Genomic DNA, 228184 nt, shown 5'->3' on the forward strand with positions numbered 1-228184 from the left:
GGCATTGGATTAAGTCAGTTAGGCCGAGTTGCCCCCTTCGCGAGCAAGCCCGCTCCCACATTTGACCGCGTTTTACCTGACTAAACGCGGTCGAATGTGGGAGCGGGCTTGCTCGCGAAGAGGCCCGAACAGGCGCTAGATCAATGTCTCGATACGCAGCGAGTTGGTCGACCCCGGCTGCCCGAACGGCACCCCGGCCGTAATCACCAACGTGTCCCCGCGCTGCGCCATGCCCTGGGCCTGGGCTATCTCCAGCGCCGTGGAGCACACCTCATCCACCTGGCGCAGCCTGTCGTTCACCACCGAATGCACGCCCCACGCCACGCTCAACCGCCGCGCCGTGGACAGGTTCGGCGTGAGGTTGAGGATCGAGGCCGCCGGCCGTTCCCGCGCCGCGCGCAGGCTGGAGCTGCCGGACTCGCTGTAGTTCACCAGCACCGCCACCGGCAAGATGCTGCTGATACGGCGGATCGCGCAGCTGATGGCGTCCGACACCGTGGCATCCGCCTTGGGCCGGCTGACGTCCAGTTGGGTCTGGTAGTCCGGGCCGCTTTCCACCTGGCGGATGATCTTGCTCATCATCTGCACGGCTTCCAGCGGGTATTCGCCGGACGCGGTTTCCGCCGACAGCATCAGCGCATCCGCGCCTTCGGCCACCGCATTGGCGACATCCGTGACTTCGGCCCGGGTCGGCGCCGGCGAGAAGCGCATGGATTCCAGCATTTGCGTGGCCACCACCACCGGTTTACCCAGCTGGCGACAGGTGCGGATGATGTCTTTCTGGATCTGCGGCACGCTTTCGGCGGGCACTTCCACGCCCAGGTCGCCTCGGGCCACCATGATTGCGTCACTCAGTTCGGCGATTTCCCGCAGGCGTTGCACGGCCGAGGGCTTCTCGATCTTGGCCATCAGGAAGGCCTTGTCGCCGATCAACTTGCGGGCTTCACGGATGTCTTCCGGGCGCTGCACGAACGACAGCGCCACCCAGTCCACCCCCAGTTCCAGGCCGAAGCTCAAGTCGCGCCGGTCCTTGGCGGTCAACGGGCTGAGTTCCAGCAGCGCTTGTGGGACGTTCACGCCTTTGCGGTCAGACAATTCGCCGCCGTTCAGCACCGTGGTGTCGATGGCATGCGCGTGTTTGGTGATGACCCGCAGGCGCAGCTTGCCGTCGTCCAGCAACAGGTCCATGCCCGGTTCCAGGGCCTTGAGGACTTCCGGGTGGGGCAGGGTGACCCGGCGCTGATCGCCCGGTGTTTCGTCCAGGTCCAGGCGCAGGGCCTGGCCGCGCACCAGTTGCACCTTGCCCTCGGCAAAACGCCCGACCCGCAGCTTCGGCCCTTGCAGGTCCATGAGGATGCCAAGCGGGTAATTCAACTGGCGTTCCACTTGACGAATCCATTGGTAACGCTGGGCGTGATCGGCGTGGTCACCGTGGCTGAAATTGAGGCGGAAAATATTGACCCCGGCTTCCACCAGCTCGCGGATGTCATCGATGCCGTCGGTGGCGGGGCCCAGGGTGGCGAGGATTTTGACCTTCTTGTCAGGCGTCATGTTGGGCAGTCTCAAGAATCAGGATGGCGCGAAAGTCATTGACGTTGGTGCGCGTCGGCTCGGTGATGATCAAAGCGTCGAGGGCGGCGAAATAACCGTAGCCGTTGTTGTTATCCAACTCATCGCTGGCCGATAGGCCGAGGGCTTCGGCGCGCGCATAACTGCAGGGGGTCATGATCGCGCCGGCGTTGTCTTCCGATCCGTCGATGCCGTCGGTATCGCCGGCCAGGGCGTACACGCCGGGCAGGCCCTTGAGGCTCTCGGTGAGGCTCAGCAAGAACTCCGCATTGCGCCCGCCACGGCCGTTGCCGCGCACGGTGACGGTGGTTTCACCGCCGGACAGGATCACGCACGGCGCCGCCAATGGTTGGCCATGCTGCACGATCTGCCGGGCAATCCCGGCGTGCACCTTGGCCACGTCCCGCGCTTCGCCCTCCAGGTCCCCAAGGATCAATGGGCTGAAACAGGCCTGGCGTATTTTTACCGCCACCGCTTCCAGGGACTGCTGTGGGCGGGCGATCAACTGGAAATGGCTGCGGGCGAGCACCGGGTCGCCGGGCTTGACGGTTTCCGACGCCGGGTCGTGCAACCAACTGCGCACGGAGGCGGGGGCGTCGATGTGATAGCGCTTGAGGATCGCCAGGGCCTGTTGCGAGGTGCTGGGGTCGCCGACGGTGGGGCCGGAGGCAATCACCGTGGCCTGGTCGCCCGGCACATCGGAAATCGCGTAGGTGTAGACCGTCGCCGGCCATGCTGCCTTGGCCAGTCGGCCGCCCTTGATGGCCGAGAGGTGCTTGCGCACGCAATTCATCTCGCCAATGGTCGCGCCGGACTTGAGCAGGGCTTTATTGAGGGTTTGCTTGTCGGCCAGGGTGATGCCTTCGGCGGGCAGGGCCAACAAAGCGGAGCCGCCGCCGGACAGCAGGAAAATCACCCGGTCGTCTTCGCTGAGGTTGCTGATCAATCCCAGCACGCGCTGGGCCACGGCCAGGCCGGCGGCGTCCGGCACCGGGTGGGCGGCTTCGACCACTTCGATTTTCTTGCATGGCGCACCGTGCCCGTAACGGGTGACGACCAGGCCGGTGACTTCGCCCTGCCAGCAGTTCTCGACGACAGCGGCCATGGCGGCGGCGGCCTTGCCGGCACCGATCACAATCACGCGTCCGCTGCGGTCGGCGGGCAGATAGGGTTCCAGGACGTGCCGGGGATGGGCGGCGTCGATGGCTGTGGCAAACAGCTCGCGAAGCAGGTGTTGCGGATCGACCGACATAAGCGGGCTCCCGGGGGATTCTTATTGTTGGAGGTGCTTCAATTTCAGGCTTGGAATGCAACTAAAATGTGGGAGCTGGCTTGCCTGCGATAGCGGTGTGCCAGGCAACTCATCTTCAACTGGAAGACCGCTATCGCAGGCAAGCCAGCTCCCACACTGGGTTGTATTTCAAAGAAAGTTATTTATCGCGAATCGAAAAGTTCGCCATATGCTCCAGGCCCTTGATCAAGGCCGAATGGTCCCAATTCCCACCGCCCAATGCCGTGCACGTGCTGAACACCTGCTGCGTACCGGCGGTATTCGGCAGGTTGATCCCCAGCTCCTTGGCACCGGCCAGCGCCAGGTTGAGGTCCTTCTGGTGCAGGTTGATGCGAAAGCCCGGATCAAAGGTGCCCTTGATCATGCGCTCGCCGTGCACTTCGAGGATTTTCGACGACGCAAAACCACCCATCAGCGCTTCACGCACCTTGGCCGGGTCTGCGCCATTCTTCGCGGCGAACAGCAGCGCTTCGGCCACCGCCTGGATGTTCAAGGCAACGATGATCTGGTTGGCCACCTTGGCGGTCTGGCCGTCGCCATTGCCGCCGACCAAGGTGATGTTCTTGCCCATGGCCTGGAACAACGGCAAGGCGCGCTCAAAGGTCTGCGCCTCGCCACCCACCATGATGCTCAGGGTGCCGGCCTTGGCGCCGACTTCGCCACCGGACACGGGCGCGTCCAGGTACTGCGCGCCGGTCTCGTTGATCTTTTCGGCAAACGCCTTGGTGGCGGTGGGCGAGATCGAACTCATGTCGATCACCACCTTGCCTGGCGACAAGCCGGCGGCGACGCCGTCGGCGCGCAACAGCACGTCTTCGACCTGTGGCGTGTCGGGCACCATCACGATGATGAACTCGGCTTCCTGCGCCACTTGCTGCGGGTTGGCCAGGGCCACCGCGCCCGCCTCGATCAGGGCTTGCGGGGCCTTGCCGTGGTGCTCGGACAGGAACAGTTGGTGACCTGCTTTCTGCAGGTTGGCGGCCATGGGTTGACCCATGATGCCGGTGCCGATGAATCCGATTTTAGCCATGAAGAAATCCTCTTTTTATTCGATGTGCAGCCAGATACGGTCCCGCAAACACAGGAGATCCAATGTGGGAGCGGGCTTGCTCGCGAAAGCGGTGTATCAGTCAACATCAATGCTGAATGTCAGACTGCATTCGCGAGCAAGCCCGCTCCCACATGAGTTTTTAGCCAACCCAAACCCGCTTCGGTAGTGGTCAACGGCTTGTACTCACAGCCGACCCAACCCGTGTACCCAATGCGGTCCAGGTGTTCGAACAGAAACCGATAGTTGATCTCGCCAGTGCCCGGCTCGTTGCGCCCTGGGTTGTCCGCCAGCTGGATGTGGTTGATCTCACCCAGGTGCGCGGCCATGGTGCGGGCCAGGTCGCCTTCCATGATTTGCATGTGATAGATGTCGTATTGCAGGAACAGGTTGGCGCTGCCCACCTGCTCGCGAATCGCCAGGGCTTGCGCCGTGTTGTTGAGGTAAAAACCCGGGATGTCGCGCGTATTGATCGCTTCCATCACCAGCTTGATGCCCGCCGCTTGCAGCTTGTCGGCGGCATATTTGAGGTTGGCGACAAAGGTTTTTTCCAGGATTTCGTCATCAATACCCTGTGGCCGGATACCCGCCAGGCAGTTGATCTGGGTGTTGCCCAGCACCTGGGCGTAGGCGATGGCCAGCTTGACCCCTGCGCGGAATTCCTCGACCCGGTCCGGGTGGCACGCCAGGCCGCGTTCGCCCTTGGCCCAGTCGCCGGCCGGCAGGTTGAACAGCACCTGGGTCAGGCCATGGGCGTCGAGTTGCGCCTTGATGTCGGCAGAGCTGAATTCATAGGGGAAAAGGTACTCGACGCCTTCGAAGCCGGCATCGGCAGCGGCTTTGAAGCGAGCCGGGAAGTCCTGTTCGGTAAACAGCATGGACAGGTTGGCGGCGAAACGCGGCATAAGGTTCTCCTTAATCGAGCAGGGAAATGGCAGTGGGCGCATCGTTGCCGACCAGTGCCAGATCTTCGAATTCGTTGACGGCGTTGATCTCGGTGCCCATGGAAATATTGGTCACGCGCTCCAGAATAATCTCAACGATCACGGGAACCTTGAATTCCTTGATCATTTCCTGGGCCTTGCGCAGCGCCGGCTGGATCTCGCCTGGCTCGAACACCCGCAACGCCTTGCAGCCCAGGCCTTCGGCGACGGCCACGTGGTCGACGCCGTAACCGTTGAGTTCTGGCGCGTTGAGGTTGTCGAAGGACAGCTGCACGCAGTAGTCCATTTCAAACCCGCGCTGGGCCTGGCGGATCAGTCCCAGGTAGGAATTGTTCACCACCACATGGATGTACGGCAGCTTGAACTGCGCGCCCACCGCCAGCTCTTCGATCATGAACTGGAAATCATAGTCGCCGGACAGCGCCACCACCTGGCGGCTCGGGTCGGCCTTGACCACGCCGAGGGCCGCCGGGATGGTCCAGCCCAGTGGGCCGGCCTGGCCGCAGTTGATCCAGTGACGTGGCTTGTACACATGCAGGAACTGCGCGCCGGCAATCTGCGACAGGCCGATGGTGCTGACGTAGCAGGTGTCCTTGCCGAACACCTGGTTCATCTCTTCGTAGACCCGTTGCGGCTTGACCGGCACGTTGTCGAAGTGTGTCTTGCGGTGCAGGGTGGCCTTGCGCTGCTGGCAGTCGTTGAGCCAGGGACTGCGGTCCTTGAGCTTGCCAGCGGCTTTCCACTCGCGGGCCACTTCAATGAACATCGTCAGCGCGGCGCCGGCGTCGGAAACGATGCCCAGGTCGGGTGTGAATACGCGGCCGATCTGGGTCGGCTCGATGTCGACGTGGATGAATTTACGGCCCTCGGTGTAAACCTCGACCGAACCGGTGTGGCGGTTGGCCCAGCGGTTACCGATGCCCAGCACCACGTCCGACTTGAGCATCGTCGCGTTGCCATAGCGGTGCGAGGTCTGCAGGCCGACCATGCCGACCATCTGCGGGTGATCGTCGGGGATGGTGCCCCAGCCCATCAGGGTCGGGATCACCGGGATACCGGTCAATTCAGCGAATTCAACCAGCAGTTCGCTGGCGTCGGCGTTGATGACGCCGCCGCCGCTGACCAGCAGTGGGCGCTCGGCCTGGTCCAGCATCGCCAGGGCTTTTTCCACCTGGATCCGCGTTGCCAGTGGCTTGGCCAGGGGCAGCGGCTGGTAGGCGTCGATGTCGAATTCGATCTCGGCCATCTGCACGTCGAACGGCAGGTCGATCAACACCGGGCCTGGGCGGCCGGAGCGCATCTCAAAGAAAGCTTTTTGGAACGCGTAGGGCACCTGGCCAGGTTCCAGGACGGTGGTCGCCCACTTGGTCACCGGCTTGACGATGCTGGTGATATCCACGGCCTGGAAGTCTTCCTTGTGCATACGGGCGCGGGGTGCTTGCCCGGTGATGCACAGGATCGGGATGGAGTCGGCCGAGGCGCTGTACAGGCCGGTGACCATGTCGGTGCCCGCCGGGCCCGAGGTACCGATGCACACGCCGATATTGCCGGCCTTGGTGCGGGTGTAACCCTCGGCCATGTGGGAGGCGCCTTCAACGTGGCGAGCAAGGACGTGATCGATGCCACCCACCTTCTGCAAGGCCGAGTACAGCGGGTTGATCGCGGCGCCTGGGATGCCGAAGGCGGTGTCCACGCCTTCACGGCGCATCACCAGGACGGCGGCTTCGATTGCTCTCATTTTGCTCATTATTTTGGTGCCTCTTGCGTTTTGTAATTGTATACAAGTGGTGTCTGGCCAAAGTGTATTCACGGCGGACGGCGCAGGTCAATTCATTTTATTTTTTGACTTGAGCGTTCGTCGGAAGGCTTGTACAGGGGGTTTTTCGACGTACGGTGACTTTGTGCCTAAATATTGTATACAAAATAATGAGTCATTGTGTTCTATTTGTTTGATCGAGCTTCTGATCAGTCAGGCCTCCATCGCTTCCCCAATAACAAAAGAAGGACGGCACCATGAGCGCTTTAACCTTGAAAATTGCCACCCAATTGGCCAGCCAGGCCCTCAGTGCAGGGCGCACCCTGTGCACCGCACCGCTGACGATTGCGGTGCTCGACAGCGGCGGCCACTTGATCACCTTGCAACGGGAAGACGGCGCCAGCCTGCTGCGCCCGCAGATCGCGATCGGCAAGGCCTGGGGCGCGATTGCCCTGGGCAAGGGCTCACGCCTGTTGGCGCTGGATGCGCAACAACGCCCGGCGTTTATCGCGGCGTTGAACAGCCTGGGGCAGGGCAGTGTGGTGCCGGCACCGGGTGGTGTGTTGATTCGGGATCAACAGGGCCTGGTGCTGGGCGCGGTCGGCATCAGCGGGGATACGTCGGATATTGACGAGCAGTGTGCGATTACGGCGATTGAGGGGGTGGGGTTGGTGGCGGATGCGGGGGCGTTGGCTTGAGTCTTCGGTGACTTCAAAGGCCCCTTCGCGAGCAAGCCCGCTCCCACATTCGACCGCATTTCAAAGGATGTACATGGGCAAATGTGGGAGCGGGCTTGCTCGCGAAGGGGGCGACTCGGTATGGGCTCTATACCCAAACGGCATCCCACAAAGGATAGTCGCCAATTCGCTCTACCAAACCCGCTCGCAGAGGATTAGCCACTACATACCTCGCCATCTTTACCAAGTCATCTTCCTTGCGCAGCGCACGATCATGAAAGCTGGTTTGCCAAAGCCTTCCTTTACGCCCGGAAGCCCCGTTCACGCTTCGAGTACTTTTGGACTTCACTTGGCACATCAAATCCCCCAGCGAACCTTTTTGTAATTCGAGCAACCAGTGGAAATGGTCGGGCATAACCACCCAGGCCAGGGAGTTTGCCAAGCCTTGATACTGAGCGAGCCTGAATTGCCAGACTACTAGGCGGCCCAGATGGAAGTCGCGAAATATCGGGACTCGTTCATGGGTGTTGGTGGTGATCAGGTAGATGCGGTTCGCTTCGCTGAACCGCCCGATACGCAAGCGGTGTGAAGTGGCTAAATCAGGCATTCCTTGGCCTCTCTTCAGTGGGGATTCTGAGAGGCTAGATCTTGGTGGCTAGGACTGATCGGCAGGCTTTTGGCTGGATGTGTCTGGCCGGGCGCTATCGCGGGCAAGCCCGCTCCCACAGGGGATTTGGGCAATTCATACATGTTGTGTACGGCGCAGGGCAGTGTGGGAGCTGGCTTGCCTGCGATAGCTTCACCCGGTCCCTCAATCCGGCTCACACCCCTTGAGCACCAACCGAATAATCGTCTGCGCCGCCGCCTCATAATCCGCCTCATCGAGCTTGGCCTTGCCGGTCACCGCCGAGATCTGCCAGTCAAAATCCGCGTACGTCTGCGTCGCCGCCCAGATGCTGAACATCAGGTGGTTGGGGTCGATCGCCGCGATCAGGCCGCGGTCTACCCAGTGCTGGATGCAATCGATATTGTGCTTGGCCTGGGCATTCAATTGCTCGACCTGATCAGCGCTCAGGTGGGGGGCGCCGTGCATGATTTCGCTGGCGAAGACCTTGGAGGCGAAGGGCAGGTCGCGGGAGATGCGGATTTTCGAGCGGATGTAGTTGCTCAATACGTCCTTGGGCTCGCCGTCGCGGTTGAACGGTGTGGAGGCAGCCAGGATCGGCTCGATGATGCTTTCGAGCACCTCGCGGTAGAGGTTGTCCTTGGATTTGAAGTAATAGTAGACGTTGGGCTTGGGCAACCCGGCCTTGGCGGCAATGTCGCTGGTTTTGGTCGCGGCGAAGCCCTTCTCGGCAAACTCCTCGCTGGCCGCCCGCAGGATCTTTTGTTTGTTGCGCTCGCGAATGGTGCTCATGAACCAGGGGTTTCCTTGCCAGTACAGGCGGTTGCGCATGGTAGCACCGGCCATCCGCGAGCCTCAACAATGTGCCCGCAAAGCGTTGCGCCGCGCTATGCTCGCCCCATCCCCCTAATACGGAAGCCCGATTCATGGCAGGAAGCAGTTTGTTAGTGTTGATCGACGATATCGCCGCGGTACTCGATGACGTCGCCCTGATGACAAAAATGGCCGCAAAAAAAACCTCCGGCGTGCTGGGCGACGACCTGGCGCTCAATGCCCAGCAGGTCAGCGGCGTGCGCGCCGAGCGGGAAATTCCCGTGGTGTGGGCGGTGGCGAAGGGCTCATTCCTCAATAAGCTGATCCTGGTGCCGACGGCATTGCTGATCAGCGCCTTTGCTCCCTGGGCGGTGACGCCACTGTTGATGCTCGGCGGCGCCTACCTGTGCTTCGAGGGCTTCGAAAAGCTGGCCCACAGGTTTCTGCACAGCAAGGCCGAAGACCAGGCCGAACACACGCACTTGGTTCAAGCCGTGGCTGACCCGGCGACCGATCTGGTGGCGTTCGAAAAAGACAAGATCAAGGGCGCGATCCGCACCGACTTCATCCTCTCCGCCGAAATCATTGCTATCACCCTTGGCATCGTGGCCGATGCGCAATTGACGCAGCAGGTGATCGTGCTGTCGGGCATCGCCATCGTGATGACCGTGGGCGTTTACGGATTGGTCGCGGGTATCGTCAAGCTGGATGACCTGGGCCTGTGGCTCACCCAGAAGCCTGGCCGCGTGGCGCGCGGTATCGGCGGCGGTATCCTGTGGGCGGCGCCGTACATGATGAAGAGCCTGTCGGTGATCGGCACGGCGGCAATGTTCATGGTGGGTGGCGGCATTCTTACCCATGGCGTGCCGGTGGTGCATCACTGGATTGAAACGGTGAGCCAGAGCGCGGGTGCGATGGCGTGGTTGGTACCGACGTTGCTCAATGCGGTGGCGGGGATTATTGCCGGGGCTGTCGTGTTGCTGGGCGTGGTGGTTGTGAGCAAAGCCTGGCGGGCGATCAAAGGCTGAGACTGGGCGAACAGGCGCTGATGACGGCGCCTGTTTGCTTTATACAGGCTCTGTTTTACGCGTTGCGTGGGTACCTGCGGGTTTCGAAGCTCAGCCCTGGATAGCCATGGTCGGTGAAATTCAGAAGCCGCTGTGTTTCTGTAACACCACGTGCCGTGTGCGTAAGGCCTGCCATATAGAGTTCTATACCGTCTATCTTCTTGTTATTAGGCGTGCCGTTTCTACCACCCGCTTTATCGATATAGTTCAGCACATGTTCAGCCTTGCGCGCGAAGCTGGCCCGAGCATTGGCGGAAAACTTTGTATCATTCCAGTTTCCCCCTATTTGGTTGTAGAAGTTCTCAACGACGTGAGTTGGCAGGTGGTTGAACACATTAAACAGGGGGTTGTCGCTAATTTTTTCCGCCGTGCGACGATCACCCAGCGAGCTTAGCTCGTTTCCGTTCGGTGGGCGCAGGCCATCGTTCTTCGGTGCGCGCGGACCGGCGTCACTCGTTGGAAGCCCTGGCATTTCGAGGCGTGAAGCGTGTGCACTATTGAGGTTCGAAGTAACTAGCATGAATATGGCTCTCTTCCTGTGAGTAAGTAGTGTAAGTAGCCCGTTATCGCTGATGATCAGGCAGCGACGTGCGCTACTTCCCATGTGTGAGAGTTTCAATCCATCTAGTTCCTTCTGTGTCATAGAAGGGTTGGTTGCAGCTTATTTTGTTTTTGTTTAATGCTTCACATAAAAAAGCCGCCCTGTTTATTGGGCGGCTCTATTTTATATTGCTAATAATTAATTATTCGGCAATCTGCAACTTGCGTGACTCCGAATAGATGTAACGCACCTTCTCATACTCAAACGGCGAGTTCATCTGCCCATACCGGAAGCTGGTCTGGTAGCGCTTGTCGACCGCGCGCAACGCCCAGATTTCCGGGTGGTTGGAACTGACTTCGGCGACGTTGAGGAAGTTGATCTGCGATTCAGCGGTGTAGTCGACCAGCAAGCCGCCGGTGTCACGTACGTTCGACGGGCCGAAGACCGGCAGTACCAGGTACGCGCCGCCCGGCACGCCGTAGAAGCCCAGGGTCTGGCCGAAGTCTTCGCTCTGGCGTGGCAGGCCCATGGCGGTGGCCGGGTCCCACAGGCCGGCGATGCCGATGGTGGTATTGACCAGCAGGCGGCCGGTGGTTTCCAGGGAACGGTGGCCCTTGAGTTGCAGCAAGCTGTTCAACAGGTTGGGCACATCGCCCAGGTTGTTGAAGAAATTGCTCACGCCGGTGCGCAGGAAGCTGGGCGTGACATAGCGGTAACCGTCGACCACCGGCAGGAATACCCATTGGTCGAAGCGGTAGTTGAAGTGGTACACGCGACGGTTCCACGCTTCCAGTGGGTCGTAGACGTTGAGTGCGTTGACCGATGAACGCTCGAATTCACGCTGGTCCAGGCCCGGGTTGAATTTGAGTTTGCTCAACGGCTCCTTGAAACCGTCGGCGTCGATCACCGTTGGCGCGTGAGCCTTGCTGTTGTCGGCATTGGCCACGCCTGCACACATCAAGGCGGCAAGCAGCAGAAGATATTTAGCCACGGAAGAACTCCAGCATGGCGTCGGCGTTGACGCGGTAATTAAGGTTGCCGCAGTGGCCGCCCAGCGGGTAGACGGTCAAGCGATCGCCGAAGGTTTTACGCAGGAAACCGAGGTCGCCCGGGCCCAGGATCACGTCGTCGGCGTTGTGCATGACTGCGATTTTCGGGCTGTCGTGCAGGTAATCCTTGAGCGCGTACAGGCTGACCTGGTCCACCAGTTGCAACAGGCTGCCGCCGTCGGTGCGTGCGCGCCACATCGGGATCACTTGTTCGGTGAGGTAGCAGTCGAAATCGCATTGCAGCGCCCGCTTGAGGAACGGCGTGAGGCTGGTACCTTCGGTGATCGGGTACTTTGGCGGAATGATCAGGCCGCGGCGGTTGATCAGGTCCGAGGTAAAGGCGATGTCGGCCGCCGAGAAGCGGAACGAAGTGCCGATCAGCATGGCCATCTGTTCGTTGGTCAGGTGCTGCTTGGATTGCTGGAAGTCGTAGAGCAGGGCGTCGTTAAGGTCGATGTAGCCCTTCTGCTGGAAGTAACGGGTCAGCTTGTTCAGCACCAGCTCATAGAATGTGGTGGTGTTGTTGATGCCCTTGACCTCGGTCTGCACCAGCTTGTCGAGGTTGGTGATTGAGGTGTAGAGGTTGACCGGCGGGTTCAGCAGCAGCACTTTCTTGAAGTTGAAGCTGCGACGGGTCTCGTCGAGCTTGCTGACAAAGGCCGCATCCAGGGCGCCCAGGCTGTAGCCGGTCAGGTAGAAGTCGGTCACCGGCAACGACGCGTTCTGCGCGCGCACGGCTTGCATCACGCGGTACATGTCTTCGGCGTCTTCCTGGCTGATGCCTGGGGTGGCGAAGCGCGAAGCCGAAGCGATGAAGTCAAAGCTGGTGGGCGAGGACAGCTGCACCACATGGTAGCCGGCCTGGTAATAGAGTTTTTTCAGGTATTCGTTGATGCTGCTGTCGAAGCGCGCACCGGTGCCCGCAATGAGGAAGATCAGCGGCGCGGCGCGATCCTGCTTGGCGATGCGGTAGGTGAGTTTCTTCACCGCCCAGAAGTTGTCCGGCAGGCTGAATTCGCGCTCGGGGCGCATGTTCAGGGTGTAGTCGGACTGATTGATCTCGTCATCGCTCGGCAGTTTCGGCCTAAGGTCTGGCGGGGTGGTGGCGATGGTCGCCTCAAACGGGTTGGTCAAAGGGTAGCCATAGCTGGCTTGGTCGATATCGACGGCCAGTGCTGACGCACTCAGAAAAAGGCTGCCCAGTAAGGCAGCACAGCGCAAGGAACGGAGCATGACTTAATCCCTAAGAGGAAACGTGCTTGATGAATTCGCAGGCTATGACCACCGCGTTGCCACCGAAGTGCCAGCTATCGGCACGAAAAGTCGGAAAATAACGTCGGAATCGGGGTAATAACAGGCAGACGATACACGTTGACACGTCCGGATGAACACTAATTGTGTGTATGCACCTTGTTAACGGCCACCGGCGCATTAAGCTGAGCGCCATTTTTACCTTTCGGAGTGCCCCAATGTCCCGTCGCTTGCCGTTGATTCTGCTGCTTCTTGCCTTGCCGCTGTGGCTGGCCGCCAGCTATGGCGCGCGCTACGGCTTCATGGAAGACGGACAGTGGGTGGGGATCTGCGCCGATGAGGCCAGCCGCTGGGAATGCCAGTTGCGTTCGAACCTGGGGTTGATCATTCACTTCAAGGTGCTGGGCTGGTCGGCACTGATCACAGCGGTGCTGGCGTTTTTTGTGCCGGGCCGCGCGGGGTGGTGGCTGGCGGTGCTGGCGCTGGTGTTCGGGTTGCCGGCGCTGGCGTTGTACAACACGACCTTTGCGGTGTTTGCCGTGGTGATTGCGGGGTTGCGGTTGGTCAGGAAGTCTCGCGGCGCCTGATCGGGCCTCATCATTGAAGGCGCAGGGGCTGTAGTGAGCGGGCTTGCCCCGCGCTGGGTGGCGAAGCCGCCCCAGTAACTACACCGCAGTGTCTCAGATAAAACCGAGTCGCCTGGTTTGGGGCGGCTTCGCCACCCAGCGCGGGGCAAGCCCGCTCACTACATGCGAGGTCTCAGGCTTTGCGTACTCGCAGGCACCGCCACAAGGCTATAACCATGAGCAGGCTGACCATGGCCCAACCCCAAGCCTGCTGATTCAACAGGCCCTCACGGAACAGTTGCGGCGCAATGCCCGCACCGATGATAAAGGTCAGCAACGCAATCTCCCGACGCGGCCCGGTCACCGGCCGCACCAGATACACCAGGGCCGGCAGCACCAGCGCCGCACTCGGGAAGCTGCGATAGCGCGGGTCGAACACCAACGCCAGCATCATCACCGCTCCCGCGAACCCGGCAATCGCCACCAGCCAGCCTGCACGCTGCTCAAGCCAGTTGAACGTCCGCTCACGCCAGCCCGCGCGCGCGCTCAAGGCCAATGCTGCATGAGCCAGCACCAACAGGTTCAAGACCACCAGCAGGCCGGCCCACAGCCATTCATCACCAAAGCGTGCGGTCACACGGGTCAGTTCGGCCCATGTACCAATGGAACACGCCGCCACCGCGCCCAACAGGGGCAATGCGATCGCGGCGCGCGTGCTGCGTACACGACCGCCCAGCGCCAGGGTAGCCAGCAGGATAATGCCGCCCACCCCCAGCCACACGGGCCAGTACGGCACATTGGTCACGGGCCCGGCAAGGATGCCCTTGTCCTGGCGATCTGCATCGAACAGTCCCCAATAACCGCCCACGGCGCCTTCACTTGCACGCTTCCAGGGTTGGTCGAAGGCTTCGATCAGGTTATAACGCCAGCCATTGGCCTCGGCCATGGCCACGAAGCCGCGCATGAACCTGGCTTCGTTGACCCGGCTCGGCACGGCCGTTTCGCGCTGGCGGCCTTCGCTGGGCCAGCCGGTTTCCCCGATTACTATGTCCTTGGGGGCAAACGTGTGGCCAAAGGTCTGGCGCACATCGCCTACGTGCTTGAGCGCCTGGTCGATGCCGGAGGGATCATCTTCCCAGTACGGCAACAGGTGAATGGTCAGGAAATCCACCGCCGGGGCGATTTCCGGGTGCTGCAGCCAGAACTCCCACACGTCGGCGTAGGTCACCGGCTGCTTGATCCGGCTTTTGACGGTCTGGATCAGCTTCACCAGTTGCGCGGCGGTGACTTCCTTGCGCAGCAGGGCTTCGTTGCCGACGATCACCGAAGTCACGACGTCCGGGCTGGCGTTGGCCGCAGCGATCAGTTGCTCGATCTCCTTTTGGGTCGCCACAGCGTCACTGCTGACCCACGCGCCGGCCATCACCTTCAGCCCGTGCCGGCGCGCCATGTCCGGTAAGGCCTGCAGGCCGGTCATGGAGTAGGTGCGAATGCACTCGAACCGCGTGGCAAGCAGGGCGAGGTCGGCGTCCATGCGCTCCGGGCGCAGCGTGAACGGCTGGTCGAACGGCGATTGGTCTTTATCGAAGGGGGTGTACGAGGCGCACTGCATCTTGTGCGTGGCGCTGGCGACATCGGGCAGCACCACGGGCCGGCCGAGGCTATACCAGTAGCCGACCAGGGCCAGCAGGCCGAGGATCAAGGCGAAGAAATAGGGCAGGGCAGGGAAGCGGGCATTCGCGGGCATGGTCGGCTTATCTGGGGGAGCAAAGGCGCGCATCTTACCCGGATTTGCTCCGTGCCAGTGGAGCCGCATAATTTTGACATGCAAAGTTCGGGCGGGATTTTGACGTCAAGCCCGGCAAAACGCCCTGCTGGCCAGGTGATGTCGTTTCCTGCTTGGGCAAGGTCGCTGACAGAGCAGGTCGAAGACCCCGGCAGGTTGATGATCAAACTGTCAGCACTCCACTGATGTCACACCAGCCGGATCGATGCGCGTGAAGGGGGCGCGGTGCACCACATAACAACAGGTTGACGCCGCTCGGCATCCGCCGGGCGCAGCACTTTCGGGGAAGCACTATGAAGATGCGACGACTCTTGGGCGCAGCTGCCACTCTGGTAGTTGCGATGAGCTCCACATTGGCCAGCGCCGACAGCAAAACCCTGAGCATCGGCTACGTCGATGGCTGGTCGGACAGCGTTGCCACCACCCACGTGGCGGCCGAAGTGATCAAGCAGAAGCTCGGTTATGACGTGAAACTGCAAGCGGTCGCCACCGGGATCATGTGGCAGGGCGTCGCCACCGGCAAGCTTGATGCCATGCTCTCCGCCTGGCTGCCGGTGACCCACGGTGAGTACTGGGCCAAGAACAAGGACAAGGTGGTCGACTACGGCCCCAACTTCAAGGATGCGAAGATCGGCCTGATCGTGCCGGAGTACGTCAAGGCCAAGTCCATCGAAGACCTGAAGACCGATACGACCTTCAAGAACAAGATTGTCGGCATCGACGCCGGTTCAGGCGTCATGCTCAAGACCGACGAAGCCATCAAGCAGTACGGCCTCGATTACAAACTGCAAGCCAGCTCGGGCGCGGCGATGATCGCCGAGTTGACCCGTGCCGAAGACAAGCAGGACTCCATTGCCGTCACCGGTTGGGTGCCACACTGGATGTTCGCCAAGTGGAAACTGCGTTTCCTGGACGATCCAAAAGGGATTTATGGGGCTGCTGAAACCGTCAACAGCATCGGCAGCAAGGGCCTGGAGAAGAAAGCGCCGGAAGTCGCTGCCTTCCTGAAGAAATTCCAGTGGGCCTCCAAGGATGAAATCGGCGAAGTCATGCTCGCCATCCAGGAAGGCGCCAAGCCGGATGCCGCGGCCAAGGATTGGGTAGCCAAGCACCCGGAGCGCGTGGCCGAGTGGATCGCTAAATAACTCACTTGAGACAACCCTGTGGGAGGGGGCTTGCTCCCGAAGGCGGTGTGTCAGTCACAGATTTCTGGCTGATACACCGCCTTCGGGAGCAAGCCCCTCCCACATTAATTCCAGCCCCTGCAATTGTTCCTGCACGCCCGCCAACCCTCGCTACACTCGATCTACTACTAAGGTCGTCTGGAACCTGCCCCACAGCCGCATACAGTGGCCATGTTCCAAAATAATAAAAAGCTGTGCTGCGAGGATAAAAACAATGAACGACAGCATTTACCTCTCGATTCAAAACAGCCCGCGTTTCAAGGAGCTGGTGAGAAAAAGGGAAAGGTTCGCCTGGATTCTCTCGGCGATCATGCTAGGGCTTTACTCCGCTTTCATCCTGTTAATCGCCTATGGGCCACAAGTACTGGGGGCCAAGATCAGCCCCGGTTCGTCGATTACCTGGGGCATTCCCCTGGGCGTCGGGCTGATTGTGTCCGCCTTCATCCTGACCGGCATCTATGTGCGCCGGGCCAACGGCGAGTTCGACGACCTGAACAATGCGATTCTCAAGGAGGCTGCGCAATGATCCGGCGTCTACTGGCAGTATTCGGCGCTTCGCTTTTTGTCCCGGCCGTCTGGGCGGCTGACGCATTGACCGGGGCCGTGCAAAAGCAACCCTTGAACATCTCGGCCATCGTGATGTTTGTGGCGTTTGTGGGCGCCACCTTGTGCATCACCTACTGGGCGTCCAAGCGTAACAAGTCTGCGGCCGACTACTATGCGGCAGGCGGCAAGATCACCGGTTTCCAGAATGGCTTGGCGATTGCCGGCGACTACATGTCGGCGGCGTCCTTCCTGGGGATTTCCGCACTCGTCTACACCTCCGGCTACGACGGCCTGATCTACTCGATCGGCTTCCTGGTGGGCTGGCCGATCATTTTGTTCCTGATCGCCGAGCGCCTGCGTAACCTGGGTAAGTACACCTTTGCCGACGTGGCCTCCTACCGCTTGGGGCAAACCCAGATCCGCAGCCTGTCGGCGTGCGGTTCGCTGGTGGTGGTGGCGTTCTACCTGATCGCGCAGATGGTGGGCGCGGGCAAGCTGATTCAACTGCTGTTTGGCCTGGACTACCATGTCGCGGTCATCCTGGTGGGCATCCTGATGTGCCTGTACGTGCTGTTCGGCGGCATGCTGGCGACCACCTGGGTGCAGATCATCAAGGCCGTGCTGTTGCTGTCCGGTGCCTCGTTCATGGCGCTGATGGTGATGAAGCACGTCAACTTCGATTTCAACATGCTGTTCTCCGAGGCGATCAAGGTTCACCCTAAAGGTGAAGCGATCATGAGCCCCGGCGGCCTGGTGAAAGATCCGATTTCGGCATTCTCCTTAGGGCTGGCACTGATGTTCGGTACCGCCGGCCTGCCGCACATCCTGATGCGCTTCTTCACGGTGAGCGATGCCAAGGAAGCGCGTAAGAGCGTGCTGTATGCCACAGGCTTCATCGGTTACTTCTACATCCTGACCTTTATCATCGGCTTCGGCGCGATCCTGCTGGTGAGCACCAACCCGGCGTTCAAGGATGCTGCAGGCGCCTTGCTCGGTGGCAACAACATGGCGGCGGTGCACCTGGCCGACGCGGTAGGTGGCAGTATTTTCCTGGGCTTCATCTCGGCCGTGGCGTTTGCCACCATCCTGGCAGTGGTTGCCGGTTTGACCCTGGCGGGTGCTTCGGCGGTGTCCCATGACCTGTACGCCAGTGTGATCAAGAAAGGCAAGGCCAACGACAAGGATGAGATTCGCGTCTCGAAGATCACCACCATCGCCCTGGCGGCGCTGGCGATCGGCTTGGGCATCCTGTTCGAAAGCCAGAACATCGCGTTCATGGTCGGCTTGGCGTTCTCGATTGCCGCCAGCTGTAACTTCCCGGTGCTGCTGCTCTCCATGTACTGGAAGAACCTCACCACCCGTGGCGCGATGATCGGCGGCTGGCTGGGCCTGGTCAGTGCTGTCGGCCTGATGGTGCTGGGGCCGACCATCTGGGTCTCGATCCTGCACCACGAAAAAGCCATCTTCCCGTACGAGTACCCGGCGCTGTTCTCGATGATCATTGCGTTCGTCGGCATCTGGTTCTTCTCCATCACCGACAAGTCGGCGGCGGCAGAGAAAGAGCGTGCGCTGTTCTTCCCGCAGTTTGTGCGTTCGCAGACTGGCCTGGGGGCGAGTGGGGCGGTTGATCACTAAGGTTGTAGCAGAATAGGAAATACCCCGGTCGAAAGGCCGGGGTATTTTTTTGTCTGGAGTTCGGTGCTGTCTGGGCCATTGCTATCGCAGGCAAGCCAGCTCCCATATTCGACCGGGTACACCCTTTGGAATGCAGTTAAATGTGGGAGCTGGCTTGCCTGCGATAGCGGTAGACCAGGCACACAAACAAAAACGGCCTCCACTAAGGGAGGCCGTTCTCGGTACAACTAAGCCAAGTGCTTACTTGCGATCTTCCAGCTTGGTAATGTCACGCGACTCGTAGCCGGTGTACAACTGGCGCGGGCGGCCAATCTTGTACGGGCTGGAGAGCATTTCTTTCCAGTGGGAGATCCAGCCCACGGTCCGCGCCAGGGCGAAGATCACGGTGAACATGCTGGTTGGAATGCCGATCGCCTTGAGGATGATCCCCGAGTAGAAGTCGACGTTCGGGTACAGCGAGCGTTCGATGAAGTACGGGTCGGTCAGGGCGATCTCTTCCAGGCGCATGGCCAGTTCGAGTTGCGGATCGTTCTTGATGCCCAGTTCCTTCAACACTTCGTCGCAGGTCTGCTTCATGACGGTGGCGCGCGGGTCGCGGTTCTTGTAGACCCGGTGACCGAAGCCCATCAGCTTGAACGGGTCGTTCTTGTCCTTGGCCTTGGCGATGAATTTGTCGATGTTGGACACATCGCCGATTTCATCGAGCATGGTCAATACGGCTTCGTTCGCACCGCCGTGGGCAGGGCCCCACAGTGCGGCGATGCCGGCGGCGATACAGGCGAACGGGTTGGCCCCCGAAGAGCCCGCCAGACGCACGGTAGAGGTCGAGGCGTTCTGCTCGTGGTCGGCATGGAGGATGAAGATCCGGTCCATGGCCTTGGCAAGCACCGGGCTGATCGGTTTGATCTCGCACGGGGTGTTGAACATCATGTGCAGGAAGTTTTCCGCGTACGTCAGGTCGTTGCGCGGGTACATCATGGGTTGACCCATGGAGTACTTGTAAACCATTGCGGCCAGGGTCGGCATCTTGGCAACCAGGCGGATCGCGGAAATTTCGCGATGCTGCGGGTTATTGATGTCCAGGGAGTCGTGATAGAAGGCCGACAGGGCGCCAACCACGCCGCACATGACGGCCATCGGGTGGGCGTCGCGACGGAAGCCGTTGAAGAAGGTCTTCAACTGCTCGTGAACCATGGTGTGGTTCTTCACGGTGCTGACAAACTGGGCTTTCTGCTCGGCTGTTGGCAATTCGCCATTTAGCAGCAGGTAGCAGGTTTCCAGGTAGTCCGACTGTTCGGCGAGTTGCTCGATCGGGTAGCCGCGGTGAAGCAGAATGCCATTGTCGCCATCGATATAGGTGATCTTCGACTCGCAAGAGGCGGTCGACATGAAGCCTGGGTCGAAAGTGAAACGGCCCGTGGCCGTCAGGCCCCGTACGTCGATAACATCGGGACCAACGGTGCCGGTTAAAATGGGCAGCTCGACGGGGGCTGCGCCCTCGATGATCAACTGCGCTTTTTTGTCAGCCATGTGGCCTCCTATTTATGCTTCAAATCATCAGACAGACCCCCCACGCAGGGCCCGCACCACTATAGTGAGATAAATTCAGATGTCAATTTGCCTAAAGTCTTGCTCCAGAAGGCTTTAACCCTACTATTTCGTCGAAATTGAGCGCCATTTACGCCTTTTATCCCCCCAGCGCAATCCGCTATTAGGGTGAGGAGCGCGCGTTGTCATTAGTAACCTAACTGTCTATACTCGGCCACCGACCGCCAAGGGCTTTTGGGCTTGCTTTCATTGGGGGTCGCACTCCCTGGGTGGTGCTTACCTGACCAGTGCACTCCCCGACAACTTTGCCCTGATTGTTAGGGGCTCTTAAGTGTGAAAAAAGCCGTGAATAGCCAACGACCTGTAAACCTAGACCTAAGGACCATCAAACTCCCCATCACCGGCGTTACGTCGTTCCTGCACCGTGTTTCCGGCATCATCCTGTTCCTGGGCCTGGGCATCATGCTGTATGCATTGAGCAAATCCCTGGGTTCCGAGGAAGGTTTTGCCGAGGTGAAGGCATACTTGACCAGCCCGCTGGCCAAGTTCGTAGCATGGGGCCTCCTGTCCGCTCTGCTGTATCACCTGGTAGCCGGCGTGCGCCACTTGATCATGGACATGGGCATCGGTGAGACGCTGGAAGGCGGCAAGCTGGGCTCGAAAATCATCATCGCCATTTCCGTGGTGCTGATCGTTCTGGCAGGAGTTTGGATATGGTAACCAGCGTTACGAATCTGTCGCGTTCGGGCCTCTATGACTGGATGGCACAGCGTGTGTCTGCGGTCGTTCTCGCGGCTTATTTCATTTTCCTGATCGGATACCTCGTCGCAAATCCGGGCATCGGCTTTGAGCAATGGCACGGCCTGTTCGCCCACAATGCGATGCGAATCTTCAGCCTGCTGGCCCTTGTAGCCCTGGGCGCTCACGCCTGGGTCGGCATGTGGACCATCGCGACCGACTACCTGACGCCAATGGCGCTGGGCAAGTCCGCGACCGCAGTCCGTTTCCTCTTCCAGGCAGTATGCGGCATCGCGATGTTCGCTTACTTCGTCTGGGGTGTGCAGATTCTTTGGGGTATCTGATTCATGGCTAACATTCCAACTATTTCATTCGACGCCATCATTATTGGTGGCGGCGGGGCTGGCATGCGCGCTGCGCTGCAGCTGGCCCAGGGCGGTCACAAGACTGCCGTGATCACCAAGGTGTTCCCGACCCGTTCCCACACCGTATCGGCCCAGGGTGGCATCACCTGCGCCATCGCCTCCGCCGACCCGAACGATGACTGGCGCTGGCACATGTACGATACCGTCAAGGGTTCCGACTACATCGGTGACCAGGACGCTATCGAATACATGTGTCAGGAAGGCCCGGCCGCGGTGTTCGAGCTGGATCACATGGGTCTGCCGTTCTCCCGTACCGAGCAAGGTCGCATCTACCAGCGTCCATTCGGCGGCCAGTCGAAGGATTACGGTAAAGGCGGGCAGGCTGCCCGTACTTGCGCCGCATCCGACCGTACCGGCCACGCGCTGCTGCACACGCTTTACCAGGGCAACCTGAAAGCCGGCACCACGTTCCTCAACGAGTACTACGCTGTCGATCTGGTGAAGAACGGCAAGGGCGAGTTCGTCGGCGTGATCGCCATCTGCATCGAAACCGGTGAAACCACCTATATCCGCGCCAAGGCTACGGTGCTGGCGACGGGCGGTGCAGGCCGTATCTACGCGTCGACCACCAACGCCCTGATCAACACCGGCGACGGCGTTGGCATGGCGCTGCGTGCCGGCGTGCCAGTGCAAGACATCGAAATGTGGCAGTTCCACCCGACCGGCATCGCCGGCGCCGGTGTACTGGTTACAGAAGGTTGCCGTGGTGAAGGTGGTTACCTGATCAACAAGCACGGCGAGCGTTTCATGGAGCGTTATGCCCCGAACGCCAAAGACTTGGCCGGTCGCGACGTGGTTGCCCGTTCGATGGTCAAGGAAATCATCGCCGGCAACGGCTGTGGCCCGAACGGCGACCACGTACTGCTCAAGCTCGATCACCTGGGCGAAGAAGTGCTGCACAGCCGTCTGCCCGGCATCTGCGAGCTGTCCAAGACCTTCGCCCACGTTGACCCGGTGGTTGCTCCGGTTCCGGTTGTTCCGACTTGCCACTACATGATGGGCGGCGTGCCGACCAACATTCACGGCCAGGCGATCACCCAGAACGCCGAAGGCGTCGACGAGATCATCCACGGTCTGTTCGCCGTTGGCGAAGTGGCCTGCGTATCGGTACACGGCGCCAACCGCCTGGGCGGCAACTCGCTGCTCGACCTGGTGGTGTTCGGCCGCGCTGCCGGCCTGCACCTGGAGAAGGCACTGACCGACGGCATCGAATACGATGATGCGACCGACGCCAACATCGAAACCGCCCTGGCGCGCCTGAACGCTCTTAACGAGCGCACGGATGGCGAAGACGTGGCAACCCTGCGTCGCGAGCTGCAAAGCTGCATGCAGAACTACTTCGGTGTGTTCCGTACCGGCGAATACATGCAAAAGGGTATCGCCCAGCTGGCCGATCTGCGCACGCGCATCGCCAATGTCAAGATCAACGATAAGAGCCAGGCGTTCAACACCGCTCGTATCGAAGCCCTTGAGCTGCAAAACCTGCTGGAAGTGGCTGAAGCGACGGCGATCGCCGCCGAGGTTCGTAAAGAATCCCGTGGTGCCCACGCGCGTGAAGACTTTGAAGATCGCGACGACGAGAACTGGTTGTGCCACACCCTGTACTTCCCGGGTGACAAGCGCGTGACCAAGCGTGCCGTGAATTTCTCGCCGAAGACGGTTCCGACGTTTGAACCGAAGATTCGGACTTACTAAGGGTGGCTGCCATGTTGAAAGTCAGTGTTTATCGCTACAACCCTGATCAGGACGCTGCGCCGTTCATGCAGGAGTTCCAGGTCGATACCGGTGGTAAAGACCTGATGGTGCTGGATGTATTGGCACTGATCAAAGAGCAGGACGAAGGTTTCTCCTATCGTCGCTCTTGCCGTGAAGGTGTGTGCGGTTCCGACGGCATGAACATCAACGGCAAGAACGGCCTGGCGTGCATCACGCCGCTGTCCGCCGTGGTCAAGGGTAACAAGCTGATCGTTCGTCCTCTGCCAGGTTTGCCGGTTATCCGTGACCTGGTCGTCGATATGAGCATCTTCTACAAGCAATACGAGAAGGTTAAGCCGTTCCTGCAGAACGACACGCCGGCTCCGGCCATCGAGCGTCTGCAATCCCCGGAAGAGCGCGAGAAGCTCGACGGGCTGTACGAGTGCATCCTGTGCGCTTGCTGCTCGACCTCTTGCCCGTCCTTCTGGTGGAACCCGGACAAGTTCCTGGGCCCGGCTGCCCTGCTGCAAGCGTACCGCTTCCTGGCAGACAGCCGTGACACCAAGACGTCCGAGCGTCTGGCTTCGCTGGATGACCCGTTCAGCGTATTCCGCTGCCGCGGGATCATGAACTGCGTCAACGTATGTCCCAAAGGCCTGAACCCGACTAAGGCCATTGGTCACATCCGTAACATGCTGTTGCAGAGCGGCGTGTAACCGGCGTTGTAGTAAAGGCAGGACCGTTGTGCCCGTAAATGCTGCGGCGCAGGCTTCAACCGGCGTCGTAGTTTTAACTTGAGCAGCGACTTACAAAGCCGCGGCTCTTATTTTGAAGAAATGAGACAAGCAGGGGCATTCGGGTTGGTACCCGAACTATCAGCGTGATCCTAAGTGGCTTGTTTTGGTCGCTGCACTTGGCCTTTTGCAAGCAAACTCGGTGTTTTCGCCGGTGGTGTCCCCAAATCGAGGGTGACCAAGCATGCAAGAAAGCGTGATGCAGCGCATGTGGAACAGCGGCTATCTTTCAGGTGGTAACGCTGCCTATGTGGAAGAGCTTTATGAGCTCTACCTGCACGACCCTAACGCTGTGCCAGAAGAATGGCGCACCAAATTTCAGACGTTGTCTTCAGACGGCAACGCTGCCACCGATGTATCGCACGCAACGATTCGCGATCAGTTTGTGCTGCTGGCAAAGAACCAGCGCCGCGCCCAACCGGTTTCCGCCGGCAGCGTGAGCAGTGAGCACGAGAAGAAGCAAGTTGAAGTACTGCGACTGATCCAGGCCTACCGGATGCGTGGCCACCAGGCGGCCCAGCTTGACCCGCTGGGGCTCTGGCAGCGTCCTGCACCGGCTGACCTGTCGATCAATCATTACGGCTTGACCAATGCCGATCTTGATACGACCTTCCGTGCCGGCGACCTGTTCATCGGCAAAGAGGAAGCGAGCCTACGCGAAATTCACGAAGCGTTGCAGCAGACATATTGCCGCACCATTGGCGCTGAGTTCACGCACATCACCGATTCCGAGCAGCGCCAGTGGTTCCAGCATCGCCTGGAAGGCGTGCGTGGTCGTCCGGTGCTGTCTGCCGACGTGCGCAGCCACCTGCTTGAGCGCGTCACCGCGGCCGAAGGCCTGGAAAAATACCTGGGTACCAAATACCCGGGCACCAAGCGTTTCGGCCTGGAAGGCGGCGAAAGCCTGATCCCGATGCTTGACGAGATGATCCAGCGTTCCGGTTCCTACGGCACCAAGGAAGTCGTGATCGGCATGGCCCACCGCGGTCGCCTGAACGTGTTGGTCAACACCTTCGGCAAGAACCCGCGTGATCTGTTCGACGAGTTCGAAGGCAAGAAGAAGGTCGAGCTGGGCTCCGGTGACGTTAAATACCACCAGGGTTTCTCGTCCAACGTGATGACCACCGGCGGTGAAGTTCACCTGGCCATGGCTTTCAACCCCTCCCACCTGGAAATCGTTTCTCCGGTGGTCGAGGGTTCGGTCCGTGCTCGTCAGGATCGTCGCAATGACACCACCGGTGAAAAGGTCCTGCCGATTTCCATCCACGGTGACGCGGCATTCGCCGGTCAAGGCGTGGTCCTGGAAACCTTCCAGATGTCGCAGACCCGCGGCTTCAAGACTGGCGGTACCGTTCACATCGTGATCAACAACCAGGTTGGCTTCACCATCAGCAACCCGCTGGACGCGCGTTCCACCGAGTACGCCACCGACGTTGCCAAGATGATCCAGGCGCCGATCCTCCATGTGAATGGTGATGATCCGGAAGCCGTGCTGTTCGTGACCCAACTGGCTATCGACTACCGCATGCAGTTCAAGCGTGACGTGGTGATCGACCTGGTCTGCTACCGCCGTCGCGGTCACAACGAAGCCGACGAACCCAGCGGCACCCAGCCGCTGATGTACCAGCAGATCACCAAGCAGCGCACCACCCGTGAGCTGTATGCCGAAAGCCTGACCAAGGCCGGTATTGTTGATGAAGCGCGTGTTCAGGCCAAGATCGATGAATACCGCAACGCGCTGGACAATGGCCTGCATGTTGTAAAAAGCCTGGTTAAAGAGCCGAACAAAGAGCTGTTCGTCGACTGGCGTCCGTACCTGGGCCATGCCTGGACTGCGCGTCACGATACGACCTTCGATCTGAAGACCTTGCAGGAATTGTCCGCCAAGCTGCTGGAAATTCCGGAAGGCTTCGTGGTTCAGCGCCAGGTCTCGAAGATCTACGAAGATCGTCAGAAGATGCAAGCCGGCGGCCTGCCGATCAACTGGGGTTACGCCGAAACCATGGCGTACGCGACCCTGGCGTTCGAAGGTCACCCGATCCGCATGACCGGCCAGGACATTGGCCGCGGTACGTTCTCGCACCGCCATGCCGTGCTGCACAACCAGAAAGACGCGGGCACCTACATCCCGTTGCAGAACCTGTACGCAGGCCAACCGCGTTTCGACCTGTACGATTCGTTCCTGTCCGAAGAAGCCGTGCTGGCGTTCGAATACGGTTACTCGACCACCACGCCTCAGGCGCTGGTGATCTGGGAGGCCCAGTTCGGCGACTTCGCCAACGGTGCCCAGGTGGTGATCGACCAGTTCATCACCAGCGGCGAGCACAAGTGGGGTCGCCTGTGCGGTCTGACCATGCTGTTGCCACACGGTTATGAAGGCCAGGGTCCCGAGCACTCCTCGGCCCGTCTGGAGCGATACCTGCAGCTGTGCGCCGAGCACAACATCCAGGTGTGCGTGCCGACGACCCCGGCGCAGATCTACCACTTGCTGCGTCGCCAGGTGATCCGCCCGCTGCGCAAGCCGCTGGTCGTGCTGACGCCGAAATCGCTGCTGCGGCATAAACTGGCGGTCTCGACTCTGGAAGATCTGGCGGATGGTTCGTTCCAGACCGTTATTTCAGAAATCGACACGCTGGAAGCGGCCAAGGTGACTCGCCTGGTCCTGTGCAGCGGCAAGGTCTACTACGACTTGCTGGAAAAACGCCGTGCCGAAGGCCGCGAAGACATCGCCATCGTGCGTATCGAGCAGCTTTACCCGTTCCCGGAAGACGACCTGATGGAGGCCATCGCGCCTTACACCAACCTCACTCACGTGGTGTGGTGCCAGGAAGAACCGATGAACCAGGGCGCGTGGTACAGCAGCCAGCATCACTTGCGTCGCAGCATCGGCAATCACAACAAGGCCCTGGGCCTGGAGTACGCCGGTCGTGACGCTTCTGCTGCACCTGCGTGTGGTTATGCGTCGATGCACGCCGAACAGCAGGAAAAACTGCTGCAAGATGCTTTCACTGTTTAACGCCTTCGCGCTGACTGAAACCGAATTTTAAGGACCCACAGATAATGGCTATCGAAATCAAAGCCCCGTCATTCCCGGAATCGGTTGCCGATGGCACCGTTGCCACCTGGCACAAGAAACCAGGCGAGGCCGTCAAGCGTGACGACCTGATCGTCGACATCGAGACCGACAAGGTCGTGCTGGAAGTATTGGCCGAAGCTGACGGCGTGCTGGGCGCAATTGTTGCCGAAGAGGGCGCTACCGTTCTGTCGAACCAGGTCCTGGGCTCGATCGAAGAGGGCAGCGCCGCTGCGCCTGCCGCCGCCGCACCGGCTGCCGCTTCGGCTCCAGCTGCCGCTCCGGCCGCGGGTGGCGAAGATCCTATCGCAGCACCGGCTGCCCGTCAGCTGGCTGACGAGAACGGCATCAACCTGGCGTCCATCAAAGGCACCGGCAAAGATGGCCGCGTGACCAAGGAAGACGTGGTTGCCGCTGTTGAAGCCAAGAAAAACGCCCCGGCCGCCGCGCCTGCCAAGGCGGCTGCACCGGCTGCCGCTGCGCCTGTGTTCGCTGCCGGCGACCGCACCGAGAAGCGTGTGCCGATGACCCGCGTACGTGCCACCGTGGCCAAGCGTCTGGTTGAAGCACAGTCGAACATGGCGATGCTGACCACCTTCAACGAAGTCGACATGACCGAAGTGATGGCCCTGCGTTCGAAGTACAAGGACCTGTTCGAGAAGTCCCACAACGGCGTGCGCCTGGGCTTCATGTCCTTCTTCGTGAAAGCGGCTACCGAAGCGCTGAAGCGCTACCCGGCGGTCAACGCTTCCATCGATGGCACCGACATCGTTTACCATGGCTACGCAGATATCGGCGTTGCCGTGTCCAGCGACCGTGGCCTGGTGGTTCCGGTACTGCGTAATGCCGAACTGATGAGCCTGGCTGAAATCGAAGGCGGCATCGCCAACTTCGGCAAGAAAGCCCGTGACGGCAAACTGACCATCGATGAGATGACCGGTGGTACCTTCACCATCACCAACGGTGGTACCTTCGGGTCGATGATGTCGACCCCGATCGTCAACCCGCCACAAGCCGCTATCCTGGGCATGCACAACATCATCCAGCGTCCGATGGCGATCAATGGCCAAGTCGTGATCCGCCCGATGATGTACCTGGCACTGTCTTACGATCACCGCCTGATCGACGGTAAAGAAGCCGTGACGTTCCTGGTGACCATCAAGAATCTGCTGGAAGACCCGGCTCGTCTGCTGCTGGACATCTGATAAAGCAGCTTCAGGCTGCGAGCTGCAAGCTGTAAGGAAAATCAGCTTGGCTTGCAGCTTGACGCTTGAAGCTTGTCGCTGAATAGAGGATCTATTTTCATGACACAGAAATTTGACGTTGTAGTGATTGGTGCAGGCCCTGGCGGCTACGTTGCCGCCATCAAGGCCGCACAACTGGGCCTCTCGACTGCTTGCATCGAAAAATACACCGACAAGGAAGGCAAACTGGCGCTGGGCGGTACTTGCCTGAACGTTGGCTGCATTCCTTCCAAGGCGCTGCTGGACAGCTCCTGGAAATTCCACGAAGCTCAGGATGGTTTCGCGATCCACGGCATCAACCATGCCGGTGTGACCATGGACGTACCGGCAATGGTTGGCCGTAAAGCCAACATTGTAAAAGGCCTGACGTCCGGCGTTGCGACCTTGTTCAAGGCCAACGGCGTCACTTCCCTGCAAGGCCACGGCAAGCTGCTGGCCGGCAAGAAAGTTGAAATCACCAAGCCGGACGGTTCGGTAGAAATCATCGAAGCCGAAAACGTGATCCTGGCCCCAGGCTCGCGTCCGATCGACATTCCGCCTGCTCCGGTTGACCAGAACGTGATCGTCGATTCGACCGGCGCCCTGGAATTCCAGGCAGTGCCTAAGCGTCTGGGCGTGATCGGCGCCGGCGTGATCGGCCTGGAGCTGGGTTCGGTATGGTCCCGCCTGGGTTCCGAAGTGACTGTGCTGGAAGCCCTGGACACGTTCCTGCTGGCTGCCGACACCGCAGTATCCAAGGAAGCCTACAAGACCCTGACCAAACAAGGTCTGGACATCAAGCTGGGTGCCCGCGTTACCGGTTCCAAGGTCAACGGCGAAGAAGTGGTCGTGACCTACACCGACAAGGATGGCGAGCAGACCATCACGTTCGACAAGCTGATCGTGGCCGTGGGTCGCCGTCCGGTGACCACCGACCTGCTGGCCGCTGACAGTGGCGTGAACATCGACGAGCGGGGCTTCATCCACGTTGATGATCAATGCGCGACCACCGTACCGGGCGTGTACGCCATCGGCGACGTGGTTCGCGGCATGATGCTGGCGCACAAGGCGTCTGAAGAAGGCATCATGGTCGTCGAGCGCATCAAGGGCCATAAAACCCAGATGAACTACGACCTGATCCCATCGGTCATCTATACCCACCCGGAAATTGCATGGGTCGGCAAGAACGAACAGCAGTTGAAAGCTGAAGGCGTTGAAGTTAACGTCGGCACCTTCCCGTTTGCCGCTTCTGGCCGTGCCATGGCAGCCAACGACACCGGTGGTTTTGTCAAAGTCATCGCTGATGCCAAGACTGACCGCGTATTGGGCGTCCACGTGATTGGCCCAAGCGCTGCCGAACTGGTACAGCAAGGCGCGATCGGTATGGAATTCGGCACCAGTGCCGAGGACCTGGGCATGATGGTCTTCTCCCATCCGACCCTGTCCGAAGCGTTGCACGAAGCAGCGTTGGCCGTGAATGGCGGCGCCATCCACATCGCCAACCGCAAGAAGCGCTAAGCGAGATAATAAGAAACCACGGCGGAGTTGCCCGTCGTGAGCCTTGCGCGCAAGACTCACCGCGGAATATCCGCTGGACGCAGCCTTGCGCAGCTTTACGGGCCATAAGCCCCGCAAGTTGCGCAAGCAGCAGTCACAGGTGGTGCGGCACTCATAATGAGCGCAGCGCCGAATGCGCAGTACCTAACGAAGACGGTAAAAAGCATGAATCTTCACGAGTATCAGGGTAAGCAGCTGTTCGCTGAATACGGCCTGCCAGTTTCCAAGGGCTACGCAGTAGACACCCCGGAAGCAGCAGCAGAAGCTTGCGACAAAATCGGCGGCACCGAGTGGGTTGTCAAAGCCCAGGTTCACGCCGGTGGTCGCGGTAAAGCGGGCGGCGTCAAGCTGGTTCGCAGCAAAGAAGACGCCAAGGCCTTCGCACAGCAGTGGCTGGGCAAGCGTCTGGTGACTTACCAGACTGATGCCAATGGCCAGCCAGTCACCAAGATCCTGGTTGAATCGTGCACTGATATCGCTAAAGAGCTGTACCTGGGCGCTGTCGTTGACCGTTCGAGCCGTCGCATCGTGTTCATGGCTTCCACCGAAGGTGGCGTGGACATTGAAAAGATCGCCGAAGAAACCCCAGAAAAAATTCTGAAGGCCACCATCGATCCACTGGTTGGCGCTCAGCCATTCCAGGGTCGCGAGCTGGCTTTCCAGCTGGGCCTGGAAGGCAAGCAAGTTGCCCAGTTCGCCAAGATTTTTGTCGGTCTGGCCAACCTGTTCAAGGATCACGATCTGGCCCTGCTGGAAGTGAACCCGCTGGTGATCAAGGCTGACGGCGATCTGCATTGCCTGGACGCCAAGATCAACATCGACGCTAACGCCATGTACCGTCAGCCCAAGCTGAAGACTTTCCACGATCCGTCGCAAGACGATCCGCGCGAAGCGCACGCCGCCAAGTTCGAACTGAACTACGTGGCCCTGGAAGGCAACATCGGTTGCATGGTCAACGGTGCCGGCCTGGCCATGGGTACCATGGACATCGTCAACCTGCATGGCGGCAAGCCAGCCAACTTCCTCGACGTGGGCGGCGGTGCTACCAAGGAACGCGTTACCGAAGCGTTCAAGATCATCCTGTCCGACTCCAACGTCGCTGCAGTACTGGTCAACATCTTCGGCGGCATCGTTCGTTGCGACATGATTGCCGAAGGCATCATCGGTGCAGTGAAAGAAGTCGGCGTTAAAATCCCGGTGGTTGTTCGCCTTGAAGGCAACAACGCTGAGCTGGGCGCTAAAGTACTGGCAGAAAGCGGTTTGAACATCATCGCGGCTACCAGCCTGACCGACGCTGCTCAACAAGTTGTCAAAGCTGCGGAGGGCAAATAATGAGCGTCCTGATCAATAAAGACACCAAAGTTATCTGCCAGGGTATTACCGGTTCGCAAGGTAGTTTCCACACCCAGCAAGCCATCGAATACGGCACCAAGATGGTGGGTGGCGTTACTCCTGGTAAAGGCGGCACCGAGCACCTGGGCCTGCCAGTGTTCAACACCGTGAAAGAAGCAGTAGAAACCACTGGCGCTACCGCCAGCGTGATCTACGTTCCTGCTCCTTTCTGCAAGGACTCCATCCTGGAAGCGGCATTCGGCGGCATCAAGCTGATCGTCTGCATCACCGAAGGCATTCCTACCCTGGACATGCTGGACGCTAAAGTGAAGTGCGACGAGCTGGGGGTAGTCCTGATCGGCCCTAACTGCCCAGGCGTGATCACTCCAGGCGAATGCAAGATCGGCATCATGCCAGGTCACATTCACTTGCCAGGTAAAGTCGGTATCGTTTCCCGTTCCGGCACCCTGACCTACGAAGCTGTGAAGCAGACCACTGACGCCGGTTTCGGTCAGTCGACGTGCGTCGGCATCGGCGGTGACCCGATCCCGGGCTCCAACTTCATCGACATCCTGAAGTTGTTCCAGGAAGACCCGAAGACCGAAGCGATCGTGATGATCGGTGAGATCGGCGGTTCGGCTGAAGAAGAAGCGGCTGCCTACATCAAGGCACACGTGACCAAGCCGGTTGTTTCCTACATCGCTGGTGTGACTGCCCCTGCGGGCAAGCGCATGGGTCATGCGGGCGCAATCATCTCCGGTGGCAAGGGTACTGCAGACGAGAAGTTTGCTGCCCTGGAAGACGCAGGTGTTAAAACCGTGCGTTCGCTGGCAGACATCGGCAAGGCTTTGTCCGAGCTGACGGGCTGGGCTGTCAAGTAAGCTTCGCGCTTAGCTGACGCTTCATCCACACAAAGGCCACCTTCGGGTGGCCTTTGTGCATTCTGGATATTTACATTCTTTGAACTGAACTCGGTCCAGTGTGGGAGCTGGCTTGCCTGCGATCCAGACACCTCGGTGTATCAGGAAAACCGTGTCGATGCATTCGCAGGCAAGCCAGCTCTCACAGAGGCCTGTAATGCCAAATTAAGTATGAAAACGCGACATGAAAGTGTCGCTTATCGGACAGCCCGCCCCGCAACAGTGCGTTTGTCAGCCTGATTCTGTAACCTAGCCGCCTCTTTATGCGTCCGCCTCCCAAAAGGAAGCCGCGCGCTGGACCCGTCGGCTCCCATAAGGGCCGGCAGTATTTCCCTCATTCATAGGGAATCCCCCTCTAAATTCCGATTCAGTAGTGTGGTATTTCCTCAAATGAAAGTGTTGAAAAGCCAGGATATCCTGGCGCTTGGCTTCATGACGTTTGCCCTGTTCGTGGGCGCTGGCAACATCATCTTTCCGCCTATCGTTGGCTTGCAGTCCGGGCCGCACGTCTGGATGGCGGCGCTGGGCTTCCTGATCACCGCCGTGGGTTTGCCGGTGGTTACTGTGATTGCCCTGGCCAAGGTCGGTGGCGGCATGGACGCGTTGAGCAGCCCGATCGGCAAGATCGCCGGTGGCCTGCTGGCGGCGGCGGCGTACCTGGCCGTAGGGCCGCTGTTCGCCACCCCGCGTACCGCGACGGTATCCTTTGAAGTGGGCCTGGCGCCGCTGACCGGCGAAAGCCCGCTGGCGCTGTTTCTCTACAGCTCGGTGTACTTCCTGGTGGTGTTTTTTGTTTCCCTGTACCCCGGTCGGCTGCTGGACACCGTAGGTCGCTTCCTTGCGCCGCTGAAGATCATCGCCCTGGCCATCCTCGGTATCGCCGCGTTCGCTTTGCCGGTTGGCGACGTGGGGGTCGCCACCCCGGAATACGTAGCTGCGCCGTTTTCCCAGGGCTTCATCAATGGCTACCTGACCATGGATACCCTGGGCGCCCTGGTGTTCGGCATCGTGATCGTCAACGCCATTCGTTCCCGTGGTGTCGAGTCGCCGAAGCTGATTACCCGCTACGCCATCATTGCCGGCCTGATCGCCGGCGTGGGCCTGGCCCTGGTGTACATCAGCCTGTTCCGCCTGGGCTCGGGCAGCCATGAAGTCGCCGCCGGTGCCGCCAATGGCGCCGCGGTATTGCACGCCTATGTGCAACATACCTTCGGCTCCCTGGGCAGCGGCTTCCTGGCCGTGCTGATCTCCCTGGCCTGCCTGGTCACCGCCGTGGGCCTCACCTGCGCCTGCGCCGAGTATTTCAGCCGAGTCCTGCCGCTGTCCTACAAGACCCTGGTGGTAATCCTCGCGTTGTTCTCGCTGTTCGTGTCGAACCTGGGCCTGACCAAATTGATTGCCTTCTCGATCCCGGTACTGACCGCGATCTACCCGCCCTGCATCGTGCTGGTGGCGCTGAGCTTCTGCAAAGACTTCTGGCATGAGCAGGGCCGCATTGTGGGGCCTGTGATGCTGGTGTCGTTCATCTTTGGCTGCATCGACGCGCTCAAGGGCGCGGGTTTGGCCGGCTGGATGCCATCGCAGTTGGCGAATCTGCCGTTGAGCGAGCAGGGCCTAGCGTGGCTGGTGCCATCGGTGATGGTGTTGGTCGTGGCGGTGGTGGTTGACCGTATACTCGGCAAGCGTAGCGAAGCGATCGCATAACCCATGTTCGCGCAGTACTGAAATGCCCCGTATCAATCGATACGGGGCATTTTTTATGTGTGTATGGCTTACAAGCTCTAAAGTGTGGAACACGGTCAATGTGGGAGCGGGCTTGCCTGCGATAGCGGTGGATCAGTCAGCTCATCAGGTGCTGACCCACCGTCTTCGCAGGCAAGCCAGCTCCCACCTTTTGTACCGCGTTTGCTCCAATTTACCTGCATGAGGACCCGCATGTCGTTCATCGAAGCCAATCAGATCCACCTGCTCGCCGCGCTCTGGTTCGTTCTGTGCTGGGGCGGCTACACCCGCTACGCCATTTGGAAAGCCCGCGACACGGCCTGCCTGGCCAGCGTGCTGCATCTGTACCGTGAAGACTGGATGCGCCGCATGCTCCTGCGCGACAATCGCATCGCCGATGCCAGCGTGATCGGTAACCTGGAGCGCAACGCGTCATTCTTTGCCTCCAGCACCCTGATCATCCTGGCCGGCATTCTCACCGTGCTCGGCGCTTCGGAGCGCGCGGTGTCGCTGTTGGCGGACATCCCCTTGGTGCAGCAGGCCTCCCAGGGCATGTCTGAAATCAAGCTGCTGTGCCTGGCACTGGTATTCGTCTATGCGTTCTTCACGTTCAGCTGGTGCATGCGTCAGTACAACTTCGCAGCGGTGCTGGTCGGCTCGGCACCGATGGTCGGTGAGCGCCACGTGTCGGAGCAGGAGCGCAACGCGTTTGCCCTGCGCGCGGCGCGGGTGATTTCCATGGCCGCCAACCAGTTCAACTTTGGCCTGCGCGCTTATTACTTCGGCATGACCATGCTGGCGTGGTTTGTCAGCCCCTGGTTGTTCATGTTGATGAGCAGTGGGGTCGTGTTGGTGCTGTATCGCCGGGAGTTTCATTCCGACGTTCTGCAAGTGATGGTGTATACCCAGACGGATTCACCGCCGGCCGAAGCTGTTAAAGACGCGGCCTGATTAACCTGACAAATAAAAACCCAGACAAAGTAAAGCCCGCTATGTAAGCGGGCTTTCTTTTTGCAGCTAAGCTATTTCAAGCCGCGGTCTTAAGAACCGGTGGCAGGGGTAGCAGGTGCTGCTTCTTTTGCGGCGGCTTCGTTCGATTCAGCCTGAGCTTTGGCAGCATCGGCGTTTTCTTTCGCAGCGTCGTTCACTTTATCCTGAGCCTTCGCCATATCTTTCTGAGCTTGCTCGGAATGCGAGGCAGCGTCTTGGGCTTTGTCTTCGGATTTCTTATCGCAGGCAGCGAGGCCGAGGGCAGCGGCCAACATCATGGAAATAGCTAAAGTCTTGCGCATGGGTGTTTCTCCTTATTGAAGATATCTACTGGCCTTTCGAGCATGGCCGTTCGGTATTAGTTCCTTCTGGCGTTCAGATATATAAACCACCCGTGCCAAGGAACTTCACCTGCACGTCTCTACTCCTCGATCAACACACAATAAGAGTCTGGATCGAATGACCGAAAATCCTCTGTTAGAGCGCGCGACGCGCTTTGTATCCGCCTTGCGCCATTGTCAGGTCCTGGGTATCCGCGCTTACGAGGCGACCGAAGAGGGCATGACGCTGGTCATGCCCTATGCACCGCATCTGGTGGGCAATCCCCGCTCCGGCGTGATCCACGGCGGCGCGCTGACTTCGCTGATGGACACCGCCTGCGGCATGGCGACCCTGTGCGTCTTGCCGGAATTCGAGGTGTGCCCGACCCTCGATTTACGCATCGACTATATGCATCCCCCCGCGCCACACCAGCCTGTATATGGCTTTGCCCAGTGCTACCGGGTGACCACCGATGTGATCTTCACGCGTGGCTTCGCCTACCAGGCTGACCCGCAACAACCCATTGCCCAAGTGGTGGGCACGTTCATGCGCATGGGCAAGCACCTCAAGGGCACACAAGGCCTGGGCAGCACGCTTAAGGGAGATCAGGCATGACGCACCGATTTAAGACCCGATTGGAACAGGCCCATGAGCGCGGCGATTACGAGGCGCTGCTCAGCCTGATCCCTTACGCCAAGCTGATCGGCATCGAATGCACACGGCTCGGCGACGAATTGCTGTTTCGGCTGCCAGCCAACAAGGACAATATTGGTAACCCTATATTGCCGGCGCTGCACGGAGGGGTGATCGCAGGCTTCATGGAATTGTCAGCGGCGCTGCACTTGCTGGTATTTACCGGTGCGCCGGGGATCCCGAAAATCATCGATTTTTCCCTGGATTACCTGCGCGCAGGGCAGTTTCGCGATACTTACGCCAAATGCCAGGTATGGCGCCAAGGCAGGCGGGTGGCAAACGTGGCCATTACCGCCTGGCAAAGCACGGCGGCCGAGCCCATCGCTACCGCTCGCGCGCATTTCAAAATCGAGGAAGCGAGCCGCCCTTGAAATCCTGGTCTTAGCCCCCAACTTTGATGACAACCCGCCGCCAACCCTCAAGGGCGCGGCCACTGCCATCCAATTGGAGTTTGATGACCATGAGTGTGGAAACTCAAAAGGAAACCCTGGGCTTCCAGACCGAGGTGAAGCAACTGCTGCACCTCATGATCCATTCGCTGTATTCCAACAAGGAAATTTTCCTTCGCGAATTGATCTCGAACGCCTCTGACGCTGTCGACAAATTACGTTTCGAAGCCCTGTCCAAGCCTGAGTGGCTGGAAGGTGGCGCTGAACTGAAAATCCGTGTGAGCTTCGACAAAGACGCCAAGACCGTCACGATCGAAGACAACGGCATCGGCATGAGCCGCGAAGACGCGATTACCCATTTGGGCACGATCGCCAAATCCGGCACCGCTGATTTCATGAAGAACCTCACCGGCGATCAGAAGAAGGATTCGCACCTGATCGGCCAATTCGGCGTGGGCTTCTATTCGGCCTTTATCGTCGCCGACCAGGTCGAAGTGTTTACCCGTCGTGCCGGCCTTGACGCCAGCGAAGGCGTGCACTGGGCCTCCAAGGGCGAGGGTGAGTTCGAAATCGCCACGGTCGACAAGGCTGAACGTGGTACCCGCATCGTGCTGCACCTCAAAGATGCTGAAGACGAATTCGCCGATGGCTGGCGTCTGCGCAACATCATCAAGAAGTACTCCGACCACATCGCGTTGCCGATCGAGCTGCCGAAAGAACAAGCGGCCGCCGAAGGCGAAGAGGCGCCCGCCCAGGAATGGGAAGTGGTCAACCGCGCCAGCGCCCTGTGGACCCGTCCGCGTACCGAGATCAAGGACGAGGAATACCAGGAGTTCTACAAGCACATCGGTCATGATTACGAAAACCCGCTGAGCTGGAGCCACAACAAGGTTGAGGGCAAGCTCGAATACAGCTCGCTGCTCTACGTACCGGCCCGTGCGCCATTCGACCTGTACCAGCGCGAAGCGCCCAAAGGCCTCAAGCTCTACGTGCAGCGCGTCTTCGTGATGGACCAGGCGGAATCCTTCCTGCCGTTGTACCTGCGCTTTATCAAAGGCGTGGTCGACTCCAACGACCTGTCGCTGAACGTGTCGCGGGAGATCCTGCAGAAAGACCCGATCATCGACTCCATGAAGTCGGCGCTGACCAAGCGCGTGCTCGACATGCTGGAAAAGTTGGCGAAGAACGAGCCCGAGCAATACAAAGGCTTCTGGAAAAACTTCGGCCAGGTCATGAAAGAAGGCCCGGCGGAAGATTTTGCCAACAAGGAAAAAATCGCCGGCCTGCTGCGCTTTGCCTCGACTCAAGGCGACGACGGCGAGCAGGTGGTGTCCCTGGCCGAGTACCTGGCGCGTGCCAAGGAAGGTCAGGACAAGATCTACTACCTGACCGGCGAAACCTATGCCCAGGTCAAGAACAGCCCGCACTTGGAGGTCTTCCGCAAGAAAGGCATCGAAGTGCTGCTGCTGACCGACCGTATCGATGAGTGGCTGATGAGCTACCTCACCGAGTTCGATGGCAAGTCCTTTGTCGACGTGGCTCGTGGTGACCTGGACCTGGGTAACCTGGACTCCGAGGAAGAGAAGAAAGAAGCCGAAGAAGTCGCCAAGTCCAAAGAAGGCCTGGTTGAGCGAATCAAGGCGTCCTTGGGCGACGCGGTCAGCGAAGTGCGGGTTTCCCACCGCCTGACCGATTCCCCGGCAATCTTGGCCATCGGCGAACAGGACCTGGGCATGCAGATGCGCCAGATCCTCGAAGCCAGCGGTCAGAAGGTGCCGGATTCCAAGCCGATCTTCGAATTCAACCCGGCTCACCCGCTGATCGAGAAACTCGACGGCGAGCAGAGCGAAGAGCGCTTTGGCGACTTGTCCCACATCCTCTTCGACCAGGCGGCACTTGCTGCAGGCGACAGCCTCAAGGACCCGGCCGCTTATGTGCGCCGACTGAACAAGCTGCTGGTTGAACTGTCGGTTTAACACCGTTGTAGGAAAAACCCGCTTCGCAGACTGTGTGAAAACACGCTGAAGGCGGCCTAAGCAAACGCCCCGACTTGTTCGGGGCGTTTGCTTTTGTGCAGGTAACAGGCGAAAAAAGGCTTTTCAGCCCATCAACTCCATCATTCGACGTACACCCAGCACATTGATCGCTCTTTTGAGGTTGTAGGCGCTCACTGCCAAGGCCATTTCCGCTCTTGCCCCCTCGCACTGTCGCAGCAGGAAGCGGCCGTTTCCAAACAGCCATTGCTTAAGGTTGCCGAAGGGGTGCTCAACGATTGACCTTCGGCTCACCATCATTTCGGGATTTGCCTGCATGCGCTGCTCCATTTATTCAGCTGTTTGAGCGTCAGCAGTTTGCCAGCAGGGCATCGGTACTGATCCTGCTGCGCATCGTAAGTAAAATCTTCTCGCTCGAAGAGTTCCTTCTCCTTGCTACGGGGGTTAACTGCTCGGTTGGGCGATACATACGCCGTAATGCCCGCCTCTTCACACGCCTGGAACTGCTTGCCATTGGAGTAGCCCGCATCGGCGGTCACGCTCAGTTCGCTCTGCTGCAACTGTTCTTTGGCAGCCTTGGCCATGGGCTCAAGTTGCTGCGTATCGTTGCCGTCTTGTGTCACGTCGTGATGCAGGATCAAGCAGTGTTCAGCGTCCACGGCGGTTTGTACGTTATAAGCCACCCGCGGGCCTTTGGGCGTGCGCATCATTCGGGCATCGCTTTCGCCGGTGTTGAACTGCTCGATCCCCATCGACTTCATCAGCGCCTGGCAGGTCAGGTTGTTCAGTTGCCGGGCTTCAAGTTGCTCCAGCGCTGTCTTGATGGCGCTACGGTCAATGGTTTCACCCGCTTCGGCTTTATCGGCCTCATCCAGTTCGGCCAGATATTGGACGATGCGCTTATCCAGCTTTTCCTGCTGGCGCTTAAGCTGTTTCACGTTCAGATGGCGCCGCGAAGAGGCTACCGCCTGAAATTTACTGCCATCAATGGCAACCAGGTCGCCAGTAATCAAACCGACCGTACGGCAGAACTGAACGAAGACCCGACACGTTGCACTGAACGCTTGTTTGTTGTCCTTGCGAAAGTCGGCAATGGTCTTGAAATCGGGTTTGAGGCGGTTGAGTAACCACATGACTTCGATGTTGCGCTGGCACTCGGCTTCGAGACGACGAGAGGAGCGGATACGCTGGAAATAGCCGTACAGATAGAGCTTGAGCTGATCTGCCGGATCGTAAGAGGGGCGGCCTGTGCTTTTGGGTACCGCCTTGTCGAACCCCAAGCGTATGAGATCGAGCTTGGCAACGAAGGCATCAATCACGCAAACGAGGTGATCCTCAGGGATTAAATCTTCCAGCGAAACCGGAAAAAGGCTGGTCTGATCGCGCGCTTGACCCTGGATGTAAGCCATAACAAAAATGCCCCGTATCTTTCGATACGGGGCATTCTCTTAAACCGCGACGCAGATTGCCAGGTTTTCACACAGTCTGCTCGGGGCGTTTTTTCGTTCTACTGCACCTCAACTGGAGTAAATGATGAGCCAAGTCACTGTGCGTTCCGTGGTCTATCAGATTGATGGCCAGTCCTATGAAAGCCGTCTGGCGTTCGATGCCAGCCATCAGGGCCCGTTGCCTGGCCTGTTGATGGCGCCGAACTGGATGGGGGTGAGTGCGGGTGCTGAAGAAATCGCTAAAAGCGTGGCCGGCAAAGGCTACGTGGTGCTGATCGCCGACCTGTACGGGCAAACGGTGCGGCCGTCGAACGGCGATGAAGCCGGCGCCGCGATGATGCCGTTGAAAAACGACCGTGCGTTGCTGAACAAGCGCATGCAGGCCGCCTTCGAACAACTGCAAGCCCAGACCGAAGCGCCTGTCGATACGTCGAAGCTGGCCACCTTTGGTTTCTGCTTCGGGGGTTGCTGCGCCCTGGAACTGGCGCGTACCGGTGCGCCAGTCAAGGCTGCTATTTCGTTCCACGGCACCCTGGACACGCCGACCCCGGCTGATGCCAGGAACATCAAGGGTTCAGTGCTGGTGCTGCATGGCGCGTCCGACCCATTGGTGCCTAAGGAGCAACTGCCGGCGTTCGAAGATGAAATGAACGCAGCCGGCGTGGATTGGCAGCTGCTGAGCTATGGCGGCGCGGTGCATTCGTTCACGGATCCTGATGCGAATGTGCCGGGCAAGATGATGTATGACGCCAAGACGGCTGAACGGGCCTTCCGGTCGATGCATAACTTGTTGGATGAAGTGTTCAAGGGCTGATTCTTCAGCGTTTGTTCGGGCCTCTTCGCGAGCAAGCCCGCTCCCACATTTGCACCTCATTCCTACAGGGAAAATGCGGTCCGAACTGTGGGAGCGGGCTTGCTCGCGAAAGCTATCTCACCGGCAACTCAATTCTTTCAGACTCGCCCGGCACCGTCGGCCAATCCCCAGCCGCCCAACGCTGCCGGGCCTGCTCGATCACCGCAGGATCACTCGCCACAAAATTCCAGTTGATCCGCCGCGGCCCATCCAGCGGCGCGCCGCCGAATACCACCAAGTGGCAATCACTCTCGGCGAACAGCGTCAGCTCCTGCCCGGCCGGCAGCACCACCAGGCTGTGGACCTCCAACGCTTCGCCCTCCAATTGTGCTTCACCTTCCAGCACATACACCGCGCGCTCCTCATGCTCATCCGGAATCAGCAACGTGGTGGCCGTCTGCATCTGTACATCGGCATACAGCGTGGGCGACAGCACCGGCACCGGTGATTTGAGGCAGAACCCACTGCCCGCGATCAGGCGGACCTGCACGCCGAGGTTGTCACTCACGGGCAGGCTCGCGGCGGGGTGATGGCTGTAATGCCCGGGCCCTGTCTCGTGGTCCCTGGGTGACGCCAGCCAGACCTGCAGGCCATGCAGGCTGAAACCACTGGCCTTGAGCACTTCGGGGGTCCGTTCGACATGGGCGATCGCGCTGCCGGCGGTCATCCAGCTGACGTCACCGGCCTGCACCACTTGGTCCGAGCCCAGGCTGTCCTTGTGCTGCAACGCGCCTTCGAACAGGTAGGTGAGGGTGCTCAGCCCGATATGCGGATGCTGGCGGATGTTCATGCCATCGCCCGGTGCGTAGCGGGTGGGCAGCATATGGTCGAAGAACACAAAAGGCCCCACGCTGCGGCACGCCCGCGAGGGCAGCGGGCGCAGGATGGGTTGGCCTTCGACATCTTCGGGGCGAGGGCGGATCACGGTGAAGGGGGGCATGGTGCATCCCAGTCTGAGCGGGTTGGATAGGGCTGAGCATAACCCGCTCGGTAGGATGTTGCCGCTATCGGCTGAAGGCGCCTTGCGATGTTGTGCGTGGATGAACCCTGGCATGCCGCGCAAGGTCTACCCGTATCAGCTCCTATTGAGATTTTACCGTGCCCTGGACTCGCCTGACCCTTGCCCTGTTGCTCGTCGCCAGCAGCCTTGCCGTGCACGCTCGTGACTATGCCTACAGCGATGCGCACCTGCACTACGTCGATTTCTTCCAGGAAACGGCCGGCATGGACAAGCTGCTCAAGGCGATGGCCGACAACCGCATCGAACATGTGATGATTTCCGGCATACCGGTCGCGAAGAAATGGCACGAGGACGAACCCAAGCGCCCGCGCTATTACGCCGGTGACGACGCCGATGCCTACTGGTACAGCGCCACCGACGTGATCGTCGCAGCAGCGGTCAACAAACTGACCCCTGAGCAGCGCGCGCACTTTCATCCGTTCCTGTCGGGGTTCAACCCCAATGACAAAAACTCGGACGCCCATATCCAGCGCATGCTCGACCTCAACCCAGGCCTGTGGCAGGGCATCGGCGAAGTCTTCACCCGCCACGATGACCTGACTGCCCTGACGTCGGGCGACACCCCGCGCGCCAATAACGAGGCCATGACGCGCATCTATCATCTTGCGGCGGAAAACGACCTGCCGGTGATGCTGCATTCCAACATCACCTCCAAGCGCGAGCGTAACCCGCTGTACCTGGCTGAAGTGGAGGAGCCACTGCGCAACCATCCGCACACGCGCTTTATCTGGGCGCATGCCGGCACCAGCAAGGAGATCCATCGCCATCAGGTGCAGATGGACTTTTTGCTGCCGACCTTGAACCGTATGCTGGAGGCGTATCCCAACCTCTACATCGACCTGTCCTGGAGCATGCTTACGCCGTATCTGCTGGATGAGGCGGGTCAGCCCAGGCCTGAATGGGTCAAGCTGGTGGAGCGCTTCCCGGACCGGTTCATGCTGGGCTCGGATGTAGTGGGGCGTTTCAACAAGCTAGGTAAGGAAATGCGCCGGTTTGACCCCTTCCTGGATGCCTTGCCTGAAGACGTCGCGCGCAAAGTGGCGCGGGATAACTTCCTCGCGGTTCTGCCCAAGCTCTGAACGTCACGGTGGCGCGGTTTTGGCGTGCGGCTGGACACCGAGTCGGCTTTATCGCAGGCAAGCCAGCTCCCACAGGGGAATGCATTCCAAATGTGGGAGCTGGCTTGCCTGCGATAAAGGCGACTCGGTCTCTGTTCATTCACCCACAAAAAAGCCCCGAACCAGTCGGGGCTTTTTTATTGGATCAAGCTACAGGCCTTACTTGCCCTGCCAGCGTTTCAACACCAGCGTGGCGTTAGTGCCACCGAAGCCGAAGCTGTTGCTCATCACGGTGTCGATCTTGGCGTTTTCAACGGTCTTGGTCAGGATCGGCATATCGGCCAGCACCGGATCAATCTCGTCGATGTTGGCCGAACCGGCCATGAAGTTGCCTTCCATCATCAGCAGGCAGTAGATCGCTTCGTGAACGCCGGCGGCGCCCAGGGAGTGACCGGACAGGCTCTTGGTCGAGCTGATGGCCGGGGCCTTGTCGCCGAATACCGCACGCACGCCTTCCATTTCCTTGGCATCGCCGACCGGCGTGGAAGTGCCGTGGGTGTTCAGGTAGTCGATGGGGGTATCCACGGTGGACATGGCCATCTGCATGCAGCGGATGGCGCCTTCACCGCTTGGGGCAACCATGTCGTAGCCGTCGGAGGTCGCGCCGTAGCCGACGATTTCCGCGTAGATCTTGGCGCCACGGGCCAGCGCGTGCTCCAGCTCCTCGACCACCACCATGCCGCCACCGCCAGCGATGACGAAACCGTCACGCTTGGCGTCGTAGGCACGGGAGGCCTTTTCCGGGGTTTCGTTGTACTGGGTGGACAGCGCGCCCATGGCGTCGAACAGGAACGATTGGCTCCAATGCTCTTCTTCACCGCCGCCGGCGAATACGATGTCCTGCTTGCCCAGTTGGATCTGCTCAACGGCAGTGCCGATGCAGTGGGCGCTGGTGGCGCACGCCGACGAGATCGAGTAGTTCACACCCTTGATCGCGAACGGTGTGGCCAGGCAGGCCGAAACGGTGCTGCCCATGGTCCGCGTAACGCGGTACGGGCCGACGCGCTTCACGCCTTTTTCGCGCAGGATATCCAGCGCTTCCATCTGGTTGAGGGTCGATGCGCCGCCGGAGCCGGCGATCAGGCCGGTGCGTACGTTCGATACCTGGTCGTCGCTCAGGCCGGAGTCGGCGATCGCGTCTTTCATCGCCAGGTAGGCATAGGCGGCAGCGTGGCCGACGAAGCGATAGATCTTGCGATCGATCAACTCTTCGAGGGGCAGGTCGATGGAGCCGGAAACCTGGCTACGCAGACCCATTTCGGCATATTCCGGGTTGAAGCGGATGCCAGGGCGACTTGCACGCAGGTTAGCGGTGACGGTCTCTTTGTCATTGCCCAGGCAAGAAACGATGCCCAGACCAGTGATAACGACGCGGCGCATGCGGATAACCCTTAAAAGTTGTCAGTGGAAGTGAATACGCCGACCCGAAGGCCTTCGGCAGTATAGATCTCGCGACCGTCGACAGTCACCGAACCGTCGGCGATGGCCAGGTTCAGCTTGCCCTTGAGGACGCGCTTGATTTGAATGTTGTAGGTGACTTTCTTGGCGGTCGGCAGGACCTGGCCAAAGAACTTCACTTCACCCGAACCCAGGGCGCGACCGCGACCCGGCAGGCCTTGCCAGCCCAGGTAGAAGCCGACCAGTTGCCACATGGCGTCGAGGCCCAGGCAGCCTGGCATCACCGGGTCACCTTCGAAATGGCAGGCGAAGAACCACAGGTCCGGGGTGATATCCAGCTCGGCGACCAATTCACCTTTGCCGTACTTGCCACCTTCTTCGCTGATATGGGTGATGCGATCCACCATCAGCATGTTCGGGGCGGGCAGTTGCGCGTTACCTGGTCCGAACAGCTCACCGCGACTGCAGCGCAGCAGTTCTTCCCGAGTAAAGGCGTTTTGTTTGGTCATGCGAGCTCCTCAATAATCCCATGCGGCAGGGTAGGGCAAATCTTCCCGAACCGAATGAAGCGTTCATGCCTCATGTCGGCAGCCTACACATAGACTATTGCGTTGTAGTGAAAGTCACAGCGGCAAGGTACTCAATGTACACCTGTTCACTGAAATGTTAAACCGGGCCCGTTTATGGGCTCGTTCGGGTGCCTAAGACTGCCGCACTTTCGCCTTTCACGCCAGTCAGAGTTGGCTGATGGCGCCGCGCTATTGCACCCAGCGTTGCAGGATTTTCTGCAAATCCGTGCGTTTGAACGGCTTGGCCAGGTAATCGTTCATTCCTGCTGCAAGGCAGCTTTCACGGTCACCCTGCAAGGCATTGGCGGTCAGGGCGATGATCGGTAGATCGGCGCAACCCGGCAGCTGGCGAATCCGGCGGGTGGCTTCGTAGCCATCGACCAGTGGCAGCCGGCAATCCATCAGGATCGCCGTGAAGATCAGGCTTTCGGCGCTGCGGATCGCCTCGGCACCGTCGGTGGCCAGGCTCACTTCAAAGCCCAGGCTGCGCAGCATCGCTTCGACCACGGTGCGGTTGACCGGGTTGTCTTCCACCAGCAGTACATGGCGGCCGTTGCCCGCGCCGGCTTTGCCGTCGGCGTCGCTGGCGATGCTCGGTACGCTGTGCTGGTCAATGGCCAGGGGAATTTCCAGGGTGAACACCGAGCCGCGGCCTTCTTCGCTCTGGGCGCGCAAGGTGCCGCCCATGCGCTCGGCCAGGGTACGGGCGATGGGCAGGCCCAGGCCGGTGCCGCCGTAACGTCTTGAAATGGAACTGTCCGCCTGCTGGAACGCATCGAACATCAATTCCAGGCGTTCGGCGGATATGCCGATGCCGCTGTCGCGCACGGTGCAGGTGAACCACAGCAGTTCATGGTCGAGGGTCTGCCACTGCGGTTCGACGTTGACACTGCCGTGCTCGGTGAACTTCAACGCGTTGCCGATCAGGTTCACCAGGATCTGGCGGATACGCGTCGGGTCACCCTGCACGCACAGCGCGTCCATCCCCTGCGGGATCGACAGCGTCAGCGCCAACCCGCGCTGCTGGGCGCTGTGCTGGAAGGCCTGGGCACAGCTGTTGATCAGGTCCGCCAGGTTGAACGCAATATGCTCCAGCTCCAGGGCGGCGCGTTCGATCCGCGAGAAGTCGAGGATATCGTTGATGACCTTGAGCAAATGCTCGGTGGATTCGGAGGCCAGCGCCGCGTACTCGGTCTGTTCCTCGGTCATCTCGGTGGTTTCCAGCAACTGCAACATGCCCAGCACGCCGTTCATGGGCGTGCGCAGCTCATGGCTCATCATGGCCAGGAAATCCGACTTGGCGTTGTTGGCGCGCTCGGCCTCTTCGCGGGTCTGGATCAACTGGGCCATCGCCTGCTGCTGTTCACGGCTGGCCTGGTTGAGCCCTTCGGCGAGGTTGTTGATGTGCCGCGACAGATCGCCCAGCTCCGAGTCATCCACGATCGGCAGCGGCGTCTTGTAGTCACCTTGCTGGATGGCTTTTACCGCATGGCCCATGGCGCTGATCGGCTGCGACAGGCTGGCGGCCAGGCGCCGGGCGAGCAGGAAGGTAAACAACAGGGCGAACAGCGCCAGGATGCCGGCCTTGAACAGGATCTCCTGCTGGCGCTGGCTGAAGGCATCGTTGGACATGCCCACGATCACCCGGCCCAGGTAGTCTGCCCGCGGCGCCTTGGATTCGTTGAGGTTGTCCTGGAAAAAGTCATTGCCCAACTGGATGTGTTGCAGGCGGATCGGCGCCTGGAACACTTTTACCGACAGCGAGCGGTCGTGTTTCTCCGAAGGCTGCTCGACATACACCAGGATGTTCTCGCTGCTGTCCTGAATCTCCAGGAAGCGCACATGGGGTGTCGCCAGCGTGGCGCGTAACAGGCTTTCAAGCACCTCGTTGTTGCCGGAAATCACCCCGTATTCGGTCGCGGGCGCCAGTTGGTTGGCGATCAACTGGCCGGTGTGATCCAGCTCCTGGCGCAGGTCCTGGATGCGCACGAAGGTAAAGAAGCTGATCAACAGCAACGTCAGCAACAGCGCCGGGCCCAGGGTGATGAGCTGCGTGCGGGTGTTGATGTCCCAACGACGACGCAAGGTCATGGGCGTTTTTCTCCTTCGGCCAGTCGCGTGGCGACGCTGGTTTCGTCCACCTGTTCGAGCCCCAGTGAGCGCGCGACTTGCGGGTTGCCCACGATTTTGAAGTGTTCCGGATACAGCGAACGCGGCCAGTTGGCGGGCGGGTGGTCGAGCAGGCGGTCGAGCACGGCCAGCCAGTCGGCCTGGTCGCTGTAGGTGCTGGCGAGGCTGCCGGCCCGCACAAACCCTGCATTCGGGCCCACCAGCGGCAATTGCTGGGCGTAGCTGCTCAGCAGCAGGTTTTTCGCGGTTTTCGGGTTGTACAACTGCGGGTCGTCGAGGCCGAGCAGCACGTCACTTTTTCTGAACAGGGTTTGCAGCGCCCGGCTGTCATTAATGTTGTCCCAACGCTGGGGCACGATCTGCAGGCCCAGGGGCGTGGCGTGCTGGCGCAGTTCGGTCAGCAGGAATTCACTGTCGGCGCCGTAAAGCACGCCGATGCGCCGCGCCTGCGGCAGAATGCGGGCGATCAGGCGCAATTGGCGCGCCAGCGGTGGGTCGCTCCACAACAGGCTGATGCGTGGATGCTGCGTTGCGCCCAGGCGCTGCTGGGCCTGCAGCCGGCTGATGCGCAGTACCAGCGTCGGCGGACCTTGGGCGTCCTGCAGGCGCCAGTCGAGGCCGGGCAGGTCGAGCAGGATCAGCCGGGTAGTGGCCGGCAGTCGGCTGGGGGCCGGCAAATCGTCGAGGGCGGTGAAGGTGACCGTGTCTTCGGGGCGCTGCCGCGCCAGGGCCTGGGTGAAGTCCTGGACCCCGGCGCTGTCTTCGGCGGCGGTCAGCAGGATGTCGGCGCTCCAGGCCGGCACGGCCGAGAGCAGGCAGACGAGCAGCACCGCGCGCCGCCAGAGCGTGTGGAGAGAAAAGCAGGTCATCCGTGACGAGTCGCCCATGTCAGAACTCTAACTCTGCGCTGAAATAGAGTACCTGGCGATGGTCGTAATTGTTGTCGGCCCAGGTGGTGGGCTGGTTATCGAGGCGTTGTTGCAGCATGCCCGCCAGCTCCACGTTGGCCTTACCCAGGGCAATACGCTTGGCCATCCGCAGGTCGACCCGCTCGAAGCGATACGCGTTGAGTGCGTCATCGCCATAGTAGAACAGCGCGCTGGACCAACCCTGGCCCCATTCACGCAGCCAGCCGGCGGAGCCGCTGTTACGTGCGGTCTGTGCCTTGTCCAGCGGGTTGCTGCTGGTGGCGTCGACGTAGGCGTAGGTCAGGCGCAGGCGGTCGGCGTTGCTCACGCGCCAGTCGAACTGGGACTCGGCGCCGGTGAACCGTGCGCTGTTGGCATTGCTGGCGATGTACTGGTTATTGCGCAGCGGCGAGCTGATCATGTCGGTGATCTCGTCATAGAACAGTTTCACGTCCATGTTCAGCCCGATGTCGGCGAAGAAGCCGTTGTACCCCAGTTCCCGCGATTTCATCATCTCTTTATTGAGGTTTCCCGGACCACGGGTTTTTACGAAGTATTGCCCGGTGGTCTGCCCATAGGCGGGGGAGCTGAGGTTGGTGACGCGGTAGCTCCAGTTGACGTTGTTCTCGAACATATCCGGTGAGCGGATCGCTTCGGAGTACACCGCGCGCAGGCCGTGGCGCGGGTTGATCAGGTAGTTGACCGCCACCCGTGGCGTCAGCGAGTTGCCGCTCAGGTGCGTGTCTTCATACATGGCGCCGCCCTGCAGCAACCAATGCTCGCTGGCGCGCCACTCCAGTTGGCCGAACAGGCGCCAGGTGGTGTCGTCCAGCGTGCCGTTGAAGTAGGTGTCGGAGTCGGCGCGGTCATAGCGGTAGTTCATGCCGCTGACCAGGCGCAGGCGGTCGGACAGGCTGAGGGTGTCTTGAATCTCCAGGTCGTAGCGGCTTTCACGGGTGCTCTGGTCGATGTTGCCGCACACGCTCTGGCTGGCGCCGTTGCGCCACTGGTCCAGCACCTGATTGGCCAAGGCTTGCTCGGCGGCGCTGCCCGGTGGCGCGCTGCCTTGGCTGTAAGTGTCCATGTGCCGGGCCAGTAATTCGGCGTAGTTGGGGTTCATCTGCCACAGTTGGGTCAGCTCGGGGCTGAACGAGACCTTGGCGTCACAGGCTTTCCAGATTTGCCGGCGGTCCCATTGCTGCGCCGAACCTTGGATATACAGGCTGTGGTCAGGGTTGAAGTCGAAGTTCCAGCGCAGGGAGCCGGCGTAGTCCTTGGCTGAGACGTCGGAATTGTTTCCGCCTTCGGTAATCCCGGCAAAGACCGGGCTGTAGGTATAAGGACGTTGGTTGGTGCCTTCCTTCGCATCAAGTTGCACATCGATGCTTTGTTGCGTGTTCAGCGTCTGGCTGATCGCCAGGCTGAAGCGGTTGAGGCGGCGGCCGTCACGGCGGTCGGCACCGGCGGCATCGCTGTCGAAGCCGTCGTCCTGTTGCCCGGAAAGGGACAGGCGCAGGTCGCCGCTGTCCCAGCCGGCGCCCTGGCTGGCATAGAAGTCGTTGATGCCGCGTTCGCCCCGCACCACCTTGACCCGTGTGCCGTGGCTGTTGGCCGGCGAGCGTGTAAGGATGTTGACCACCGCCATCAAGGCATTGGCGCCGTAACTGACGGTGTTGGGGCCACGGAACACTTCGATGCGCTCGATATCTTCCATGGCCACCGGAATGTCACTCCAGTCCACGGTGGCCAGGCCCGCGCGGTACACCGAGCGGCCATCGATCAAGACCTGCATGCGCCGCGCATCGCTGGCACTGGTGCCGTGGTAGTTCACCGCCGCCTGGTTGCCGGTGGTGTAGCCGACCATCATGCCCGGCACCAGGCGCAGCAACTCACTGATGTCCCGCGCGCCGCTGGCCTTGATCAGCTCGCTGTCGATCACGGTCATGCTGCCAGGCACGGCGGCGGCCGATTGCTTGAGGCGCGTGGCGGTCAACACTTGGGGCAGGGGCTGGCTGTCGAGGAACAAGTCATCGGCCAGCGCCGCGCTGCTGCACAGCGGCATGCCCAACAGCATCAGCCACAGGGATGAACGGGGAGGAGGGCCCAAATACACGGCACGGCCTTGATAATTGCGGATAGCCGCCCATGTTAACTGAGGTCGGGCCTTTTGCCAGTCAACGGGCTTGCAATTACTTCAGGTAAATGTGGCATTTTCCGACAAACGCACGAATTGATACGGGGGCTGGCCGCGAGCGGGTCGGCCCGTATAATGCCGCCATCGCCACTGGTATGGATTAACGGATTGCATATGACTGAACAGCGCCCTATCGCGGTCCTGGGAGGCGGAAGTTTTGGTACCGCCGTGGCTAACCTGTTGGCCGAGAACGGCCACGCTGTACGCCAGTGGATGCGCGACCCCGACCAGGCCGAGGCCATCCGGGTGCACCGGGAAAATCCGCGTTACCTCAAAGGCATCAAGATCCATCCGGCGGTCGAACCGGTCACGGACCTGCTGGAAACCCTCACGGCTTGCGACCTGTGCTTTGTCGCGCTGCCGTCCAGCGCCCTGCGCTCGGTGCTGGCACCCCACGCCGAGCGTCTGGCGGGCAAGTTGCTGGTCAGCCTGACCAAGGGCATCGAGGCGCAGACCTTCAAGCTGATGAGCGAAATCCTCGAAGAGATCGCTCCCCAGGCGCGCATTGGTGTGCTGTCCGGGCCGAACCTGGCGCGGGAAGTAGCCGAGCACGCACTGACCGCCACGGTGGTGGCCAGTGAAGACGAAGCCCTCTGCGAACGTGTCCAGGCCGTGCTGCATGGCCGCACCTTCCGGGTCTACGCCAGCAGCGACCGCTTTGGCGTGGAGCTGGGCGGCGCGCTGAAAAACGTCTATGCGATCATTGCCGGCATGGCGGTGGCGCTGGGCATGGGCGAGAACACCAAGAGCATGCTGATCACCCGTGCCTTGGCCGAGATGACCCGTTTTGCGGTGAACCAGGGCGCCAATCCGATGACCTTCCTCGGGCTGGCGGGCGTGGGCGACCTGATCGTCACCTGCTCCTCGCCGAAAAGCCGCAACTACCAGGTGGGTTTCGCCCTCGGCCAGGGTTTGAGCCTGGACGACGCGGTCACACGTCTGGGCGAAGTGGCCGAAGGGGTCAACACCCTCAAGGTGCTCAAGGCCAAGGCCCAGGAAGCCGGTGTGTACATGCCGCTGGTCGCCGGGCTGCACGCGATCCTGTTTGAAGGGCGCACCTTGGACCAGGTCATCGAGCTGCTGATGCGGGCCGAGCCGAAAACCGATGTCGACTTTATTTCCACCAGTGGTTTCAATTGAGGAGCCGGTCATGAACGATCCGAAAGCAACCCCCAAGTACGAATCCATTGCTCTGCGTATCCTGTGGATGCTGGTGTTTGCCCTGGTGTGGCAAGTGGCGCAGTTCCTGCTCGGCGCACTGGTGGTGGTGCAGCTGGTTTACAGGCTGATTTATGGCGCACCGAACCTGGGTCTGATGAACTTCGGCGACAGCCTCAGCCAGTTCCTCGCGCAGATCGGCCGTTTCGGCAGCTTCCACAGCGAACAAAAGCCCTGGCCGTTCGCCGATTGGCCGACCCCGCGCGCGCCCGAGGGCGAAGCCGCCCACAGCGTGCCGCCGGCACCGCACCCGGTGCGTGATGAGGAGCCAAAGCTGTGAAAGTGTGGATATTGCGCCATGGTGAGGCCGAAGGGCATGCGCCGACGGATGCCGAACGCAACCTTACCGAGCACGGCCGTGCCGAAGTATTGCGCAGTGCTGCGCACCTGATCGGCCAGCCCCTCGGAGCGATCATCGCCAGCCCTTATGTGCGGGCGCAGCAGACCGCGCACCTGGTGCGCGAGGCCCTGGGCTTTGACGCTGACATTCGTACGGTGCCGTGGCTGACGCCGGAGGGCAATCCGTCGCAAGTGCTGGAAAATCTCGATAGCGATGACAACGTGCTGCTGGTCAGTCACCAGCCCTTGGTGGGCAGCCTGATCAGCTTTCTGCAGCATGGCCATCAGCGTCAGCCGCAGCCGATGTACACCGCCAGCCTGGCGGAGCTGGAAGGAGATTTCCCGCTGGCGGGGCTGATGAGTCTGGTCAGCGTGAGGAATCCGTAGGCTTTTTTTTGCTTTGCGTGGCTATATTTGTGGCAGGATTAGGGTCGTAATAAAACTAATAAAGGACGACTCCGATGAGCCTGTGGCGCACCCAACCGAATATCGAACAACTCAATGCCAGCCAGAAGAACACCATCGGTGAACTGCTGGATATCCGCTTTGAAAGCTTCGACGACGACTCCCTCACCGCCAGCATGGTGGTCGATCACCGTACCCACCAGCCCTACGGCCTGCTGCACGGCGGCGCGTCGGTGGTATTGGCCGAGAGCGTCGGTTCCATGGCGGCGTACTTGTGCATTGATGGGAGTAAGTTCTATTGCGTGGGGCTGGAGGTGAATGCCAACCACCTGCGCGGCGTGCGCAGCGGGCGGGTGACGGCGGTGGCCAAGGCGGTGCATATCGGGCGTACTACCCAGGTGTGGGATATTCGCTTGACCAATGACGAGGGCAAGGTAAGTTGCGTCTCGCGACTGACCATGGCGGTGGTGCCGTTGGGGGAGAACCCGCCGGGGCGGTAGGCAGGCGTTCTGGCCTAGTGTTTTTTGGGGCTTGACCGAATACATATCCGTTATTTAGGTAACGGCTGCTTATGGTTTCGCTCTTACAGCGACTCACTTTTGGAAGGACCCAAAAGTAAGCAAAAGGTCCTCGCCCCACCACTCGGTGCCTCGCCTAGGCTCGGCATGCCCGTAATCCGACATTGATTTGGGGGGCCGCCGCCACGCGCCATCCATGGCGCGGGGCGGCTAAACCGGCGTCCTGCCGGTTTACCCCCCAAATCACTGTCGAATTACGGCCAGCGTGGTTGACGGGGCGATCCCAGATCAAAAGCAAAAGCGCGGCGGCCTTAGAGCCGACCGATAATGTGAGCCGGTCCCGGTTCAATGTGGGAGCTGGCTTGCCTGCGATAGCATCAACTGGGTGTACCTGATGTACCGAGTTGTCTGCATCGCAGGCAAGCCAGCTCCCACAGAAAAGCAGATAGGTGGAGTGCCACCTAATCTGCTCTGGCTCTGGCTCTGGCTCTGGCTCTGGCTCTGGCTGTGCTTTCGCTTTTGATCTGGCTTTTGATCTTGATCCTAGGCGCCCCGTCAACCACGCTGGCCGAACGCAGGCTTGAATCCGTGGGTAACCCGGCAGGACGCCGGGTTAGCCGTCCTGGGCCATGGATGGCCCATGACGGCGGCCCACGGATTCAAGCCGGAGTGAGGGCACACCGAGCCTAGGCGAGGTGCCGAGTGGTGGGGCAAGAGCCCTTTGCTTACTTTGGGGCTTTTCCAAAGTGAGTCGCTGTAAAAGCGAAACCATAAGCAGCCGTTACCCAAATAACGGATATGTACACGGTCAACCCCAAAGGCTCCCTCGCCACACACCGCAGAAAGTCGTATCGACACCCATGTCGCGATAGACATGGCGTGAGTGTCACCCTTCCTGGCAGTTACAGTCATTGCCGTACCCGCCGCGCATGGCGACAATCAACCCCTGCTTCTGTCGATGGATCCGGTATGTCACAGCCTGTGTTTTTCGCCCACGCCAATGGCTTCCCTTCGGCCACCTACGGCAAGCTGTTTGCCGCCCTGGCCCCGGAATACGCGGTGGCGCACCTGCCGCAGCACGGCCACGATCCCAGGTTTCCCGTGGACGATAACTGGCAGAACCTGGTGGACGAACTGATTCATCATCTGGAGCAGCAACCGGAACCGGTATGGGGCGTGGGGCATTCCCTGGGGGGTGTGTTGCATCTGCACGCGGCCATGCGGTGCCCGCAGTTGTACCGGGGTGTGGTCATGCTGGATTCTCCGGTGCTGACCCGCGCCGACCGCTGGGTGATCCGCGCGGCCAAGCGCTTGGGCTTTATCGATCGACTGACCCCGGCCGGGCGCACACTCGGCCGACGTGAAGAATTCAGCGACCTGGACGCTGCGCGCAGTTATTTCGCCGGCAAGACCCTGTTCCGAGGCTTTGACCCGGACTGCTTCGACGCCTACCTGCAGCATGGCCTGCACCCAGTGGGCGACCGCCTGCGCCTGCGCTTCGACCCCGCCACCGAGATCAGCATCTACCGCGGCGTGCCCCACACCAGCCCCGGCCAGGTGCGCCGGTTGAAAGTACCGTTGGCGGTGGTGCGCGGTCGCGAGAGCCGCGTGGTGATGCGCCACCACACCAGCAGTGTCGGGCGCCTGCCCATGGGCGAAATGCTCAGCATGCCCGGCGGCCATATGTTCCCGCTTGAGCACCCCCAGGACACCGCGACCTTGATCAAGCACTTGTTCTCCCGATGGCAAGCCCAGGAGAACAGTTGCGCATGAGCACTCCGGTTGAAGAAGTGCGCCTGAGCCTGCCGCACATCGAATTGGCAGCGCATCTGTTCGGGCCCGAGGACGGTTTGCCGGTGATCGCCCTGCATGGCTGGCTGGACAACGCCAACAGCTTTGCGCGACTGGCGCCGAAACTGCAGGGCTTGCGCATCGTTGCATTGGACATGGCGGGGCATGGGCATTCGGCGCATCGTCCCGCGGGAGCCGGCTACGCTTTGTGGGATTACGTCTACGACGTGCTGCAAGTCGCCGAACAACTGGGCTGGAAACGTTTTGCATTACTTGGTCACTCCCTTGGCGCCATCGTCTCCCTGGTGCTGGCCGGCGCATTGCCCGAACGTGTGACGCACCTGGGATTGATCGATGGTGTGATCCCGCCGACGGCCATCGGTGAGAACGCCGCCGAGCGGCTGGGCATGGCCTTGCAGGCGCAATTGAACCTCCAAGACAAGCGCAAGCCTGTCTATGACACCCTGGATCGAGCCGTCGAAGCGCGCATGAAAGGCTTGGTGGCGGTCAGCCGTGAAGCCGCCGAACTGCTGGCCCAGCGCGGCCTGATGCCAGTGCCGGGCGGTTACACCTGGCGCACCGACAGCCGCCTGACCCTGGCTTCGCCGATGCGTCTTACCGACAAACAAGCCATGGCCTTCGTGCGAAGGGTGGGCTGCCCTGCACAGTTGGTGGTCGCTGCCGACGGCATGCTGGTGAAACATCCCGAATTGCTTTCCCGACTGCCCTTTGCCGTTACCACGCAGCCAGGCGGCCATCATTTGCACCTGAATGATGAGTCTGGCGCGGTCCTTGTTGCAGACTGTTTCAATAGGTTCTTCCGCGCGCCTTGACTTGGGACGGTCAACTGCCGAGGCTGGGCGGATCGAAAGGGAGTCAACCATGAACAACTTCAACATCGCTATGACCGACGATGGCCAGGGCTCGTTGATCTTATGAGCGTGCGTAACGGATGTATCCGTATCCTGGGCTTGAGCCTTCTGAGCCCTTTGGTATTCGCCGCCGACGTACCGGGTAGCCAGGACTTGCCTGCCGTGGCCCGCCAGGTCGATTCGCAAATCGTCGATTACCGCCCCGCTGAAGAAAAAGAACGCATCTACCCCATGGGCGCAATCCGCAAGATCAGCGGCCAGTTGCGCTATGAGGGCCAGGCCACCGCACGCGGCCAAGCTACTGCCATCACTTATGAACTGCCCGCCGAACACAGCGCCAGCGCCGCGTTTACCGCCACGCGTGAAGCGTTGCAAGAGAAGGGCGCGCAGTTGCTGTTCTGGTGCAAGGCCCGCGATTGCGGCGAAAGCAGCCTGTGGGCCAATGAGATCTTCGGCAACGCCAAGCTGGTCGGTGCCGACAACCAGCAGGAATACCTGTTGCTGCGCCTGGCCGAGACCGATTCCCTGGTCGCCCTCTACAGCATCACCCGCGGTAATCGCCGCGCCTATCTGCATGTGGAACAACTGGACGCGAGTGCACCGCTGGGCGATTTGCTGCCCACCTCGGCCACCCTGTTGCGCGAGCTTAAAAGCACCGGCGAGCTGGACTTCCCTGCGTTGGGGCGCGAGCCGGATGACACCTGGCTGACCCTGATTTCCCGTGGGCTGAACCTTGATACCACCTTGCGCGTGAGTTTGACCGGCGCGAATGCCGAGGCCTGGCGCCAGGCCCTGATCGACAAGGGCGTGCGCGCCGCACGCCTGGAAACCGGCAACGGGGGGGACACCCAAGGCCTGCACCTGGATCTGATACGCTAGGGGCGCCAAGGCGAACGGCTGCGTGCCGGTCGCCTAAGCTGTCTTCCTACCGTCTTCTTCTAGAGATACCCCATGCTCAATAATGATCGCCTGCTGGTGCAAATCCTGCTGCTGGTGCTGTTTGGTGCCAGCTTCTGGGTCATGGCACCGTTCTGGTCGGCGCTGTTCTGGGGCGCGGTGCTGGCCTTTGCCAGTTGGCCGTTGATGGTCCTGCTCACGCGTTGGCTGGGAGGGCGCGAGTCCCTGGCGGCCGGCATCCTCACGTTGGGTTGGATGCTGCTGGTGGCGGCGCCGCTGGTGTGGCTGGGTTTCAACCTTGCGGACCATGTGCGCGATGCGGTGGCGTTGATCAAGGATATCCAGGTCGATGGCTTGCCGGCGGCACCGACCTGGCTCGGTTCGATCCCCTTGGTCGGCGAGCGACTGGTGGCGATGTGGGACAGCGTCGACCAACAGGGCGCGGCCCTCATGGTCAGCCTCAAGCCGTACCTGGGGCAGGTCGGAAATTGGTTGCTGGCGCGCAGTGCGCAGATCGGTGGCGGCATCCTTGAGCTGACCCTGAGCCTGGTGTTCGTGTTCTTTTTCTATCGCGACGGGCCGCGCCTGGCGATGTTCGTGCACCGTTTGTTGGAGCGCCTGATCGGCGATCGTGCCGGTTACTACATCGAACTGGTTGCCGGCACGGTACAGCGCGTCGTCAATGGCGTGATCGGCACCGCCGCCGCCCAGGCCGTACTGGCGCTGATCGGCTTCCTGATTGCCGGCGTACCGGGCGCGCTGGTGCTGGGCATCGTCACCTTCCTGCTCAGCCTGATCCCCATGGGCCCGCCGTTGGTGTGGATCCCCGCCACGGCATGGTTGGCCTGGAAAGGTGACTACACCTATGCGGTGTTCCTCGGCGTATGGGGCACGTTCATCATCAGCGGCGTGGACAACGTGCTCAAACCCTACCTGATCAGCCGCGGCGGCAACCTGCCGCTGGTGATCGTGCTGCTCGGCGTATTCGGCGGCTTGATCGCCTTTGGCTTCATCGGGCTGTTCATCGGCCCGACCTTGCTGGCGGTGGCCTACAGCCTGTTGACGGATTGGAGCGCGACCCAGGCTCAGGGGCGCCGGGAGGATAAACCGCTGTAACTGATCACTGGCGGTAAGTACCCACACATAACTGTAGTGAGCGGGCTTGCCCCGCGCTGGGTGGCGAAGCCGCCCCAAACCAGGCGACCTCGTTTTATCTGGAACTCGATGGTGCCTGGATTGGGGGCGGCTTCGCCACCCAGCGCGGGGCAAGCCCGCTCACTACAAGCTGCGGGGTAGCCACATGACCGCCGTCAAGCCACCGCCCGGCGTCTCCTCAAGGCCCAACCGACCGCCGAGGCGTTCGGCCGCTTCCTTGGAAATCGTCATGCCCAGGCCGACGCCGCCGGAGTTGCGGTTGCGTGAACCTTCCAGCCGGTAGAACGGCTCGAACACCGCTTCACGCTTGTCGGCGGCGATGCCGGGGCCATGGTCGATCACGCGGATGACCAGCGCCTCGCGGCTGTCCGCCAGCTCGATGCGCGCCGTGCCGGCATACCGCAAGGCGTTGTCGATCAGGTTATTGAGGCATGAACGCAACGCCATCGGTTGCACCTGCAGCGGCGCGCAGGTGCCGGCGAATTGCACATCGCAGCCCTGGTCCTGGGCGTTTTCGCTCATCGACTCCACCAGCGCCTGCACATCCAGCCAGTGCCGGGTTTCGCTGGTGCGTTGTTCGTGCAGGTAGCTCAGGGTGGCGTCGAGCATGCCGATCATGTCGTCAAGGTCCTGGCGCATCTGGCCTTGCAACCGGGTGTCTTCGATCTGTTCCAGGCGCAGCTTGAGGCGTGACAGGGGGGTGCGCAGGTCATGGGACACTGCGCCGAGCATGCGCGCGCGTTGGCTGACTTGCTCGCGAATGCGCCGTTGCATCAGGTTGAAGGTCGACGCCGCCCGTTGGGCCTCGCGCGGCCCGGACTCGTCGAGCGGCGGGCTGTTGAGGTCCAGGCTCAAGCGTTCTGCGGCTTCACTCAGACGCTGGATCGGGCGGCTCAGCAGCTTGGCGCCATACCAGGCGGCGATAATCAGCGAGATGAACTGGAACGTCAGCGGCACCAGCGGGCCACCGAACCAGGGGCGATGACGTTCCCTGGGCAGGGCGGCCATGGACCCGTCCGGTTGCTCGACGTAGGCTTCCTGGGGCGGCGGCGGGGGCGGCCCGTAATGGTGAAACCAGATGAATGCCAACACATGGGCCAGCACGATCGCCACCAGCAACACACCGAACAGCCGACCGAACAGCGTGTTGAACGCGTTGCGCATCAGCCAATATCCCTGGCGTCGAACAAGTAGCCTTCGCCACGCACGGTCTTGATCAGCTGCGGTGCCTTGGGATCGTCGCCGAGTTTTTGCCGCAGGCGCGACACCAGCAGGTCGATGCTGCGATCAAAGGCTTCGATGGAACGGCCACGGGCGGCATCCAGCAATTGCTCGCGGCTCAGCACCCGGCGCGGGCGTTCGATAAACACCCACAGCAGGCGGAACTCGGCGTTGGACAATGGCACCACCAGGCCACTGTCGGCCACCAGTTGACGCAACACGCTGTTGAGCCGCCAATTGTCGAAGCGGATATTGGCACGCTGTTCGCTGCGGTCATCGCGCACGCGACGCAGGATCGTCTGGATCCGCGCGACCAGCTCGCGGGGCTCGAACGGCTTGGACATGTAGTCGTCGGCACCCAGCTCCAGGCCGATGATGCGGTCGGTGGGTTCGCAGCGGGCGGTGAGCATCAGGATCGGGATGTCCGACTCCGCGCGCAGCCAGCGGCATAGCGACAGGCCATCTTCACCCGGCAGCATCAGGTCAAGCACGACCACGTCGAAGGTTTCGGCTTGCATGGCCTTGCGCATCGTGGTGCCGTCGGTAACGCCGGTGGCCAGGATGCCGAAGCGGGCCAGGTAGTCGATCAGCAGTTCGCGGATCGGCACATCGTCGTCGACGATCAGCGCACGGGTGTTCCAGCGCTTGTCATCGGCGATTGCCGCGCCTTGTTGTTCGTCGTTCAAAGCGAGGGAAGGGGTTTGCATGATGCGATTGTCTGCCATGTGGTTGCGGTCAGCATAGGCGCCCAGCCCCATGGCTGGAAGTGCTGGCAGTTGGGTCGTGCGACGAGCCTAGCGGTGGCGCGTGTTGTGGGCATGTCGTGAATGTATCAGCTCTGAAACAATTACCTGGACGGCCCGCCGGACGGCGCTTGGTCAGTATTTACCGATCATCGGATCCCGCAACGGCGCTGCTTGCGCTACAATCCGCGCCGATTTCGACTTGCCTGAGAGCCCACGCCAATGTCCGTCTGCCAGACGCCTATCATCGTCGCCCTGGATTACCCCACCCGTGACGCCGCACTGAAGCTGGCTGACCAGTTGGACCCCACGCTTTGCCGGGTCAAGGTCGGCAAGGAACTGTTCACCAGTTGCGCCGCGGAAATCGTCGGCACCCTGCGTGACAAAGGCTTCGAGGTGTTCCTCGACCTGAAATTCCACGATATCCCGAACACCACCGCCATGGCGGTCAAGGCCGCCGCCGAAATGGGCGTGTGGATGGTCAACGTGCACTGCTCCGGCGGCCTGCGCATGATGACCGCGTGCCGTGAAGTGCTGGAACAGCGCAGCGGTCCCAAGCCGTTGCTGATCGGCGTGACCGTGCTCACCAGCATGGAGCGTGAAGACTTGGCCGGCATCGGCCTGGACATCGAGCCTCAGGAGCAAGTATTGCGCCTGGCGGCCCTGGCGCAGAAAGCCGGTCTCGATGGCCTGGTGTGCTCGGCGCTGGAAGCCCAGGCACTGAAAACCGCGCACCCGTCGCTGCAATTGGTGACCCCGGGGATTCGCCCGGCGGGCAGTGCCCAGGATGACCAGCGCCGTATCCTCACCCCACGCCAGGCACTGGACGCGGGCTCGGATTACCTGGTGATTGGTCGCCCGATCAGCCAGGCGGCGGATCCGGCGAAGGCGTTGGCGGCAGTGGTCGCCGAAATCGCCTGACCGCTAAAGCACGCACATTCAATGTGGGAGCTGGCTTGTCGGATCGCCGCACCGCTGCGATAGCACCAACCCGGTATGACAGAAAGACCGAGTCGTTTGCATCGCAGGCAAGCCAGCTCCCACAGGTACAGTGGTCACACGGGTCGTTGGGGTGTCAGTTGACCTTGAGCACCAACTTCCCGAAGTTCTCCCCATTGAACAGCTTCATCAGCGTCTCCGGGAACGTCTCCAGTCCCTCCACGATATCTTCCTTGCTCTTGAGCTTGCCCTGCGCCATCCAACCTGCCATTTCCTGGCCGGCGGCGGCGAAGTGAGCGGCGTGATCCATCACCACAAATCCTTCCATGCGCGCGCGATTGACCAGCAGTGACAGATAGTTGGCCGGCCCTTTCACGGCTTCCTTGTTGTTGTACTGGCTGATGGCGCCGCAAATCACCACGCGGGCTTTGAGCGCCAGACGGCTGAGCACCGCGTCGAGAATGTCGCCGCCGACGTTATCAAAATACACATCCACGCCCTTGGGGCACTCGCGCTTGAGGGCGGCGGGTACGTCTTCGCTCTTGTAGTCGATGGCGGCGTCAAAGCCCAACTCGTCCACCAGGAACTTGCACTTGTCGGCACCACCGGCAATACCCACCACGCGGCAGCCTTTGATCTTGGCGATCTGCCCGGCAATGCTGCCCACGGCACCGGCGGCGCCGGAGATCACCACGGTTTCACCCGCCTTGGGTGCGCCGGTGTCAAGCAGCGCGAAATAAGCGGTCATGCCGGTCATGCCCAGTGCCGACAAGTAGCGCGGTAAAGGCGCCAGTGCAGGATCGACCTTGTAGAAACCACGCGGCTCGCCCAAGAAGTAGTCCTGAACGCCCAGGGCACCATTGACGTAGTCACCGACCGAGAATTTCGGGTTGTTCGACGCGATCACTTTTCCCACGCCCAGCGCACGCATTACTTCACCAATGCCGACCGGCGGAATGTAAGACTTGCCTTCATTCATCCAGCCGCGCATGGCGGGGTCGAGGGACAAATATTCATTGCGTACCAGCACCTGGCCGTCCTGAGGCGTGCCCACCGGAACTTCCTGGTAGGTGAAGGTTTCCCGGGTGGCCGCGCCGACCGGGCGCTTGGCGAGCAGGAATTGGCGATTGGTCTGGGCGGTCATGGCAGGCACTCTTCTGAAAATGAACCTGAAGTGATAGACCTTGAACGCTTCAGGGGCAAGTTTCACCGACGGTGCGAATGCTGGCCGATAGGTGTTGCTGATAGTCAGCCGGTGGCTCTTATCACTGCGATCCATGCAGCCTCAACCGGCCTTCTGATAGTGCTGACACGTGCGGTGCGGCGTTGGCTAGACTCGACCTCCGGTTCCATTCCCCACAGGACATCCGTATGAGCATGACGTTTTCCGGCCAGGTTGCCCTGGTGACCGGCGCAGCCGCCGGTATTGGCCGCGCGACCGCGCTGGCGTTTGCCGCCGAAGGCCTGAAAGTAGTGGTCGCGGACCTGGATGCGGCGGGCGGCGAAGGCACCGTCGCCCTGATCCGGCAGGCCGGCGGCGAAGCCCTGTTTGTACGCTGTAACGTCACGCTGGAGGCCGATGTGCAGCAGTTGATGGCTCAGACTGTCGCCGCCTATGGCCGCCTGGATTATGCCTTCAATAATGCCGGGATCGAGATCGAGAAAGGCAAGCTGGCCGACGGCAGCCTGGATGAGTTCGACGCGATCATGAGCGTCAACGTCAAGGGCGTGTGGTTGTGCATGAAGTACCAGCTGCCGCTGCTGCTGGCCCAGGGCGGCGGGGCGATCGTCAACACCGCCTCGGTCGCGGGGTTGGGCGCAGCGCCGAAAATGAGCATTTATGCAGCGTCCAAACATGCGGTGATCGGCCTGACCAAGTCGGCAGCCATCGAATACGCGAAGAAGAAAATCCGCGTCAATGCGGTGTGCCCGGCCGTGATCGATACCGATATGTTCCGGCGCGCCTATGAAGCCGACCCGCGCAAAGCCGATTTTGCCGCCGCCATGCACCCGGTGGGGCGTATCGGCAAGGTCGAGGAAATCGCCAGCGCGGTGCTGTACTTGTGCAGCGATGGCGCGGCATTTACCACAGGCCAGGCCTTGGCGGTGGACGGTGGCGCAACGGCGATCTAGGACCTCACGTCGCCCTCCATTCGAAAAGGTTTGGCAGGGCTGTGGGGCGTTTCCATAGCTGGCAGTGTGCTCTGTCAGAATGTGTATCACTAAGTAAATAATTCAATAAAATCAATACTTTAATAAAACTTAGCCACGGGTTGCCAAGGGCTTCTGTGCTTAACTGTTCAGGGTTGAATAACAAACAGTTGAAGTGAGTGGCGCATGGATTTAGGGATCGATCGACAAGCCCTTGTACCGGTGGTGCAGCAAATCATCAGCGCAGTGGCGCAATGGATTCGCAACAGTGGAGCCAGCCCCGGCACACGCTTACCGTCCATTCGACAGCTGGCTCTCGATAACCTGCTGAGCCAGTCCAGCGTGATCGAGGCGTTCGAGCGGATGGTCGCCCAGGGCTTGCTGGTGTCGAAGCAGGGCTCGGGCTTCAGGGTGGCCGAGCCGCCGCCGTCGCAGGAAGGCCATTGGTACGAAGGCGCGGAGCGGGAATGGGGAGCGTTCGTCGATAACCCGTTGGGTGAGCTGAAACTGGGCTGCGGTTGGTTGCCGGATGCCTGGCGCGAAAGCGATGACATCAGTTACGCGATTCGCGAAGTCACCCGTACCGACACTGCGGGCCTGTTCAACTACAGCACACCATTAGGCCTGCCGGCGCTGCGCGAGCAACTGCTCAAGCGCCTGAGCCAGGTCCACATCGCCACCAACCTTGACCGTATCCTCACCACGGCAGGCGCCAGCCATGCCCAAGACCTGCTGATACGCACATTACTGAAGCCCGGCGACTGCGTGGTGGTTGAAACGCCGGGGTATGGCAATCTCTACCGGCAACTGGCCTTCCACGGCGTGCGCCTGCTACAAGTGCCGCGCACCCGCGGTGGCCCGGACATTGCGACCTTGGAAGTCCTGTTGCAGCGCCATCGCCCCAAGTGCCTGTTCATCAACAGCCTGTATCACAACCCCACGGGCTCGAGCCTGTGCCGCACCGTGGCCGAACGTTTGCTGGCGCTGGCGCAGCGTGAAAACTTCCTGATCATTGAAGAGGATGTATTCGGCGACTTGCAACACGCCAGTTGCACGCGGCTTTCGGCATTACCCCATGATGACCGGGTGATCTATGTCGCGAGTTTTTCCAAGACCCTGAGCTCTGCCCTGCGCGTGGGCTATCTCAGTGCGAGCACGGCGATCATCGCGCAGTTGGCCAGCCTCAAGACCTTGACCGGGTTTGGCACCTCGCGGTTTGCCGAGGCGGTGGTGGCGACGCTGCTGGCTAACGGCACCTATCGCAAGTGGGTACAGCGCCTGCGTAAGCGACTGAATACGCAAATGGCGGCGACATTGCAGGTGCTGGAGGATGAAGAGTGGGAAGTGTTCGCCACACCCGCCGGCGGCATGTTCCTGTGGGCGCGCCCAGGGGCGGGAGACTGTTCGCGGCTGCAGGCGTGCGCCCGGCGGCTCGGCGTTTTGTTATCGCCGGGAGCGCTGTTCAGCCCGACGGGCGAACCCAGTGAGTGGCTGCGTATCAATGTGGCTTACGCCGGTGATCAACGGGCCTTGGCGCTGTTCCGTGCAATGGGCCCCGCCAGATCGACCTCGACCGTCCTGAAAACGACGAGAGCGTAGCTTTTTGCCATTATCGTGGCGCCAGCGGCTTGTGTTCGATGCCCTGTGGTTGCGAATCTCGCCTATGTAAACCGGGCTTGATGGCATTTGCCATTGCGAGAGGACACAAGGCAATGATTTCGGCCGTGCAACGACAATTCGCCAACCTCGGTATGGCAAAAAAACTGGGCCTGGGTTTTACCCTGGTGCTGCTGTTGACGGCTCTGGTCGCCGCCATCGGCGTGTGGTCCCTGCAAACCGTCGGGCAACGGTTTGAGGGCCTCAAGGCCATGTCATCGCTCAACAGTGGCCTGCTCAAGGTGCGCCTGATCGAGCAGGACTACGCCCTGCATGCCGACCCCGAAGCCGTCGATGCTCTGCATGAGAGTGTCGATGCCTTGGCTGCCCTCGCGGCCAGCCTCAAGGCCCAGTCGGCGGCCAACGTGCCGGTGATGACCGATGTTGAACTCGCCTTGGCCGCCTACCGCAAGGCGTTCGATGAGTTCGTCGAATTGACCCAGACCAAGGACCTGGCGCTGGAAATGGCCAGTTGGTCGGTGTCCAGCGTCGCGAATAACCTCGACGTCTTGCAGGCCGGGCTGGCCGATGACGGCGCCTACGGCCTGAAGGAAAGCCAGGGCAAGGAGGGCGCCGAATTTATCGAGCAGGCGGGGCAGATCGGCCAGGTCTCACGCCTGATGTTGCAAGCCATGAACGAAGCCCATGTCCGTCTGGACCAGAGCCGCAAGGTGAGCGACGAAGACGCCGCCCAGGGCAAGATCGAGCAGGCCGATCAAGCCCTGGCCCAAGTCGAGCAACTGAAAACCACGGTCAAGGACTCTGGCTACCAGACCGTGCTCAATGAAGTCTCCGGGCATATCGCCGCGTTCAGCGAAAAGCTGGGCGAGTACACCGACCTGCTGGCGCAGGAGAAGATTGTTTATAAACAACTGCATGAGCGTGCCGACCAGGTTGTCAGCCGGGTCAACCTGGCTTATGACGCCGAAGACCAGTCGATGCAGGCACAGTTGAAGAAAAGCGCGCTGCTGATCGTCGGTTCTTCGGCCCTGGCGCTGCTGGTGGGGTTGATTGCGGCATGGCTGATTACCCGATTGATTGTCGCGCCGCTGCGCAGTGTGATTGCCGTGGCCCGGCAGATCGCCGCGGGCGATTTGAGCGGACGCATGGACGTCAGCCGCCGCGATGAAATCGGCCAATTGATGCAGGCGATGCAGCAGATGGGCAATGGCTTGAGCCAAATGGTCAGCGGCCTGCAAGCGGGCATCGAACAATTGGCCAATTCGGCGCAGTCATTGTCCAGCGTCACCGAACAGACCAACGCCGAAGTCAGCAACCAGAAGGAAGAAACCGAACAGGTTGCCACGGCGATGAACCAGATGACCGCCACCGTACACGACGTGGCGCGCAACGCCGAAGAGGCCGCGCAAGCGGCGCAGACGGCGGATGACAAAGTCGACAGCGGCCAGCAGGTGGTGCGCCAGAGTTTGCAGCGCATCGAATTGCTGGCCACCTCCAGCACCCAGGCCAGCGTCAGCATCGAGAGCCTGAGCGCAGAGATCCAGCACATCGGCACCGTGTTGAGCGTGATCAAAAGCGTGGCCGAACAGACCAACCTGCTGGCCCTCAACGCGGCCATCGAAGCCGCCCGTGCCGGCGAACAAGGCCGCGGCTTTGCGGTGGTGGCCGACGAAGTGCGCGCCTTGGCCAAGCGCACCCAGCAATCGACCGAAGAAATCGAGCGTCTGGTTGCTACCTTGCGCAGTGCGGCGCAGTCCTCGGTGCAGCAGATCCAGCAAAGCGGCGAGCTGGTGAAACTGGCGGTGAGCGACGCACTGGAAACCGAAAGTGCCCTGGGCAGTATCGCGGCGGCGGTGTCGTTGATCCAGCAGATGAACCAGCAGATTGCGGCGGCGGCCGAGGAGCAAAGCTCAGTGGCCGAGGAGATCAACCGCAGCGTCACCAGTATCCGCGCCAGTGCCGATCAGTCGGCGCTGAGCATGCAAGGCAACGCCGCGTCGAGCATTCAACTGGCGCAGTTGGGGGCGGAACTCAAGGGCATGGTGGGGCACTTCCGGCTGTGATCGCCGCGCGTACGCAGCGATCACAGGGGAGGGCGGTCAGGCGTGGTTGGCGAGGAAGGTCAGCAGCGCTTCGTTGACGAAGTCGGGGTTTTCCAGCGCGCTGATATGGCCCGCTTGCGGGACCTGGATCAGGCTGCACCCGATCAGGTCGGCCATTTCCCGGGATTCGGCCGGCGGGCGTGGTTTGTCCTGATCGCCGCACATCACCAGCGTGGTGTCGGCGTCCAGGCGCGGCAGTTGGTCCAGCACATCCTCTCGACTGAAGATCAGCCGCCCCAACGGCACCACGCTGTGTACCAGGCGATCCCGGGAAAAGTCCTGCAGGGCCTGGCGGAAATCCTGGTACAGCGCCGAGTCGCGATCGATATCCGGCCGGAAGAAGATCGGCGCGACCACATCCAGCAACGGCTCGGGAATGGCGCCGGCATCCTCGATCATCTTGAACAGCGAGAAATAGTACTGGCGCGTGGCCTCGGGCTCGGCACCCAGGTAAGTGTCCATCAGCACCAGGCTGTTGATCCGCTCGGGCGCCAACAACGCCAGACGCGCGCCCCACATGCCGCCCACCGACAGGCCAACCAGGTTGACCTTTGCGATGTCCAGATGGTCCAGCAGCACCAGGGCCTGGCGCGCGAGGTCATCAAGGGAGCGGGTTTGCGTGGGCAGCGGGCCTGATTCGCCATGCCCCCACAACTCGGGAACGATCACGCGGTACTGCTGCGACAGGGCTTCGATCTGCGGCGCCCACATGCCGCTGTCCCACAGGTAGCTCGAGCCCAGGAGGACGACGGGGCCGGAACCCTGGTCGAGGTAGTGCAGCGGTTGTCCAGCAATGATGGCGACAGGCATAGCGGGCCTCTGACTTCATGGAGTTAGGGGCACTTTTTTACGCTACTAGCGGGCGGGGGGATAGATCCAAACTGATAGCACTTGTAGTGAGCGGGCTTGCCCCGCGCTGGGGGGCGATGCCGCCCTGATCCAGTCACCGCGTTTTATCTGAAAGAATGCGGTGGCCCTGTTGGTGCGGCCTCACCCCCCAGCGCGGGCGGTGCGGCGATTCGACAAGCCCGCTCACTCCATCAGTCGTAGATGACTTTCTTTTTCCATTCGGCGTCGGCGTTGACTTCCTTCATGCCTTCGTTCAATTCGTTTACCTCGTCGGCGGTCTGCTTGCTGTTGGCCAGCACCGTGGAGTTGGCGCGGGCCAGTTGGGCTTCCAGCTGCTGCAGCTGTGCGCTATAGAGCACGGGCTCCGGTTGTTTGCGCAGGTACTGCGCGCCGCGTTCGAACGCCAGGCGCGCCTGGCCCGGCTGACCTTGCTGCAGGGCATGCTGGCCAAGATTGTTGAAGAACTCGATATGCAGCAACACCAGGATATGGCGGATTTCCTTGATCCAGTGCTTGGCCTCGTTGGCCGGCAGGAAACCGTCCTGGGCGGCACGGGTGACTTGCCCATGCAGCGCTTCGAGCAGGAAGCGCACGTCCTTGGCCTTGGCTTCGGTCTGGATCGGGGCGGGCGGGTTGTTCACCGGCAGCGATTCGCCCTGGGACACCAGGGCGTTCAATTCGGTGATGCGGGCCTTGATCGCAGCGTTGTTCTTGTTGAGGTTCAACAGGCGCTGATTGACGTTGAGCTCCAGCCGGGTCAGCAACAGTTTGAGCCCGGGGGTCATCAACTGGCCAGGGAAGGTCTCGGTGATTTCACCGCAACGGCGCAGGCGATCGTTGAGCTCGATCTCGGTGCGCTTCTTTTCCAGCTTGTTGTTTTCCACCACGTGGTTCATATAGCCAATGGCGATCAGTATTGCGATCCCGGCTATTACCAGCAGGGTGATCATGAGTGGTGTCACCGGTGCGACCTCTTTATAGGGTTTACAATGTGGAGTGTAGTGACTGGGCGACCCGGCGGATAGAACAGATCGACCAGTTGCCCAGGTAGTTTGCTTCTATAGAGTCGGATCTCGCGAATGGATGCACATTGCCATCATTTGCCGCAGCGAACTATAGCGTCTTGTCGGGTGCCGGAATATAGGCGTCAAGACCCGGGCGGGCGCAATCGCCCCGCAAGCCCGCAAAGCAGGGCGAAGTCATTGATTTAAATAAATTTATCCTTGGGGGTTGACGACCTTTCAATCCATCCATAGAATGCGCGCCACTTACAGCGTAAAGCACACAGCGAAACGCGGTAGGGAGTGAATGTTGTACGTGTGTCCCCTTCGTCTAGTGGCCTAGGACACCGCCCTTTCACGGCGGTAACAGGGGTTCGAGTCCCCTAGGGGACGCCAATATGCGGGAATAGCTCAGTTGGTAGAGCACGACCTTGCCAAGGTCGGGGTCGCGAGTTCGAGTCTCGTTTCCCGCTCCAAGTTTAAGCAGTGTGGCTCTCGGGCGGCACTGAGTGAAACCAGGGCATAATCTTCGGATTTAATCCTTGGGCACTGGGATACACACCATGTGTTCCAGTAGCGTGTCCCCTTCGTCTAGTGGCCTAGGACACCGCCCTTTCACGGCGGTAACAGGGGTTCGAGTCCCCTAGGGGACGCCATTTGCGGGAATAGCTCAGTTGGTAGAGCACGACCTTGCCAAGGTCGGGGTCGCGAGTTCGAGTCTCGTTTCCCGCTCCAAATATTAATCTACATACTTCCATTGGCGTCTGTAGGTCGTTGAAAAGAGGAGCTTCGCAGACTGTGTGAAAACCTGGCAATCTGCGTCGCGGTTTAAGAGAATGCCCCGTATCGAAAGATACGGGGCATTTTTGTTATGGCTTACATCCAGGGTCAAGCGCGCGATCAGACCAGCCTTTTTCCGGTTTCGCTGGAAGATTTAATCCCTGAGGATCACCTCGTTCGCGTGATTGATGCCTTCGTTGCCAAGCTCGATCTCATACGCTTGGGGTTCGACAAGGCGGTACCCAAAAGCACAGGCCGCCCCTCTTACGATCCGGCAGATCAGCTCAAGCTCTATCTGTACGGCTATTTCCAGCGTATCCGCTCCTCTCGTCGTCTCGAAGCCGAGTGCCAGCGCAACATCGAAGTCATGTGGTTACTCAACCGCCTCAAACCCGATTTCAAGACCATTGCCGACTTTCGCAAGGACAACAAACAAGCGTTCAGTGCAACGTGTCGGGTCTTCGTTCAGTTCTGCCGTACGGTCGGTTTGATTACTGGCGACCTGGTTGCCATTGATGGCAGTAAATTTCAGGCGGTAGCCTCTTCGCGGCGCCATCTGAACGTGAAACAGCTTAAGCGCCAGCAGGAAAAGCTGGATAAGCGCATCGTCCAATATCTGGCCGAACTGGATGAGGCCGATAAAGCCGAAGCGGGTGAAACCATTGACCGTAGCGCCATCAAGACAGCGCTGGAGCAACTTGAAGCCCGGCAACTGAACAACCTGACCTGCCAGGCGCTGATGAAGTCGATGGGGATCGAGCAGTTCAACACCGGCGAAAGCGATGCCCGAATGATGCGCACGCCCAAAGGCCCGCGGGTGGCTTATAACGTACAAACCGCCGTGGACGCTGAACACTGCTTGATCCTGCATCACGACGTGACACAAGACGGCAACGATACGCAGCAACTTGAGCCCATGGCCAAGGCTGCCAAAGAACAGTTGCAGCAGAGCGAACTGAGCGTGACCGCCGATGCGGGCTACTCCAATGGCAAGCAGTTCCAGGCGTGTGAAGAGGCGGGCATTACGGCGTATGTATCGCCCAACCGAGCAGTTAACCCCCGTAGCAAGGAGAAGGAACTCTTCGAGCGAGAAGATTTTACTTACGATGCGCAGCAGGATCAGTACCGATGCCCTGCTGGCAAACTGCTGACGCTCAAACAGCTGAATAAAGGTGAGCGCATTTACCATGCGGCTATCAGCGACTGCAGCAACTGTCCACTGAAAGGGCAATGCACCGACGCTCAGCGCCGATACGTCTCACGCCACGCCCATGAAGAAGCCTTCGAGCGAATGGAGCAGCGCATGCAGGCAAATCCCGAAATGATGGTGAGCCGAAGGTCAATCGTTGAGCACCCCTTCGGCAACCTTAAGCAATGGCTGTTTGGAAACGGCCGCTTCCTGCTGCGACAGTGCGAGGGGGCAAGAGCGGAAATGGCCTTGGCAGTGAGCGCCTACAACCTCAAAAGAGCGATCAATGTGCTGGGTGTACGTCGAATGATGGAGTTGATGGGCTGAAAAGCCTTTTTTCGCCTGTTACCTGCACAAAAGCAAACGCCCCGAACAAGTCGGGGCGTTTGCTTAGGCCGCCTTCAGCGTGTTTTCACACAGTCTGTTCGGCTCCTTTTTTCATTCCAGCCAAAGCCACGGACATCCACCGACAGCCAGCGTTTTTGAGGCCAATCGAGGACAAGGAATGCGGGTGGTGCCGGTAATCGTGGCATCTGCGCTACTACTGGCTCCGCGCGCAAAAGCGCCTCTCCCTGGGCACCTATTCTGAGATCGGTCTGCGTGAAGCACGCACCTTGCGTGATGAAGCGCGGGCGCTCCTGGCTGACCGCAAATATAAGCGACACGCTGCGGCTGTGAACAACATCCTGGGCAAGTGAGCAAGCAAGTAAGCTAGGCTGTTCGCACGACAGGCGGTCGGTATTCGACGGCCTGAAAACAAAGGCGCTATCAATGTCGAAGCATTTGCTGTTGGGCTGGACCCGTTCCTTGTGCGTGCTTGCTGCCTTGAGCGGCGCGGCCACCATGGCAGTTGCTGCCCCGCCTGAACAAACCGCTACGGCGGCATCGGGCACGCAATCGGTGTCCCTGGCAGGCGGCAAGCTGAAGTTCATGCTCAAAGGTGTCGAGGCCCGTACCTTGAACAGCGAGAACGGCGGCACGATGTACTTCGATCCGAAAAGCGAGCGGGCCATCATCGTTACCGAAGGCCCGGCGCCGACCGTAGGTACCGCCCCGGACGCTGCGTTTCGTCTTGCAGTGGATACCGTGAAGGAAAAGCAGCAGGCCGCGTCACCCAACTTTCGCATGACTGGCGAGAAGACCGTTCAGGTGAACGGCTTGAAGATGTACCGCCTGGACGGCACCGACGATTTCAACGGACTGAAACTGCTGGTGGCCTCGTTGATGACGATGAACGATCAGAAGATCACCGTCATTGAAGTGATGTCCAGGGTAAACGACCCGGACGGCCATACCGCTGCGTTGAAGAACATTCTGGGCAAGTAAACCCTGGGTTTGCGTAGGGTGGGCTGCATTGAAGGCTCCTTAGGCAGGCGATAGGAATTGATGCATGCCTCGTTCCCTTTCCATATTCAACAAAAACGCCGATCAGAGATGATCGGCGTTTTTGTTTGCGTGCGATTTATGCAAGCTGAAAAAAAGCCCGCCATCACGGCGGGCTCCTTGACTATCAGAGCTTCGGCAACTGCCCGATGCGTCCCATCATTTCAGTCACGATCTGCAAGTCCAGCAGGAACTGGTCGACGGTCTTGAACTCGTTGTCGGTGTGCCCGGTGTATTTCACTTCCGGCCGCGCCAGGCCGAATTGCACGCCGTTGGGCAGTTCGTGCACCGAAGTTGCGCCGGCCGACGTGCCAAACTTATGCTCCATGCCCAGGTTCTCGCTGGCCACCGCCAACAGGGCCTTGACCCATTCACCTTCCGGGTTGCGGTACATCGGCTCGGCCACGGAGTAGGTGAAGTCCACGTTGACCTTGGATTGCTTGTCCCAGGCGCTCAGCTTGTCGGCAATTTCGGCTTTCAGTTTCTCCGGCGACTTGCCCTTCGGCACGCGCAGGTTCACCGCCAGCTTGAAGGCTTTGTCATCCAGGCCGACAAAGGTCAACGAGGTGGTCAGTGGCCCCATGAACGCATCGGAGAAGCCCACGCCCAATTTTCCGCCCAGGTAATCCAGGCCCCAATTATCGGACGCATAACGCGCAGCGTCGGTGATGTGGTTGTGCTTGAGGGCGATTTTGCCGTCAACGCTGTGGATCAGCTCCAGCATGCGCGCGACCGGGTTCACCCCGGATTCAGGTTCCGACGAGTGAGCGGACACGCCGGTGACGGTCAGCTTGACGTCTTTGCCGTCGACTTTGGCGACGACTTCAAAATCGCCACCGTTGCGCTTGGCGTATTCGGTACCGGCTTTTTGCAGGCTGGCGGCCAACTCGGCAGGCTTGTCGCTCACGAAGGTCGCCACCGAGGCCGAAGGAATCTGGTTGGTCGCCATGCCGCCAGTCATCGAGATGATTTCGGCGCCTTCGCCTTCACCCTTGCGCCGCGGGAAGGTCGCCATCACCGTGCCGTAGCCTTTCTCGGCAATCACCACCGGGTAACCGCCATCCAGCGCAAGGTTGTATTGCGGCGTCGGGTTCTTTTCGAAGTAATAGGGAATCGCGTCGCCGGAGGTTTCTTCGGTGGTGTCCACCAGCAGCTTGAAGTTGCGCGCCAGCGGCAGCTTTTCTTCCTTGATCACCTTCATGGCATACATGGCCACTACGATGCCGTTCTTGTCATCTTCGGTACCACGGCCGTACATGCGATCGCCGATCAGCGTCACCTTGAACGGATCGAGCTGGGTGCCATCTTTCAGCACCCAATTCTCCGGCGTTACCGGCACCACGTCAGCGTGGGCGTGGATACCGACCACTTCGTTGCCGCTGCCTTCCAAGGTGATTTCGTACACACGGTTATCGATGTTGCGGAAATTCAGCTTGAAAGATTTTGCCAGCGCCTGGATTTTTCCGGCGATCTTGATGAATTCCGGATTCTTGTACTGCGGCACGCCGTCGACGTTAAACGTCGGGATCTCCACCAACTCACGCAGGGTCTCGGTGGCGGCCTTGCCGTACTTCACCCGGGTATAGATGCCCAGTAGCCGATTGATCTCGTTCTGCTGCTCGGCCTTCAGGGTTTTGTTGGCGAGGAAGGCACTGATTGCCGGGCCGACATCGTTGGTCTTGCCTAGGTCACCCTCGACCAAGGCGCCGAGAAAACCGCGAAAATCGGTGACGGAGCTTTCGTTGAATTGCTTGAGGATCGCCGTGCTCTGGTCCGGGGTGATGTTGGCGAAAGCGGAGCCGGTGACAGCCGAGAGGCTCGCTGCGAACAGCGTCGCAGCGGCCAGTTTTTTGAGTGAAAAGTGCATGGAGGGACGCATTCCTTTGCAGGTAGTCAGTGGGAGGTTTCTGATCGATGTGTCAGAAACATTTCCACACACTACCATTACTCAGGTGCCTTGGGTCAATGCTGGCCAGGGTGGGGCTCGGAATACTCCTTGGCGATGTCCAAGGCTCTAGCGTAGGGCCCATCCCACAACTGCCCATGCAATTGCCCTATACGCTTGGCCATCGCTTCATTGCGCATGACCACTTCCAGGTTGCGCGAATTATCCAGGTATCCACCCAGCCAGTTGCTGGTGCCGATCCATGCCACCTGCCCGTCTATTTCCATGGTCTTGCTGTGGATCACGCGTGCATAAGGGATAAACCCTTGCCTGGCTTCAGGCAGCGTGACGATTTTGATCTGCACGTTGGGCAGCACGGCGAGGCTTTTGAGGTAGGGCAGTTCCAGCCTGTCGGTGTTCCAGTTGGACACCATCAACTTGATCGACACGCCACGCGCTGCGGCTGCGCGCACGGCGTTGTCGATTACGGCGTAGTACGGACGGGTCTTGTCCGGTCCGTAGGACAGCGGCGCATAATCGAGCAGTTGCACGCGTACTTCGCGCGTTGCTTCGCCCAGCAAACGCGGCAGTTCGAGCTGCGAATCGCCTACGCCCGGCGGGTTGTAGCGTTGCGGGCTGGCCACCAGGTAGTTGCCGCTGCGCGGTGGTTCCTTGCCCACGACAGGCTGCGGCACCGGTTTGTTTTCGCTCAACGCCTGTTGTGCATTCCAGTCCTGCTCGAAGATCGCTTGCACCTGGCCCACCACCGTTGCATCGCTGATAAGCAACCCGGTTTCGTGGATATGTTCCAGCGAGCGCCAGTCGAAATTCTGGCTGCCCACAAACGCCTGCTTGCCATCCACCACCATGTATTTGGCGTGGATGATTCCACCGCTCACGCTCGCGTAGGGCAATACCCGAAAGGTCAGGTTGGGGATCGCGCGTAGGCGCTCCAGAGTGGTCGCTTCCGATAACTTGATGCCTTTTTCTTCCAGCAGAAAGCGAATCTTCACACCGCGTTTGCCGGCCGCTTCCAAGCGCTCGATCACCCGGTCCAGCACCGAGCCAGGATGGTCGGCGGCGTAGAACTGGCCGATATCAATGCTGCTTTTTGCGCCGTCAAACAGTTCGGTCCATACCGGGCCGGGCTGACGCAAGTCGTCAGTGCCGAGGGCGGTATCCACCGGCACGGTGTGTACCAACTCAAACCCCGGAATCGAAAAGTCAGCCTGGACCAGCGGACTCATCAGCAAGCCCGCCAGGCCTGCGATGCGCACTTTCAGGGAAATGGACATAGGCATTCCTTGCAGAAAAAAAGAGCGGGCGCATTGCGCGCCCGCAGGTACGTTTACGCCGTGCGGCTGTGCAATGGGGTCGGTAGCAGGTGCGCTACCTCATTCTGTACGCGGGCACCGGTGGCGGCGCGAATCAGCAGGATTTTCAGCTGGTCATTGATGCGCTCCAGGCTGTCCTGGAAAAAGTTGTGGAACACCACGCAGAACAGCGCGATGGCGATCCCCAGGCCGGTGGCGAACAACGCCGTACCGATACCACCGGAAATCTGCCCCGGGTCGGACACACCCGCCGTAGCCAGCGCCTTGAAGGTGTCGATGATGCCGAGGATGGTGCCCAGCAGGCCCAGCAACGGGGCGGCGGTGGTGATGGTCTCGATGATCCACAGGCTGCGGGCCAACGGCGCGCGAGTCGTCAGGTATTGGGTCTCGATGACGTCATCCAAGTCCTTTCGCGAACCCTGCGAGGCTTTTTGCGCCAGTACCGGCAGCACCATGTTCAACGGCAGGCTGTCGCGACGGGCCAGGCTTTGCGGCAAGTCGCGTTCACTGTGCACGTTGGCGCCCAGTACCTCGACCAGCGCACGGGCCTGGCGGCGTACGTAAGCGAAGTAGATACCGCGCTCGATGGCGATAAAGATAGCGATGGCCATCGCGGCATACATCACATAAAAGGTGATGTCGTGGAGAAGGTTCATGTCCATGTTCAATTACCTCGCCGTTAGAAATTGGCTTCCAGGGAAACCGTTACAGTGCGTTCCAGGCCCACGATGTAGGCGGGGTCACCGTCGCGAAAGCCGTTGTAGCTGGCCGCGTTGGTCTTGGTGGTGTACACGCCGTCCAGGTACTTCTTGTCGAACAGGTTGTCGACGTTCAGGCGCAAGGTCGCGTCCTTGACCACCTTCTTGTCCACCGGCAGGTAGATGCCGGCGCCGGCGTTGAATACGGTGCGGCCGGAGATCGCTTCATCGTTGGTCAGGTCGCCGTAGAGCTTGCTGGTGTACTTGCCGCCAAAGGTGCCGTAGAAGCGGCCGTCGTCGTAACCGATGTTGGCCGCGAGCATGTTTTTCGGCACGTTGGCGAACTGCTTGCCGCGGGTAGGCAGCAGGATGGCCTGGCCTGCGTTGTAGGCGGTCAAGTCGTCTTGCTGTTCGGCCTTGGTGTAGGTGTAAGAGGTGTAGTAGTTGAAGTGGTTGGGCAGCAGGCCGCTCCACTCCAGCTCCAGGCCGCTGTTGTTGACGGCGCCGGCGTTGATGTCGGCGAAATCACCGTTGATATCGCGGGATGAGACCTGGCGATCCTTGAACTGCATGTAGAACAAGGTGGCGGCAACGGTCATGTCCTCATCGGTGTAGCGCCAGCCCAACTCGTGGTTCCAACTGGTCTCCGGCTTGGCATCGATGGAGCCCGCGCCTTGGTCGTACAGCACGTAGTTTTGCGGAATGCGCATATTGCGCGACAGGCTGTAGAACACTTGGTCGCGCTCATCCAACTGGTATTTGAGGCCGACGTTGGGCAGCAGTTTGTTGTAAGTCTGGTTACGTTTCTCGGCCTGTTCGGTGAGGCTGCCGTGGTTGGTGCCTTCACGCTTGACGTTCATGTAGGCCAGGCCCGCGACCAGGGTCCAGTCCGGGTTGATGTACCAGGTGTCCTGGGCCCAGACCTTTTGCGCCGGGGTGACGGTGAAACGGTCGCGACCCTGGATGGTGTTGCCGTTGGCATCCACCACCGCGTCGTTGGAGTCCGGCCAGGTGTCGACCGGCTTGCCGCTGGGCTTGAGCGCAATGAATGGTTGGGTCTGGCTCTGGCGCGCGCGTTCGTACCAATAGCCCACTTGCACGCTGTGGTCGCCCAGGTCCCAGTTCAGTTTGGTGGTGATGCCCGGACGCCAGGTCTGGGTGCGCGAAGGGCGGTAGTACACGCCGCTGTTTGGGGTGCCGTCGGCGTTGTATTGGGCGCCGGTGGGCAGGTTGCCAAGGTCGAACACGCCACCCTGGTTGGAGCCGCTGTTCAGCGCATAGCTGGAGGCGCCAACGCCGCTGCCGTTACCCCAGTAGTAATACGGAATCACCGACAGCGCGAGATTGTCCGCCAGTTTGAACTGGGTATTGAGCACGGCGGTGAACGTCTGGAACGGGTTCTGCGCCAGGGCGTAATAGCTGTTGTACTTGCCGTTGCTGCCCACGCTGGGCTTGGCAGGGTAGGGGTCGTACTTGCGGCCGTTCTGCTGGAACTGGGCTTTGGTCAGTTGGCTGTAGCTGTTGTTGTCCTGTTCGTGGTACTTGAGGATCAGGTTGGCGGTGTTGCCATCGCCCGCATCAAAGAAGCTGTTCCATTCGACTTTGTCCGCACGCACCGCGCCCGACCCCCGCCACATCTGGCCTTCGGTGTGGGACGCCGACAACCAGTTGCTCAGGCCATTGATCTCGCCGGTATTGAGGCGGGCAAAGGTCTTGCGCGTGGCGTTGCTGCCCATGATCTGTTTGACGAACGCGCCGGTTTCCTTGGTCGGGCGAATGGTCACGATACCGATGTTGCCGCCGCTGGAACCGATGTGCGGGCCGTCAGCCTCGGCCGCGCCCTGGGTGACAAAGATCTGGTCGATGTTTTCCGGGTCGCCCAGCAGGTTGGAGTACAGCGCGTAGTTGCCGGAATCGTTGATTGGCATGCCGTCCACCGACATCCCCACCTGGTCGGAGTTGAGCCCGCGCATGGTGAAGCGAAAGCCGGACAGGCCGGTGGCGTCCTCGCTGGAGATATTCAGGCCCGGGGTGTATTTGAGCTTGTCCACGGCGTTGCCGGTGGCGGTCTGTTTATCCAGCGCTTCCTTGGTGACGGTGGAGCGGCCCTTGATGCTTTCTTCCTGCACCATGTAGCCGCCACCGGCGGTGGCCTTGCCCTGGACCCCAATCGTACCGACGTCGCTGTCGCGGGTGTCGGCCATGGACATGCCATGCCCCATGCTTGCGGCTACGAGTGCCAGATGAATCCGTGTGAACCTCATCAGTGTCGTCCTGGTGTCGGGTGCTTATTGCACGCTGTAATTGAAGGTGGCGGTGAAGCGCTGCTCATTGCGTCCCCCGAAGGCTTGCTCGGGGAACGGCTTGACTTGCTTGATACGACGCAAGCTGTTGGTGGCGGCCCGGTTGAGCAACATGCTCGAGGCCTGGGTTTGCAAGCCGGAGTCGAGAACCCGGCCCTGGCGATCTACCAGCAACCACACCACCACCTCGCCCGTCGGGCGTTCAAGGGAGGCCTGGCGTCCGGTGGGGTATTGCTTGTAGGTGTCCAACTCGTTGCGCAGACCCTTGAGGTAACCGCCTTCCAGCGCTTGGCCATCGACTTTCGGTGGGGCAGGCGGCGCGGGCGTCGTTGCGACCTGGGCGATGGCTGCCGGTGCCGGTTTAGCGGCAATGGGCGCTGGCGCTGGCACAGGGGTTGGCTTGGCCACCACCGGTTTGGGCACCGGTTTCGGCTTGGGCTTGGGTTCAGGTTTTGGCAGTGGTTTCGGTGGAGGCGGAGGTGGGGCCGGTTCGGCCTCTTCGTCCTCGACCAGCGGCGGTGGCGGTTCTTGTTCCACCACAGGCTGCGCAATCACTGGCGGCTCTGGCTCTGGCTCGACCAGCGCCAGCTCAACCGCCGACTCGTCGTACACCGGCTCGACCTTCAGCGTCTGGGACTGGATACCCAGTGCAATAAGCACCAGAGCGATCACGGCCGGGACACTGCCCAGCAACTGACGCGCACGAAACAGAACGTACATGATCAGGACTTGCGCGTGGCAATGGACACGGAGGTAAAGCCACCCAGGCGCAGGGTGTCCATCACCTCCACAAGGCGCGAAACCTCTACGCCTTTGTCGCTGTTAACGATGATGGTCGACTTGGTCTCGGGCGTTTGCGCGGCCTTCAGCGCCGGCACCAGTGCGTCGACCGTGAGGTCCTTGCCATCCAGTTGCAGTTGGCCTTCGAGACCCAGGGTCAGGATGAATTTGTTCTGCGGCTTGAGCTGCTGCGAACTGCTGGCGCTGGGCAACTGCGTCTTCATGCCGAGGGCCGGAATCACGTTCAGGCTCACGAGTACGAAAAACACCAGGAGGAACATCATCACGTCGATCATCGGGATCAGTTCGATGTGCGCCTTGCGTTTTTTCGGTTCGTCCCAGGTTCTCATTCCGTTACCCCGTTATTGAATTAGGGGCGATACGCTAACAACCAAAGATGACCGAATGGTTAACTTTAATTGACGCTTTGAGGGCTCTAGGACGGGTATTACAGACGATTCCTCGGTCATTTTAACGACGTAACAGAATTGAAACCCGACAGGGGCATTCTCGGAAACTTTACATTGAGGGCTCCCGAAGATGAGTAGCCAATTGCCACAGTTGTTCACCGCGCGCCTGCTGCTGCGAGCACTGCAGAAACACCAGGCCGAGACATTGCGCACCCTCGCCAACGGCCCGAAGATCGCCGACAACACCGCTAGCGTCCCATCGCCCTACACCCTCGAAACGGCGCAGGATTTTATCGATGGCATGCAGGAAAAATTTCGTTCATCCAACCTGTTGAGCCTGGGCATGCATCGGCGTGACAGCGGTGAGCTGATCGGCGTCGCCAGCCTGCGTGTCAACCCGGCGCACCTTTACGGGCACTTGGGTGGATGGGTAGCGGCGGACGCTCGAAACCAGGGGTATGCGGCGGAAGCGGCGACAGCCCTGATGGACTATGGCTTTGCCGAACTTGGCCTGCATCGTTTGGGTAGCCAGTGTTTCAGCCGCAACAAGGAGTCGGCGCGGGTCATGGAGAAAATCGGCCTGCAGTGTGAAGGTTGCATGCGTGGCGCGTTCCTTAAGAACGGCGTGCATGAAGACATGCTGGTGTTCGCCATGGTGCGCGAAGACTGGGAGTCTCGGCGGTGAGCGGCGAGGTCGATCACGGCCGGCGTCGGGTGCTTGCCGGGCTGGCGGTCGCTACCACCTTTTCGATCCTTAGCCCGTTTGCCCGCAGTGCCGGCGTGGATTACCCGTTCACCTTGGGTGTGGCCTCCGGTGACCCGGTGCCGGATGGCTTTGTGATCTGGACGCGCCTGGCACCGCTGTTCAATGCGGCGGATGGCCAGGGAGGCTTGAGGCATGCGGTGGCAGTGCGTTGGCGGGTTGCCGGCGACGCGGCGATGACCCGTGTCGTGCGCCAGGGCGAAGTCATGGCCAGCGAGCGGTGGGGGCATTCGGTGCATGTGGAAGTGGCGGGGCTGGAGGCGGGCAGGCCGTACTGGTATCAGTTCGAAGGGCTCGGCGCGCAAAGTCCGGTGGGGCAGTCACGCACGGCGCCCGCCTTGCATGCCATGGCCTCGGCGCGCCTGGGGTTTGTCTCGTGTTCTCATTGGGAGCGGGGGTATTTCAGTGCCTATCGCCACTTGGCGCAGGAGCAGCCCGACCTGGTGTTCTTTCTCGGTGATTATATCTACGACAGTTCCTATGCGGCGGACTCGGGCAAGGTCATTCGCGCCCATGGCAGCGCCAATGCGGTCAGCCTGGCGGACTATCGCAACCGCTACGCCTTGTACAAAACCGATCCGGACCTGCAAGCCTTGCACGCTGCAGCACCGAGCGTGGCGACCTGGGACGATCACGAGGTACAGAACGACTACGCCAGCCGCTGGTCGCAAGACCCAAAAATCCCGGTGGCGCAATTCCTGCGGCAGCGGGCGGCGGCCTACCAGGCGTATTACGAACATATGCCGCTGCGCGCCAGCAGCATCCCGAAAGGGCCGGACATGCGTATCCATCGGCGGCTGGACTACGGCCGATTGGCCCGTTTCCACGTACTCGACGGCCGGCAATACCGCTCCGAACAACCCTGCATCCTGGCCAATGGCAGTCATCAGGGGCATATCGCCGACAATCTGTGTCACGACTTGCGCGACCCTGGCCGCACGATGCTTGGCTGGCAGCAAGAAGCCTGGCTGGACCAGGGATTTGCCCAGTCGAAGGCACAATGGAACATCATCGCCCAGGACCTGCTGGTGGCGCCGTTGACTCAGCGCGACCTGACCAACCATAAACCGGGACGCTGGACTGACGGCTGGGATGGCTATATGGCCAACCGCTCACGAATGCTGGCCTCCCTGGAGCGCAATCGCGTCAACAACCCGGTGTTCTGGGGCGGGGATATTCATTCGTTCTGGGTAACCGACCTGCATGTCGATGGCAACGATCCGGATTCGCGCGTGGTGGCCACCGAGTTCGTTGGGACTTCGGTCACCTCCGACGGGCCGCCGTTCGACGCGTTCAGCAAGATCCTGCCGCTTAACCCCCATGTAAAGTTTTTCGACAGCCGCCAGCGCGGGTATGTATCGGTGCGAGTGCAGGAGGACAAGATGCTCACCGACCTGCGTGTGATTACCGACCCGCGCGACCCGGCGGCCACGGTATCAACCCTCAAGTCGTTTGTCGTGGAATCGGGCCGGCCGGGGGCGATTGCGCTTTAACTGACGTCGTAGCGCACCGACAGCGCGCCCTTTTTCTCCGACAGGGCCAGGATGGTCACCTGGCCCAGCTCGCCCAATCTCTGCACATGGGTACCGCCGCAGGCATACGCGGGCAATGGGCCGAAGCCGACTTCACGGGTGCCGTCTTCCAGGTTCATATGGCGCGGGTAGTCCGCAGCAATCCACTGGTTGAGCTGTTGCTGGAGCGCCTCGGCCTCCATGGCTTGCGCCGCCTCGCCACGAATAAAGGTGATCTTGCCTTCGCCTGGCCAGTGATGCGCCTTGATCGGCATCCAGCCCAGGGACTCGCCGGCGTTGCCGATCAGATGCCCGGCCGAATGCAGCCGGGTGTGCAACGCGCGGCGCTGTTCATCGACCTGCGCGGTGACCGGGCCTGGCGCCAATGGCCGGTCGACGTAGTGCACCACTCGATCGGCTTCCTGGGCAACGCGCAGCACCGTGCTTTCGCCGAGCCAACCGGTGTCGAAGGGTTGCCCACCGCCTTGCGGGTGGAAAATCGTCGATTGCAGGATGACCGCAAACTGCTGCTCGTGAGGGGTGCAACTCAGCACCTCAAGCTCGGCCGTCAGGTGGTCATGGGTGAAAAACAGGCGTTCGGTCATTATCTACATCCGCATCAGGGTTCTGCGGGCAGTATAAGTTGTGCGTGTATCGGCGATAATCCGCCCATCTATCAATGGACCTGTGCACCATGAGCATCAATCTACCGTTACCACTGCTGGGCGAAATGGCGATTTTCGTCAAGGTGGTGGAAGCCGGCAGTTTCTCCGAAGCCGCCCGGCAGATGGGCGCTTCGCCTTCCTCGGTGAGCCGCAGCATCTCGCGCCTGGAAAAAGCCCTGGCGACGCGTTTGCTGCAGCGCACGACGCGCAAGTTGCGCTTGAGCGAGGGCGGTGAAGAGGTGTTCACGCGTTGCCGGGAAATGCTCAACGCGGCGCGCTCGGTGATGGAGATCAGCGGCCAGTTCACCCATGAAGCCGAAGGGCTGGTGCGGGTCAGCGTGCCCAAGGCAGTGGGGCGGTTCGTGGTGCACCCGCATATGCCGGAGTTCCTGCGGCGCTTTCCCAAGGTGGATGTGCAGTTGATCCTTGAGGATCGGCAAGTGGACCTGATCGATGACAACGTCGACCTGAGTATCCGCATCACCGACAGCCCGCCGCCGGGGTTGGTCGGCCGGCAGTTGTTGCCCATCGAGCATCTGCTGTGTGCAACGCCGGAATATCTGGCCGAGCATGGTACGCCGGACCATCCCCATGACCTGCTGGAGCACAGTTGCATCTACCTGGGGGAAACACCCGGCGACTCGCGCTGGAAATTCCGTCAGGCCGGCAAGTCGGTGACAGTGGCTGTGCGCGGGCGGTATGCGGCGAACCACACCGGGGTGCGGCTGGATGCGGTGTTGCGGCATGTGGGCATTGGCAGCTTGCCGTATTTCACGGCGCGTCATGCGTTGGAGGCGGGGCGGTTGGTGCAAGTGCTACCGGCGTGGGACTTTATTGCGTCCTACCATGGCGAGGCGTGGTTGCTGCATTCGCCCACGCGCTATTTGCCGCCGAAGTTGCGGGTGTTTATTGATTATCTGGTGGAGTGCATGGCGAAAGAACCGACACTGCGCCGTCGGTAGGTGTGGGGGAGCCAGCTCCCACAGGTATCAGTGCTTGCTCTGGTCTTGCGGCATGGCCAGCAGCTGCTTTTCCTGGTTCCAGTCGAACGGTTCGTCGTTCTGTTCGGCTTCGAAGCGGCGCTCTTCCAGGGCCTGGTACAGGTCCAGTTCTTCATCGGGCATGAAGTGCAGGCAATCGCCGCCAAAGAACCACAGCAGGTCGCGCGGCACCAGGTGGGCAATTTGCGGGTAGCGCAGGATGACCTGGCTCATGATGTCCTGGCCCAGGTATTGGCTTTCGATCGGATCGATCGGCAGCAGGGCGCGCAATTCGTCGAAGCGCTCCAGGAACAGGGTGTGGCTTTCCTCGGGCACCTGTTCGGCTTCGCCGACGGCAACCAGGATGCTGCGCAAGTGGTCGAGCAAGACGAGATGATCGGCAACGACGTTGGACACGAGATAAGTCCTCTAAAGCAAAAACGGGCGCGAGAGTATATAGCTCTCGCGCCCGTTTTTATATGACCGCTCGACTCAGCGGATTTTACCCTCAGCCTGGGTCAGCTCTTCCTTGCTGAAATCGTCCACATCAATAACCTTGCGGCGTGCGGCTTCGGCATCACGCAGGGTTTGCGCCTCGGCCGGTTGCAGTACCCCGGCGTGCAGCGCGGCATCGATGGCGTGCTCCCCGGCAGTCGGTTTGACTTGGCCGCTTTTGAGTGCGGCGTGCAGTTTCTTCTGCAGCGGATGGCTGGCGCCGAGCAGGTCGTAGGCTTGTTGCAGGGCGCCAACCGGATCTTGCGCCGATTGCGGGCGGTAGCAGCCGGCCAGCAACTCTTCCAGGGTCGGGTCGCCTTTGGCGCGGCCGATCACTGCGGCCACTTCGGCATCCAGCGCATCGGACGGCCCGGTGTGGCGACGGCCGAACGGGAACACGATGACCCGCAAGAGGCAGCCCAGGACTTTATTCGGGAAGTTGCTCAGCAATTCATCCAGCGCACGTTCCGATTGACCGAGGCTTTCTTCCATCGCCCAGGCAAACAGTGGCTCCAGGTGATCCGGCGAATCGAGGTCGTGATACCGCTTGAGTGCCGCCGACGCCAGGTACATATGGCTCAGTACATCGCCCAGGCGTGCCGACAGGCGTTCGCGGCGCTTCAGCTCGCCACCCAGCAGCATCATGCTCAGGTCGGCCAGCAGTGCAAAGGCGGCAGCCTGGCGGTTGAGTGCGCGGAAGTAGGCCTGGCTCAAGCGGTTGCCCGGGGCTTTCTCGAAGCGACCCACGCCAAGGTTCAGCACCAGGGTGCTGGCGGCGTTGCTTACGGCGAAACCGATATGCTGCATCAACAGGCCATCGAATTCCTTCAGCGCCTGGTCATGGTCTTCGCGGCCGGCCAGGGCCATTTCCTTGAGTACGAACGGATGGCAGCGAATGGCGCCCTGGCCGAAGATCATCAGGTTGCGCGACAGGATGTTCGCGCCTTCCACCGTGATGAAAATTGGCGCGCCTTGCCAGCTGCGGCCCAGGTAGTTGTTCGGGCCCATGATGATGCCCTTGCCACCGTGCACGTCCATGGCGTGGCTGATGCACTCGCGGCCACGCTCGGTGAGGTGGTACTTGAGGATCGCCGACAGCACCGAAGGTTTTTCCCCCAGGTCCACGGCATTGGCGGTGAGCATGCGCGCGCTGTCCATCAGCCAGGCGTTGCCGCCGATGCGGGCCAGGGCTTCCTGGATACCTTCAAAGGCGGACAGTGGCACGTTGAACTGTTCGCGCACCTGGGCGTATTGGCCGGTGACCAGGCTGGTGAACTTGGCTGCGCCAGTGCCCACGGCGGGCAGGGAAATCGAACGGCCCACCGACAGGCAGTTCATCAACATCATCCAGCCTTTGCCGAGCATCTCCTGGCCGCCGATCAGGTATTGCAGGGGAATGAACACATCCTTGCCGCAATTGGGACCGTTCATGAAAGCGGCGCCGAGAGGCAGGTGGCGGCGGCCGATTTCCACGCCGGGGGTGTCGGTCGGGATCAGCGCCAGGCTGATGCCCAGGTCTTCTTCTTCACCCAGCAGGTGGTCCGGGTCGTAGGCCTTGAACGCCAGCCCCAGCAGGGTCGCGACCGGACCGAGGGTGATGTAGCGCTTTTCCCAGTTCAAACGCAGGCCCAGGGTTTCCTTGCCTTCCCATTCACCTTTGCAGATCACGCCGGTGTCGGGCATGGCGCCAGCGTCGGAGCCCGCCAGCGGGCCGGTCAACGCGAAGCACGGGATGTCGTCGCCGCGCGCCAGGCGTGGCAGGTAGTGGTTGCGTTGTTCGTCGGTGCCGTAGTGCAGCAGCAGTTCGGCCGGGCCGAGTGAGTTGGGCACCATCACGGTGGATGCAAGGTCACCGCTGCGGGTGGCGAGTTTCATCGCGACCTGGGAATGGGCATAGGCGGAGAAGCCCTTGCCGCCATATTCCTTGGGAATGATCAGGGCGAAGAAACCGTGGGTCTTGATGTGTTCCCAGGCGGCGGGCGGCAGATCCATGGCCTGGCCGATCTCCCAGTCGCTGACCATCGCGCAGAGTTCTTCGGTGGGGCCGTCGATAAACGCCTGTTCCTCTTCGGTCAGTTGCACCTTGGGGTAGGCCAGCAGTTTGTCCCAGTCGGGGCGACCGCTGAACAGCTCGCCGTCCCACCACACGGTGCCGGCATCGATGGCGTCGCGTTCGGTTTCGGACATCGGCGGCAGGACTTTCTGGAACCAGCTGAACAGCGGTTTGGTGAAGTATTGTCGGCGCAGATCAGGCAGCAGCAGCGGCGCAGCCACCACCGCGATCAACACCCAGAAAATCAACAGCAGCCAACCTGGTGCGTGGCTCCAGGCGCCCATCGCCAGCAGGTAGACGGCGACCACGCCCAGGGCGGGCAGCGGCGCGACGCGGCGGTGTGCGAGGTAGGCAATGCCGACCACCAGAACCAGTATCCACAACAACAGCATATTCAATCCTCCGTGAAACCAGGGGCGAAACCACCAGGGAGCTTAGTCGGCATCCGAACAAGCAGGGTGATCAGGGTGTTACAAGTTGTACTGGGAGCACCGACATCAGCTGCCGGCAGTGGGCCGAATCGGAGTGATGTGGGCCATGGACGCGTACCTGAGTCCCAGCCGCTTCATCGATAGTGACCACCCTGTGCTGGTGGAGTTCGCCGAAAAACCCCTCGGAACCCACTGGAGTTCAAGTGACCCGCCAGTCAGTATTGATGGGGCGTTGCGAACCGATTCAAGCCACAGGTAAACCGGCGTATGCTGCTGCGCTCATCCAGCCATGCTCATCAACATAAAGGCGCGGTCATGCTGAAGATCTGGGGTCGTAAAAATTCATCAAACGTCAGGAAAGTGCTGTGGTGCGCCGAGGAACTCGGTCTGGACTATCAAGCCATTGATGCGGGCGGGGCCTTTGGTGTGGTCGACACACCGCAATACCGAGCACTGAATCCCAACGGACGGGTGCCGATGATCGAAGACGGCGACTTCGTGCTGTGGGAATCCAACACCATCGTGCGTTATCTATGCGCCAGGCATGCGTCGGACTTTTACCCGAACGACCTGCAAGCCCGGGCCAGCGCCGAAAAATGGATGGACTGGACCACCTCCACGCTCGCCGATCCGTTCAAGGCGGTGTTCTGGGGCATCCTGCGCACCTCGGCCGACAAACAGAACTGGGACAGTATCAACGCCGGGCGCCAAGCCTGTATCGATGCGCTCACCACGGTCGACCAGGCCCTCGCCGAACAGCCTTACCTGTCCGGCCAAGCGTTCGGCATGGGCGATATCCCGCTGGGCTGTTTTATCTACGCCTGGTTTGAAATGCCCATCGAACGGCCTGCAATGCCGCATCTGGAGGCCTGGTACCAGCGCCTGCAACAACGTCCGGCCTACCGCACAGCCGTCATGACCGCGTTGACCTGATACTGACTATTAATGCAGGTGACTGTACTTGTGCCGCGCGGGCAAGCACCATGCCCGCCATGCACCGCAGGTTGAACTACCTGCGGTTCGCCCTCATCTACTCTTTCTATTCCCTTCTTTGGTGCGTAATCCGATATGAGTTCCGCTCTGTCCATCCGGCAGCTAACCAAAACCTACGGCAACGGTTTCCAGGCCCTGAGTGGTATCGATCTGGACGTTGCCGAAGGTGATTTCTTCGCCTTGCTCGGGCCCAACGGCGCCGGCAAATCCACCACCATCGGTATCCTCTCGACCCTGGTCAACAAGACCAGCGGCACGGTGAATATCTTCGGCCATGACCTGGACAAATCCCCGGCGGCGCTCAAGCGCTCCATCGGCGTGGTGCCCCAGGAATTCAATTTCAACCAGTTTGAAAAGACCTTCGACATCGTCGTGACCCAGGCCGGCTACTACGGCATTCCGATGAAAGTCGCCAAGGAGCGCGCCGAGCAATACCTGACCCAGCTGGGCCTGTGGGACAAGCGTGATGTGCCTTCGCGTTCGTTGTCCGGTGGCATGAAGCGCCGTCTGATGATCGCCCGCGCGCTGGTACACGAGCCGCGCCTGCTGATCCTCGACGAGCCCACCGCCGGCGTGGACATCGAGCTGCGTCGCTCGATGTGGACCTTTCTCACCGAGCTGAACGAGAAGGGCATCACCATCATCCTCACCACTCACTACCTGGAAGAGGCTGAGCAGCTGTGCCGCAACATCGGCATCATCGACCACGGCACCATTGTCGAGAACACCAGCATGCGTAACCTGCTGGGCCAGTTGCATGTGGAAACCTTCTTGCTCGACCTGAAAAACAACCTGTCGGTACCGCCGCAGTTGCTCGGCTACCCGAGCCGCCTGGTCGACAGCCACACCCTGGAAGTGCAGGTGGACAAAGCCATGGGCATCACCGCGCTGTTCACGCAGTTGGCGGCCCAGAGCATCGAAGTGTTGAGCCTGCGTAATAAAACCAATCGCCTTGAGGAGTTGTTCGTGTCCCTGGTGGAGAAAAATCTGGCGAAGGTGGCGGTATGAGTTCCGAACTGCAACCCAACCTCGTCGCGCTGCAAACCATCGTCTATCGCGAAGTGAAGCGCTTTACCCGGATCTGGCCGCAGACCCTGCTGCCGCCGGCGATCACCATGGTTTTGTACTTTGTGATTTTCGGTAACCTGATCGGTCGGCAGATCGGCGACATGGGGGGCTTCACCTACATGGAGTACATCGTGCCGGGCCTGATCATGATGTCGGTGATCACCAACTCCTACGGCAACGTGGTCTCCAGTTTCTTCGGCAGCAAGTTCCAGCGCTCCATCGAAGAACTGATGGTGTCGCCGGTGTCGCCGCACACCATCCTGATCGGCTATACCTTGGGTGGCGTACTGCGCGGCCTGATGGTCGGCGTGATCGTGACCCTGCTGTCGCTGTTCTTCACCCACCTGCAGGTGCATCACCTCGGGGTCACCATCCTGGTGGTGGTACTCACGGCAACGATCTTCTCGTTGCTGGGCTTTATCAACGCGGTGTTCGCGCGCAACTTCGATGACATCTCGATCATCCCGACCTTCGTGCTGACGCCGCTGACCTACCTGGGCGGGGTGTTCTATTCCATCACCTTGCTGCCGCCGTTCTGGCAGACCGTGTCGCTGGCCAACCCGGTGCTGCACATGGTCAACGCCTTCCGCTACGGCATCCTGGGGGTGTCGGATATCAAGATCAGCGTGGCGATCACCTTCATGCTGGTGGCGACGGTGGTGTTGTATATCGGTTGCACGAAGTTGCTGGTGAGCGGGCGAGGGATGCGTACCTGACCGCTGACACGCCCTGAAAAATGGCCTCCCAGTGAGGCCATTTTTTTTGGATATACACAGAACAAATGTGGGAGCAGGCTTGCCTGCGATAGCGGTGTATCAGCGATAGATATGTAGCTGACCTACCGCTATCGCAGCATAGGTATCTACACAACTTTTAAGGCTGAACAATCTCCCTGTAGTGAGCGGGCTTGTCCCGCGCTGGGCGGCGAAGCCGCCCCAAACCAGGCGAATTGCGTTTATCTGAAACTGCGCGGTGTCTTTATTGGGGCGGCTTCGCAGCCCAGCGCGGGACAAGCCCGCTCACTACAAAAATGTATAGATACCGGTGGCCATCGCAGGCAAGCCAGCTCCCACAGTTTGATCGGCGTACGGCCTTTAGTTTTTCAGGGCCAGTTCGATCAGCCCATGCAGCTCCTCGACCGTCGGTGGCGCAGTCGAGAACAGGATGCGAAACACCGTCGGTGCCGCCAACAGGTTGATCAGGTGGTCCACGCTGGGTGGCAAGTCATTCGGATAGCGATCCACAATCGTCTGCAACTGCGCGCTCAGGATGCTCACGCAGTACCCCGGCGTCACGCTGCATTGCACATCACGCATCATGTTGCGCCCCGGCTCCGAACTCATTTCATCCAGATACTGCTCGGCCCAGGCCCGCAAGTCGCCGCGCAGGCTGCCGGTAGTGGCGGGCTCGCTGTCCGGGCGCATGCGTGCCAGGGCCACGTCCGCGAGCAGCGCCGAGAGGTCGCCCCAGCGCCGGTAAATGGTCGAAGGCGTAACCCCTGCGCGCGCCGCAATCATCGGCACGGTGACACTGGAGCGCTCATGGGCTTCCAGCAGTTCACGCGTGGCGGTATGCACTGATTCCTGGACCCGGGCACTGCGGCCCCCCGGGCGAAGGCCTTCTTTAATTGCCATGCGTAAAACCTTAACACAAAGAATTTGCTTTAAGCGCTCCCTGGTAGCACACTCCGCAAAAGCAAAATATTAGCTTTAGCGGAGCGTGCCCATGTCCAGCCCTGTTTCTCATCGTTCCAGCCTGGTGTTCCTCGCGATCACCCTGCTGACATTTCTCGCCGCATCCAGTGCGCCAACGCCGTTGTACCACCTGTATCAGGAAGGCCTGCATTTTTCGGCGGGCATGCTCACGCTGGTTTTCGGGGTCTACGCCTTGAGCCTGTTGGTGGCGCTGTTGACCGTGGGTTCACTGTCGGACCATCTGGGGCGCAAGCCGGTGATTTTTGCCGCACTGCTCCTGAATATGCTCGCGATGCTGCTGTTCATCAATGAAGGCAGCGTCGCCTGGTTGATTGCCGCGCGGACCTTGCAGGGATTCGCCACCGGCATGGCCACCGCCGTGTTGGGCGCCGCCTTGCTTGACACGGATCGCCAGCAGGGGCCGCTGGTCAATAGCGTAGCGCCTTTGCTTGGGATGGCCTGCGGGGCGATGGGCAGCAGTTTGCTGGTGGAGTTCGCGCCACTGCCAACCCAGTTGATCTACTGGACGCTGCTCGCGCTGATGCTGTTACAGGCCGTGTATGTATGGCGCCTGGCGGAAACCGTCAGTCGCATCCCCGGCGCACTCGCTTCTTTGCGCCCGACCCTGCATGTACCGCCGCAAGCGCGCCGGGCACTATGGCTGGCCTTGCCGGTCGATGTGGCGGTGTGGGCAATGGGTGGGTTTTATTTGTCGCTGGCGCCTTCACTGGTACGGGCGGCGACGGGCTCCACCTCCAATTTGATCGGTGGCGGTCTGGTGGCCGTGCTCACGCTGAGCGGGGCGCTGATGATTTTCAGCCTGCGCAACCGCCCGGCCGACAAGGTGTTGCGCCTGGGCGCCGGGTTGCTGGCCGTAGGGGTGACGTTGATCCTCACGGCCGTACACAGCGCCAGCCTGCCGCTGTTCTTCGTCGCCACCCTGATCGCCGGCAGCGGTTTTGGCGCGGGCTTTCTCGGTGCCTTGCGCAGCGTGGTGCCGCTGGCCTTGCCCCACGAGCGCGCGGGGCTGATGTCGGCGTTCTATGTGTTGAGCTACCTGGCGTTCTGTTTGCCGTCCCTGCTGGCGGGTAACCTGATTCGCAGCTTCGGCCTGATCGCCACCACCGATGGCTACGGCGCGGTGCTCATCGTGTTGTCCGTCGGTGCCCTGATCGCTCTGCTGCTGCAGGATTCGGCGCGGGCCAGGGCGACGACGGGGGACTGATGGGTATAATCGGTGCCCCTATCGCCTGGTCGAGATTCAAGCATGAAGATCATCCGCAGCAAGGACTTCACTGGCAGCCGTGCCTGGGAAGCGCTGGACATCGCGAATATGAACGGCATCACCACGCGTCTGCACTGGACCGATCAGCCGTATCGCTGGCACGTCAATGACGGCGAAGAAGTGTTCGTAGTGTTGGATGGTCGGGTGCACATGCACTATCGCGATAATGGCTTAGAACAGGTGGCGGAGCTGGAGGTTGGAGATATCTTCTATGCCAGTATCGGCACCGAGCATGTGGCGCACCCACAGGGGTCGGCGCGTATTCTGGTGATTGAAAGCGAAGGCAGCGTTTGACGCCATATAGGCAAAGTAGATAACAGATAGAGATATTACCCGTTATATAGATATTCGAGCAGGTTCTACCATGCCCTCACCCTCATACGAGGAAGAGGATTTCCATCATGACCTGCTCGACCACCCTCAGCTACAGACCCTTTAGTCATCTGACCCGCCCGCGGGAAGTGATTCGCCAGTTCACCCCGAACTGGTTTGCCGCGACCATGGGCACCGGCGTGCTGGCGCTGGCCCTGGCGCAACTGCCCGTCAATTGGCCCGGCCTGCATGCGGTGGCCGAAGGACTGTGGTTGTTCACCATCGGCCTGTTTGTCGTGTTCAGCGGGTTGTACGCGGCCCGTTGGCTGATGTACTTCCAAGAGGCGCGGCGAATTTTCGGACACTCCACGGTTTCGATGTTCTTCGGCACGATCCCCATGGGCCTTGCGACTATCCTCAATGGCTTGCTGTTTTTCGGCCTGCCGCGCTGGGGCAGCGCCGTGATACCGCTGGCCGAGGCGCTGTGGTGGCTGGACGTGGCCATGGCGCTGGCTTGCGGCGTGCTTATCCCGTTCATGATGTTCACGCGCCAGGAACACAGCATCGACCAGATGACGGCCGTCTGGCTGCTGCCGGTGGTTGCCGCCGAAGTGGCCGCCGCCAGCGGTGGCTTGCTCGCGCCGCACCTGGCTGACGCCCACGCGCAACTGGTGATGTTGGTCACCAGCTACGTGCTGTGGGCGTTTTCCCTGCCGGTGGCGTTCAGCATCCTGACCATCCTGATGCTGCGCATGGCCTTGCACAAACTGCCCCACGCCAATATGGCCGCCTCAAGCTGGCTGGCCTTGGGCCCGATCGGCACGGGTGCCTTGGGCATGCTCCTGTTGGGCGGCGACGCGCCGGCGATCTTCGCGGCCAATGGTTTGCCCGGTGTCGGTGACATGGCCGACGGTCTCGGGCTGGTGGCGGGCATTACGCTGTGGGGCTTCGGCCTCTGGTGGATGCTCATCGCGGTGTTGATTACCCTGCGTTATCTGCGCGCCGGTATCCCGTTCAACCTGGGCTGGTGGGGGTTTACCTTCCCGTTGGGGGTGTACGCGCTGGCGACGCTGAAGCTGGCGAACCTGCTGCAGTTGGGCTTCTTCAGCGTATTGGGCAGTGTGCTGGTGGTAGCGTTGGCGCTGATGTGGCTGATCGTCGCCACGCGCACCGTGCAGGGCGCGTACAAAGGTGAGCTTTTTGTTTCTCCGTGTATTGCGGGACTAGCGAATAAGTAAGCGGGATTAGGTAGAGTCGTGGCCTGAATGCTTTTACAAAAAAATAGGCCACCCAGGAACACGGACGATGAGCCACCCCTCGCAATTCACCTTGCTGCGCACACGGCGCTTCCTGCCGTTTTTCATCACCCAGTTGCTGGGCGCGTTCAACGACAACATCTTCAAGCAATCGCTGATCCTGGCCATTCTCTACAAGCTCAGCATCGAGGGCGACCGCTCCATTTGGGTCAACCTGTGCGCGTTGCTGTTCATCCTGCCGTTCTTTCTGTTCTCGGCGCTGGCCGGGCAGTTTGGCGAGAAATTCAACAAGGACGCCTTGATCCGCGCGATCAAGATCGGCGAGATCGTGATCATGGCCGTGGGCGCCACCGGTTTCCTGACCAACCACCTGGAATTGATGCTGCTGGCGCTGTTTGCCATGGGCACCCATTCGGCGCTGTTCGGGCCGGTCAAATACTCGATCATGCCCCAGGCCCTGCACGACGATGAGCTGGTGGGCGGCAACGGCCTGGTGGAAATGGGCACGTTCCTGGCGATCCTGGCGGGCACCATTGGCGCCGGGATCATGATGTCGTCCACCCATTACGCGCCGGTGGTGGCGGTGGCGATCGTCTCCGTGGCGGTGCTGGGTTACCTGGCCAGCCGCAGTATTCCGCGGGCGGCGGCGTCGACGCCTGGGTTGCGTTTGAACTGGAACATTTTCAGCCAATCCTGGGCCACGTTGCGCCTGGGTCTGGGGCAGACGCCGGCCGTTTCGCGGTCCATCGTCGGGAACTCGTGGTTCTGGTTCGTTGGCGCGATCTACCTGACGCAGATCCCGGCCTATGCCAAAGAATGGCTGTACGGCGACGAAACCGTGGTGACGCTGATCCTCACCGTATTCTCGGTGGGTATCGCACTGGGTTCGATGCTCTGCGAAAAGCTCTCCGGGCGTAAGGTCGAAATCGGCCTGGTGCCGTTCGGCTCGTTCGGCCTGACCGTGTTCGGCTTGTTGCTGTGGTGGCACTCCGGCGGTTTCCCGCAGAACGTGCAGGCCAACGACTGGCTCGCCGTGCTCGGTTATGGCCAGGCGTGGTGGGTGCTGTTTGATATTCTCGGCCTGGGCGTGTTCGGCGGCTTTTATATTGTGCCGCTGTATGCGCTGATCCAGTCGCGCACTGCCGAGCACGAGCGTGCACGCGTGATCGCCGCCAACAACATTCTCAATGCCTTGTTCATGGTGGTCTCGGCGGTCGTGTCGATCCTGCTGCTGAGCGTGGCCAAGCTGTCGATCCCCGAGCTGTTCCTGGTGGTGTCGCTGCTCAACATCGCGGTCAACACCTATATCTTCAGGATCGTGCCCGAGTTCACCATGCGTTTCATGATCTGGCTGCTCAGCCATTCGATGTACCGCGTGGAGCACCGCAACCTTGCCGCCATCCCGGACGAAGGCGCGGCGTTGCTGGTGTGCAATCACGTTTCGTTTGTTGATGCGCTATTGATTGGCGGCGCGGTGCGGCGGCCGATTCGCTTTGTCATGTACTACAAGATCTACCGTTTGCCGGTGCTCAACTTTATCTTTCGCACCGCCGGGGCAATTCCGATTGCCGGGCGCAATGAAGATATCCAGATCTACGAAAAGGCCTTCACGCGGATTGCGCAGTACCTGAAGGAAGGGGAGTTGGTGTGCATCTTCCCGGAAGGCAAGTTAACCGCTGATGGCGAGATGAACGCGTTTCGCGGTGGCGTGACGCGCATTCTGGAGGAAACGGCGGTGCCGGTGATTCCGATGGCGCTGCAGGGGTTGTGGGGGAGTTTCTTCAGTCGCGATCCGAACAAGGGGTTCTTGCGTCGGATCTGGTCACGGGTGGTGTTGGTGGCGGGTGAGCCGGTGGACGGGCCGACACCGGCGCGGTTGCAGGAGGTGGTGAGCGGGTTGCGGGGGAGTGTCAGGTAGTTTTTGTGGTGGATCTACCGGCCTTTCGCAGGCAAGCCAGCTCCCACATTTGACCGAGTTGTTCATGTGAATACGGTCAAATGTGGGAGCTGGCTTGCCTGCGAAGGCGCTAGTGGCCTAAGTGCTGATCTTGAGACCAATGAGCCCGCAAATGATCAACGCCACACTGGCCAGCCTGAACAACGCCATGGACTCCCCAAACAGAATAATCCCGGCGATCACCGTGCCCACGGCACCCACGCCGGTCCAGATCGCGTAGGCGGTGCCCAGGGGCAGCTCTTTCATCGCCAACCCCAGCAGGCCGAGGCTCACAGCCATGGCGGCAATTGTCAGGACGGTGGGCAATGGCTTGCTGAAACCGTCGGTGTACTTCAGGCCAACGGCCCAGCCGACTTCAAACAAACCCGCAAAAAACAGAATGATCCAGGACATGATGACCTCCTACCGTTAGGTGGGGTCGTCCCCGGATTAGGCGCTTGAGAGCGTCGCGGGGTCGTCCCCGCGAAGCCGGTAGAGTGCCCAAAAGTGCTCGGCCGATCAAGCCTGCGGGGTGTTCTCCAAGACGCGACGGTCTTCCTTTTCGCTCATGCGACGGAAGTAGGTCGACAGCAGTGCCCCGGAAATATTGTGCCAGACGCTGAACAACGCACTCGGCACCGCCGCCAGCGGCGAAAAATGCGCACTGGCCAGCGCGGCGCCCAGCCCTGAGTTCTGCATGCCCACTTCCAGCGCCAGCGACTTGCGCTGCGCCAACGGCAACTTGAAGACGCGGCCGGTGAAATAGCCCAGCAGGTAACCGAAGCTGTTGTGCAGCATCACCACCGCCATGATCAACAGGCCCGACTCGGCAATCTTCGCCTGGCTCGCCGCGACCACCGCCGCGACGATGATCACGATGCTCACCACCGACACCAGCGGCAACACGTCCACCGCATGGCGCACCCGCTCGCCGAGCACACGTTGCGCCAGTACGCCCAGCACGATCGGCAACAGCACCACTTGCAGGATCGACCAGAACAACTCCATGAATGACACCGGCAGCCAGGCCGAGGCCAGCAACCAGATCAGCGCCGGCGTGAGCAGCGGCGCGAGGAGGGTGGTGACGGCGGCGATGGCCACCGACAACGCCAGGTCGCCCCGCGCCAGCCAGGTCATCACGTTGGACGAGGTGCCGCTTGGGCAGCAACCGACCAGGATCACGCCGACGGCAATTTCCGGCGGCAGGTGAAAAGCCTGGCACAGCAACCAGGCCACGCCCGGCATGATCACAAAATGCGCGACCACGCCCAGGGCCACGCGCCACGGATGGCGGGCGACCTCGGCGAAGTCGTCCATCTTGAGGGTCAGCCCCATGCCGAACATCACCAGGCCCAACAGTGGGACGATGGCGCTTTTAAGGCCGATGAACCAGCCGGGTTCGAGGAAGGCGACGACGGCGAAAATCAACACCCAATAGGCGAAGGTATTGCCGACGAAACGGCTCAAGGCGGCGAGTGCGCGCATGGGGATGTCCTTTTTTTAGAGTGCTGGGAGTGGAACCCCGATCGAATGGGGGAACTGGCTGGTGTGGGAGCTGGCTTGCCTGCGATAGCATCAACTCGATCTAAATCAAGACCGAGGTGCCTGCATCGCGGGCAAGCCCGGCTCCCACACAAGCCGTGCCCACATAAGGCCTGTGTCGCCTCTAGATACCCTGCGGAGTCTCTTCACCACCGAGGGCTTCAACCAACGCCGGCAGGAACTCACCAAACGTCAGCATCATCAGGGTAAAGCTCGCATCCAGTTGGCCCAGGGCTTCTTCACCACCGTCCTGTTCCGCCTGGTCCTGCAGCAGGTCTTCGAACTTCAGGCGTTTGACGGTCATCTTGTCGTCGAGCATGAAGGACAATTTGTCCTGCCAGGCCAGGGACAGTTGGGTCACGACTTTGCCTGTGGTCAGGTGCAGCTGGATCTCTTCGCCGGTCAGGTCCTGGCGCTTGCAACGCACAATGCCGCCGTCTTCGTGGGTGTCGCGCAGCTCGCATTCGTCGAGGACGAAGAAGTCATCGGCCGGCTTTTGGGTGGTGACCCAGTCGGTCATGATTGCGGTTGGCGCGGTTTTCACCGTCAGTGGGCGAACCGGCAGGGTGCCGATCACTTCACGCAGGGTCGACAGCAAGTCTTCGGCGCGTTTCGGGCTCGCCGAGTTCACCAGGATCAGGCCCTGTTTCGGCGCGATGGCGGCGAAGGTCGACGAGCGACGGATAAACGCGCGCGGCAGGAAGGCCTGGATGATTTCATCCTTGATCTGGTCGCGTTCCTTCTTGTAGACCTTGCGCATCTGCTCGGCCTCGATCTCTTCGACCTTTTCCTTGAGCGCGTCACGTACGACGCTGCCCGGCAGGATGCGTTCTTCCTTGCGCGCGGCGATCAGCAAAAAGTCTCCGCTGACGTGTACCAACGGCGCGTCTTCACCTTTACCAAACGGCGCGACGAAACCGTAAGTGGTCAGTTCCTGGCTTGCGCAAGGGCGCGCCAGTTTGGTGGCCATGGCCGCTTCCAACGCCTCGGCATCAACAGGCAGATCTTGGGTCAGGCGATAGATAAGCAGGTTCTTGAACCACATGGGGTGAGTCTCTCCTTTATACAAAGGGGGGCATTATTCTCTTGATAACGTCCCAGGCCAACCCTGCCTAAGCCATTGGAAGCTATCAAAAAAAAGATTTAAGAAAGTGCTTGCCAGACCCAGGGTCGCTCCGTAGAATGCGCGCCACACCGAAACGAAGGGTGATTAGCTCAGCTGGGAGAGCATCTGCCTTACAAGCAGAGGGTCGGCGGTTCGATCCCGTCATCACCCACCATTCGCTTCAAGTGTTACGCGCAGCGGTAGTTCAGTCGGTTAGAATACCGGCCTGTCACGCCGGGGGTCGCGGGTTCGAGTCCCGTCCGCTGCGCCATATTCGGTAACCTGGAACACTGAACGCCAGGTCACCACAGGAAGCCCGCTCAATGAGCGGGCTTTTTGCTATCTGGGGTTTGCAAAACCCAAAAAACGCCGCCGATCATTTCCAATGATCGGCGGCGTTTTTTATGGGGCAATCAGAAATCCCAGCGGGTGGTGACCATGAAGTTGCGCGGCTCACCGTAAGCGGCGGAGTTATAGAAGCCGATGTTAGTGTAGTAGTGCTTGTCGAACAGGTTGTTGACGTTCAGCGTCGCCGACAGGTTTTTGGTGACCTGATACTTGGTCATCAGGTCCACCAGCCAGTAAGCGTCCTGGGAAAATTCTTCGTACTGCTTGTGCGGGGTGTTGTAGATGTCCTGCCAGCCCACGCTCTGCCAGCGCACGCCACCGCCGACGGTCAGCTTGTCCAGGTTGCCCTTGAGTTTATAAGTGGTGAACAGCTTGACCTGGTCTTCAGGCTCGAAGGTGGAGATCTTCACGTCCTTGTCGTCGCGTACGACCTTGTGGGTGTAGCCGGCCTGGAGTTGCCAGCCGGGCGCAATTTCGCCGGACATCTCCAGCTCATAACCTTTGGTGACGGCCTTGCTGCTCTTGTAGGCGTAGTTGTTCGGGGTTGGCTTCTGGTTGTTGTACTCATCATCCGAGAGGGCGCGGTTGGACTCGTGGATTTCAAAGTAGGCCGCGCTGGCGTTCACGCGACCGTCGAGGAAATCGGCTTTCACCCCCAGTTCCCAGTTCTGGCCTTCATCCGGCTCAAGCAGCTTATTGTCGCGGTCGCGGTTGTAGTTCTCCTGCGGCATGAAGATATCGGTGTAGCTGGCGTAGACCGCGTACGTGTCGTTCAAGTCGTACACGGCGCCGATGTACGGCACGAATCGCCCGGACTCGCGGTAGTTGGGGTTATAGCCCGTGACCTGGTAGTTGACCACGCGCCCGCCCAATAGCAGCTTGAGGTCGTCGGCGAGATTCAGGCGGGTGGTCACATAGGCGCCGGTCTGGCGCACGGTGTCATCGGTCAGTGATTGCGCGCGGCCCCAGTCCGGGATTGCGGCGTGGCCGTGCCAGTTGTTGAAGTCGACACTATTGGGGGCGAGGTTCCAGTAGCCTTTGCCTTTCCACTCCGAGGCGCTGATGGAGCCGCCCAGCACCAGCTCGTGCTCGCGGCCGCCCAAGCTGAACGGGCCGCTCACGTACAGGTCGGCGGAGTCGCTGACGGTTTCGCCGGTGTACTTGCCCGAGGTGAGCTGCGCGGTGCCGTCCGGCTGTGGCTGGTCGCCCTGGATCGAGCCCATCAGAGCGTGGTAGCCGTTGATTTTGTGATCCAGTTGCAGCTTGGTTACCCAGCCGTTGCCCAGGTCGTGTTCGAGCATGGCAAATACGGTGCGGGTGTATTGTTCCCAACTGCTCCAGTCGGCAGCGTTATTGAATGAGCGCTTGACGCTGTTGCGGTCGCCGTTGGAATTGATCAGCGGGAAACTGCCCGACCATGAAGAGCCTTTGGGCAGGGTGTCCTGATAATCGCCGCCGACGGTGAGCAGCGTATCGGGGGACAGGTCGAACTCCATGATGCCGTAGTACGTCGGGCTCTGGCGCGAGTAGTGGTCCATGAACGAATGTTTGTCCTGGTAGGCCGCTACGGCCCTGCCACGCACATTGCCGCTTTCGGTCATCGGGCCGCTGACATCCAGCTCGCTGCGGTAGTTGTCCCAGGAGCCGGCGCCGAGGGTTGCGTGCCCCTGGAAGTCGGCGGTAGGTTTCTTGCGCACCAGGTTGATCGTCGCACCCAACGAGCCGGCGCCGGTGAGCAAGCCGGTGGCGCCCTTGAGCACTTCGACACGGTCGTAGATCGCCATGTCGCTCAAGGTATTGCCCGCCGAGTAGGCAACGTTGCGCGCCGTGGAGGGGATACCGTCGTACTGGAAGTTGTTGATGGAAAAGCCACGGGCGTAATAGTTGGTACGCTCGGTGTCGAAGGCTGAAACGGTGATGCCCGGGGTATGGCGCATCACGTCGTCGACGTTGTTCAGGCCGAAGTCATCCATGTGCTGGCGGGTGACCACGCTCACCGACTGCGGGGTTTGCTTGGGCGTCAACACCAGGCGCATGGACGTGGCGATCGTGCCGGGCGTGTAGGAACCGGTGTCTTCGGTGACGTTCCCCAATTGGTTGGCGGTGACGGCGGTCGGGCTCAGTTCCATGGTGCCGTTGCCCGCAACGGGGACGGGTTGCAGTGCGTAAACCTGATCGCCTTTCACCGCACGGAAGCCGCTGCCTTGCAGCAGCCTGTCGAACCCGTCCTGCAGCGCGTAATGACCTTTCAGGCCTGGGCTGTCGAGGCCTTCCAGCGCGCGGGACTGGAACACGATCGCCACACCCGCCTGCTGCGCAAAGCGGTTGAGCGAACTGCCCAGCGGCCCGGCGGGGATGTCGTAGGTCTGGGCGGCGACGCTGACGGTATCCGCCCAGGCCAGGCTGACGTTCAGGCTGGTGGCGATGAAGATGGCCAGGGACAGTGGCGCGCTTTTAAGTAGGCGAAAGCGTCCGCGCGGGTAGGAAGGGGTATGCATGGTGAAGGCAGTCCTTTACGTGTCGAATTACCTTCCTTGACGGGCAGCCTCGGAAAAACCGGAAGCAAATGCGAATAATTATTTATTGGGTGGTGTTTTATTGGCAGGTGTTTCGGGACTCACCACGATCAACCAGGGGGTAAAGGTCTGCACCTGGATCGGCAATGTTTGCGCCAGCAGTTGCAAGGCATGGTCGCTGTCGTCCAGCGGAATCACCGCAGACACGCGCAGGCCCTGCAGGGCGTGGCGATCAAATTGCACGTGGCCGGCGCGGTGCCGGGCGATTTCGTCCAGCACCTCGGGCAAGGGGCGGTTCTCCACCACCAACTGATGGCGGCGCCAGGCTTGATCAATGCTCGTCGGGTCAATAGTGCCGGCCAGGCGCACCGCGTTCGAGCGCATCAAGGCCTGCGAGCCGGCGTCGACTTCGAGGGTCTGCTGGCCGTCGGCGCTTTGCGCGGCCACGCGTGACTCGAGCATGCTCAATACGGTGACGTCCCCCTGGCGCTTGACCACGAACCGCGTGCCCAGCGCACGCAGCGTGCCTTGAGGCGTTTGCACGACAAACGGCCGCGTGCGGTCATGGGCGACCTCCACCCGTATTTCACCTTGCAGCAGTTCAATGCGGCGCTGTTTGTCATCGAAGTACAGGTTTGCCGAACTGATGCCGTTGAACGCCAACACAGAACCATCCGCCAGTTGCAAGGTTTGCCATTGGCCAGGGCCGTTGCGCACATCGGCCATCCACTGCTGCGGGTAAGGGCTGACCAGCAAGGCCGCCGCTGGAATCGCCAGGCTGCACGCCAACGCCAGCGCGCGGACGACGTTTTTGCGGCGACGCTTGTCGGGCTGGGTGAATGCTGCGCTCAACGCCGCCCGCGCCGGTGCGTTCTTGCCGCGCAGGGCCTGCATGCGGGAAATGACGGCTTCCATTCGTGCGGCCGCCGCGGCGTGATTCGGGCCTTGTTGCTTCCAGCCTTCAAACGCCAGGCGCTGGGCCTCGTTCAGTTCGCCCTCGTGCAGGCGCAGCAGCCATTCGGCGGCTTGTTCTTCGATTTGTTGGTGGGCGTGCGACATGCTTGATCAAGTGTCCATACTGTGGCCGCAATGCACGAGCGCCTGGATCAGGTATTTGCGCACGGTGCGTTCCGACAACTTGAGCCGTCGGGCGATTTGCTGCTGGGTCATTTCTTCGAGGTAATACAGCACGAATGCCTGGCGCGAGTATTCGTGCAGGCCTTCCAGGATAAACGCGATCTGTTCCAGGGCTTCGAGGGTGGCGTGGATCTGTTCCGGGGATTGGAACCCTTCGAGCGCGTCCACGGTGAGCGCCAGCTCCTGCAGGTAAGCCTGTTCAATCTGCCTGCGCCGCGCCTGATCGATGAGCAGGCGCCTGGCCGTGGTGCTCAGGTACGCCCGCGGTTCGCGGATACCGGCAACGGCTTCGCGCGCGTTCAGGATGCGGGCGAACGTATCCTGCGCCAGGTCCGCTGCGTTCTGTCGGCAGCCCAGCTTGCGTCGCAGCCAGGTGAGCAGCCACCCGTGATGCTCGCTGTAGAGCTGGGCAATCTCCCTTTGGAATGGCGGTTCACCCACAGACATAAGCGTGGCTCAGGCGTTATTGAGAATAGTTTTTAATTGTGCGGCCAAGCGCGGGTTAAACGCAATAGACTCGCATTTGCACGAGCCAAACCCGGTTTTCCAGGGGCTGTGTAGGAATCGAGAAAATATTTCAAATAAACTGCATTTAAATCAAGACATTGCGGATTATTGCTGTATGATGCGGCCCACACCGAAAGTGAAGGGTGATTAGCTCAGCTGGGAGAGCATCTGCCTTACAAGCAGAGGGTCGGCGGTTCGATCCCGTCATCACCCACCATTCGCTTGATGTGTTACGCGCAGCGGTAGTTCAGTCGGTTAGAATACCGGCCTGTCACGCCGGGGGTCGCGGGTTCGAGTCCCGTCCGCTGCGCCATATTCGGTTATCTGGAACGCTGAACGCCAGGTACCACAGGAAACCCGCTCATTGAGCGGGTTTTTTTTCGTCTGCAAACAGTGTGTTCATCATGAACACCCTGGTGGCGACGTCGTTTCGCACCGCAGTCTTCAGTGATGGCAAGTGGCCCGCCAGTTGGACGATTTTCTATTGGGCCTGGCTGATATCCAGCAATCGAGGCCTGGCAATCGCCAGATAATCCTGCGTATCGAGCACCATCGACGCATCCAGCCGACCCGCGTTGAAGGCTATTTCGGCGTAGCCGGTGGTCAATCCCGGATCGACGATCAATTGAATCCGCTCATCGAAAACAAAAGGAGGGATGGCGCCGATCCGGCACCCGGTCAGTTCCATGGCGGTTTCGGCTTTCACCAACTCGGCTTTTTTCCCACCCAGGGCCGCTCCGACTTTCTTCATGTCCAGCTTCTGATCGCCCGGCAGTATCACCAGTGCATAAGGTCCGGCCTTACCCTTGAGGGAGCAAAGCATGGCCTTCGCGCCTTGGCCGGGCTCGGTGCCACGGATTTCGGCGACGCGCGCCGACTGGCCCTCGGCATCGTGCATCAACACCCGGTAGGAGGCTGAGCGGGCATCGAGTAGTGCCACGAGGCGATCGAACATGGGATGCATGTAGTTTTCCTCTGGTTTACAGGAACAGGTCGTAGGACAGTTTGCTGATCAGGATCGCCAGTAATATCAGGAATAGAGCCCGGACAAAGGGCACGCCTTTATGAACCGCCAGCCAGGTGCCCGTGAGCGCGCCCAGAATGTTGAATGCCGACATGGGAATTGCGATCAGATAGAGCACGTTACCCGTCGGAATGAAGAATATAAGTGCCGCCACGTTGGTCGCGATGTTCACCAGCTTTGCCGATGCCGAGGCATGAAGAAAGTCGAAGGCGAAGCAGCGGATAAACAGGAAGATCAGGAAGCTGCCAGTACCGGGACCGAACAGACCATCGTAGAAACCGATAGCGCCGCCGATGACGATCGCCAGCAGTTTTTCCTGGGTACCGATGTGCATGGGTTTATGCAGGGCGCCGAAATCTTTTTTCCAGAAGGTGTAGATCGCCATCAGAACAATCAAGACCAGCACCGCCGGCCGGATCATCGACTGGGGTACGAACGACACCGTGGCGGCGCCGAAGAAGGCCATGACAAAGGCCGCGCAGGCGGCGGGGATCACAAGCCCCCAATCGATCACCACCTTGCGCACGAAGGACCGGGCCGCGAAGGCGGTGCCGCAGGCGGCTGCGACCTTATTGGTCCCCAGCAGCGCCGCCGGTTGAGCGGTGGGTAGCACGTTGAATAGCGCGGGAATCTGGATCAGCCCACCGCCGCCCACCGCCGCATCGATCAGGCCGGCGGCGAAGGCGAACACGCAAAGGATGACAATATCGACCACGAGATCAGGCTCTGACTATATAGGTTGATGAGGATCCCGCGGCACCACGCGTGCCGGATCATTGACCCCGAAGACACGCGACATCCAGCGATCACGGATTGGTCACGTCCAGCGATGCCAGACCGGCCTGAAGTGTGCGTTGTTCTTCGAGCGACAGATGAGTTGCGGTGTATCCCGTCTGGTCGAAGCCACTGATCTTTTTTCCAGCCATTCATGATTGGCTTCATCAACACACGCTGCGGCTTTCCCGATGACTTCATCCAGCTTCGACACGTCCTTGCGCTCCTGTTTGCCCCATCCTTGTGGGTAACGGGAAGGTTAACGCAAGGGCCTTTTTTGTGTTGCAATGCCGCGTTGTGAAAAATGCAATGAGGTGGAAAGTGGCATTGAATATGTTGGCGGAACTTGAAGCCTTCGCCACCGTGGCTCGCAAGCGCAGCTTCGTCGCCGCGGCACGGACGCTGGGACGCTCCCCCAGCGCACTGACCCGCGCCGTTCAAGCCCTGGAGGAAAGTGTGGGGCTCAAGTTGTTCAATCGCTCGTCCAATGCCGTGAGCTTGACCGAAGCGGGCGAATGCTTATTGCCCCATGCGTACAAAATGCTCGACCTGCAACGTGAGGTGGATGAAGACCTGGCCGGTCTCAGCGGCCTGGCCTCCGGCTGGATTCGTTTTTCCGCCCCCGAGTTTCTCGGACACGGGGTATTGCCCCGGTTGATCGCGCAATACTGCGAGCGTTATCCAGACGTTAACATTGATGTGATTTTCACCGACGAGATCATCGACCCGGCCAAGAGCAAGCTGGACTTCTCGATTCGCGGCGCGTTTCCACAATCCAGCGACTTGATCGGCTTTGCGCTCTGGAGTTACTCACGTTATTTGTATGCCAGCCCCGGCTACCTGGAGCGCAACGGTATGCCCGACTCCATCGAGGCACTGGAGTCGCATTCGCTGATTCTGCATACGGCTCCGCGGATTCTCAAGGAGTGGAATTTTCGCAGTGAGGAGCAGGCCATCAGCTTTCGGGTTCATCCAAAATTTCGTTTCAGCTCCGGTCTGGCGGTATTCCAGGCAGCCCTGGCGGGCGTCGGGATCGCCCGCTTGGCGGATTGGATGGCGCAGCCCGAAGTGGAAGCGGGGCGCCTGCTCCGGGTTTGTCCTGAGTACAAGCTCACCTCCAGCAGCGGTGAGAGCCCACAGATGCACGCGGTGTACCCGGCCGGAAATTTGCCGCTGCGGGTGAAGGCATTGATGGAGATGATCCGTGGCTTAGGTGAAAGCCTGGAATGTAAACGCGGCTCGGCACTACGATGAGGTTACGGGTCCTGGAATCCATCCATGCATTCGTGGCGTTCGCCAAGGCATACCATGGCAAGGTCGATGTCCCTATAAATGCCTGAGGCCACCCGGAGTTTCGATACAGGAAACCAAGCGTGACGTCGCAATGCTATCGCACCTGTGAAGTCGAACGGGCCCGGAAAAATGGATGGCATCAAGCAGGTGGCTAATCCTCTCCGGCGCGGGATGAAAGATATCGAGCCTCTGCAATGAGCAAGCTCTATCTTCAAGCATCGTCGCAGGGTGAACCGGCTGTCCCCATTGAATCAGGCTGGGCGCGGCTCCCTCCAAAGGCAGGCCGCCGTCCGCCAAAATTGTAATATCCCAGCGCAACTCGCCTCGGCTCATCGGCTGTACCTGGCCGACCACTTCTGTGAACATCGGTCCAAGCGATTTCAGGGTGTCGGTTTTAGCAACCCAATGGGCTAGCCGAGGAGAGGCGTTGGCGGGTAGTCCGTCCAGGGCAAACCAGCGAGGCCGCCCTGCAGGCGGGGCCGTCGGGTCAATAGCGATGACTTCCAGATAGAAACTCGTGCCCAGTCGCAGCAGTTTGTTGTGGGTTCCCATAAGCGGATGACAACCGCCTTGTTGAAGCGCCACACCCAGTCGTTGGCTCACGAAGCGGTCACCCGCTTCCAGCGTCGGCGCCACGACGACCAAATGATCCAGTGAAGTCTGCATAAGGGTTCCAAATGGCCAGAGGTAAGATTGCCTTTACAGGATACCCGCACCGTTGACGACCAGCACCGCATGCTGGCCGGGCAGCAGGGCCGCGATCCACGCAGTCTGAAGATCATCATCATGCTCACGCCAATATCATCGGGGCTCGCACTGCAAGCATGGCACGCCCCTGACGGCATGGGTATCAACTGTGTAGTGAGCGGGCTGGTCCCGCGCTGGGTGGCGAAGCCGCCCCAAAACAAGTCGCCCCAATTTAACCTGACACACCGCGGCGGTCCGATAGGGGCGGCTTCGCCACCCAGCGCGGGACAAGCCCGCTCACTACAGGGGGGAGATACCTATGCCCTGACGGAGGAAGGAAGTGAACACTGCATTCAGGGGAATGTGAAACCGGTGCGTGCTCTGCGGCGATATTCTGAATACTGTAGCCGCCACAGCTGACCAGAGCGCTTACCCGTTCCGGCCATAGCGCGGCGACAATACAGGCCGCTCTTCCACCCCAGTCATAGCCCGCAAGCACCGCTTTTTCGATCTTCAGGGCGTCGAGGAAAGCCAGCAAGTCGGCGCCTAGTGCCGCCTGCTCTCCAGAACGCATGGTCTGCTCATCCAGAAATTTGGTTTGGCCATAACCACGCAGGTAAGGCGTGAGGCATCGCTTCCCAGCCGAGGCCAGGATCCTGACGACTTCATCGTAGGCGTGCATAAGCGCGATGTATCCTCTCCGCGCCTCGCCCTTGTGCACTGCCGGTTCACCTTGAACTGCGCAGGTGCGTCATGACCTGGCGGAATACCCCCATGCACATTGGTTGATTGCACCTTTGGCCGCTTAAACGGTTATCTATAGCCACGCGAAGACTTCCAGGCGAGTGACCGGCAGCAGGACGCTGCGGTGCGCGCCATCCAACATAAAAAACAGTCTGCAAGGGGAATGGCTCATCATGAAATATCCATTGCGTCCGTTGGTGTTCTGGCCAACGTTCCTGATCCTGCTGGCGGCGGTGGTCGCCAGCTACATCGATCTGAATGCCTTCCTTGCGGTCAGCAAACAGCTCAACACCCTGATCCTCACGAACTTTTCCTGGCTGTTCAGCGCCGGCTCGTTTGCCATGGTGGTGCTCACCGCTATCGTCTACTTCTCTGCGCTGGGCAAGGTGCGTATCGGCGGTGCCGACGCCAAGCCGTTGTTGAGCAAGTGGCGCTGGTTCATGGTGGCGCTGTGCACTACGCTGGCTGTGGGTGTGCTGTTCTGGACCACCGCCGAACCGCTCTATCACCTATATGGACCGCCCACCAGCCTGCCGATCGAAGCGGGCAGTTCGGCAGCGAAAACCTTTGCCATGTCGACAATGTTCCTGCACTGGACCATCACCCCCTATGCCATTTACCTCGTGCCTTCACTGGTGTTTGCGCTGGTGTTCTACAACCGGCGCAGCCACTTCTCCATCGGCGCCATGCTCGAGCCGCTGCTGGGCGCAACGCGGGTCAAGCGCTACGCCGGGCTGATTGACACCCTGGCGATGTTCGCCCTGGTGGCCGGCATGGCTTCGTCGCTGGGCACTGGCGCGCTGACCCTGGCCGGTGGCCTGGCGCAGTACATCGGCGGTGAAACCACGCCGTTGCGCCTGGCCGTCATCATTACAATCATCGTCATCACCTTTGTCGCGTCGGCCGCCAGCGGCCTGCAGAAAGGCATTGTGATGCTGTCGTCATTTAACACTTGGATCATGCTGGCCCTGGGTCTGTTCGTGCTGTTGTGCGGGCCGACCCTGTACATGTTCAGCCTCGGCGTTGAGTCGCTTGGCGTGTACCTCGACACCTTCTTCAGCCGCAGCCTGTTCACCGGCGCCGCCAGTGGTGACAGCTGGCCGCACAGCTGGACGGTGTTCTACTGGTCGGTGTGGTTTGCCTGGGCGCCGGTGAGCGCGCTGTTCCTGGGCAAGATCGGCCGTGGTTATACCGTGCGTGAATTCATCCACATCAACATGCTCTACCCGGCGCTGTTCACCGCAGTGTGGATTTGCATCTTCTCCGGCACCAGCCTGTACTTCGACGCACTGGGCGACGGCAGCCTCAACCGCGTGCTGAACGAGCAGGGCGTGGAGCACGTGCTGTACCAGATGTTCCAGCAATTGCCGGCCAGCGGCTTGATGATCGCGTTCTTGCTGTTTGTGGCGTTCATCTCGTTTGTCACCGCGGCGGACTCCAGCACCGATGTGATCGCCAACCTGTGCAGCAAAGGCGTGACCGCCGATTCCGATCTCGACGGCAACCCGCTGCTGAAGATCATCTGGGGCCTGATCATCGGTACGGTGTCGTGGGTGATGGTCGCGTTTGTCGGGGTTGACGGGGTGAAGATGCTGTCCAATCTCGGCGGGTTGCCGGGGATGATCCTGGTACTGCTCGCCAGTACTTCGCTGATCTTCTGGCTGAAAAATCCGGCACTGCTGGAAGTGAAAAGCACCACGCCGGCCACCGAGCCCGAGCTGGCCGGTGCCGACCCCGTGGCTGAGTTCGCCCGCTAAGCCATACAGCCTGTGTGTCTCCCTGTGCGTCTTTTCCCGGCGCGAGGGGGCCGTTTGTCCGCACCGAATGCGTTTGGAGTTACCGATGGAAATCGTTACCGAGTTTGCCTACACGGTCCGTGAAATCGAGCACTGCCTGATCCCCTTGAAGGACGGCACACAGTTGGCCGCCCGCATCTGGCTGCCGGACGTCGCCGGCGCCCAGGCCTTCCCGGCGATCCTGGAATACCTGCCGTACCGCAAGCGTGACGGCACCGCCATGCGTGATGCACTGACCCACCCGTGGATGGCGGGGCAGGGTTATGTCTGTGTGCGCGTGGACATGCGCGGCAACGGCGAATCCGAGGGGTTGATGGCCGATGAATACCTGGCGCAGGAACAGGATGACGCCCTCGAAATAATCGACTGGCTATGCGGCCAACCCTGGTGCGATGGCAATGTCGGCATGATGGGCATCTCCTGGGGCGGCTTCAACAGCCTGCAAGTCGCGGCGCGCCAGCCCGAGGCGTTGAAGGCGATCATGACCCTGTGCTCCACCGACGACCGTTTCGCCGACGACATCCACTACAAGGGCGGCAACCTGTTGATGGAGAACTTCGGTTGGGCCGCCACCATGCTCAACTTCAGCGCTGCGGTGCCCGACCCGTTGCTGGTCGGCGACGCCTGGAAAAGCCTCTGGCACCAACGCCTGGAAGCCATGCCGCTGCTCGCCGAAACCTGGCTGCAACACCAGACACGCGATGACTACTGGCGCCACGGCTCGGTGTGCGAGGACTATTCGAAGATCAAGGCGGCGGTGTATGCCGTGGGCGGGTGGGGCGATGCCTACCGCAATACCGTGTCGCGCCTGATGCAAAACCTGCCCGGACCGAAGAAGGCCATGATCGGGCCGTGGATTCACAAGTACCCGCATTTCGCCGTGCCCAATCCGGCCATCGGCTTTCTGCAAGAAGCCAAACGCTGGTGGGACTACTGGCTTAAAGGCCTCGATAACGGGGTGATGGATGACGCATCCTGCACTTTTTACCTACAGGATATTCTGCCGCCGAAGGGCAGTTATGCCGAACGGCCGGGGATCTGGGTGCAGACAGCCGGCTGGCCGGACCCGCAGGTGCAATGGACCGATTTCAGCCTGGGCGAACAGGGCCTTGAAGCCGGCGCGCAGGTCTTGAGCACACCGCGCAGCATCTGCTCGCCGCTGACCACCGGCCTGCATCAGGGTGAGTACTGCGCCATCTGGTTTGGCCCTGACGGGCCGACGGACCAGCGTCGCGATGACGCCCACTCGCTGTGCTTCGACTCCCAACCGCTGACCGAACCGTTGGCGCTGCTGGGCGATGCTCGCCTCACGCTGCGCCTGGCCAGCGACACCGCTTGCGGTCAATTGGTCGCGCGCCTGAATGCGGTGGCGCCGGATGGCCACGTCACCCAGATCAGCTATGGCGTACTCAATCTCACGCTTCGTGAGGACTTTTCCCAGGTCACACCGGTCGTCCCGGGCGAACCGATGGACGTGCACTTAAGCCTCGACCACATCGGCATGCGCCTGCCGGTCGGCTATCGTTTGCGCCTGGCCCTGAGCACGGCGAGCTTCCCGCTGCTGTGGCCAAGCCGCGAGCTGACCACGCTGACCTTGCTGCCGGCCCTGCAAACCGTGCAGTTGCCGGTGTTTACCGGCGCGGCGGTGGCTTGCCCGTTCGAAGCGCCCCAATCGGCGACCCCGGTGAACCTGGAAGTGCTGCGCGCCGCCGCGCCGAAACGCACGCTGAGCGAAGACGTGGGCAGTGGCGAAGTCTGCGTGACCATCGAAGACGACCTGGGTGCGGTGCGGTTTACCGACCATGGCCTGTCGGTGGACCAGCGTTGCACCGAGCAATACCGCACCTTGCCGTGGGACCCATTGTCGACGCGTGCCGATATCGAGTGGCATTACCTTGTTGGCCGCGACGCGTGGGTCGTGGAAGTGGAGAGCCGCTTGAGCGTGCACGCCGATGCGCAGTGGTTCTACATCGAGGCGGAGCAGACCGCCTGGGAAAACGGCCAGTTGGAACACCGTCGGCAATGGAGTAAACGTGTGGCGAGGGTCGCGCTGTGAGCCGGCAACTGGCAGGATGCCTGCCACGTTGATCTCCACGGGCCTGGCTGAACCGGGCCCGTATTTGCCGATGGAATTGCTCATGTCGCGCCGAAACGTCGATCTTCCGCCGCTCAACTGCCTGCAGACCTTCGAAGCGGCGGCCCGCCATTTGAGCTTTACCCAGGCTGCCCATGAACTGAACCTGACCCAGAGCGCGGTCAGTCGCCAGGTCAAACGCCTGGAAGAAGACCTGGCGCGCCCGCTGTTTTATCGGCTGGCCCAGGGCCTGAGCCTGACACCCGCCGGCGTGCGTTACTTTCGCACCATCCAGCGCTTGTTGCGCGAACTCGACCGAGAGTCCGCCGAGTTGCGCCGTCGCGGCGCCGATCGCCAGTTGACCCTGGCCAGCACGCCCACCATCAGCTCTATCTGGCTCGCCGGCTTGCTCCCGCAGTTCCAGCACGAACACCCGGACCTGGATATCCGTGTGCTGTGCAGTGAAAGCCCCAGCCATCTGGATGTCAGCGAATATGACCTGGGCCTGTTCTATCACTTGGATGAACTGCCGGCGCCCCACGGCCTGGAATTGTCGCCGGTGTTCGCCAGCGAGCAGGTCATCACCGTGTGCAGCCCCGGCTACCTGGCGCGCCACGGCCCGATTCGCGACGTGCAACATTTGCTTCACGCCCACACGTTGCTGATCGTGGAAGACCACTACCACGACTGGCTGACCTGGGCCGACTGGTGTGCCGGCGTCGGCGCCGACTACTACACCCCGCGCCATGCGCTGCGTACCAACAGCTATCAACTGGTGATGCAATCGGCGGTAATGGGGCACGGCGTGGCGCTCGGCTGGAAGAGCCTGCTGGACGGCGAGTTTGCCGCCGGCCGCCTGCAAATGGCCCTGCCGGACGCCCTGCACAGCCAGGGGCGCCTGCACCTGATGCAGCCCTTGCACCGCAACCCACCCGCAGCGGCGCGCAGTTTTCAGCAATGGCTGCTGGCGCAACACTCCGAGGCCGGGGATATCTGCACATCTCTTTGAGGACCTTGGCTAAACGCTCAAGCTCCATGCTGCGATTGCATCAACTCGGTGTCCCCGACACACCGAGTTGCCTGCATCGCAGGCAAGCCAGCTCCCACAGGGATTGTGGGTGTTCACTCTTAGCATCCGACACAAGACCACTTGTGGGAGCGGGCTTGCCCGCGAAGGCGGTGGGCCAGTCACAGATGCAGTGGCAGACACACCGCCTTCGCAGGCAAGCCAGCTCCCACAGGGATTGTGGGTGTTCATTCTTTTTAGCGTCCGACACAAGACCCCTGTGGGAGCGGGCTTGCCCGCGAAGGCGGTAGGCCAGTCACAGATGCAGTGGCAGACACACCGCTTTCGCAGGCAAGCCAGCTCCCACAGGGATTGTGGGTGTCCACTGTTTTTAGCATCCGACACAAGACCCCTGTGGGAGCGGGCTTGCTCGCGAAGGCGGTGGGCCAGTCACAGATGCAGTGGCAGACACACCGCTTTCGCAGGCAAGCCAGCTCCCACAGGGATTGTGGGTGTTCATTCTTTTTAGCGTCCGACACAAGACCCCTGTGGGAGCGGGCTTGCTCGCGAAGGCGGTGGGCCAGTCACAGATGCAGTGGCAGACACACCGCCTTCGCAGGCAAGCCAGCTCCCACAGGGATTGTGGGTGTTCATTCTTTTTAGCGTCCGACACAAGACCCCTGTGGGAGCGGGCTTGCCCGCGAAGGCGGTAGGCCAGTCACAGATGCAGTGGCAGACACACCGCTTTCGCAGGCAAGCCAGCTCCCACAGGGATTGTGGGTGTCCACTGTTTTTAGCATCCGACACAAGACCCCTGTGGGAGCGGGCTTGCTCGCGAAGGCGGTGGGCCAGTCACAGATGCAGTGGCAGACACACCGCTTTCGCAGGCAAGCCAGCTCCCACGGGGATTGTGGGTGTTCACTCTTTTTAGCGTCCGACACAAGACCACTTGTGGGAGCGGGCTTGCCCGCGAAGGCGGTGGGCCAGTCACAGATGCAGTGGCAGACACACCGCCTTCGCAGGTAAGCCCCACAAGGTATCTGCGCTTAACTGACTGGCATAAAGGTAAGCCCGCTCACCACAGAGAGATTCGCCAGCCTTGTAGATAGTCAATCTCAGGGTGATACGTTGCGGCTGTGACGGTAATCGCTGACCGCTTCATACACCGCTTTGCGCAAGCGGTTGATGCCGCCTACAGGACGGTGTTCAGCGACGCCGAACCAGGGGTTGAACGATTGGTTGTCGCACGCCAGGTTCTGCTCGGGCGTGTCGAAATCCTGCGCCGGGATACGCACCTTGGCCACGGTTTCATAGGGCGCATCGCTCTCTTTCCATTCGATGCTGGTGTCTTCGATCGGCATGAATTTCTGCGGGTTCTGACGCTGGATCTGCAGCACGAAACAAGCAGGCACGCGATCGGTGGACAGCTGCTGGCTCAAGGCGCTGCGCAGGAAGTTCGGCAGGTCCTGGTTCTGTTTGGGCAGTTGATACGCCGGGCAACCCTGCGGGTCGGGGGCGACGCGAAACTTGGCGTTGGCCGCGCCGAACTTGTAGGGCGAGACCGAAAAGTACGTCGTCTGCGTCGGGCTGGCCGGTGCGGGTGCCAGGGTCGCCAAGGCGATGAACAAGTGCCGCACTTGCCAGCTGCGAGGGTCGAGCTTGGGGAAGAACGCCAGCACTTTCTTGCCATCCGCTTGCGCGCCGATGTTCTGCGCGTACTCCGCCACGTCGCTGACAAAGAAATTCGGGTGGCTGAACATCACGAAGTCCTGCTCCGTGCGGGCTTGCTGATCGGCCAGCAGTTGCTTGCCCGGCACGTCCAGCAGCTTGAGTGCCATGCCGCGCGCATCGCGGATGCTGTCGAACTGCGGATAGGCGTTGCCATTGGACAAGCGCATCAGCGCCTGCCAGGTCTTGCCAGGCTCGGCGAACACGCCCTGGCGCAGCGTCGGATCGAGGTCGGCCAGCACGCTGACTTCGGCTTTCACACAGCCATGGGCCTTGGCGTGGGCGTCGCGCAGGTAGCGCGTGCCCTCGCGATGCTGGTCGACGATGCGCACCGCCGTCTGGATGATGCCTTGGGTCATCGCCGCTTCGCCCGGCGGAACCTGCTCATCGGGGGACACCGGGCCGCTGTGCTGCCAGGCGTACCAGGCGGTCGCCGCCAGCCAGACGAGCAGGCCGAGGCCGGCCAGCCACAGCAAGGTCTTGCCGAGAAACGCGCCGATGCGCAGCCAGAGGCGGGCGAGCAGGGAAGGTCGGTCGTATCGGGATCGGATAATCATGGCAGTTGTTGCTCCAGCGGGCCGCCCAGCACTTTGAGGTATTCCAGCAGCGCCCAGCGTTCCTGCGGCGCCAAGCCGCGGCCGATCACGCCATTGCCACGCTTGCCGGCACGGAATTCGTGGCCGCTGTTGTGGTTGCCGGTGATTTTGGTATCGAACAAGAAGGCATTCTTGAACGCGCCGGTCTCAAAGCCGAGATGGCGCGGGTCATAGTTGAAGGTGCCTTTATAGAAGGTGGTGCTGCGTTCGTCCTGGGGCGAGAGCAACTGGTAGATCGTCGGTACCGAACCGTTATGCAGGAACGGCGGGGTGGCCCACACGCCCGCCAGCGGCCGCGCTTTGTAGGCGCGCAATTCGCGCACGCCGATGGGCAGGCCGTAACCGTCCAGGCGCGGACGTTCGGCCGGGGTCACGCCGGCGGCACGGTAGGCATGCGCTTCGACGAAGGCGGTGACGTACGCCAGGCCCTTGGCCACGGACATGTTCTTCAGGTCCAGGGGCTCGCTCGGCGTGGGGTGCAGTTCGACGTTGAGCTGGGCCAGTTCCGCGGGGTCCCACTGCAGCGCGCTCAGGTCGTAGCGCTGGTCGGCAATGTTGCTGGCGGTGTTGGGATCGGTGCCGATGTCATCCACGGCCAGCATGTTCAAGTGCTGCACGGGGCGGCCATTTTCCTCGGTGACACGGGGCACATGGCAGCCGGCGCAGTTCTCGGCGAACAGCGCGCGGCCTTGGGCGGCGAGTGGCTTGTCGATGGCGCTGAACAGCTCCTCGGGCCAGGTCGGTGGCTTGAGACGCTGCAGGGTTTCTTCGATCCGGTTGAGGTCACGCACGCGTACGCTGGACGGGTAGCGCGCATCGCCCTGGAGTGGCTGGCCGGCGTCGTCAAAAAAGGTCAATGTCGCGCCGACACCCAGGGCCTCACCGATATTGCGCGCCATCGGCTGCTGGGCCGAGCCGTTCCATTGCACCCAGTCGAAGGTCCAGATATCCCACAATTGCGGGTAGTCCACCGGTGCATTGGCGACGCGATAATTGTCGGGGGAGATGGCATCGCCAAAGCTGGCGTTGGCGATGCGGCCAAAGGCGTCCGTGCGGCCGGGGCCTTCTTCTGTAGGGTAGAGGCCACGGTGGGTGTCGTTCCAGGCCACCTTGAGGAACTGGTTCAGCGAGGCTTTGAAGTCCTGGCGCAGTTTCGTGTGCTCGGCATCGTAGCGATCCCCCAGCACCTGGCGGGCAAAGCGCTCGAACTTCCACGGGTTGTAGTAGGTGGCTGCAAGGCTCGCGACCAGGGCCTGGCCGAAGCTGCCGCCGCGCAAGGTCGGTACGCTGGAAGGCAACACGTGCTGGGCGGAACCGCCGTCGATGCGCAGGGCCTGGTTGTTGAAGTGCAACTGGCCGGTGTGGCAGGCGGCGCAGGTGATGTCCAGGTATTCGACGTTGCTGTCGGCGTTCTTGTGCCGGGCGAACCCCACCGGCAGGTTGCCGGGGTTTTGCGCGGTGGGCACTTGCTTGGGGTCCATCAGGAAACCGAAGCGCGCCAGGTAGTCCGGCGCGGCAAAGCGTCGCTCGGAAAACGGCAGCTCCAGGGCGGTGAACCAGTCGTAATGCAGACCTTTTACTTGCGTGCCCTGGGGCGTGAAATAGTAGGTCTGGCGGTCGGCGGCACTCCATTGCTCCTGGTAGTGCACCTGCTCCACCGGCACGTACTCCGGCAGCTTGGGGTTGGCGGTGTAATAGATCACCACGGCCAGCAATAGGGCCAGAAGGGTGAGTACCAGCAGTAGAGCACGGGAAAAAATGCGCAAGAGGGCTATCCTTGTCTCGGTCTTGTCGAGTCGTCGTGTTGTTATGCCACTACGCCACAGGTGCGGCAAGTGGCCATGAACCGGGCAACACGGTCCGCGATCCGTCGCGGGCCTCCATCATGAATGAAAATGCTTTTAAACACGTGAACTTATCAGACGTTTCCTGCTCACATGCCGGTAGCCATTGGTCGTGGCCGCCTGATAAGCTCGCGACTTTATTCGAATGCCCTTTTGGCGCATGAACAAGGAAATAGCATGAAACAGCATCGGTTGGCGGCGGCGGTGGCCCTGGTTAGCCTGGTACTTGCGGGTTGTGATTCGCAGACCAGCGTAGAGCTGAAAACCCCGGCGCAGAAAGCTTCCTACGGCATCGGCCTGAACATGGGCAAGAGCCTTGCCCAGGAAGGCATGGATGACCTGGATTCCAAAGCAGTAGCCCAGGGCATCGAAGATGCCGTCGGCAAGAAAGAGCAGAAGCTCAAGGACGACGAACTGGTTGAAGCGTTCGCCGCACTGCAAAAGCGTGCTGAAGAACGCATGACCAAGATGAGCGAAGAGTCGGCAACCGCCGGCAAGAAATTCCTCGAAGACAACGCCAAGAAAGACGGCGTCGTCACCACCGCTTCCGGCCTGCAGTACAAGATCGTGAAGAAAGCCGATGGCCCTCAGCCTAAGCCGACTGATGTGGTGACCGTTCACTACACCGGCAAGCTCACCAACGGCACTACCTTTGACAGCTCCGTGGATCGCGGCAGCCCGATTGACCTGCCGGTCAGCGGCGTGATTCCAGGTTGGGTCGAAGGCCTGCAACTGATGCACGTCGGCGAGAAGGTCGAGTTGTACATCCCGTCCGACCTGGCCTACGGCGCACAGAGCCCGAGCCCGGCGATCCCGGCCAACTCCGTGCTGGTATTCGACCTGGAGCTGCTGGCCATCAAGGACCCAGCCAAGGCTGAAGCCCCTGCTGCTCCTGCCGCCAAGAAGTAACAGGCGCCTGAACACCCAACGCCCCGTCTCGACGGGGCGTTGTCGTATCTGGCGTTGCCTGCGGTTTGCCCGCTCACTACAATCCAAACGAACGTCCATGGCTGGTAACAGTCTGATATAAGACTCGAGCACGGGTATCCGCACAGCCACGCCAAGTCAATGAAATCTTGGGTTTTTTTACGGTGCGCAAAAAACGCCCGATCTGACTGAAAGCCTTGTAATACGGGGCTTTCAGCCCGGAAAATAGGCTCTGTTCACAAGGTTATCCACAATTTGTGTGGATAACCTTATATGTCGCCTGGAACTGGAGTGACAGATGAAACCACCCTTCAATTTCACCCGTTTCCTGCCCATGGCCGCCCGTCTTCTGGGTCGTGGGCGTTTGCCGACGCTGCTGTTCGCCGTCGCCGCCAAAGGCTCAAGCCAAGGCAATCGCCTGGGCAAGCTCAAGGATGACCTCAAGCTGCTCCAGGCCCTGTGCCTGGCCTACTGGCGCGGCGAGTACCGGGCGATCAGCCTCAAGGCGCTGATCTCGGTGGTAGCGGGTCTGATGTATTTCGTAAGCCCGATCGATGCGATTCCGGACTTCCTTCCGATGTTTGGCATGCTCGACGACATCGCCGTACTGGCGTGGGTCATGAAGACCCTGGACGGCGAACTGAGCGCTTTTCGCGCGTGGCGTGACGCCCAGCGTCCGGAAAAGCTCGCCGTGGTTGAGCGCCTGCCAGCGACGCCGGCGTTGCTGTCCAAGGAAAACCCGCAAAAAAACGCGTGACACGGGATATCCCCCTGCGACCTTTGTGGCTGTTAGGATTACACTCCTAAGGAAGAGCTTAGGGAAAGAGCTTACTAAGTAAGTGCAGTTATCCTACGGGGCAGTCATGGATATTCAGATAATTTCACGCGATGGCGCACCCGAATATGCGGTGTTGCCATGGGATCAGTACCAGGCGCTGCTAAAAGCTGCTGGTCAGCAACACTCTTCGCCGCCTCCTTCTTCTTCGACTGCCCAAGCTGCCTGCGAACCGGTGCTGCGCCCGCTCGCAGACCTGCGCGGCTTGCGCGAGGCCAAGGGCCTGGCCGTTGAGACCCTGGCCCGCACCGTGGGTATCAGCCCTTCCTATCTCGGATTGATTGAAAGGGGTGAGCGCCAGCCGGATGCCGCGATTCGCCGCAGCCTGGCCTGGGAATTGGGCGTTGCAGGGTGGAGGGATGAATCTTGAGTCTACGTATCAGCCGTCAACATTGGGATGGGTTGCTCAACGAGTTGGACCAGGCGCGCCGCCAGCGCCATTTGCTGACTTACCGCGCGCTGCTGGAGCGCCTGCAGTTTCCCTCGCCGGCCATGCAAACCCTGGCCGCCGCCCTGGAACACTTGGCGGCGCTGGACGCCAAGGCCGAGCAACCGTTGCGCAGCTCGCTGGTGATCAGCCAGGGTGCCAGCCGCCTGCCGCGTACCGGTTTCTTTGAGTGCGTAGAGCGCCTGGGGCGTTTCAGCGGGCCGTCCGATGGCGTGGCCGCTGCCTCCTGGCATGCCTCGGAAGTGGTGCGGGTGTTCGAATACCAATACCCGGAATCCGCCGAGGCTTAAATGGCCTGGGGTAGGGCATCCATGCTGTCGATCACATGGATGCTGTAGCCGGCCACGTTCTTGGCATGGTGCTTGGCCTGCGATGCCAACTCCGCCAGTTGGCTGGCATCCAGTTGCCCACAGGCCTGTGGGTATAGATGCACCACGCCGATCGACAACGACAGCAGGGCAAACTCCTGGCGCACGCCCTGGCGGTTCAACGCCACGAAACAGCCAGCGTCGACGTGTTCGGCACGGTAGAAGCGCCGACATTGGGTGTGGAAGTCATCCAGCAGTTGATTGAGCCGTTTGCGCCAATCCTGCGGGCCCAGCACCAGTAAAAAGTCATCACCCCCGATATGCCCGACAAAGTCGCGGCTGGGATCAACGCGGTCGTTCAGGCACTGCGCCAGGCACAACAGCACTTCATCCCCCCGTCCGTAGCCGTAGATATCGTTGAACGGCTTGAAGCTGTCGATATCCACGTAGCAGATTACCGACTCGCGCTGTTGTTGCAGCAGGCGCGTCAGGCATTGCTGGATCGGCACATTACCCGGTAGCAGGGTCAGCGGATTGGCATAACGCGCCTGCTGGATTTTCAGCTCGGTGATCAGCTTGAGCACGTCGATCACCCGGCCCAGGCCCAGGTAGTCGCCGTTGAGCGTGATGATGAAATCCTCTTCGATACGCTGCCGGGCCCGGCTGGTCAGCAGGCGGCTGACCTGTTGCAGCGACTGGCTCAGCTCGACGGCGAGAAAGTCGATACTCATCAGGCGGCTGATCGGCTTGCGCGCAAACAGGTCGGTCGCGAATGGCTTGAGCAGCGCATCCGACAGCGAGTGCCGGTGCACGATTCCGATCGGTTGCCCACGTGCGTCCAGCACCGCCAGGGAGTTGAGGTTGGCCTGACGACGAAAGGCTTCGAGCACCTGGGCGGTGGCGGTGTCCTGGTCCACCGCCGGCTGTTCGTTCAGTAGCGCGCTGAGGTCACTGCCTTCGTCGTTCAGCGCCACGTTGGCGCTGTCCGGCTTGGGCAACATCAGCCGCGCTTCCTGCGGCGGCTGCTCTTGCGGGCGGCAAAGCAGGTAGCCCTGGACCAGGTCCACGCCCATCTCCGTCAGCACCGCCAGCTCCTCGGGCAATTCGATGCCTTCGGCAATCACCCTGGCGCGCGAAGCCTTGGCGATTTGCAAGATAGAGCCCACGAACTCGCGCTTGAGCGCATCCTGATGAATGCCATCGATGAAATGCCGATCTATCTTCACGTAGTCCGGGCGCAGTTCCGACCACAACCGCAGGCTGGAGTACCCGGCGCCGAGGTCATCGAGTGCGATGGCGAAACCCATGTCACGGTAATGATGCAGGGCGGTTTGCAGCAGGTCGAAGTCGTCGGTCGGCGTCTGCTCGGTGAGTTCGATCACCACTTGGCTGGGCGGAATACCGAAGTCGCGCAGCAGTTGCAGGGTGCGTCCCGGTTGGTGCGCCGTTTCCATCAGGGATTCCGGCGAGATATTCAGGAACAGCTTGCCTGGCAGCTTCTGTTCGCTGAAGCGTCGACACGCGCTTTCGCGGCACGCCATTTCCAATTCGCTGAGGCGCCCGGCATGGCGGGCCACGGAGAACAGCGCGATCGGCGAGTGCAGCGGGCTGTTGGAAGGGCCGCGGCTGAGGGCTTCGTAGCCGAGGATGCGCCGTTCGGACAGGCATATGATCGGTTGGAACAGGCTGTGCAAACTGCCTTGAGCCAGGATTGAGCCCAGTGCATTCAGCTGTTCAGTCATGGTCATGGCGGTCTCGATCGAAAAAAAAGGACCGCAGGCTGGAAACCTGCGGTCCTTCATTTCACGACAGAATGATGTCTATATGATGACACTCCTAGGAGCGATCATATTAAATCGCTATCGTTTACTGCTTGGCTACCTGCTTGGTGATCTTCAGGTAGTCCAGCAGGATCCGCCCCGTCTCAGCCAGGTAGGCGTCATCTTCCGGTTTGGTTTTTTCCGCTTCGGCCGGCAGCGCATCTTCGTCTTCTTTCTTCAACTCCTTGAGTGGGTCTTCACCCTTGGCCTTGCGGCGGATGTTCTCCAGGGCAAGTTGCTTGTTTTCGATGTCGGTGTGCTGCGCGCGGCGGTCCACTTCGTTGAGGCTGACGGTTTTTTCTTCCATCAGCTTCTTGGCCAGGGCCAGCTTGTCGCGGATGAACACGAACTCGGCATCCTTGGCGGAGCGGGCATCATGATCGGCCTTCAACTGCGCGAGGAATGGCTTGAACGGGTCCGACGCCGGCTTGATCGCAGGACGGATGGTGTCCCACGGCATGGCTTCCGGCAGGGCGCTTTCGCCGATTTCCTTGGTGTCGATGATCGACGGGAAATCAATGTCCGGCAGTACGCCCTGATGCTGGGTGCTCTGCCCGGAAACCCGGTAGAACTTGGCCAGTGTCAGTTTCAGCTCGCCATGGTTCAGCGGCTGGATGGTCTGCACGGTGCCTTTGCCGAAGGTCTGGCCACCGATGATCAATGCGCGGTGGTAGTCCTGCATGGCGCCGGCGAAAATCTCCGAAGCCGATGCCGACAGGCGGTTGACCAGCAACGCCATCGGACCTTTGTAGAAGGCGCCCGGGTTCTCGTCTTCGAGCACGTCGACACGGCCGTCGGCGTTGCGTACCAACACCGTCGGGCCCTTGTCGATGAACAGGCTGGTCAGCTCGGTGGCTTCCTGCAGGGAACCGCCGCCGTTGTTGCGCAGGTCGATGACCACGCCGTCGACTTTTTCCTTTTGCAGCTCGGTCAGGATTTTCTTCACGTCGCGGGTGGTGGACTTGTAGTCCGGGTCGCCGGCACGGAAGGCCTTGAAGTCGAGGTAGAAGGCCGGGATTTCAATCACGCCCAACTTGTAGTCCTTGCCATCCTGCTTGAGGTTGAGGACTTTCTTCTGCACGGCCTGGTCTTCGAGCTTCACCGCTTCACGGGTGATGGACACGATCTTGCTGGTCTGGTCGTTCGGTGCGTTGGTGTGCGGGATCACTTCCAGGCGCACCACGCTGCCTTTGGGCCCGCGGATCAGCTTGACCACTTCGTCCAGGCGCCAGCCGACCACGTCGACCATCTCTTTGTCGGCCTGGGCCACGCCGATGATCTTGTCGGCGGGGGCGACCTGCTTGGTCTTGTCCGCCGGACCTGCCGGCACCAGGCGCACGATCTTGACCTGGTCATTGTCGCTTTGCAGGACGGCACCGATGCCTTCCAGCGACAGACTCATATTGATATCGAAATTTTCCGCGTTATCTGGCGACAGATAATTGGTGTGCGGATCGTAGGACATCGCGAAAGTGTTGATATAGGCCTGGAAGATATCTTCGGCGCGGGTCTGGTCCAGGCGCGCGAGCTGATTCTTGTAGCGCTTGGTCAACAGTTCCTGGATGGCCTTGGGTTCTTTGCCGGCGATCTTCAGGCGCAGCACTTCGTCCTTGACGCGTTTGCGCCACAGGTCGTCAAGCGCGGCGTTGCTGGTCAGCCAAGGGGCGTCCTTGCGGTCCACCAGAAGGGTTTCCTTCTGGGTGAAATCAAGCTTGTCGACGCCTTTGTTCAACTCACCCAGGGCGAAGTCCAGACGCGCTTTGACGCGGTCCAGGTAACGCTTGTAGATGGTGAAGCCGGGCTGCAGGTCGCCGCTCTTGAGGAGGTCGTCGAACTGGGTCTTCCACTTGTCGAACTCAGCGATATCGCTGGCCAGGAAGTAGCTGCGCGACGGATCCAGCAGCTTGAGGTAGCTGTCGTAGATGATCACCGAGCGCGCGTCGTCCAGCGGCGGCTTGCTGTAGTGATGACGCTTGAGCAACTCGACGACGTTGAGGCTGGCAATCACCTCATCGCGATCCGGCTGAAGCTTGTCCCAGCTGTTGGCAGCGAAGGTATTGGTCGACATCGACGCGAAGCCGAGACCAATGAAAAGAGCGAGGGTGGTGCTTGGGAACAGATGCTTCATGCTGATTCGACGCGGGGGCAATTGATAACGCATATTAGGCCGTCTTTGAGGGAGCCGGTTCCATATGGTCCGGTCGCATAATGCAAAAAGCCCGGCGGTACAGCGACGGGCTCAGTCCAGACTCACTATGGAGGCACTGTGAAAGCATTGCAAGGCGTTGACGGTCATGTGACGTTGTTAGAACAACCCGGTCCTACAGGCGATGTAGGCCAGGTTCGATTTGCACTGCAGCCAATGTGGGAGCTGGCTTGCCTGCGATGGCGGTGTGTCAGATGAAAAACTCTTCACTGTTGTACCGCTATCGCAGGCAAGCCAGCTCCCACAGTTGATTTGATTTCAGTTCAAAAAAGCGGTGTCAGATCCAGTGGTGGATTGGCCAGCCGGCCTGTTCGGCATGTTCGCGCAACACCAGGTCCGGGTTCACCACTTGCGGGTGATCAACTTTCAGCAGCAACGGCAAGTCATTGCGCGAATCCGAATAGAAGTACGCCCCCTCCAACGTTTCACCTTCCTGCTCCAGCCATTCCAGCAACCGCGTGATCTTGCCTTCGCGATAGGTCAGTACGCCGACCGTGCGCCCGCTGTATACGCCATGGCTGACGTCCAGGTTGATCCCCAGCACCTCATCAATGCCGATCCGCGCCGCAATCGGCGTGACCAGGTGCGTGCCCGAAGCGGAGATCACCAGGATCCGGTCACCGTTGGCGCGGTGACGGGCGATGGTTTTGGTGGCGTCGCTGTAGATCAACGGCTCGATCACGTCCTCGACCCAGGGTTCGACAAGGTGCTCGATTTCTGCCGGCGTGCGGCCGATCATCGGCTCCAGGCTGAAGTCCATGAAGTCTTCCATCTTCAGCTTGCCTTGGCTGTAGGCGTCCATCAGTTCATTGTTCCTGCGCATGAACGATTCCGGATCGACCCAGCCCAGGCGGCCCATCTGTTCGCTCCACAGGGTGGCGCAGTCGCCGTGGATCAGGGTGTCGTCCAGGTCAAAAATTACCAATGCCATCCTTCGTGCTCTCTGAAATAAACGTTGCGTCAGGCTACTTCACACAGGGCGCTCGGGTCGATGGAAAGTGCCAGGCGCTGTCCGTTGGGGTGCAGGTCGTCGGCCGAGCGGTTGAGCACGTCCACCACCAGCTCGACGCCGCGCGCTTCGATGCGGTAGCGGATCACGTTGCCCAACAGGCTGTGGCTGCGCACCAGCGCATCCAGTTCGCCCTCGCGGCTCAGCTCGATGGCCTCCGGGCGAATGGCGATACGGCTGTGGATCGGGCGCTGCAGCAGCTGGGTGGCCTTGTCGGCATCGAGCAAATTGTAGTTGCCGATAAAGCCCGCGGCGAACACGTCGACGGGCGCGGTGTAGAGCGTCTCGGCATCACCACTTTGCACGATCTTGCCCTGGTTCATCAGGAAGATACGGTCTGACATGGTCAGGGCTTCTTCCTGGTCATGGGTCACGAAGATCGTGGTCAGCCCCAGCTCGCGCTGGATCTGGCGAATCTGTTCACGCAGATGCTTGCGAATCCGCGCATCCAATGCCGACAGCGGCTCATCCAGCAGCAGCAGGCGCGGGCGCGTCACCAATGAGCGGGCGAGGGCCACGCGTTGGCACTGGCCGCCGGACATCTGGTGCGGGTAACGGCCGGCGAGGTCCTTGAGTTCCACCAGTTGCAGCACTTGCTGCACGCGCAGGTGGCTGTCGTCGGCGTTGACCTTTTGCATGCGCAGGCCGAAGGCGACGTTCTGCTCCACGGTCATATTGGGGAACAGCGCGTAACTCTGGAACACCATGCCGATATGCCGTTTCTGCGGGCTCAGCGGCACAATGTCCTGGCCATCCAGCAGGATTTTCCCGCTGTCTACCGAGGTCAGCCCGGCGATGCAGCGCAGCAGCGTGGACTTGCCGCAGCCGGACGGGCCGAGCAGCGTCACGAACTCACCCTTGGCGACTTCGCAGTTGATATCGCTGAACACCGGGGTGCCGGCGTAGCTTTTTTGCAGGTGTTGGACGCTGACGAAGCTCATTGGCTCTTGTCCTTGTTCAAGATGTTGGCGGCCCAGGTCAGCACCAGCACAAAGAAGAAATAGGAGATGACGACGGCGCTGGTGAAGTGGCCGCTGCTGTTGCGCATGTTGTTCAGGTACACCTGCAGGGTTTCGTAGCGGGTGCCGACCAGGATATTGGCAAACACAAACTCACCGAACAGGAACGAGAACGACAGCAGCAGCGCGACCATCAGGCCTTTGCGCAGGTTTGGCAACACCACCAGGATCGCCGCCTGCCAAGTGCTGGCGCCCAGCAATTGCGAGGCGTCCATCAGGTCGCGCAGGTTGATGGCTTGCAGGTTGTTGGTGATCGCCCGGTACATGAACGGCAAGGCCACGGTGAAGTAGCAGCCGATCAGGATCCATGGCGTGCCCACCATCGCAAACGGCCCGGAACCATAGAGCTGCAGCAAGCCCACCGACGACACCACCGGCGGCACCGCAAAGGGCAGCAGAATCAGGATGTTCATCAGCGCGTCGAGCCTGGGGAAGTGGTAGTGCACCACGAACAGCAGCGGCAGGATCAGCACCACCGACAGGATCAGCGCGCCGACGCACACCATCAATGATTGCCCGAAGGCCATCAAAAAACGCGGGTCGCTCCACAGCTGTACGTACCACTTCAGGGTAAAACCGGCCGGCAGGATGGTCGCCGACCAACTGCTGGCGATCGAATAGACAAAGGTACCCACCAGCGGCAGCACCAGGATCGCAAACAACACATACACCACTACCCGATGGTAGAGCGAGGCCGGGCCGGCTTCAGCGCGAGACATGGTAGCTCCTCTTGAGCAGCAGTTGATGCGCCACGGTGACCACGGTCATCAGGGCCACCAGCACCACGGCCAGGGCGCTGGCCAGGTTCGGGTCAAGCGACACGTCGCCGGACACCAGCCCCGCGATGCGGATCGGCAGCACGTTGAAGTTGCCGGTGGTCAAGGCGTAGACCGTTGCGTAGGCGCCCAACGCATTGGCCAGCAGGATCACGAAGGTGCCCAGCAGCGCCGGCGTGAGCACCGGCAGGCCGATATGCCGCCAGAATTGCCAGCCGTTCGCGCCAAGCAATGCAGCGGACTCACGCCAGTCTTCGCGCAGCGCATCGAAAGCCGGGTACAGCAGCAACACACCGAGAGGAATCTGGAAGTAGGTGTAGAGGATGATCAAGCCGGTTTTGGAGTACAGGTTGAAATCCTGAATGATCCCCGCCTGCTTGAGCATGATGGTGATGCTGCCGTTGAAGCCCAGCAGGATGATGAACGCGAACGCCAGGGGCACGCCGGCAAAGTTGCTGGTCATGTTGGCGAACGCGGTGACGAAATTACGCAGCGGTGAATCCACGCGCCGCAGGGAATAGCTGCCCAGCGTGGCGATGATGATGCCGAAAACGCTGGAGTAGAAGCTGATCTCCAGACTGAATTGGATGGCTTGCAGGTAGAACTTCGAGCTGAAGATGCGTACGAAGTTTTCCACGCCCCAGCCGGCTTCTTCGGTTTGCAGGCTGTTGATCAGCACCCACACCAGCGGGGCGATTTCGAACACGATAAAGAACAGTGCGAAAGGCACCAGGCACAGCAGCGCCAGCCATTTGCCACGGATCATTTCAGCAGCTCCCGGCACACGGGTTTGTCGTGGGGCACGCCCAGCAGTTCGCAGACGGTGCCGCAGAGCTCGGTCTGTTTCGGCGCGGCGTCGGGGTTCAGGCTGAAGGCATCACCGAGCACGAACAGCGGTACTTCGCGTTCTTCCGGCAGTAGGCCGTTGTGGGAGCGGTCGTTGTTCATGCCGTGGTCGGCGGTTACCAGCACCTGATAGCCGGCGTCGAGCCAGGCTTGCAGGTAGTCGGCCAGGATGATGTCGGCCGAGCGTGCGCTGTTGCGGTACTGCGGGCTGTCGAGGCCGTGCTTGTGGCCGGCGTCGTCGATGTTCATCGGGTGCGCCAGCAAAAAGTCCGGCGCGTGCTTGAGGCGCAGGCTTTCGGCATCGGCGAACAGGTGGGAATCGGGGTAGTGGTCATTCCAGTAGAAATGCCCGTGCTGGATCGCCAGCGCCTTGTCGTCGGTATGACGGTCGCGGGCGGCGAGAAAGGGCGTGCGGTTATACAACTCGCTGACCCAGTGATAAGCCGCCGCCGCCGTGGTAAGGCCGGCGTCGGTGGCGTAATGGAAAATGCTGCGCTGGGTGGACAGGCGCGAGACGTTGTTGTGCACGATGCCGCTGCGGATCGGCGGCACGCCGGTCAGGATGCATTCATACAGCGGGCGGGACAGGGCGGGCAGTTCACATTCCAGGGTGTAGAGGGCTGCGCGTCCTGCGCCGACATAGGCCTGCAAATGCCCCATGGCGAGCCTTGCGACCTCGAAGTTCAGGCCGTCGAGCACGACAAGGATGACAGTGTGCTTCATGGGGGCTGGCGCTCCGCAACAGTAGGCTTGACTCAAATTCTCTGGCACAACCGGGTCAAAATGTGGGAGCTGGCTTGCCTGCGATGGCGGTGCATCAGTCGACACAGAGGTTGAACGTCAGACCGCTATCGCAGGCAAGCCAGCTCCCACACTGACTGCATTTCAGGCCGGGAGCCTGATTACTTCATCTCTACAATGACCTGCTCGTTCCACAACTGCGGCAACTTCTTGGACGTCGCTTCCCAGGCATCGGCATCCTTGATCGGCTGCGGGTTGGCCTTGGTGTATTGCTCGCCCGGGATCAGGTTTTTGGCGATATCGGCCGGCAGTTTCAGGTCGGTTTCGGCGCGGATCGGACGTGCATTACCCTTCGCCAGGTTGAGCTGGCCGGCATCGCTGAAAATGTATTCGCGGGTCAGCTTGGCGGCGTTCGGGTGCTTGGCGTATTTATTGATAATGGTGGTGTAGCCGGATTTCACCGAACCATCCGATGGGATCAGCACCACGTAGTCATCCGGGTTGGCCATCTTGGCCTTGTAGCTCAGGCCGTTGAAGTCCCAGACGATACCCACTTCGACTTCGCCTTTTTCCAGGGTCGCGATGGTCGGGTTGGACAGCCCGAGACGGCCTTGCTGGGCGATCTTGGTGAAGAATTGCAGGCCTGGGGCGATGTTCTTCTCGTCGCCTTTATTGGCAATGGCCGCGGCGAGTACGCCGTTGGAGGCCTGGGCCGCGGTGCTCACATCACCTACGGACACCTTGTATTTGCCGGTCAGCAGGTCGGCCCAACTGGTGGGAACTTCGGAGCCGTGCAGCAGCTTCTTGTTGACGATGAACGCGATGGTACCGGTGTAGGCCAGGGCCCAGTGACCGTCCTTGTCTTTTGCCCAATCCGGCACCGAAGCCCAGGTGGACGGTTTGTAAGGCTGGGTCACCTCCTGCTTCACCGCAATCGGGCCGAATGCTGCGCCCACGTCGCCGATATCGGCGCTGGCGTTGTCTTTTTCCGCTTTGAACTTGGCGATTTCCTGGGCCGAGCTCATGTCGGTGTCCATGTGCTTGAGGCCGTACTTGGAGGCCAGGTCTTCCCAGGTGCCTTTCCAGTTGGCCCAGTCATCGGGCATGCCGACGCTGTTGACGGCGCCTTCCGCTTTCGCGGCGGCTTCCAAGGTTTTTAGATCGGTATCAGCGGCCATGGCGGCGGTGCACATGGCAATGGTCGAGCCTAACAGTGATGCCAGGAAAAGCTGTTTCATCCGAAGCTCCTTTGGGCGTTTTCAACGCGGCGTTTATTCAGGCGGTGTTGTTGGTCTAGGTCAGAGCAATACCTGAGCCAATCTAGACGGGATGGATGACAGTTTCATGTCGATGTCGTTTTCAAAGCCGTGAAATCGTTAAGCGCAGGCTCAGCGTAGACCATGCTCAAGGGCCCGCTGGGGTTGGACTTGGCCGATGTATTGCAACGTGTGCTGCAGGGGGGCGGCAGGGGTTGTCATCTGTCGGTCATCTGCAATGCCTAGGCTGGCACGCAGCAGTGCAAGCCCAGTTACGGCGCGGTTTGTGCACCTGATCGGTGCTGGTCTAGTCCAGATAGGTAACATTGATGCGCGATGAGGCAATCAAGGCGGTGACATCCATTGGCCTGGCGCTGCAAGAGCAGATCGACCACGGCTTGTTGGCGCCTGCCAGCAAGCTGCCCGCCGAGCGCAAGCTCAGCGAGTTGTTCGGTACCACCCGCATTACCGTGCGGGAAGCCTTGTTACAACTTGAGGCCCAGGGGCAGATCTATCGGGAGGAACGTCGCGGCTGGTTTGTCTCGCCGCCGCGGCTGGCCTACAACCTGATGCAGCGCAGCCACTTTCACGCGATGGTGAGTGACCAGGGGCGTGTGGCGTCCACTGAAGTGATCAGCGCGCGGCTGCAGCCGGCTTCGGCGGCGGTGTGTGCATGGCTGCAGTTGCCGGCGTTGTCCAGCGTGATCCAGATTTGCCGGGGTCGGCGCATCGATGGGCGCTTGGTGCTGTACGTGGAGCACTACCTGAACCCGCAGTATTTTCCGGGCATCCTGGCGTGCGATTTGAATCAGTCGATGACGGAGCTGTATGCGCGCAAGTACGACTTGCACTATGGGCGGGTGCGTTTTGAGATCGTGCCGACGTCACTGCCGGTGGAAGCGGCGGCTGCGTTGCGCGTGTCGGTGGGCAGCCCGGGCTTGCGGATAGCCCGGGTCAACTATGACCAGCATCAGCGGTTGATCGACTGCGACCTGGAGTTCTGGCGGCATGATGCGATTCATGTGGGTGTGGATGTGATTTAACAGCATTTACTAGATGTGCCGAGGCCCAATGTGGGAGCTGGCTTGCCTGCGATGCGGGCACCTCGGTACATCAGGTGCACCGAGTCGATGCCATCGCAGCGGTGCGGCGATCCGACAAGCCAGCTCCCACATTGCCTACGGCATCAGCGCCTTGATCACCTGATCCACATTGGTTTCCAGCTCTGTCACAGGCGTCGCACCGTCCACATTCAATACCAGCAACTGCGCACCACCGGCCGTGACAGCGGCTTTCACCGCGTCACTCGGTTGACGGTGATGCAATACCACCGCCACCTCGTTGTCCTTCAGCTCTGTGCTGAGCTTCTGCAGCGCCTCGGGCGTCCATTCGGCATCGGGTCGCGCATCGGTGCTGACCAGCTCCAGGTTCAGGCTGCTGACCAGATACGCAAAGTGATCACTCAAACTGAGCACACTCAGGTTATCCGCCTTCGCCAGGCGCGCTTCGCTGTCGGCGCTGAGCTTGAGCAGGCGCTGCTTGAGGGCGGCGAGGTTGGCGTCGATCTTCGGCTTGGCGGCGGGCGCCAGGCGGCTCAGGTCAGCGGCCAGCACATCGGCCATGCGCCCCATGTTGTTGCTCGATTGCCAGGGCTGGCTGTTCAGGCCATCGCTGACGCCTGGCTGTACTGCAATGCCCGGCAAACCGCCGTCCACCGGGCGCGCGGCGTCGACTTCAACAATGCGGATATTGCTGCGTCGCGCCACCGGGTACAGCGGGTCATCGGCCCACAGCGAGCGCAGGCCGATGGCGGCGTCGGCGTCGAGCGCCAATGTGCTCAACGCTGGCGCACCCCGCCCGGTGAAGTAGGACACCTGCCGCGAACCGGGCAGGTTGGCCGGTGCGGCGCGTTCAAGTTGAACGTCGGTGCCTTTGAGCAGCACCTCGGCCAGGCCGTAGGTGATTGGCAGCGACGCCAGAACTTTCACCGGTTTTACCGACTTGGCCTTGCTCAGTGCGGCATGGCCCAGCCCCTGATGGATCTTGAGGGGCTCCGATCCTTCGACAGCCAGTGCCGAGGTGCTGATCAAGCAAGCGATGGCCAGGGCCAATGGTCGAATTGCAGGGCGCATTATCCAAGATTCCCTTTGAGGCTGGGCACCGTGCCGCGCGCGATGGCGGCCAGTGCGAAGGCGATACCGGCAACCAGAATGATCGCGGCGCCGGACGGGATGGGCAGGTCGAAGATGATCGGCAGCAGGATCCCGCACAGGGTGCTGACCGTGGCAATTACCACCGATACCCAGAAGAACCCCTTGAGCGACTGACTCAACAGGCGTGCCGCCGCAGCCGGAATCACCAGCAACGCACCCACCAGGATCGCGCCGATCACCTTGACCGCCGCGACGGTGATCAGTGTCACCAGGATCACGAACAGGTAGTCCAGGGTTTTCACCGCCACCCCTCGCACCGCCGCCAGTTGCGGGTTGAAGCTGGCCAGCATGATGCGGTTGTACAGCGGCAAGGCCAGGGCCATCACCAGTGAACCGACGATTGCGAGCACCAGCAGATCGTTGCCGTTGACCGTCAACACCGAGCCAAACAGTACGTTTTCGAGGATATGCACGTTGATCTTGCCCGCCAGGATCAGCAGCAGGCTCGCACCCAACGCCAGCGACACCGACAGGAACACGCCGATCAAGGTGTCCGGCGCCAGGCCCGTGCGGTTGCGCAAGTAGTTGAGCAAGATGCCGAACAGCAGGCAGTAGCCGAACAGGCTGCCATAGGGCCCGGTATAGGGTTCGCCCAACAGGATGCCCACGGCCACGCCGGTCAGCGCGGCATGACCGACCGCTTCGGAAAAAAACGCGAAGCGCTTGACCACCACCAGGGTTCCCAAGCCGCCCAGCACGGGGCCGATCAGCAAACCGGCGAGCAAAGCGTTGACCACAAAACCATAGGCCAGCGCCTCCGGCAGGTAACCGGAAGAGGCCCAGCCCTGGACCATCAAGCGAAAGGCTTCATAAGTCATTGCGCCGGGCTCCGAGGGTGGGTGGAGAACAGGCTCAGCAGGCGATCCGGGGTCAGCGCCTCTTTGGGCGTGGCGTCGAACAATACGCGGCGGTTCAGGCCCGTGACGCGGTCGGCCAGGCGGCCTACGGCTTCCAGGTCATGCTCGATCCACAGCACGGTGATCCCGGCCAGTCGCCAGTCATTCAGCAAACGCTCGAACACTTGGATACCGGCTTCGTCCAGCGCCGACATCGGTTCATCCAGCACCAGCAACTGCGGCGCCGGGATCAGCCCCTGGGCCAGCAGCACGCGCTGGCGTTCACCGCCGGACAACGCGCCCATGCGCCGCTTGCGTTTGTCCTGCATGCCAACGCGCTCCAGCGCCTCGCCAATCGCACCGGCGTAATGCCTGGACAGGCCAAGAAACGCCGGACGCCGCTGGCACATGGCAGCCATGAAATCATCGACGGTCATCGGCAAGCCACGGTCGAATTCCAGGGCCTGGGGCACATAACCGATGGTGCCGGGCGTGGTTGGCCAGTGCAGGCTCAACCGTCCCTGGTGCGGTGTTTGCCCCAGCAGCGTCTTGATCAGCGAGCTTTTACCGCCACCGTTGGGGCCCACCAGCGCATGGATGCTGCCCGGCTGCACCTGGAAACTCACCTGGTCGAGGATCACCGTGCGACCCAGGGTCAGCGACACGTTGTCGAATGCCAGGGCCGGGCCGACGCTGACCGCCTGCAGTTGTTGCGCTGCCGTCATGCTCCCGACTCCTGGATCGCGCGTACCACGGTGTTGAGGTTGCCGGTCATTTCCACTTCGTATTTTTCGGCGCTGTATTCGCCGTAGGAAATATGCGACAGCGGGTACAGCTTGACCCCGGACTCACGCTGGATGGTGTCGACATAGGTGGACGGGAAGTCCATCTCCGAGAAGATCACCTTCACGTCCAGAGCGCGCAGCTCATCGATGGTTTTTTTCAACTGGCTGGGGCTGGGTTCGATCCCGTGGGCCGGTTCGACCACGGCGGTGACTTCCAGGCCGAATTCACGCAGCAGGTAGTCATAGGCCGCGTGCACGGTGGCCACGCGCAGGTCCGGGTTGGGTGCGCTGGTCAACTTGGCCAGGGCATCGGCACGCATCTGGCGCAGGCGCTTGCCATAGGCGCGGGCGTTCTGGGTGTAGGTCTTGGCGTTGTCCGGGTCGAGCTTGCCCAATTCGCGGGCAATGTTGTTGACCTGGGCAATCGATGCGCTGATCGACAGGAACGTATGCGGGTTGACCACCTTGCCCGCGCCGCGTGCGGCGTTACCGGTGGCGGCCAGCAGCGGCACATTGGCGTTGGCCTCGATGACCGGGATGTCCGGGCGTTCGCTGGTCGCAATCATGCGGTCGGCGAAGTCGTCATGGCCGACGCCGTTGAGCACGATTACGTCCAGTGTGCCGATGCGCTTGATGTCTTCGGCGCGTGGCTCATAGGCATGTGGGTTGAAACCGGCCGGAATCAGCGGCACCACTTCAGCCTTGTCGCCGACGATATTGGCCACGTAGCTGTAATAAGGGTGCAGGGTAATGCCGATGCGCAGGCGTTTGGCCTGTTCGGCATTGGCCAGGGGAGCGAGCATCAGGCTGAACAGGCCAACCAGCAACAGGCGCAACAGGGGCGATGAAATAGACATGGGCAATCGGTCTTCTCGTTCAGTGACGGTGCTGGCGGGTGACGCCGGCATCGAATTGCGCGACCACCTGCTGCCAGCCGGCTGCGATCAGCGCCTGGTCAGAGAGGTCGGAGGGGGCGGCCAGGTTGGCTTGGCGATTGAGCCAGATATCCGGCTCGGCACCGTGCACGCGCATGAGCAGCGAGCCACTGGTGGCGGGCACTTGGCTCAAACCCAGGTAGGCCGAGGGTTCCAGCAGCTGCCAGCGGTGATTGCCACGGCTGACCGAGCTGGCGTCCTGGGCAAACGGCGCAAAGCCTTCTTCGGCCAGTTGCGCCGGGGTCGGCAGTGCGTTTTGCTCCTGCTGCAACAGCTGGATTTCATCCAGGGTCACGCGCAGGTCGGCGTAAATGCCTTGCTCGGCGGCGCTCAGGTCGCGTCGGGCGTCCAGCTGGTGACTGGGCACGGTAGCAACTTCCCGGGTTTCTCCGTGCAAGGCCACCACCGTGCCAGCCACCGCCAGGATGATCAGGCACAGCAGCAGGACGTAGAGGGTTTCGTGACCGGCACCCGCGGGGCGTACAACCTGGGTGGTAGTCATTGTGGCTGGATATCCGCCTGGTCGATTTCCACGACGTGGCCTGGGCCTGCATCGAACAGCACGTAGAACTCGGCGGACGGTTTCTTGAACGTCAGCGTCGAATCCTCGCCAAGCTTGCCGGGCACCAGGATGGTTTCGTCGTAGCCGATCACGTCCAGGGTCACACCGGGCGCGCCGCTGCCGTCAGAGAAGCCGCCTTTGCACTGGATCTGCTCGCCGGGGATTTCCTTGCACTCGCACATCGGGTTGTGTGCGAGGGCGACGGTACTGAACCCGGCGCCGATCAACAGGACGGCACCGGCGCGGGTCAGGCGCATCAAAGTCATGGTTTAACTCCTTGCTTGTTCAGCCAGGCAATAGTGGCAGGCGAGGCCTGGCTCAGCGGGATGGAACCCTGGTGCATGGCGCCGTCCCAGCCTTCCATGGTCACCCACAGTTCGGCGTCGGCCGGCGTGCGTTCTGGAATCGGCAGGCCCGCGCCCATGCGGTACGGCGTGCCGAAGAAGATCACCCCGGCGGCGCGCAGGCTGCGCGGCTTGCCAATACGCAGATAGGTAGCCTTGACCTGGTCGGCGCAGGCGTCGCACAGGGCTGCGTTGAAAAACTTCATCGGGCCGGCCGGGTCGGGGCGCGGCCCCTCATTGCGAAATTCCGCGAGGGTCAGGCTCCAGGGTCCGACCTGCACTTGCCCGGCCACGCGCTCGCCGATGCCGGTATCGCCACGAAACAGCGCGGCATCGGCGAAGTACTTGGGCATGAAGCCCAGGGGTACCAGCAACAACAGTACGTTGATGTGAAAACGCCATTTCAGCCAGAACGCTCGCAGCGGGGATGGCTTTGCAGCAGCGGCCTTGTTCATGGGTTGGCCTCCGAGGTTTCTGCCCGCATCGCCGGGATGGACGCCGGCGTGTGTTGTGCCTTCGTTTCGCGCTTGAAGGCGTTGAGCGTGGCCAGTGCGGTGCGCTTGGTCCAGATCAGCAGGCCGCTCAACACCATCATGCTCATGATCAGCCCGAAGAACGCCCAGATCAGTTTGATCCACAGCCCGCCAAAGTCGCCGGTGTGCAGCGGGCGCATGGATTCGGTGACGAACTCCAGCTTCGAACGGTCGGACAGCAGGTGCGCCGCGGCGACTTCACCGTCATAGGGGTTGATCTGCGCGGTCTGGAACATCAAGGGGTACCAGCCCCGCCCGCCGATCTGCAGGTGGCTGTACGCGTTGAGCGGCAGACTGATGAAACTCGCCTCCAGACCCGGGATGCGCTGGGTGGCGATCCGGATGGCCTCGTCCACCGCAATCATCGGTGCTGGCACGCCCGGCGCCGACAGGGGCACCTTCTCCCGGGCAATCACCGGGATGACGGGCTCGGTTGAAATCGAGATCTGGTTGTCGCCCAGGATCGCCCGGATCAGGAACCAGATGCCGGTGACGGAAATCACTGCGATAAACCAGATCGACCAGATGCCGCTCAAACGGTGGAAGTCGCCCCAGAAGATCCGCGCGCCATGGCGCACGCGCAAGGTAGGGCGCAGGAAGCCCTTCCAGAAACGCTTGTACACCACCAGCCCGGTCACCAGCGATGCCAGCAGTGGAATGCCGAGCGCCGAGACCAGGTACCAGCCCCAGCTGTAGCCATTGGTGAAGGGCACCAGCCACCAGCCATGCAGCGCGCGGGTAAATGCCTTGAAGTCGAATGACGGGCTGATGCCTTGGATCGCCCCGGTGTAGGGGTTGACGTAGACCTCGACGGAACGCCCGTCGGGGTAGCTCAGGTCGACGCTGAGGGCGAAATGCGATTCGTCGGGACGGCTGATCGACTGGACGAACACCTGGGGTTCATCGCGCTTGATGGCGGCGATTACCTGGTCATAGCTCAGCGGCTCGGCATCATCCGTCGGCTTGCTCGCGCGGATATCCGGGTTGGCCAGCCAGACGATCTCCTGGCTGACGACCGCCAGGGTGCCGGTGACGCAGACGATCAGTACAAAGAACCAGATGGGCAATGCCAACCAGCTATGGACGAGAAACCAGAGTTTGGAGCGTGACTTCTTCGACATGTGAGTGAGGGTCTTGATCGGAGGGGGCAGTGAAGGCCCGGAAAAGGCCAGTCGTAGCTTTTGCTGACGCGACGGGCTGTATCTAAGTTAAGACGGATGAGAATGAGAAATCCCTAACCCTGATATGAAAGAAAATGTTTCAGGTCCACATTCAGGGCGCTTTAACGCCCTGATCGAACACGAAACATGTTCCTAGCCATCACCCAAGCGCCATTGATGGCGCTTGGGCGCTACGTAGGATGGGCTCATACCGTTGAGCGAGCGCCTACCCAAGTGAGTCCAGCAAAGATGACTGCCAGAACCCTGTACGACAAACACATCGATTCCCACACGGTGTGTCCCCTGGATGACCAAGGCCATGTCCTGCTTTATATAGACCGCCAAGTGATCAACGAATACACCAGCCCCCAGGCCTTCAGCGGTTTGCGTGAGGCCGGGCGCACCGTGTGGCGCCCGGGCACCGCGCTGGCGGTGGTTGATCACGTGAACCCGACCACGCCCAAGCGTATTGCGGCCATGCCCGATGCCGGTGGGGCGCGGCAAGTGTCATACCTGGCCGAGAACTGCCGGGATTTCGGCATCGAGCTGCTGGACATCCTCGACAAGCGCCAAGGCATTGAGCACGTGATCGCGCCGGAACAGGGCTTTATCCTGCCGGGCATGATGATCGCCGCCGGCGACAGCCACACCACCACCTACGGCGCCCTTGGTGCCTTTGGTTTTGGTATCGGTACCTCGGAAATCGAACACCTGCTGGCCTCCCAGACCCTGGTCTACAAGCGCCTGAAGACCTTGCGCGTGAGCGTGGATGGCGACCTGGCGCCCGGCCTGACGTCCAAGGACGTGATCATGGCGCTGATCGGTAAGATCGGCGCCTCGGGAGCAACCGGCTACGCCATTGAGTTTCGCGGCTCCACCATCGATGCGCTGAGCGTCGAGGCGCGTATGACCATCTGCAACATGGCGGTGGAGGCCGGTGCGCGCGGCGCGTTCATGGCCCCCGACGAAAAAGTCTTCGCCTACCTCAAGGGTAAGCCCCGCGCACCCGAAGGCGCGCAGTGGGATCAGGCACTGGCAGGCTGGCGCCAGCTGCATTCGGACGCCGATGCGGTGTTCGACCGGGAGGTGCAGCTCGACGCCCGCATTGTGGAGCCGATGGTCACGTGGGGCACCAGCCCCGATCAGGCCGCGGCCATTGGCGCCCGCGTGCCCGACCCGCAGGATGTCAGCGACCTGATCCTGCGCCAGGACATGCGCCGGGCCCTCGATTACATGGGCCTGGAAGCCGGCATGCCGCTGAGCGATATCGTTATCAGCCACGCATTTATCGGTTCCTGCACCAACGCTCGCATCGAAGACCTGCGCGACGCCGCCAGCGTGGTGCGCGGCAGGCAGGTGGCCAAGCACGTACGGGCGATGATCGTGCCGGGTTCCACTGAAGTGCGCGACCAGGCCGAAGCCGAAGGGTTGGCGGCGATTTTTATCGAAGCCGGCTTTGAATGGCGCCAGTCGGGCTGCTCGATGTGCCTGGCGATGAACGACGACGTGCTGGCCGCCGGTGACCGCTGCGCTTCCAGCACCAACCGCAATTTCGAAGGCCGCCAGGGCGCGGGTGCGCGCACTCACCTGATGAGCCCCGCGATGGTCGCCGCCGCTGCCATTACCGGCCGGCTTACTGATATCCGCCAATTTGGAGAGCGCCCATGAGCCTGCAACCGTTCACCCTGGTCACCGGCAAGGCCGCGCCGATGCTGGCGGCGAATATCGACACCGATGTGATCATGCCCAAGCAGTTTCTCAAGGGCATCGACCGCAACGGCCTGGACCGTGGGTTGTTCTTCGACCTGCGCTTTTTGGCATCCGGCGAGCCGAACCCCGCGTTCGTGCTGAACCAGCCGGCCTGGCAGGGTGCGAAGTTTTTGGTGGTAGGGGCGAATTTCGGTTGCGGTTCCAGCCGCGAGCACGCGGTGTGGGGCTTGAAGCAGATGGGCATCCGCGCGTTGATCGGCAGCAGCTTCGCCGGGATTTTCTATGACAACTGCCAGCGAAACGGGGTGTTGTTGATCACCTTGGACGAGGCGGTGTTGCAGCAGTTGGGCAAGACCGTCAGCCAGGCTGAGCAGGCTCAGATCAGTATCGATCTTGAAGCCCAGCAGATTCGTTTGGCCGAAGGTCAGGTGATCCCGTTTCAGCTCGATACGCTGCGCAAGACGGTGCTGTTGCTCGGGCTGGACGCCATCGGCAGCACGTTGCAGCGCAGTGAGCAAATCAAAACGTTCGAACGTAGGCACCTCCAGGCTAACCCCTGGCTCAGCTGACACTGCGGTTCAAATTGTGGGAGCCCATTCCAATCAGGAGCGATGCTAGATCGACAACCCCTTGAAGTGCTCCTGCAGAAACTCCACACACGCCCTCAGCTTTCCGGAATACGCCAACCGTGTCGGGTACACCGCCCACACGTTGGCGCTCTGGGTGTAACCGTGCAGTACCTGCACCAGCTTGCCTTGCTCCAACAGCGGCTTCACATCCCACATCGAACGCAGTAATACGCCGCGCCCGTCCAGTGCCCACCGCAGCACAATCTCGCCGTTGTTCGACGACAGTGGCCCTCGTACGCGCACGCTTTGCGCAGCACCCTCGTGTTCCAGGTTCCAGATGCCAAACGCGTTATCGCGCTCCTTGAGGACCAGGCAGTCGTGTTGCTCCAGGTCGCTCAGTTGCTGCGGCGTGCCTCGGCGCTCCAGATAAGCCGGCGCGGCGCACAGCACGCGACGGTTGCTCACCAGGCGGCGGCCGATGTGCTGGCCGGGAATGTCGTCGCCCACGCGGATCTCCAGGTCGAAACCTTCGCTGACGATATCCACCACACGATCAAACAGGTCCAGGCGGATTTCCAGGTCCGGGTACTGTTGCGCCAGTAACGACACGGCAGGGGCCACATGGTTGCGTCCGAAACCGAAGCTGCTGCACAGGTGCAAGCGGCCGCGCGGGCTGTCATGAGCGTCGCTGAGCTCATCCGAGAGTTGTTGGAAATCTTCCAGGATACGCACTGCCCAGCGCTGCACCCGTTCGCCGTCTTCGGTCAGGGCGATGCGCCGACTGGTGCGGTGCAACAGACGGGTGGCCAGGGTGGTCTCCAGGATCTGGATGCGCTTGCTGACATACGCGGGCGACAGGCCAAGTTCATCGGCCGCCGCTGCGAAGCCGGCCTTGCGGATCACGGTGAGGAACACCCGCAGGTCTTCGGGTAGGGGCACGGTATCTTTCTTGTGAGTCATCAGAAACAGGCGTGGCGGCATGAGCCGCCAGAATAGCACCGGATCGGCGTGCCTTCCGGCGCGCCTGGGCGTATTCGGTTACTCGGCAACGGTCTTGGCTCGGGCGGCCGCCCGAGCATGCCGGCCACGCTTGAGTGCGATGGGGGCCATTTTCTCGCGGTCCAGTTCACCTTCCCAGGCCGCTACCACCAGGGCAGCGACGGCATTGCCGATGATATTGGTCAGCGAGCGGCACTCGGCCATGAACCGGTCCACGCCCAGGATCAGCACCATCGCCGCCACCGGCACGGTCGGCACCACTGCCAGGCTCGCCGCCAGCGCCACGAACCCCGCGCCCACCACCGCACCCGCGCCCTTGGACGTCAGCATGGCCACCGCCAATAGGGTCAGCTGCTGCTCCAGCGGCAAATGGATATTGGTGGCCTGGGCCAGAAACAGCACCGCCAGGGTCATATAGATGTTGGTACCGTCCAGGTTGAAGGTATAGCCGGTCGGCACCACGATGCCCACCACACCCTTGGAGGCGCCCAGGCTTTCGAGTTTCTGGATCAATTGCGGCAGCGCCGACTCCGACGAACTGGTGCCCAGCACGATCATCAACTCCGACTTGATATAGCCCATCAACTTGAAAATGCTGAACCCGGCGTAGCGGGCAATGCTGCCCAACACCACGGCGACAAAAAAGAACGCGGTGATGTAGAAGGTGCCCACCAGTTTCAGCAGCGGCAGCAGCGAGCCCACACCGTATTTACCGATGGTGAACGCGATGGCGCCAAAGGCGCCGATCGGCGCGACCCGGCTGATGATGCCGACAATCCGGAAGAACACTTCGCTGGCCTGGTTGATCACACCCACCAACGGTCGGCCCTTTTCACCGACCATCACCAGGCCGACGCCAAACAGCACGGAGACGAACAGCACCGGCAGGATTTCGCCCTTGGAAAATGCATCGAAAAACGTCGCAGGGATCACATGCAACAGGAACCCGGTGATGCCTTCGCCATGTTCGGCCTGGCCGACAAAGCCGGCGATGGCGGAGCTGTCGAGGGTTTTGACATCGATATTGAAGCCCACCCCCGGATGCAGCAGGTGCGCCGCGAGGATCCCGATCAACAAGGCGATGGTCGAGACCACTTCGAAGTACAGCAGCGCCTTGCCGCCGACCCGGCCTACTTGTTTTACATCGTGCATGCTGGTGATGCCGGAGACCACCGTGCAGAAAATGATCGGGCCGATGATCATCTTGATCAACTTGATGAAACCGTCGCCTAGGGGCTTGAGATCGATGCCGATCTGCGGCCATTGATGGCCGATCAACACACCCAGTGCGATAGCGATCAGCACCTGTATGTATAGGGTTCCCAGCAGTTTTCTGATTGTCATTGTTATTATCTCGAGACGTGATGTTGGGCAAAGCGAACCCGTCGCGGGCCGGTGGCAGCCTGCGAGGCGGGTGGGTCTGGTCATGGGTTGCCTGGTTTGGAAAGCGGGCTCAGCGAAGGAAGGCCAGGACTTCGCCAAGCAACAACTCGGGGGCTTCTTCGGCAATATAGTGGCCGGCCGGCAGGGCCTTGCCGCGCACGTCGGTGGCGACTTTCTGCCACTCCTTGAGCGGCTCGAAACAGCGGCCGACAGTGCCTTCGGCGCCCCACATCACCAGCAGCGGCAGGGTCAGGTGATGGCCGGCGTCGATGTCCGCCTGGTCATGTTGAAGGTCGATCCCGGCAGCGGCGCGGTAGTCCTCACAAATGCCGGTGGCGCTGCCCGGCAGTTTCAGGCAACGCAGGTATTCGGCGAAGGCCTCATCGGTGAACGGCTTGAGCCCGGCGCTGCGGCTGCCGATCACGCTGCGCAGGTACAGTTCAGGGTTACTTTCGATCAGCGCTTCGGGCAGCGGTGCCGGGCGGATCAGGAAGAACCAGTGCCAGTAAGCGCGGGCAAAAGCCTGGTCGGTTTGCGCGTACATCGACAGGGTGGGGGCGATATCCAGCAGCACCATGCGTTGCACCGCGGCCGGGTGGTCCAGGGCCAGGCGATGGGCCACCCGGGCGCCACGGTCGTGGGCCAGCACATCGAACTGCTCGAAGCCCAGGGCCTTCATCAATTGGACGCCGTCGCGCGCCATCTCTCGCTTTGAATAGTTTGTGTTGTGGTCATTGGCGGGCGGCCTGCTGCTATCGCCATAGCCGCGCAGGTCGGCTGCCACCACGGTGAAGTGTTCAGCCAGTTGTTCGGCGACTTTGTGCCAGATGATGTGGGTTTGAGGGTGCCCGTGCAGCAGGAGCAGACCGGGCCCCGTACCGCCTTGGCGGTAGCTGATGCTGACGCCATTGACGTGGCACTGGTCTTTTTGGAATCCGGCGAACATGGAATGACTCCTTGTGATGAGTGCTTGCATCCTGGAATCACGCGGCGTTCGGGGCAAGGGTGAAAACGTGGAGCGGGTGTTCATGAAGTGTGTAGGAGCTTCGCGGGGTGATGGGGCGCCCTTGTTGATTCGCTATCACTCATGGTTGTGGAGTGGGCTCAAGCAACTGAGCCCCAGGCCCGCGTTCCCCGAGCCGATCGTCCTGATTGCGCAACGGGCACGCCTCCATCGACAAGCACCCGCAGCCGATACAGCCATTGAGCTTGTCGCGCAGCAGCATCAGCTTGTTGATGCGCTCATCCAGGTCTTCGCGCCACAACGCCGACAAACGCTTCCAATCCTGGGCAGTGGGTGTGCGTGCGTCCGGCAACGCGCGCAACGCTTCGCCAATCGTCGCCAGCGGAATGCCCAGGCGCTGGGCGATCTTGATCACCACCACGCGGCGCAACACATCCCGTGGATAACGCCGTTGGTTTCCCGCGTTGCGGTTGCTCTTGATCAGCCCCTTGGCCTCGTAGAAGTGCAGGGCCGTCACGGCTACGCCACTGCGGGCGGCCAATTGGCCGACGGTGAGTTCTTTGGTAATCATGCAAAAACTCCCTGACAGCGCTTGACCTTGACTTAACTAGAGGTTTTACCCTGCGTGGCATCGAATCGCAAGATTTTGCCTACAGAGAAACGGGAGGGTTCATGCAGGTATCAGAGAAGAATCGGAGCTTCACTCAGTTGATCGAGTTTCAGGTCGAACCCCGGCAACAGTTCGCCCTGGTGGCGGCCTTGACCCTCCAAAGCGAACGCTTGGCCCAGGGCCATGGCGGTTTTATCAACGCGAGTGTGCAGGTCAGCGAAGATGGGCGCCGGGTGCTCAACTACCTGCAATGGCGCTCGCGTGAAGAGGGCGAGGCAGCCTTCAAGTGCTTCGAGCACGGCGAGGAAGATTTCTGGACGCTGATTCGCGCCCATCAGGCCAAGGCCGTGACCTTTGATTCGTTCCAGGTGCTGCGCAGCTTCGAACGCAGTCATGACGACGCATTGCACTGCCGCCTAAACGGATAAATGCAACATGCGCTCGCCTTGCAGGTTTTCGCCGGGGCGACGCTTGTTCACCGCCAGCTCGCCGATCTTGATCAGGCGGGTGCGCGTGACGTTGCGGCTCAAGCCCAGCAGGTTGGCGGTGTGCACCTGGTTGTAATGGCTGAAGCGATAGGCCGCGCGTAACAAGGCGTCTTCGACTTTTTCGTGCAGGGCCCCGGCCTGTTCCTCGAACAGTTTCTGGAACGCGCGGGCCAGCAGCGCTTCGGCGCTGTTGTCGGCGGCGTGCTGGCTGTCGTCCTGACGCTCGATGCGCAGGTTCGACAGGCGCAAGTCGTCACGTTCGATCACACCGTGGCGGCAAATCAGCAGGGTGTGGTGAATCACGTTTTCCAGCTCGCGGATATTGCCCGGCCAGCTGTAGTGCTTGAGTTTGTGCTCGGCGTCGCGGCTCAGGGTGATCGGGCCATAGCCCAGGCGCCGGCTGTAGGCTTCGATAAAGTGCCGGGTCAGCGGCAGGATATCGCCGGGGCGCTCGCGCAGCGGGCTGAGTTCCAGGCTCACCACGTCGAGACGGTAATAGAGGTCTTCACGGAAATGCCCGGCATTGATGGCTCTTTCCAGTTGCACGTTGGTGGCGGCAAGCACCCGCACATCAATCGGGATGCTCTTGCGCGAACCCAGGCGCACGACCTCGCGCTCCTGTAGCACACGCAGCAGCTTGACCTGGATCGGCATTGGCAAATCGCCGATCTCATCGAGGAACAAGGTGCCGCCGTCGGCCTCTTCGAACCACCCCGCCTTGGCACTGAGCGCGCCGGTAAACGCGCCTTTTTCATGGCCGAACAGCTCGGCTTCCACCAGGGATTCGGAGAAGGCACCGCAGTTCACCGCCACGAACGGCCGGTTGTGCCGCGTGCTGAGGTTATGGATATGGCGCGCCACCAGCTCTTTACCGGTGCCGGTCTCGCCGATGATCAGTACGCTGGCTTCGCTGGGGGCCACTTGCTGGATATGGTCGAGCAGCGCCTGGGATTTCGGGTCTTCGAAAACCTGCGCCGTGGCGCGGATCGACGTCGCGAGGGCGGGCGAGGGCGGTAGGGTCAGAAGCTGCATGGGCACCTCTCTGGTCAATCTGCCTGATGATGTGTTCGAGGGCTGTTGCCGGGGCAACATTACCGTTGGGTGCAGCGCCCTTTATAGAGACTTAGATTTATTCCGTAAATGAACGTATTACCATATTTATAGATCATAAAGAAATATAACTATTGGGCTATCAAGGGTGCTCTTGCGGTTGATAGCAACTATCACGGGAGGTGATTTTTCACGCTGTAAGGTCGGGAGTAGCCTGTGTTCATTGACTCGACACCACCTTTGCAGGGCCACCGCCATGAACCGATTCCTCGCTGTTTCCTTATTGATTGTCAGCTCAGTCCTCGCCGGGTGTGCAACCCACCCTGCGCCGGAGTTGCGCCCCTACACGGTAGAAGAAACCAAACAGTTGGCGCTGGAAGCGTTGAGCCGGCGCGGCTTGTCGTTTGACGAATATCAACAGCAGCGTGCCGCGCTGACCGGCCAGCCTCAGAAGCCTTTCGGCTTTGATCGCCAGGGTGAAATGAACGCCGAGCGCAGCGTAACCCTGCACGGCCGCCCCAGTTGAGCCTTTGCCCAGCGGCAAAAAGCCCGAGGCTTCCCAGAGGAACCTCGGGTTTTTTGTTTTCCATGGCGTGACTTCAGCCTGTTAAGCTGAATTTCAGGAGCGTTCCTACGCACATTTTCATAAAGTTGCCCTTCTTTAATGGCATTCGATCGGTTAAACCTGACAACCTCTGTCCCGGTCCGTGCCCCTGAGACGCTGCTCTCGGGAACCTGCCCTGCGAGTTTTTAACCTCATGAAGAAACGTCCGTTATATTTCGACTACGCCGCTACTACCCCGGTGGACGAGCGGGTCATCCAGGTGATGGTCGAGTGTCTGGGTTTTAACGCCAATTTCGGTAATCCCGCGTCCAGTTCCCATGCGTTCGGCCAAGCGGCCCGGCAAACGGTTGAACAGGCGCGTCGCCAGGTGGCCGAGTTGGTCGGTGCCAACCCTGAACACATCGTCTGGACCTCCGGCGCCACGGAGTCGAACAACCTTGCGATCAAGGGCGTGGCCCAGGCGCGAGGCGTCACGGGTGGGCATATCATTACCAGCCAGATCGAACACAAGGCCACGTTGGATACCGCGCGGCAGTTGCAGGAAGCTGGCGTGGCCGTGACCTACCTGGTACCGGATGCGGAAGGATTGATCAGTGTCGAGGCGGTCAGCGAGGCGCTGCGTGAGGACACCTTTCTGGTGTCGCTGATGCTGGTGAATAACGAACTGGGCACCCTCAACGATATCCCTGCCATCGGCGCGCGGGTGCGTGAGCAGGGTGCGTTGTTGCATGTGGACGCGGCGCAAGGCGCGGGCAAGGTGGCAATCGACCTGGCGCAGTGGCCGGTGGACTTGATGTCGTTTTCCGCCCACAAGCTCTATGGCCCCAAAGGTATCGGCGCTTTATATGTCGGGCCGCGTGCGCAGCAGAAAGTCCTGGCGCAGATCCACGGGGGCGGCCATGAAGGCGGCCTGCGCTCCGGCACCTTGGCAACCCATCAAATTGCCGGCATGGGCGCGGCGTTTGCCTTGGCGGCGGCGTCGTTTGCTGAAGAGAAGGCACAGATCGTCGCCTTGCGGCAGCGCCTGTTGGATCAGTTGGCATCGGTTCCCGGTGTGCGCCTCAACGGCAGCGCTACGCAACGTATCCCGCACACCCTGAGCCTCACATTCGGCGAAGGCGAGTTCAATTCCGCAGCACTGAGTGCCGGGATCGCGTTTTCCGCCACCTCGGCGTGCAATTCGGCAAGCAATGCACCGTCCCATGTGCTGCTCGCCCTGGGGCATGATGCGCGCAGCGCAGGGCGTACGATTCGCTTGAGCCTGGGCCGGTATACCACTGAGCAGGATATCGACCAGGCCGTGCAATTGATCAAGGCGGCCCTTGCCAGCGCACCGGCGTTCTGGGCGGTCTGATTCATCTATCGCAACACATAATAATTAGTCGTGGTTAGCAGGAGACACAATGAGTACGCAGCCTTTGACCCCTGGAACGGTTCCCCAGCGCCTGGCGCGCACCCGTGAACTGATGCGCCGCGAGGGCATACACGCCCTGCTGGTACCGTCGGCCGACCCGCATTTGTCTGAATACTTGCCGGGGTACTGGCAGGGGCGGCAATGGTTGTCGGGGTTTCATGGTTCGGTGGGAACGCTGATTGTCACCGCGGATTTCGCCGGGGTATGGGCCGACAGCCGTTACTGGGAACAGGCGACCAAGGAACTCAAGGGCAGCGGCATCCAACTGGTGAAGCTGCAACCGGGTCAGCCAGGTCCGCTGGAGTGGCTGGCCGAGCAAACGCCGGAAGGTGGCGTAGTGGCGGTTGACGGTGCGGTCATGGCCGTGGCCTCCGCGCGAACGTTGGGCGGCAAGCTGGCGGAGCGCGGTGCACGGTTGCGTACCGATATCGACTTGCTAAGTGAGGTCTGGCAAGACCGCCCGACGTTGCCGAACCAACCCATCTATCAGCATCTGCCACCGCAGGCCACGGTCAGCCGTACTGAAAAACTCGCTTCGTTGCGCGCCGCTTTGAAAGAAAAGAATGCCGATTGGCACTTCATCGCCACCCTGGATGACATCGCCTGGCTGTTCAACCTGCGCGGCGCTGATGTGTCGTTCAACCCGGTATTTGTGTCGTTTGCGCTGGTCAGTCAGCAGCAGGCCACATTATTTGTGGCGCTGAGCAAAGTCGATGCTGAGCTGCGAGCCGTGCTGGAGCAGGATGGCGTGACACTGCGCGACTACAGCGAAGTGGCGGACGCGTTGCGCGCCGTGCCGCCGGGCGCGAGCTTGCAGGTCGACCCGGCTCGCGTCACGGCGGGGTTGCTGGACAACCTCGATAGCGGTGTGAAGCGGGTGGAAGGGCTCAACCCGACCACACTGGCCAAATCGCGCAAGAGCCTGGCCGATGCGGAGCACATCCGCCACTCCATGGAGCAGGACGGCGCGGCCTTGTGCGAATTCTTTGCCTGGCTGGACAGCGCGCTGGGTCGTGAACGCATTACCGAATTGACCATCGACGAGCATTTGACGGCTGCGCGCGCCCGTCGCCCGGGTTATGTGTCGTTGAGTTTCAACACCATTGCCGCTTACAACGCCAACGGTGCGATGCCGCATTACCACGCTACTGAAGAAGAGCATGCGCTGATCGAAGGCGATGGCTTGCTGCTGATTGACTCGGGCGGGCAGTACCTGGGTGGCACCACGGATATCACGCGGATGGTGCCGATCGGTACGCCAAGTGAAGAGCAAAAGCGTGACTGCACCCGCGTGCTCAAGGGCGTTATTGCCTTGTCCCGTGCGCATTTCCCGAAAGGAATCTTGTCGCCGTTGCTGGACGCGATTGCCCGCGCGCCGATCTGGGCCGAAGGCGTGGATTACGGCCACGGTACCGGGCACGGCGTAGGCTATTTCCTTAACGTGCATGAGGGACCGCAAGTGATCGCCTATCAAGCGGCCACTGCCCCGCAAACGGCGATGCAACCTGGGATGATTACTTCCATTGAGCCCGGAACTTATCGTCCTGGACGCTGGGGCGTGCGCATCGAGAACCTGGTGCTGAACCGCGAAGCCGGCAAGACCGAGTTCGGTGAGTTCCTCAAGTTTGAAACGCTGACCTTGTGCCCGATCGACACCCGCTGCCTGGAACCTTCGTTGCTCACGGCCGACGAGCGTGAATGGTTCAACGTGTACCACGCCCAAGTGCGCGAGCGCCTGAGCCCTTTGCTCAGCGGTGCGGCACTTGAGTGGCTGCAGGTTCGTACTGCGGCTATTTGATTGCTTGCAAGGTGGGTGTCTGGAGTTTTGATCTGAGCAGTCAAGGATTGACTGCTCGGACACTTACTTACAGATGACGATCATGCTGCGGCTGGTGTAGCCGGCAGGGTTGAGGCCGAAGGGGTAGTCGCCTGGCTCCTCGGAGTTGTCACCGGACTTTGCGATTACCCGGTAGCCCTTGGCACCGCACGAGTTGGTCGCACTGGTGTAGCACTGCTCCCAGGAAGAAGACAGGCCGGAGCAATTGATATGCAGCCCTTTTTTGCCACGTTTTACTTCTGTTTTGGTGGTCGCAGCACATCCAGCAATGGCGATGACCATTAACAGTATCAAAATTCGCTTCATTCCTTTCCTTAATAGCAGCCTCGCAAAGCGTGAAGCCGGCTCTACTGGCTCTCGGGTATAACGTTCGCGCAGTCCTTGCCGAAATGCTCCATGAATGACATTCGTTTGCGGCTTAAACATGGCCTAAACGGGCGCCAAATGCCAGAGCTACATTCAAACAGATCTCAATCGGCTGGAACCAACGGCTTCGACTCGTTGCGCATCGTTACCGTTGCACCTACCGAGGCCAGGATGATGCAAATAATTGCCAGCCATTGCGCCAGGGACAGGTGCTCGTGCAGGAAGAACAGGCCCGAGAGGGCGCCGAAAGCTGGTTCGATGCTCATGAGCGTACCGAAGGTGCGGGCGGGAAGCCGCGTCAAGGCGACCATTTCCAGGGTGTAGGGCAGGGCGGTAGACAGGATGGCGACAGCGATGGCGACCGGAATCAGGGCGAGCGTCAGCAAGGCGCTGCCCGCATGCACGATGCCCACAGGCGCGACGAACAGCGCGGCGATCATCACGCCAAGGGCGGCGGTCTGAACGCCGTTGTCATTACCGGCCTTTTGACCGTACAGAATATAGAGGGCCCAGCAGACACCCGCCCCCAGCGCATAGGCGGCGCCCAGCAAGTCGATACCGCTGCTGGTTTCACCCATGGGGATGAGCAAGAGCAAGCCGATGATGGCGAGGGCGATCCACAGGAAATCTACTACTCGACGTGAGGCGTAGAGCGCAACGGCCAGCGGCCCGGTGAATTCCAGGGCAACCGCGATACCCAGCGGCACGCTGCGCAAGGACATATAGAAGAGCAAATTCATGCCGCCCAGGGCCATCCCGTAGATGATCACGGTGCGCAGGGAACTGGCAGTCAGCTTGGCCCGCCATGGACGTAATAGAAGCAGCATGATCACGCTGGCGAAAATCAGGCGCAGGGCTGTGGTGCCCTGGGCGCCGACGATGGGGAACATGCTTTTGGCCAGGGAGGCGCCCGACTGGATTGAAGCCATGGCGATCAGCAGCAGGCCGACAGGGAACAATGTCGAACCCAGGCTACGGGAGGAGGTGGTCATTGGGGTGTTCGTCCGAAGTCATATTAAGAGAAGCGTGGGCGCTATGATGCTCAAGTGCTCAGTGTTGAGCAATATATTGCGCAATTATTCGTTTCGACAGCTACCGGAGCGTGGATTTTGGGATTCTTGAGTCTGATGATAGAAAATCCGAATTAAGGGTTGACGCCAGATCCTGGAAGTCTATAATTCGCCCCACTTCCGGCGCAGTCGAAACGGAAAACTCCTTGGTAAACAAAGAGTTATGCGAGATTCGACAGCGGCCTGCTTCAGTTCATCGAAGCCTGGAAGGAGTTGGTAGAGCGGTGTTGTTTGGCTCTATTAACGTTTCGATCTTCTCGGTCGAAAGCGGAGAAAAAGAGGTGTTGACAGCAGCGTGTAACGCTGTAGAATTCGCCTCCCGCTAACGAGAGATCGGAAGCGCAAGTGGTTGAAGTTGTTGAAGAATTCTTCGAAAACTTCTGAAAATAATCACTTGACAGCAAATGAGGCTGCTGTAGAATGCGCGCCTCGGTTGAGACGAAAGATCTTAACCAACCGCTCTTTAACAACTGAATCAAGCAATTCGTGTGGGTGCTTGTGGAGTCAGACTGATAGTCAACAAGATTATCAGCATCACAAGTTACTCCGCGAGAAATCAAAGATGTAACCAACGATTGCTGAGCCAAGTTTAGGGTTTCTTAAAAACCCAAAGATGTTTGAACTGAAGAGTTTGATCATGGCTCAGATTGAACGCTGGCGGCAGGCCTAACACATGCAAGTCGAGCGGTAGAGAGAAGCTTGCTTCTCTTGAGAGCGGCGGACGGGTGAGTAATGCCTAGGAATCTGCCTGGTAGTGGGGGATAACGTTCGGAAACGGACGCTAATACCGCATACGTCCTACGGGAGAAAGCAGGGGACCTTCGGGCCTTGCGCTATCAGATGAGCCTAGGTCGGATTAGCTAGTTGGTGAGGTAATGGCTCACCAAGGCAACGATCCGTAACTGGTCTGAGAGGATGATCAGTCACACTGGAACTGAGACACGGTCCAGACTCCTACGGGAGGCAGCAGTGGGGAATATTGGACAATGGGCGAAAGCCTGATCCAGCCATGCCGCGTGTGTGAAGAAGGTCTTCGGATTGTAAAGCACTTTAAGTTGGGAGGAAGGGTTGTAGATTAATACTCTGCAATTTTGACGTTACCGACAGAATAAGCACCGGCTAACTCTGTGCCAGCAGCCGCGGTAATACAGAGGGTGCAAGCGTTAATCGGAATTACTGGGCGTAAAGCGCGCGTAGGTGGTTTGTTAAGTTGGATGTGAAATCCCCGGGCTCAACCTGGGAACTGCATTCAAAACTGACTGACTAGAGTGTGGTAGAGGGTGGTGGAATTTCCTGTGTAGCGGTGAAATGCGTAGATATAGGAAGGAACACCAGTGGCGAAGGCGACCACCTGGACCAACACTGACACTGAGGTGCGAAAGCGTGGGGAGCAAACAGGATTAGATACCCTGGTAGTCCACGCCGTAAACGATGTCAACTAGCCGTTGGGAGCCTTGAGCTCTTAGTGGCGCAGCTAACGCATTAAGTTGACCGCCTGGGGAGTACGGCCGCAAGGTTAAAACTCAAATGAATTGACGGGGGCCCGCACAAGCGGTGGAGCATGTGGTTTAATTCGAAGCAACGCGAAGAACCTTACCAGGCCTTGACATCCAATGAACTTTCCAGAGATGGATTGGTGCCTTCGGGAACATTGAGACAGGTGCTGCATGGCTGTCGTCAGCTCGTGTCGTGAGATGTTGGGTTAAGTCCCGTAACGAGCGCAACCCTTGTCCTTAGTTACCAGCACGTCATGGTGGGCACTCTAAGGAGACTGCCGGTGACAAACCGGAGGAAGGTGGGGATGACGTCAAGTCATCATGGCCCTTACGGCCTGGGCTACACACGTGCTACAATGGTCGGTACAGAGGGTTGCCAAGCCGCGAGGTGGAGCTAATCCCACAAAACCGATCGTAGTCCGGATCGCAGTCTGCAACTCGACTGCGTGAAGTCGGAATCGCTAGTAATCGCGAATCAGAATGTCGCGGTGAATACGTTCCCGGGCCTTGTACACACCGCCCGTCACACCATGGGAGTGGGTTGCACCAGAAGTAGCTAGTCTAACCTTCGGGAGGACGGTTACCACGGTGTGATTCATGACTGGGGTGAAGTCGTAACAAGGTAGCCGTAGGGGAACCTGCGGCTGGATCACCTCCTTAATCGACGACATCAGCTGCTCCATAAGTTCCCACACGAATTGCTTGATTCATTGAAGAAGACGATAGAAGCAGCTTTAAGCTCCAAGCTGATAGCTCAAAGCTAATCAGTTGCGCTCGAAATTGGGTCTGTAGCTCAGTTGGTTAGAGCGCACCCCTGATAAGGGTGAGGTCGGCAGTTCGAATCTGCCCAGACCCACCAATTTTGTTATGGGGCCATAGCTCAGCTGGGAGAGCGCCTGCCTTGCACGCAGGAGGTCAACGGTTCGATCCCGTTTGGCTCCACCATTAACTGCTTCTGCTGTTAGAGTTTAGAAATGAATATTCTGAAGTGAATATTGATTTCTAGTCTTTGATTAGATCGTTCTTTAAAAATTTGGGTATGTGATAGAAAGATAGACTGAACGTTACTTTCACTGGTAACGGATCAGGCTAAGGTAAAATTTGTGAGTTCTCTTAACGAGAAATTCGAATTTTCGGCGAATGTTGTCTTCACAGTATAACCAGATTGCTTGGGGTTATATGGTCAAGTGAAGAAGCGCATACGGTGGATGCCTTGGCAGTCAGAGGCGATGAAAGACGTGGTAGCCTGCGAAAAGCTTCGGGGAGTCGGCAAACAGACTTTGATCCGGAGATGTCTGAATGGGGGAACCCAGCCATCATAAGATGGTTACCTTACACTGAATACATAGGTGTATGGAGCGAACCAGGGGAACTGAAACATCTAAGTACCCTGAGGAAAAGAAATCAACCGAGATTCCCTTAGTAGTGGCGAGCGAACGGGGACTAGCCCTTAAGTGGCTTTGAGATTAGCGGAACGCTCTGGAAAGTGCGGCCATAGTGGGTGATAGCCCTGTACGCGAAAATCTCTTAGTCATGAAATCGAGTAGGACGGAGCACGAGAAACTTTGTCTGAATATGGGGGGACCATCCTCCAAGGCTAAATACTACTGACTGACCGATAGTGAACTAGTACCGTGAGGGAAAGGCGAAAAGAACCCCGGAGAGGGGAGTGAAATAGATCCTGAAACCGTATGCGTACAAGCAGTGGGAGCCCACTTTGTTGGGTGACTGCGTACCTTTTGTATAATGGGTCAGCGACTTATTTTCAGTGGCGAGCTTAACCGAATAGGGGAGGCGTAGCGAAAGCGAGTCTTAATAGGGCGTCTAGTCGCTGGGAATAGACCCGAAACCGGGCGATCTATCCATGGGCAGGTTGAAGGTTGGGTAACACTAACTGGAGGACCGAACCGACTACCGTTGAAAAGTTAGCGGATGACCTGTGGATCGGAGTGAAAGGCTAATCAAGCTCGGAGATAGCTGGTTCTCCTCGAAAGCTATTTAGGTAGCGCCTCATGTATCACTGTAGGGGGTAGAGCACTGTTTCGGCTAGGGGGTCATCCCGACTTACCAAACCGATGCAAACTCCGAATACCTACAAGTGCCGAGCATGGGAGACACACGGCGGGTGCTAACGTCCGTCGTGAAAAGGGAAACAACCCAGACCGTCAGCTAAGGTCCCAAAGTTATGGTTAAGTGGGAAACGATGTGGGAAGGCTTAGACAGCTAGGAGGTTGGCTTAGAAGCAGCCACCCTTTAAAGAAAGCGTAATAGCTCACTAGTCGAGTCGGCCTGCGCGGAAGATGTAACGGGGCTCAAACCATACACCGAAGCTACGGGTATCACGCAAGTGATGCGGTAGAGGAGCGTTCTGTAAGCCTGTGAAGGTGAGTTGAGAAGCTTGCTGGAGGTATCAGAAGTGCGAATGCTGACATGAGTAACGACAATGGGTGTGAAAAACACCCACGCCGAAAGACCAAGGTTTCCTGCGCAACGTTAATCGACGCAGGGTTAGTCGGTCCCTAAGGCGAGGCTGAAAAGCGTAGTCGATGGAAAACAGGTTAATATTCCTGTACTTCTGGTTATTGCGATGGAGGGACGGAGAAGGCTAGGCCAGCTTGGCGTTGGTTGTCCAAGTTTAAGGTGGTAGGCTGAGATCTTAGGTAAATCCGGGATCTTAAGGCCGAGAGCTGATGACGAGTCGTCTTTTAGACGACGAAGTGGTTGATGCCATGCTTCCAAGAAAAGCTTCTAAGCTTCAGGTAACCAGGAACCGTACCCCAAACCGACACAGGTGGTTGGGTAGAGAATACCAAGGCGCTTGAGAGAACTCGGGTGAAGGAACTAGGCAAAATGGCACCGTAACTTCGGGAGAAGGTGCGCCGGTGAGGGTGAAGGACTTGCTCCGTAAGCTCATGCCGGTCGAAGATACCAGGCCGCTGCGACTGTTTATTAAAAACACAGCACTCTGCAAACACGAAAGTGGACGTATAGGGTGTGACGCCTGCCCGGTGCCGGAAGGTTAATTGATGGGGTTAGCTAACGCGAAGCTCTTGATCGAAGCCCCGGTAAACGGCGGCCGTAACTATAACGGTCCTAAGGTAGCGAAATTCCTTGTCGGGTAAGTTCCGACCTGCACGAATGGCGTAACGATGGCGGCGCTGTCTCCACCCGAGACTCAGTGAAATTGAAATCGCTGTGAAGATGCAGTGTATCCGCGGCTAGACGGAAAGACCCCGTGAACCTTTACTATAGCTTTGCACTGGACTTTGAATTTGCTTGTGTAGGATAGGTGGGAGGCTTTGAAGCGTGGACGCCAGTTCGCGTGGAGCCAACCTTGAAATACCACCCTGGCAACTTTGAGGTTCTAACTCAGGTCCGTTATCCGGATCGAGGACAGTGTATGGTGGGTAGTTTGACTGGGGCGGTCTCCTCCTAAAGAGTAACGGAGGAGTACGAAGGTGCGCTCAGACCGGTCGGAAATCGGTCGTAGAGTATAAAGGCAAAAGCGCGCTTGACTGCGAGACAGACACGTCGAGCAGGTACGAAAGTAGGTCTTAGTGATCCGGTGGTTCTGTATGGAAGGGCCATCGCTCAACGGATAAAAGGTACTCCGGGGATAACAGGCTGATACCGCCCAAGAGTTCATATCGACGGCGGTGTTTGGCACCTCGATGTCGGCTCATCACATCCTGGGGCTGAAGCCGGTCCCAAGGGTATGGCTGTTCGCCATTTAAAGTGGTACGCGAGCTGGGTTTAGAACGTCGTGAGACAGTTCGGTCCCTATCTGCCGTGGACGTTTGAGATTTGAGAGGGGCTGCTCCTAGTACGAGAGGACCGGAGTGGACGAACCTCTGGTGTTCCGGTTGTCACGCCAGTGGCATTGCCGGGTAGCTATGTTCGGAATAGATAACCGCTGAAAGCATCTAAGCGGGAAACTAGCCTCAAGATGAGATCTCACTGGAACCTTGAGTTCCCTGAAGGGCCGTCGAAGACTACGACGTTGATAGGTTGGGTGTGTAAGCGCTGTGAGGCGTTGAGCTAACCAATACTAATTGCCCGTGAGGCTTGACCATATAACACCCAAGCAATTTGACTACTCTAACGAGCATCAGATTGCGGTGTGTGAAGACGAGATGAACCGAAAGTTCGACGCTCACAAAACACCGAAAGCTGTCACATACCCAATTTGCTGAAGCGAGGCCATCTGGTCACGACTCAGTACCCGAATTTCTTGACGACCATAGAGCATTGGAACCACCTGATCCCATCCCGAACTCAGTAGTGAAACGATGCATCGCCGATGGTAGTGTGGGGTTTCCCCATGTGAGAGTAGGTCATCGTCAAGATTAAATTCCGAAACCCCATTTGCGAAAGCAGATGGGGTTTTGTTTTGGGCGGTCGAAAAGTGCCGTAGCGAAAATAGTCTCCTGTATCGCTGGCCTGACTGCCCTTGAAAACTACTCGCCAGCATGCCGCTGAGGAAATCGATACAAAGTATTTCTGATTTTTTTGGTATGGTGCAGCACATTTTCAGGGATTGAGCTTTCATCCGCAGGAAGCGGCATCGACCTTCTTCAACGAGATGCTGTAGAAATGCCCGAACCGATACCCATCAAAGATCACGAAAAAGAAAACCGCCTGGTCAACAAGCGCCTCCTCGCCTGCGCGCTGCTAGTGATTGGCATCACCTGCGCTCTGGTGGGGCGTATGTATTTCCTGCAAGTGGTGCAGTACGACTACCACTCCACAATTTCCGAGAATAACCGCGTCCACGTGTTGCCCATCACACCCACGCGTGGGCTGATCTATGATCGCAACGGCGTAGTGCTGGCCGATAACCGCCCGAGCTACAACCTGACCATCACCCGCGAGCGCACCACCGACCTCAAAGGTGAACTGGATGCCATCGTCAGCTTGCTGCATCTGCCCGCCGAAGACCGCGCCGTATTCGACAAGGCGCTGAAGCAGGCGCGCCACCCCTTCGTGCCCGTGACGTTGTTCTACGAGCTGACCGAAGAACAGATCGCGCTGCTGGCCGTTAACGAATTCCGTCTGCCCGGGGTGGACGTAGAGCCGCAATTCGTTCGTCACTACCCCTTGGGCGCTCATTTTGCCCACTCCATTGGTTACGTAGGACGGATCAACGAGAAAGAATCCAAAGCCCTCGACTCGGTGGAGTACCGCGGTACCCAATCCATCGGCAAGACCGGTATCGAGCGCTTCTACGAATCCGAGCTGCACGGCCACGTGGGCTATGAAGAAGTCGAGACCAACGCCCAAGGTCGCGTACTTCGCGTGCTCAAGCACACCGATCCGATCCCCGGAAAAAATATCGTGCTGAGCCTGGACGTGCACCTTCAGCAAGCGGCGGAAGACGCCCTGGGCGATCGCCGCGGCTCGGTGGTTGCTCTCGACCCGCAGACCGGAGAAGTGCTGGCCATGGTCAGCAAGCCGAGTTTCGACCCGAACCTGTTCGTCACCGGCATCAGCTTCAGGGAGTATGCCGCGCTGCACGATTCTATCGACCGGCCACTGTTCAACCGTGTCCTCAGAGGCCTTTACGCCCCTGGCTCGACTATCAAGCCGGAAGTCGCCATCGCCGGCCTCGACAGCGGTGTCGTCACGCCGCAGACGCGCGTGTTCGACCCTGGTTACTACCAACTACCGGATTTCGATCATAAATACCGCAACTGGAACCACAGTGGTGACGGCTGGGTGGACATGGACGCCGCCATCATGCGCTCCAACGACACCTACTTTTACGACTTGGCCCACAAACTGGGCATCGACCGTTTGCACGACTACCTGGCGGAGTTCGGGTTGGGCCAGAAAGTATCGCTGGACATGTTCGAAGAGTCAGCTGGCCTGATGCCCTCTCAGGCCTGGAAACGCGCCACGCGCCGTCAGCCCTGGTTCCCGGGCGAAACCGTGATCCTCGGCATCGGCCAGGGCTATATGCAGGTCACACCGCTGCAGCTGGCACAGGCCACCGCATTGATTGCCAACAAAGGTGTGTGGAACCGACCGCACCTGGCCAAGACCATTAATGGCGTGCCGCCAGTCGATGAAAACCCCATGCCCAACGTGGTCCTCAAGGACCCGCGCGATTGGGAGCAGGTCAACCACGGCATGCAGCTGGTTATGCACGATCCACGCGGCATCGCCCGCGCTGCCGCTCAAGGCGCGCAATATCGCATTGCTGGCAAGAGCGGTACGGCGCAAGTGGTGGCGATCAAGCAGGGTGAGCGTTACAACCGCGAAAAGACCCTGGAACGCCATCGCGACAACGCCTTGTTCGTCGGTTTCGCCCCGGCTGAGCACCCAAAGATCGTGATCTCGGTGATGATCGAAAACGGCGAGGCCGGTGGCCGCGTCGCCGGTCCGGTAGTACGGCAGATCATGGACGCCTGGTTGCTCGATCAGGACGGCCACCTCAAGCCGCAATACGCAACGCCGGCTAAGGCGCCGGGGGATCCAAAAGTTTAATTCAAGCCTTCCATTCGTCCTACCGCTCGACTCGGCAAGCCAAGGCACATCATGGACCGTCCAGATGTGTCCAGGCGGCCCACCTCATAACGCACGCCTTTGCAAAAGCAACTTCCATTCAATGGGTCAGTCATAACCTATTACCGGATCAAGGACGGGCTCATCATCATTGCTTACAACCCGAGGTTGCGCATTGTTTGATGTCGCCTACTGTCAATGGAGGAGGTGACTTATGCACGTATTGGATCGCATAGAACGGAAAGTCCTGCTCAACGCTCCACGTAAACAGGTGTGGGAGGCGCTCACCGATGCCGAAAAATTCGGTGGCTGGTTTGGTGTAGCCCTTGAAGGCAAAACCTTTGTTGCCGGGGAAACTGTCGAGGCGCAGATCACTTATCCGGGATACGAACACGTGGTCTGGAAGGCCAGGATCGAACGTATCCTGCCGCAGACGCTGTTCTCATTCTGGTGGCATCCGTTTGCGGTAGACCCAAACATCGACTACGACACGGAAACCCCGACGCTGGTGGAATTCACCCTCGAAGATCGCGCGCCGGGTATCTTGCTGCGGGTGGTTGAATCGGGCTTTGACGCGGTGCCCGGGGGCCGGCGGCAAAAGGCCTACAAGATGAACTCCCGCGGCTGGGATGAGCAAATGAGCAATATCGAAACTTACCTCAACCAGGCGGGGACCAAACGGACATCGTGATGGCGGGCCGCTGTGGCTTGGGTGAGCGTTAAGCTGCTGCATTTGCGCGGATGCCGAGTAGAATCACGCCCTGAGAGCGATTCCTGAGGTGCGGTACGGTGGATTTACAGCAGGGTTTTGTCCTGACCCGGCATTGGCGTGATACCCCGGCGGGCACGGAGGTCAGCTTCTGGCTGGCGACCGACCAGGGCCCTAGGTTTATCCGCCTACCCGTGCAGACCTCGGTGATGTTTATCCCCGAAGCCCATCGCAAGCCATTGGATTGGCTGCTCAAGGGCGAGCGTGATATCGAGTTGCGCCCCTTGCAGCTGGTGGATTTCCATCATCGCAAGGTGCTGGGCCTGTACACCCGCCAGCACCGCCAGGCCATGGACATGGAAAAGCGCCTGCGTGCCGCCGGTGTGGATGTCTACGAGGGCGATGTGCGCCCACCCGAGCGCTACATGATGGAGCGCTTCATCACCGCGCCGGTGTGGTTCGGCGGTACGCCTGACGCAACCGGCGCCTTGCTGGAGGCGCAGATGAAACCGGCGCCCGACTACCGCCCGCCACTGAAACTGGTGTCCCTCGACATCGAGACCACCGCACAGGGCGATCTGTATTCCATCGCCCTCGAAGGCTGCGGCGAGCGCCAGGTGTATATGCTTGGCCCGCCGAATAAAGCCGACGCCGTGGATTTCAAGCTCGACTACTGCGACACCCGCGCCCAACTGCTCGAACGCCTCAACCAATGGCTTGCCCTGCACGACCCTGATGCAATCATCGGCTGGAACGTCGTGCAGTTTGACCTGCGCGTACTCCACGAACATGCACAGCGCCTCAATGTGCCGCTCATGCTCGGTCGTGGCGAAGAGCCAATGGCCTGGCGTGAGCACGGCAGCCGCAATCACTACTTCGCCGCTGCTGCAGGGCGGTTGATCATCGATGGCATCGAAGCCCTGCGCTCGGCCACCTGGAGCTTCGAATCCTTCAGCCTTGAAAACGTCGCGCAAACCCTGCTGGGCGAAGGCAAGGACATCTCCACGCCGTATCAACGCATGGACGAGATCAACCGCATGTTTGCCGAGGACAAGCCCGCCCTGGCGCGTTACAACCTCAAGGACTGCGAGCTGGTCACGCGGATTTTCGAGAAGACCGAACTGCTCAAGTTCCTGCTCGAGCGGGCCAGCGTCACCGGGTTGCCGGCTGACCGTAACGGTGGTTCCGTCGCCGCGTTCACCCATTTGTATCTGCCGCTGATGCACCGCCAGGGTTTTGTCGCGCCGAACCTGGGCGACAAACCACCCCAGGCCAGCCCCGGCGGCTTTGTCATGGACTCGCGCCCCGGCCTCTACGAATCGGTGCTGGTGCTCGACTACAAAAGCCTCTACCCCTCGATCATCCGCAGTTTCCTGATCGACCCGGTCGGCCTGATCGAAGGCCTCAAGTACCCCGACGACAACGACTCGGTCGAAGGCTTTCGCGGCGCGCGTTTTTCCCGCACCCGGCACTGTTTGCCTTCCATCGTTGCGCGGGTCTCCGAAGGCCGGGAAGTGGCCAAGCGCGAACACAACGCACCGCTGTCCCAAGCGCTGAAAATCATCATGAACGCCTTCTATGGCGTACTCGGTTCCAGCGGCTGCCGGTTCTTCGATACTCGGCTGGCGTCGTCGATCACCCTGCGCGGGCATCAGATCATGCGCCGAACCCGCGAGCTGGTCGAAGCCCAAGGTTATGAAGTGATCTACGGCGACACCGACTCCACCTTCGTCTGGCTCGGCAGTGCGCACACCCAGGAAGCGGCCAGCCGCATCGGCCGCGCGCTGGTGCAACACGTCAACGACTGGTGGCGCGAGCACCTGCGCACCGCCTTCGGACTGCAAAGCGCCCTGGAACTGCAATACGAAACCCACTTCACACGCTTTCTCATGCCCACCATCCGCGGCGCGGAGGAGGGCAGCAAGAAGCGCTACGCCGGCCTGGTGGTGCGCAATGATGGCAGTGAAGAAATGGTCTACAAAGGCCTGGAAACCGTGCGCAGCGACTGGTCGCCCCTGGCGCGCCGATTCCAGCAGGAACTCTACCAGCGCATCTTCCATCGCCAGCCCCACCAGGACTACATACGCGACTACGTAGCCCGTACCCTGAGCGGCGAGTTCGATGAGCTGCTGATCTACCGCAAACGCCTGCGCCGCCGGTTGGATGACTACGAACGCAACGTGCCACCCCATGTACGCGCCGCACGCCTGGCCGATGATTACAACGACCGCCTGGGTCGCCCACGCCAGTACCAGCGCGGCGGCTGGATCAGCTACGTGATCAGCGTCAATGGCCCGGAACCGTTGGAGGTGCGTCAAGCGCCCATCGACTACGATCACTACGTCACCCGGCAATTGCAGCCGGTGGCCGATGCGATCCTGCCGTTCGTGAATGACGACTTCAGCACCTTGGTCGGCGGGCAAATGGGCCTGTTCTAAATACTCTTGAAGGAGCAACGCCGATGTACACGCTTTATGGCATCGACGAATCCGGTTCATGCATGATCGAAATCGCCCTGCTGCGTTGCGCGGTGCCGTGGCGCCGGGTGGACGCAGCCTCCTGGGCGGAGGGTGAGGGCAGCGATGAGCTGGCCCGCATAAACCCGCTCAAACAGGTGCCCACCCTGGTTACTCCCGATGGCGAGGTGCTGACCGAGAGCGCAGCGATCCTGATCCATCTGGGCCTGGCATTCCCGGCCTCCGACCTGCTGGCCGGCAACCGTGCACAGGTCCTGCGCGGCCTCGTCTATATCGCCGCCAATTGCTATTCGGCGATCGGCATCATCGATTACCCGCAACGCTGGCTGGGCGACGCCGATCAAGCCGTGCAGGCGCAACTGGCCACGGGTACGCGGCGCTATCTGCATCAGGCCTGGGTGATGTTCGCCAACCAGTTCGCCGACCAATTGTTTGCCGCGGGCAACGTGCCGAATGCACTGGGTATCATGGCGGCAGCGGTGTCGCGCTGGGACGGGGCGCGGGACGCACTGAGCGGCCTGGCCCCAGGCTTTGCGCAGAGCCTGGCGCAGGTGGATGCCGACCCCATCGTCGCGCCCGTTTTTGCGCGGCATTGGCCGCAGTGGAAGGTCTCATGATGTTTGTGCAATCAATGGAAACAATGACAGCCGCAGCGAGCAAGCCCTTGCGTCGCGGGCGTCCTGACCTACGCTTTCTTAATGTGGTGTAGGAATCATCCTTGAATTTGACTGTCGCAGACATGAAACTCAAGAACCCTGCATGGAATTCAAAGGAGGTGCGCATGCTCATCCGGTCGCTGACCCTGGCTACCTTGATGGCTTTTACGGGGCCGCTGTTGGCTGCTGATGATCTCAACCCGCTCAAGCAGGACTTGGGCAAGGCCCGACCGCTGGTGGTGGTTGAGCTTGATTCCGGCAACGATACCTTGGCGACCCTCAAGAAACAGCTGGACGAGCCTGCTACCAAGCAGTCCTTTGAAGAGCGAGCCATGGTGTTTTACACCGTGAAGTTCGGCAGCATCGGCGCCGAAGGGGAGAAGTTCGCCAAGGACCCCAAGGACAACAAGAAGCTCACGCCGCCGGAAACCAACGCACTGATCCGCGCCCTCAAACTCGGCGCCGGCAGCGGTACCAAAGTGATCCTGGTAGGCAAGGACGGCGAGAAGAAACTCGAGAAGACCGTGCCGCCGGACACGCTCGACCTGAAGGAATTCTTCACGGCCATCGACCAGATGCCAATGGCGGAAAAAGAAGCCGCCGCGGCGGCGGAACCTGAACCTGCCGCACCTGCTCCCGCTCCTGCCAAAGGCGCCAAGCCAGCCAAGCACGGCAGCAAACCAGCCCCTCAACAACTCGACGACTGACTCGGTTCCAGGCAGCCCAGAATCAATGTGGGAGCCGGGCTTGCCCGCGATGGCGGTGGATCAGTCAAGTATCCGCTGACTGACACACCGTATTCGCGAGCAAGCCCGGATCCCACATTGGATCTCCAGTGTTATCAGGTTGCAGCGTTTGCTCCACCCGCCTTACGGACCGGAAACGGAAAGTAGAAAAACCGCAAAACCCCCACCCGCTTGATCACTTCCCCGATCAACAGCGGCGCCACCACCGCCACCACAAAACCGATGCACGCGGCGACAAATGCATGCAGCCCCAGGCGCTGCATCAGGTCGAAGGTCTTGTGCTGAATCTCACCGTGAAAGATCAGCAGAATCAGGGTCGACTGGCCAATGTAGGTCATCACTCGGGTGATCAGCGCCGAGGCCATGAGCACCCGCGCCAGCGCCCAGCATGCATACACGCCAATCGCCGCCAATAGGCTGGTCCACAGCCAGTGATCGTAGCGCCGCTGCGCAAGGTCCATGGTGTCGCCTCGGTAGACAAACACCGCAGCGAACACTACGGCCGATACCAGCAGGGTCAGCACCGAACCCGCATGGGCGCGCAGCCAATGGCGCAGCAGGTAGCCATAGACAAAGCAGCTGCCACTGATCAGCGTGATATCCAGGCTGAACGGCAAGCCTGGCAACACCCAGGTGTGCCCGCCTAACGTGACCGGCAGCTGCCAGAACCAGGGCAGCATCCAGATGCCAATCAGCAAGGGCACCATCATCGCCAGGCAACTTACCGCCAGCGGCAGGCGTTGGATCAAGCGCAGCACGACCCAGCCGAACAGGATCGCCACCCAAAAGTGCGGCAGGAACCACAGCGCCTGCCAGGGGATGGTGTTCACCGAGGCATACAGCACGCCGCCGATATCCGGCAGCAACGGCTGGCCGCGCAAAATGCTGCGTACGATCACATAGGTGAGCATGGTGAAAAAAAACGGCTTGAGCAGGCCATCGGCCTTGCGCACCGCCATTTCCACGAAGGCCTGTTCAGGCTTGAAAAAGACCCCGGACAAAAAGAAGAACAACGGCAGCACAAATGACGCAAGCAGCGGGTAGAGCACGTCCGGGGATGACGCGACAAACCAGCTGTGGGCATACACGATCACCAGGATGCCGATGCCTTTGGCAATATCCATTTGTATCCAACGATTTTTCACCTGCGAGTCCCCAATCGATCATTCATGTTTTGCGCCACGGCTTGAGCCACAGGCCCATGACCAGCAACACCACCGCACCGGCCAGGGTACTCAGCCCCAACTGCAGCCACACGCCCTCAACCCGAAACAGCACCAGTGCCGCCGCGCCCATCAGCACCGCGCCGAGTAGCCAATGCAGGGCCCAGGGCAGGGCGCCGAGCAAAGCCTGGCGCTGCATCAGCAGCAACGCCGTGCAAATCACCCCTGCCAGCGCAGCCATCGGGATACCGGCCAGGCCGAACACAAAGGGCAGGGCGCCGAGCAGCAGTACATTGACCAGGCTACCGAGTAACTCGCAGCGCAGCGGCTGACGCGTATCGCCGGCAGCGTAGGCGTAACGCGCGAGCAAGGCGTTCCAGGCGCCGAATACCAGCGGCACGGCAAACCAGGCCAGCAGCAGCGGCAAAGGCGAATCAGCCGACTGCTGGGGCAGCAGCAACGCCACCAGACTCGGGGCGGCCGCGACCAGGCCGACCCCAGCGGGCAGGGTCAGCATGCTGGCGGTTTCCAGGCCACGCTTGAGCAAGGCCAGGCGCTCATCGCCCTGGCGCCGGCTCATCATGCCCAGCAGCACCTGGTTGAGGCTCATCAGTGCAATCAGCGGCAGGTTCATCAGTTTGCGCGCCAGGTTGACCCAGGTCACCGCACCTTCTCCCAGTAACGACGCCACCAGCCGCTCGATCAGCGCCAGGCCCTGGCTCGCGCCATTGCTCAACAACAGCGGGCCGATGCGCTGGCCCAATTCCCGCAGCGGCGCCCACGACCATTGCCAGTGCCACGGCCGCCAACCCAGGTGCCACATCGATGGCAGCAGCGCCAACGGCATCAGCAGGCTGCCGGCCAGGCACGCCAGGGCCAGTGAGTGCGGCTGGCTGGCGGTGCCGGCCAGCGCGAGGTAGGTCACCGGCGGCAGGTTGAACAACAACGACCCCAAGCCCGCCAGCACAAACCGCTCGCTGGCCTGCAGGGGCACGCTGAACAATGCATGCAGCATCAGCCCCGGCGCGCACCAGGCGACCACCTGCAAGTTACGGCTGGCGAGCGCCATGGCACCGTCCGCCAAGCCCGGCCCGAGCAGTTGCACCAGCCACGGCGCCAGTAGCGTCAGTAGCATGCTCACGGCCAGCGCAATCAACAGCAGCGGCGCAAACAACACCGCCAGCCAGCCCAGCCGCTCGTCGCGCTTGCGCGCCAGGTACAACGGCAGCGCCGCCGCGCTCAGCACGCCGCCGGCCAGTGACATGCGCAGCGCCTCCGGCAAAAACACTGCGATCAGGAACGCATCGCTGCGCTCTCCCGCGCCCCAGGCCGCCACCAGCAGCCATTCACGGGCGAAGCCCAGGCACAATCCCAGCAGCGTCGCCAGGGTCAGCCAGACCGCGGAGCCGAGCATCAGGGCTGTGCGCCATCAAGCTGAGGTTTGTGATACGCCACGCTGCTCACCTGGGGCAGGCGCGCCGGAAAGAGTCGGCGTGCCTCCAGCACGTTGATCCCCACCATCAGCCAGAACAGCGCGACCATCACCACCGCAAAGCTGAAGTAGTGGTCGAACAGGCCGCTGACCAGGGCCGAGAGAATCCCGGCGGTAGTGCCCAGCCACAGCGCATTGTCCTTGGTCAAGCGAATCGGGCCGCTCGGCGGGCGCGCTTCCCGCCACCAGCGCAGCGTCACCGCCACAAAGAACAGCATCCCGACGATGCCGGTCTTGTAGATGAAGTTCAGCCACAGGTTGGAGATGCCCAGCAACTGAGTGCCCGGCACCGGCGGATCAACCTTGAAGCCGATGCCGAACGGATACGCCAGCACCGCCTGGGGAAACATGCGGTATTCGTCGAAACGCACTTCGGTACTGGCGTTGTCCGACGAAAAAATCGTTGCCAGGCGTTCCTGCAACGGCGGGTAAGCCATCACCAATGCCACCGTCAGCGCCGCGCCGATCATCAGCAGGCGGCCGGTGTACGGCACCCGGCGCGTGGCCATCCACATCAGCACCAGCGCCAGGCTGACCATTGCACCGCGGCTGCTGGCCAACAGCAAGGCCGCTGCGCCGAGGCACGCCACGCTCAGGCCCAACGCGCGTTTCCAACCCCGCTCGGTCATGCCGAAGCAGAAGGCCATGGGGAGCAGCAACGCCATGATCCCGCCGATGGCATTCGGGTGCATCCATGGCGAACCCATGCGCGAAGACATGGCTTCCAGGCCGAATTTCAGCATGTCGAAGTTGCCGTAGTTGAACAGCGCCAGAATCGGCGCAATGCCGGCCCCTGAGCGCGTGCGCACAAACACCGCGATCGACAGCACCAGCATCGCCAGGCTGCCCAGCAGCAGGGCGATCACCAGTGACTCGCGGTGTTTGTGGTCCACCAGCAATTTAGCGCATAGAAATACCGACGACAGGCTCAGCAGCCAGCGCAACCAGTTGGCCACGCCGCTGGTGTCGGCGTGGACGGTGACCTGGCCGACGATAAACGGGAACACGCTGAACAGCATCAGCCACAACAGCATCTGGTCGGTGGGGCGCAGGCCCAGGCTTGGCGTATCGGGCAGGCGCGCGATGAAGCTGTGCCACAGCACCGCGCCCCAGGTCAGCGCCAGGATCGCTTCGCTGACGGTACTGCGAATGCCCAGGTTGACGGTGGAATAGGGCATGAACGTGGCGACCAGGGCAAACAGCAACAGGCCCCAGAACGGAAACCGCAGGATGGTCACCGCCCCGGCCAGGCCGATTACGGCGAGGAATGCCTTGGCCGGCGACAGCAACAGCGCGAGGGCGCCAAACAGCAGGCCGAAGAGGATCGCGACGAGGCTGGGCAGGTTCAGGCTCATTTGAGCTCCTCGATCAGTTCGCCCAGGCGCCGGCGATAGGCGTGATGGTTGAAGCGTTCCGCCCACTGCCGGCGTTGCGCGGGCGACTCTTCATCGGCGCGCTCGCCCAGGCTGATCATCAACTGCGTCAGCGCCGGGCCATCAGTGGGCGAGAAGCGCGGCGCAGACGGCGGGGTGATTTCATCCAGCGACGTGCCGCTGGCCACCGCCACCGGGGTGCCGACGCTCAGGGCTTCGATCACCGGCAAGCCGAAGCCTTCGGCGTACGACGGTTGCCACAGGCGCGATGCCTGGCGGTACAGCGCATGCAACTGGGCATCCGACACACCGCTCAGCGCGCGGATTCCCGGCAGTGCACGTTGGGCTTCGGGCAAATGCTCCAGGCTGCCCACCAGCACCAATTCCGGCACGGCGGGCGACTGGCGCCGCGCCTGCTGCCAGGCCTGCACCAGGAACGGCACGTTCTTGCGCAACTCGCGGGTGCCCACCAGCAGCCAATAGCGTTCGGGCAAATCGTGCGCACTGAGGTCTGCCGCCAGTTCGAAAAAACCATCGACCTGATTGGGCAGCACTCGGATCTTGCCTGCAGCCTTGGGAAACAGCCGCGCGGTTTCGTCAGCGCTGTACTGCGACGGTGTCCATACGCGGTCAGCGCTGTGTACCGCATAAGCAATCGACAGACGATCGCTGGTCTTGTAGATGAGCGCCTTCAACCGGTTGGCGTGGTAGTTGTCCAGGGTGATCTGGAACAGGTCATGCAACAGCACCACGCTGCGCATCCCGTGCGGCTTGGGCGGCAACGGCAGGCCCATGTTGAACGTGCTGATGTACAGGTCGATCCGCTGTTCACGCAAGGCGCGCGGCAGGAAACCGGCCTCGAAGCGCAAGCGATTGTGCGGCTGGTGCATGGCCGTTTTCGCGCAGCCCCAGTCCGGGCAGTGCGCCTGCAGGCGGCTTTCATCGCCCAGGGGCGCCACGGTGAACCGCTCAAGCTCGATGCCCGGCAGGCTGTGCAGGGCGCTTTCCAGCGCGTACACCTGGCGGCTGATGCCCGATTGCGGCGAGGTGCCGACGGTGCGGTAATCCAGGCCTACACGCATGCGGGCTCCTTTTGATTCAACGGTGAAAGGGTCGCGTATACCTGCTCAAGCTGGCTGGCGGCAACGCTCCAGTCATGGGCGCGACGCACATAGGCGCGGCCCGCTTCACCCATGGGCGCGGCGGCGTCGGGGAACTGCAACAGGCGCACCACGGCGTCCGCCAGGCTCGTGGCGGTTTGTCCGCCAAGGTAGTCCAGGCCTTCCACCAGGTCCAACCCCGATACGCCTTGCTCGGTACTCGCCAGCGGCAGGCCGGCCGCCAGCGCTTCCAGCACCTTGAGCTTGGAACCGCCGCCATGGCGCAGCGGCGCCAGGAACACTGCACAGCTTGATTGCAGGTCCAGCAGGTCCGGCACAAAACCTTGCCATTCAATGCGCGGGTCCTGCCAGCGCTCGCGCCAACGGACGGGCATGCCGAAACCACACACGCTCATGCGCGCATCCGGGCAGCGCTCCCAAACCTTGGGCAGGATCTCATCCAGGGCCCATTCGATGGCGTCCACATTCGGCGCGTATTCATAATTACCCAGGAACAGCACGCGCCGCGTCGACGGGTCGGGACGGGCCGCAGCGAAGTGGTCGCAATCCACGCCGTTGACCACCACCGACACGGGTTTGCCGGCGATCTTTGCCAACACCTGTGCGTCGCTCTGGGTCACCGCCACCACTTGGGTGGCCTGGTGCATCACCCGGCGCTCCCAGCGGGCGTAGCGCCATTGATCGTAGCGAATGAACGGCAGCGCCCAGTTCGGCAACCGGTCGTAGGTTGCAGCGCCAAGGGCTGATTCGACGTTGTGTTCAGTCAGCACAAAGGCTTGGGATTTACGTGCCAGCGCAGCTTCGTACGGCTGGAAACTGTAGCTGTGTTCGATCTGCACCACGTCCCACTGCTCACCCAGCAACCAGTCGAAGGTTTCCTGCAATTGGCCCGACAGGCCATTTACGCTGGCGAGCAGCGGGTAGGGCGCAAACAGCCCGGCCAGCAGGGTCGTGACGCTGCGCAGTGGGCGGCGCGGCAGGACGATCAACTGTTCGAGAAACGCCTCCAGCACCTGGCGGTCTACCGGTGACATCGGGTGCTTGTCATGCAGCAGCAACGTGATCCGATGCCCCCGCGCGGCCAGGCTGCGCAGCAGGTGGAACTGGCGCGTCTTGCCGCCGCTGGTGGCGGGCCAGGGTGAGTAGGGCAGGATCCATAAAATGCGCATGGCAGGCCTCAGTCCCATAACAGAATTTGCAGGTTCGATTTGACCGGTACGCTCAGGCCGTGGGTGCCGCTCACCGGGGTTTGCGTGCCGCGCAGCGGGTCGTACAGGGTGGCGCTGGCCAGGCCTGGCAAGTGCGCGCTGCCGCCTTCGGCCGACCAGAAGAACCACAGTTTGCGGCCGTCGGCGCGGGTCCAGCCGATGCTGAACAGGCCGTCGGGCAACTGGTCGGCCTCAGGTGGATCGCCGGGCGTGAGCTGTGGCCCGCTGACCTCGAGGAAGTTTTTCAGCGCGGTGTAGGCGGGCTTGGGGTTGGCGTCGATATCGAGCAAGCCGTATGACTGGTCGCGCACACTGGCGCGCTGGTCGAGGTCGCTCAAGGTGAACAGGAAAATCTTGTCGTAATCCATCGCACTCATCAGCGCTACGCGCCGCACGATGTAATCGGCCTGGCCTTGCAGGGTGATGATGTCCTGCGCGTCCTTGGGGCCGGTGTAGGTCGACCAGCCCCACTCGGTGCTCCACAGGGTGCGTACGCCGCCGTTGCGCAGGGCCTGGTTGAGCTGGGTAGTCTTGGCGATGAAATCCAGGTTGGCCGGGTCGTTGCCTTCGGGCAACTGGGTGTAGGGGTGGTAGGAAATGACTGTGTTCAGGCGGGCCACGCCGAGTGCGCCCAAGGCATCGAACATGGTCTGTCCGTTGGGCATCTCGCTGAAGAAGGCCATGCCCGCGGCGACCACCGGTTTATCCGGGTTCACCGCGCGCAGTGCGCTGGCCGTGGTGCTGAGCAGCGCGGCGAAGCCGGCCGGGTCTGCGACCGGGCGCCAGAAGCCCAGCAGGTTCGGCTCGTTCCACACCTGCCACGCGTCAACGCTGGGGTAGCGCTGGGACAGCAGTGCCATACGGTTGGCGAACACCGCCGGGTCCTTGGGCGGATACTGATCCTGATAAGGCGCACCCGGCGGTGCGGTGGTGGCGAAGGGCGCCGAGCCCACCAGGTAGAACACCGACTTGAGCTGGTTGTCCTGCAACTTGCCGACCAATTGGTCCAGGGTGGCGACCTGGTAGTGGTGCTCGGCCGGCTCCAGCTGATCCCAGTGCAGGTCCAGGCGTACCCACTGCAGGCCCAAGGCCTTGAGGCGGTCGATCTGCATCTGATAACGCGCGGGGCTGAACCACAGGAACTGCGCATTCACCCCCAGAAAATCCTTCCACACCACGACCTTGCTGCCCTTGAGCACATGGTTCTCGGCGTCGGCCGGGCGGCCCCAGAAGAACGCCGTCAGGCCCAGAGCCGCGACCACGGCAACGCTGGCGAGGTAGGTTCGTTTACGTGCCATAAGGCGCCCCCGCTATCGCTTGCTTGAAGAGCCGTTTGAACTGCTGGGCGGTCAGCGGCCATAAGCGTTCGCGGCCGATCTCCCCGGCGCGCTCGGCCCAATTGCGTGCCAACAACGGGGTGCGGGCCAGGCGCAACAGTTGCTCGCTGAGCGCTGCGACATCACCTTCGGGATAGATAGCACCGTTACCGCTGGCGACTTCCTCGGCAAACGCGCGCGCATCCGAGGTGATCGCGCCGCGCCCGCAGGCGGCGGCCCAGGACAATGCCCCGCTGGTGCCGCGCTGGCGCCCCAGCAGGCCGAGTTTTTTCGATTCGCGATACGGCAGCACCATCACATGGTGGGCCTGGATGGTACTGGCGATGTCAGCGGCCGGCAGGTTCAGCCGCCAGTCGATGCAATCGGCCAGGCCCAGGGAGGCGATCTGCGCGTTCAGCTGCTCCAGGTAGTTACCGCCCGCGCCAAACGCCATTTCCGCGGCGGTACCGCCGGCCAGGGTCAGGCGCACGCGGCCGCGCAATTCAGGGGCTTGCTCGAACACGTTTGCCAGGGCCTGCACCAGGTCTTCGATGCCTTTGCCGCGGTAGATGAAACCGAAGTACAGCAGGTGCAGAGTGTCGAGTGACGGCAGCGGCGCCGATGCAATGTCCAGGTTGGCGTGGTTGATAACCGCCACTTTGTCGGCGGTCAGTTGCATGCGTTGGCGCAGGCAGTCAGCGCCAAGGCGGGTGAGGGTTATCAGCCGGGTCAGCCCCTTGGCGACCTGGCGTTCCTCGCGCAAGGTCAGCGGATCGGCCAGCACCACAGCCGCCTGGGGCAGCGGGCCAGGCAGGCGTTCGAGCAGGTTCAGCGGAAACGGCAGATGTTCACGCCGCCACACGATGCGCTCGGGGTCATGCACGGTGGCGGTCAGCGGCAGTCGGGGGTAAGCCTTGCGCAGTTCACGCAAGGCCAGGAATTCCGCCAGCCGTCCACCACCCAACTCGGCGTGCACCAGGTCCACGGCGTGCCAATCGAAAGCGCCGATGGCCCGCGTGATCGCCTCGGAGTTGCCTGCCACCCCGGCTAACGGCGTCAGCACCGTCACGCCCAGTTGTTCCAGCGCCGAGCGGAAATGGTTCGCGTAGTCGGCGATCCCGTTTTTTTCCGGCGGCAGGGGGGCGAGCAGGGCGATGCGCATCAGAACGCCCCCCGGTATTTGCCGATGGTCTGCAGTACTTTGCTCGGCACTTCGAACTTGCGACGGTTGATGATGATGCCGTCCACCTTGCCGAACGCCGTGTTGAGGATCGACAGCGCATGCTCCACCACCGGCACGGTACTTTTGCGCGCTTCCACCACCAGCCCGATCAGGTCGGCGCGGCGCAGCGCAACAAACGCGTCGCGATTGGCCAGCAGGGCCGACGCATCCAGCAGCACCACTTCGCCGGGTGCCGCAGGTTCCAGCCCGCCGACCCGCACGTTTACACCGTTCTCATGCAGCAATTGACGCAACTGCTCCACTACAAAGGTCACGCCTTCGCCGTGGCGTGCCGAGGTCAGGCCCAGCGTCAGGCCCTGCTCGGCGATACGAGCGGGCTGCAGCAGGCTGTACAGCCGGTAGATACTCGCATTGAAGGCGTTGGCGCTTTGCGCGGTGCGGGTGTCCAGCTCCGGCAGGGTGGTCCACAGTGGCAGGCCGAACTTGCGCTCCACCAGGCCACCGTCATGAATACGCTGGTCGAGCAGGTAGCACAGGTAGATCACCAGCAGGCCGACAACGATGGCGAACGGCACCGCCAATATCAGCATCACCAAGGTTTTGGGGAAGATGCGGCCCGGGTTCAAGGTGGCTTCTTCGATCACGGCGATGTTGCTGATCTGGCTGTTGTCCAGTTCACGGTCAATGCGCGATTTTTCCAGGTTGTCGACGTACAACGCATAGTTGCGCTCGGTGGTGTTCAGCTCGCGAGAAAGGCGCGTCAGCTCCGGTTCTATTTCCAGGGCTTCCTTGCGCTGCGCTTCCAGGTTCACCAATTGTTTCTGCTGCTGCACAAGCTGGGTGCGCAGCGCCAGGTTGTTGCTGGTTTCATCCAGCAGCACACGTTGCAAGTGGATTTCCAGGGTGTTCGGCGCACGGTTTTCCGAGGCCTGCACCGTGTTGCTCTCGTTGGCGACCTGGACCTGCATGGCACGAATCGACGCATCCAGGGCTTTGACCGGCGGCGCATTGTCGGTGTAGGTGCGCATCATGTCGGCCTTTTCCAGCAGCTTCTGGTTCAGCAGGCGACGCAAATCCTGCTGCTGCGGGTTCAGCGCGATCTGGCGCACCGTGGTGACTTCCTTCGGCTGGCCTTTGAGTTGGGTGCGCGTGCTCTGGATGGCGCTGTCGGACGAGGCGATCAGGCGCGTGGTGTTGAAGGTCTCGCCGCGCAGCACGTTGATGCGCTCGGACAAGTCTTCCAGGCGGTCGGTGATGCTCGCCGCGCCGATCTCGTTCAGGTGCGTGAGGATCTGCTCCTTGTAGCTCTTGATCTCGGTGGCGCTGTTGGCCACTTGGCCCTCGTAGAAGGCATACAGACTCTTGCGCCCCAGGGCCTGGGTGCGCTCGTCGATGTAGGTTTCGACCCAATCCTTGACCACGGCCTGGGCCATTTGCGGGTCGCCCCACGTGAAGCTGATGTCCATTACCGTGGAGCCGGCGGCGTGGCTCACTTCAAAGTTCTTTTCCAGGGCGGCGGCAAGGCGTTCCACCGGGGTGGTTTTTTCAACCACGCCGACGGTTTCCAGCACTACGCGAATACCGTCGAACACCGCGCCCACGCCGCTCTTCACGTAGTATTTGGTGCGCTTCCAGAAGCCTTCCGGCGGCGGCGCGTTATCGATCACTTCCAGATAGTGCTCGGCCACCGCGCGTACAATTGGGCGACCGGTGAGCAGGCGCTCTTCGTCGACAATCGGGTCACGCTGGGTGCTGGGCATCACCAGCGCCTGGCGGTTGCTGATCTCGATCGGCAAGGTCGAATCACGCCCCGGCTTGACCAGCAGGCGCGCGGTGGATTCGTACTTAGCCGGTAGCAGGAACGCCCCCAGCAGGATGATCACCAGCGCGGCAATCGCCGCCAGCTTGAATTCCTGGCGGAAGATGAAGAACAGACGCAGCAGATCACGAAAAGAACGGATCTCGATCATGGGATGTCGCTCCTTTAATTGGTGCCGCCGCTGGTGCGGGTGTAGTTGTAGCCAACCCCGATGGACTTGGTGAAGGGGATCAGTTGGTTCAGGTAGGTATCCACGCCCTGGATACGTTCGCCGACGTTGGATTTGGGCACGAACACCACGTCACCGCGCTGCAGGCGCACGGGTTTGCGCCCGTTGGCGCCGGTCTTGAGCAACTGGCTGAAGTCCAGGAAGTAAGCGCGATAGGCGCCCTGGGCGTCTTCGCGCAGCAGCGCGACCATGCTGGCGTTACCGGCCGGGCTGACCCCGCCGGCGCCAATAATCGCCTGCTCCAGCGTGTTGGCCGTGGCGATCTGCACCGCCGTCGGGTTGTTCACCGCGCCGCCCACGATCACCGAGTTGGCCGGTGCCTGGTTGATGTTCACCGTCACACGCGGTTCGCGGTAGACCGGCGCGAGCTTGTTGCTCAGCTCCGTCGCCAGTTCCGAAGGCTGGCGACCGGCCACCTGGATCGGTCCCAGGAACGGGTAGTTGATCATCCCGTCGGTCTGCACCGTGTACAGGGTCAGCTCGTAGATGGTGCTGACGTTGAACGCCGACAGCGTCGGCATCTCACCGGCGTCGCGCACGATGCGCAACTGGTCGCCCACGCGGATGCGCTCCACCGCCGGCGGCAACTGGGCCAACTGGTCGAGGGCGCGTTTGCCTTCTTCGACGGTCTTGCCGTCCGGCGGGACGATGCGCGCCGGCGTATTGCAGGCGGCCAGGGCCATCATGGCCACGACGAGCAGGGTTCGTTTCATCAAGGGGGGCTTCCTGTGGGTCATGATGCTCACTTCCAATAACCGGGAAACATGCTGATACGCCGCTTCAGGCCCAACGGCAGCCGACGCTCCAGATGGCCCAGCCGATAGCCGAGCAGTTTGAAGGCGCTGCGCACCAGCACTTCGGGAACGCGGTGCAAGGCGCCGGCCTTGCGCAGCGCGGCGAGTTCAGCCAGCACGTAGCGCTTGCCTTCGCCACCCGCGTCGCCAAAGGCCTGCTTGATCCACGGCTCGCGGCCGTAGAACACGCCAATGTCGAAGTAGCGGTGAAACTCATCCATGAGCTTGTAATCGTGGGAGTGATGCACCAGCGCCGTGGCGGCGTAGCGTACGTTGTAGCCTGCAAGCAGCATGCGCGCCGCGACAAAGGCGTCTTCGCTGCCGATCACGTCCGCCGGGAAACCGCCCACCGCCTGCAGCACACTGCACCGGTACACCGAGAACGAGTCGGAACTGAAGCAGGTCTTGATCCCCAACTCCGGTGCGTCGGCCAGGCTCTTGCTGCGGCTGTGTTCCGGGTAGTTGAAGTGCCGTGATTGCGCGCCCAGCACACCGGCATCCGGGTGCGGCAGTTGGCGCCCGTAGGCGACGCCGTTGAGCGGGTCCTGCTGCAACTCGGCGAGCAGGTTGGCGAAGGTTTGCGCGGTGGCGGGAATCGCGTCCTGGGTCATCACGATCAGCGCGTCGCCGCCCACCTGTTCGCTGGCCCAGCGCCGGGTGCCGCCATGGTTGAAATCGCGCGCGTCGATCACCTCGACCCGTGCGCCGAACTCACGAAAGCGCGCCACGGTGTCATCGCTGGAGGCGCTGTCCACCACCAGCATCTCGTCAGGTTGCAGGGTTTGCATCTTCAGCGCCGGCAGCAGGCGCGCCAGGTGGCTGGATGCGTTACGGGTCGGGATGATCAGGGACGTGCGCATATTATTTCTTCACTTCAGCCGGCGCGCGGCCATAAATGTCGTCGAAGCGCACGATGTCGTCCTCGCCCAGGTACTCGCCGCTCTGCACCTCGATCATCACCAGGTCGATGATGCCGGGGTTAGTCAGGCGGTGTTTGTGCCCGGCGGGGATATAAGTGGACTCGTTGGCGTTGATCAAAAAATCGCGCTCGCCATTGGTGATCTGCGCCGCGCCGCTGACCACCACCCAGTGTTCGCTGCGGTGGTGGTGCATCTGCAGCGACAGCGACGCCTGGGGCTTGACCACGATGCGCTTGATCTTGAAGCGGCTGCTTTCCTCCAGCACGGTATAGGTGCCCCATGGCCGGGTGACGGTGCGGTGCAGGCTGTACGCCGGGTGGTTCTGGCGCTTTAGCTCGGCAACGATGTAGCGCACATCCTGGCTGCGATGGGCGTCGGCGATGAGCAGCGCGTCGGGGGTGTCGACGATGATCAGGTCACGCACACCCACGGCGCCCAGGACGCGCTTGGGCGAGTCGATGTAGCAGTTGTGCACGTCATGCAAGATCGCTTCGCCATTGATCTGGTTGCCATGGGCGTCGCTCGGGGTGAGCTGGCGCAGGGCCTCCCACGAGCCGATGTCGCTCCAGCCAATGTCGCAGGGCACCACGGCGACTTGCTTGGACTTTTCCATCAAGGCCACGTCGATGGAAATATCCGGTGCGCTGCCGAAGGCGTCCGCGTCCAGTTCGCGCTGGCGCGAGGTTTTATTCTGCAGGCTCTGGCTGTGGTCCAGCGCGGCCCGGGCGGCGTCCAGCACGTCGGGCGCGTGGGTGGCCAGCTCGTCGACCAGGGTGCTGGCCTTGAAGCAGAACATGCCGGCATTCCACAGGTGCTGGCCGCCGTCGAGGTAGCTTTGGGCGGTGGCCAGGTCGGGCTTTTCGACGAAGCGCTTGACCCGGTTGCCCGTGCCCAGCTTTTCGCCTTGCTCAATGTAGCCAAAGCCGGTTTCCGGGTGGTCGGGCTGGATGCCGAAGGTCACCAGGTAGCCGGCTTCGGCCAGTTCACGGGCCTGGGAGACGGCCTCGGCGAACGCCACCTCATTGAGGATCAAGTGGTCGGCGGGCATCACCAGCAACTGGGCGTCGCCGCCGAAATGTTCCTGCACATGCAGCGCCGCCACGGCTATTGCCGCTGCGGTGTTGCGTCCGAACGGTTCCAGCAGCAGGTCCAGGGGCAGGTGGGGCTTGTTGACCAGGCGGTAGTCATCCAGGGTGCGGAACAGCAGGTCGCGGTTGGTCACCGTCAACACGCTTTGCACCCCGGGCAGCTTGGCGGCGCGCTGGAAGGTTTTTTGCAGCAGGCTCACGCCGTCGCGCATGCGCATGAACGGCTTGGGCATGTTCTGCCGAGACACCGGCCACAGCCGCGTGCCCGAACCACCGGAAATGATGCAGGGAATCAATCCGTTGAGTGTGTTCATCAATAGACTTCCTTGGTGGAAAGGACGGCCGGAACCGTCATGAAGACGATGTACAAGTCAAACCACACCGACCACTTGGAGATGTACTCCAGGTCGTACTCGACACGTTTCTGGATTTTGAACAGGGTGTCGGTCTCGCCCCGGTAACCGTTGATCTGCGCCCAACCGGTGATGCCTGGCTTGACCCGGTGCCGTGAACTGTATTCGCTCACTGCCACTTCGAAGGGGACGCCTGCCGCCTTGGTCGCGGTGGCGTGCGGGCGGGGGCCAACCATGGACATGTTGCCCAGCAGCACATTGAACAACTGCGGCAGCTCGTCGATGCTGGTCTTGCGGATGATGCGGCCCACCCGTGTGATGCGCGGATCCTCGCGGGTAGTCTGGCGTTCGGCGGTAAAGTCGCTCTGGTCGGTGTACATCGAGCGGAACTTGAAGACGCGGATTTCGTTGTCGTTGTAGCCATAGCGGTTCTGCCGGAACAGCACCGGGCCCTTGGAGTCGAGCTTGATCGCGATCGCCGTCGCCAGCATGACCGGTGACAGCGCCACCAGCGCCAGGCTCGCCAGCAGCACATCCTCGCAGCGCTTGATCACCGGCGACCAGCCGCGCAGCGGTAACTGCGAGGTGTTGAACATCAGGATGCCGCCCACATCGGTGATCTTGCTGTGGCCGTAGCGCAGCGCGGCCATGTCCGGCACCAGCATGACGTTCACCGACAACTGCCGCAGGCGGTTGACCAGCCCGTGGATGCGCTGTTCGGCGGCCCAAGGCAGGCAGATCATCACCTGGTTGACCTGTTCGGCGCGGATCAGTTTTTCCAGGTCGCGGGTGTTGCCCAGCAGGGGCAGGTTGCTCAGTTCCTTGGGAATGCGCTCGGTGCGATCGTCGATAAACCCGACCAGGCCGGAACGGATATCACCGTTGCGCTGCAGGTGATCGGCCACGTGCACGGCAGTGTCGGTAAAACCCAGGATCACCGTGCGTTGCAGGTATTTGCCGTCACGCATCAGCTTGCGGTACAGGCGCAACATCAATAGCCGTTCCAGGCAGAACAGCGCCAGGCTGGCGACGTACCACGTCACCAAGTTGCGCGGCGTCAACTGCGGGAACATCTGCAGGATCTGGTGCATGAACAACAAGATGCAGAACGCCGCCGACCAAGCCTTGATCTTGGTTCTCAGGCGCAGCCGGTTGCTGAACAATTCTTCGGAATAGACGCCCAGGGCCTGGAACACAATGATGGTCAGCGCAGCGAAAAACACCAGCAGGCCCAGGAAATGGGCGCGCAGCTCAGGGGCTATCGGGTCCAGGATAAGCACCAGGACCAGCGGGGGCAAAATGGCCGAGAGGCCATGGATCAACTTGACGAAAACAACAAAGAACTCAACAAAACCGGCGCGTGTTAGAAACAAGCTGTCGACGGGCGACTTCTCTCGCATAAAACATCCCTCATTGCACTCCAGACTTCACTGTTCGAATCTTTGTTCATAAAACAGCGGGCTGCTTTAGAACCTCGGTCGAACGACTACTCTGGGTAATACGCAACTTTCCAATCCCCATGCACAATCCAGCTACAGCTATCCATTTGAAGGGATTTTGCGGAGGGCGTGACTAAAGGAGTGTCTGCTGTCTGCGATCAGTCAACAAATTGACTGGGGTGCGCAAGCGGCATGGTAGAAAGGTTTCGCGGTGTTTTATGCGGCATTTTATTGACATTCCTTGTCCGAACACTCGGTAGTGGGGTGTGTTTTTGAGTGTAGGAACAAATGTGAGATTTTTCCTGCTTAAAGATGAAACCTTTTTTAAAAGCGCGCTGGAAAATGGCGCGGGAAAGGGCGGCAGTGTCGCACTAAGTGCCCTGCCGCCGGGGGTTTCGCTTGATCAGAAGTTGCCTTTCAAACTCACCGTAAAATTACGCGGTTCACCGTAGAAGTTGCCCCAGGCAGCGGTGCCTACCGTGTTGTAATAACTTTTATCGAACAGATTGTTGCCGTTGAGCGACACACTCCAGGTGTCATCCATGCGGTACGCCACGCGTGCACTCCACGTCGCGTAGCCGGCCTGTTCCAGCTTGATGGTCTGCACGCGATAGTTGCTGCTTTGCGCGTTGACCCCGGCGCCTACGCTCCATTTCGACAGCGCACCGTCGAGCTGATAATCACCCCACAAGCGCAGCATGTGCCGAGGCACGTAAGTGTTGGAAACGCCGCCTTTCTTGGTGCTGTCCTGGTTGTTCAGGGATCGTGTCTGGGTGTAGGTGTAGCCGCCGAACAACTGCAGGTTATTGAGCACTTCACCGCTGATTTCGGCCTCCACGCCTTGGGCGCGCACCTTGCCTTTGTCGGTGTAGCAATAGCCATCGGCGGAGGTCGGGCAGAAACTCAGGAAGTCGGTTTCGGCGCCGTTTTTCTCGATGGCGCGAAACAATGCCAGGGAGCTGTTGAGGCGTCCGTCGAACCATTCGCCCTTGATCCCCAGCTCGTAGTTATCGCCGATCTTCGGTTTGAGCGCCGCTCCATCGGCGGTGGCGTAGGCGCTTTGCGGCTGGAAGATATCCGCATAGCTGGCGTACACCGACCAGTGTTCGTTGAGGTCGTAGATCAGCGCAGCGAAGGGTGTGACTTCGCCTGTTTCCCGGGTCCGCGCGTCTTGTGGGGCCCATTCGCCCCAAGCCAGATTGTTGGACTGGCGCCGGTTCTCGTACCAGCTCACACGGCTGCCGACGATGAACATCAATGGCTCGGCCAGGCGCAGGCGCAACGTGGCGTAGGTGCCGTATTGGGTAGCGGTTTCCTTGACCGTGCCACCGCGGTACATGTTCGGCCAGAAGGTATCGTTGGCCGGTTCCGGGAAGTGGTGGTCGGGTTGGTAGATGCTCTGGCGCCTTGGCAGATTCTGGATTGCGTATACATCATCCTGTGTACCACGGCTGCCATTGGCGCCTAGGATCAGTTCGTGTTCCAGGCCAAAGGCTTCGAACTTGCCGTCCACGTAGGCGTCGAGGCCGAAGTCCTTGTGATCGTAGTCCATCAGCGCCGCGTAGGAGTTGGCCGTTGGCGCCGGATCGCCGTAGTTGATGGTGCCTTCGCTGGCGGCGTACTTGGTGTCTTGCAGGTTGCGGCTGTGTACCGCCGCCACCTTGAGTTTCCAGTCATCGTTGAAGTGGTGGGTAATGTCCGCGAAGAAGGTGGTGCGCCGGCTTTGCCAGTCATTCCAGGACTGGCCCAGGCAGGTCGAGCGACTGAGCTTGGCGCTTTTGCCGTCGGCGTAGCGCGGCAGGCCACCCCAGCAAGGCGTGGCGTCGACGTCTTCATAGCTGGCGCCAAAGCCCAGGGTGGTGTCCGGCGTCAGGTCGACATCGAGCGCGCCGTAGAATGCCCGGTCCTGGCGCTTGGCAATGTCCATGTAGGAGCCTCGGTCCTGCTGGCTGACCGCCGCGCGGCCACGTAGTGTGCCGCTGTCATTCAGCGGGCCGCCGGTGTCGAAGTCGGTGCGATAGTTGTCCCAGGTGCCGGCCGACAGTGACAGGCTGGTGGTGGGCTTGGCCTGTGGGCGCTTGCGCACGAAATTCACCGCGCCGCTGGCGGTGCCGGCACCCTTGAGCATGCCGGCGGCGCCTTTGAGTACTTCAACCCGATCATAAATCGCCATGTTTGCACTGAAGCTGTCGGCCTGGACGTAGTCCTTGCCCATGTCCAGGGGCACGCCGTCGTACTGGTACTGACCGAGCATCTTAAAGCCCCGGGAATAGAAATATTTGCCGCCCATGGGGGACTCGTAGGTGGTAATGCCGGGCGTGCGTTCCATTACGTCATCGATGGTGGTGACGTTCTGGTCGTCCATGAACTGGCGAGTCATCACACTCACTGATTGCGGGGTTTCCCGCAGGCTGTGTTCGCCCTTGCCGATGGTGACCGCGCCGGTGGTGTAGGACCCGGTGCCGTCGGTGGTCGCGCCCAGACGTTCGCCGCTGATCAGGGTGGCGCCCAGGTTCAGCGCGCTGGCGTCGGCCACTTGCGGCAATAACAACCAAGCGCCGTCGCCCTGGCGCTGGGCTTGCAGGCCCTGGCCGCGCAGCAGCTGCTCGAGTGCCTGCCGGGGATCGAGGCGGTCACTCAAGCCTGGGCTGGTTTTACCGGCGACGCTGGTAGCGTCGTACGAGAGGCTGATGCCGGCTTGGCGAGCGAATTGATCAAGGGCACTCGTCAGGGCACCAGCAGCAATGTTCCAATCGCGGGCCTGGGCGTCACTCGCCAGCGTTTCGGCCGGTGCGGCCACGGGGGCAACTGCGTAGCTCAGGCAGGCGCTGAGCAAGGCGGCTTGCACCGCACGCAGGAGGGGAGAACGGGAGAAGGGGAACGCTTGCATGACCGCGTGATGCTCCTGAAGGAAGTGGACAGAACCGGCCTGTTGATCGGCCTTTCCTTACAGGTCGAGCGGCAATGAGAATTCACCTCATTTATTTTTTGAAAAATCACACGCGGGGTGAAACCGTCACCCAATAGCGGCTGCGGTAAGTGACATTGACCTTGAGTGACTGCGCAACCAGGCCCAGCACTTGATCGGTGTCGTCCAATTGATAAGTGCCCGACACCCGCAATCCGGCTACCGCCTCGCTGCAACGCAGCAGGCCATTGCGATAGCGGCCCAGCTCGCTGAGGAAATCGTCCAGGCGCATGTTTTGCGCAGTGATCACGCCTTCGCTCCAGGCCCAGGGATCGAGGCCGTTGGCGACGGCCGGGCGAATGCCGCTGCGGTTGAACAGCACCTGTTCGCCGGGCTTGAGCACTTGGCGCGCATTGCTGGCATGGCTGCTGGTAAATACCGCCACTTCGCCTTGTTGCACCGCGAGGAGGGTGACTTGGGCTTCTTCGCGCACCAGCAAACGCGTGCCGAGCGCGCGCAGGTAACCGTCGCGGGTCTGCACCCAGAACGGCCGGTTGTCGGCACCGGTGCTCACCAGCATTTCACCCTGGCGCAACTGCACCAGACGCCGCTCGGACGTAAAGGCTGTGTCGAAGGCGCTGGCACTGTTGAGCAGGATCCGGCTGCCGTCGTCCAACGTCACCCAGCGCCGCTCGCCGGTCGCGGTGCGGTAGTCGGCCATCAGGGCGGGCAGGGGGGGGTAGTCGCGGCCGAGCCAGGTCAAGCCGGCGGCCCCGGCAAACAGGCCCAGCAGTTTCAAGCCTTCGCGACGGCTGATGCGTTGACGCGCCCCGCGCAGCGCATGTCGACCGACCTGGGCCGGCAACTGGCTGAAATCGTCATTCATCGTCGCCACCCGCTGCCATACCTGCTGGTGTTCGGCGCTGGTGTGCAGCCAGCGCTCGAACGCGGCGGTGCTGGCATCGTCGGCGACGTTGAAGCGTAGCGTGATCATCCACTGGATAGCCTGGTCCACCAGGCGCGGGTCAACTGTCGACATAACGTAACCGATAGCAGGCGTGCAGCGCCTTGGACAGGTCACGTTCCACCGTGGCCTTGGACACGCCGAGGCGCAGGGCGATCTGTGCGCAGGTCAGGCCGTCCAGTTGCGCCAGCAAAAAAGCTTCGCGCACCCGTGGCTTGAGCTGATCGAGCAGGCGGTCGATGCGCTCCAGGCTATCGAGGATCAGCAGCCGGATTTCTTCCGACGGTATTTCGACTTGCGGGAAATACGCGAGGCTCTCCAGGTAAGCGCGTTCCAGCTCACGGCGTCGGTATTGGTCGATCATCAGGCTGCGCGCGATGCTGCTCAGGTAGGCACGCGGCTGCTGCAAGGTCTGCTGCTTGCGCGCGTTGAGCAGGCGCACGAAGGTTTCCTGGGCCAGATCGGCAGCGTGCTCACGGCAACCGGTGCGCCGGCTCAACCAGCCGCGCAGCCAGGAGTGATGGGCGTGATACAGCTGGCCGATGGCGGCATGGTCCAGAGGGTGATCGCTCGACATGGGCATCCTGGCGCAGCAGTCTTAATTGATAATGTTTCGCATTCTAGACGCAGGCTGTAGCAATGAGCAATTACTCAGGGGCAATGTATCCAGCACAATTTTTTGTCCGTACAGCAGGGGCCGATTAATCTGCAGGCTTTCCCGGTGGATGGCTTGAGCATGATCGACCTTGCGACTCTGGCGGTTTTTTCCGGTGCGGTGCTGCTGTTGCTGTTATCCCCAGGGCCGAACATGGCCTTTGTCATCAGCCATGGCGTGACCCACGGCTGGCGCGGCGGCGTGGCGTCGGCCTTGGGTATCAGCGTGGCCGACGTGCTGTTGACGGCATTGACGGCCACCGGGGTGACGGCGTTGGTCGCCAGTTGGCCGCCGTCGTTCGACTTGATCCGTTATGCAGGCGTGGTGTACCTGCTGTGGCTGGTGTTCAAAACCTTGCAGAAAAAACCTGGAATGGACGCGGCGGGTGTCAACCGCGTGCCGTTGGGCCGCGTGTTCCTTCAAGCCATGCTCAACAGCCTGCTCAACCCCAAGGCATTGCTGTTTTTCGTGGTGTTTTTGCCACAGTTCGTGCGGCCCCAGGCAGGCTCCATCGCTGTGCAGTTGTTGCTGCTTGGGGGCGTGCTGACCTTGATCGCAATGGTGTTCCATGGGGTGCTGGGCGTGTTTGGCGGCGCACTCAGCCGTTTCTTTGCCAGGCGCTCAAACAGCGCCTGGTTGCAGAAGTGGGGCCTGGCGACGGTGCTGACTGTGTTGGCTGTGCGCCTGGCGCTGATGTCCCGCCCCGCCTGACAAGTCTGTAGTGAGCGGGCTTGCCCCGCGCTGGGGGGCGAAGCCGCCCCAAAAGCAGCCACCGGAGTTTCACCTGATACACCGCAGTGTCCCTTTCAGGGCGGCTTCGCCCCCCAGCGCGGGGCGAGCCCGCTCACTACAATAGTAGTGTCTTTAAGTATCAGCCCAGCCGTGCAGCCGCGCGTGCAACGATCTCACCGCGTACCCGACGCGAGTCGGCGGTGCGTTTATTGGCTTCTTCCAGCACATGCTGGGGCGCGGTGTCGGGGCGGCCCGAATTGAACGGTGGCGCAGGCGCATATTCAATCTGCAACTGCACCAGTTGCGCCGCCGCTTCGCTGTACAGCTCCGCCGCCAGGCTCAGGGCAAAATCGATGCCTGCGGTAATGCCGCCGCCGGTCAGCAGGTTGCCGTCACGCACCACGCGCTCCTGCACCGGGATCGCGCCGAGCGGGGCGAGCAGGTCGTGGTAGGCCCAATGGGTCGTCGCCTTGCGCCCGCGCAGCAAACCTGCGGCGCCCAGTACCAGCGAACCGGTGCACACCGACGTCACATAACGCGCGGTCTCAGCCTGGGCCTTGAGAAAGTCCAGGGTGAGCGGGTCTTCCATCAGCGCCCCGACGCCGGACCCACCGGGCACACAAATCACATCCAGGCGCGGGCAATCGGCAAAGCTCATGGTCGGGGTGAACACCAGGCCGGTACTGGAAGTGACCGGTTCCAGGTCTTTCCACACCAGATGCAACTTCACGTCCGGCAGCGAGCCCAGCACGTCATAGGGGCCGGTGAGGTCCAGTTGCTGGATGCCGGGGAACAACACAAAGCCAATCTGCAAGGTCATCTATAGCGCTCCGTCAAAGGGGGTGGACGGCTTCACTCTAGGGGCTTAGGCTTTGGCGAATACGCCATTGAGCCCACGAATCGCGCCAATCATGCCCAAAATTGTTCATGTACTCGTTTTCGATAACGCCCAGGTGCTCGATGTCACCGGGCCGTTGCAGGTGTTCGCCTCCACCAATGACTTGGCGCGCCAACGTGGCGAACCCTTGCCTTATGCCGTTTCGGTAATTGCCGCGCAAGCGCAGCCGGTGATGACCTCGTCCGGCCTGGCCCTGGTGGCCGAGCCGCTGCCTGCCGTCGATGCGCCGTGCGATACCCTGGTGATCGCCGGCGGCTGGGGGGTGTACGGCGCGGCTGAAGACCCGGCGCTGGTGGAGTGGGTGCGCGAAAAAGCCAGGCACACCCGGCGCATGGCTTCGGTGTGCACCGGTGCGTTCCTGCTGGCCGCCAGCGGCATGCTTGACGGCTGCCGCGTCGCCACCCACTGGACGCGTTGCGACGAACTGGCACGCAAGTTTCCTTCGTTGACGGTGGAGTCCAACCCGATCTTCATCCAGCAGGGCGCCGTCTGGACCTCCGCCGGTGTCACCGCAGGCATCGACCTGTGCCTGGCGTTGGTGGAGCAAGACCTGGGCCGCGCCGCAGCCCTGGAAGTGGCGCGGCACCTGGTGGTGTTTCTCAAGCGCCCCGGTGGCCAGTCGCAATTCAGCGTGACCCTGTCCCTGCAAAAAGATAACAGCCGCTTCGCAGAACTCCATGCCTGGATGGCGGAAAACCTGAGCCTGGATCTGAACATCCCGACCTTGGCCACCCAGGCCGGCATGAGCGAGCGCAGCTTTGTGCGCCACTACCGCGCCGAAACCGGCCAGACCCCCGCGCGAGCGGTCGAATTGATGCGCGTCGAAGCCGCGCGCCGGCAACTGGCTGACAGCACCGCGTCGATCAAGCGTATCGCCATGCAGTGCGGGTTCGGTTGCGAGGAAACCCTGCGCCGCAGCTTCCTTCGCGCCTTGGATGCCACGCCTCAGGCCTACCGCGAGCGCTTCTGCCACCCGGCTTGAACGAAAGCGTACACCATTGAAGCAAGGTGCTATGTTGGCCGACTATCTTGCGCAGTGATCGCCCCCGACTGCACCGTTTTTTCCTTCGCCCCCCCGGCGTAACCCTGCTCATGAAGCCAATGCCTGCGATCAGCGCCGATCCTCTGCGGGACGATTGCGCCAGCGAGCCTATCCACATTCCCGGTTCGATCCAGCCCCATGGATTGCTGCTGACGCTCAGTGAACCGGCGCTTGTGGTGTTGCAGGCCAGCACCAACGTCAATACCGAGCTGGGCCTGGGCGCCGCGTCGCTGTCCGGCCAGGCGCTGGGCAGCCTGATCGGCGCAGACGCCCTGGCGCAAGTGCGCCTGGCGTTGGCGGACCTGGATGCCGATGAAGACGAGTTGCATCAAGTGACGCTCAACGGCGACCTGTTCGACGCGTTGCTGCATCGCCACCAGGGCTTGCTGTTTCTCGAATTGGAGCGCGCCGTATCACCCCGGCATGCCGCTGCCTTGCACGTTGCGCGAACCCTGCGCCGCCTGCAGGCGGCAAAGAGCCTCGATGGGCTGTACCAGACCTGCGTCACCGAGATCCGCGCATTGACCGGCTACGACCGCGTCACCCTGTACCGCTTCGAACAGGAGGGTCACGGCAAGGTGATCGGTGAATCCCTGAGTGACGGCATGCAGCCTTACCTGGGCCTGTGTTTCCCGGCCTCGGATATCCCGCCCCAGGCCCGCGAGCTTTACCGGCTCAACTGGATCCGCGTGATTCCCGATGCGGCCTACGAGCCGGTACCGATCTTGCCCGCGCTGCGCCCCGATAACGGCCGCCCGCTCGATCTCAGCTTCGCGGTGCTGCGCAGCGTCTCGCCGGTGCACTGCCTTTATCTGAAAAACATGGGCGTGCGCTCATCCATGAGTATTTCCCTGCTCAAGGACGACCAGCTTTGGGGCCTGATCACCTGCGGTCACCGCGAGCCCTTGCGTGTACCCCATGAGTTGCGCACGGCCTGCAGCAGCATTGGCCAGTTGCTCTCGATGCAGATCACCTTGCTCCAGGAACAGGAAGCCCGTCGCCAGCAGCAGGAAAAAACCGTGATGATCGACGCGTTGGCCGGCGCCATGGCCGGGGACACGCTTGATGTGATGGAAAGCTTGCTCCCCCATGCGCAAACCCTGTTGGACCTGACTGCCGCCGATGGTTTGGCGATCCTGGTGGAGGAGCGCCTGCACTGCTTCGGAGCCTGCCCGACCGAGGTGCAAATCCGCGCCCTTTACCCCTGGGTGCAGCAGCAGGGCAAAGGCGTAGTGTCCAGTCATCAACTGGCTGTGGACTTCCCGGCGGCGGCAGCCTATCAGGCGATCGCCAGCGGCCTGTTGGCCATTCGCCTGCCTAAACCGGTGGACAATGCCGTGATGTGGTTTCGCCCCGAGCTCAAATCCACGGTGAACTGGAGTGGCCAACCCATCAAGCATCAGCAGGCCGGGGCCAGCACCTCAAGCCCGCGGCTGTCGTTTGAACTGTGGAAGCAGCAGGTCGATGGCAAGGCGCTGCAATGGTCTGCCTCCGTGCTGCAGGCGGTCGAGAGTCTGCGCCGCCATGCCCTGGAGCTTGACCTGGCGCGCCAGGTGCAGCGCGAGCATGCGGCCGTGCGTGCCCGTGATGAGCTGGTGGCGGTGGTCTCCCACGACCTGCGCAGCCCTTTGACTATCCTGCTGATGCAATGCGGCATGATGCGCAAGCTGGTGCCCGTCGACGACACCAAGGCCAACCTGCGTATGGCCACGGCCATTGAAACCATGCAGAACGCCACGTCGCGCATGAACACCTTGCTGGAAGACTTGATCGACATTTCGCGTATCGAGGCCGGGCGCTATCAGGTTGCCTTGCAGTCGCTGGAGGTGAACGCGACCCTCGACCAGTTGGGCTTGATGTGGCACCCGCTGGCGGCGGCCAAGGGCATCAACCTGACCTGGCGGGCCCAGCCGGGGCTGCGTGTCCAGGCCGACCCGGAGCGGCTGTTCCAGGTGTTTTCCAACCTGCTTGGCAATGCGCTGAAGTTTACAGACCTGGGCGGCGCGATCGAGGTGATCGCCCAGGCGGCGGACGGCGAAGTGCTGTTTCGCGTATGCGACAACGGCGTGGGCATCGACGCGGCGCAATTGCCCTACATTTTCGAACGCTACTGGACGTCCCGCGAAGGCAACCCCACCGGCAGCGGCCTGGGGTTGTATATTGCCCACGGGATTATCCAGGCCCATGGCGGCACGCTCTGGGCAGAGAGCGTGGCGGGGCAGGGCAGCGTGTTCAGCTTCAGGCTCGCGGCAGCGCCTTAAGCGCCGGCGAGCAATTCAAGGATCGCCGCCACGGTCACCTGCGGCGCTTCCTGAGGGATATTGTGGCCCACGCCAGGCAGGATCTGCCGCCGGTAAAAACCGCTGAAATGTTCCACGTCATCATCCACCTCGGGCGGCGGGCCCACGCCATCATCGGCTCCGCACAACGAAATGCTCGGTACCGAAATCACCGGCTGCAACGCCAGGGCCTGCTCGATGGCTTCCAGCGCCGGGTCGCCAGGCGCGTACATGAAGCGGTGACGATAGGAATGGATCACCACCGCGACAAAATCCGGGTTATCGAACGACGGCGCCGTCTGCGCATACAGCCCCGGCCCTTCGGCCCAGGACGGCGACCACAGCAACCACAGCAACCCACAGAGTTCGCGGCGGTTGGCGGTCAACCCGTCGACACCGCGCTGGGTATGAAAGTAGTACTGATACCACAAGCGATGTTCCGTCGCCGGCGCCCGTGGCTTGGGCGATTGAGCGATGTCCTGGATGTTGTAACCGTCTGCGGTCACCAACCCGCGCACCCGCTCAGGCCATAACGCCGCGACGATACAGGCGGCGCGCCCACCCCAGTCGTACCCGGCAAGGGTGGCCTGCGGGATCGCCAGTGCGTCCATGAACTCCAGCAAATCCTTGGCCAACGCCGCCTGCTGCCCGGAGCGCATCACCTGGGCATTGATAAAACGCGTCGGGCCGTAACCGCGCAGGTAGGGCACCAGCACCCGGTAACCACGCTCGGCCAGCACCGGCGCAATCGCGTCATAGGCGCGCGGGTCGTAGGGGAAGCCATGCAGCAGGATCACGTGCTCACCGTCGGTTGGGCCGTGGGCTTCATATGCCACGTCGAGCATGGAGGTGCGTACGTAAAGCAGCGGAGCGGTCAGGGTCATGGTGGGCACTTTCGGTTGGCCGATGGTTTTGAAACTCTACCGGAAACCCTGACGGGGCGTCGCGCATCAAACTGGGGCTTCTGTGGCGAGCGGGCGGTGCGACGATTCGACTTGCCCGCGATGGCGGCATCAGGGTTGCCAGGTCGTCTTCTGCCCGCTGAGCTTGCGGTCCAGAAACGTCGCCGCGCTGATCAACGCCAAGTGGCTCAACGCCTGGGGCGTGTTGCCCAGGTGGCGGGCCTGGCTGTCGAACTCTTCGGCATACAACCCCAGCGGGTTGGCATAGCGCAGCAGCTGTTCGAACTCCAGGTGAGCCTTCTCCACTTGCCCGGCGCGGGCCAGGCATTCGACGTACCAGAACGAACAGGCCGCAAATGCGCCTTCGGTGCCTTGCAGGCCATCGATCTGGCCCTCGTTGCGGTAGCGATAGACCATGCCGTCGCGCACCAGGTTTTTCTGGATGGCTTGCAAGGTCGACAGCCAGCGGGGGTCGGTCGCCGCGACGAAACGCACCAACGGCATCAGCAGCATCGAGCCGTCGAGCGCCGTGCTGCCGATGTACTGGACGAAATGCCCACGCTCTTCGTTCCAGAAGTTGCTCCAGATGTCGGCGTAGATCGCCTGGCGGGTCTGGTCCCAGCGCGCGAACGGCGCCGGCAGCGAGCGTTTGGACGCCAAGCGGATGGCGCGGTCCAGCGCGACCCAGCACATCAGGCGCGAATGCAAAAAATGGTGCTGCTCGCCGCGCATTTCCCAGATGCCCACATCCTGGGTATTCCAGATTTCACAGACCTGATCGACGACTTCCACGGTGTGTTTCCAACCCTCGTGGGAGATCGCTTCGCCGTACTTGTTGACCAGGTACACCGCGTCCATCAGCTCGCCGTAGATGTCCAACTGGACCTGGTCGTATGCTTCGTTGCCGATGCGCACGGGCCGGGCGCCGCCGTGGCCCTTGAAATGGTCAAGCTCGGTTTCAGGCAGCTCCTGGCGACCGTCGATGCCGTACAGGATATTGATCCGGGTCGGCTGGGCGCAGCAGTCGCTCACGCGCCCCCTGAGCCAGCGCATGTAGCTGTTGGCTTCTTCGACAAAACCCAGGCGCATGAAGGCGTAGACGGTGAACGAGGCGTCGCGGATCCAGGTGTAGCGGTAATCCCAGTTGCGTTCGCCGCCGGGCGCCTCGGGCAGGCCGAAGGTGGCGGCGGCGATGATCGCGCCGTGTTTGCGCGACGTCAGCAGTTTCAGCGCCAGGGCCGACCGGTTGACCATTTCGCGCCAACGCCCACGGTAGTTCGATTGCGCGATCCAGCCGCGCCAGAACTTCACGGTGTGCGCCAGCGCCAGGTCGGTACAGCCGCTGTCCACGCGTTGATCGTCCTGGCCGCCCAGGACGAACTCGGCACTTTCTTCCTCGTCCAGTGCAAAGCTCGCCACGGCAGCGCCATCCTTGACCTGCAACGGGTGGCTGCCAGAGAGGCGCAGGCCAGGTTGGCCTTCGGCACTGAAGCACACCGTGCCGTTGTCGAGGCTGGCCCGGGTAGGCGCGCGTGCATAGTCGTGCCGCACCGCGCAGCGCAGATGAAACCGGGCCTTGCCGCTGACGACCCGCACCCTGCGGATCAACAGCGGCAAGTCATCGATTTCTTCACTGACGGCCAGCAAGTCAGTGATCTCCACCACGGCTTCGTCGCTCAGCCAGCGGGTTTGCAGCACATTGGTGTCCGGCAGGTAGATCTGCTCGCGGCGCGCGTTGGGCAAGTCAGGGGTGAGTTGGAAAATGCCGGCCTCGGGGGTGTCCAGCAACGAACAGAAGATCGACGGGCTGTCGAATTCAGGCCAGCAGAAAAAGTCGATGCTGCCCTTATCATTGACCAGTGCGGCACTGCGCATGTCGCCGATAATGCCGTGGGCGTCGATGGCACTTTGTGGTTCGTTTTTCAAATCAACCATTGCCACGAAACTCCGGGTAAAGGCTCATGCCGCCGTCAATGAACAGCGTGCTGCCCACCACATAATCGGACGCATCGCTGGCCAGCCATACCACGGCGTTGGCCACGTCCTCCACATCGCCCACGCGTCCGTAGGGAATCAGCTTGAGCAGTTCCTGCTCCGCCGCCCCTTCGGTGGCCGCGCGATTGATCGCGGTGCGTATCGCTCCTGGCGCAATGCCGTTGATGCGGATGCGTTGTTCGCTGACTTCCTGGGCGAGGGTGCGCATCAGCATCTCCACGCCGCCTTTGGACGCCGCGTAATTGGCATGCCCGGCCCAGGGGATCAACTGGTGCACCGAACTCATGTGAATGATTTTGCCTGCCGCCCGCGATACGCCTTCGCGCACGCCTTGGCGATTAAAGATGCGCACAGCTTCGCGGGCACACAGGAACTGGCCGGTGAGGTTGACGCCGATCACCTTATTCCAGTCGTCCAGGCTCATGTCGACCAGGTTGGCGTCCTTTTGCAGGCCTGAGTTGGCCACCAGGATGTCCAGGTGGCCGAACGCATCCAGGGCCTGTGCAAACATCCGCTGCACATCAGCTTCCTGGGATACATCGGCGCCGATGGCAATTGCCCGGCCGCCGCTGGCATTGATCTGCGCAGCGAGGGCCTCGGCGGGTTCCGCCTTGGCGTTGTAGTTCAGCACCACCGCCGCGCCGGCCTGCGCCAGGGCCTTGGCCGCGCCGGCACCGATTCCGGAACTGGCGCCCGTCACCAGCGCCACTTGTTGCTCCAACGAGATATGCATTGCTCACCCAGCCTTAAATCCGTGAGTTCAAGTAGCTGACTGACGGCGCGCCAGGGAAGTTCAGCCGTGTGAAATCAGCGACTACAACCATGGTGGAAAATGGAATAACAGAACTATAAAAAAATAACCATAAGATACTAAAAAACCGCTCAAAAGCGTTTGACAGGCTTTTTCGCCCCGTGTCTTATAGGCACACCTCAACCCGCTCCGTTGGTAGTTCGGAAGTCATCGCGGGGCCACTATCCGAGATATGTATGTGCCTCTCTGCCGATATAAGGGAAGTGCCCGCTCAGGTAAAAGCAACTGCCAGTATGGGCGTGCCTAAGTTAGTCATCTTTGATTGCGACGGCGTCTTGGTACAAAGTGAAGAGATCACCTTGTCTGTGTTGATCGCCATGCTTAATACACAGGGCAATACCGTTCTGGATGCGACACGGTTTATCGAACATTTCCGTGGGCGAAAAATGGCTGAGTGTTTACGCGAGGCTGAGCAACTTTTAAATGTTTGCCTGGGTACTGACTTTGAACAGCGCTTTCGCGAGCAGGCATTAGTCGCGCTGACGCTCCAGTTAAAAGCCACTGATGGGATTATTGAAGTTTTGCATAGGCTGACAGTGCCCTATTGCGTCGCCTCCAGTGCACCGCGCGAAAAGATAGAACATTGCTTGCGCCTGGTCGGGCTGTTCTCTTATTTCGAAGGGCGAATATTCAGTTGTTATGAGCTGGGTCGTTGGAAACCTGATCCCTTAGTGTTTCTGATAGCGTGTGAGCAATACAACATTGAAGTGAGTGAAGCGCTGGTGATTGAGGACAGTGTTGCGGGTATTCAGGCTGCTGTTGCCGCCAAGATCCCTGTGCTGGGCCTGGGGCCACCGCATCGGCATCCGCAGTTGGCCGCCGCCGGCGCACTGCCGATTACCGATATACGTCAAATGCTGGCCATTTTTAATTGATTTAATGACTCAAGGAAGAGGCGCCGTGAAGACACCTGGATACATAGAGCGACTTAAGCGCAGCGATCCGGATTCGCAAGTGTGGTGGGATTCATCGCCAACGGTGTACTTGCCTTACAAACACCATCTGTTGGAAAAGTATCCGGCCGCGGCTTGTTATATAGACGCGTTGATGCCGGATGATTTCTGCGCGCCGCAGGGCTTATGCAGCGTGACCACCAATCCTCGGTTGGTGACGGCCGTCATCCTCGAAAAGCGCGAGTACTGGTCATCGCGTTTCAACCTGGCCAGCCTGTCTCCCAGTGAGTTGCGCAAGCAGTTGTACAACGAAGTCATCCTCGAAGGGGCTGCGACGCTCAAGTCGCGGTGGGTTCAATCAGCCCAGGCGCAAGGCTGGATCTCTGCCCAGGTCGACCCGGGGGACGTGCGCTGCACCGAGCGTATGACCGTCAGGGGCCTGGAACTGCAGCGCCTGGCGCCAAACGTGATGGTCAAGGTGCCGGGCAGCCTGGAGGGGTTGGCGACCGTCGAACATCTGGTGGCCCAGGGTGGTTCGGTGAATATCACCTTCTGCTTTACCGTCGCGCAGTTCCAGGCCGGCATCCAGGCCATAAAGCGTGGCATGGCAGCCGCGCGCAGCAAGGGTATCGACACCCAGCGCTGCCAATACGTGATCACCTTCATGATCGGGCGTTTCGCCTGCCAACCCGAGTTCGCGCTGCAGGCTGCGGAGCGTGGCCTGGCCTTGAGCGCCGACGAACTGCGCTGGGCCGAACTGATGGTCTATCAGCAGATCCAGGCTCTGGTGGCGGCTTCGCACGTGCCGGTCAACACCCTGCTTTCCAGCATAAAAGTCGATGTGGACGAACGAGGCAACAAGCGCTGCTGGCACTTGGAAAAGACTGGGCACACGGCGACTTACTACACCCTGACGCCGGATGTGGTGGAATTTCTGGTCGAGCGCGAAAGCCACGGCAAGCCGGTGATGCCTGCGCTGCAGGCCGAAAAACCGCCGGTCGCGACCTTCGCGAAGCTGATCCGCATCCCGTATTTCTACGAAGCCTACGTTGCCGACGGCATCGAGCCGTATGACTTCGGCAACCACGAAGCCTTTATCAACGCGTGCAATGAAGCCAACAGCGCGCACCGGCGCCTGGCGGACTACTGCGTGCGGCTGTGCCCGGTGACGACACCCTTCAAGCGCGCGCTCAACGCATTGCTCGCCGCCGAATTCGGGGTGATCGCATGAACCGGATGATCGGGTTGTGGGCCCACCCACGTTCGCGTTCCACCGTGCTGGAGCGTGTGTTCATCGAGCGCGGGGATTTTGAGGTGTTCCACGAGCCGTTTGCGCACATGGCATTTTCCAAGGATTCGGCGATTCCTTCGGATGAGTGGGATCACAGTTTGCCCACGACTTATCAGGGCATCAAAGAACATCTGCTGACGGCGCGGGAGCATTCAAACGTCTTTCACAAAGACATGTGTTACCACTGTTTGGATGATTTAAAAGTGGATACGGGCTTTCTTGCGCAACAGGATAATATTTTTCTTATTCGCGAGCCTGCCGGCAGTATTATTTCCCATCATCGGGTGCACCCCGATATGCCGTTACACGCGATCGGGCATAAAGCCTTGTATGACATATTTTGTGTGGTCACCAAACTCACTGGCAAAGTGCCTTATGTGATTAACGCCGATGATCTGGCCGCAGCGCCGGAACGAGTAATACGTAAACTCTGCGATCACTTGAGTATTGAGTTTCTTCCACAGGCCATGACGTGGAAACGTGAATGTCCAGCGCAATGGAAAACCTGGCGCAGTTGGCATGTGGACGCGGAAAACAGCGAACGAATTGTTGCGCCACCTGAGCGGCCCATCGACACCACGCTGTTAGAACGACATCCCAAGTTAAAAGCAATGTACGAATACCACCGGACTTTCTACGCGCGCATGAATGAATTCTGTCAATAAGGACTGTTGCATGAAGAAGCTGATTATCACCGGGGCGGCCAACGGCATTGGTCGAGCGACCGTCGAAAGGGCGATTCAACAAGGCTACTTTGTTATCGGTGCCGACAAGGATGTCGAGGGGCTTGAAACGTTGCAACGTCTCCATGGCGCTGATGTATTCGAGGCACAGAGTGCAGACTTTTCGGAGATGACCACTATCAAGGGTTTTATTACCTCACTGTATGAACGCCATGCCACTATTTACGGTTTGGTCAATAACGCCGGTATTTACCACGGCAAAAGTGTCTATGCCTATAACGATGAACAAATAGACGAGATTCTCAACGTCAACCTCAAGGCGCTGGTTTACCTGTCCAAGGACTTCGCCGAGCGGGAGATGCAGCACGAAGCGCCGCGCAGCATCGTCAATATCGCTTCGGTGGCCGGCGAAGTGGGCAGTTGCGATGCCCTCTACGGTGCGACCAAGGCGGCGGTGATCGGCCTGACCAAGGCCAACGCCTGGAACTTCGCGCCGTTCGTGCGGGTGAACGCGGTGTCCCCGGCGCTGATCCATGAAACCGCGATCTACGGCACCATCCCCGACTACCGGCGCGCCGAATACGCACGCCAGGAAGTCCTCAAGGACCCGATCCTGCCCAGCGCCGTGGCCGAGGTCATTTTGCTGCTGGTGGGCGACGCGCTGCGTCACCTCACCGGCAAGGTGATTCCGGTCGACAACGGAGCCTACCCGCGATGAGCCCGTCGATGCGCAAGAAAAAATTGCTGCTGGTGGGGGCCGGCAACCTGTGCCTGCAGATCCTTAAGATTCTCGGGCCGAAAAACGCTTTTGACTTCGTGGTGCTGGGTCGTGATGAAGAAACCACGATCCGGCTGTGCAACCTGGTAGCGCTGTCGTGTGCGCAACTGGGGCAGTTCATTGCGATTAAGCCGGTGATCGCCGACCTGACCGATATCGCCAAGGTGGCGCAGCGGCTGCGTGAAGAGGCGCCGGATATCCTGGTGAACTGCGCGTCGCTGCAGTCATGGCGAGTGATCACCGGGTTGCCCAAGCTGTCGTTCGAAAAGCTCGACCAGGCGCAGTTGGGCCCCTGGCTGCCGATGCACCTGACGTTGACGCATTGCCTGATGCAAGCGGTAAAGGCCTCCGGCATCACCAGCAAAACCGTCAACGCGGCGTTCCCCGATGCGGTCAATCCGATCCTGGGGCGCCTCGGCCTGGCGCCGGATATCGGCGTGGGCAATGTGGCCAACCTGATTCCTGCGGTGCGGTTTTCCATTGCGCGGTTGCTCGAATGTGCGCCCGCCGATGTGCAAGTGCAGCTTTACGCCCAGCATTATTTCAGCCACTACGTGCCGCGCGGTGGGCTGCCGCCGCGGGCCAGCTACCGCTTGTTATACGAGGTGCGCGGCCAGCAGACGGCGCCCCGACCGCCGGACGCGGCGATTTTCGCTACGGTCAAATCCGAGTTCCGCCGCCTGGGCGGGGTGGACGGGCAGTTTCTCACCGCGTGCTCCGCCGTCACGGTAATCGAAGGGCTGTTTTCACCGACGCCGGTGCTGGTGCATGCGCCAGGCCCTCTCGGGCTTCCGGGCGGGTATCCGGTGTGGCTGCACGACGGGCGCATCCAGGTGCAGTTCTCCGAGGCCTGCCCGCAGGACGAGGCGGTGCGCATCAACACCGTCTGCCAGAGCCAGGACGGCATCGACGCGATCCACTGTGACGGCTCCGTTACCTACAACCCGCAATGCATGGCCGTCATGCAGTCGATGCTGGGGTATTCCAAGAACACCATGGCTGTCGAGCAAGCCGCCGAGTTTGCCCGCGAGCTGGCGAGCAAGTACCGCTCTTTCAAGAATTCAACCTGGTAGGTGTGTGATGAATCAGATGTTTGGGCGCAAGCACAGCGAAGTCGCCAGCTATACCACGCAATATACGGCGGACTTTGTCGAGCGTTGGGATGAGTTGATCGACTGGGAAAAACGCAAGGCAGGGGAGAGCGGCTTTTTTGAAAACCTGCTGCGCAAGCACGGCGTGCGCTCGGTCATCGATGTATCCACGGGCAGCGGTTTTCATGCGGTGCAGCTAAAGGAAGCGGGCTTTGATGTGGTCGCCACCGACGGCAGCAGCACGATGTTGACCAAGGCCCGGGCGAATTTTCGCAAATATGGTTTGGACATCGAGTCCCATTTCCGCGACTGGCGTTCACTGGACGCCGAGGAGCTTGGCCAATTTGACGCCGTGGTGTGCCTGGGCAGTTCGCTGTGCCATGTGTTTGAAGCCCACGAGCGCTTGAAGGTGTTGGCAAAATTCAGGGCATTGCTCAAGCCGGGTGGCTTGCTGGTGGTGGATCAACGTAATTTCCTGGCGATTCGCGCGGGCAACTTCAAGGCCAGCGGTCACTATTATTACTGCGGTACGAACGCATCCGTCAGCTTGGGGCAGGTCGATGAGCAGGTGTGTGAGTTCATTTATCGCTTTGACAATGAGGAACAGTACACGCTGAAAGTCTACCCGTTATTGCCGGGCGAATTGGCTACTGAAATGCTCGCTTGCGGGTTTCGCGCCCACGAGAGCTACGGTGATTTCCAGAGCGTCTACGACATGATGCACTGCGACTTTGTCATTCATACCGCGCTTGCCGAATGAGACGCCGATGATGAGCACACTCGTACACAGCAACACCCGCCCATTGGACAGCATCGTATTGGCGCTGGTCCTCACAGGCTTCGTGGCCAGCACCTACGGGTTCGGGGTTTACCTGTTCGCTAACCTGGTGGTGGACATGCGCCGCGACATCGGGTTCGACTACACCACGGTGGGCCTGATCACCGGCGGTGCGCAGATCGGCTTCCTGCTGTTTTCCTCGGTGACCAGTTACATCAGCCGGTATTTCGAGGGCTGGAAAATCAGCCTGGTGTCCACGGTCATGACCTCCCTGGCGCTGCTGGGCCTGAGTGTCAGCCACAGCATCTGGTTGTCGGGCGCGTTGTTGATCCTGCTGGGCGGCTGTTCCGCCTCGGTGTACATCCCGTTGGCGGAAATCGTCACCAAGGGCTTCAGCCCAGGCAATCGCTCTCGCGTGATGGGGCTGATCTCCAGCGGCACCAGCTATGGCGTGTTTATCAACGGTTTGCTGGTGTCGTTCCTGACCTTGAACGGCGGCTGGCGCTCGATCTGGCTCACCGCCGGCCTGATCTCGGTGGCCCTGTGCGTGGTGGCCTGGTTTCTGTTGCGCAGCCTGGCGGCAAGCCAGGACACCGGGTTTTCCAGCGCGCGCGCCACAACGTTAGACGATCAGCAACCCTGGCTCAGTCGCTCGTTATACCTGACCTGGGCCATCGCCTTTCTCAACGGCATGGCGCTGCTGCCGTTCCAGACTTACCTGGCGCCGTTCCTTCGCGATGAATTGGGCGTGTCGGTGCGGGACGCCGGGTTTATCTGGACCACGATCGGCGGCGTGGGCATGGCGTCGGGCTTTCTGGTGGGCTGGATCGCCGACAAGGTGGGCGTGCGGGCGTCGCTGGCGATGTGTTTTCTCAGCGCCGGGTTGGCGGCCATCCTGGTGTTTGGTTTCAACAGCCTGCCGTTGTTCTACCTGGCGGCGTTTCTGTTTGCGTTGGCGTTTTACCCCATCTTCGGACTGGTCCCCAGTTACATCGGGCAAATCGTGCCGGTCAGCCGGCTGACCCAGGCCTTCGGCATCGCCAATGTGCTGATCGGCCTGGGCGGGGTGTGCGGCAACTTCCTGGGCGGATTCTCCAAGGACCTGACCGGCTCGTTCTCGACCGTCTACTGGGTGGTTGCGCTGTTGCTGTTCGTGCAGTGTGTGATGGTGTTCCTGTTGGGCAAACAGCCTGTTTCGATAAAAAAGGACGAGCAAGCATGAGCTATTTTCCAGACAGCCCGAGCCAGAACCTGCACGCGTTTGCCTTCAGTCATGGGCGCGCCGAGCACTCACGGATGGCGCACAAGCCTGTGGTCATCTGGATGACCGGCATCTCTGCGTCCGGCAAATCGACCATCGCCGATGCGCTGGACGTTGCCCTGCGCAAAAAGGGGCGGATGACCGCGATTATCGACGGCGACTCGGTGCGTGGCGGGTTGTGCCGCGACTTGGGTTTTACCGAGGGCGACCGCGATGAGAATATCCGGCGCGTGGCCGAAGTCGCGCGGTTGATGCTGGAGGCGGGGCTGACGGTGATCGTGGCGCTGATTTCACCCTCGTCCGCCAGCCGGCACTGCGCGCGCTCGATTATCGGCAACGCGTTTTTCGTTGAAGTGCACGTGGATGCGCCATTGGAAACCGCTGAGCAACGTGACCCCAAGGGCCTGTATAAAAAGGCCCGCGCAGGGTTGATCAAGCACTTCACCGGTATTGACGCCCGCTATGACCTGCCGGTGTTCCCGGAGGTGCACTTGGATACCCGGGCGCTTTCGGTGGAACGGTCTGTCGAGACCCTTCTTGATTGGCTGGCGCACAACCACGATCGTACTTAGCCGTCTGTCTTTGCGCTGGCTTTGCGCCGGGCACACCCTGTCTGCCATGGGAAAAAACAAGGTAATCTGCGCCATCGCAGGGAGACCGCGTTTTTCCGGGAGCAGGCATGACACATTTTACGGGCACCGCAAAATCGATCCGTCTGATTGGCGGGGTCCGGGTATTGGACTTTATCAATACCACCAACGGCCGTCGTCCCGGCACTGCGCTCAAGGTCGTGGAGGAACGGCTCACCAGCTTTCGGTTCTTCTTTGAATGGGCACGTCATGCGTCGTTGATCTCTGCCCAGGAGTTTGATGACTACAAGCCGATGGTGTTTGAGTCATCGATGGCCTACCAACCCGACCTGGACCTCATCATTGCGTTCCGGGAATGCCTTTACCGGGTGTTTTATCCGTTGTCGTCAGGCGGCGTCGCGCCCGATGAGGCGTTGCAGCAGATCAACCGGGCGTTTGTGCAAGGTGTCGAGCGGCGCTTGCTGCGTTCCGTCGAGGGTAAGCCCGCCTGGGGGTGGAAGCCTTGTACCACCACCCAGGAACTGACGGCCATGGTGCTGGGTCGCCTGGCCATAGACGCTGCGCAATTGCTGGTGTCGGGTGATCTGCACGCGTTGCGCAGTTGTGCCGCCACCGACTGCGACTGGGTGTTCCTCGACGTTTCCAAGAACAAACAACGCAAATGGTGCCAGATGAGCGTGTGCGGCAGCCGAGAGAAACTCAGCCGGCTCAAGCAGGTTGGCGGCGCACAGTAGTTTCAACGTCAGACGGCGGGTAGCAATTGCTCCACTTAATAGGAAGCATTACTATTCACGCCCCGCCTCCCCAGTGTTCCCGCGATGATCCCGCAGCCGCCCCGCAGAACAGGCTTTTTCGAACACTACGAAGAGTTGATCGGAACCTGGACGCGCCGTCTGAGGAGCCGTCACCAGGCCGAAGACCTGGCGCATGACACCTTTGTGCGGGTGCTGGAGGCAGCGTCTGGCGAGGTGGCGCAGCCGCGCGCGTATCTGCATCAGACAGCGCGCAATATCGCGGTGGACGCCTATCGACGCGAGGACCGCCGGGAGGCCATCACGCTCGAATCCCTTGATCAGCGTTCGCCCCACAGTGGCGACCCTGAGCATGTCATGCACGCGATCCAGCTGGCGGATTCCATCGAGCGGGCACTGGCCGAGTTGCCGCTCAACTGCCGCCGGATCTTCATCTGGCAGAAAATCGAAGGCCTGACGCAGCAGGAAATCGCCGAGCGCCTGGGGCTGTCAAAAAACATGGTGGAAAAGTATATGATCCGCACCCTGCGGCATCTGCGCGAGCGCCTGGACGCGATGGCGCCATGACTGCCCGCTTTGAAACAGGATCTTCCATGACGGATAACCGTGCCCGAGACGAAGCCGCGCAATGGTTTGTGCGCCTGCAACACACGCAGCTGAGCGTTGCCGAGCGCCAGCGCTTCGACGCCTGGCGCAACGAGCATCCGGATCATCAATACGAATTCGATGTGCTGCAAGGCGTGTGGAGCGCCACCGACCTGCTGCCCCGGGCACGTCTGCAGGCGCTGTGCGAGGCGCCGGTGGAAAAGCCCAGGCGCCGCGCTGTCTTGCGGTACGCGGTGGCGGCCAGTGTCGTCGCCGTCGCCTTGGGGCTGGGCCTGTTCAGCGCCTTGGATCATCCCAAGCCGTACCGTGCCGAGTTCAGTACACGCCTGGGCGAGCAGCGCCAGGTGGCATTGCCCGATGGCTCGGTGATGGATCTGAACAGCCGCAGCATCGTCGCGGTGCACTACGAAAAAGGCCGGCGCGGCGTGGAGCTCAAGCGGGGCGAGGCGTTGTTCAGCGTCGAGCATGACAGCGCTCGCCCGTTCGTGGTGGCCGCCGGAGCAGGGCAGGTGACCGTCACCGGCACGCGGTTCGATGTGCGCCGTGATGAAGACCAGACCCGTGTCGTGGTCGAAGCCGGTACCGTGAAGGTACGAGGCCGCACGCCGGACTCAGTGGTGACGCTGACGGCGGGCCTGGGCACCCACGTCGACAGCCAGGGGCTGGTGGCGGCCGCGTACGCCGTGAACACCGAGGCGCTGACCGCCTGGCGCGCGAACAAGCTGGTGTTCAACAACGCTTCGTTGAGCGAAGTGGCGCGGGAGGTTTCGCGCTACCGCGAGCAGCCGCTGCGGGTCAGCACGCCTGCCGTGGGCAACCTGCGCTTGACCAGCGTGTTCAAGGCCAACGACACCGACGCCTTGCTCAAGGCCTTGCCGCACATATTGCCGGTGGCCGTGCGCCCCTTGCCGGACGGCAGCCAGGAAATTATTTCACGCTGACATTCAGGTTTTTTCCGAGTTCTTCGTCTTCTCCTGCAACTGCAACTGGTTTGCATTAACAGCGCATACACTTGCGATCACAGGACTCGGTTCGACGTGAAAAAACTCGCCCTCCACAACAATAAAATCTCTCGCTGGGCGCCGCTGGCCTTGGCGCTCGCAGTCAATGCCGCGCTCCCTTCGGCCTACGCGGCCGAGGCGATCCATATCCAGGCCCAGCCCCTGGGTGCGGCGCTGAGCCAACTGGGCCAGCAGACGTCCCTTCAAGTGTTCTTCAGCCCCGACCTGGTCGCTGGCAAACACGCGCCCGCGGTCGACGGCAACCTTTCCCCTGAGCAGGCACTGCGCCAGTTGCTGCAAGGCAGCGGCCTGGACTACCAGATCGATGCCGGCTCCGTGACCCTGCGCCAGTTGAACAGTGGCTCCGGTGCAGCCGGCTCGCCGCTTGAACTGGGCGCCACCGACATCAAGGTCGTCGGCGACTGGCTCGGTGACGCTAACGCTGAAGTGGTGCAGAACCACCCCGGCGCGCGCACCGTAATCCGTCGCGAAGCCATGGTGGAGCAGGGCGCGATGAACGTCGGCGACGTGCTGCGCCGTGTGCCGGGTGTGCAGGTGCAGGAAGCCAACGGCACCGGCGGCAGCGATATTTCCCTCAATGTCGGCGTTCGTGGCCTGACTTCGCGCCTGTCGCCTCGCTCCACCGTGCTGATCGACGGCGTACCGGCTGCGTTCGCGCCGTACGGCCAGCCACAACTGTCGATGGCCCCGATCTCCGCCGGCAACCTGGACAGCATCGATGTCGTGCGCGGTGCGGGTTCGGTGCGTTACGGGCCGCAGAACGTCGGCGGTGTGATCAACTTCGTGACCCGCGCTATCCCCGAGATATTCTCCGGCGAAGTCGGCACCACCTTGCAAACCTCCGCCCATGGCGGCTGGAAGCACGTCGACAACGCGTTTATCGGCGGCACCGCCGACAACGGCATCGGCGTCGCGTTGCTCTATTCGGGGGTCAATGGCAACGGTTACCGCAACAGCAACAATTCCAACGACATCGACGACGTGATCCTCAAGACCCATTGGGCGCCGACCGATCAGGACGATTTCTCGCTGAATTTCCACTACTACGACGCCAGCGCCGACATGCCCGGCGGCCTGACTCAGCGGCAATTCGACGCCAACCCCTATCAATCGGTACGGGACTGGGACAACTTCAGCGGGCGCCGCAAGGACGTGTCGTTCAAGTACGTCCGCCAGATCGACGACCGCACCCAGGCCGAGGTGCTGACCTACTATTCCGACAGCTTTCGCGGCAGCAACATCGCCAACCGCGACCTGCGCACCCTCGGCTCCTACCCGCGCACCTACTACACCTTCGGCATCGAGCCGCGGGTGTCCCATGTGTTCGATGTAGGCCCAAGCACCCAGGAAGTCAGCCTGGGTTATCGCTACCTCAAGGAAGGCATGCATGAGCAAGCCACCAGCCTGAACCTGGTCAACAACGTACCGACGCCGGGCGGGCAGAATGACGGCCACGTCTACCAGGACCGCACCGGGGGCACCGAGGCCAGCGCGTTCTACATCGATAACAAGATCGATATCGGCAAGTGGACCCTCACCCCAGGCATCCGCTTCGAAGACATCCGCACCGAATGGCATGACCGCCCGGTGGTCGCGCTGAACGGCACCCGCACCCAGGAAAAACGTCGCGAAGTCCACAACAACGAACCGCTGCCGGCCCTGAGCGTGATGTACCACGTTTCGGACGCCTGGAAGTTGTTCGCCAACTACGAGACCTCGTTCGGCAGCCTGCAGTATTTCCAACTGGGCCAGGGCGGCACCGGCGACCAGACCGCTAACGGCCTGAACCCGGAAAAGGCCAAGACCTATGAGGTCGGTACGCGTTACAACAACACTGCCTGGGGCGGTGAGCTGACATTCTTCTACATCGACTTCTCGGATGAGCTGCAGTACGTCAGCAACGACGTAGGCTGGACCAACCTCGGCGCCACCAAGCACACCGGCATCGAGGCCTCGGCCCATTACGACCTGGCGAACCTGGACCCGCGCCTCGATGGCCTGACTGCCAGTGCCGGCTTCACCTACACCAAGGCCACCTCCGAAGGCGACGTTGCGTTCAAGGGCCGTGACCTGCCGTTGTATTCCCGTGAAGTGGCCACCTTGGGCTTGCGTTACGACGTCGACCGCTGGACGCACAACCTGGATGTCTACGCCCAGTCCGGCCAGCGCGCACCCGGTACGACCAGCACCTACATGACCCAAGGCACCGCCGATGGCCAGTTCGGCGATATCCCTGGTTATGTCTCGGTCAACGTGCGCAGCGGTTATGACTTCGGCGAGCAGATGTCCAACTTGAGACTGGGGGTGGGCGTAAAAAACGTCTTCGACCAACAGCACTACACCCGTTCCAGCGATAACAATGCCGGGCTGTACCTGGGCGAGCCGCGTACGTTTTTCGTGCAGGCCAGCGTCGGGTTCTGATCGATTGTGATGAAAAGCCGCAGTCCGATCGGGCTGCGATTTTTACGTTTTTCCTACATCTGTACAGCACAACTTTCTGGCTGTTCTGGAACTGATTCCGACATCAACTCCACACATGGACACACCTGAGGAGCGACAGGCTGAAGGTGATGCTCAACGTACTGGAGAAATTTATGTCGGTATCAACCCTCGATTCATCCCTCTCTGCTTCAACAACGGCTGATCTCGCGCACAATCATGCCAAACCTCAGGCGAGGGCCAGCGGCTCGGCGCCTGCTGCGCCTTCCTTTCATGGCCAGAATAGTGCAAGCGTCAATTTCAGCGTCCGCGATCACCAGGCCGGGCCGGTGCTGGGTGGCTCTGCGGCAACGGTGCAACGTCAAAACGGTACTCAAGAGGCGCCTGTGTCGCCCCGTTTCCTGGAGGCGGTCAGGCGCTGGGTGGGCCATTGGTGCGGGCATCGGCCACACCCGCATCCCGGCTGTGGCAACCCGCCGCCAAGGCCCAATCCTAGCTGTAGCAATCCGCCGCCAAGGCCCAATCCTGGCTGTAGCAACCCGCCGCCAAGGCCCAATCCTAGCTGTGGCAACTCGCCGCCAAGGCCCAATCCTGGCTGTGGCAATCCGCCGCCAAGGCCAGATCCGAGCAACGGCAGCGCGCCGCCGCGACCTACGCCCACCCCTGGCCGACCGTTCCCGACGCTGCCATGGCGGCCTGATCCGCACTACTCACACAAAAATAATGAACAGTTGGCGCAGCAGTTGCTCGACAACTTCGCAGCCTTCAAAGACCCTCAAAACCCAGGTTACGTCAGCGTTGACAGCCTTCACGCGATGGCCAATAAAGGATGGTCCGACGACCCCGCAATGAACAAGAACATTCGCCTGGCCAGGGAGTTGCTGCGGCGCTCGGAGCTGACGGATGCCATCGACCGGCACAGCACCACAGGTGCGCTGGATGGTCTGATCGGCCGGAAACAGCTGCGCGCGATTATCAACGCAGACAACCATTTCAAGTACAGCAGCGACAAGCAACTGGCGCAGGAAATGCTCGACCATTTCAAAGAGTTAAAGGGCGGCAAGCGGGGCCCGAACCTGCGGATTGCAGACTTTAAAAAGTTGGCGTCCAGCCCGCTGACGGGGGATTCTGCGAAGGATCACCTGATCCAACTGGCGCAGGAATTTCTCAAGCGCAGCGATCTGGTGTCGAAGCTGGACAACCTCGCCGGACCGGAGAATGACGGTCGAATCAGTTGGAAAGCCCTGTATTTGATGTCTCGCTGAAAATCCCACAGGCGCCATAACAGCGTCAGGCGCCTGCCTTACTGATGCCAGCAACGGATTGCCCCATTTGCCACGTGGATCCGACCCAACGGCCTTGATCAGAACGGCCGCTTTCAGATTTCACATGAGGGTTAGCCCGATGACTTCAACCTCCTTTCAATCCCCTACGTCCGGCTGTCGGGGGGCACTTTGCAATACAGCTGGAATGCGTCATTCGACAGCAGAGAGGGACGAGGCTCTACACGCCGGCCAGGCGCCGTCGTATGCACATGCCGCCGAGACCCGACGGATGAAGGCTTTCACCGGCCAGTGCAAATTCCGGGCGCCGGTCGCCGACGACTTTTTTCGTGGCCTGCCTGAGCCTGAGCGGCCTTGCGGGGATGGCCCCAAGGCACCGAGGCACGCTGGGTGGATCCCTGGCTGGTTCGCCTGGTTCGCAGACAAGCGCTGAGTTGCTCCTGCGTGGCGCCAACGTTTTACATGCTGTCACGGGTATTTATCAGTCAACCGGAACTGCCGTGCCCATCCAGCCACACATCGGGGGCCGATCTGGCTGAAACCCATTGGGCTCTATCGGTCACCCAGGTAGCGAATCCCAGGCACGCGTGTATTCGAAAAGTTGGAGAGACCCACTATGCTCGAGGGTGTATTAATACCCGTACGGTCGTCAGTCCCGGATGAGGCGACCCTGCGGCCCGCTACGCCACCACCGGCCATTCCCCTGCAAACCTGGAATGACGCCCGGTCGGATCCCCCTGATGGGACATCTCGCAGACCGCCGGTAGTGCGACGAACACTCTTTGCGCCACATCATCGGGGGTTGCAGAACGCCGTCGTCGCACGCACGAACCTCCCTGAACCGGGTGCAACGTCCTCCGATAGCCAGTTGGCGACGGTCCTGGAGAAAAACTTCGGTTTGCTGTACCCATTCCTCAAGGAAGGGCGTTTGACCTGGTCGGCCTTGCAGCGGGTCGCCGCGCAACCTGCAGGCCAAAACGAAGAGAGGGATAAAACCATCAAGATCGTCAGCGAAATGCTCAAGCGCCCGCCGTTGATTGACGCGATCATGAGCCGCAATGGCGATATCACGCGAGACAGCCTCAAGGCTGGCGCTTCGGCGTTATCAGGGAACAGCTCGCCAAATGAATTCAGCCAGGATCCGTTCCATGCCCAGGGCAACGCCCGGGTGGTTCAGGCCCTGCAATTCCATTTTGCGCTACTGCGAGATAAAACCAAGGATCGGACATTTCTTTTCGAGCAGCATCAGTACATAGAAGTTGCCGCCCTCAAGACGGTGATGCAGGACCCGTACGAGGTTGATCCGCAGGGTGCGCCTGTGCTGGAGCCCCAGACTGGCATGCCCAGGCCCAAGTACAGTGAACTCTGCGTCTACACCGCCAGGAACATCCTCGAACGGCCAGGTTTGTTACGCTCGCTGGAGCAAGCCAATGGCACGCGATTGTTTGGTCCACCTCAATATGAAGGCTATCTCAGCAACAAGAGCCTCGATCGCTGGCTGGAGCAGGATGAGGCTCGCAAAGCGCGCTGAAGTTATACCTTGAGAACCTTGCCGCTGATTGCCACCGCCGCCAGCAACACCGCGATCAGCACAAAGGCGGTGCTGAGGCTGCTGCCATGGGCGATAAAACCGATCACGGCGGGGCCCGCAAGAATCCCGGCGTATCCCAGGGTGGTAATCGCCGGCACCGCAATATGCTCCGGCATGACCGTTTGCTTGCCGACGGCGGTGTACAGCACCGGCACGATATTCGAACAGCCAGCGCCCACCAGCGCATACCCGAGCAACGCGATTTCCCAAGCCGCAGACAAGGTCGCCAGCAGCATACCGGCGGCGGCCAGTGCGCCGCCGATCACGATGACCCGGCGGGCGCCCAGCCGTTTCACGATGGCATCACCGGTCAACCGCCCAGCCGTCATGGTCAAGGCAAATGCTGCGTAACCCAGGCCTGCGTAGGCTTCGTCCAGGCCGCGTTCGGCGCTGAGGAACACGGCGCTCCAGTCGAGCACCGCGCCTTCGGCCAGGAACACGATAAAACAAAGGCAGCCAATGAACAGCACCACGCCGTGGGGGACGGCAAAGGCCGGCCCGGAACTTTCGCTGCCATAAGGCAGCAGGTGCGGCGCGGCCTTGAGCAGCGCCGCCAGCGTAATGACGATCACCACCAGGGTCGCCTGCAAGGGTGACAGGCCCAGCCCCAGCAATGCCGAGACTCCCGCCGCACCGACAATCCCTCCCAGGCTGAACAGCCCATGAAAGCCCGACATCATGGTCTTGCCGCTGGCCCGCTCGACGATCACCGCCTGCAGGTTGACGGTGGAGTCCACGGTGCCCAAACCGGCGCCAAACAGGAACAGCCCGATCATCAACAATGGAACCGAGCTGACCGTGGCCAGCATCGGCAACGCCAGGCAGATCAAGATCGTCCCGGCACTCAACACGCGTCGGCAGCCATAGCGCGACGCCAATGCACCTGCTACGGGCATGGCGATGATCGAGCCGACACCCAGGCACAACAACAGCAGGCCCAGCGTGCCTTCGCTCAGGTTGGCGCGGGCCTTGGCATAGGGCACCAGCGGCGCCCAGGCGGCGATGCCGAAGCCGGCAATGAAGAAAGCGATACGGGTCGACATTTGCTCCAGCCGCCCGGGAACCACGGACGCTGGGAGGGGGATGGCAGTCATGAAAAATCCTTGTTTTTGCGTTCGATGAACGGTGTCCGGCGCGACATCGTTGCACATCAGGCCTTGACGCGCGAGCAGGGTTCCCTTGGGATTCCGGGTGGTTATGAATTTTATTTTTACAAACCTGGAACGTCCGGCGGCTTGGCAACCACACAAGCAGTATCGCGTTTGCAGGAGGCGATCTGGAAGGTGCGTAATCCCTGCGGGGGCTTTTGAACCCCTGGGTTCTCGCGGTGGATTACCACCTTCCAGATCGCCTCCGATCGTTGGGGCGTTCTGTAATCAGTGTTCCTGGGCGAAACGTTGCTGAGCGTCAGTCTGTTCGGGGCTGCGCAACCGCAGGCATGAGGTTTCCTAGCGTTTGACGCTGCGATCTGGTGTCAGCCATTTCTCTATTCATTACTCATTCCTGTGAAAGCTAGAGTAGGGCATTTCTTATTGTTAAGAAGTGGCTCTTTGACGTGTTCGCTTATTTCTTAACAGACACTTCCAACTCAGGCGTACGAAACTTCTTTTTTATTTTCAAACAACCGATTTTTGCCTGGAATCGCTAAGCTTCAGGGCGTTCAGGTACTTTTCTCGGCAACTCTGTCATCTCCAACGAGAGGAACTCTCCCGGGGTGTCCACTCATTAACAGCGGGTAACAACGGATGGTTAACGCGTTTGTTTCGTCACGTTTCAATTTGACGCTTCCACATATAAATATCGACTTAGCCGTGCTGGCCTTCAAAGGCAGCGAGATCCTTGATCAACCGTTTTTCATCCATGTGCAGGGGGTGAGTGAAAACCCTTCCCTGGACCTGGAGAGCTTGCTTCACCAATCTGCCTACCTGGACTTCGGCGAAATGAGCGCAGGCCTGCATGGGCAGGTTTACGCCGTAGGCCGTGATGACCTGGGGCGTCGCGTCACGCGTTATCACCTGACCCTGGCGCCGCGCCTGGCCTATCTTGCGCACCGGCGCGACCAGCGGATTTTCCAGCAGCGCAGCGTGCCGCAAATCATCGCCACGGTCCTTGAGCAGCATGGCATCCTCGCGGACGCCTATAGCTTCGAGCTTGGCCCCGTGGTTTATCCACCGCGCGCATTCTGTGTGCAGTACGCCGAGAGCGACCTGCACTTCATCCAGCGCCTGTGTGAAGAGGAGGGCATTCATTACCATTTTCGTCACAGCGCGGATGCGCACCTGTTGGTCTTTGGTGACGACCAGACGGTGTTCCGCCGTTTGCCCGTGCAACGCTATTGTGCCGACGGCGGGCTGCAAGCCGGTACACGGGTTATCCAGCGTTTCGACGTACGCCTGGCCACCCGTAGCCAAAGGACGGTGCGGCGCGATCACGACTTCGAACATCCCTCGCTGCAGCTACAGGACAGCGCGGGTCCTGCCTCGACAGGCCCCCTTGAGGACTATCGTTACCCCGCGGGCTTCACTGGCCGCGCCCGTGGCAAGCACTTGGCGCGTCGTGGGCTGGAGCGCCACCAGCGTGATCGGCACCGGGCGTTGGGCAAGAGTGATCAACCCGCGTTGCGCAGTGGGCACTTCCTTGAAATGCGCGACCATCCCGATCTGTCCTGCAACGACCTGTGGCTGATTACGTCGGTGCGTCATGAAGGTTATCAACCGCAGGTGCTGGAGGAGGCGGTGCCCGCGGCGGATGGGTTCCAGGGGTATCGCAATCGCTTTACCGCGACGCCGTGGCAAGCGGTGCACCGACCCCCGCTCAAACACCCCAAGCCGACCATCAATGGCAGCCAGACCGCAACGGTGACCGGGCCGGCCGGCGAGGACGTGCATTGCGACGCCTATGGCCGGGTGAAAGTGCGCTTTCACTGGGATCGCCTGGACACGTCCGACGACAAAAGCAGTTGTTGGGTCCGGGTTGCGTCCGGGTGGGCCGGTGACGGGTTCGGCGCGATGATGATCCCACGGGTGGGCATGGAGGTTCTGGTGACGTTCCTGGAAGGGGACCCGGACCGGCCGTTGATCAACGGTTGCCTTCCCAACGCGCTGCACCTGCCGGCTTATTCCTTGCCGCAGCACAAGACTCGCAGCGTCTTGCGCAGCCGCAGCGCCGTGGGTGGGCAGGGCTCCAATGAGCTGTTCCTTGAGGACCGTCGTGGCGAGGAGCTTGTTTACCTCCGGGCGCAACGGGACCTGGAGCAGCAGATCGGCCATGACAGCCGGTTGGAAGTGGCGGGAGAGCGGCGGGAAATCATCCATGGCATCAGCACTGTCCATCTGCAAAGCGAGGAGCATCGCCACGTCACCGGCGATCGCAACGTCGTGCTTGAGGCCAACGATTACCTCGATGTACGCGGCGATAGCCGGACCCACGTCGCGCAGACCCTGGTCATCGAAGCCGGGCAGCAGCTTCACCTCAAGTCCGGCGCCAGCCTGGTGATCGATGCCGGAGGGCAACTGAGCCTCAAGGCGGGTGGGGAGCACCTGGTCATCCAGGCGGGCGGTATCTTCAGCAGTCGTCCCATTACCCTGGGCGGTGCTCCGTCCGTGACGGGATTGGCCGACGCATTGAAGGTGGCCGACGTGCCAACCATGTCTGAAGCCCAGGGCCGCATCATGAGCCTGGCCAAGCAGTTGGGGGCGGATTACTGCCCGCTATGCGAACGCTGCCGCGAAGGCCAGTGTGATCTGCCGAGGAGGGCTGCCTGATGCAGGACATGCCAGGCCGATGGATGGATCAACAGCAGCAGGCGGGGCGGCGACTGTGCTTGATCCTTGAGGGGCAGCATGAAGCGCTTCAGCCGCTGCTCGCGGCGCGCGATGTGTCAGGGTATCGCAGCCTCTACGCCGGGACCGCCCTGGCGGAATTGGCGGCGCAAGGCCCCGTTATCCTGCTGCTGGAACGGATGAACGAGCCCGCGCTGCTCAACCTTCTGCATCAACCCGAGACGAACTGGGGCTGGCTGGGCAGCCTGCCCAGCGAGGACCTGGCCGCCGTGGCTCGGCACTGGCGCGACCGCCTGCTGGTGGGGTCGCCAGGCGAGCAATCGCTGTACCGCTTTCACGATAACCGCACCCTGGCGCGCGCGCTGGCCTACCTCGACCGGGACCACTGTTCACTCTTTCTCGGCCCATTGATCAGCGTCTGTTACTGGCACGACGACCGTTGGCAGTGCGATGACAACCCGATCCCCGGTGAATATCCGGCGCCCGACCTCGCCCCTTGGCTGAGCGCGCCAAACCCGAATGCCGAAGCCATCCTTCACGCCAACATTCTGCGTTATCTGTTGGCCGAACACAGCGAAGACCTGGTGGCACTGGTTGAATTCCAGGACCCCAGGGTCTGGCTGACCCAGGTGCTGGGGCAGGCGCGCGCCTGGCAATGGCGGGCGCCGGAGCAACTGGAGTTTTTGGTGGTGCGCAGGTTGGAGGAGGCCACGGGAAACAGCTTCATACGGTGGCAACCGAAAGAGGAAGAAGCACCACAGGATCACTTTCAGCGGGTGGTGGAGCAGTGGAACTTGATGGGGAAAAGGGATGAGTAAAAGATGGTTTGGCGTGTTGATTGTGCTGGGGGTGGCGGGCCTGGCGGGATGTGCGGGAAAGCCGGATGACAGCTTTACATTGGAGGTGGATTTGCCGGCAGAATTTCGCTTTATCGGCGCCGCCTACTACGGTCCCGCGACGAGACAAACCTGTACGTTGCCGAGGCGTCGAGGCAAGAGACCGGAGCGGAAAATTTTTATTGCGCGTTACAAGCCCGTGGCTGAGCGGGTGAGTTTTGAGTTGCCGCTGACTGAGGTGATTGAAGGTTGCCCTACAGTTTTGCGGAGTGTGGAGTTTGATATTTATGCGAAGTGGGGAAAACGAGATACGGATGTTGGGGGAGACCTTACAGGTTTTCCAATTCTAGATGATTCAGGCGCTGATGAATCAGGAATGCCAGTAACAGGGATTCAGGAGTTACACAGGCAATGTCAGTGGTTGTTTCGGACGGTAGGGCCACAGCACGCGATCGTCAAGATTCTAAGATGCCGTTTTCTGAACACAGCGAGTCCGTTGTCAGGTTTTGTGCAACGAGATCAGCTACCAGGGAAAACGCTCAGGATGGTACTGGATGTCATTGGTAAGGAAGAACCGGCTGTTGGTGATAACTGGGTAGTCGTACCAGGCGGCTGGAGGCGTTGTAGAGGTAGAAGTTTTGAAGACCTTGATGCGTTTTGTAACGGCAATACCTCCGACTTCAAACCCATAAAAATGCCGGATGGTCGCGTATGTGATGTTTATCCATCGTGTAAATAACAAGGAGCACGTTCATGAAGCTGGATGCACGGAAGCAATCTTTTTTCAGTGATAGCAAACCGGCCTGCTCATTGCGAGGGCATTGGGTGAGCTTTTGCCTGGTCGATGAGCTGGGCGTTGGAGCGGCATACGGCGGTCTGCCCTACACCGTCCACGATAGCGCTGGGCAGCAGTACAAAGGCAGGTTGAATGGAGAAGGATTTGCCAAGCTACAAAATATCTACTGCGGACCTGTGGTGCTGGTTTTTGACGAATTGTATTCAGGAACAGAGCAGCCGTATCAGCGGCTGATGTTGCGCTCCACTTACCAGCTTCCTATTACCGAGCTTCAAGTTCGGGCTGAGCAGACTCGGTTTGCTGGCTCTGACGGTCGGCGCACCGAAGGGCGTCGAGCTCAGCAAACGGCCAACCGGTTCTATCAAGTCGAAGTACGAGATTTGGTTCGACATGTCGCGCACTTACCGTCGATTGAACCGCGAACTCATCAGCCCCAACGGCATGCATTAGAAATGATGGCAAACCTGGGATTTAGTCCGCCGCAGCCGACGTTGGCGGGGGTGGTGCTATTTCCCAATTGCCATACTGTTCTGGAGGTCAGGCCGCTACGAGCCCTGCGGCCATTGCTTTCAACGGAAGACGGGTTCTGTGCGTTGAATCTTTATCAACTGGCGTTGATGGCCTCCTTGAGTTATTGCAATTTTGGACAGGAACCGCCCCAACGGCCTCAGGACGAAGTCCGCTTCCCGCTTGATCCCAGCGTCGGGCACCTTTTCGCTGAAAAGCTCTCGGGTTATCACGAAGCCTGGCGAGTCGATGCAGAGCAACAGCAGCGCTTCTACCCCCTTTATGAGGAGGTGCCATACTCTCGACGCTTCGAAATTCTGCCCTTCGATCCTGTGATGTATCCACAAAACCGACCGGAGCTGGGTGAGAAGCAAGAGCACCCGGCGCGGCTGCACTTTTTCGACGATAAAGAGTTTGGTACCGATACTCAGGCTTTTATCAGCCATCACGAGGAGGTGATCCTGATTGCGGTACGTGGCACCGCCAGTGCCGCTGATGGGCTGCGAGATGCAAACGCCCACCAGGTAGCTTTCGCTGAAGGCGTAGGCAAGGCTCACGAAGGTTTTTATCAGGCTTACCGGGCGATGCGCGATTTCGTGTTGTACTACCTCGATCAATTCCACACTGGCCAACGAATAATCATCTGCGGCCACAGCCTGGGCGGCGCGATTGCGTTGCTATTGGCAGAAGGACTACGTCGTACTCCGGGCCGTGAATACAACATCCTCCTCTACACCTACGGCGCCCCCCGCGCCGCCGACGCGGAATTCACCGCAGGCGCGTCCTCCCTGGTCCACCACCGCATCGTCAATCACAACGATCCGGTCCCCAGTGTTCCAGCCCCGTGGATGAACACCACCGCCAAACTCTGGGTTCCTGGCGCCGTCACACTGTTCAGCGCGCCGGCACCGGGCGGCCTGTTGTTCGCCGCCGGCCTGGTTCGGTTGGGCGGCAACCCCTACCAGCACCATGGCGAACAACAACACTTCATGCCGATCATGCTGCCGGATGGCACGCGTTCATCGGTGCTTTGGAAGCCGGGCTGTGAATCCATCCAGGAGGCCGGCTGCAACCGAGCGTTGCAACTCCACGCAGACATGCCCGACCGCGATAACCTGCTCAAACAGCTGTTCCAGGCCAATCAGCACTTCATGACCGCCAGCTACATCCCGGCTGCCTGGGCGACGCTGCGGCGCTGGCAACAAAGCCAGGAAAGCAGCGGCCCCTTGGTAACGCCAAGAGAGTTCGAGCTGCTCGATCAAGCACTCGAGGACATGCGCCAGCAACTGCGAAACAAGCGCCGCGAACTCGCGCGTCTGCGACCCGCCAACGACCGTGGCTATGAGCACAACGAAGCCTTGAACACCGAGATCGATCGCTTGCACACCAGCCGCGAGCGCCTCGCAACCCTGCGCTGGCGCCGGCTCGAAGCCCGTGATGTCTACGGCAGCCACGCACAGGGCGCCAACTTGCAGCCCAGCCTCAAGCGCTGGTTCAGCCACCGTGAAAACCGCGAGCTGTCGCAACTCGCCAGTATCCCTCCCGCCGTGGACAACGAATGGGGGAGGGCACAGACGCTGGATATCGATTCGATCGTTTGACCCAGGCTTTATACAAACTCCACCTGCGCGGGCCGACGCTTCATCAACACGTTGCCGTTGCGGATCGAGTACAGCGGCAAGCCCTGGCTGCGGATGACCTCGTAGTCGCTGTCCGCCGAGAGGATCAACAGGTTCGCCGGCCGTCCCGGTTCCAGGCCGTAGCGGTCACCCAGGGCCATGGCCTTGGCACTGTTTTCGGTCACCAGGTCGAGGGCGTTTTGCAAGTTGCGGTAGCCGAGCATATGGCAGATGTGCAAACCGGCTTCGAGCACCCGCAGGATGTTGCCATTGCCCAGGGGGTACCAGGGGTCGACGATGGAGTCCTGGCCGAAGCACACGTTCATGCCGGCTTCCAGCAGTTCATTGACCCGGGTGACACCACGGCGTTTCGGGAAGGTGTCGAAGCGGCCTTGCAGGTGAATGCTTTCGGTGGGGCAGGAAACAAAGCTGATACCCGAATGCCCCAGCAGGCGGAAGAGTTTGGCGCAGTAGGCGTTGTCGTAGGAGCCCATGGCCGTGGTGTGGCTGGCGGTGACGCGCTCGCCCATGCCGCGGCTGCGCGCTTCTTCGGCCAGCACTTCGAGAAAGCGCGAGTGCGGGTCGTCGGTTTCGTCGCAATGCACGTCCACCAGGCAACCGGTACGTTCGGCCAGGTCCATCAGGAACTTCACCGAGCTCACCCCTTGGTCGCGAGTGTACTCAAAGTGGGGGATACCGCCGATCACGTCGGCGCCCAGGCGAATGGCTTCTTCCATCAGTTCGCGGCCATTGCGGTACGACTCGATACCTTCCTGGGGGAACGCGACGATTTGCAGGTCGATCAGGTGCGTGGTGTCTTCGCGCACCTGCAGCATGGCCTTGAGCGCCGTGAGGTCCGGGTCGGTGACGTCGACGTGGGTGCGCACATGCTGGATACCGTGGGCGGCGAGGGCCTGGATGGTCTTCCGAGCGCGTGTCCTGGTGTCTTCCTCGGTGATGGTGGCCTTGCGTTCGCCCCAGCATTCGATGCCTTCGAACAGGGTGCCGCTCATGTTCCAGCGTGGCTCGCCGGCGGTCAGTGTGGCGTCGAGATGGATATGCGGTTCGACGAAGGGTGGGATCACCAGGTTACCGGCGGCGTCCAGGTCGTTGGCCGTCGCAATCGGCGATCCCGCTTGCGGCGTGATGCTGGCGATCCGGCCATGTTCCAGGTGCAGATCATGCAGGCCTTCACGGTTGCGCAGGCGAGCGTTGATGATGTGCATGGGCAAGTTCCTCTTGGCTAAAGACAATCAGGCAGACAGTCGCCAGATCATCGGCGCAATGCCGATGTCCAGGCGATCATAAGCATTATCCAGCGTCAGCCCGTACAGGGCCTCGATCCGCTGGACGCGGTGGGTCAAGGTGTTGCGATACACGGCCAGCCGCTGGGCGGCGGCCACCAGGTTACCATTCTCATGAAACCAGGCTTCGACGGTGGGCATCAGGCTGGGGCCATGATGCGCGTCGTGGCGCAGCGATGGGCCTGTCTCACCCGCGCGCAGTCGCATGGATTCCAGGCTTGTCAGCGCCAGCACGTCGGCGACGGTCAGGCTCATGCCTGGGCTTCAGCCAAGGGCGCGCGCACCCTGAGTACGGCAGTGAGCGCGATGTAGGTCAACGATGCGACAACGATCCCCACCAACGGTGCGACCCAGGGCGAGTTGAACGCCAGCACCGTACCCACGGCATAGGCCACCAGTCCTGGCCAGTTGAACGCCGGCAGGCGCGCGTCGGCCAGGCGTGGATAGCGGCCGCGGTAGCGATAGAAGAAGTCCGCCATGATCACCCCGCCAATCGGTGGGATCACCGTGCCGAGCAGAATCAAATACGGCACCAGCAGGTCATACATACCGAGCAACGCCAGCAGGGTCCCGATCACGGCACCGGCCAGGGTCACCGTCTTGCGGCGCTTGGTGCGCAGCAGGTTGCAGCCGGCTACCGCGAAGTTGTAGATGGTGTTGTCCTGGGTACTCCAGATATTGAGCAGCAACATGGCCATCGCCGCCATCGCGAAGCCTTGCAGCAGCAAGACTTCAACCACGTCCGGCTGTTGATAAACGATGGCACCATAGGCCCCGATCAGCACCATCAAGCCGTTGCCGATAAAGAAACCGATCAGGCTGGCCAACACCGCCACCTTGGCCGAGCGTGAAAAGCGCGTCCAGTTGGTGGCTTGGGTCGCACCGCTGACAAACGTGCCGAACACCAGGGTAATGGCCGTGGACAAATCCAGTTCACCGGTCGGTACCACTGCCAGCAGCCCATCCAGGCCGCCGACTTTCACCGTGGCCACCCACATCGATAGAAACAGCAGGATGCCCATGGCCGGCACCGCGATGTAGGACAGGATCTCCAACCCGCGATAACCAATGTAGGCCGTGGCGCAGAACACCAGGCCAAACACCACCATCAGCGCCAGCACGCTGCCCGGGCTCAGCTCGAAATACTTGCCCAACACCACGGCGGCAGTGGCGGTGCCCCAGGCGTACCAGCCGATCTGGGTGAAGCCCAGGATCAAGTCACTGAGCTTGCTGCCCACTTCGCCAAAGCAGAAGCGCCCCATCAATACCGAATTCAGGCCGCTCTTGAACGCGATGTAACCCAGGCCCGCGGCGTAGGTACCCAACAGCAGGTTACCCAAGGCCACGACACCCAGCATGTCGGTGAAACTGAAGGCCACCCCCAGCTTGCCGCCGGCAAACATGGTCGCGGTAAAAAAGGTAAAGCCCAGCAGCACCATGGCGGTGGATGCCAGGCCCTTGCGCGCATGCAACGGGACTTCGCTTAAGGGGTAGTCGTTGCCCGGTTCTTGCTGCGTCATGTGCCTTGCTCCCTGAATGAGTGACGCAGGCCCGTTGCACCGCGCGTGCCAAATCGGCAGTAGCGATGCGCGCACGGCAGGCGTTGTGCGCTGTGCACAGTATTTATAGCCAAACAGGGGAAGAAACGCTGGAAGAGGTGTTCGCGGTGCCCCGTCGGGCACGAAAGCGGTGCGGCGGTGATACAAATTGGATCAGTCGAACAGGCACAAAAAAACCACCGTGCAGGTGGTTTTTTCATATCCCGGGCTTACTCGCCGCGATAGATGCAGCCGCTGGTGCAAGTCTCGTGGATGCGAATCGCACTGAGCTCGGGCAGCAGGGGTTGGAGTTCCTTCCAGATCCACTTGGCCAGCACTTCGCTGGTCGGGTTTTCCAGGCCTGGGATGTCATTGAGGTAGTTGTGGTCGAGACGTTCATAGAGCGGCTTGAAAATCGCCTTGATCTCCGAAAAGTCGCGAATCCAGCCGGTATGGGGATCCAGGTCACCGCTGAGGTGGATCGCCACCTTGAACGAATGCCCATGCAGGCGCCCGCATTTGTGGCCTTGCGGTACGTGGGGCAGGCGGTGGGCGGACTCGAAGGTAAACTCTTTGAAGATTTCCACAGTATTTTCAGCTCGGTCAGGTATCTGGCAGGCGGCGAGTTTAACAGCTTGATCCCTTGCTGCGCATGCCGCTGGGTCAGAGTACTTGCAAGCGCTCGCCCAACCGGCCGTTATCCGCCAGTTCCAGAAACTCATCACCCAACCGCCGACTCTCGCTCATCGCCGTTTGCCAGTACCGGTTACGGCTCGCGTCATCGCCCATGAAACGCTTGAAGTCACTGCGATCGGGCAGTTTGCCGTAAGGCAGGCGGGCCAGGTAATCCTTGGACGGCGCCAGCAGCAACACATCCTGCAGACCCTGCTGGCTGCTGCGTCGCCACGGCAAGCCTTTATCGAACCAGCCGGGAATGATCCGATCGGTAAAGTGCGGGTACAGCACGATGTCGTCACCTTGGTAGGGCAGGTCGAGGTGATAGTCCAGCAGGCCGCCGTCGCGGTAGGTGCCGGCGCCCGCGCCCGGCAGGTCGCGTACGCCTTGCATCACCATGGGGATCGAACCCGACGCCAGCAGCGCCTGGCGCAGGTTGCCCAGTTCGAGGCCGAGGAAGCGCGACGGGAAATCCTTCAACGGATGCACCGGCGGCGCCTGGCGCGGGTCGTGGATGATCAGCCGTTCGAAGTGCCGCGATAGCCGTGCGCGGCCGCGCAGGTTATCCGCAATTACCGACGACAGGCCCAGCCCGAGGCGCCCACGATGGTCATCGGCAAGCAGGCCGTGGCTCTTGACCACCAGGATGTTGAGGCGATAGTTCGGGTTATCCAGCACCCGTGCGTCCCGTCCGGCCAGCAAGTCGTCGAGCATGCGCTGGCAGCTGCGGCTGACGTCGGCCATGGTCACGCCTTTGGCAAAGCGCTGTTCGTTATACAGGCGGCCGAGGTCCAGCAGGCCCTGCACCGGGTCGGGCAGGCAAGCACTGGCAAACCGCCAGGAACCGATGGAGGCGCCGATCAACGACCGCTCCCGAGGAGCGCGGGGCAGCCAGTCGCCGAACAGCGCCAGGTCCAGCCCCTGGATACCCAGCGCCTTTGGGCCGCCGGCCGCGCCAGGCAGGATGCCGACGTCGGCCGGCGTGAGGCCTCGCTCACGAATGCGCGCCAATGCGCGTTTGCCGGCCTTGAGAGTCAGGGCGGGAAACTTGATGTGGATGGCTGTCATACCGGTCTCTGTTGAAGCGAGCAGGAATTATAAGAAATCTCGCGCAATGATTGGAGAAGAGCGTTGTCGGAAATTGCCATGGTGGCAATTCAGGTTCAATTAAGTTGCAGCGGGTACGGTGGCCTGCGTAGGAAAACATCCTGTAACGGAGACTTATGATGAAGCGCCTCACCGCTCTGGTCGCCGCCGGTATCATCGCCCTCACGGCAACCCAGGCCGGAGCCGTGGACCCCGACAAACCACTGAACGTGCCTGCCACTGTTACTATTGTCGCCTTTGACCAACTGGAGGCCACGGCCTTGGCCCTGCACCCCGGTTCGAGGCTGCTGGACACCGACCTGGACGAGGAGTACGGCAGGTACCTCTACCAGGTCGAATTGGAAGATACCCAGGGCATCGAATGGGACATTGAATTGGACGCGCTCACCGGGCAGGTTCTCAAGAATCATCAGGATACGTAATGAAGGTAAATTTACGCGCCGGCAGTCGAGTCGCGCTGGTGCTCCTGGCATTTTGCTCCAGCCTGGCGGCCCGCGATCTCAATCAGGATGAAGCCCTGGCCTTGCGCCAGCAAGGAGTAATCCTGCCGCTGGAGCAACTGTTGCACCAGGCCATGGAACGTTATCCCGGTTCACGCCTGCTGGAAGCGGAGCTGGAAAAGAAGCACGGCCGATACGCTTATGAAGTGGAGCTGGTGACCACCGAAGGGGTGGTCCGCGAGATCAAGCTGGACGCCAGCACCGGTGTGCTGATCAAAGACGAGGAAGACTGATGCGCCTGCTTCTGGTGGAAGACAATGTACCGTTGGCCGACGAACTGTTGGCCGGCCTGCAACGCCAGGGCTACGCCGTCGACTGGCTGGCCGATGGCCGTGATGCGGCGTACCAGGGGCGCAGCGAGCCCTATGACCTGATCATTCTCGACCTGGGATTGCCTGGCCTGCCCGGGCTTGAGGTGCTGGCGCAGTGGCGTGCCGCCGGGTTGGCGATTCCGGTGCTGATCCTCACCGCCCGCGATTCCTGGGCTGAGCGCATCGAAGGGCTCAAGGCCGGTGCCGATGATTACCTGAGCAAACCCTTTCACCCTGAAGAGCTTCACCTGCGCATCCAGGCGCTGTTGCGCCGTTCCCATGGCCAGGCCAACCAGCCCACCTTGCAGGCCGCCGGGTTGCATCTGGATGAAGGTCGCCAATGCGTGCTGCGCGACGGCGCGGAGATCCAGCTGACCGCCGCTGAATTCCGGCTGTTGCGCTATTTCATGCTGCACCCCCAACAGATCCTGTCGAAAAGCCACCTCGCCGAGCACCTGTACGACGGTGAGACCGAGCGCGATTCCAACGTGTTGGAGGTCCACGTCAACCACTTGCGCCGCAAGTTGGGACGCAGCGTGATCGAAACCCGGCGCGGCCAGGGTTACCGGTTTGGCGCCAGCCCTGCATGAAGTCCATTCAACGACGCCTGAGCCTGGGCCTGATCAGCGTGATGGTGATCGTCGGCGTGGTGCTCGCGCAAACCAGTCTGTGGTTGTTCGAAGCCGGGCTGCAGCGCTACCTGGAAGCCGGGCTGCGTAACGACGCCGAAAACCTGCTGGTGGCCATGGTGCGCGGGCCCAACGGCTTGCAACTGGATGAGCAGCACGTCTCGCCGGCCTACCAGCGGCCGTTTTCCGGGCACTACTTTCGTGTCGATTTTGCCGATACCCACTGGCGCTCCCGCTCCCTGTGGGACCAGGAGTTGCCGCGGCTGCCCGAGGTCGGGATCAAGGGCAACCTGCAACTGGGGCCAGAGGGCCAGCAATTGCTGGTATTGCGCTCGGACTACAAGCGTTTCGGCCAGTTGATTTCCATCAGCGTGGCTCAGGACTACACGCCTGTACGCGAAAGCTTTCGCCTGATGCGCCAGATCGGTCTGGTGCTGGGGCTGGCGGCGCTGCTGCTGGTGCTGGTCCTGCAACGGGTCACCGTCCGCCGCGCCTTGCGCCCCCTGGAAACCGCGCGTAACCAGATCGCCCAACTGCAACAGGGTCAGCGCTCGCAGCTCGACGAGCAGGTGCCCCTTGAGCTGGAGCCCTTGGTGGCGCAGATCAACCACCTGCTGGCGCATACCGAAGACAGTCTCAAGCGCTCACGCAATGCGCTGGGCAACCTCGGACACGCCTTGAAAACCCCGCTGGCGGTGCTGTTGAGCGTGGCGTCCAGCGAGCAGCTCAAGGACCGGCCCGCGCTGGCCAAGCTGTTGCGCGAGCATCTGGAACAGGTGCAGCAACGCCTCAATCGCGAACTCAACCGCGCTCGCCTGGCTGGCGAAACCTTGCCGGGTGCGCTGTTCGACTGCGAAAAGGAACTGCCCAGCCTGTTGGCCACCCTGAATATGATCCACGGCGAACACTTGGAGCTGAGCTACCACGTCGACCCCGGCCTGCAACTGCCCTGGGACCGTGCAGACCTCTTGGAAATGCTCGGCAATTTGCTCGACAACGCCTGCAAATGGGCGGACGCCGAAGTGCGCCTGACCCTCTCCGAGACCGAGCACACCTACCTGCTGGCCGTGGAAGACGACGGCCCCGGCATCCCCGAAACCCAGCGTGATCAGGTCTTCAGTCGCGGTACACGCCTGGATGAACAGATCGATGGCCACGGCCTGGGATTGGGAATCGTGCGAGACATCGCCGAAGTGTGGGGCGGGGTGTTGCAGCTGCAGGATGCTGAACTGGGCGGCCTTAAAGTGCTGATCGAATTGCCCAAGCGTTAACGCGGGGTACGATGTGGTTTGCCTGCGATAGCCCCAAGTATCTGCACAACTTTAACGGCTGACAAATCTCCTGTAGTGAGCGGGCTTGTCCCGCGCTGGGTGGCGAAGCCGCCCCAAACCAGGCGCCCCGGTTTTGTCTGGAGTTCGGCGGTGTCTCGATTGGGGCGGCTGCGCCACCCAGCGCGGGACAAGCCCGCTCACTACAAAATTGTGTAGATCCTTAGGCGGCGACAGCATCATCTTGGTTGAGCGCAAAGACCGAAGGCGCCTGCATCGCGGGCAAGCCCGGCTCCCACAGAAAAGCACTCCCACGCTCAGTCTTCAGACGCGGAACTGATCCATCAACCCCTGCTGCTGGTTCGCCAGGCTGTTCAACGCCTGGCTTACCCGCGCCGATTCGTTCGCCTGCTCGGACAGCGACTCGGTCACGTCCCGAATGGTCGCCACGTTGCTGTTGATCTCTTCGGCCACGGCGCTTTGCTCTTCGGCGGCGCTGGCGATTTGCAGGTTCATGTCGCTGATCACTGTGACGGCGGCGCCAATCTGGCGCAGGGCGGTCACGGCCTCGCCCACTTGTTCGACGCTGCCCTGGGCCTGGCGATAGCTGTTGCCCATGGCGCCGACGACATCGGTGGTGCCGCTTTGCAATTGCTCGATGACCAGGCGGGTTTCTTCCACCGACTCCTGGGTACGCCGTGCCAGGTTGCGCACTTCATCGGCCACCACGGCGAAGCCACGGCCGGCCTCACCGGCGCGGGCGGCTTCGATGGCAGCGTTGAGTGCCAGCAGGTTGGTCTGCTCGGCGATGCCGCGGATCACTTCCAGTACCGAACCGATTTTCTCGCTGTTGGCGGCCAGGCCTTCGACCTGGGTCATGGCCGTGCACATTTCCGCCGCCAATTCCCCGATGTTGCGGGTGGTGCGGTCGATCACCGTCAGGCCGTCACGCGTAGACTGGTCGGCATCGCGGGCGGCTTGGGCGGCCTGGGCGGCGCTGCGTGCCACGTCCTGGGCGGTCGCGCTCATTTCATGGGACGCAGTGGCTACCTGATCGACCTGGCGATACTGCTGTTCCATGCCGGCGCTGGTTTGAGTGGCAATCGCAGCGGATTGGTCGGCGGTGCCACGGGCGTCCTGCACCGAGCGCTTAACTTCAGCGATGATCGGTTGCAGTTTGTCGAGGAAACGGTTGAACCAGCCTGCCAGTTGCCCCAGTTCGTCCTGCTTGTCGTAGGCCAGGCGGCGAGTCAGGTCGCCTTCGCCGCTGGCAATGTCTTCGAGCATGTGCGCCACCCCCAGGATCGGCCGGGTCACGCTGCGTGCCATCAGCCACACCAGGATCAGGCCGACCACTGCGGCGAGCAGGCCCAGGCCGAGTTCCAGCAGGGTGCCCTTGGCGTTGTCGGCATCCAGTTGAGCTTTCAGGGCTTCAGCCGGCGCTATCAGGACCTTCTCCGGCACATCCAGCAACACGCCCCACGGCTTGCCGTCCGGGATCGGCGTGAACGGTGCCAGCACCTTGAGTTGATGGTCGGTGCGCAGGCTGCGGATGTGTGTACTGCCGGCCAGGGCGCTGATCAACTGCGCGCCGTTGACGGTGTCGACCTTGTCCAGGCGCTGGCTGAGTTTGCTGGCGTCCGGGCTGTAGCCGGCGAGCAATCCGGTGGGGCTGAGTATGCTGACCTGGGTGTGGCCGTCGTACAGCTTGCGGCTGGCCTGTTGGCTCACGGCCTGCAGGCTATTGAGGTTGATGTCCACCGACAGCGAGGCGATGACTTTGCCATTGGCCATCAACGGGAAGACGATGCTGGTCATCAGCACGTTTTGCCCGTCGATCATATAAAAGTAAGGTTCGATCACGCACGGCTTGAGCGTGGCGCGCGGGCACGTGAACCAGGCGTTGGCCTTTTCACCGCTGGGCCCGACGCGGCTGTCGGACATGTCGCTTTCCGGCAGGGCCATCGAGGTCAGCTTGCCCGGCGTCGGTTGCGACCAGTACAGGGCGAAGCGCCCCTTATTGTTGCTGCCCAGCTCGGCCTGGTCGGCGAACAATTCATCCTTGCCGTCCAGTGCATTGGCCTCGAACACCAGGGACAGGCCAAGCAAGTCCGGGTTGGCCTGCAACGCGGCCTTGACCTGGCGGGTCAGGTCTTCGCGGGTATCGAAAGCGTCGAGAAAACGCTTTTCGGCCTGCTCGCGCAAGAACAGCACCTGGCGTGAAAAACCATGGCCGTACTGGTAGGCGTCCATGAACTGGCGGCGGATGCCCAGCGCCTGCACTTCGCCCTGGGCCTCGATGCGCGCCTGGGCGGCTTCATCGAGCATCTGCATGCTGGACGCCTTGACCTGCTGCGAGCTCTGTTCCATGCGATACAGCGACAGACCCACCAGCAGGGTCACGATCCCCAGCAGGCACAGGCCGGCCAGCAGGGTGATTTTCCATTGAATGGAGAGCTGCCTGAGCGACATCGGTACATCCTTACCTGAAAACACATAGAGCCCGGTTATCGGCCGGTTCCGCCTTTTCTTTATTCAAACGATCAATTTAAACCTCAAAGCGGCGCCGTTTTTTGACATGAGCGCCGGCCTCCTGCAAAGTGCGCGCCCTCTAATAAGACCTCCTTCACGCCTGCACGCTGGCGGCCGCCGAATGGCTGCCCAGGTGCGCGCGTGCCTGTTCTTTATGTTTTTTGCTTGAGGTAATCATGATTAACGCAGTCATTGCTGCGGTCGGCACCATGCTGGTGCTCAGCCTGTCCCGCGTGCACGTGGTCATCGCCATCATCGTCGGCGCCCTGGTAGGCGGACTGACCGGTGGCCTGGGCATCGACGCTACGCTCACTGCCTTCAACGGCGGCTTGGGCGGAGGGGCGACCGTGGCCTTGTCCTACGCCTTGCTAGGCGCTTTCGCCGTGGCCATTGCCAAATCCGGCCTGGCTCACGCCCTGGCCGACAAGGCGTTGCTGCTGGTCGACCGCCAGGAAGCCAGCGGCGGCAGCCACGTCAAATGGCTGCTCATCGGCCTGCTGTGGGTGGTGGCGATTGCCTCGCAGAACATCCTGCCGATTCATATCGCCTTTATCCCGCTGTTGGTACCGCCGTTGCTTTACGTGCTGACCAAGCTGCAACTGGACCGCCGCCTGATCGCCTGCGTGATGACATTCGGCCTGATCACACCCTACATGTTCCTGCCGGTGGGCTTCGGTAACATCTTCCTCAACCAGATCCTGCTGGCCAACGTGGCCAAGAGCGGGGTGGATATCAGCCAGGTCAATGTCACCCACGCCATGAGCCTGCCGGCGCTGGGCATGGTGGTCGGCCTGCTGGTGGCGGTGTTTATCAGCTACCGCAAGAAGCGCGTCTACGACCTGGAGAAAATCGAGCGGGTTGAGCAGGTGGCGGTGCAGTACAACCCGCTGACCCTGCTGGTGGCCGGCCTGGCGATTGCTTCGGCGTTCATCATCCAATTGTGGCTGGACTCGATGATCATCGGCGCCCTGGCCGGGTTTCTGATTTTCTCGGTATCGGGCATCGTGCGCTGGCGCGACACCGACGATCTGTTCACCGAAGGCATGAAGATGATGGCGATGATCGGCTTCATCATGATCGCCTCCTCGGGTTTTGCCGAGGTGCTCAAGGCCACCGGCGACGTGCGCTCCTTGGTGGAAACCTCGGCGGCCTTCATCGGCCACAACCGTGGAGTCGGCGCGTTGCTGATGTTGCTGGTGGGGTTGCTGGTGACCATGGGCATCGGCTCGTCGTTTTCCACCGTGCCGATTCTCGCCGCGATTTTTGTGCCGCTGTGTGTGCAGTTGGGCTTCAGCCCGGTGGCCATCGTGTGCATCGTCGGCACCGCCGGTGCCTTGGGTGACGCCGGCTCACCCGCGTCGGACTCGACCCTCGGCCCGACCTCCGGCCTGAATGTCGACGGCCAGCACCACCATATCTGGGACACCGTGGTACCCACATTCCTGCACTACAACCTGCCGTTGCTGGCCTTTGGCTGGCTGGCGGCCATGACCCTTTGACCGTCTTGCCTCGGTGAGGGCTTCGTCCTCGTCGGAAGAAGCTCAGGGCTATGTAGGGGCTCTCTGAATTCGCCCCTCACCCAGCAGGCGCCGCCGTCCGGGCGGCGCAGGGCCCTTATATTCCGGAGCTTCTCACTCGATTGAGGCACTCCGATGAACAAGATCGTCCTTTTCCTGGCCGTTCTGATGCTGGCAGGCTGCAGCACGGCCCCGAACAACCTGAGCGTAAAAAACGGCTACGCCATCGACACCACCCACAGCTCCCCGAACCAGAACGAACGGGTCCGCTATCTCGTTCTGCACTACACGGTCTTCGACGACAAGGACTCCCTCGACGCGCTGACCAACGGCACCGCCAGTGCTCACTACCTGGTCTACAGCACGCCGCCCACACACCGTGCGCTGCCGGTGGCGTTGCAATTGGTGCCGGAGGAAAAACGGGCCTGGCACGCCGGGGTCAGTCAATGGGGAAACCGCACCCAGCTCAATGACACGTCCATCGGCATCGAGATCGTCAATGCGGGCTTTATCGATGGTCCGACCGGACGCCTATGGTTCCCCTACACCGACGCGCAGCTGGCGTTGGTCAAGCGGCTCGCAGCGGACGTCATCAAGCGCTACGCCATCGAGCCGCAAAACGTCATCGGGCACAGCGACATTGCGCCCCTGCGTAAATCCGACCCCGGGCCGTTGTTCCCCTGGCAGGCGTTCGCCGAGCAGGGGATCGGCGCCTGGCCAGACGCGGCCACGGTGCACAAGCACCTGGCCGGGCGCCCGGCCTCTCAGCAGGTTGCCGTGGGCACTGTGCAACGCGCCCTGGCCACTTACGGCTACAAGATCCCGCAGACCGGCGAGTTGGACGAAGAAACCCGCCAGGTCATCCGGGCATTCCAGATGCATTTCCGCCCGGCGGGGATCTCGGGTATCCCCGACGCCGAGACCGAGGCCGTCGCATTGGCCTTGGTGGAGAAGTATTACCCCTGAAGGCCAAGGTGGCCCGAACGGCAGGCCGGGCCCTACAGAATCCAAGCCATTGGCCGTTAACCTCTCAAGTCGCCACTAATAAGAGAGAAAACCCATGCGCCTGAGCCTCAAGGCTAAAGTCCTGTCCCTTGCCGTAGTGCCGGTGTTGCTGTTTGCCGTGGTCATCAGCCTGACCACCGTGTGGATTTTGCAGGGGCAGGCGCGCAATGAGGTGGATGAAACCCGTCAGCGCCTGCTCAATGACGCCAAGGCCACGCTGCAAAGTTATGTCGAGGTGGCCATGAGCACCATCAAGCCGCTCTACGACGCGGCGGCCCCCGGCGATACCGCCGCGCGCGCCCAGGTGGTCAAGTTGCTGTCCAACACCAGCTATGGCAAGGACGGTTATTTCTTCGGCTACGATTCCGAGACCATTCGCCTGTTCAAGGGCAACAGCCCCGATGGCGTGGGCAAGAGCTTCAAGGACAACCGCGACCCCAACGGGGTGTACGTCAACCGCGACCTGGTCAAGGTCGGCAAGGACGGCACCCACTACCTGCAATACAGCTCGACCCAGCCGGGGCAGACCGAACTGGTGCCCAAGATGGGCTACACCGAATACCTGCCCAAGTGGGACATGGTCATTGGCACCTCGGTGAACCTGGACGGTATCGAAGCCCAGGTCGCGGTGGTCGAGGCCAAGGTCGAGAAGCGCATGGAAGGCGTACTGCTGAGCATCCTCGGCGTGGCCGTGGTGGTGCTGCTGGTGATCGCCGCCATTGGCATGGTGCTGGCCAATACGATCCTGCGCCCGCTGCACTTGATGAAAGCCAACCTCGACGACATCGCCGCCGGCGAAGGCGACTTGACCCGTCGCCTGGCCATCACCAGCCAGGACGAGTTGGGCGACCTCGCCGGTGCGTTCAACCGCTTTGTCGACAAGATCCACGGCCTGGTGCGCCAGATCACCGAAATGACCGCCCAGCTCACCGGCCTGGTCAGCCAGGTGTCCGAGCAGGCCCAGCGCTCCGAGCAGGCCATGGAACGCCAGCGCCACGAGACCGACCAGGTGGCCACCGCGATCAACCAGATGTCCTCCGCCGCACAGGAAGTGGCGCGTAGCGCCCAAGGTGCCTCGGTGGCCGCCCAGCAAACCGACGCCGAAGGCCAGGCCGCCAAGCGCGTGGTGGATGGCAGCATCGCGCAGATCCATGCGCTGGTGGGCGATATCCGCAGCAGCGGCGTGTCCCTCGACAGCCTGCAGCAGGACGTGTCGTCCATCGTCAGCGTGTTGAGCGTGATCCGCTCCATCGCCGAACAGACCAACTTGCTGGCGCTCAACGCCGCCATCGAGGCCGCGCGGGCAGGGGAGGCCGGGCGTGGGTTTGCCGTGGTTGCCGATGAAGTGCGCGCCCTGGCCAGCCGCACCCAGACCAGCACCCAGGAAATCCAGGGCATGATCGACCGCCTGCAAAAAGGCACCGAAGCCGCCGTGGAGGCCATGCGCCGTTCCAGCGATGCCGGCGACGGCACCTCGGCCCAGGCCAACCAGGCCGGGGCGTCCCTGGACACCATGGCCCAGTTGATCGGCACCATCAATTCGATGAACGCCCAGATCGCCAGCGCCGCTGAAGAGCAAACCGCCGTCGCCGAAGAAATCAACCGCAGCGTGCATCAGATCGCAGTGGCGGTGGACAGCGTGGCCGACGAGACCCAACGAGGCGCCCAGACGTCCCGCAGCCTGGCGGACCTGGGGCAGCGCCTGGGTCAGTTGGTGGGGCAGTTCAGGATTTGATGCGGGTGTAGGCGTAGATCAAGAGCGGGTTGAGTGCACTGCGCTGAACTGCTTTTCTGTGGGCGCTGGCTTGCCTGCGATAGACATAGGTATCTACACAACTTTGTAGTGAGCGGGCTTGTCCCGCGCTGGGTGGCGAAGCCGCCCCAAACCAGACGATCTGGTTTCATCTGGAACACTACGGTGTCCTTATCGGGGCCGCTTCGCCGCCCAGCGCGGGACAAGCCCGCTCACTACAAAGATGTTAGATGCCTATGCTGCGATAGCATCAACTCGGTGTAATTGATGTACCGAGTTGCCTGCATCGCAGGCAAGCCAGCTCCCACATTTGCACCGCGATTGACATAAGCAACGGATACGCCGCCAACCCAGCCCCGCTCCAGCTCGACAACCGCTACCGGATATCACGCATCAGCAAGCCGAAGCGTACGTCCATCTCGGCCGGTACCGGCACGTAAACCGTGTGCCCGTCCCCCGGCGCCACCTCGGTCGCCTCGCCCTGGCGGTTGTGCATCATCTGCAGGTCAAAGTGAAAGTTGCCGGCCGGGGTCATCAGTTCCAGGTGATCGCCCACGGCAAAGCGGTTCTTCACCTTGACCTCGGCCAACGTGCCCCGACGTTCACCGGTCAGTTCGCCGACGAACTGCTGGCGCTCCGACACCGAGCTGCCGTGCTGGTAGTTCTGGTATTCATCGTGCACGTGGCGGCGCAGGAAACCCTCGGTGTAGCCGCGCTGGGCCAGGGAGTCGAGGTCGGTCATGAGGCTGCGGTCGAACGCGCGCCCGGCCACGGCGTCATCGATAGCCCGACGATACACCTGGGTGGTGCGCGCGCAGTAAAAGTGGGATTTGGTGCGGCCTTCGATCTTCAGCGAGTGCACGCCCATGTGCGTCAGGCGTTCCACATGCTGCACTGCGCGCAAGTCCTTGGCATTCATGATGTAGGTGCCGTGCTCGTCCTCGAACGCGGGCATGTGCTCATCGGGGCGGTTGGCCTCCTGCAGCAGGAACACCCGCCCGGTCGGCGTGCCGATGCCCAGGGTCGGTTCCGGCTGGAACGCCTGGACAATATCGCCCGTGGCATTTTCCACTGCCGGGGTGGCCTGGTACTTCCAGCGGCATGCGTTGGTACAGGTGCCCTGGTTGGCGTCGCGCTTGTTCATATAGCCCGAGAGCAGGCAGCGCCCGGAATAGGCCATGCACAAGGCACCGTGCACAAACACTTCCAGTTCCATGGCCGGTACGTGCTCGCGGATCTCGGCGATCTCTTCCAGGGACAGTTCCCGCGACAGGATCACCCGGCAGATCCCCTGTTGCTGCCAGAACTCCACGCTGGCCCAGTTCACCGTATTGGCCTGCACCGACAAGTGCACCGGCATCTGCGGGAAATGGCGGCGCACCAGCATGATCAACCCCGGGTCAGACATGATCAGCGCGTCCGGGCCCTTGGCGATCACCGGGGCCAGGTCCTTCAGGAAGGTTTTCAGCTTGGCGTTGTGCGGCGCAATGTTGACCACCACGTAGAACCGCTTGCCCAGGGCATGGGCCTCCTGGATGCCAAGGGCCAGGTTGGCGTGGTCGAACTCGTTGTTGCGCACCCGCAGGCTGTAGCGCGGCTGGCCGGCGTAGACCGCATCGGCACCGTAGGCGAAGGCGTAACGCATGTTTTTCAGGGTGCCGGCGGGGGCGAGGAGTTCGGGAGCAATCACTGAGGGCATGGTCGGTACTTGAGTCAAAAAGTGCGGCAGGGTAGTGCACGCAGGCTAGAGGGTTATTGATCTGGGTCTACCCTTACAACAAAGATGGCACTCGCAGCGCCGGCAGCGGACTAAGCAGCAGGGCGCGGATGCGCGCTCTGCATTTTTGACATGGACCGGACATGAATCAAACCACTCTGCAATTCAAAACCCTGCTGTTGCTGCTGGGCCTGGTGACCATCGCCTTTATCTGGATATTACTGCCGTTCTACGGTGCGGTGTTCTGGGCGGTGATCCTGGGGATTATCTTTGCCCCGATGCAGCGTCGGCTGCAGCAGCGCTTTGGCTGGAACCGCAACCTCACCTCCCTGGCGACCTTGAGCACTTGCCTGGTCATCGCGATCCTGCCGGTGATCATCACCAGTGCCTTGCTGGTGCAGGAAGGCGCGACGCTCTACAAGAACGTCGAAAGCGGCAAGCTGGACGTGGCCGGGTACATCGAGCAGTTCAAGAACGTGTTGCCGCCGTACTTCCAGCACCTGCTCGACCGCTTCGGCATGGGCAACCTCGAAGGCTTGCGCGAAAAAATCGTCAAGAGCGCGATGCAGGGCAGTGAGTTCTTTGCCACCCAGGCGTTCAGCTTTGGCCAAGGCACGTTTGATTTCCTGGTGAGCTTTTTCATCATGCTGTACTTGCTGTATTTCCTGCTGCGCGACGGCCCGGAGCTGGTGCGCAAGGTGCGCCTGGCGGTGCCGCTGGCCGAGCCGCAGAAGCGTCGGTTGCAGCTCAAGTTCAATCGGGTGGTGCGCGCCACGGTCAAGGGCAATGTGCTGGTGGCCGTGACCCAGGGTGCGCTCGGCGGCTTGATCTTCTGGTTCCTGGACATCCCGAGTGCCTTGCTCTGGGCGGTACTGATGGCATTTCTGTCGCTGTTGCCGGCGGTCGGCGCGGGGATTGTCTGGGCGCCGGTGGCCGTTTATTTCCTGCTCAGCGGTTCGATCTGGCAGGGCGTGGTGCTGGCGCTGTTTGGCGTGTTCGTGATCGGCTTGGTAGACAACGTGCTGCGGCCGATCCTGGTGGGCAAGGACACCAAGATGCCGGACTACCTGATCCTGATCTCGACCCTGGGCGGCCTGTCGGTGTTTGGCCTGAACGGTTTCGTGATCGGGCCGCTGGTGGCCGCGTTGTTCATGTCCAGTTGGGCGTTGTTTGTGGAAAGCAAGCCGCGAGTCAAACTGCCATTACCGTGAGCCTCAGGCGTGAAGCCTGAAGTTCGAAGCATGCTGTAGCTGTTTTTCGGCGGCGGACAAGGACGTGAGCGGGCCGCTGATGGCTTCGCCATCACTTACCAGGTACCAGCAGGCGAGCAAACCCAAGGCTCGCAGCGGGGCGGGGACGGCGCTGCCGATGACGGACATGATCTGAACTGTGGGCATAAGGACCTCCAAACGTGATGGAGGTCACCTTACGGGGTGAGGCGACGCTGGAAAAATCACCTGTCTCGATAGTCGACATCGACGCGAAGTGTCAGTCCACCACTTGATCGAGCATGTTCACCACTTCCTGTTCGCTCAGCAAACCCTTGCGCACCAGGTTTTCCGCCAGCAGGGCGAGGAATTTGGCGCTGCGGTGGCCTTCCAGGTGCTTGAGCTCGGTGAGGGCGCTGTAGACCTTGCTGGACGTACAGAGGCCAGCGGTGCGGTGCGGATTTTGTGTGGGCATGGTCAGTCGTCCTTGTTGTTATTGGGTGGACAAGCTCAATAGTGAGA

General features: G+C 60.9%; 193 protein-coding genes, 10 tRNA genes, 3 rRNA genes and 7 pseudogenes (1 of these 213 only partly in view). 113 read left to right on the top strand and 100 right to left on the bottom strand.

Annotated elements, in window-relative coordinates; all coding sequences use genetic code 11:
* The 6 genes from KVG91_RS18735 to gcl all read right to left on the bottom strand — a co-directional run.
* Positions 1-5, bottom strand: partial view of an urea transporter gene (locus KVG91_RS18735; protein WP_169378133.1) — the beginning only. 871 nt of this gene lie to the left of the window's left edge; only the first 5 of its 876 coding nucleotides appear in the window; its start codon is at positions 3-5; its stop codon lies beyond the left edge, outside the window.
* A gap of 130 nt (positions 6-135) precedes the next feature.
* Positions 136-1551 carry a pyruvate kinase gene (gene pyk, locus KVG91_RS18740; RefSeq protein ID WP_169378132.1) on the bottom strand — a complete coding sequence of 472 codons (1416 nt, stop codon included), beginning with the start codon at positions 1549-1551 and terminating at the stop codon, positions 136-138.
* Positions 1541-2821: a glycerate kinase type-2 family protein gene (locus KVG91_RS18745; protein WP_169378131.1), complete on the bottom strand. Its 1281-nt coding sequence runs from the start codon at positions 2819-2821 to the stop codon at positions 1541-1543. The genes pyk and KVG91_RS18745 overlap by 11 nt, the downstream gene beginning before the upstream one ends.
* A gap of 178 nt (positions 2822-2999) precedes the next feature.
* Positions 3000-3890, bottom strand: a complete 891-nt coding sequence (locus KVG91_RS18750; protein WP_169378130.1) for a 2-hydroxy-3-oxopropionate reductase — start codon at positions 3888-3890, stop codon at positions 3000-3002.
* Between the two features lie 119 nt (positions 3891-4009).
* Complete coding sequence (gene hyi, locus KVG91_RS18755; protein WP_169378129.1) at positions 4010-4813, bottom strand: hydroxypyruvate isomerase; 804 nt, start codon at positions 4811-4813, stop codon at positions 4010-4012.
* Between the two features lie 10 nt (positions 4814-4823).
* Positions 4824-6599, bottom strand: coding sequence for a glyoxylate carboligase (gcl, locus tag KVG91_RS18760; RefSeq protein WP_169378128.1), 1776 nt, complete (start codon positions 6597-6599; stop codon positions 4824-4826).
* 266 nt (positions 6600-6865) lie between these two features.
* Here gcl and KVG91_RS18765 point away from each other — a divergent pair, with 266 nt between their 5' ends.
* The gene (locus KVG91_RS18765; protein ID WP_169378127.1) at positions 6866-7306 is read left to right on the top strand and encodes a GlcG/HbpS family heme-binding protein; all 441 of its coding nucleotides are present in this window, start codon (positions 6866-6868) and stop codon (positions 7304-7306) included.
* A 127-nt stretch (positions 7307-7433) separates the two neighbouring features.
* Here KVG91_RS18765 and KVG91_RS18770 read toward each other — a convergent pair whose 3' ends face one another.
* Positions 7434-7892 carry an REP-associated tyrosine transposase gene (locus KVG91_RS18770; RefSeq protein WP_169378126.1) on the bottom strand — a complete coding sequence of 153 codons (459 nt, stop codon included), beginning with the start codon at positions 7890-7892 and terminating at the stop codon, positions 7434-7436.
* Positions 7893-8096: 204 nt separating this feature from the next.
* Positions 8097-8702: a TetR/AcrR family transcriptional regulator gene (locus KVG91_RS18775; RefSeq protein ID WP_169378202.1), complete on the bottom strand. Its 606-nt coding sequence runs from the start codon at positions 8700-8702 to the stop codon at positions 8097-8099.
* 134 nt (positions 8703-8836) lie between these two features.
* On the opposite strand from KVG91_RS18775, the gene KVG91_RS18780 reads away from it, so the two are divergent.
* Positions 8837-9751 (top strand): DUF808 domain-containing protein, encoded by a 915-nt coding sequence (locus tag KVG91_RS18780; RefSeq protein WP_169378125.1) that lies wholly within the window; start codon positions 8837-8839, stop codon positions 9749-9751.
* A gap of 55 nt (positions 9752-9806) precedes the next feature.
* On the opposite strand, the gene KVG91_RS18785 is transcribed toward KVG91_RS18780, so the two are convergent.
* The 3 genes from KVG91_RS18785 to KVG91_RS18795 form a co-directional block, all read right to left on the bottom strand.
* Complete coding sequence (locus KVG91_RS18785; protein ID WP_169378124.1) at positions 9807-10310, bottom strand: hypothetical protein; 504 nt, start codon at positions 10308-10310, stop codon at positions 9807-9809.
* Positions 10311-10533: 223 nt separating this feature from the next.
* Entirely contained in the window at positions 10534-11322 is a 789-nt protein-coding gene (locus KVG91_RS18790; RefSeq protein WP_169378123.1) for an MlaA family lipoprotein, read from the bottom strand.
* Complete coding sequence (locus KVG91_RS18795) at positions 11315-12613, bottom strand: serine/threonine protein kinase (protein WP_169378122.1); 1299 nt, start codon at positions 12611-12613, stop codon at positions 11315-11317. Before KVG91_RS18795 ends, KVG91_RS18790 begins: the two co-directional genes overlap by 8 nt.
* A 236-nt stretch (positions 12614-12849) precedes the next feature.
* Here KVG91_RS18795 and KVG91_RS18800 point away from each other — a divergent pair, with 236 nt between their 5' ends.
* Positions 12850-13218, top strand: coding sequence for a hypothetical protein (locus tag KVG91_RS18800; protein WP_169378121.1), 369 nt, complete (start codon positions 12850-12852; stop codon positions 13216-13218).
* Between the two features lie 172 nt (positions 13219-13390).
* On the opposite strand, the gene KVG91_RS18805 is transcribed toward KVG91_RS18800, so the two are convergent.
* Positions 13391-14944 carry a glycoside hydrolase family 17 protein gene (locus tag KVG91_RS18805; RefSeq protein WP_169378120.1) on the bottom strand — a complete coding sequence of 518 codons (1554 nt, stop codon included), beginning with the start codon at positions 14942-14944 and terminating at the stop codon, positions 13391-13393.
* Positions 14945-15276: 332 nt separating this feature from the next.
* Here KVG91_RS18805 and KVG91_RS18810 point away from each other — a divergent pair, with 332 nt between their 5' ends.
* From KVG91_RS18810 to KVG91_RS18820, 3 genes are all read left to right on the top strand, one after another.
* The gene (locus KVG91_RS18810; RefSeq protein WP_076950477.1) at positions 15277-16128 is read left to right on the top strand and encodes a glycine betaine ABC transporter substrate-binding protein; all 852 of its coding nucleotides are present in this window, start codon (positions 15277-15279) and stop codon (positions 16126-16128) included.
* A 253-nt stretch (positions 16129-16381) separates the two neighbouring features.
* Positions 16382-16693: a DUF485 domain-containing protein gene (locus KVG91_RS18815; RefSeq protein WP_003190001.1), complete on the top strand. Its 312-nt coding sequence runs from the start codon at positions 16382-16384 to the stop codon at positions 16691-16693.
* A complete protein-coding gene (locus KVG91_RS18820) occupies positions 16690-18348 on the top strand; it encodes a cation acetate symporter (protein WP_169378119.1) in 1659 nt (552 codons plus the stop codon). The genes KVG91_RS18815 and KVG91_RS18820 overlap by 4 nt, the downstream gene beginning before the upstream one ends.
* Positions 18349-18588: 240 nt before the next feature.
* Here the strand turns inward: KVG91_RS18820 and gltA are convergent, their stop codons facing one another.
* Positions 18589-19878, bottom strand: coding sequence for a citrate synthase (gene gltA / locus KVG91_RS18825; RefSeq protein ID WP_012723087.1), 1290 nt, complete (start codon positions 19876-19878; stop codon positions 18589-18591).
* A 351-nt stretch (positions 19879-20229) separates the two neighbouring features.
* On the opposite strand from gltA, the gene sdhC reads away from it, so the two are divergent.
* The 11 genes from sdhC (at position 20230) to KVG91_RS18880 (ending at position 34326) form a co-directional block, all read left to right on the top strand.
* Positions 20230-20616: a succinate dehydrogenase, cytochrome b556 subunit gene (gene sdhC, locus KVG91_RS18830; RefSeq protein WP_217894922.1), complete on the top strand. Its 387-nt coding sequence runs from the start codon at positions 20230-20232 to the stop codon at positions 20614-20616.
* On the top strand, positions 20610-20978 hold the full coding sequence (gene sdhD / locus KVG91_RS18835; protein WP_065884231.1) for a succinate dehydrogenase, hydrophobic membrane anchor protein: 369 nt from the start codon (positions 20610-20612) through the stop codon (positions 20976-20978). Before sdhC ends, sdhD begins: the two co-directional genes overlap by 7 nt.
* A gap of 3 nt (positions 20979-20981) precedes the next feature.
* The gene (sdhA, locus tag KVG91_RS18840) at positions 20982-22754 is read left to right on the top strand and encodes a succinate dehydrogenase flavoprotein subunit (protein ID WP_076950480.1); all 1773 of its coding nucleotides are present in this window, start codon (positions 20982-20984) and stop codon (positions 22752-22754) included.
* Between the two features lie 11 nt (positions 22755-22765).
* A complete protein-coding gene (locus KVG91_RS18845) occupies positions 22766-23470 on the top strand; it encodes a succinate dehydrogenase iron-sulfur subunit (protein ID WP_003172807.1) in 705 nt (234 codons plus the stop codon).
* A gap of 262 nt (positions 23471-23732) precedes the next feature.
* Positions 23733-26564 carry a 2-oxoglutarate dehydrogenase E1 component gene (locus KVG91_RS18850; protein WP_169378117.1) on the top strand — a complete coding sequence of 944 codons (2832 nt, stop codon included), beginning with the start codon at positions 23733-23735 and terminating at the stop codon, positions 26562-26564.
* 44 nt (positions 26565-26608) lie between these two features.
* Entirely contained in the window at positions 26609-27826 is a 1218-nt protein-coding gene (odhB, locus tag KVG91_RS18855) for a 2-oxoglutarate dehydrogenase complex dihydrolipoyllysine-residue succinyltransferase (RefSeq protein ID WP_169378116.1), read from the top strand.
* Between the two features lie 99 nt (positions 27827-27925).
* On the top strand, positions 27926-29362 hold the full coding sequence (gene lpdA / locus KVG91_RS18860; protein ID WP_169378115.1) for a dihydrolipoyl dehydrogenase: 1437 nt from the start codon (positions 27926-27928) through the stop codon (positions 29360-29362).
* Between the two features lie 204 nt (positions 29363-29566).
* On the top strand, positions 29567-30733 hold the full coding sequence (sucC, locus tag KVG91_RS18865) for an ADP-forming succinate--CoA ligase subunit beta (protein ID WP_169378114.1): 1167 nt from the start codon (positions 29567-29569) through the stop codon (positions 30731-30733).
* Complete coding sequence (gene sucD, locus KVG91_RS18870; protein WP_048729999.1) at positions 30733-31614, top strand: succinate--CoA ligase subunit alpha; 882 nt, start codon at positions 30733-30735, stop codon at positions 31612-31614. The genes sucC and sucD overlap by 1 nt, the downstream gene beginning before the upstream one ends.
* A 429-nt stretch (positions 31615-32043) precedes the next feature.
* On the top strand, positions 32044-33357 hold the full coding sequence (gene brnQ, locus KVG91_RS18875; RefSeq protein ID WP_169378113.1) for a branched-chain amino acid transport system II carrier protein: 1314 nt from the start codon (positions 32044-32046) through the stop codon (positions 33355-33357).
* A 231-nt stretch (positions 33358-33588) separates the two neighbouring features.
* On the top strand, positions 33589-34326 hold the full coding sequence (locus tag KVG91_RS18880; protein ID WP_169378112.1) for a DUF599 domain-containing protein: 738 nt from the start codon (positions 33589-33591) through the stop codon (positions 34324-34326).
* 89 nt (positions 34327-34415) lie between these two features.
* Here the strand turns inward: KVG91_RS18880 and KVG91_RS18885 are convergent, their stop codons facing one another.
* Positions 34416-34667 (bottom strand): hypothetical protein, encoded by a 252-nt coding sequence (locus tag KVG91_RS18885; RefSeq protein ID WP_076950486.1) that lies wholly within the window; start codon positions 34665-34667, stop codon positions 34416-34418.
* A gap of 157 nt (positions 34668-34824) precedes the next feature.
* Between KVG91_RS18885 and KVG91_RS18890 the strand changes: the two genes are divergently transcribed.
* The 3 genes from KVG91_RS18890 (at position 34825) to htpG (ending at position 37744) form a co-directional block, all read left to right on the top strand.
* On the top strand, positions 34825-35301 hold the full coding sequence (locus KVG91_RS18890; protein WP_169378111.1) for a PaaI family thioesterase: 477 nt from the start codon (positions 34825-34827) through the stop codon (positions 35299-35301).
* Positions 35298-35750: a PaaI family thioesterase gene (locus KVG91_RS18895; RefSeq protein WP_076950488.1), complete on the top strand. Its 453-nt coding sequence runs from the start codon at positions 35298-35300 to the stop codon at positions 35748-35750. Before KVG91_RS18890 ends, KVG91_RS18895 begins: the two co-directional genes overlap by 4 nt.
* Positions 35751-35839: 89 nt before the next feature.
* On the top strand, positions 35840-37744 hold the full coding sequence (htpG, locus tag KVG91_RS18900) for a molecular chaperone HtpG (protein WP_169378110.1): 1905 nt from the start codon (positions 35840-35842) through the stop codon (positions 37742-37744).
* A 123-nt stretch (positions 37745-37867) separates the two neighbouring features.
* Here the strand turns inward: htpG and KVG91_RS18905 are convergent.
* Positions 37868-39171: pseudogene (locus tag KVG91_RS18905) on the bottom strand (IS1182 family transposase).
* Positions 39172-39295: 124 nt separating this feature from the next.
* On the opposite strand from KVG91_RS18905, the gene KVG91_RS18910 reads away from it, so the two are divergent.
* Positions 39296-40024: a dienelactone hydrolase family protein gene (locus KVG91_RS18910; RefSeq protein ID WP_169376415.1), complete on the top strand. Its 729-nt coding sequence runs from the start codon at positions 39296-39298 to the stop codon at positions 40022-40024.
* Between the two features lie 112 nt (positions 40025-40136).
* Here the strand turns inward: KVG91_RS18910 and KVG91_RS18915 are convergent, their stop codons facing one another.
* A complete protein-coding gene (locus KVG91_RS18915) occupies positions 40137-41003 on the bottom strand; it encodes a pirin family protein (protein ID WP_169376416.1) in 867 nt (288 codons plus the stop codon).
* Positions 41004-41161: 158 nt separating this feature from the next.
* Here KVG91_RS18915 and KVG91_RS18920 point away from each other — a divergent pair, with 158 nt between their 5' ends.
* Positions 41162-42163, top strand: coding sequence for an amidohydrolase family protein (locus KVG91_RS18920; RefSeq protein WP_169376417.1), 1002 nt, complete (start codon positions 41162-41164; stop codon positions 42161-42163).
* 198 nt (positions 42164-42361) lie between these two features.
* Here KVG91_RS18920 and fabB read toward each other — a convergent pair whose 3' ends face one another.
* From fabB to KVG91_RS18945, 5 genes are all read right to left on the bottom strand, one after another.
* Entirely contained in the window at positions 42362-43582 is a 1221-nt protein-coding gene (fabB, locus tag KVG91_RS18925) for a beta-ketoacyl-ACP synthase I (protein WP_169376263.1), read from the bottom strand.
* An 11-nt stretch (positions 43583-43593) separates the two neighbouring features.
* Positions 43594-44109 (bottom strand): 3-hydroxyacyl-[acyl-carrier-protein] dehydratase FabA, encoded by a 516-nt coding sequence (gene fabA / locus KVG91_RS18930; protein ID WP_076950493.1) that lies wholly within the window; start codon positions 44107-44109, stop codon positions 43594-43596.
* 249 nt (positions 44110-44358) lie between these two features.
* Positions 44359-46260 (bottom strand): ATP-binding protein, encoded by a 1902-nt coding sequence (locus KVG91_RS18935; RefSeq protein ID WP_169376262.1) that lies wholly within the window; start codon positions 46258-46260, stop codon positions 44359-44361.
* Positions 46257-47186: an ABC transporter substrate-binding protein gene (locus KVG91_RS18940; RefSeq protein ID WP_169376261.1), complete on the bottom strand. Its 930-nt coding sequence runs from the start codon at positions 47184-47186 to the stop codon at positions 46257-46259. Before KVG91_RS18940 ends, KVG91_RS18935 begins: the two co-directional genes overlap by 4 nt.
* Position 47187: 1 nt before the next feature.
* Positions 47188-49320 carry a TonB-dependent receptor plug domain-containing protein gene (locus KVG91_RS18945; protein WP_318840895.1) on the bottom strand — a complete coding sequence of 711 codons (2133 nt, stop codon included), beginning with the start codon at positions 49318-49320 and terminating at the stop codon, positions 47188-47190.
* 195 nt (positions 49321-49515) lie between these two features.
* Between KVG91_RS18945 and KVG91_RS18950 the strand changes: the two genes are divergently transcribed.
* From KVG91_RS18950 to KVG91_RS18985, 8 genes are all read left to right on the top strand, one after another.
* Positions 49516-50541 (top strand): NAD(P)H-dependent glycerol-3-phosphate dehydrogenase, encoded by a 1026-nt coding sequence (locus tag KVG91_RS18950; RefSeq protein ID WP_169376260.1) that lies wholly within the window; start codon positions 49516-49518, stop codon positions 50539-50541.
* 10 nt (positions 50542-50551) lie between these two features.
* The gene (locus KVG91_RS18955) at positions 50552-50899 is read left to right on the top strand and encodes a DUF4389 domain-containing protein (protein ID WP_169376259.1); all 348 of its coding nucleotides are present in this window, start codon (positions 50552-50554) and stop codon (positions 50897-50899) included.
* The gene (gene sixA, locus KVG91_RS18960) at positions 50896-51345 is read left to right on the top strand and encodes a phosphohistidine phosphatase SixA (protein WP_169376258.1); all 450 of its coding nucleotides are present in this window, start codon (positions 50896-50898) and stop codon (positions 51343-51345) included. Before KVG91_RS18955 ends, sixA begins: the two co-directional genes overlap by 4 nt.
* Before the next feature lie 74 nt (positions 51346-51419).
* Complete coding sequence (locus KVG91_RS18965) at positions 51420-51863, top strand: hotdog fold thioesterase (protein ID WP_076950499.1); 444 nt, start codon at positions 51420-51422, stop codon at positions 51861-51863.
* A 987-nt stretch (positions 51864-52850) separates the two neighbouring features.
* Positions 52851-53654: an alpha/beta fold hydrolase gene (locus KVG91_RS18970; protein ID WP_169377821.1), complete on the top strand. Its 804-nt coding sequence runs from the start codon at positions 52851-52853 to the stop codon at positions 53652-53654.
* Positions 53651-54505 (top strand): alpha/beta hydrolase, encoded by an 855-nt coding sequence (locus KVG91_RS18975; RefSeq protein ID WP_169377822.1) that lies wholly within the window; start codon positions 53651-53653, stop codon positions 54503-54505. Before KVG91_RS18970 ends, KVG91_RS18975 begins: the two co-directional genes overlap by 4 nt.
* Positions 54506-54607: 102 nt before the next feature.
* Positions 54608-55423 (top strand): DUF4892 domain-containing protein, encoded by an 816-nt coding sequence (locus KVG91_RS18980; protein ID WP_169377823.1) that lies wholly within the window; start codon positions 54608-54610, stop codon positions 55421-55423.
* Between the two features lie 72 nt (positions 55424-55495).
* Positions 55496-56557: an AI-2E family transporter gene (locus KVG91_RS18985; RefSeq protein WP_169377824.1), complete on the top strand. Its 1062-nt coding sequence runs from the start codon at positions 55496-55498 to the stop codon at positions 56555-56557.
* Positions 56558-56719: 162 nt separating this feature from the next.
* Here KVG91_RS18985 and KVG91_RS18990 read toward each other — a convergent pair whose 3' ends face one another.
* The gene (locus tag KVG91_RS18990) at positions 56720-57760 is read right to left on the bottom strand and encodes a sensor histidine kinase (protein ID WP_217894923.1); all 1041 of its coding nucleotides are present in this window, start codon (positions 57758-57760) and stop codon (positions 56720-56722) included.
* Entirely contained in the window at positions 57760-58524 is a 765-nt protein-coding gene (locus KVG91_RS18995; RefSeq protein ID WP_169376527.1) for a response regulator, read from the bottom strand. Before KVG91_RS18995 ends, KVG91_RS18990 begins: the two co-directional genes overlap by 1 nt.
* Positions 58525-58782: 258 nt before the next feature.
* Here KVG91_RS18995 and pyrF point away from each other — a divergent pair, with 258 nt between their 5' ends.
* The gene (gene pyrF / locus KVG91_RS19000) at positions 58783-59481 is read left to right on the top strand and encodes an orotidine-5'-phosphate decarboxylase (RefSeq protein ID WP_169376528.1); all 699 of its coding nucleotides are present in this window, start codon (positions 58783-58785) and stop codon (positions 59479-59481) included.
* A gap of 154 nt (positions 59482-59635) precedes the next feature.
* On the opposite strand, the gene KVG91_RS19005 is transcribed toward pyrF, so the two are convergent.
* Positions 59636-60643, bottom strand: a complete 1008-nt coding sequence (locus tag KVG91_RS19005; RefSeq protein ID WP_169376529.1) for an NADP-dependent oxidoreductase — start codon at positions 60641-60643, stop codon at positions 59636-59638.
* Between the two features lie 227 nt (positions 60644-60870).
* On the opposite strand from KVG91_RS19005, the gene KVG91_RS19010 reads away from it, so the two are divergent.
* The 4 genes and pseudogenes from KVG91_RS19010 to KVG91_RS28040 all read left to right on the top strand — a co-directional run bounded on the left by KVG91_RS19010 (position 60871) and on the right by KVG91_RS28040 (position 65330).
* The gene (locus KVG91_RS19010) at positions 60871-61632 is read left to right on the top strand and encodes an SDR family oxidoreductase (protein ID WP_169376530.1); all 762 of its coding nucleotides are present in this window, start codon (positions 60871-60873) and stop codon (positions 61630-61632) included.
* A gap of 204 nt (positions 61633-61836) precedes the next feature.
* Positions 61837-63249, top strand: coding sequence for an aminotransferase-like domain-containing protein (locus KVG91_RS19015; RefSeq protein ID WP_169376531.1), 1413 nt, complete (start codon positions 61837-61839; stop codon positions 63247-63249).
* A gap of 995 nt (positions 63250-64244) precedes the next feature.
* Positions 64245-64424 (top strand): annotated as a pseudogene (locus KVG91_RS28035) (HAMP domain-containing protein); the annotation flags it as partial.
* A 201-nt stretch (positions 64425-64625) separates the two neighbouring features.
* A complete protein-coding gene (locus KVG91_RS28040) occupies positions 64626-65330 on the top strand; it encodes a methyl-accepting chemotaxis protein (RefSeq protein ID WP_404822451.1) in 705 nt (234 codons plus the stop codon).
* Between the two features lie 36 nt (positions 65331-65366).
* On the opposite strand, the gene KVG91_RS19025 is transcribed toward KVG91_RS28040, so the two are convergent.
* Positions 65367-66179 (bottom strand): alpha/beta fold hydrolase, encoded by an 813-nt coding sequence (locus KVG91_RS19025; protein WP_169376533.1) that lies wholly within the window; start codon positions 66177-66179, stop codon positions 65367-65369.
* 230 nt (positions 66180-66409) lie between these two features.
* A complete protein-coding gene (locus KVG91_RS19030) occupies positions 66410-67180 on the bottom strand; it encodes a hypothetical protein (protein WP_169376534.1) in 771 nt (256 codons plus the stop codon).
* A 359-nt stretch (positions 67181-67539) separates the two neighbouring features.
* Here KVG91_RS19030 and KVG91_RS19035 point away from each other — a divergent pair.
* The 7 genes and pseudogenes from KVG91_RS19035 (at position 67540) to KVG91_RS19060 (ending at position 70514) form a co-directional block, all read left to right on the top strand.
* Positions 67540-67615 (top strand) — tRNA-Glu (locus KVG91_RS19035).
* Positions 67616-67619: 4 nt separating this feature from the next.
* Positions 67620-67695: transfer RNA gene (locus KVG91_RS19040), tRNA-Gly, on the top strand.
* Positions 67696-67799: 104 nt separating this feature from the next.
* Positions 67800-67875 (top strand) — tRNA-Glu (locus tag KVG91_RS19045).
* Positions 67876-67878: 3 nt separating this feature from the next.
* A tRNA-Gly gene (locus KVG91_RS19050) sits at positions 67879-67954 on the top strand.
* A gap of 136 nt (positions 67955-68090) precedes the next feature.
* Positions 68091-69515: an IS1182 family transposase gene (locus KVG91_RS19055; RefSeq protein WP_217894880.1), complete on the top strand. Its 1425-nt coding sequence runs from the start codon at positions 68091-68093 to the stop codon at positions 69513-69515.
* Positions 69516-69712: 197 nt separating this feature from the next.
* Positions 69713-69856, top strand: a pseudogene (locus KVG91_RS27610) (Arm DNA-binding domain-containing protein); the annotation flags it as partial.
* A 103-nt stretch (positions 69857-69959) separates the two neighbouring features.
* Positions 69960-70514 (top strand): DcrB/PsbP domain-containing protein, encoded by a 555-nt coding sequence (locus KVG91_RS19060; RefSeq protein WP_169376525.1) that lies wholly within the window; start codon positions 69960-69962, stop codon positions 70512-70514.
* A 184-nt stretch (positions 70515-70698) separates the two neighbouring features.
* Here KVG91_RS19060 and KVG91_RS19065 read toward each other — a convergent pair whose 3' ends face one another.
* The 6 genes from KVG91_RS19065 to KVG91_RS19090 all read right to left on the bottom strand — a co-directional run bounded on the left by KVG91_RS19065 (position 70699) and on the right by KVG91_RS19090 (position 77921).
* Complete coding sequence (locus KVG91_RS19065) at positions 70699-72438, bottom strand: dipeptidase (protein WP_169376524.1); 1740 nt, start codon at positions 72436-72438, stop codon at positions 70699-70701.
* A gap of 95 nt (positions 72439-72533) precedes the next feature.
* Positions 72534-73751: a phospholipase D-like domain-containing protein gene (locus KVG91_RS19070; RefSeq protein WP_169376523.1), complete on the bottom strand. Its 1218-nt coding sequence runs from the start codon at positions 73749-73751 to the stop codon at positions 72534-72536.
* A 53-nt stretch (positions 73752-73804) separates the two neighbouring features.
* Positions 73805-74452, bottom strand: a complete 648-nt coding sequence (locus tag KVG91_RS19075; RefSeq protein WP_169376522.1) for a MotA/TolQ/ExbB proton channel family protein — start codon at positions 74450-74452, stop codon at positions 73805-73807.
* A gap of 17 nt (positions 74453-74469) precedes the next feature.
* Complete coding sequence (locus KVG91_RS19080) at positions 74470-76752, bottom strand: TonB-dependent receptor (RefSeq protein WP_169376521.1); 2283 nt, start codon at positions 76750-76752, stop codon at positions 74470-74472.
* Between the two features lie 24 nt (positions 76753-76776).
* Positions 76777-77511 (bottom strand): energy transducer TonB family protein, encoded by a 735-nt coding sequence (locus KVG91_RS19085; RefSeq protein WP_169376520.1) that lies wholly within the window; start codon positions 77509-77511, stop codon positions 76777-76779.
* Between the two features lie 2 nt (positions 77512-77513).
* A complete protein-coding gene (locus KVG91_RS19090; protein WP_169376519.1) occupies positions 77514-77921 on the bottom strand; it encodes an ExbD/TolR family protein in 408 nt (135 codons plus the stop codon).
* Positions 77922-78111: 190 nt separating this feature from the next.
* On the opposite strand from KVG91_RS19090, the gene KVG91_RS19095 reads away from it, so the two are divergent.
* Positions 78112-78666: a GNAT family N-acetyltransferase gene (locus KVG91_RS19095; RefSeq protein ID WP_169376518.1), complete on the top strand. Its 555-nt coding sequence runs from the start codon at positions 78112-78114 to the stop codon at positions 78664-78666.
* Positions 78663-80237 carry an alkaline phosphatase D family protein gene (locus KVG91_RS19100; protein WP_169376517.1) on the top strand — a complete coding sequence of 525 codons (1575 nt, stop codon included), beginning with the start codon at positions 78663-78665 and terminating at the stop codon, positions 80235-80237. The genes KVG91_RS19095 and KVG91_RS19100 overlap by 4 nt, the downstream gene beginning before the upstream one ends.
* Here KVG91_RS19100 and KVG91_RS19105 read toward each other — a convergent pair.
* Positions 80234-80860: an alanyl-tRNA editing protein gene (locus tag KVG91_RS19105; protein WP_169376516.1), complete on the bottom strand. Its 627-nt coding sequence runs from the start codon at positions 80858-80860 to the stop codon at positions 80234-80236. The two genes, KVG91_RS19100 and KVG91_RS19105, sit on opposite strands and share 4 nt — an antisense overlap.
* Before the next feature lie 89 nt (positions 80861-80949).
* Between KVG91_RS19105 and KVG91_RS19110 the strand changes: the two genes are divergently transcribed.
* Entirely contained in the window at positions 80950-81882 is a 933-nt protein-coding gene (locus tag KVG91_RS19110; protein WP_169376515.1) for a LysR family transcriptional regulator, read from the top strand.
* A 27-nt stretch (positions 81883-81909) separates the two neighbouring features.
* Here KVG91_RS19110 and KVG91_RS19115 read toward each other — a convergent pair whose 3' ends face one another.
* Positions 81910-82317 carry a PA2817 family protein gene (locus tag KVG91_RS19115; RefSeq protein ID WP_083359297.1) on the bottom strand — a complete coding sequence of 136 codons (408 nt, stop codon included), beginning with the start codon at positions 82315-82317 and terminating at the stop codon, positions 81910-81912.
* Positions 82318-82392: 75 nt separating this feature from the next.
* Entirely contained in the window at positions 82393-84840 is a 2448-nt protein-coding gene (locus tag KVG91_RS19120) for an acyl-CoA dehydrogenase (RefSeq protein WP_169376514.1), read from the bottom strand.
* A 145-nt stretch (positions 84841-84985) separates the two neighbouring features.
* Here KVG91_RS19120 and KVG91_RS27615 point away from each other — a divergent pair.
* The 4 genes and pseudogenes from KVG91_RS27615 to KVG91_RS19135 all read left to right on the top strand — a co-directional run.
* Positions 84986-85117: pseudogene (locus tag KVG91_RS27615) on the top strand (cysteine protease); the annotation flags it as partial.
* A 77-nt stretch (positions 85118-85194) separates the two neighbouring features.
* The gene (locus KVG91_RS19125) at positions 85195-85812 is read left to right on the top strand and encodes a glutathione S-transferase family protein (protein ID WP_169376513.1); all 618 of its coding nucleotides are present in this window, start codon (positions 85195-85197) and stop codon (positions 85810-85812) included.
* 135 nt (positions 85813-85947) lie between these two features.
* Entirely contained in the window at positions 85948-86880 is a 933-nt protein-coding gene (locus KVG91_RS19130) for an ABC transporter ATP-binding protein (RefSeq protein WP_169376512.1), read from the top strand.
* Positions 86877-87656: an ABC transporter permease gene (locus KVG91_RS19135; RefSeq protein ID WP_076954801.1), complete on the top strand. Its 780-nt coding sequence runs from the start codon at positions 86877-86879 to the stop codon at positions 87654-87656. The genes KVG91_RS19130 and KVG91_RS19135 overlap by 4 nt, the downstream gene beginning before the upstream one ends.
* A gap of 378 nt (positions 87657-88034) precedes the next feature.
* Here the strand turns inward: KVG91_RS19135 and KVG91_RS19140 are convergent, their stop codons facing one another.
* The gene (locus tag KVG91_RS19140) at positions 88035-88574 is read right to left on the bottom strand and encodes a TetR/AcrR family transcriptional regulator (protein WP_169376511.1); all 540 of its coding nucleotides are present in this window, start codon (positions 88572-88574) and stop codon (positions 88035-88037) included.
* Positions 88575-88665: 91 nt separating this feature from the next.
* On the opposite strand from KVG91_RS19140, the gene KVG91_RS19145 reads away from it, so the two are divergent.
* The 4 genes from KVG91_RS19145 to KVG91_RS19160 all read left to right on the top strand — a co-directional run bounded on the left by KVG91_RS19145 (position 88666) and on the right by KVG91_RS19160 (position 93405).
* Positions 88666-89859, top strand: coding sequence for an MFS transporter (locus KVG91_RS19145; protein ID WP_217894924.1), 1194 nt, complete (start codon positions 88666-88668; stop codon positions 89857-89859).
* Between the two features lie 42 nt (positions 89860-89901).
* Positions 89902-90213 (top strand): cupin domain-containing protein, encoded by a 312-nt coding sequence (locus KVG91_RS19150; protein WP_169375190.1) that lies wholly within the window; start codon positions 89902-89904, stop codon positions 90211-90213.
* A 107-nt stretch (positions 90214-90320) separates the two neighbouring features.
* Positions 90321-91469, top strand: a complete 1149-nt coding sequence (locus KVG91_RS19155) for a TDT family transporter (protein ID WP_169375189.1) — start codon at positions 90321-90323, stop codon at positions 91467-91469.
* Between the two features lie 67 nt (positions 91470-91536).
* On the top strand, positions 91537-93405 hold the full coding sequence (locus tag KVG91_RS19160) for an MFS transporter (protein ID WP_169375188.1): 1869 nt from the start codon (positions 91537-91539) through the stop codon (positions 93403-93405).
* Between the two features lie 117 nt (positions 93406-93522).
* Here KVG91_RS19160 and sugE read toward each other — a convergent pair whose 3' ends face one another.
* The 3 genes from sugE to rdgC all read right to left on the bottom strand — a co-directional run bounded on the left by sugE (position 93523) and on the right by rdgC (position 96010).
* A complete protein-coding gene (gene sugE / locus KVG91_RS19165) occupies positions 93523-93837 on the bottom strand; it encodes a quaternary ammonium compound efflux SMR transporter SugE (RefSeq protein ID WP_054897869.1) in 315 nt (104 codons plus the stop codon).
* 105 nt (positions 93838-93942) lie between these two features.
* Positions 93943-94908 carry a bile acid:sodium symporter family protein gene (locus KVG91_RS19170; protein ID WP_169375187.1) on the bottom strand — a complete coding sequence of 322 codons (966 nt, stop codon included), beginning with the start codon at positions 94906-94908 and terminating at the stop codon, positions 93943-93945.
* A gap of 181 nt (positions 94909-95089) precedes the next feature.
* A complete protein-coding gene (gene rdgC, locus KVG91_RS19175) occupies positions 95090-96010 on the bottom strand; it encodes a recombination-associated protein RdgC (RefSeq protein ID WP_076954793.1) in 921 nt (306 codons plus the stop codon).
* Positions 96011-96169: 159 nt separating this feature from the next.
* On the opposite strand from rdgC, the gene KVG91_RS19180 reads away from it, so the two are divergent.
* A tRNA-Val gene (locus tag KVG91_RS19180) sits at positions 96170-96245 on the top strand.
* A gap of 19 nt (positions 96246-96264) precedes the next feature.
* Positions 96265-96341 (top strand) — tRNA-Asp (locus tag KVG91_RS19185).
* Between the two features lie 142 nt (positions 96342-96483).
* Here KVG91_RS19185 and KVG91_RS19190 read toward each other — a convergent pair.
* The 3 genes from KVG91_RS19190 to KVG91_RS19200 form a co-directional block, all read right to left on the bottom strand.
* Entirely contained in the window at positions 96484-98916 is a 2433-nt protein-coding gene (locus tag KVG91_RS19190; RefSeq protein ID WP_169378568.1) for a TonB-dependent siderophore receptor, read from the bottom strand.
* A 78-nt stretch (positions 98917-98994) separates the two neighbouring features.
* Complete coding sequence (locus KVG91_RS19195; protein WP_169378567.1) at positions 98995-99993, bottom strand: FecR family protein; 999 nt, start codon at positions 99991-99993, stop codon at positions 98995-98997.
* Between the two features lie 6 nt (positions 99994-99999).
* The gene (locus KVG91_RS19200; RefSeq protein ID WP_076954782.1) at positions 100000-100518 is read right to left on the bottom strand and encodes a sigma-70 family RNA polymerase sigma factor; all 519 of its coding nucleotides are present in this window, start codon (positions 100516-100518) and stop codon (positions 100000-100002) included.
* A gap of 201 nt (positions 100519-100719) precedes the next feature.
* Between KVG91_RS19200 and KVG91_RS19205 the strand changes: the two genes are divergently transcribed.
* The 3 genes from KVG91_RS19205 (at position 100720) to KVG91_RS28045 (ending at position 101111) form a co-directional block, all read left to right on the top strand.
* Positions 100720-100795 (top strand) — tRNA-Val (locus tag KVG91_RS19205).
* Positions 100796-100814: 19 nt separating this feature from the next.
* Positions 100815-100891: transfer RNA gene (locus tag KVG91_RS19210), tRNA-Asp, on the top strand.
* 91 nt (positions 100892-100982) lie between these two features.
* Entirely contained in the window at positions 100983-101111 is a 129-nt protein-coding gene (locus tag KVG91_RS28045; RefSeq protein ID WP_217894925.1) for a BCCT family transporter, read from the top strand.
* Here KVG91_RS28045 and KVG91_RS19220 read toward each other — a convergent pair.
* Complete coding sequence (locus KVG91_RS19220; protein WP_169378566.1) at positions 101060-101542, bottom strand: YbaK/prolyl-tRNA synthetase associated domain-containing protein; 483 nt, start codon at positions 101540-101542, stop codon at positions 101060-101062. The two genes, KVG91_RS28045 and KVG91_RS19220, sit on opposite strands and share 52 nt — an antisense overlap.
* A gap of 16 nt (positions 101543-101558) precedes the next feature.
* The gene (locus tag KVG91_RS19225; protein WP_169378565.1) at positions 101559-102317 is read right to left on the bottom strand and encodes a sulfite exporter TauE/SafE family protein; all 759 of its coding nucleotides are present in this window, start codon (positions 102315-102317) and stop codon (positions 101559-101561) included.
* 380 nt (positions 102318-102697) lie between these two features.
* On the opposite strand from KVG91_RS19225, the gene KVG91_RS19230 reads away from it, so the two are divergent.
* A complete protein-coding gene (locus KVG91_RS19230; RefSeq protein ID WP_169378564.1) occupies positions 102698-103630 on the top strand; it encodes a LysR family transcriptional regulator in 933 nt (310 codons plus the stop codon).
* Positions 103631-103702: 72 nt separating this feature from the next.
* Here the strand turns inward: KVG91_RS19230 and KVG91_RS19235 are convergent, their stop codons facing one another.
* Both KVG91_RS19235 and KVG91_RS19240 read right to left on the bottom strand, forming a co-directional pair.
* Positions 103703-104335 (bottom strand): VOC family protein, encoded by a 633-nt coding sequence (locus KVG91_RS19235; RefSeq protein ID WP_169378563.1) that lies wholly within the window; start codon positions 104333-104335, stop codon positions 103703-103705.
* A gap of 391 nt (positions 104336-104726) precedes the next feature.
* Positions 104727-105032, bottom strand: a pseudogene (locus tag KVG91_RS19240) (alpha/beta fold hydrolase); the annotation flags it as partial.
* Between the two features lie 241 nt (positions 105033-105273).
* Between KVG91_RS19240 and KVG91_RS19245 the strand changes: the two are divergent.
* The 3 genes from KVG91_RS19245 (at position 105274) to KVG91_RS19255 (ending at position 109979) form a co-directional block, all read left to right on the top strand.
* Positions 105274-106857: a BCCT family transporter gene (locus KVG91_RS19245; protein ID WP_169378562.1), complete on the top strand. Its 1584-nt coding sequence runs from the start codon at positions 105274-105276 to the stop codon at positions 106855-106857.
* 85 nt (positions 106858-106942) lie between these two features.
* On the top strand, positions 106943-108952 hold the full coding sequence (locus KVG91_RS19250) for a CocE/NonD family hydrolase (protein WP_169378561.1): 2010 nt from the start codon (positions 106943-106945) through the stop codon (positions 108950-108952).
* An 82-nt stretch (positions 108953-109034) separates the two neighbouring features.
* Positions 109035-109979, top strand: coding sequence for a LysR substrate-binding domain-containing protein (locus KVG91_RS19255; protein ID WP_169378560.1), 945 nt, complete (start codon positions 109035-109037; stop codon positions 109977-109979).
* 1112 nt (positions 109980-111091) lie between these two features.
* Here the strand turns inward: KVG91_RS19255 and KVG91_RS19260 are convergent.
* Together KVG91_RS19260 and KVG91_RS19265 are read right to left on the bottom strand one after the other, a co-directional pair.
* Positions 111092-112261 (bottom strand): catalase family protein, encoded by a 1170-nt coding sequence (locus KVG91_RS19260; RefSeq protein WP_169378302.1) that lies wholly within the window; start codon positions 112259-112261, stop codon positions 111092-111094.
* Entirely contained in the window at positions 112258-114066 is a 1809-nt protein-coding gene (locus KVG91_RS19265; protein WP_217894926.1) for a di-heme-cytochrome C peroxidase, read from the bottom strand. The genes KVG91_RS19260 and KVG91_RS19265 overlap by 4 nt, the downstream gene beginning before the upstream one ends.
* A gap of 255 nt (positions 114067-114321) precedes the next feature.
* On the opposite strand from KVG91_RS19265, the gene KVG91_RS19270 reads away from it, so the two are divergent.
* The 4 genes from KVG91_RS19270 to KVG91_RS19285 all read left to right on the top strand — a co-directional run bounded on the left by KVG91_RS19270 (position 114322) and on the right by KVG91_RS19285 (position 116644).
* Positions 114322-115053: an FKBP-type peptidyl-prolyl cis-trans isomerase gene (locus KVG91_RS19270; protein ID WP_169375447.1), complete on the top strand. Its 732-nt coding sequence runs from the start codon at positions 114322-114324 to the stop codon at positions 115051-115053.
* A gap of 316 nt (positions 115054-115369) precedes the next feature.
* Positions 115370-115828: a YkvA family protein gene (locus KVG91_RS19275; protein ID WP_169375446.1), complete on the top strand. Its 459-nt coding sequence runs from the start codon at positions 115370-115372 to the stop codon at positions 115826-115828.
* Between the two features lie 106 nt (positions 115829-115934).
* Entirely contained in the window at positions 115935-116276 is a 342-nt protein-coding gene (locus KVG91_RS19280) for a helix-turn-helix domain-containing protein (RefSeq protein ID WP_169375445.1), read from the top strand.
* Positions 116273-116644 carry a hypothetical protein gene (locus tag KVG91_RS19285; protein WP_169375444.1) on the top strand — a complete coding sequence of 124 codons (372 nt, stop codon included), beginning with the start codon at positions 116273-116275 and terminating at the stop codon, positions 116642-116644. The genes KVG91_RS19280 and KVG91_RS19285 overlap by 4 nt, the downstream gene beginning before the upstream one ends.
* On the opposite strand, the gene KVG91_RS19290 is transcribed toward KVG91_RS19285, so the two are convergent.
* The 8 genes from KVG91_RS19290 to KVG91_RS19325 all read right to left on the bottom strand — a co-directional run bounded on the left by KVG91_RS19290 (position 116641) and on the right by KVG91_RS19325 (position 126317).
* Complete coding sequence (locus KVG91_RS19290; protein ID WP_169375443.1) at positions 116641-118410, bottom strand: bifunctional diguanylate cyclase/phosphodiesterase; 1770 nt, start codon at positions 118408-118410, stop codon at positions 116641-116643. The two genes, KVG91_RS19285 and KVG91_RS19290, sit on opposite strands and share 4 nt — an antisense overlap.
* 118 nt (positions 118411-118528) lie before the next feature.
* Positions 118529-120610 carry a carboxy terminal-processing peptidase gene (locus tag KVG91_RS19295; RefSeq protein WP_225927023.1) on the bottom strand — a complete coding sequence of 694 codons (2082 nt, stop codon included), beginning with the start codon at positions 120608-120610 and terminating at the stop codon, positions 118529-118531.
* Positions 120611-120965: 355 nt separating this feature from the next.
* Complete coding sequence (locus KVG91_RS19300; protein WP_169375441.1) at positions 120966-121619, bottom strand: HAD family hydrolase; 654 nt, start codon at positions 121617-121619, stop codon at positions 120966-120968.
* A 29-nt stretch (positions 121620-121648) separates the two neighbouring features.
* Positions 121649-122638, bottom strand: coding sequence for an ABC transporter ATP-binding protein (locus tag KVG91_RS19305; protein WP_169375440.1), 990 nt, complete (start codon positions 122636-122638; stop codon positions 121649-121651).
* Entirely contained in the window at positions 122635-123435 is an 801-nt protein-coding gene (locus KVG91_RS19310) for an ABC transporter permease (RefSeq protein ID WP_169375439.1), read from the bottom strand. The genes KVG91_RS19305 and KVG91_RS19310 overlap by 4 nt, the downstream gene beginning before the upstream one ends.
* Positions 123422-124258, bottom strand: a complete 837-nt coding sequence (locus KVG91_RS19315) for an ABC transporter permease (RefSeq protein WP_169375438.1) — start codon at positions 124256-124258, stop codon at positions 123422-123424. Before KVG91_RS19315 ends, KVG91_RS19310 begins: the two co-directional genes overlap by 14 nt.
* Positions 124255-125061 (bottom strand): alkaline phosphatase family protein, encoded by an 807-nt coding sequence (locus KVG91_RS19320; protein ID WP_169375437.1) that lies wholly within the window; start codon positions 125059-125061, stop codon positions 124255-124257. The genes KVG91_RS19315 and KVG91_RS19320 overlap by 4 nt, the downstream gene beginning before the upstream one ends.
* A gap of 179 nt (positions 125062-125240) precedes the next feature.
* The gene (locus tag KVG91_RS19325) at positions 125241-126317 is read right to left on the bottom strand and encodes an ABC transporter substrate-binding protein (RefSeq protein ID WP_169375436.1); all 1077 of its coding nucleotides are present in this window, start codon (positions 126315-126317) and stop codon (positions 125241-125243) included.
* A 347-nt stretch (positions 126318-126664) separates the two neighbouring features.
* Here KVG91_RS19325 and KVG91_RS19330 point away from each other — a divergent pair, with 347 nt between their 5' ends.
* On the top strand, positions 126665-127378 hold the full coding sequence (locus KVG91_RS19330) for a UTRA domain-containing protein (RefSeq protein WP_169375435.1): 714 nt from the start codon (positions 126665-126667) through the stop codon (positions 127376-127378).
* 135 nt (positions 127379-127513) lie between these two features.
* Here the strand turns inward: KVG91_RS19330 and KVG91_RS19335 are convergent, their stop codons facing one another.
* The 8 genes from KVG91_RS19335 to KVG91_RS19370 are packed head-to-tail and all read right to left on the bottom strand — an operon-like array spanning position 127514 to position 133664.
* Positions 127514-128467 (bottom strand): metal ABC transporter solute-binding protein, Zn/Mn family, encoded by a 954-nt coding sequence (locus tag KVG91_RS19335; protein WP_169375434.1) that lies wholly within the window; start codon positions 128465-128467, stop codon positions 127514-127516.
* The gene (locus KVG91_RS19340; RefSeq protein ID WP_169375433.1) at positions 128467-129366 is read right to left on the bottom strand and encodes a metal ABC transporter permease; all 900 of its coding nucleotides are present in this window, start codon (positions 129364-129366) and stop codon (positions 128467-128469) included. The genes KVG91_RS19335 and KVG91_RS19340 overlap by 1 nt, the downstream gene beginning before the upstream one ends.
* Positions 129363-130109, bottom strand: coding sequence for a metal ABC transporter ATP-binding protein (locus KVG91_RS19345; RefSeq protein ID WP_169375432.1), 747 nt, complete (start codon positions 130107-130109; stop codon positions 129363-129365). Before KVG91_RS19345 ends, KVG91_RS19340 begins: the two co-directional genes overlap by 4 nt.
* Entirely contained in the window at positions 130106-131026 is a 921-nt protein-coding gene (locus KVG91_RS19350) for a metal ABC transporter substrate-binding protein (RefSeq protein WP_169375431.1), read from the bottom strand. Before KVG91_RS19350 ends, KVG91_RS19345 begins: the two co-directional genes overlap by 4 nt.
* Before the next feature lie 19 nt (positions 131027-131045).
* Positions 131046-131606: a DUF6162 family protein gene (locus KVG91_RS19355; protein WP_169375430.1), complete on the bottom strand. Its 561-nt coding sequence runs from the start codon at positions 131604-131606 to the stop codon at positions 131046-131048.
* Positions 131603-131932 carry a hypothetical protein gene (locus KVG91_RS19360; RefSeq protein WP_169375429.1) on the bottom strand — a complete coding sequence of 110 codons (330 nt, stop codon included), beginning with the start codon at positions 131930-131932 and terminating at the stop codon, positions 131603-131605. The genes KVG91_RS19355 and KVG91_RS19360 overlap by 4 nt, the downstream gene beginning before the upstream one ends.
* Positions 131929-132465, bottom strand: a complete 537-nt coding sequence (locus KVG91_RS19365; RefSeq protein ID WP_169375428.1) for a thiamine pyrophosphate-binding protein — start codon at positions 132463-132465, stop codon at positions 131929-131931. Before KVG91_RS19365 ends, KVG91_RS19360 begins: the two co-directional genes overlap by 4 nt.
* On the bottom strand, positions 132462-133664 hold the full coding sequence (locus KVG91_RS19370) for a PepSY-associated TM helix domain-containing protein (RefSeq protein WP_169375427.1): 1203 nt from the start codon (positions 133662-133664) through the stop codon (positions 132462-132464). Before KVG91_RS19370 ends, KVG91_RS19365 begins: the two co-directional genes overlap by 4 nt.
* Before the next feature lie 288 nt (positions 133665-133952).
* Between KVG91_RS19370 and leuC the strand changes: the two genes are divergently transcribed.
* Together leuC and leuD are read left to right on the top strand one after the other, a co-directional pair.
* Complete coding sequence (gene leuC / locus KVG91_RS19375) at positions 133953-135371, top strand: 3-isopropylmalate dehydratase large subunit (RefSeq protein ID WP_169375426.1); 1419 nt, start codon at positions 133953-133955, stop codon at positions 135369-135371.
* Positions 135368-135982, top strand: coding sequence for a 3-isopropylmalate dehydratase small subunit (leuD, locus tag KVG91_RS19380; protein WP_169375425.1), 615 nt, complete (start codon positions 135368-135370; stop codon positions 135980-135982). Before leuC ends, leuD begins: the two co-directional genes overlap by 4 nt.
* 45 nt (positions 135983-136027) lie before the next feature.
* Here leuD and KVG91_RS19385 read toward each other — a convergent pair whose 3' ends face one another.
* From KVG91_RS19385 to soxR, 4 genes are all read right to left on the bottom strand, one after another.
* Entirely contained in the window at positions 136028-136942 is a 915-nt protein-coding gene (locus tag KVG91_RS19385) for a LysR substrate-binding domain-containing protein (protein ID WP_217894927.1), read from the bottom strand.
* A gap of 78 nt (positions 136943-137020) precedes the next feature.
* Positions 137021-138325 carry a dicarboxylate/amino acid:cation symporter gene (locus KVG91_RS19390; RefSeq protein ID WP_169375423.1) on the bottom strand — a complete coding sequence of 435 codons (1305 nt, stop codon included), beginning with the start codon at positions 138323-138325 and terminating at the stop codon, positions 137021-137023.
* Between the two features lie 109 nt (positions 138326-138434).
* Entirely contained in the window at positions 138435-139310 is an 876-nt protein-coding gene (locus tag KVG91_RS19395; protein WP_169375422.1) for an alpha/beta fold hydrolase, read from the bottom strand.
* A gap of 139 nt (positions 139311-139449) precedes the next feature.
* Positions 139450-139899 (bottom strand): redox-sensitive transcriptional activator SoxR, encoded by a 450-nt coding sequence (gene soxR, locus KVG91_RS19400; protein ID WP_169375421.1) that lies wholly within the window; start codon positions 139897-139899, stop codon positions 139450-139452.
* 101 nt (positions 139900-140000) lie between these two features.
* Here soxR and KVG91_RS19405 point away from each other — a divergent pair, with 101 nt between their 5' ends.
* Complete coding sequence (locus KVG91_RS19405) at positions 140001-140366, top strand: antibiotic biosynthesis monooxygenase (protein ID WP_169375420.1); 366 nt, start codon at positions 140001-140003, stop codon at positions 140364-140366.
* Here the strand turns inward: KVG91_RS19405 and KVG91_RS19410 are convergent.
* A complete protein-coding gene (locus KVG91_RS19410; protein ID WP_169375419.1) occupies positions 140355-141458 on the bottom strand; it encodes a sigma-54 interaction domain-containing protein in 1104 nt (367 codons plus the stop codon). The two genes, KVG91_RS19405 and KVG91_RS19410, sit on opposite strands and share 12 nt — an antisense overlap.
* 274 nt (positions 141459-141732) lie before the next feature.
* Between KVG91_RS19410 and KVG91_RS19415 the strand changes: the two genes are divergently transcribed.
* The 3 genes from KVG91_RS19415 to KVG91_RS19425 all read left to right on the top strand — a co-directional run bounded on the left by KVG91_RS19415 (position 141733) and on the right by KVG91_RS19425 (position 145253).
* Positions 141733-142002, top strand: a complete 270-nt coding sequence (locus tag KVG91_RS19415) for a hypothetical protein (protein ID WP_169375418.1) — start codon at positions 141733-141735, stop codon at positions 142000-142002.
* Between the two features lie 232 nt (positions 142003-142234).
* Positions 142235-143395: a cysteine desulfurase family protein gene (locus KVG91_RS19420; protein ID WP_169375417.1), complete on the top strand. Its 1161-nt coding sequence runs from the start codon at positions 142235-142237 to the stop codon at positions 143393-143395.
* A gap of 49 nt (positions 143396-143444) precedes the next feature.
* Positions 143445-145253, top strand: coding sequence for an aminopeptidase P family protein (locus KVG91_RS19425; protein ID WP_169375416.1), 1809 nt, complete (start codon positions 143445-143447; stop codon positions 145251-145253).
* 63 nt (positions 145254-145316) lie between these two features.
* Here the strand turns inward: KVG91_RS19425 and KVG91_RS19430 are convergent, their stop codons facing one another.
* Entirely contained in the window at positions 145317-145598 is a 282-nt protein-coding gene (locus KVG91_RS19430; RefSeq protein ID WP_169375415.1) for a hypothetical protein, read from the bottom strand.
* A 164-nt stretch (positions 145599-145762) separates the two neighbouring features.
* The gene (rhtA, locus tag KVG91_RS19435) at positions 145763-146650 is read right to left on the bottom strand and encodes a threonine/homoserine exporter RhtA (protein ID WP_169375414.1); all 888 of its coding nucleotides are present in this window, start codon (positions 146648-146650) and stop codon (positions 145763-145765) included.
* A 697-nt stretch (positions 146651-147347) separates the two neighbouring features.
* Here rhtA and KVG91_RS19440 point away from each other — a divergent pair.
* From KVG91_RS19440 to KVG91_RS19485, 10 genes are all read left to right on the top strand, one after another.
* Positions 147348-148884 (top strand): 16S ribosomal RNA (locus tag KVG91_RS19440).
* Between the two features lie 122 nt (positions 148885-149006).
* Positions 149007-149083 (top strand) — tRNA-Ile (locus KVG91_RS19445).
* A 10-nt stretch (positions 149084-149093) separates the two neighbouring features.
* Positions 149094-149169 (top strand) — tRNA-Ala (locus KVG91_RS19450).
* A 236-nt stretch (positions 149170-149405) separates the two neighbouring features.
* Positions 149406-152297, top strand: a 23S ribosomal RNA gene (locus tag KVG91_RS19455).
* A gap of 157 nt (positions 152298-152454) precedes the next feature.
* Positions 152455-152570: ribosomal RNA gene (rrf, locus tag KVG91_RS19460) — 5S ribosomal RNA — on the top strand.
* Together the 16S, 23S and 5S rRNA genes with 2 tRNA genes alongside form the textbook arrangement of a ribosomal RNA operon.
* 247 nt (positions 152571-152817) lie before the next feature.
* Complete coding sequence (gene mrdA, locus KVG91_RS19465) at positions 152818-154710, top strand: penicillin-binding protein 2 (RefSeq protein ID WP_169375223.1); 1893 nt, start codon at positions 152818-152820, stop codon at positions 154708-154710.
* Between the two features lie 232 nt (positions 154711-154942).
* A complete protein-coding gene (locus KVG91_RS19470) occupies positions 154943-155419 on the top strand; it encodes an SRPBCC family protein (RefSeq protein ID WP_169375222.1) in 477 nt (158 codons plus the stop codon).
* A gap of 98 nt (positions 155420-155517) precedes the next feature.
* Positions 155518-157875, top strand: a complete 2358-nt coding sequence (locus KVG91_RS19475) for a DNA polymerase II (RefSeq protein ID WP_169375221.1) — start codon at positions 155518-155520, stop codon at positions 157873-157875.
* 23 nt (positions 157876-157898) lie between these two features.
* Entirely contained in the window at positions 157899-158531 is a 633-nt protein-coding gene (locus tag KVG91_RS19480) for a glutathione S-transferase family protein (RefSeq protein WP_169375220.1), read from the top strand.
* Between the two features lie 164 nt (positions 158532-158695).
* Positions 158696-159277 (top strand): DUF4174 domain-containing protein, encoded by a 582-nt coding sequence (locus tag KVG91_RS19485; protein ID WP_169375219.1) that lies wholly within the window; start codon positions 158696-158698, stop codon positions 159275-159277.
* 134 nt (positions 159278-159411) lie between these two features.
* Here the strand turns inward: KVG91_RS19485 and KVG91_RS19490 are convergent, their stop codons facing one another.
* From KVG91_RS19490 to KVG91_RS19560, 15 genes are all read right to left on the bottom strand, one after another.
* Positions 159412-160440 (bottom strand): acyltransferase family protein, encoded by a 1029-nt coding sequence (locus tag KVG91_RS19490; protein ID WP_178115035.1) that lies wholly within the window; start codon positions 160438-160440, stop codon positions 159412-159414.
* Positions 160441-160483: 43 nt separating this feature from the next.
* Positions 160484-161893: a lipid II flippase MurJ gene (locus KVG91_RS19495; protein WP_169375217.1), complete on the bottom strand. Its 1410-nt coding sequence runs from the start codon at positions 161891-161893 to the stop codon at positions 160484-160486.
* Positions 161893-163326: an O-antigen ligase family protein gene (locus KVG91_RS19500; protein WP_169375216.1), complete on the bottom strand. Its 1434-nt coding sequence runs from the start codon at positions 163324-163326 to the stop codon at positions 161893-161895. The genes KVG91_RS19495 and KVG91_RS19500 overlap by 1 nt, the downstream gene beginning before the upstream one ends.
* Positions 163323-164426, bottom strand: a complete 1104-nt coding sequence (locus KVG91_RS19505) for a glycosyltransferase family 4 protein (protein WP_169375215.1) — start codon at positions 164424-164426, stop codon at positions 163323-163325. The genes KVG91_RS19500 and KVG91_RS19505 overlap by 4 nt, the downstream gene beginning before the upstream one ends.
* A complete protein-coding gene (locus tag KVG91_RS19510) occupies positions 164417-165634 on the bottom strand; it encodes a glycosyltransferase family 4 protein (protein ID WP_169375214.1) in 1218 nt (405 codons plus the stop codon). Before KVG91_RS19510 ends, KVG91_RS19505 begins: the two co-directional genes overlap by 10 nt.
* An 8-nt stretch (positions 165635-165642) precedes the next feature.
* Complete coding sequence (locus KVG91_RS19515; protein WP_169375213.1) at positions 165643-166971, bottom strand: GH39 family glycosyl hydrolase; 1329 nt, start codon at positions 166969-166971, stop codon at positions 165643-165645.
* Positions 166961-168151, bottom strand: a complete 1191-nt coding sequence (locus KVG91_RS19520) for a glycosyltransferase (RefSeq protein WP_217894928.1) — start codon at positions 168149-168151, stop codon at positions 166961-166963. The genes KVG91_RS19515 and KVG91_RS19520 overlap by 11 nt, the downstream gene beginning before the upstream one ends.
* A complete protein-coding gene (locus KVG91_RS19525) occupies positions 168151-170142 on the bottom strand; it encodes a GumC family protein (protein WP_169374624.1) in 1992 nt (663 codons plus the stop codon). The genes KVG91_RS19520 and KVG91_RS19525 overlap by 1 nt, the downstream gene beginning before the upstream one ends.
* Before the next feature lie 14 nt (positions 170143-170156).
* A complete protein-coding gene (locus KVG91_RS19530) occupies positions 170157-170933 on the bottom strand; it encodes a polysaccharide biosynthesis/export family protein (RefSeq protein WP_169374623.1) in 777 nt (258 codons plus the stop codon).
* Between the two features lie 29 nt (positions 170934-170962).
* Positions 170963-171874: a glycosyltransferase family 2 protein gene (locus KVG91_RS19535; RefSeq protein ID WP_169374622.1), complete on the bottom strand. Its 912-nt coding sequence runs from the start codon at positions 171872-171874 to the stop codon at positions 170963-170965.
* 1 nt (position 171875) lies between these two features.
* A complete protein-coding gene (locus KVG91_RS19540; RefSeq protein ID WP_169374621.1) occupies positions 171876-173336 on the bottom strand; it encodes a mannose-1-phosphate guanylyltransferase/mannose-6-phosphate isomerase in 1461 nt (486 codons plus the stop codon).
* Positions 173336-174775, bottom strand: a complete 1440-nt coding sequence (locus tag KVG91_RS19545) for an undecaprenyl-phosphate glucose phosphotransferase (RefSeq protein WP_169374620.1) — start codon at positions 174773-174775, stop codon at positions 173336-173338. The genes KVG91_RS19540 and KVG91_RS19545 overlap by 1 nt, the downstream gene beginning before the upstream one ends.
* A gap of 442 nt (positions 174776-175217) precedes the next feature.
* Positions 175218-177704: a TonB-dependent siderophore receptor gene (locus KVG91_RS19550; RefSeq protein ID WP_169374619.1), complete on the bottom strand. Its 2487-nt coding sequence runs from the start codon at positions 177702-177704 to the stop codon at positions 175218-175220.
* Between the two features lie 106 nt (positions 177705-177810).
* Positions 177811-178761 (bottom strand): FecR domain-containing protein, encoded by a 951-nt coding sequence (locus tag KVG91_RS19555; protein WP_169374618.1) that lies wholly within the window; start codon positions 178759-178761, stop codon positions 177811-177813.
* On the bottom strand, positions 178748-179263 hold the full coding sequence (locus KVG91_RS19560; protein WP_169374617.1) for a sigma-70 family RNA polymerase sigma factor: 516 nt from the start codon (positions 179261-179263) through the stop codon (positions 178748-178750). The genes KVG91_RS19555 and KVG91_RS19560 overlap by 14 nt, the downstream gene beginning before the upstream one ends.
* Positions 179264-179422: 159 nt before the next feature.
* On the opposite strand from KVG91_RS19560, the gene KVG91_RS19565 reads away from it, so the two are divergent.
* Positions 179423-180052 carry a LysE family translocator gene (locus KVG91_RS19565; RefSeq protein ID WP_169374616.1) on the top strand — a complete coding sequence of 210 codons (630 nt, stop codon included), beginning with the start codon at positions 179423-179425 and terminating at the stop codon, positions 180050-180052.
* Positions 180053-180212: 160 nt separating this feature from the next.
* Here KVG91_RS19565 and inhA read toward each other — a convergent pair whose 3' ends face one another.
* The gene (gene inhA / locus KVG91_RS19570) at positions 180213-180893 is read right to left on the bottom strand and encodes an isonitrile hydratase (RefSeq protein ID WP_169374615.1); all 681 of its coding nucleotides are present in this window, start codon (positions 180891-180893) and stop codon (positions 180213-180215) included.
* Between the two features lie 91 nt (positions 180894-180984).
* On the opposite strand from inhA, the gene KVG91_RS19575 reads away from it, so the two are divergent.
* Together KVG91_RS19575 and KVG91_RS19580 are read left to right on the top strand one after the other, a co-directional pair.
* The gene (locus KVG91_RS19575; protein ID WP_169374614.1) at positions 180985-181953 is read left to right on the top strand and encodes a GlxA family transcriptional regulator; all 969 of its coding nucleotides are present in this window, start codon (positions 180985-180987) and stop codon (positions 181951-181953) included.
* A 110-nt stretch (positions 181954-182063) separates the two neighbouring features.
* The gene (locus KVG91_RS19580; RefSeq protein WP_169374613.1) at positions 182064-184274 is read left to right on the top strand and encodes an ATP-binding protein; all 2211 of its coding nucleotides are present in this window, start codon (positions 182064-182066) and stop codon (positions 184272-184274) included.
* On the opposite strand, the gene KVG91_RS19585 is transcribed toward KVG91_RS19580, so the two are convergent.
* The 3 genes from KVG91_RS19585 to KVG91_RS19595 form a co-directional block, all read right to left on the bottom strand.
* The gene (locus KVG91_RS19585; protein WP_169374612.1) at positions 184271-185176 is read right to left on the bottom strand and encodes an alpha/beta fold hydrolase; all 906 of its coding nucleotides are present in this window, start codon (positions 185174-185176) and stop codon (positions 184271-184273) included. The two genes, KVG91_RS19580 and KVG91_RS19585, sit on opposite strands and share 4 nt — an antisense overlap.
* A 129-nt stretch (positions 185177-185305) precedes the next feature.
* On the bottom strand, positions 185306-187129 hold the full coding sequence (locus KVG91_RS19590; RefSeq protein WP_169374611.1) for a glycoside hydrolase family 15 protein: 1824 nt from the start codon (positions 187127-187129) through the stop codon (positions 185306-185308).
* Positions 187122-187922 carry a glucose 1-dehydrogenase gene (locus KVG91_RS19595; RefSeq protein WP_169374610.1) on the bottom strand — a complete coding sequence of 267 codons (801 nt, stop codon included), beginning with the start codon at positions 187920-187922 and terminating at the stop codon, positions 187122-187124. The genes KVG91_RS19590 and KVG91_RS19595 overlap by 8 nt, the downstream gene beginning before the upstream one ends.
* A 254-nt stretch (positions 187923-188176) precedes the next feature.
* Between KVG91_RS19595 and KVG91_RS19600 the strand changes: the two genes are divergently transcribed.
* From KVG91_RS19600 to KVG91_RS19665, 14 genes are all read left to right on the top strand, one after another.
* On the top strand, positions 188177-188875 hold the full coding sequence (locus KVG91_RS19600) for an HAD family hydrolase (RefSeq protein WP_169374609.1): 699 nt from the start codon (positions 188177-188179) through the stop codon (positions 188873-188875).
* A 25-nt stretch (positions 188876-188900) separates the two neighbouring features.
* On the top strand, positions 188901-190124 hold the full coding sequence (locus KVG91_RS19605) for a transaldolase family protein (protein ID WP_169374608.1): 1224 nt from the start codon (positions 188901-188903) through the stop codon (positions 190122-190124).
* Complete coding sequence (locus KVG91_RS19610; RefSeq protein ID WP_169374607.1) at positions 190121-190849, top strand: sulfotransferase-like domain-containing protein; 729 nt, start codon at positions 190121-190123, stop codon at positions 190847-190849. The genes KVG91_RS19605 and KVG91_RS19610 overlap by 4 nt, the downstream gene beginning before the upstream one ends.
* A 10-nt stretch (positions 190850-190859) precedes the next feature.
* Positions 190860-191585 (top strand): SDR family oxidoreductase, encoded by a 726-nt coding sequence (locus tag KVG91_RS19615; protein WP_169374606.1) that lies wholly within the window; start codon positions 190860-190862, stop codon positions 191583-191585.
* Positions 191582-192718 (top strand): SDR family oxidoreductase, encoded by a 1137-nt coding sequence (locus KVG91_RS19620; RefSeq protein ID WP_169374605.1) that lies wholly within the window; start codon positions 191582-191584, stop codon positions 192716-192718. Before KVG91_RS19615 ends, KVG91_RS19620 begins: the two co-directional genes overlap by 4 nt.
* Before the next feature lie 7 nt (positions 192719-192725).
* The gene (locus KVG91_RS19625; RefSeq protein WP_169374604.1) at positions 192726-193496 is read left to right on the top strand and encodes a class I SAM-dependent methyltransferase; all 771 of its coding nucleotides are present in this window, start codon (positions 192726-192728) and stop codon (positions 193494-193496) included.
* 10 nt (positions 193497-193506) lie between these two features.
* Positions 193507-194736, top strand: a complete 1230-nt coding sequence (locus KVG91_RS19630) for an MFS transporter (protein WP_169374603.1) — start codon at positions 193507-193509, stop codon at positions 194734-194736.
* A complete protein-coding gene (cysC, locus tag KVG91_RS19635) occupies positions 194733-195347 on the top strand; it encodes an adenylyl-sulfate kinase (RefSeq protein ID WP_169374602.1) in 615 nt (204 codons plus the stop codon). The genes KVG91_RS19630 and cysC overlap by 4 nt, the downstream gene beginning before the upstream one ends.
* Before the next feature lie 107 nt (positions 195348-195454).
* Entirely contained in the window at positions 195455-196099 is a 645-nt protein-coding gene (locus KVG91_RS19640; RefSeq protein WP_169374601.1) for a CGNR zinc finger domain-containing protein, read from the top strand.
* Positions 196100-196183: 84 nt separating this feature from the next.
* Positions 196184-196684: a sigma-70 family RNA polymerase sigma factor gene (locus KVG91_RS19645; RefSeq protein WP_169374600.1), complete on the top strand. Its 501-nt coding sequence runs from the start codon at positions 196184-196186 to the stop codon at positions 196682-196684.
* 26 nt (positions 196685-196710) lie between these two features.
* On the top strand, positions 196711-197664 hold the full coding sequence (locus KVG91_RS19650; protein ID WP_169374599.1) for a FecR family protein: 954 nt from the start codon (positions 196711-196713) through the stop codon (positions 197662-197664).
* Between the two features lie 96 nt (positions 197665-197760).
* The gene (locus KVG91_RS19655) at positions 197761-200166 is read left to right on the top strand and encodes a TonB-dependent siderophore receptor (protein WP_169374598.1); all 2406 of its coding nucleotides are present in this window, start codon (positions 197761-197763) and stop codon (positions 200164-200166) included.
* A 761-nt stretch (positions 200167-200927) separates the two neighbouring features.
* Positions 200928-201449, top strand: a complete 522-nt coding sequence (locus KVG91_RS27620; RefSeq protein WP_225927024.1) for a hypothetical protein — start codon at positions 200928-200930, stop codon at positions 201447-201449.
* 946 nt (positions 201450-202395) lie between these two features.
* Positions 202396-202998: a type III secretion effector protein gene (locus tag KVG91_RS19665; protein WP_225927025.1), complete on the top strand. Its 603-nt coding sequence runs from the start codon at positions 202396-202398 to the stop codon at positions 202996-202998.
* 2 nt (positions 202999-203000) lie between these two features.
* Here the strand turns inward: KVG91_RS19665 and KVG91_RS19670 are convergent, their stop codons facing one another.
* A complete protein-coding gene (locus tag KVG91_RS19670) occupies positions 203001-204152 on the bottom strand; it encodes an MFS transporter (RefSeq protein ID WP_169374597.1) in 1152 nt (383 codons plus the stop codon).
* 651 nt (positions 204153-204803) lie between these two features.
* Here KVG91_RS19670 and KVG91_RS19675 point away from each other — a divergent pair.
* Genes KVG91_RS19675 through KVG91_RS19690 form a run of 4 tightly spaced genes read left to right on the top strand, consistent with a single transcriptional unit; the run spans position 204804 to position 210580 of the window.
* Entirely contained in the window at positions 204804-206822 is a 2019-nt protein-coding gene (locus KVG91_RS19675; protein ID WP_169374596.1) for a type VI secretion system Vgr family protein, read from the top strand.
* Positions 206822-207658 (top strand): DUF4123 domain-containing protein, encoded by an 837-nt coding sequence (locus KVG91_RS19680; RefSeq protein ID WP_169374595.1) that lies wholly within the window; start codon positions 206822-206824, stop codon positions 207656-207658. The genes KVG91_RS19675 and KVG91_RS19680 overlap by 1 nt, the downstream gene beginning before the upstream one ends.
* Positions 207651-208415, top strand: coding sequence for a hypothetical protein (locus tag KVG91_RS19685; RefSeq protein WP_169374594.1), 765 nt, complete (start codon positions 207651-207653; stop codon positions 208413-208415). Before KVG91_RS19680 ends, KVG91_RS19685 begins: the two co-directional genes overlap by 8 nt.
* Before the next feature lie 14 nt (positions 208416-208429).
* Positions 208430-210580: a lipase family protein gene (locus KVG91_RS19690; protein ID WP_169374593.1), complete on the top strand. Its 2151-nt coding sequence runs from the start codon at positions 208430-208432 to the stop codon at positions 210578-210580.
* Positions 210581-210588: 8 nt separating this feature from the next.
* Here KVG91_RS19690 and codA read toward each other — a convergent pair whose 3' ends face one another.
* From codA to KVG91_RS19715, 5 genes and pseudogenes are all read right to left on the bottom strand, one after another.
* On the bottom strand, positions 210589-211824 hold the full coding sequence (gene codA, locus KVG91_RS19695; RefSeq protein WP_169374592.1) for a cytosine deaminase: 1236 nt from the start codon (positions 211822-211824) through the stop codon (positions 210589-210591).
* A gap of 27 nt (positions 211825-211851) precedes the next feature.
* Positions 211852-212085 (bottom strand): annotated as a pseudogene (locus tag KVG91_RS19700) (helix-turn-helix domain-containing protein); the annotation flags it as partial.
* A 68-nt stretch (positions 212086-212153) separates the two neighbouring features.
* Positions 212154-213422 carry a cytosine permease gene (gene codB, locus KVG91_RS19705; RefSeq protein WP_169374591.1) on the bottom strand — a complete coding sequence of 423 codons (1269 nt, stop codon included), beginning with the start codon at positions 213420-213422 and terminating at the stop codon, positions 212154-212156.
* Between the two features lie 248 nt (positions 213423-213670).
* The gene (gene queD / locus KVG91_RS19710; protein ID WP_169374590.1) at positions 213671-214027 is read right to left on the bottom strand and encodes a 6-carboxytetrahydropterin synthase QueD; all 357 of its coding nucleotides are present in this window, start codon (positions 214025-214027) and stop codon (positions 213671-213673) included.
* Between the two features lie 76 nt (positions 214028-214103).
* The gene (locus tag KVG91_RS19715) at positions 214104-215183 is read right to left on the bottom strand and encodes a patatin-like phospholipase family protein (RefSeq protein WP_169374589.1); all 1080 of its coding nucleotides are present in this window, start codon (positions 215181-215183) and stop codon (positions 214104-214106) included.
* Between the two features lie 158 nt (positions 215184-215341).
* Between KVG91_RS19715 and KVG91_RS19720 the strand changes: the two genes are divergently transcribed.
* Genes KVG91_RS19720 through KVG91_RS19735 form a run of 4 tightly spaced genes read left to right on the top strand, consistent with a single transcriptional unit; the run spans position 215342 to position 217933 of the window.
* Positions 215342-215644, top strand: coding sequence for a PepSY domain-containing protein (locus KVG91_RS19720; RefSeq protein WP_169374588.1), 303 nt, complete (start codon positions 215342-215344; stop codon positions 215642-215644).
* Positions 215644-215955: a PepSY domain-containing protein gene (locus KVG91_RS19725; RefSeq protein WP_169374587.1), complete on the top strand. Its 312-nt coding sequence runs from the start codon at positions 215644-215646 to the stop codon at positions 215953-215955. The genes KVG91_RS19720 and KVG91_RS19725 overlap by 1 nt, the downstream gene beginning before the upstream one ends.
* Positions 215955-216623: a response regulator transcription factor gene (locus KVG91_RS19730; RefSeq protein ID WP_169374586.1), complete on the top strand. Its 669-nt coding sequence runs from the start codon at positions 215955-215957 to the stop codon at positions 216621-216623. Before KVG91_RS19725 ends, KVG91_RS19730 begins: the two co-directional genes overlap by 1 nt.
* On the top strand, positions 216620-217933 hold the full coding sequence (locus KVG91_RS19735) for an ATP-binding protein (RefSeq protein WP_169374585.1): 1314 nt from the start codon (positions 216620-216622) through the stop codon (positions 217931-217933). The genes KVG91_RS19730 and KVG91_RS19735 overlap by 4 nt, the downstream gene beginning before the upstream one ends.
* A 321-nt stretch (positions 217934-218254) precedes the next feature.
* Here KVG91_RS19735 and KVG91_RS28225 read toward each other — a convergent pair whose 3' ends face one another.
* Positions 218255-220402 carry a methyl-accepting chemotaxis protein gene (locus KVG91_RS28225; RefSeq protein WP_169374584.1) on the bottom strand — a complete coding sequence of 716 codons (2148 nt, stop codon included), beginning with the start codon at positions 220400-220402 and terminating at the stop codon, positions 218255-218257.
* Positions 220403-220641: 239 nt separating this feature from the next.
* Here KVG91_RS28225 and KVG91_RS19745 point away from each other — a divergent pair, with 239 nt between their 5' ends.
* From KVG91_RS19745 to KVG91_RS28065, 4 genes and pseudogenes are all read left to right on the top strand, one after another.
* Positions 220642-221961: a Na+/H+ antiporter family protein gene (locus tag KVG91_RS19745; protein ID WP_169374625.1), complete on the top strand. Its 1320-nt coding sequence runs from the start codon at positions 220642-220644 to the stop codon at positions 221959-221961.
* Positions 221962-222114: 153 nt separating this feature from the next.
* Positions 222115-222945 carry an N-acetylmuramoyl-L-alanine amidase gene (locus KVG91_RS19750; protein ID WP_169374583.1) on the top strand — a complete coding sequence of 277 codons (831 nt, stop codon included), beginning with the start codon at positions 222115-222117 and terminating at the stop codon, positions 222943-222945.
* Positions 222946-223039: 94 nt separating this feature from the next.
* A pseudogene (locus KVG91_RS28060) lies at positions 223040-223861 on the top strand (cache domain-containing protein); the annotation flags it as partial.
* 102 nt (positions 223862-223963) lie between these two features.
* Positions 223964-224719 (top strand): methyl-accepting chemotaxis protein, encoded by a 756-nt coding sequence (locus tag KVG91_RS28065; protein WP_404822453.1) that lies wholly within the window; start codon positions 223964-223966, stop codon positions 224717-224719.
* A 394-nt stretch (positions 224720-225113) separates the two neighbouring features.
* On the opposite strand, the gene trhP is transcribed toward KVG91_RS28065, so the two are convergent.
* The gene (gene trhP / locus KVG91_RS19760) at positions 225114-226436 is read right to left on the bottom strand and encodes a prephenate-dependent tRNA uridine(34) hydroxylase TrhP (protein ID WP_169377193.1); all 1323 of its coding nucleotides are present in this window, start codon (positions 226434-226436) and stop codon (positions 225114-225116) included.
* Positions 226437-226597: 161 nt separating this feature from the next.
* Between trhP and KVG91_RS19765 the strand changes: the two genes are divergently transcribed.
* Positions 226598-227665, top strand: a complete 1068-nt coding sequence (locus tag KVG91_RS19765) for an AI-2E family transporter (RefSeq protein ID WP_169377194.1) — start codon at positions 226598-226600, stop codon at positions 227663-227665.
* A gap of 3 nt (positions 227666-227668) precedes the next feature.
* Here KVG91_RS19765 and KVG91_RS19770 read toward each other — a convergent pair whose 3' ends face one another.
* Entirely contained in the window at positions 227669-227851 is a 183-nt protein-coding gene (locus KVG91_RS19770; RefSeq protein ID WP_169377195.1) for a hypothetical protein, read from the bottom strand.
* 91 nt (positions 227852-227942) lie between these two features.
* Positions 227943-228137 carry a hypothetical protein gene (locus KVG91_RS19775; RefSeq protein WP_010211349.1) on the bottom strand — a complete coding sequence of 65 codons (195 nt, stop codon included), beginning with the start codon at positions 228135-228137 and terminating at the stop codon, positions 227943-227945.
* Positions 228138-228184: the final 47 nt, after the last annotated feature.

This window comes from Pseudomonas azadiae (assembly GCF_019145355.1).
GTDB lineage: Bacteria > Pseudomonadota > Gammaproteobacteria > Pseudomonadales > Pseudomonadaceae > Aquipseudomonas > Aquipseudomonas azadiae.

Excerpts from the sequence above, each read along its gene's own strand:
- pyk (WP_169378132.1), bottom strand. The coding sequence starts at position 1,551 with ATGACGCCTGACAAGAAGGTCAAAATCCTCGCCACCCTGGGCCCCGCC.
- KVG91_RS18745 (WP_169378131.1), bottom strand. The coding sequence starts at position 2,821 with ATGTCGGTCGATCCGCAACACCTGCTTCGCGAGCTGTTTGCCACAGCC.
- KVG91_RS18750 (WP_169378130.1), bottom strand. The coding sequence starts at position 3,890 with ATGGCTAAAATCGGATTCATCGGCACCGGCATCATGGGTCAACCCATG.
- hyi (WP_169378129.1), bottom strand. The coding sequence starts at position 4,813 with ATGCCGCGTTTCGCCGCCAACCTGTCCATGCTGTTTACCGAACAGGAC.
- gcl (WP_169378128.1), bottom strand. The coding sequence starts at position 6,599 with ATGAGCAAAATGAGAGCAATCGAAGCCGCCGTCCTGGTGATGCGCCGT.
- KVG91_RS18765 (WP_169378127.1), top strand. The coding sequence starts at position 6,866 with ATGAGCGCTTTAACCTTGAAAATTGCCACCCAATTGGCCAGCCAGGCC.
- KVG91_RS18770 (WP_169378126.1), bottom strand. The coding sequence starts at position 7,892 with ATGCCTGATTTAGCCACTTCACACCGCTTGCGTATCGGGCGGTTCAGC.
- KVG91_RS18775 (WP_169378202.1), bottom strand. The coding sequence starts at position 8,702 with ATGAGCACCATTCGCGAGCGCAACAAACAAAAGATCCTGCGGGCGGCC.
- KVG91_RS18780 (WP_169378125.1), top strand. The coding sequence starts at position 8,837 with ATGGCAGGAAGCAGTTTGTTAGTGTTGATCGACGATATCGCCGCGGTA.
- KVG91_RS18785 (WP_169378124.1), bottom strand. The coding sequence starts at position 10,310 with ATGCTAGTTACTTCGAACCTCAATAGTGCACACGCTTCACGCCTCGAA.
- KVG91_RS18795 (WP_169378122.1), bottom strand. The coding sequence starts at position 12,613 with ATGCTCCGTTCCTTGCGCTGTGCTGCCTTACTGGGCAGCCTTTTTCTG.
- KVG91_RS18800 (WP_169378121.1), top strand. The coding sequence starts at position 12,850 with ATGTCCCGTCGCTTGCCGTTGATTCTGCTGCTTCTTGCCTTGCCGCTG.
- KVG91_RS18805 (WP_169378120.1), bottom strand. The coding sequence starts at position 14,944 with ATGCCCGCGAATGCCCGCTTCCCTGCCCTGCCCTATTTCTTCGCCTTG.
- KVG91_RS18810 (WP_076950477.1), top strand. The coding sequence starts at position 15,277 with ATGAAGATGCGACGACTCTTGGGCGCAGCTGCCACTCTGGTAGTTGCG.
- KVG91_RS18815 (WP_003190001.1), top strand. The coding sequence starts at position 16,382 with ATGAACGACAGCATTTACCTCTCGATTCAAAACAGCCCGCGTTTCAAG.
- KVG91_RS18820 (WP_169378119.1), top strand. The coding sequence starts at position 16,690 with ATGATCCGGCGTCTACTGGCAGTATTCGGCGCTTCGCTTTTTGTCCCG.
- gltA (WP_012723087.1), bottom strand. The coding sequence starts at position 19,878 with ATGGCTGACAAAAAAGCGCAGTTGATCATCGAGGGCGCAGCCCCCGTC.
- sdhD (WP_065884231.1), top strand. The coding sequence starts at position 20,610 with ATGGTAACCAGCGTTACGAATCTGTCGCGTTCGGGCCTCTATGACTGG.
- sdhA (WP_076950480.1), top strand. The coding sequence starts at position 20,982 with ATGGCTAACATTCCAACTATTTCATTCGACGCCATCATTATTGGTGGC.
- KVG91_RS18845 (WP_003172807.1), top strand. The coding sequence starts at position 22,766 with ATGTTGAAAGTCAGTGTTTATCGCTACAACCCTGATCAGGACGCTGCG.
- KVG91_RS18850 (WP_169378117.1), top strand. The coding sequence starts at position 23,733 with ATGCAAGAAAGCGTGATGCAGCGCATGTGGAACAGCGGCTATCTTTCA.
- odhB (WP_169378116.1), top strand. The coding sequence starts at position 26,609 with ATGGCTATCGAAATCAAAGCCCCGTCATTCCCGGAATCGGTTGCCGAT.
- lpdA (WP_169378115.1), top strand. The coding sequence starts at position 27,926 with ATGACACAGAAATTTGACGTTGTAGTGATTGGTGCAGGCCCTGGCGGC.
- sucC (WP_169378114.1), top strand. The coding sequence starts at position 29,567 with ATGAATCTTCACGAGTATCAGGGTAAGCAGCTGTTCGCTGAATACGGC.
- sucD (WP_048729999.1), top strand. The coding sequence starts at position 30,733 with ATGAGCGTCCTGATCAATAAAGACACCAAAGTTATCTGCCAGGGTATT.
- brnQ (WP_169378113.1), top strand. The coding sequence starts at position 32,044 with ATGAAAGTGTTGAAAAGCCAGGATATCCTGGCGCTTGGCTTCATGACG.
- KVG91_RS18880 (WP_169378112.1), top strand. The coding sequence starts at position 33,589 with ATGTCGTTCATCGAAGCCAATCAGATCCACCTGCTCGCCGCGCTCTGG.
- KVG91_RS18885 (WP_076950486.1), bottom strand. The coding sequence starts at position 34,667 with ATGCGCAAGACTTTAGCTATTTCCATGATGTTGGCCGCTGCCCTCGGC.
- KVG91_RS18890 (WP_169378111.1), top strand. The coding sequence starts at position 34,825 with ATGACCGAAAATCCTCTGTTAGAGCGCGCGACGCGCTTTGTATCCGCC.
- KVG91_RS18895 (WP_076950488.1), top strand. The coding sequence starts at position 35,298 with ATGACGCACCGATTTAAGACCCGATTGGAACAGGCCCATGAGCGCGGC.
- htpG (WP_169378110.1), top strand. The coding sequence starts at position 35,840 with ATGAGTGTGGAAACTCAAAAGGAAACCCTGGGCTTCCAGACCGAGGTG.
- KVG91_RS18910 (WP_169376415.1), top strand. The coding sequence starts at position 39,296 with ATGAGCCAAGTCACTGTGCGTTCCGTGGTCTATCAGATTGATGGCCAG.
- KVG91_RS18915 (WP_169376416.1), bottom strand. The coding sequence starts at position 41,003 with ATGCCCCCCTTCACCGTGATCCGCCCTCGCCCCGAAGATGTCGAAGGC.
- fabB (WP_169376263.1), bottom strand. The coding sequence starts at position 43,582 with ATGCGCCGCGTCGTTATCACTGGTCTGGGCATCGTTTCTTGCCTGGGC.
- fabA (WP_076950493.1), bottom strand. The coding sequence starts at position 44,109 with ATGACCAAACAAAACGCCTTTACTCGGGAAGAACTGCTGCGCTGCAGT.
- KVG91_RS18935 (WP_169376262.1), bottom strand. The coding sequence starts at position 46,260 with ATGACCTTGCGTCGTCGTTGGGACATCAACACCCGCACGCAGCTCATC.
- KVG91_RS18940 (WP_169376261.1), bottom strand. The coding sequence starts at position 47,186 with ATGGGCGACTCGTCACGGATGACCTGCTTTTCTCTCCACACGCTCTGG.
- KVG91_RS18950 (WP_169376260.1), top strand. The coding sequence starts at position 49,516 with ATGACTGAACAGCGCCCTATCGCGGTCCTGGGAGGCGGAAGTTTTGGT.
- KVG91_RS18955 (WP_169376259.1), top strand. The coding sequence starts at position 50,552 with ATGAACGATCCGAAAGCAACCCCCAAGTACGAATCCATTGCTCTGCGT.
- KVG91_RS18965 (WP_076950499.1), top strand. The coding sequence starts at position 51,420 with ATGAGCCTGTGGCGCACCCAACCGAATATCGAACAACTCAATGCCAGC.
- KVG91_RS18970 (WP_169377821.1), top strand. The coding sequence starts at position 52,851 with ATGTCACAGCCTGTGTTTTTCGCCCACGCCAATGGCTTCCCTTCGGCC.
- KVG91_RS18975 (WP_169377822.1), top strand. The coding sequence starts at position 53,651 with ATGAGCACTCCGGTTGAAGAAGTGCGCCTGAGCCTGCCGCACATCGAA.
- KVG91_RS18980 (WP_169377823.1), top strand. The coding sequence starts at position 54,608 with ATGAGCGTGCGTAACGGATGTATCCGTATCCTGGGCTTGAGCCTTCTG.
- KVG91_RS18985 (WP_169377824.1), top strand. The coding sequence starts at position 55,496 with ATGCTCAATAATGATCGCCTGCTGGTGCAAATCCTGCTGCTGGTGCTG.
- KVG91_RS18990 (WP_217894923.1), bottom strand. The coding sequence starts at position 57,760 with ATGCGCAACGCGTTCAACACGCTGTTCGGTCGGCTGTTCGGTGTGTTG.
- KVG91_RS18995 (WP_169376527.1), bottom strand. The coding sequence starts at position 58,524 with ATGCAAACCCCTTCCCTCGCTTTGAACGACGAACAACAAGGCGCGGCA.
- pyrF (WP_169376528.1), top strand. The coding sequence starts at position 58,783 with ATGTCCGTCTGCCAGACGCCTATCATCGTCGCCCTGGATTACCCCACC.
- KVG91_RS19005 (WP_169376529.1), bottom strand. The coding sequence starts at position 60,643 with ATGACCGCCCAGACCAATCGCCAATTCCTGCTCGCCAAGCGCCCGGTC.
- KVG91_RS19010 (WP_169376530.1), top strand. The coding sequence starts at position 60,871 with ATGAGCATGACGTTTTCCGGCCAGGTTGCCCTGGTGACCGGCGCAGCC.
- KVG91_RS19015 (WP_169376531.1), top strand. The coding sequence starts at position 61,837 with ATGGATTTAGGGATCGATCGACAAGCCCTTGTACCGGTGGTGCAGCAA.
- KVG91_RS28040 (WP_404822451.1), top strand. The coding sequence starts at position 64,626 with ATGACCGCCACCGTACACGACGTGGCGCGCAACGCCGAAGAGGCCGCG.
- KVG91_RS19025 (WP_169376533.1), bottom strand. The coding sequence starts at position 66,179 with ATGCCTGTCGCCATCATTGCTGGACAACCGCTGCACTACCTCGACCAG.
- KVG91_RS19055 (WP_217894880.1), top strand. The coding sequence starts at position 68,091 with ATGGCTTACATCCAGGGTCAAGCGCGCGATCAGACCAGCCTTTTTCCG.
- KVG91_RS19060 (WP_169376525.1), top strand. The coding sequence starts at position 69,960 with ATGTCGAAGCATTTGCTGTTGGGCTGGACCCGTTCCTTGTGCGTGCTT.
- KVG91_RS19065 (WP_169376524.1), bottom strand. The coding sequence starts at position 72,438 with ATGCACTTTTCACTCAAAAAACTGGCCGCTGCGACGCTGTTCGCAGCG.
- KVG91_RS19070 (WP_169376523.1), bottom strand. The coding sequence starts at position 73,751 with ATGTCCATTTCCCTGAAAGTGCGCATCGCAGGCCTGGCGGGCTTGCTG.
- KVG91_RS19075 (WP_169376522.1), bottom strand. The coding sequence starts at position 74,452 with ATGGACATGAACCTTCTCCACGACATCACCTTTTATGTGATGTATGCC.
- KVG91_RS19080 (WP_169376521.1), bottom strand. The coding sequence starts at position 76,752 with ATGAGGTTCACACGGATTCATCTGGCACTCGTAGCCGCAAGCATGGGG.
- KVG91_RS19085 (WP_169376520.1), bottom strand. The coding sequence starts at position 77,511 with ATGTACGTTCTGTTTCGTGCGCGTCAGTTGCTGGGCAGTGTCCCGGCC.
- KVG91_RS19090 (WP_169376519.1), bottom strand. The coding sequence starts at position 77,921 with ATGAGAACCTGGGACGAACCGAAAAAACGCAAGGCGCACATCGAACTG.
- KVG91_RS19095 (WP_169376518.1), top strand. The coding sequence starts at position 78,112 with ATGAGTAGCCAATTGCCACAGTTGTTCACCGCGCGCCTGCTGCTGCGA.
- KVG91_RS19105 (WP_169376516.1), bottom strand. The coding sequence starts at position 80,860 with ATGACCGAACGCCTGTTTTTCACCCATGACCACCTGACGGCCGAGCTT.
- KVG91_RS19110 (WP_169376515.1), top strand. The coding sequence starts at position 80,950 with ATGAGCATCAATCTACCGTTACCACTGCTGGGCGAAATGGCGATTTTC.
- KVG91_RS19120 (WP_169376514.1), bottom strand. The coding sequence starts at position 84,840 with ATGCTGTTGTTGTGGATACTGGTTCTGGTGGTCGGCATTGCCTACCTC.
- KVG91_RS19125 (WP_169376513.1), top strand. The coding sequence starts at position 85,195 with ATGCTGAAGATCTGGGGTCGTAAAAATTCATCAAACGTCAGGAAAGTG.
- KVG91_RS19130 (WP_169376512.1), top strand. The coding sequence starts at position 85,948 with ATGAGTTCCGCTCTGTCCATCCGGCAGCTAACCAAAACCTACGGCAAC.
- KVG91_RS19135 (WP_076954801.1), top strand. The coding sequence starts at position 86,877 with ATGAGTTCCGAACTGCAACCCAACCTCGTCGCGCTGCAAACCATCGTC.
- KVG91_RS19140 (WP_169376511.1), bottom strand. The coding sequence starts at position 88,574 with ATGGCAATTAAAGAAGGCCTTCGCCCGGGGGGCCGCAGTGCCCGGGTC.
- KVG91_RS19145 (WP_217894924.1), top strand. The coding sequence starts at position 88,666 with ATGTCCAGCCCTGTTTCTCATCGTTCCAGCCTGGTGTTCCTCGCGATC.
- KVG91_RS19150 (WP_169375190.1), top strand. The coding sequence starts at position 89,902 with ATGAAGATCATCCGCAGCAAGGACTTCACTGGCAGCCGTGCCTGGGAA.
- KVG91_RS19155 (WP_169375189.1), top strand. The coding sequence starts at position 90,321 with ATGACCTGCTCGACCACCCTCAGCTACAGACCCTTTAGTCATCTGACC.
- KVG91_RS19160 (WP_169375188.1), top strand. The coding sequence starts at position 91,537 with ATGAGCCACCCCTCGCAATTCACCTTGCTGCGCACACGGCGCTTCCTG.
- sugE (WP_054897869.1), bottom strand. The coding sequence starts at position 93,837 with ATGTCCTGGATCATTCTGTTTTTTGCGGGTTTGTTTGAAGTCGGCTGG.
- KVG91_RS19170 (WP_169375187.1), bottom strand. The coding sequence starts at position 94,908 with ATGCGCGCACTCGCCGCCTTGAGCCGTTTCGTCGGCAATACCTTCGCC.
- rdgC (WP_076954793.1), bottom strand. The coding sequence starts at position 96,010 with ATGTGGTTCAAGAACCTGCTTATCTATCGCCTGACCCAAGATCTGCCT.
- KVG91_RS19190 (WP_169378568.1), bottom strand. The coding sequence starts at position 98,916 with ATGCATACCCCTTCCTACCCGCGCGGACGCTTTCGCCTACTTAAAAGC.
- KVG91_RS19195 (WP_169378567.1), bottom strand. The coding sequence starts at position 99,993 with ATGTCGCACGCCCACCAACAAATCGAAGAACAAGCCGCCGAATGGCTG.
- KVG91_RS19200 (WP_076954782.1), bottom strand. The coding sequence starts at position 100,518 with ATGTCTGTGGGTGAACCGCCATTCCAAAGGGAGATTGCCCAGCTCTAC.
- KVG91_RS28045 (WP_217894925.1), top strand. The coding sequence starts at position 100,983 with ATGAACACCCTGGTGGCGACGTCGTTTCGCACCGCAGTCTTCAGTGAT.
- KVG91_RS19220 (WP_169378566.1), bottom strand. The coding sequence starts at position 101,542 with ATGCATCCCATGTTCGATCGCCTCGTGGCACTACTCGATGCCCGCTCA.
- KVG91_RS19235 (WP_169378563.1), bottom strand. The coding sequence starts at position 104,335 with ATGCAGACTTCACTGGATCATTTGGTCGTCGTGGCGCCGACGCTGGAA.
- KVG91_RS19245 (WP_169378562.1), top strand. The coding sequence starts at position 105,274 with ATGAAATATCCATTGCGTCCGTTGGTGTTCTGGCCAACGTTCCTGATC.
- KVG91_RS19250 (WP_169378561.1), top strand. The coding sequence starts at position 106,943 with ATGGAAATCGTTACCGAGTTTGCCTACACGGTCCGTGAAATCGAGCAC.
- KVG91_RS19255 (WP_169378560.1), top strand. The coding sequence starts at position 109,035 with ATGTCGCGCCGAAACGTCGATCTTCCGCCGCTCAACTGCCTGCAGACC.
- KVG91_RS19260 (WP_169378302.1), bottom strand. The coding sequence starts at position 112,261 with ATGATTATCCGATCCCGATACGACCGACCTTCCCTGCTCGCCCGCCTC.
- KVG91_RS19270 (WP_169375447.1), top strand. The coding sequence starts at position 114,322 with ATGAAACAGCATCGGTTGGCGGCGGCGGTGGCCCTGGTTAGCCTGGTA.
- KVG91_RS19275 (WP_169375446.1), top strand. The coding sequence starts at position 115,370 with ATGAAACCACCCTTCAATTTCACCCGTTTCCTGCCCATGGCCGCCCGT.
- KVG91_RS19280 (WP_169375445.1), top strand. The coding sequence starts at position 115,935 with ATGGATATTCAGATAATTTCACGCGATGGCGCACCCGAATATGCGGTG.
- KVG91_RS19290 (WP_169375443.1), bottom strand. The coding sequence starts at position 118,410 with ATGACCATGACTGAACAGCTGAATGCACTGGGCTCAATCCTGGCTCAA.
- KVG91_RS19295 (WP_225927023.1), bottom strand. The coding sequence starts at position 120,610 with ATGAAGCATCTGTTCCCAAGCACCACCCTCGCTCTTTTCATTGGTCTC.
- KVG91_RS19300 (WP_169375441.1), bottom strand. The coding sequence starts at position 121,619 with ATGGCATTGGTAATTTTTGACCTGGACGACACCCTGATCCACGGCGAC.
- KVG91_RS19305 (WP_169375440.1), bottom strand. The coding sequence starts at position 122,638 with ATGAGCTTCGTCAGCGTCCAACACCTGCAAAAAAGCTACGCCGGCACC.
- KVG91_RS19310 (WP_169375439.1), bottom strand. The coding sequence starts at position 123,435 with ATGTCTCGCGCTGAAGCCGGCCCGGCCTCGCTCTACCATCGGGTAGTG.
- KVG91_RS19315 (WP_169375438.1), bottom strand. The coding sequence starts at position 124,258 with ATGATCCGTGGCAAATGGCTGGCGCTGCTGTGCCTGGTGCCTTTCGCA.
- KVG91_RS19320 (WP_169375437.1), bottom strand. The coding sequence starts at position 125,061 with ATGAAGCACACTGTCATCCTTGTCGTGCTCGACGGCCTGAACTTCGAG.
- KVG91_RS19325 (WP_169375436.1), bottom strand. The coding sequence starts at position 126,317 with ATGAAACAGCTTTTCCTGGCATCACTGTTAGGCTCGACCATTGCCATG.
- KVG91_RS19330 (WP_169375435.1), top strand. The coding sequence starts at position 126,665 with ATGCGCGATGAGGCAATCAAGGCGGTGACATCCATTGGCCTGGCGCTG.
- KVG91_RS19335 (WP_169375434.1), bottom strand. The coding sequence starts at position 128,467 with ATGCGCCCTGCAATTCGACCATTGGCCCTGGCCATCGCTTGCTTGATC.
- KVG91_RS19340 (WP_169375433.1), bottom strand. The coding sequence starts at position 129,366 with ATGACTTATGAAGCCTTTCGCTTGATGGTCCAGGGCTGGGCCTCTTCC.
- KVG91_RS19345 (WP_169375432.1), bottom strand. The coding sequence starts at position 130,109 with ATGACGGCAGCGCAACAACTGCAGGCGGTCAGCGTCGGCCCGGCCCTG.
- KVG91_RS19350 (WP_169375431.1), bottom strand. The coding sequence starts at position 131,026 with ATGTCTATTTCATCGCCCCTGTTGCGCCTGTTGCTGGTTGGCCTGTTC.
- KVG91_RS19355 (WP_169375430.1), bottom strand. The coding sequence starts at position 131,606 with ATGACTACCACCCAGGTTGTACGCCCCGCGGGTGCCGGTCACGAAACC.
- KVG91_RS19360 (WP_169375429.1), bottom strand. The coding sequence starts at position 131,932 with ATGACTTTGATGCGCCTGACCCGCGCCGGTGCCGTCCTGTTGATCGGC.
- KVG91_RS19365 (WP_169375428.1), bottom strand. The coding sequence starts at position 132,465 with ATGAACAAGGCCGCTGCTGCAAAGCCATCCCCGCTGCGAGCGTTCTGG.
- KVG91_RS19370 (WP_169375427.1), bottom strand. The coding sequence starts at position 133,664 with ATGTCGAAGAAGTCACGCTCCAAACTCTGGTTTCTCGTCCATAGCTGG.
- leuC (WP_169375426.1), top strand. The coding sequence starts at position 133,953 with ATGACTGCCAGAACCCTGTACGACAAACACATCGATTCCCACACGGTG.
- leuD (WP_169375425.1), top strand. The coding sequence starts at position 135,368 with ATGAGCCTGCAACCGTTCACCCTGGTCACCGGCAAGGCCGCGCCGATG.
- KVG91_RS19385 (WP_217894927.1), bottom strand. The coding sequence starts at position 136,942 with ATGACTCACAAGAAAGATACCGTGCCCCTACCCGAAGACCTGCGGGTG.
- KVG91_RS19390 (WP_169375423.1), bottom strand. The coding sequence starts at position 138,325 with ATGACAATCAGAAAACTGCTGGGAACCCTATACATACAGGTGCTGATC.
- KVG91_RS19395 (WP_169375422.1), bottom strand. The coding sequence starts at position 139,310 with ATGTTCGCCGGATTCCAAAAAGACCAGTGCCACGTCAATGGCGTCAGC.
- soxR (WP_169375421.1), bottom strand. The coding sequence starts at position 139,899 with ATGATTACCAAAGAACTCACCGTCGGCCAATTGGCCGCCCGCAGTGGC.
- KVG91_RS19405 (WP_169375420.1), top strand. The coding sequence starts at position 140,001 with ATGCAGGTATCAGAGAAGAATCGGAGCTTCACTCAGTTGATCGAGTTT.
- KVG91_RS19410 (WP_169375419.1), bottom strand. The coding sequence starts at position 141,458 with ATGCAGCTTCTGACCCTACCGCCCTCGCCCGCCCTCGCGACGTCGATC.
- KVG91_RS19415 (WP_169375418.1), top strand. The coding sequence starts at position 141,733 with ATGAACCGATTCCTCGCTGTTTCCTTATTGATTGTCAGCTCAGTCCTC.
- KVG91_RS19420 (WP_169375417.1), top strand. The coding sequence starts at position 142,235 with ATGAAGAAACGTCCGTTATATTTCGACTACGCCGCTACTACCCCGGTG.
- KVG91_RS19425 (WP_169375416.1), top strand. The coding sequence starts at position 143,445 with ATGAGTACGCAGCCTTTGACCCCTGGAACGGTTCCCCAGCGCCTGGCG.
- KVG91_RS19430 (WP_169375415.1), bottom strand. The coding sequence starts at position 145,598 with ATGAAGCGAATTTTGATACTGTTAATGGTCATCGCCATTGCTGGATGT.
- rhtA (WP_169375414.1), bottom strand. The coding sequence starts at position 146,650 with ATGACCACCTCCTCCCGTAGCCTGGGTTCGACATTGTTCCCTGTCGGC.
- mrdA (WP_169375223.1), top strand. The coding sequence starts at position 152,818 with ATGCCCGAACCGATACCCATCAAAGATCACGAAAAAGAAAACCGCCTG.
- KVG91_RS19470 (WP_169375222.1), top strand. The coding sequence starts at position 154,943 with ATGCACGTATTGGATCGCATAGAACGGAAAGTCCTGCTCAACGCTCCA.
- KVG91_RS19480 (WP_169375220.1), top strand. The coding sequence starts at position 157,899 with ATGTACACGCTTTATGGCATCGACGAATCCGGTTCATGCATGATCGAA.
- KVG91_RS19485 (WP_169375219.1), top strand. The coding sequence starts at position 158,696 with ATGCTCATCCGGTCGCTGACCCTGGCTACCTTGATGGCTTTTACGGGG.
- KVG91_RS19490 (WP_178115035.1), bottom strand. The coding sequence starts at position 160,440 with ATGGATATTGCCAAAGGCATCGGCATCCTGGTGATCGTGTATGCCCAC.
- KVG91_RS19495 (WP_169375217.1), bottom strand. The coding sequence starts at position 161,893 with ATGCTCGGCTCCGCGGTCTGGCTGACCCTGGCGACGCTGCTGGGATTG.
- KVG91_RS19500 (WP_169375216.1), bottom strand. The coding sequence starts at position 163,326 with ATGAGCCTGAACCTGCCCAGCCTCGTCGCGATCCTCTTCGGCCTGCTG.
- KVG91_RS19505 (WP_169375215.1), bottom strand. The coding sequence starts at position 164,426 with ATGCGTGTAGGCCTGGATTACCGCACCGTCGGCACCTCGCCGCAATCG.
- KVG91_RS19510 (WP_169375214.1), bottom strand. The coding sequence starts at position 165,634 with ATGCGCATTTTATGGATCCTGCCCTACTCACCCTGGCCCGCCACCAGC.
- KVG91_RS19515 (WP_169375213.1), bottom strand. The coding sequence starts at position 166,971 with ATGGCACGTAAACGAACCTACCTCGCCAGCGTTGCCGTGGTCGCGGCT.
- KVG91_RS19520 (WP_217894928.1), bottom strand. The coding sequence starts at position 168,151 with ATGCGCATCGCCCTGCTCGCCCCCCTGCCGCCGGAAAAAAACGGGATC.
- KVG91_RS19525 (WP_169374624.1), bottom strand. The coding sequence starts at position 170,142 with ATGATCGAGATCCGTTCTTTTCGTGATCTGCTGCGTCTGTTCTTCATC.
- KVG91_RS19530 (WP_169374623.1), bottom strand. The coding sequence starts at position 170,933 with ATGAAACGAACCCTGCTCGTCGTGGCCATGATGGCCCTGGCCGCCTGC.
- KVG91_RS19535 (WP_169374622.1), bottom strand. The coding sequence starts at position 171,874 with ATGCGCACGTCCCTGATCATCCCGACCCGTAACGCATCCAGCCACCTG.
- KVG91_RS19540 (WP_169374621.1), bottom strand. The coding sequence starts at position 173,336 with ATGAACACACTCAACGGATTGATTCCCTGCATCATTTCCGGTGGTTCG.
- KVG91_RS19545 (WP_169374620.1), bottom strand. The coding sequence starts at position 174,775 with ATGCGAGAGAAGTCGCCCGTCGACAGCTTGTTTCTAACACGCGCCGGT.
- KVG91_RS19550 (WP_169374619.1), bottom strand. The coding sequence starts at position 177,704 with ATGCAAGCGTTCCCCTTCTCCCGTTCTCCCCTCCTGCGTGCGGTGCAA.
- KVG91_RS19555 (WP_169374618.1), bottom strand. The coding sequence starts at position 178,761 with ATGTCGACAGTTGACCCGCGCCTGGTGGACCAGGCTATCCAGTGGATG.
- KVG91_RS19560 (WP_169374617.1), bottom strand. The coding sequence starts at position 179,263 with ATGTCGAGCGATCACCCTCTGGACCATGCCGCCATCGGCCAGCTGTAT.
- KVG91_RS19565 (WP_169374616.1), top strand. The coding sequence starts at position 179,423 with ATGATCGACCTTGCGACTCTGGCGGTTTTTTCCGGTGCGGTGCTGCTG.
- inhA (WP_169374615.1), bottom strand. The coding sequence starts at position 180,893 with ATGACCTTGCAGATTGGCTTTGTGTTGTTCCCCGGCATCCAGCAACTG.
- KVG91_RS19575 (WP_169374614.1), top strand. The coding sequence starts at position 180,985 with ATGCCCAAAATTGTTCATGTACTCGTTTTCGATAACGCCCAGGTGCTC.
- KVG91_RS19580 (WP_169374613.1), top strand. The coding sequence starts at position 182,064 with ATGAAGCCAATGCCTGCGATCAGCGCCGATCCTCTGCGGGACGATTGC.
- KVG91_RS19585 (WP_169374612.1), bottom strand. The coding sequence starts at position 185,176 with ATGACCCTGACCGCTCCGCTGCTTTACGTACGCACCTCCATGCTCGAC.
- KVG91_RS19590 (WP_169374611.1), bottom strand. The coding sequence starts at position 187,129 with ATGGTTGATTTGAAAAACGAACCACAAAGTGCCATCGACGCCCACGGC.
- KVG91_RS19595 (WP_169374610.1), bottom strand. The coding sequence starts at position 187,922 with ATGCATATCTCGTTGGAGCAACAAGTGGCGCTGGTGACGGGCGCCAGT.
- KVG91_RS19600 (WP_169374609.1), top strand. The coding sequence starts at position 188,177 with ATGTGCCTCTCTGCCGATATAAGGGAAGTGCCCGCTCAGGTAAAAGCA.
- KVG91_RS19610 (WP_169374607.1), top strand. The coding sequence starts at position 190,121 with ATGAACCGGATGATCGGGTTGTGGGCCCACCCACGTTCGCGTTCCACC.
- KVG91_RS19615 (WP_169374606.1), top strand. The coding sequence starts at position 190,860 with ATGAAGAAGCTGATTATCACCGGGGCGGCCAACGGCATTGGTCGAGCG.
- KVG91_RS19620 (WP_169374605.1), top strand. The coding sequence starts at position 191,582 with ATGAGCCCGTCGATGCGCAAGAAAAAATTGCTGCTGGTGGGGGCCGGC.
- KVG91_RS19625 (WP_169374604.1), top strand. The coding sequence starts at position 192,726 with ATGAATCAGATGTTTGGGCGCAAGCACAGCGAAGTCGCCAGCTATACC.
- KVG91_RS19630 (WP_169374603.1), top strand. The coding sequence starts at position 193,507 with ATGAGCACACTCGTACACAGCAACACCCGCCCATTGGACAGCATCGTA.
- cysC (WP_169374602.1), top strand. The coding sequence starts at position 194,733 with ATGAGCTATTTTCCAGACAGCCCGAGCCAGAACCTGCACGCGTTTGCC.
- KVG91_RS19640 (WP_169374601.1), top strand. The coding sequence starts at position 195,455 with ATGACACATTTTACGGGCACCGCAAAATCGATCCGTCTGATTGGCGGG.
- KVG91_RS19645 (WP_169374600.1), top strand. The coding sequence starts at position 196,184 with ATGATCCCGCAGCCGCCCCGCAGAACAGGCTTTTTCGAACACTACGAA.
- KVG91_RS19650 (WP_169374599.1), top strand. The coding sequence starts at position 196,711 with ATGACGGATAACCGTGCCCGAGACGAAGCCGCGCAATGGTTTGTGCGC.
- KVG91_RS19670 (WP_169374597.1), bottom strand. The coding sequence starts at position 204,152 with ATGACTGCCATCCCCCTCCCAGCGTCCGTGGTTCCCGGGCGGCTGGAG.
- KVG91_RS19675 (WP_169374596.1), top strand. The coding sequence starts at position 204,804 with ATGGTTAACGCGTTTGTTTCGTCACGTTTCAATTTGACGCTTCCACAT.
- KVG91_RS19680 (WP_169374595.1), top strand. The coding sequence starts at position 206,822 with ATGCAGGACATGCCAGGCCGATGGATGGATCAACAGCAGCAGGCGGGG.
- KVG91_RS19685 (WP_169374594.1), top strand. The coding sequence starts at position 207,651 with ATGAGTAAAAGATGGTTTGGCGTGTTGATTGTGCTGGGGGTGGCGGGC.
- KVG91_RS19690 (WP_169374593.1), top strand. The coding sequence starts at position 208,430 with ATGAAGCTGGATGCACGGAAGCAATCTTTTTTCAGTGATAGCAAACCG.
- codA (WP_169374592.1), bottom strand. The coding sequence starts at position 211,824 with ATGCACATCATCAACGCTCGCCTGCGCAACCGTGAAGGCCTGCATGAT.
- codB (WP_169374591.1), bottom strand. The coding sequence starts at position 213,422 with ATGACGCAGCAAGAACCGGGCAACGACTACCCCTTAAGCGAAGTCCCG.
- KVG91_RS19715 (WP_169374589.1), bottom strand. The coding sequence starts at position 215,183 with ATGACAGCCATCCACATCAAGTTTCCCGCCCTGACTCTCAAGGCCGGC.
- KVG91_RS19720 (WP_169374588.1), top strand. The coding sequence starts at position 215,342 with ATGAAGCGCCTCACCGCTCTGGTCGCCGCCGGTATCATCGCCCTCACG.
- KVG91_RS19725 (WP_169374587.1), top strand. The coding sequence starts at position 215,644 with ATGAAGGTAAATTTACGCGCCGGCAGTCGAGTCGCGCTGGTGCTCCTG.
- KVG91_RS19730 (WP_169374586.1), top strand. The coding sequence starts at position 215,955 with ATGCGCCTGCTTCTGGTGGAAGACAATGTACCGTTGGCCGACGAACTG.
- KVG91_RS19735 (WP_169374585.1), top strand. The coding sequence starts at position 216,620 with ATGAAGTCCATTCAACGACGCCTGAGCCTGGGCCTGATCAGCGTGATG.
- KVG91_RS28225 (WP_169374584.1), bottom strand. The coding sequence starts at position 220,402 with ATGTCGCTCAGGCAGCTCTCCATTCAATGGAAAATCACCCTGCTGGCC.
- KVG91_RS19750 (WP_169374583.1), top strand. The coding sequence starts at position 222,115 with ATGAACAAGATCGTCCTTTTCCTGGCCGTTCTGATGCTGGCAGGCTGC.
- KVG91_RS28065 (WP_404822453.1), top strand. The coding sequence starts at position 223,964 with ATGGAACGCCAGCGCCACGAGACCGACCAGGTGGCCACCGCGATCAAC.
- trhP (WP_169377193.1), bottom strand. The coding sequence starts at position 226,436 with ATGCCCTCAGTGATTGCTCCCGAACTCCTCGCCCCCGCCGGCACCCTG.
- KVG91_RS19765 (WP_169377194.1), top strand. The coding sequence starts at position 226,598 with ATGAATCAAACCACTCTGCAATTCAAAACCCTGCTGTTGCTGCTGGGC.
- KVG91_RS19770 (WP_169377195.1), bottom strand. The coding sequence starts at position 227,851 with ATGCCCACAGTTCAGATCATGTCCGTCATCGGCAGCGCCGTCCCCGCC.
- KVG91_RS19775 (WP_010211349.1), bottom strand. The coding sequence starts at position 228,137 with ATGCCCACACAAAATCCGCACCGCACCGCTGGCCTCTGTACGTCCAGC.